A 230,686-nucleotide genomic window follows, 5' to 3' on the forward strand; every position below is an offset into this window, starting at 1 on the left:
AAGGGGATTAGCCAGGCTGATATTGCGGCACAGCTTTCATTGAGCCCGACTACAATTAATACTTATCGAACCCGCATACTTGATAAACTTAATCTTAAATCTAACGCCGAAATGATTCACTACGCGATCAGGAACAACCTCGTTCAATAATTCTTTTCACACTAATTCTATTTCATCAATGCTTCCGGCGATAAAGACAAGATCATTTTCGCTGTGCATACTCACCGGATGAAGATAATATTTTGATTTTAGTTCGCCGATTTCACAATAAAGATATGCGGGTATCTTCAGGTAATAATTCAAACAGTTCCCATCTGAAAAGCTTGATCTGAAGAGAGTCATCCCTTCAGGCTGGTTGATGCAATTGAAAGACTTCTCGAACGCTCTGTGCAGCATTGGATCCAGTGAATGATATTGGTTGTCATCAGGCAGTTTTATTTTGTACCAGGTTATAATTTTTTCAATTAACATAATCGTGTTTTTATTTTATTATCGAAAAATATTACCCGGTTTGAATAGAAGTCTTGATACAATTACTGTAGGATAAATCCTACTCATCACCTTCCACGTGAAGCAATTTCAAAACTGCAGGCGCAAAAGTTTTAGCAATTTTGTATTCAGCAAATAGATTTTGTGGATCAAAGGGGAAGTGAGGAGGAATTCTTAAATAGAAATAACTATATCGTTTGTCCAATGCCTTGTCTTTAAAAAGTGACATCCCTTGCGGTCTTGCTAGTTGCGTGAAGAACACACGGAAATCATTTAAAAATTTTTTTTCTTTTGAATTTGTACTGATGGAAAATTTAATACAATACCAGGTCATGTTACGCCAATTATTTTTCGGTATTATCGGAGAAATGCCGGGAAAGTTTAAACAAAAAAATGCCCGAAGTACCGGGCAGGAATACTTCGGGCTGGGGGTTATAATTCTGCTTTTTATTTTCTACTGCAGATAGAAAAACAGAATTACACTGCTAATATAAAAATTAAATCTCATTTATCAATATAGATTTTAGGTCAATAAAAATATTTTTTATCAATTGACCGGGGTCAATTTTTGATCCAGGTAATTATTAGAACTCTTCACCCGGAGAGAAACCTTCCTGCTCAATCTGGTCACGTTTTGGTTTATAATTATTAAAATTCCATCTTATACTTAGCATGACAAATGGCGATTCTCTTTCAAAATAGTTGTAGTTATAAAAGTCCGGACCCTGGGAAGTGAATTCGTGTTTTGCAGTACCAAATATGTCCCTGACCTGAAGAGTTAGTGACAATTTCCGGTTAAAAAGATCGTGCTTGACAGCTGCATCGGAAGAGAAAAATCCTTCACTTCTACCCTGAGATGAAACAGTGGGGCTGTTGTAGTTTACATTAAACTGCATACTTGTCGCCGTACCTAACCTGAAAACATTATTGATTCGTCCGTTCCAGTTGTTGCTGTTTCTTGAAAATGCTTGTGAGTTAAGGACACCCTCTACTTTATAGTTATAAACATTCGCCATTATATTCAGATTCCAGAAGTCGAAGGGATCGGCAATGATCATGAATTCGCTGCCTATTGCATAATCTGATCCAATGTTCTGTACTGAGTTTAATGTTACATTCTGCTGATAGACAGATCTTACGTTCTCTACTTTATTATTAGTCTTTCTGTAATAAACTTCCGCTGAAACAGAAACCTTACCAATAAAGGATTGTATTCCTGTTTCATACGAATCGATGAATTCCGGTTGAAGTGCCGGATTACCAATCCTTACGTTATTTGCATCCATCCAAGTAAGAAACGGTTCAAGCTGCCAACCTCTTGCTCTTTCAATCCGTCGTGTATAGCTTGCCATCAATTGTGTTCCTTCACTGAACTTATATGAGGCATGTAAAGTCGGGAAAAAATCCCACCTGTCGATTTTAAATTCCTGACTCTGTTTTAACAGTTCTATAGTCCGGTATGTATATTCTCCTCTGACTCCTGCCTGAATGCCTAACGGGGAAAATTCATCTGAGTAAATTGAATAAATAGAATGTCCGCTTTCATTGTAGCGTGTCCTGTTTGAGAACTGATCTAACAATTCAAAAATACCAGTCTGAGGATTAAACTCGGAAAGATCATTTCCTTCATCAGAGATTTCAATTTCACCGTCGTAGCCTGCTTCAAATTTATTTTTTTCTGAAAAGGGAAGTGTGTAATCAATCTTGCCTTCGAATTCTTTTGAAGGACCAAACTCCCTTGTTCTCCTTCCCCCAGTTTGAATATTATTTTCAATCTCACGGGTCAAAGTAAATTCATCTGATTCATCGTAACCAAAATTAAATTCAGTTTTCAATTCATGTCCTTTTACACCGAGGTTTTTTATATAACTGAAGTTCGCTGAATAAAAATCTCCGTTTCTTTCCCTCTCACTGTTACTGGTAAAGTATGAATGCTGCGGGTTAGCCAGCGACCACTCCTGGAAGTTAAGGTTTGAATTTCTCTTACCATCCCTAGAACCATATCTTATTCCCAATCCGACAAAATCATTTTCACTGAATTTTAATTCAAGACCTCCGCGCAGTCCATAAGCTATTCTTCCCCATTCAGCTGAACCGCTGGAGTTAAGGAATGATGTTGAACTACTTGTTATAAAGCGGTTTTCTTCACGGCTGCTTCCGGGAAAAATCCTCTTGTTAAAGTCCACGCCGAAAGTTGTTGTAATTGTTTCGGAGCGGTTTTCAAATAGGAAATCACCGCCATACTTATCGTTTAACCCGACATTGGTATTTAATATTCCGCTCATTCCAACATTTTGATTTTTCTTTAACAGAATATTAATTATTCCCGCTGTGCCGTCAGGATCATATTTAGCTGAAGGATTGGTAATGATCTCAATTTTTTCAATTGAACTTGCAGGTATTTGCTGAAGTACATCCTGTCCATTCATTACTGAAGGTCTTCCATCGATAAGGACAGTAAAGTTTGAACTGCCCCTAAGACTTACGTTGCCTTCAATATCAACTGTAACTGATGGAACATTCTCAAGCACATCCGCAGCATTGCCAGAAATAACCGTTTGCATTTTAGAAACATCAACAACTTTTTTATCGATGTGATATGTTACGGGAGAACGGTCACCCTCAACAACTACATTTTCAAGATTAATTGCTGTGGGCGAAATTTTAATGTTATTAAGATTAACTTCGTTTGCTGATGATGTTATTTCAAATTCGAATCTTTCATCTTCATAACCAATAAACCTTACATCAAGGTAATACGAACCCGTTCTAATTCCAGTCAATGAAAACCTACCGGTTTTATCCGTAATGGTTCCGCCTCTCATCAGGGAGTCGTTAGTTGAAAACAAAACGATGTTGGCATATTCTATCGGCTCCCCGGAAAGCGCATCAAATACAAATCCGGAAACAGTTCCGGTTGAAAGATTGCCTGTTGGTTGGGAAAAAGAAGTAATTGTGAGAAAGAAAAATATTATTATCAATTTAGATCTAATCATCGCGCATATCCTGGTTTTATATTCGGTTGTATGACAGTCCGGCGGGTAAATTAGTTTAAAGAGCCGGTAGAAAAATTTTAATCGCTATAAATGAAAAATTTCTTTCCAAAGATAAGATTTCTTTAGAACAAAAATAGTGCTATCCGTGGTACTCCACACGGTGTTCAGATTCGTTCAATGATATTCTAAGTTATATTACTTTGAAAAGCGAATAGTATTTGGAAAGTAAATTGCCCGGAAGCACTGTTACATTCTTTCTGTGATAAATCAGACTATCCTCTTCGAATAATGCAGGTGTGAGAATGAAAATTTTTCCTTTAGGATTTTTTTCCTCTTCATCCCTTAAATAACTGTTTATTGATGCAGCATCTGCATTTTCTGTTGTAAGACATTTAGCTGACAGTTTAACTTCCTGACCGAATTTTACGGCACTGCCCGATATATTTATATCATTTGGAATAGGAGTGGGTTCTGATTTCAGATTTTTATATCCAAGTTTAGTAAAGAACTGAATTGATTTTTCAATGAACTCAGCGTTTGAAAATTTTTGAATCTTCGTTAATGTACTGATAATTTTTGCTTCTTCGCGGCTCTTATCATAATCACTTGCTACATCAAGTATCTTTAACCATTCATCATTCGTTATCAGATCATTTATCATTTCCGGGGTAAGGAACTCTATAATGTTTTCCTCGCCGAGTCCCTTGTCAAACAACATCTCTTTTATTTTTTCTTCAATAGTTCCCTTAACAAAATAATTAATCGAGTTCAACATCTCGAATTGTGCCGGATTATTTTTGTCCGGGTTGTTTACGTTTTCTTCCGTCTTTATTGTAGATACGGGGTTCCACCATTGATCAAAATTTATTAGATAAGATGCCTGACCAAGATTTACTTTCACTCTGTCGGTTTTTACTCCGGCAATAAATGCTGTAACACTTTTATCTGTTGAGAATGATTTTATTGCCGATTCCATTTCTTTCATCGACATACCCGATTGATAACTTACAAAGTTGATTCCTAATTTTTTAAATAGACTTTCTATCCTTTTTACTCCAAGCTTATCATACTGTGAAAAGATAACGACCTTTTTATTATTCTTTACAATGATATCCATGTGTTTTTGGAGCAACTCTGATTTGCCGCTCGATTCAGCGTTAGCGCCAAAATTGCAGACTTGCTTTAACTGGTGCAGAAGTGTAAATACATTCGACTGAATCAGGAATGGGTTTCCGGCATCAACTAATTTTATTATTCTTTCTCTTCCGAGTTCAAGTGTATTATCGTATTCAATTTTCTGAACATCATCTAACGGAACCCAATAGTCCTGCCGCATAACAGGAGGTGTATACTGAGCCAGATCCGTTTTTATTTTTCTTGAAGCAACCAGGTAAGATTTTGCAGCGCTGATCACCGGTTTAAGTATTCCTTCAATTTCATCCTGAATTTTATCAAGAGGCATGTTGGATAAACACCAGATATATTTTGTTTTTATACTTCCGAACAGTTTGCCCAGTTTGTGTTTTGCCTGCGCAAGATTTTGAACGTCATCAAATATCAGGCAGTCAATCTTCTTGAACTTTTCTGAATCAAGAATTTTTGCGTCAAGTCCGCCATAAAATGTTTCGTACGTTGTGAAGTAAACCTGCGATGATTTTTTTAATCCTTTGAGTATTTCGTCCTCAGTTCCGCTTAAATCGGAGATAGAAAGCTCGGGTGCCCACATATTTAAATGCCCGCTCCAGCCAATCGGCATTCCGGTACGTTCGGTCAGGTCATTATCACCGGCAAAATATGACGGAGAAACTATGAGAACATTTTTTATTCTTCCTTTTTTTAGCAGGAGTTTAATTGCAGCAATTGTCGAAACCGTTTTTCCTGTTCCGTATTCATCTGCAAAGAGCACATAATTATTTTCTATTAAAGTCTGAACATCATCTCTCTGGTAATTATAAAGCCTGATAAGCATATCATCCGCAGAATGCATGTCCGCCATCATACTTGGATTTAATACTGACTGCAGTATATGCTCAAGAGATTTTTTATCTGACTTTTTTTCTTTTGCTTTTTCAGGATCTACAATTAAATTTTTCCAGGATTTGCTGCGAACAGCATGCGGAACTTTAAATTTATTGTCCGAGATGACTGATTTATTAAACTGTATGAAAGAATTCTTTTTTACCTTGGCTGTAATTGGCTGAATATTTTTAGCGACGAACATTGAGATTTTTATCTTGTCAATTCCGGTCAGCTTAATTTTGCTGATCTTAGGCAGCTCTTTAATCATATCAAATGGAACCGATACAATCTTTTTGTAAGTGGCATTTTTACTTAATGATTCCACAAGCCTGTCAACATTCAACACATCAATTTGTTTTATCTCAGGGATCGAAGTTAGATTTGGCGGAACTTTTATGTTCCTGAGTTTGATTTTAAATCCTTTAAACGGGTTTACAAACTTATCGTGACTTTTAACTGATACTTTTTTATCGCCGAATCCAAAAGCGTATGAATTTATTTTTGCATTATAGGATTCCGCTGTCAGTTCTTTTGCGTTTAAAAGTTGAATGGTTATTACTTCAGACTGAAGATTGGACAGACAGTCTCTTGTATCAGGGACTTTTAAATCAAGGGATAATTTTTTAATAGCTGCAGAGGGGACAGCAGCCTGAAGGGGTCGGGATTTAATTTCAGGGAATCTTAAGTCAACAGTTCTAAATGCCGGTGTTAAGCAAAACGAAGTTTCGGATTTTTCTTTTTTTTTTCCTTGTAGAACAATTTCAGTTTATCGAATACAAAGGAAGAAGAAAAAAGCATGCTGAATTTAAAATCAGCGTTGAACTTAATTTCTCTTGGAAATGGTTTCCCGAATCCGAAAAATATAGCATTGGTTTTTGACTTAGTCAGGTAAAACTTCTTCGCGTATTTAAGGAGTTTTACTTTAGCAAACTTAATATCTCTTGTTTCGTTTGCCGGTATTTCAATTTCTTTTTTAAGATTATCAAACTGCAAAACACGGCTGGACATCGAACCCGGGTTCATCTCCTCGATTACGGGTCTGCGCAGCCATTTGTGCCAGACAAACTGCTCGGTAGTTTCAACTTCACTTACCGATTGAGCAAGTTTTTTTCTAATCTTTTCGTACATAAGATTATTATTCACCAGTCTTTTCTAAATGAACCTGTTCGCAAGCTATTTTTAAGCGCTCGAAAGGTTCAATTAAATTTCTGTTTTCTGCGATTGCATTTAATCTGTCACGAATTGCAGGTAACTCGGATTCAAACTTCTTTGATGTTTCAATAAATATTTTACCTGAATCGCTGCTCATTGATTTTATTTCTTCTTTAGCCTTGCCGGATCTTCCTTTGTCTTCGTCATCCTTGAAAATTCTTACAACTCTTACTCCCTGTTTATTATTTGCACCAAGGAATAAAGGATCACGTACAAGTATCAGATCAAGTTGTTCATTTATTGCGCCGATAAGAGGTACGGAAATAAGCTCCACAAGTATATGTTCGAGAAGAACATCTCCGTATAATGTTTTCTGGAAGTTAGTAGTTTTGATAGGCGCTGTAACACGGAATTCAAGCGGTTTTGTATCTGCATCGCTGACTAATATGGCACCCATTACTCCGGCATTATTTTCAACGGAGTAAGTTTCAAGAAACGCAATTTTGGCTAATTCCATTTTATCCTCTATTACTTAATTTAATTATTAGTTAATCTAATAATTTTTTCACTATTTTCAATTATGAGCTGTATGCAGGTCAAACTGAATAGCAACATGCCCAATACCATTTTTACAAGTTTTTCATAAAATTTATTAAGAGATAGCATATACAATGCCACAATGTGTTAGAGTTGGATATGAATTGTGATTCTACTCAATGATGATGAAGTTTACATGCATCGCTCGCCAGAGCTTTACTAAAATAATATCGCTGAAAAGATTTGTGTTGCCGGTTGTTCAGTTCACAAAAATTATTTTTGTAAGCCACTTAATAGCCTTTATTTTATTGATAATTATCGATGACAGAAATTTAATTTGAATGTTAACCGGTCAGTTTTAACAAATTATATTTGACCTGAACTTAAATATTTAGAATAAAACTAAAGTGGAAACGATTCTTAAGTTTTGATTCCAGTTATTGTCCAAAAGGTACTTAAAGAATTGTTTTGTATTTGTTTGTTATAGCTTGTGAATTCCATGATTTACCTTTGGAATGTAATTTTTACCACAGTGTAAAATGTTTTTAAGCAATGAAATATCTGTATGCATAGATGAAATTATATCATATATTTATCCATAAAATTTCTATAACTAATTTTAACCTATGCAATGTCCGGCTTGTAAAGATGAACTAATTATTCTCGAACTTAATAAAGTCGAGATAGATTATTGTACTAATTGTTCAGGAATCTGGCTTGATGCCGGTGAACTTGAATTACTATCCGGAAATCAAATAAACGATGAACTTGAGCAGCATTTCAGGGCTGCCGGCGGACTTAAAGAATCAGCCCGGCACTGTCCGATCTGTAATAAACATATGAAAAAATATTTTTTCGGTAAATCAGATGATCTTGTACTTGATGTTTGTGAATACAAACATGGTATCTGGTTTGACAATGACGAACTGAAGCGCGCAGTAAATCTGATTAACTCGGATTCGGGAAACGAGATCTCTGAATTTTTAAACGAAATTTTTAATTATTCAAAAAAATAGCGGAGTAAACAATGATATTTGCTATTGTTCTTATCGTACTTATTGTGATAGTGATATTCTATCTCATTTCTATTTACAATTCACTTGTTGCATTAAGGAACCAGGTGAAAAATGCTTGGTCACAAATTGATGTTCAATTGAAAAGACGTCACGACCTTATACCAAATCTCATTGAGACGGTTAAAGGTTATGTAAAACACGAGAAAGAAACATTAGAGAACATCACACGTTACCGCAGTCAGGCAATGGGTGCAGGAACAATTAGTGAAAAATCAAAAGCCGAAGGATTGCTCAGCGGGGCATTGGGTCAACTGAATGTTGTAGTTGAAAATTATCCTGATCTTAAGGCAAACCAGAACTTTTTAGCATTGCAGGAAGAGTTAACATCAACAGAAAATAAGATTTCATTTTCGCGGCAGAGTTATAATGACCAGGTACTTTTTTATAACAATAAAATTGAAATGTTCCCATCGAACATAATCGCGGGAATGTTCAAGTTTGTTAAAGAAGTATTCTTTGAACTGGAAGACCAAAAAGAAAAAGAAGTTCCGAAAGTGAGTTTCTGATCCGGGTTAAGTAAATATGTGGGAACTGATAAAAAGTAACAGGCGTAAATCGATCATCATTTTTATCGGGATGGGTTTACTGCTTATCCTTTTAGGCTTTCTAATCGGGACTGCCTATATAGGAGATGAAGGTGGTTTTGTTGGAATATTCTTCGCTATAATTCTATGGACCATACTTTCTTCAATAAGTTATTTTGCGGGAAGTTCAATTCTTTTAAGTGTCAGCAAAGCAAAAGAAGTCACCCAATCTGTACATCCGCAATTATTTAACGTTGTTGAAGAAATGAAAATCGCCTCAGCGTTGCCTTACATGCCAAAGATCTACATCATAAATGAAGAAGCCCCAAACGCATTTGCCACAGGTATAAAACCAGAAAAGAGTGCAATCGCAGTAACATCCGGATTATTGTCAAGGTTAAACCGTGATGAACTGCAGGGTGTGATAGCCCATGAAATGGCGCATATCGTTAATCGGGATGTCTTGTTAATGACTTTTGCCGGAGTAATGCTCGGCAGTATTGTAATAATTTCAGAAGTGTTTTTAAGAAGTTTATGGTTAGGCGGAGGCAAACGTTACAGTTCTAAATCCAAAAGCAGTGGTCAGGCTCAGTTGATAATTATGATTGTCGCTTTGGTCTTTGCAATACTCGCACCTATTATAGCAAGGCTACTTTATTTTGCCATCAGCAGGAAGAGAGAATATCTTGCTGATGCCTCAGCCGTCAGGTTCACAAGGTATCCGGAAGGTCTAGCATCAGCTTTAGAAAAAATTTCATCAAGTAATATTGAACTTCCTTCTGCGAACAAAGTCACTGCCCCAATGTATATCATTAATCCTCTTAAGAAAAAGGGGATGAAACTTTCAGATCTTACCAGCACTCATCCTCCCATTTCTGAACGCATTAGAATTTTGAGAAACCTTGGCGGCAATATTGATTATAGATCTTATCAAAATGCTTTTAATAAAGTGCATGGTGGTACATCGAAGATTATTCCCGATTCAGCTATCACAGGTGATACGATGCCATTGATGGCAATTGCACCTGTGGCTTCGGAACAGAAATTTGACTACAAAGAAAATAAGAGGACTGTTGGTGACGCTGTTATGAAGTTGAATGGCTATTCAATTATTAATTGTTCGTGCGGAATGAAATTAAAACTTCCACCAGGTTTTGGTAGTAACAAACCTCAGATAATTTGTCCAAGATGTAAAACTGTACATAAAATTTCTCAGGCAGTTTAAGTAATCTCATTTTGTAATTCTTCTGTATTGAAATAATTTCTGCTCGTAAAAAAAATCCTTCCCTGAAATTATTACAAGTAAAATATTCAGCGATAAATTTTTGCCCTCTTTTTATTGCGGATTACCAACAATTTGTCTCTGGCATATTATTTACTTAAATGCCACAAGCTACCATAGTAATATCCAACTCAAAACTAAATAAAGGCACTCAAGTGAAAAGTGGAAACAACTTTAATAAAATAACCGCGTGGGATGAAACAGCGGCGCGGCACATATTATCAAGAACACTTTTTGGTTATAACCTGCAGGATATTGAGTTCGCCCTCTCAATGACACTTGATGAATTTGTTGATAACCACCTTCTTGCTGATAAGCCCGAACCCGCAAGCCCGGGATTTTGGGTTAATGATACTTCTTCGGATAACCGAACGGAAAGAACAAGAGAATTAATCAACTGGTGGTATTATGTAATGATGAACCAGGGATACTCCCTTCGTGAAAGAATGGTGTTGTTCTGGCATAATCATTTTGTCAGTGATGTTACAAAAGTTGTTCTGCCGCAGAGAATGTACTGGCAAAATAAACTGTTCCGTGATCATGCTATGGGAAATCTTATCGAGTTTACAAAAGCAGTAACATTAGATGCAGCAATGCTTATTTATCTTGATGGAATAAGCAACCGTAAAGGCGCACCCAATGAAAATTATGCACGTGAACTAATGGAACTATTCACGTTAGGAATAGGAAACTATACGGAGACTGATATTCAGGAAGCAGCAAGAGCATTAACAGGCTGGCGGGTTGAAGGATTAACACCTTACTTTACACAATCGCGATTTGATGACGGTGATAAAACTTTTATGAATCAAACCGGAAATTTTACTCATACTGAAATTGTCGATATTATTTTCTCTCAGCCGGCTGCAGCTATGTATTTCTGCAGGGAACTATATTCAGAATTTGTTCACGTTGTTCCCGATGAAACCAATGTTGAAATAATGGCGGAGATTCTCAGATCAAATAATTATGAACTGAAACCGGTTCTGTCAACACTCTTTAAGTCTGTTCTATTTCATTCCGATGAAATCCGGGCTGCAAAAATAAAAAACCCGGTTGAGTTTATACTTGCAACAATGAAACAGTTTAATATAAGCACACCGGACTACAGCTATATGCGTTCAGTTGCGAGCCAGTTAAGACAGGAATTATTCTCACCGCCGAACGTAAGCGGTTGGGATGGTGATAAGACATGGATAAATACAACAACACTTCCGGCAAGAAATATTTATACTGACGCGATAGTAACAGGAAACAAACCCGGCGGCGGTAATTTCACATTTGAAATTGATCTTGTTGAGTATGCAAGAACATTTCCTGAACCGGAAAATGCAGTTCAATTGATAGATGATATAGCAAGAATTTTTATTCAGTTCCCGTTAAGTGAAAACAGGAAAGCATACCTTTTAAATACTTTGCTTGATGGTGCTGAAGTATATGATTGGTCTACCAGCGATCCCAAAGCTGAAGACAGGCTTAAACTTTTCTTTAAAGCGTTAATGAGATTGTCAGAATATCAACTTACATAATTGGAAAGACTTTTATGGATAGAAGATCATTTTTAAGAAACCTTGGAGTAATAACCGGAGCCGGAACTGTCTCAATGGCTCTCGGCAACATTCCCGTTAAAGCATTTGCAAAATCTTTCCTGAATATTCAGGCTGTGAATGGAAAAGTTATTGTACTGCTTCAGATGAGCGGTGGTAATGACGGGTTAAATACAGTAATACCAATTGAAGATAGTATGTACTACAACGCACGACCGAACATCAGGATACTAAAAAATGACGCACTAAGGTTGAATAACCTTACAGGTTTACATCCTTCAATGCAGCCCATCAAATCATTGTATGATGAAGGTAAAGTTGCAGTTGTGCAGAATGTCGGTTATGCAAATCCCGACAGATCGCACTTCCGATCTACTGATATCTGGTTAAGTGCATCAGATTCCAATGTTGTAATTGATGATGGCTGGGTGGGAAGATTTCTTGCAAGAGTATTTCCGGAGTACACCGAATTCAATTTAGATCACCCGATGGCTATACAGATTGGTTCAACACAATCTGCGTTGCTTGAATGTACCTGCCAGGGAACAATGGGAATTTCGTTTGAGAATCCAAATCAATTTTATCAGCTAATAAATGGAAGCACAGCCGATAACGATCCGCCGCCAAACACAATAGCGGGGAATCAGTTAAGATACATCAAAGAAATTGCAGCACGCTCAATACGTTATGCACAAATAATTAAGGAGAAAGCAGACACAGTACAAAACCTGGCTACATATCCAAACTCTCAGTTAGGAAGACAGCTTGCAATCGTTGCTGAACTAATTGCAGGCGGACTTGAGACACCCGTATACTTAACTTCAATCGGTGGATTTGATACACATTCGGGTCAGTCCGGAAGTCATGCAAATCTGTTAGGCGGTATGTCAGAAGCAATAGCAGCCTTCCAGCAGGATCTTGAATTGCTCGGTGTTGCAGACAGAGTTGTACTGATGACTTTCTCTGAATTCGGAAGAAGAGTTGAACAGAACGGCAGCGGCGGTACCGATCACGGAACTGCTGCACCATTATTTGTAATTGGAAAAAATGTTAAAGGCGGAGTGGTTGGAAATAATCCTGACTTAGCTGATCTTGATAATAACGGTGATATAAAATATGAGTATGACTTCAGACAGATTTATGCAACTTTATTAAGAGATCAATTAGGTATGCCTGCCGACAGAATGCCTGAAGTACTGACAAGAAGTTTTGAAACACTGCCATTGATATCTGTTAAGAATATTGCATCTGGCGGACCGAGTGCTTTCCAGATAAGACAGAACTATCCGAATCCGTTTAATCCATACACAACGATAAACTATTCTCTCAGGGTTCCGCAGTCAATAAAATTAAAAGTATTTTCACCTGTCGGTGATGAAGTTGTCACACTAGCAAGTGGTTACCAGGAAGCAGGCAACTACACTGTTCGCTTTGGCGGCGGTGATTATCCAAGCGGTGTTTATTATTGCAGGCTTGAATCAGGTTCTTATCGACAAACAATTAAAATGGTGTTATTAAAATAATTTTTTACTAAATATTTTATTAATGAAAATGCTGAATGACCTTCAGCATTTTTTTTGAATAACATTGATAGAAATGAAAAGCCGGTCAATTAAAACAGAATAAGAATCGTTCATTTGCCGAATAAAAAAAATTAGCACTTGTCAAATATTCACTTCTGCTTTACGATTCAAAATTATTAATACTCAGTTAACAGTTTTAATATTGAAATACTTTGCATGGATTATTACTTTTTGCCCAGCAGATTTTTGATTGATTTATTCAAATCAACTAACAAAAAATTCAGTTTCATTATAAAAAAGTATTGGAGGGTGTATGAACTCCTCAATTGTTGATCACACAAAACTGTACCGCTTACCTTGGACTTTACCAGATAACGCAATCTCCTGGCTCGAACCGACATCAGCCTGTAACTTAGCCTGTGACGGTTGTTACAGGGAGAATGTTAACGACTCGCATAAAACTTTAGATGAAGTAAAACACGAACTTGATGTCTTCCAGAAAATGCGTACATCGGACTGCATATCTATCGCAGGCGGTGATCCACTATTACATCCGCAGATAATTGATATTGTTAGCGATATAAAATCGAGAGGAATAAAACCAGTCTTGAACACAAACGGCAAAGCATTAACTAAAGAACTTCTTACTGAACTTAAAAAAGCCGGAGTGTTTGGATTCACATTTCACGTTGACAGTAAGCAGGGAAGACCCGGCGAATGGAAAGGTAAGAATGAACTTGAACTGAATGAACTCCGTTATCATTATGCAAGAATGCTCGCTGACGCAAAAGGTATTTCATGTTCATTCAACTCGACAGTGTATGAAGATACACTTCAGTTTGTTCCTGATATGATTGAATGGGCTCAGAAGAATATTGATATAGTGCAGACTATGGTATTCATCGCATACAGGTATGTGATTCCTGATATGCCTCTTGACTGGTATGCCGGAGGACAGAAAGTTGACTGGGATAAAATAATGTATCACACAGACAGAGTCAGAAAAGTGGATATTAAATCAACTGATGTTCTTGCAAAGGTAAGAGAAAAATTTCCGGAGTTTACTCCGGCGGCGTATCTTAACGGCACCGAAGCTGCTGATTCATTCAAGTGGATGCTGACTGAAAGGGTTGGAGTGAAAGGCAGAATATTCGGTTATATGGGTCCTAAGTTTATGGAATTTGTGATGAGCAGTTACCACTTCAGAACTGGAAAATATTTGTCGTATGCTTCACCAAAAGAAACAGGATTGGGTAAATCAATTCTTTTGCTGGCTATATTAGATAAAGGTGCTGGAAAGTCTGCAAAGAAATATCTTGGTTATCTTATCGCAAATCCATTCAGGATTTTCAAGAAGCTTCACTTCCAATCAATTATGTTTATACAGCCGGTTGACTTTATGCAGGATGGTGGACAGAATATGTGCGATGGCTGTCCGGACATTACTGTTTGGAACGATAAACTTGTTTACTCGTGCAGACTTGAAGAACCGAAAAAGTTCGGAACGTTTTTACGAAGTGTTCGCAAGGATGTGAATTAGTACAAACTGAATTGATTTAGATTATAATTATCTGAGAACCAATTTATTTTTTCGAAACTGTCGCAGACATGACTGCGACAGTATTATTAAAATTGTACTTTCATTTATTCATTCAATAGCTGCCAGAATCTCACCTAACTTTAGATAGTCTCTTGCTCCTGTTCACTCTATAATTACGAGCTCATAAGTTCTGCTTCCGATACCAAGCATTTCACCATGTTCAAGTGTATGTATTGCATTTTTTTCTTCCATTCTTTTAATCAGATCATGTCCGTCGTGTGCTTTATAAACGAGATCAACACAAGCCTGATCAAGTGCAACAGGATCGTCGGATGATAATATACCGATATCATTCATAGTTGGTTTTGTCGGGTTGTTATTACAATCACAATCAATCGATAAATTGTTCATAACACTTATATAAAGAATCTTGTTACCAAGACTTTCTATAATCGCACCGGCAGCTTCTGCCATTGATTCAAGAAATTTATCCTGTGGTATTGTAAATGCTTTCATAAATTCTGTGGTCTTATCAGTTAAACCAGCAGTGTGTATCCACACTTTACCGCCTGCAGAGGCAATTCCGATAGACATATTTTTTATCGCTCCTCCGAATCCACCCATCTGATGACCTTTGAAGTGAGATAAAATGATAAACGAATCATAGTTCCTGAAATGTGAGCCGACGAAGTCTTCCTTTATATTAACACCTTTATCAAAAGGCAAAGAAATTGAGCTGTCTTCATCAAGGATATCCACATTAGCAATCGCGGTAAAACCATGATCTTCAGCTACCTTTTTATGTGACTCAGTTGTTGACCTTGGACCACCATATGCCGTGTTACATTCAACGATTGTTCCGTTTACTTCGTGGACTAATTCTTTAATCAAATCCGGTGAAAGAAAATTTTTCCCACCCGGTTCGCCTGTACTGATTTTAACTGCGACCTTTCCAGGTAATTTATGATTCAGCGCGTTGTATACAGCCATCAACCCATCGGGAGTAATATTTTTAGTCATATACACAATTGGTTGATTGCCTGTATTTGTTGCGGCAGATTTTTCTGTGTCCAATCCCTGCGGCGCTGCAAGAATATTAACGTTTGAAATGATTAAACCGATAAGAAGAAGAGATTTGATATACTTTAACATTTTTATTCTCCCTTTGTACTTATATAAAAATTTTCTAAGGGAAAACTTACGTCAGTAAAAATGCTGTATCAAGAGCTATTTGTAATTTCTAAAATATTTTTGGTTGGTTTGATTTTAAACAGATACCCGTTTGTAAAAAAGTTATAAAGATGACATCTTCAGGAAAAGATGTCATCTTTAAAAATTAACATACTACACTTCACCCCTTTTTTTTCTCTGCAGTCCGTACTTACTGATCTTGTTGTAGAGAGTTACTCTGTCAATGTTAAGCATCTCCGCGCTGCGCGAGATGTTCCATTTATTCTCGTGGAGTATAATGGTGATATGCTTCTTCTCCATTGCGGAAAGACTCTTATCGTGACCATCATAATAATAATTCTGTGAGCTTATCCTGAATGGGAGATCATCAACTTCAATCGTTTCTTTCTTACTGACAACAACAGCTCTTTCAATTGCGTTCTCAAGTTCGCGTACATTGCCGGGCCATTCGTAATTCATCAGGAAATCCATAGCCTCACGTGAAAAACTTTTTTCACATTTATTCATTGACGCAGTAAATTTTTTGAGGAAGTGATCTGTCAGTATTGGTATGTCTTCAATCCTTTCACGTAGTGTAGGCAATGCAATTGAAACAACATTCATTTTGTAATACAGATCTTCACGGAAGGTACCTTCCTTAACCATTTCATCGAGCGGTGCATTGGTCGCTGCAATAAGACGGAAGTCCGTTGCAATAGCATCAGTACTTCCTATACGCTGGAACTGTTTTGATTCAATTATTTTGAGAAGAGCGAATTGCATACTTGGTGAAAGTGATGCGACTTCATCAAGAAATAAAGTTCCTCCCGCGACAGTTTCCAGCTTACCTCTGCGTTTAAAATGTAAACCTGAAAGTGCATCCTTCTCATGTCCGAACAAGTCGCATTCAATTAGCTGATCAGATAACACACTGCAATTAACCGATACAAACGGTTTATACTTGCGTTGACTGTTTGTATGGATTGCTTTTGCCAGCAGTTCTTTACCCGTACCGTTTTCACCTCTTATGATGATATTTGTGTCGGTAGGCGCAACAGTTGTTACCTGCGCCAGGATCTTTTTCATTTCTTTGCTTTCACCGATAAGCGCATCGGGTGTTACCATCTGATCGATACTGCTTTTTAGTGCGATGTTTTCAAGTTTCAGTTCACGCTGCTTTACAGCGTTCGCGGCAAGATGAGAAAGTTCATCAGGATCAATTGGTTTTGTGATATAGTCGAACGCGCCGTTCTTCAAAGCTTTTATTGCTGATGGGACTGAAGCAAATGCAGTGATCAGAATTACTACCACATCAGGGTCAACCGCTTTAACTTTGATGAGAAGATCAAGTCCGCTCATTCCGGGCATTTTCATATCAACGAACAGCAGATCAAATTTTCCGCGTTCAAATTTTTCAAATGCGGATTCACCGTCTGATGCGGTCTCAACCAGGTAACCATCTTCTTCAAACCAGTGTTTAAGTGATTGCCTGACAATTTGTTCGTCATCGACTATCATTAGTTTTGCTTTTTTGTTCATATCGCTTCATTAAAATTTGTTAGTGGTAGTTGAATTAACATTGTTGTGCCCCTTGCCGATGTCTGCTCAACACGCATTTTGCCTTTATGCTGATTAACAATTCCGTATGCAACAGGAAGTCCTAATCCTGTTCCGCTTGTTTTTCCTTTTGTTGAAAAGAATGGTTCAAAGATGTATGGCTGATCTTCTTCAGCAATTCCTTTGCCTGTATCTGTAATTCTTATGTTTGCAAATTCTTCATCAGTTGTTAAATGTATGTCTATTGTTCCCTCTGTCCCAATTGCCTCGATTGAATTGACAATTACAGCGACAAGCGCCTGAACAATTTTCTGACTGTCGCAGTATACTTCGGGATTCTCACTGCAGTATCTGTGTATCACTTTTATTTTATTCATTTCAAAGTGATGGCGGAGAAGCATTAAACTTTTATCAATGATGTCGGATAAATAATTATTGGAATAATCGGTCGTACCTTTACGCGCAAACAACAGAAGATCTTTAACAATTTTTCCGCATCGTGTTGATTCGTCCGAGATGAGTTTAAGGTAGCTTATCATTTCAGTGAAATCATTATTCTCATTTAGCTTTGCTAATTTTTTTGAAATAAGTTTTGAATAAGTGAGAATACCCTCCAGAGGATTATTCAATTCGTGTGCAACAGTTGCAGAAAGTTTGCCCAGTGAGGCAAGTTTTTCAGTCTGTGATATTTGTTCGTAAATGTTTTTTAGTTCCTCGTTCTTCTCATTCACCCGCTGATTAAGTGTTTCAGACCAGTCCTTAATTTCTTCGTATGCAGTTTTAAGTTTGTTGGACATTAAATTAAACTGAAGCGCCATCTGACCAAGTTCATCCTTTGAATTTATATCAATCTGGTAATCAAGTATACCGTTTGAAATTTCTTCAATACCCCTGGATATCTTACTAAGTGGTTTTGTTATCACAATGGCAATCAGAAGGATTGAAAAAACTGAGATGAGTGCAGTTATTATTAAACCATTCGAGAAGAGATCGCTAATGTTAGCTTTTACAAGTTCATCATTTTTTTCTGTTGAGAGAATTACATCAAGTACACCAAGTATTTTTGTATCGGATGAATGTGCATGACAGGCATCGTTATAACAGTCCTCATCATTTTTTATCGGATTGATTAATCCAATTACTTTACGACCATCAGTCCTTGTAAACTCTCTTATCATTTTTTCTTTTGGAAGAATGTGAGGAAGTTCTTTCTGTGAATGACAAACAACACAGGCTTCATTATACTTATCTACAAATTGTCCTATCTCACTTGCATCGGTAGAAAAACTTATATGCCCGGATTTGTTGTATATTCTTATCCTCTCAACACCTGATTCAGTTCCGACTGTATTGATTATCTGGTAAACATCTTCGCGCCTGTTTAACAGCATACTATAGCGTGTGGATTTTTTTATAAGGTCGCTTGTATTAAAAGCACTTTCAGAACGTGCTTCAAGCAGATTAGCTTTTAAATGTTTGTGGGTTATGTAAGTGTAAATTGCAAGGTTGATCAGCAGGATGGTGGAGATGCCAAGTATAAGCTTTATACTAAGCCTGCTGAAGAGTCGTTTTATAATTTTTAGCTTGTCCCACATTTTATTTTATGAGAGTTCATACTCCCTACATGAATGGATCACAAAACCTGACGTAGATATACAATAATTAGTCCACTTTGCTGAATTTTACAACGTGAAATCGGGCTTCAATACAAAGCAAAAAAAGGGGAATTAATTGCAGTGTTGAATAATTTCTCATTAACGGCAAAAAGAAAAATCCCTGCTTGTCAACAATGAGAAAAAAAATAATTGCTGAATATCAACCGTTAAAAATGTTGTTGTTAAATCATTCAATTTTTCTCTTTATTGAAACTCAATTGTTAATATCTACAACAGTTGTTCTGGCATAATTTTCTATTACTTGCACCAGCGTGATGAATAATTTTTCATCAATGATTTTTCAGTAGAAATACCGGGGACAAAATGGCTAAACAAAACCGAAGAGACTTCTTCAAAACCACTGCACTGCTCGGCGCCGGAATAACCGGGTTATCTTCCAAACCTGCCAAAGCTGCACCTGAAAATATTTTATCCGAAGACCGTATGGGAGTACTGGTCGATACTACCGTCTGCGTTGGCTGCAGGAATTGTGAATGGGCATGTAAAAATGCTCACGATCTTCCCGCAGGAAACATTGAGGATTACGCAGACAGATCAGTTTATGAGAAGATGAGAAGACCAAATGATAAAGCATTAACAGTGGTGAACGAATATAAAAATCCCACGAATGTTTCACTTCCGTACGATGTTAAAGTTCAATGTATGCATTGCGATCATCCGGCGTGTGTTTCGGCCTGCATAGTTGGAGCGTTTTCAAAGCAGGAGAACGGCACTGTTCTATGGGATACGGATATGTGCATAGGCTGCCGCTATTGTATGGTTGCTTGTCCTTTCCAGATTCCGGCTTTTGAATATGAAGAAGCATTATCACCTGATATAAAAAAATGTGATTTTTGTTTTGACAGAACAAAGGAAGGAAAACTTCCTGCCTGTATTGAGATTTGTCCGGTGGAAGCACTTACATACGGACCACGTACTGAACTGATTAAAATTGCCCGCGAAAGAATTAAACGAAATCCTGAAAGATACGTTGATCACATTTACGGCGAATATGAAGTTGGCGGCACAGCCTGGATGTATCTGTCAGGTGTTGAGTTTGAAAAATTAGATTTCCCGAAACTCCCCCAAAATCCCGCGCCCGGTGTTTCTGAATCAATCCAGCATGGAATATTCGCTTACTTCGTTCCACCTGTTTCACTTTACGCTTTGTTAGGCGGACTTATGTGGATAACAAAAAAGCGTGACGAGAAGGAGAAGGTGTAACAATGGAACATGTAAATGCTGAACCGGTATTAACAAAAAAATTCTGGACACCAGGAGTAATGATTCTTGCTGTGATTGCAGTGAACGGAATTGTTTTTCTTCTCGGTCGATTCTTATTCGGGATGGGTGCAGTAACAAATTTAGATAATCAATTCCCCTGGGGTTTGTGGATTGGAGTTGATGTTGCAGCCGGTGTTGCGCTTGCGGCTGGCGGTTTTACTACAGCAGCATTGGGTCACGTTATGCACAGGGAAAGATATCATGCTGTTGTTCGTCCTGCATTACTTACTGCAATGCTTGGTTATACATTCGTTGCGTTCGGAGTGTTTGTAGATATCGGACGTTATTATTTTATCTGGCATCCTCTCGTTATGTGGAACGGTAATTCCGCGTTGTTTGAAGTTGGTATTTGTGTGATGATATATCTTACTGTTCTGTATATCGAATTTCTGCCGGTTGTAACAGAAAGGTTCATCGGCAAGGTTAAACTTCCCGGATTCATTTCAAAATTTAACAAGCCGGTGGATTCGCTGCTAAGAGTACTTGACAGGGGATTATCAAAAACAATGTTCATTTTTATTATCGCGGGAGTTGTTCTTTCATCATTGCATCAGTCTTCATTGGGAACATTGATGGTGATAGCCGGTTCAAAAATGCATCCTCTGTGGCAGACACCAGTTCTTCCTTTGTTGTTCTTGCTATCCGCTATTGCAGTCGGATTCCCAATGGTAATATTTGAATCGCTTATTGCATCAAGATCATTCGGATTAAAACCTGAAATGGATGTACTATCCAGGCTTGGAAACATGGTTGCCCCGATCCTCGGAATTTACCTCGCTGCAAAAATAGGTGATATGTTCATCAGGGAAACATTTGTTTATCTCGGTGAAGTAACAACTGAAAGCGTAATGTTCACAATTGAAGTTGTTGTAGGAGTAATTATCCCGTTAAGGATGTTCCTTTCTCGTACAGTATTAAAATCACCGACGCTGATATTTATTGCAGCAGCACTTGTTGTCTTCGGCGTTTTCATAAACAGGGTTAATAATTTTATTGTTGCTTATACACCACCTTATGCTTCGCATTCATACTTCCCGTCATTTGGAGAAATATCTGTAACAGCAGGTTGTGTTGCTTTACTTGTTCTTGCGTACAGGTTTATTGTAATGAACTTTCCTGTAGTAAGTGGTCACGATAAAAAGCACACACCAAAAACAAAGTATGCTATCAGGGGGACAGGAAAATGAAAAAAGTTTTATTTCTTATTTTGATTTTATCAGCAGTACTTGCTGCCCAAAACAAAATTAATTCAAACCATTCACGGCAGCTTATTGATTGTAAATCATGCCACGCATGTGATCTTCCAACAAAACAGAACCCCTGTCTTCTTGATTGTCCAAGAATGGAATTGATAACCGTACATCAGAAAGCTTCTGATAGTCCGGAAGCAATCGTTATCAGTAAACTTGAATCACAATATAATTCAGTTGTGTTTTCGCACAGGATACATGCTGAGATGTCTGATATGTCGGGAGGTTGTGCCGGCTGTCATCACTTTAATACTTCAGGACCAATACAAAAATGTGAGAACTGTCATGAAGCTAACCGTAAAAGAGAAGACATAAGCAAACCAGACCTCAAAGGTGCGTATCACAGGCAGTGTATGGATTGTCACCGTGAATGGAGCGGTTCAACTGATTGTGTTTATTGTCATAGTCTGAAGTCTGATAATAAATCAGGCGACCCGATGCAGAAGGTAAAACAGATTTCGGAAAAGAAACATCCTGAAGTAAAGGAGCCGGAAAAACTTGTTTACAAAACCAATTCTGATAGAGGTTCGGTTGTAACTTTCTTCCATAACGAGCATACAAAACTATTTAGTCTTGATTGTAAAAGTTGTCATAAGAATGACAACTGTGTCAGCTGCCATAAGCTTGATAAGAAAATCTCGACTGTAAAAACAACCAGCAGTGAGTCGCTGAAAAAATCATTTGAAGAACAGCATAAACGATGTATATCATGTCATGAAAAAGATGATTGCAATTCATGTCACTCAGATAAAGAAAAACTGCCATTCAATCATGGTGTAAGTACAGGCTGGGAGTTGAGCAAATATCACAAACAGTTGAGCTGTCAGAAATGTCATGGTTCGGGAAATAAATTCAAAAAACTGGATCGTAAGTGCGAATCATGCCATAAGAATTTTGTTTCCGGTTCATTCGATCATAGAGTAACCGGATTAGTTCTCGATGAGACCCACAGCAGCTTTGATTGTGGTGATTGTCATTCAGAAAATAATTTCAGCAAAAAGCCTGATTGTTCTAATTGTCATGAATCAGACTTTTCTTTCCCAAATAAAAAACCGGGAAAGATAATTTCACTTAAAAAGTAATTGAGCGATACGTTAAGATATGTTCAGAAATATTTTTCATAAGATAGGCTACAAACTGATATTCGCCGTCGGCATTACGACGCTTCTTATTATCAGCGTGTTTGCTTATTTCAATATAAGGACAAACAGCAGCGCCCTTCTTGAAGAAGTTGAAAATCATGCTAACCAATTAAGTGAAACGGTAAAATACAGCGTTCATTATGATATGATGTTGAATCAGCGTGAACGCATACATAAAATTATTAATACCATTGGCGAACAGGAAAGTATCAGGGAAGTTCGTATTCTGAATAAAGTCGGTGAGATTATTTATTCTTCACACGAGAATGATATTGGCAGGATGGTTGATAAAAAAGCTGAAAGCTGCTATGCATGCCATGCCGCAGATCAGCCGCTGGAAAAACTATCAATCACACAGAGGACGAGAATATTCCGGCTGCATCCTGATTCATCACGTGTACTTGGTATAATCAATCCCATTTACAATGAAGAATCGTGCTGGGCTGCAGATTGTCATGCTCACTCAAAAGATCAGACAGTGCTTGGTGTACTTGATGTTACTATGAGTCTTGATGATGTTGATAAAAGCATTCAGACAATTGAAATTGAAATTGCAATCTTCGCACTCATAGCTATTGCGGCAATCAGTTTTATTATCGGAATGTTAGTAAGAAAAATGATAGACACTCCCGTTCGTGAACTTGTTGATGCAACCAAGCAGGTGGCAAGCGGAGATCTGAATTATTCAATTAAAGATAAGGGCAATGATGAATTAGGCTTACTTGCCAGGTCATTCAACAATATGACTAAAAAACTTTCCGAAGCCAGAATGCAGTTATTTCAATCGGATAAACTTGCATCACTCGGAAGATTAGCAGCGGGTGTCGCGCACGAAATTAATAATCCGCTTACTGGTGTGCTTACTTACAGCAGTTTCCTGCTTAAGCGTACACAGGATAATCCTGAAATACAGGAAGACCTGAAAGTGATTGTCAGAGAAACAAAAAGAAGCAGGGAAATTGTTAAAAGTTTACTTGACTTTGCCCGACAATCCGTACCAAAGAAAAATGCCGCCGATCTTAATGAGATAATAAATCAATCAATAACTGTAGTTGAAAGCCAGCTTACTTTAAACAATGTAAAGATAGAGAAGCATCTGGATGCTGAGCTTCCCCGCATAACTGTTGATTCAAACCAGATGCAGCAGGTATTTATCAATCTTGTTGTTAATGCTTCCGATGCCATCGGAAAAAATGGAGGCACTGTTACAATCTCAACTACGTTGCTAAAACGTTCACCGGTTGGTATTACACAGATAAAGAAAGCTTCATGTCCCAAACGTCATGATCTGACTGATAATGAAATAAAAATTGACGGACTTCCATCGATTAAAATAAAAGCAAAATCAAATAACAGTGAAGGGTTTATTTACCTTGATCCTGTTTACGGAAAAAACCGGCATCAGTATGATGTTTCTCTCGAACTTAAAAAAGAAATTCAAATGATGTGTCCGCAGTGTAATACATCACTCACAGACGAGACTAAGAAATGTCCTGATTGTGGTGCGCCAGTTTTTTACCTGGAAGTCCCTCAGCACGGCAGATACGAAGGATGCAGCAGAAGAGGCTGCAATTGGCAGCGCTGGGAGGCAGTGGACCAGTCGGGACAAAAGGAATATGCTGAAATTAAAATAAAGGATACAGGCTGCGGAATACCCAAGGATGAACTGCCGAGAATTTTTGAACCATTCTTTAGTACGAAAGGACAGAAGGGAACAGGACTTGGACTCGCTGTTATATGGGGTATCATCGATAATCATGATGGTTCAATTAGTGTTGAAAGTGAGCAAGGCAAAGGAACAGTGTTTACAGTAATACTTCCGGTGAGTAAATAAAAGTATGAGCAGGAACGCAGATATATTAATTGTCGATGATGAACAGGTTGTGATTGACGCTGTAAAAAAAATCTGTTCGCTTGAAAAAATAAATGTCGACACCTCTCTTGATGTAAGTGATGCTGTAAAAAAAATATCTGGGACTAAATACAATTTAATTGTCTGTGATATTATGATGCCTGAAGTTGATGGATTTCAGTTCCTGGATCTGCTTGTTCAAAAAAAAATAGATACTCCTGTAGTAATGACAACAGGCTACTCAACTGTTGAAAATGCAGTAAAGTCACTCTACAAAGGTGCAATTGATTTTATTCCAAAGCCGTTCACTGCGGATGAAATGCTGAATGCAATATTGAGAGGTCTTCGTTATGCAGAAATACAAAAAATGATTTCTGCTAACCGGACCAATCAGGATGATACGATAATTTATGTGCCTTGCCCGGCGAAGTATTCAAGACTCGGATATTCAAGCTGGGTCTCGGTTGAAAGAGATGGAACAGCATTAATCGGATTGACAGATCTGTATACAAAGATCATAAGTTCTTTAAAGGAAATTGAACTCTTCAGAATCGAAGAGGAAATAGTACAGGGAAACACTTGCGCTATTATCACAGATATTAATGAATTGAATCATCCCGTTCTTTCACCTATAACGGGAAGAATAATTGAAAGAAATGAAGAAGTAACAAAAGAAGCATCTGTAATTGAAAAGGATCCATACTTCAAAGGCTGGTTGTACCGCATTATTCCTTCAGATGTTGAATATGAATTGAAAAACCTTGTCCCATGCAGCTCAGACAGATTATGAGGATGAAAAAAAATAAAAGTATAGTTGAACAGTTTACGCCAAACGAAATTTATTTCAAGGAGAATTAATAATGGCACTCTTTATACTCGCAATAGTAATATTCGTCATTGCTGATATTCTTATTAGAATGGTCGGCAGAAAAATGCAGGAGAAAAAAGTAAAACTTGAAAGGGAGAACGTTCTCCAGGAAAGTCTTAAACTTGACTTCAGCAAGGAAGCTAAAACATTAAAACGTGCAGAAGTTGAAAATCCAAAAGCGCGGATACTCTGCGTTGATGATGAAGAAGTTATTCTCGGCAGTTTCAGAAAAATTCTTGTACTGGACGGCTACTCTGTTGATACTGTTGAAACAGGTCAGGAAGCACTTGGGCTTATTCAAAAACATCATTATGATTTTGTGTTCACAGACCTGAAGATGCCTGAGATGAGCGGTGTTGATGTTACGAAGTCGGTAAAGCATATGAGACCTGATATTGATGTTATAATTATTACAGGTTATGCTTCAGTTGAAACAGCAGTTGAATGTATGAAGTACGGTGCAATGGATTATGTTCAAAAACCATTTACTGAAGATGAATTGCTTGAGTTCGTAAAAAAGACTTTAATTAAACGTCAGGATAGGATTGAAAAATTACTTAAACCAAAAGTTCATATATCACATCTTCCTGAAGCAGAATATTTTCACAAAGCGGAATTTGCTATACCAGGCGGAGTGTTCATATCAAAAAATCACTGCTGGGTTAGTATGGATCAGGATGGTTCCGCTAAAATCGGTATAGACGACTTTGCTAAAAAGCTTGTTGGTAAAATTGATGACATTGAACTTCCGAATCTTGGTATGAATGTAAAAACAGGTCAGCCTTTGTTTACAGTCAGGCAGAATAATAAAAGCATAACATTCAGTTCACCTGTAAGCGGTCAGGTTTCAAGTGTAAATCTTCTGTTGAAAGAAGATCTGGAATCACTTGATACAACACCGTATGAAAGGAACTGGTTCTGTGTAATTGACGCTGAAAACATGGACTCTGAAATTTCTAGTCTTAAAATTGGCAAAGCGGCAGTTTCATTTTTCCAGGAAGATATAGAATCATTCCGCTCACAGGTATCTAAAATATTAAAACAAAAAAATCAGGACTATCCGGATAAACCAACAGATGATTTATATGTAGGTGTTCTTGAAAATTTTGATGATGGGGACTGGGATAAAGTTACAGAACAATTTTTCAAAAGATAAATACTAGATAGCCCGAAAAAAAAGCCCTCGTAATGAGGGCTTTTTAATTTCAGTATTTATAATTCTCGCGCCAGAACTTTGCAATATCTTTTGGCAGAACATGCCAGTACTGACCTTCATATTTACTTTTAATGTATTCTAAAAATCCTGAATATAAACTGACAGGAAATTCTTCCGGACCATTTTTTTGTCCGTCAAAATTTACATAATCAGGATGTACATCAACAAGCACCATTCCGCCTTTTGATGCTATCCAATCAACTTTGTTTTTCCAGATGCTGTTGTCTTTTTCTTTCATGATAATGTACAGAGCAAAATCCTGCGGTAGTGTGTATGGAAGTTCGACGTAACCTTTGAAGTTTCCGTTTCCTTCAACCCAGAATGGGAAAATTGTTTCGGCACCATCGGGCTGAGGTTCAAACGGATCGGTATCAAATGTTGATGCATCGTGTTCAATGTTCAGATTGTGAATCCACTCCAGGTTATGGTGCATTGCCGGCGATCTGAAACCGACTGAATTCCAGTCTTTTATATATTCATTTATTTTTTTTGCGCGGTAAAGAAAAGTTTCTTTCGATTCGTAAAGTCTGCCGTCATGATTTAAACCATGCAGTCCAACTTCAAAACCATTTCTTACCATTTCATCGCGCAGGTTAGGATCTACTTTATATCTTTCAGGTACAATATAAAAGCATGACCGAAAGCCCAACTCCATTTCGAGTTTCATTAATTTTTTGCATTTATCATGACCACCTTGCAGTTCAACGTCGTGTGTAAGTACGAGAGCAAACTTTTTATTTTCAGGCCAGCCCTTCCAGTTTTTAGGTGGTTGTGCTGCCTTTTCCAAAACTGGCCAAACATTTGCAAACTTTTTTCTCTGTGAGCGAACAAGAATTCTTCTCATCATAAGCTGAAGAGAGCGGGGAATTAACGGACGCGTGAGGTAATAAGCTTTTTTTAAACCGGAATTTGCCATTGTGGTTTACTTAATCCTGCTGTAAAAATTAATTGATAAATAACATATGAAATGGTTGAGAAGGCTGAAAATCTTCCACCCATTAAAGTGACTCCGCAACTTTGCAATCCTGATACTGACTTGATCAAATCAGAGAAACAAAGAGTATTCCCCGTTTTGTATTTCAATATAAACAAAAAGTTTAATCTCTGAAAAGAACTTTATTTTTTAACTAGAAAATTTCCGATCGCAAGATATTTTAATCCTGACTGATTAAAAACATTCAGCGCATCTTCCGGTGAACAGACAATGGGATAACCATGAAGATTGAATGAAGTATTCAACACTGCGCCTATGCCGGTTAACTTTTCAAAATGCTTAATAAGCTTATAGTAATCAGGATTCCAGCTTTCATAAACAACCTGCGGTCTTACAGTTTTATCGTACGGATGACTTGCCGCATAAATTTTATCATGATCTATTTTTGAATCAAAACTCATAATCATATATGGATAGTCCATTTTCTTGGGGTTTACCACATAGTCATCCATTTTATCAGATAGTATTGAAGGCGCAAAGGGCATCCAGAAATCACGGTTCTTTATCATTTCATTAATTGTTTTTATCACATCTATCGATGCCGGGTGAGCCAGTATTGAACGGTTGCCAAGTGCTCTTGCACCAAACTCCATTCTGTTTTTGAATCTTGCAACAACTTCGTGATTTGATAAAAGTAAGGCTGCTTCGTTTTCTATATCAGTTGAACGGTGAAAATTATATTTACCTTCTTTTAATATCTTCTCAATGTATGCGTCCTTGTATTCCGGACCGAAGTATAAATTTGAAAGTACTTCAAGTTTTTGCGGGTTACCTTTTAATTCACTCTGGTTGAAGTAAGTATAATAGCAAGCACCCATTGCATTTGTAGGATCGCCGCAGGATGGATAGACAAAAAGTTCACTTACTTCCGGAAGTTCAAGAATTTTTTTGTTCGCTTTAACATTTAGAAAAATTCCTCCGCTCAAGGCTACCTTGTTAATACCTGTTACTTTTATGCAATTTTTTACCCACTCAGAAAGAAACTCTTCAAGAAATTCCTGTGCTGCACCGGCGATGTGATCGAACCTTGCCTGTTCGATCGATTTTTTAAAAAACGAATAGCTATACTGAGTATGCGGACATCCGTTTGTCCGTTGCCAGGTTATTCCTTTATCCACATCATTGAAACGGAAATATGAACGGAACTTTTCTAAAAGATGTTTATGCTTTGATGAATGTGAATAAGGCGCTAATCCCATTACTTTATATTCATGTTCTTCAGGAACCATTCCCAGAAGGAATGTTATCATTGAGTAAAAGTATCCTAATGATTCACTTACATTCACACTTGCAAGTCGTGTCATCATTCCGTTTTCACCAACTGAAACTGTTGCACAGAGACCATCACCTCCTCCGTCATTTGTAAGAACAAGTACTTTTTCATTTCGCCACCAGGGTGAAGCAAAATAAGCAGCGGAAGCGTGTGAAAGGTGATGGGCGACAAAAGAAATCTGCTCAATCCTGAAGCCGCAATTCAAAGCCATATTGATTCGTTCTTTTGTCCGGCGTTTAACAACATAATTGTAAATGAATTTTCTTTTTGCCGCACGTTTTAACAAGGTACAAAATGATGAAGACTCAAGGTATTCATTCATTAATTCTTCCCGGTTTTTGTAAGCCGGCATATGTTTACTGCTGAAAACAAATTTATCGATGTCAGACGGTTTTAAATTGCATTGATCCAGAATGAACTTTAAAGAATTGGTAGGGAATGATGATTGATTTTTTATGTGAGTTAATCGCTCCTCTTCAATTGCGAATTCTATTTTACCATTATTCAGCAGGCATGCGGAAGCATTATGTCCGTCATGAATACTAATGATTTTCATGATTTCTCCGAATGTAGTATACCCGTCTTCATAGAAGTGTTAGTCCCCGGCAGATATTTCCGATATTAATAATGAGTTTACTTTGTAAATGCTGTTTATATCCGTATACCAATTTAATGAATTATTGAATATGTATAAATCGTATACCAGACAAATCTATTATTTTTGATGAATGGTCATTTATTATTATCCCATATGCTTGTAAAAAATATCACCGATTTTTTTGAGCAGTGTTACCGGCAAATGTTTAAAGATGGATTCTATTCCGTAAGCCGGGTGAATAATTTTTTTTATGAATACTTTTCTCCGGACGTCATACTTGAAATATGGGATTAAACGTTCTTCACAACCCCAGCCTAATTTGTAGTGTCGCAGTCCTGCCGCTGTCAAATCAGTTCTGCCAAAATCTAAATTTAAATGACCTGCTGCTTTGTAATATGTTATTGCCTCCCACATAATCAAATTGTTAGCGCGCAAATGTTTATACTCCATATCCGATGCTCCAAATTTAAACAACGCCTTATTACCTATATGGAAGAACATCGCCCCAGCTATGTATTTCCCGTTGTGAGATGCAAGCATTAATATCCCGGAATTTTTCTTTATGATACTCTCGTGAATCTGTCTGTAAAAGTTCAACGGTTGTGTAGGAAGTCCATGTCGTTTCCGGGTGATAGACATAAGCTCATAAAATATTTTAATTGAGTTGAAATCATCAGTAATATCAACCCTGACATTTTCCCTTATAGCTTTTTTGATATTTCTTTTTGTGTTCAGTGTCAGGGAATTAAAAATATCTTCAACAGATTTTCCAAGAGACAGGGAATGACCCAGTACATAATTGTAAATGTTTTTTTCCGGAAAGAAATTCTCACCTCCGCGAAATTCAATCGTCCTCCATTCATTCAAAATTCCTATCTCATAAATTTTACTCAGGAACGATTCTGCGTCGAGTCCGATCTCATTTATTGGTTCACAGTGGTCACTAAAAGGCAGTGATATTGCGCGTCTGTGAGTAAATGAACTGTTTATCTCCATCAGTGGAAGAAGGAATTTTACTGTATTATCACTTTGTGATAAAATATAGAATGGCTTATATCGATAAGAATTGACAAGAACTTCAGCCCACATTGAAGTGTGGAAAAAAGAAAAATTATCCTTTGTTGTAAGTGATTCATTCCACGAAAAATCGTGTAATAGATTTACAATTGTTAGCTCTGACTCCAAATCATTTCCTGAAACGAACCGTGAACTGACTTATTTATTTTGTGCAGCTTTATCCATATCGGCTTTTAATTGTGCTGCAAGCAGCTGTACATAGGGTTCTACCAGCATACCTCTTGGATAAATAGGGAGAGTAGTAATATCAACTCCCTCTGCTGCCAGATTTCCCCAACCGAATTTTTCATCTGTATAACCGGTAAAATCTTTTTTGGGTTTGTACAATTTAATTTTACCCGGATAAAGCCTGGGCTCATAATCAGCCTGTGCTTTATCATTAATCTTATCTATCTGTAGGTGATGATATTTTAAAACTTCATCCGGTCGGAATTTACCCGCGATTTTATTTTTAAAAAGTCCCCACTTCATCTTTATACGGTTTAGTTCGATTGTGAACTTTTCAAATAGAAACTTTTTCCTTTCGCCGGACCTGATCGAATAAGCATTCTGAAAATGAAATACTACATTCTCAATAGTGCTGTAGTATTTCTGAAAGGGCGGTAACTGGTTACAGTTAGATTTGATGTTATATGTTTCAAGCATTCCCAGGAAGGCAATTTCGTCACCATTAGATTTCAATTGCTGAGCCATCTCAAAAGCTATGGCACCGCCAAGACAATAACCGGCGAGGTAATATGGTCCATCAGGCTGAAGTGATTTTATCTCATTGATATAGTCGGCAGCCATCTCTTCAAATTTTGTATGCATATCATATTGACCATCGAGTCCTCTCGATTGCAAGCCATAGACCGGCTGATCCTTGCCCAACTGATTTGCGAGTTCCCGGTATAACAATACATTGCCTTCAGCACCGTGCACTAAATACAGCGGCGGTTTTGTTCCGTTAGGTTGAATAGGAACTAAGGATGACCACAATTTTTTATGGTCTTTTTCTTTTATGATGTTTGCTAACAGTTCAATTGTAGGAGCCTGGAATAGTATCGCAAGCGGTATGTTAACTCCGAATATCTTTTCTATATTCGCGAACAGTTGTGCGGCTAACAGAGAATGTCCGCCAAGTTCAAAAAAATTATCCTTAATCCCGATCGGTTTTACCTTAAGCATCTTTTCCCAAAGTGCAGTTAGCTGAATTTCAATTTCATCTCTCGGTCCGTTGAATTCACCTGTCGATTCAGTCTTAGAGGCGGAAGGTTCAGGTAAAGCCTTTCGGTCAATCTTTCCGTTTGGAGTTAAAGGAAATTCTGATAAAAATTCATAGTGCGCCGGAATCATATATTCAGGAAGACTGATGCGGAGAAAATCCCTTAAATCATTTGTTACGGGGTTCCTACCGTTTGTTGGAATTAAATATGCAACTATCCGTGTATCACCTGAAACCGGTTGAAAAACTGTCACAACCGCTTGTTTTATTTCCGGGTGATTTCCCAAAGCAGATTCAATTTCACCAAGTTCTATTCTGAATCCTCTTACTTTCACCTGGTGGTCAAGTCTTCCAAGAAATTCTATAAACCCGTCACTTCTCCATCTGACCAGATCACCAGTTTTATATATTCTGGACTCACCATTGGTGAAGGGATTTTTAATAAATTTTTCATTCGTTAGTTCAGGACGATTTAAATATCCGCGGGCAAGTCCATCTCCTCCAATATGTAACTCACCGGCAACACCTATTGGAACGGGTTGATTGTTTTTATCCAGAATATAAAACTGCGTATTGGCAATTGGTTTACCAATTAATACAGGTCCGTTTTCATTATCAATCTTTTTTACTGCTGACCAGATTGTGGTTTCAGTCGGACCATACATATTCCAGAGTAGCTTTTCTCTTTTTATTAAGTCACTCGCGAGTTCTGCCGGCAACGCCTCGCCGCCGCAAAGAATTTTTATGCCCAACTGTTTATCCCAGTTTGCTGCGAGCATCAATCGCCATGTAGATGGAGTAGCCTGCATTACTGTAACAGATTTTGTTTTGATCAAATTAATTAATGCTTTACCATCAAGAGATGTTTCTTTCGGCACCAACAAAACTTTTGCGCCTGCAATGAGTGGTAAATAAATTTCCAGACCAGCGATATCGAATGAAAGAGTTGTTACCGACAAGAGCACATCAGTGTTTGTCAATCCCGGTTCTTTTAGCATTGAAACCAAAAAATTAACAACAGCTCTTTGTTCTATTTGAACTCCTTTGGGCTTTCCTGTTGAGCCTGATGTATAGATGACATACGCCAGGTTTGATGAATTACTCTTAACTGATGGATTCGTTTTTTCTTTTTCCTGGATTTTCCGTTTCTCAGTATCAATTAAAATTTCTTTACCCTTAAATCCGGCAAAGCTGCCTGATAAACTATTCTGTGTTACAAGTGTTTGAATACCCGCATCCTCTAACATATAAGCCAGTCTGTCCTGCGGAAATAATGGATCCATTGGTACATAAGCGCCGCCGGCTTTCATGATACCCAGAAGAGCAACAACCATTTCAATTGAACGTTCGAGATAAATTCCAACCAATGATTCCTGTTTAACGCCGTGTTCAGCCAGATAAAATGCCAGTTGATTAGCTCTTTCATTTAGCTCTTTATAGCTTATCGTTTCTTCTCTGAACTCAACAGCAGTTTTATCCGGATATTGTTCAGCAATATTTTCAAAAAGCTGATGAATGGTTTTGTCGGAAGGATATTCAAAAGAAGTTTCGTTCCAGCTTTTCAATGTCAATTCTTTTTCATCCGCAGAAAGTACTGTCAGTTTTGCAACGCTTGTTTCAGGATTGTTAACTATACCCCGCAGAAGCGTACTGAAATTACTGAACATTCTGTCGATCGTAGATTCTTCAAACAAATCAGTATTGTATTCAAACAGACCGGAAATACCTTCTTCATCATCCCACATCCAAAGTGTGCAATCAAATTTTGATGTTCCGCTGTGAACTTCGAAGGACTCACATTCTAATCCCTCAAGGTATAATTTCATTGGAGGATCCTGGAACATAAAACTTACCTGGAATAGCGGATTGAAACTCCCATCTCGCATCGGGTGAAGTTGTTCAACTATTTGTTCGAATGATACTTCCTGGTTAGAATGAGCTCCGAGAGTAACATCCCGAACTTTATCCAGCACCTGTTTGAATGAATCAGTTTCAGAAAAAGAAGTCCTTAATGGAAGTGTATTCATACAGCATCCCATCACTTCTTCAAGTCCGGGTTGATTCCGGTTGGCAAACGGGCATCCAACCGTAATATCGGTTTTATTTGTATACCTGTGAAAAAGAATTTTAAAAGTTGTAAGCAGAACTACAAAAAGAGATTTTTTCTCGCGCCGGCTGAACTCACGGATTTGTTCACTCAGTTCTTTACTGAATTTTACTTTTCTTTCCGCACCAACAAATGTTTGTCTTGAAGGACGTTGCCTGTCAGTAGGTAAATCCAAAAACTGAAGCTGACCTTCAAGCTGCGACTTCCAGTACGCAAGTTTTTCATTCACAGCAGCAATTTGTGCTTCTTCTCTCTGCCAGATGACCATATCTGCATATTGAATTGACGGCTCAGGAAGTGAGTGGTTACGGTTATTGATTTTAGCTTTATAGATTTCCGTTAATTCATTTGTGAAAGCCAGAACCGAGGTGTGATCAAGAATGATATGATGAAAATTAAAAAGCAGGATTGATTCATCATCTTCAGTCAAAATTATTCCTGATTTGATCAGCGGACCTGTAAATAAATTGAAAGGAGCTATTGTATGATTTTTTATTATTTGATCAGCGAGTAATTTCTTGTCAGTTTTTTCTCTTAGATCATGAACTTTTAATGGTAAAAATAATTCAGATGCGATGTACTGCTGAAGTGCTCCTTCAGCAAGCGCAAAAGTTGTGCGGAATGTTTCATGGCGATGTATTATCTCGTTAATGCTTTGCTCAAGTGCACTAATGTTTACTTTACCTTTCAGTTTAAAAGCAAACGGAATATTATACACAGCGCTATCCGGATCCACCATATGCAGAAACCACAACTGCTGCTGTGCATATGATGCCGGGAATGCATAAACTTCATTTGTCGGAGTAACTTGATTATGATCGGTCAAAATATCCTCAGTTCGATTCACAAGTTATTATAATTTGAAAGATTAATATTTTCACACAGTTAAAATATAATGAACTTATTTAACCCGATACGCCTGTCTGGAGACAGAAGAAATTACCGTAACAGGTTTATCAGATTTTGATTCACTTGCTTTGTTAACTTCCCGGGCGAATGCTGCTATAGTCGGTACTTCAAACAGGTTACCCAGTGAAAGATCTATTGAAAACTTTTTTCTTACTTTCATTACTATTCTTGTAAGTAATAACGAATGTCCACCAAGTTCAAGAAAATCATCGTTAATTCCTATCATATCAACGCCTAATACTTCCTGCCATACCTCTGCAATTGTCTTTTCAACGTCCGTTGATGGCGGAATATATTCAGTAGAAAGATTTGGTCTGGAAGATTCACCTGTAGTTGCAGAATCAGCAGTTGTTGTCTTATTTCTATCCGATCGGATCATGTTGTCGAACAGTGCATGAAGATTTTGTGATACAACAATATACTGTGGCAATGAGGGATTATCCGCGATCATGGAGAAGACCTCTGCACCTTCACCCGGAAGTATACCTTCACGCTGTCCAAGCTGCAAAATGTTATTACTCATTGCTTTTGGATTTACAGGATTATGTACACCTTCAATACGTTCAGTGTGACCGGATTTTTGTTTTGATTCTGATAATTTATCATCTCGGTTAATTTTTTTCATCACAAAGTCTTTAACTTCAATCAAAACGCTTCCTGATTCGTCAGCGATAGTGATATCAAACACCAGAGAATTTAGATTATTGTTTTCCGAAGGTAGATATTTTATATGACTATAAAACGATTGAGGCAGATCATTGTAAACAACAACCTTTGAGTATGAAAAGGGGAGATAAAAATCTTTATCCGGATCAAAGCCCGCTAGTGATTGAGCACAGCCTGTTGCCGTGTCCATCAATGCAGGATGCATTCTGAAATCGGATATTTCGGATTTAAACTCCGTTGGGATCTGAATTTTAGCAATTGCCTCGTTAGTACCATATCTTAATTCAACAAGATTTTTCCAGCGGGCACCAAAATTCATGTGCGGATGATTAATTTTTTTATCTTGTATCGGGATTACTTTACCGCAGTTCGAAATTATTTTCTCTAACTTAATTTTTTCACTGTTTGCACGCTTAACAGTGCTTATGAATCCACGTACATTTTCCTCCCAGCCTGATCCGGCTGAAACAGGTTTTGACAGAACTGTAAATTCATATTCGTCATCAACTTTGTTGAGTTTTATTTTTAACTCCTTCGTTTCATCCTGCTTTAAAAGTACTGGTGAAAGAAAGAATGTATCTTTAATTTGATCAACCGAATCTGCTTTACCGTTTTTAACGGAAGCCAACGCTAACTCCAGGTAACCTGTTCCGGGAATTATATAATCGCCTTGTTTGGTCTGATGTTCATTAAGTATCCAGAAATTTTCGGGCTGCAGCAGGTTTGTAAATTCCAATTCATCGGGATTATTTATTGAATTAATACCAAGCAAAGGATGCTCTGATTTTTTTCCGCTGACAGGCTCTTCGATTATTCCAAGACTTTGGGCAATTCTTGCGGCCATACCGACTTCCTGCCACTGTCCCCAATTAATTGAAATAAATCTTGTCCCTTCTGAATCCTTTTTTGCCTGCGCAAGAGCGTCAAGAAAACAATTGGCTGAGGTATAATCAACCTGACCAGTCGGTCCCAGAATTGCACTTGCTGATGAGAACATAATTATAAATTCAGGGTTGTATTTTTCAGCTAATTCTGCTAACAATAAAGTTCCGTGTACTTTTGGTGCTAAAACTTTATGCGCATCTTCCTTTTTCTTGAACAGGATAACACCGTCATCAATTGTACCGGCGGAATGAATAACACCATTAATTTTTCCAAAATTATTTTTAACTGATTCGAATAATTTTTCCAATTGAACCGTATCAGTAATATCAGCTGAAACATATTGTATCTCAGCTCCAAAATTCTGGATCTCAATCAGTTTATGAATAGTATCTCTAAGTCTTAGATTCTGTTTTTCCGATACAATTATTTTTCCCCATTCCTCCGAAGGCGGAAGCTGCTGCCTTGAGACAAGCACTAAACGCGCATGATATTTTTTTGCAATATCCTTTGCCAGGGTAAGGGATATGCCTCCAAGTCCGCCTGTTAAAATATAAACCCCGCCATCTTTAAATAGCGGTTTTTGCTTTTCAATACTATTTATGTTCAGTTTCTCAAAGGTCTGCACGAGTCGGTTACCATCTCTGTAAGCAATGGTGCTATCCTTAAACTCTCTGTTGAACTCAGATAAAATTCTTTCAATTGTTGTTTCAACCGGTGTATTATTCTCAATATCAATTGCTGAACATTCGATGTCAGGAAATTCTTTTGGAATAACTTTTACGGGACCAAGATTAACTGACCGAATATATGAGTTTATCTTTTCTGTTCCTGTTTTATGAACAGAATCAGTTACTGAAATGATTTTAATCTTCTTTTGCAAATCCTCATTGCCAAGTGCTTGGGCAAGAAATAACAGGCTGTAAAAATTGAAATCAATTTCATGATTTATTTGTTTGGTAATTTTATCATTGCTTTCCGTAGTACCCCATGCGTGTAATACAAAATCAGGAAGCATATTAGTTTTGGACAGATTCTCTATCAACAAAATAAAATCATCGTGACTTCCCGCATTTAGTGAGTAAGATACTTCGTTGTGTTTAATGAAACTTTCACCGTGTTTTACAGTAATCACATGTTGATTGAGTTCAGAAAGCCTGCTATTCAGTTTTACCGATAAATCATTTTCAGAGATTAATAACAACCATGATTTTTTTGTATTCTTAAATTCAGATTCGTTAAAAGCAGCGAATTCCGATTTCTTCCAGACGGGTTTTGAAAACCAGTCAGACAGGTTTGTGATTTTTTTCAATGGATCAGAGTCTTCTATCATTCTGCCTGAACTCTTACCTGGCTCAATCCAGTATGGCTGGTGATCGAATGCATAGGTAGGGAGGTTGATTCTTTTTCTTTTTTCGTTCCCGCGCACCAAGGACCACTGAATATTTAAACCTGCCAGCCACAATCTTCCCACTGATCTCAGGATATATTCGTAGTCTGAAACTATTTCCTGAGGATGCCGCAGGGACGCAATTACGGAGTGTGAATTTGTTTTTGAAGGGTGGCTTCTGACTAATGAACTTAATGTATTGCCGGGACCAACTTCTAAAAATACACTGTTTGATTCCTTTAGAATCTCAGATAAGCCGTCGGCAAAACGGACAGTTTTTCTTAGGTGGTTAACCCAGTAATCAGGTGATGTAGCTTCTGATTTTTTAATCCATGTTCCGCTAAGGTTTGATACAAAAGGAATTTTTGGTTCACTTAGTTTTACTTTAGCCCAACCTGCTCTGAATTCTTCTAAATATGGGTCAAGCATTTTTGAATGAGCCGCAACAGAAATTTTTATTCTGTTTGCATCTACACCGTCCGCTTTTAATTTTATTTCTGCTTCACTAATTGAATCTACGGTACCTGAAAGTACAGTAGTACTTTCACCGTTAACAACAGCGACGGATAAATTTTCATTCGTGTACGTCAGTACTTCAGCTTCCGGCAATGGCACACTGAGCATTCCGCCTTCCGGCATCTTTTCAAAGATTCTTCCGCGTAATTCAACCAGTGCCAATGCATCTTCAAGTGACATTACATCTGATATACATGCGGCTGCATATTCGCCCATACTATGCCCGGTCATTGATGATGGTTTTATTCCCCACGATATCCACATCTTTGCCAGGGCGAATTCAGTTATAAATATTGACAGAATTGAATTTAAAGGTTTCTGTAATTGCGCGGCAGCTTCTTCAACTTTATCTGCTTCGGGAAAGAAGAGCGGCTGTAAATCAAGGTTGAACTTTGATTTCAGTATTGAAAGACATTTGTCGAGCTCCTCGCGGTAGACATTTTGATGAATGTATAACTCTAATCCCATATTCGGATATTGTGCGCCGCCTCCGGGAAACATAAATACAACAGATGGTTCCTGCCCCTCATGGATATTTCTAAATAATCTTTTGGGATCTTTCTGTATTAAAATCTCACGCGCTTCTGAAGTATTTTTTGCGACAAGAATTTGTCTGGCGCTGAATTCCTTTCTTCCCGTCTGAAGTGTAAAAGAAGTATCTGCAAGGTTCACTTCTTTTTCTTCTTCAAAAAAGTCGATGAATTTTTTTGTAACGCCATCAATCGAGGCCTGGTTCCTTGCAGACCAAACTAATAATTGATATGGTTTCGAAGTACCTGAACTCTGAAGTGCAGGCGCTTCCTCGACTATTACGTGCGCATTTGTACCACCGACTCCGAGTGAACTAACCCCTGCGCGCCTTGGGATATTTGAAATTGTCCAATCGGATAATTTATCATTAACGTAAAAAGGACTGTTTTCAAAATTTATTTGGGGGTTGGGTTTTTCAAAATTTAAACTTGCAGGTATTTGTTTGTGTTTAAGTGCCAGAATAGTTTTAATAAAACCGGCAACACCGGCGGCAGTATCAAGGTGACCTATGTTTGTTTTTAGTGAGCCTATCCTGCAGTACTTATTTTTCTTAGTGAATTTTTTAAATGCTTCAGTCAATGCTGTTATTTCAATCGGATCACCTATTGCCGTGCCTGTTCCGTGAGTTTCAATATATGTGATTGTTTCCGGATTGATATCAGCGATTGTCAACGCCTCAACTATTGCTTGTGATTGACCATCAACACTCGGCGCCAAATAACCTACCTTCATAGAACCATCGTTATTTATTGCCGTTGCCTTAATTACACCATGAATTATATCACCATCATTAATCGCATCCTGTATGCGGCGAAGTACAACCACTCCGGTACCGCTGCCGAATATTGTTCCGGAAGACTGATGATCAAACGCACGGCAATGCCCGTCAATTGAGAGTATTTCACCTTCTTCATAAGTGTATCCGCGCTTTTGCGGCAGTTCAATTGTAACACCTCCGGCAAGTGCCATATCGCATTCACCATTCAGCAGACTTTGAACCGCAAAATGTATTGCGACAAGTGAGGTTGAACAAGCTGTTTGAACATTCACACTTGGTCCGGTAAGATTAAAATTATATGATACTCTTGTAGTTAAAAAATCTTTGTCATTGCCTGTATGTCTTAATAAAAATAATCCCGTCGACTTTATAAGTTTAGGATTGGTAAGAATATTGAACATGAAGTATGAATTCATTCCACAGCCGCCGAAGACTCCTATTGGTCCGTTAAGTCCCTCAGGGGTATATCCCGCATCTTCAAGCGCTTCCCAGGAACATTCCAAAAAATGCCTGTGCTGCGGATCCATTATTGCCGCTTCTTTAGGACTTAATCCGAAAAACCCTGCATCGAACATTTCGACTTCATCAAATACAACTCCGGCTTTTACGTAATTCGGGTTGTTCAGATGTTCTTCGTCTACTCCGGATTTTCTCAGATCCTCGTCGCTAAAAAAAGTAATTGATTCCTTTGCTGATACAAGATTTTTCCAGAACTCGTTGTAATTCTTTGCATCCGGCAGGCGGCATGCCATACCTACTACTGCAATGTCGGAGTCATTATAATTCAATTGTTTCTCCATTGTTATTCAGCCTCCTGAACATCTACATCATTCCCGCTATCGTTATCTCTTGACCTTGCTCTTGCAAATCTTTGTTTTGACATTTTTGCTCTCTTTGATTCACTCTTAACAGTTGTAGTTTCAGTTGTTTTGGTTTTCTTTTCGATGTATTCAACAATTGTACTGATAGTCGGAAATCTGAATATATCAATTAGTGTCAGTTCATCATCAACAGATTCTTTTAATCTTGCGTGAAGTTGAACCGCTAAAAGTGAATGTCCGCCGATATCAAAGAAATTATCTTTCAATCCTACTTTTGGAAGTTTCAGGAGATCTTTCCATATCTCAGAAATCTTCAGCTCAAATTCATTATTTGAATGAACTGCTTCATCTTCATCAGATCTTGTCACTGATGAAGACGGGGCGGGGAATGATTTCCTGTCAATTTTTCCATTAGGTGTTAAAGGGAATTTTTCCATCACAACAAAATTTGATGGAACCATAAACTCCGGTAATTTTTCTCTCATCATTTCTCTGATGGAGTTTATATCAATCTTATTATTTTCTTGTGGTACAATGTATGCAACCAATCTCTGGTCACCTGGAATATCTTCCCTTGCCATCACCACTCCTTCCCGGACACTATCATTTTTACAGAGAAGAGTTTCAATTTCACCAAGTTCAATTCTGTACCCTCTCATTTTAACCTGATGATCCAGTCTGCCAAGGAATTGAATTGTACCGTCGTCACTATAATAAGCCAGGTCTCCCGTTCTATAAAATTTTCGCTTTTCTTTTCCAACAAATTTATCGTCGACAAATTTTTCAGATGTCAGCTCAGGTCTGTTAAAGTATCCATTGCTTACTCCCTCACCGCCGATACATAATTCGCCTGGTACACCAATAGGATTTAATTGCAGACTTTCATTTAAAATATAGATGTCGGTATTAGCAATTGGTTGTCCAATCGGAATCATATCCGGTAATGTTGAATCAAGTTTATATACAGTTGACCAGATTGTTGTCTCGGTAGGTCCGTACATGTTCAGGATGTCACCTTTTACTATTTTTTGAAGTGATTGCGCAAGATGTAGCGGGAAGGCTTCACCGCCTACCAGCATAACTTTCAGAGATGATAACGCTTCTGCCGAATCTTTATCCATTGTGAGCATTTTTGCCATTGAAGGTGTGCACTGCATATGTGTAACGGAATGTTTTTTTATTAACGAGGGGATAGAATATTCACTTTGATTCTCAGCAGCATGTAATTGAGTGTTTGATTCTCTGCGCAACTGGTTCAGGTAATATAAATGAGCAAGAACAAGATCAGAATCAACTCCAAAATCTATTAAACATGCGATCTCATCGACGTCAATTTCTTTAAGCTTACTAATTATTAGTTTGCATGATTCAGGTGTACCAAATAAACCGCTTGTTGAATAATATCTTTCAAATGAATAATCAAGAATGGCATCAAGATCTTCAGGTGTCAGATTATCCATATTAAAGTTACCGTCTTTACCGGTGGTAGCATTTTTAAATACCGGAAATGACCAGGCTGCTTCTTTAACAAGATTTACTGCACTTTTGAGATAATGTTTCATTGGTCCGCGTACCGTTTCTTTTACCATCTTTTCATCTGTGCCGATAAAAGTATGAAGCATTAGTGTAAGTACTCCCTTGCCTTTATGTCCTGCTTCTTTCCATGCCTTTCGGTAGATACTTATCTTTTCTGAAAGTTCAGAAATACTTTGTCCAAGCAAATGCGTTAAAAGATTATGACCAAGCATACCAGCCATCTCAAAAGTTTCAGGATTTCCGGCTGCAGTCACCCAAACTGGCAGTCTCTCCTGCACAGGTCGGGGTAGAATTCCTATTTGTATTTCCTTTCCGTTTGGATTGTTGAAAGGAACTTTATCTCCTTTCCATAATTTTTGTACTTCATCAATTTGCCGGAACATGAGATCTTTCCGGTCTTTAAAATTTTCCGGCATAATCACAAAATCATTTGGCTGCCATCCTGCAGCGAATGAAATTCCAACACGACCCAATGAAATGTTATCAACTACTGACCATTCTTCTGCAATTCTTATTGTGTTATGAAGAGGTGATACAACACTTCCCGCACGGATATTGACCTTCTTAGTTATTGCAGCAATCGCAGCGCTTGTAACCGATGGATTAGGGTACAACCCTCCGAAATCATAGAAATGTCTTTCTGGAGTCCAGACAGAATTAAAGCTATTTTGATCCGCAAATTTAGAACCCTCGAGAAGTAATTTGTATTTGTTTGTGTTCTTTTCTCCCTCATAGCTTGAGAAATAGAATAGACTAAATTCTATTGAAGTGAACTGGTTAGAACCTTCCTGCAGTTTAAAATCATCACCGGTATATAAAACAACTTTCAGTCCGCGAGTTAATGTCCATAATAGTTCAAGAACAGAAATATCAAATGATAAACTTGTAACGGCAAGCCATGATGAATTTTCATCGAATGGGATATGATGATCCATCCCTTTGAAAAAATTAATAACATTTCTATGTGTTACCATTACACCTTTTGGTTTGCCTGTTGAGCCGGAAGTGTAAATCAGGTATGCTAGAGATTCTGAATCTGCTGCCGAAGATAAATTATTTTCAGGCAGGTTTTTAACTTCTGAAAATTCAGAGTCGAGTATTAATTTTACCGCCTTCGACTCAGGCAATTTATTTAAAAGTTCACTCTGGGTAATCAGAACATTGACTTCGGAATCCTCAACCATAAATTGTATACGGTCTTTCGGGTATTCAGGATCAAGAGGAAGGTAAGCTCCGCCAGCTTTATGTATTCCGATTATTGAGGCAATCATTTCAATTGATCTTGAAGTGTAAATCGCAACTTTATCTCCGGGTTTTACTCCCAAAGATTTAAGCTTTTGAGCGACCTGGTTTGCCCGTTTATTAAGTTCAGAATATGTAATCGTTTTATTCTTTACTGCCAGCGCAGTTTTTTCAGGATATTTTACTGCAGTCTTTTCAAATAATTGATGAAGGCATACAGTTGAGTCAAACTCTGCTTCGGTATTGTTCCATTCATTTAGGAGAATTTCCTTTTCATCCTTTGTAACAAAAGATAGTTCTGCAACCTTCCTATTTTCAGCTTGAATCAGCTCACCAATTATGTGTTCAAGGTGCTGATTGATCCAAACGGCTGATTTATTTGAGAACCTGCTTTTATCATATTCAAGTTTGAAAAATAATTCTTTATCAAGATATCCGAATAATGTAAGCGGGTAATTAGTTTGTTCAAGTACTTTAAAATTTCTGTTCAGCCAGTCTCCGCCCTGTTCACGCAGATGTGAATCAAGAAGATAATTCTCAAATACAAGTATACTTTCGAATAAGTGTTTCTCACCGTGGAGTTCACTTACATTTTGAATTTTCATCAGGTTGGTATGTTCATGACCTCTTATACTCAACTGTTCTTCACGAATTTTTTTAATCCATTGTAATACACCGGATTCATAATCAATTTTTATCCTGACTGGTAATGTGTTAATAAATAATCCGGCTATATCGTCAACACCATCAACCGTATTTTTTCTGCAGGATCTTGTTGCGCCTAAAACCACATCATTTTCAGATGAGTACCTGGAAAGAAGCAGTGACCATGCTGCAAGTACAATTGTATATACAGTGAGATTCTTTTCTTCTGCAAATGCGATTATAGCTTTTGTTAGTTCTTCAGACAGGTAATGATAGTGAACATCATAACCTGTTTTCGATTCTTCGTTTTCATATTTGAATTTATTAAATCCAAGTGGAGTAGCAGATTTGAAGCCTGCAAGATATTCTTTCCAGAATTTTATTGAATCCGATTCATCACGATTAGTCAGCCAGTCAATATATTCTCTAAACGGTTTGGAAACCGGTAAAGAGTCTCCGGAATCTTTCTGATTATAAAAGTGGAATAAATCTTTAAGTACGATAGGGAATGATCTTCCATCAAGAAGTATGTGGTGGAATGTCCATACACACACAAATTTCTGTTCAGTTAGTTTGAATAAAGCCACACGCATTAACGGCGCGGAATTTAAAGAAAATCCTCTTTTACGATCTGAGGAGTAATAGTTTTCGAGATGGTCTTTCTGATGCAATTCATTTTTTTGTGTCAGGTCCTCAAATACAAAATCTAATTCAACATTGTCATTAACATGCTGAATCGGATTTTCAAGACGTTCCCACTCAAAAGAAGTGCGAAGTATCGAATGTCTCTGCAGGATGTTAAACCAGGAATTCCTGAACTTATTCACATCTATTTTTTCATTCAGTTCGGCAACAATTTGTTCAATATCCACACCTGAACCCGGTGAAAGCTGTGAATGAAAGAACATTCCCTGCTGCATTGGAGATAGATTATAAGATTCCTGATTTTTCAGATCGCTCATATAGATTTTTCTTAGTAAAAAGGTGTAAAAGGATAGAATTTCAAAAGCGTAATGCCAATATACAATCTTTACAAAAACAGTAAAATATATCAGTATTAATTCTATGAAAACTTTTTGTTGACTGTCGTAATTATTGAGTTTAGGAAATACTATCCAATCTTAGTCATTCAATCATTTTAAACGTTTTAACCTTTGTTTTGATAATTCAGCTCGTTTTGAAGTGACGGGTTGTTTAACCACTTCTTCATCATTCTTTTTCTTTTTGATGTAGTCAACTAAAGAAATTATTGTGGGGTAACGGAAAATATCGATGAGGGTTAATTCTTCGTTTACTGATTTCTTAATTTCCGAATGCATTTGAACAGCGAGTAAAGAGTGCCCACCAATGTCAAAAAAATTATCTTTTACTCCGACTTTGTTAGTATTTAGCAGTCGTTTCCATATATCGGCAATCGCAATCTCTAACTCACCATTTGGCAGTACAACATCAACGGTTAACTCGTTTGTAGCTTCATTCAAAGGCGGAGGAAATACTTTTCTATCAATCTTTCCATTCGGTGTTAAGGGGAATGACTGCATATTTACAAAATGTGCAGGAACCATGTACTCAGGTAATTTATCTTTCAGGAATTGTTTTAGAGCATCCGACTCAACCAGGCCATTCTTTGAAATAATATATGCAACTAATCTTTGATCGCCGGGAATATCTTCACGGGCAAATACAACTGATTCACGCACATCAGGGTGTGAAGTAATTTGTGATTCAATATCACCAAGCTCAATTCTGTAACCGCGGATCTTAACCTGGTTGTCCGATCTTCCTAAAAATTCAATTGTTCCGTCGGGTGAATAACGGGCGAGGTCTCCAGTCCGATATATTTTATTTTTCGTGTCTTGTGAAAAAGGATTTTGTATAAATCTTTCATCAGTAAGCTGCTGCCTGTTGAAGTAACCGTTTGTAACGCCATCGCCGCCAATACATAATTCTCCTGCAACACCAATTGACGAAGGATTGTTTTGTGAATCCAAAATATAAATTTGTGTGTTGGCAATAGGTTTGCCAATGGAAATCGAATCCTGAATTGGTTCCGAAAGTTTATATAGCGTTGACCAGATTGTGGTTTCTGTTGGTCCGTACATATTCAACACACTACCGCTAACAGTGTTAAATAATTTTTTTGCAAGATTAACAGGGAAAGCTTCACCACCAATCAGCATTGTTTTTAATCCCTTTAACACTTCTGATGATTCGTCACTTACAGTTAACATCTTTGCCATTGAAGGTGTGCATTGCATATGTGATATATTATGCTTCCGTATCAGCCATTCAATTGAAAAACTTTCTTCATTTAAATCGTTTACATTTTGATTGGAAAGAACTCTCAACTGATTAAGATATTGCAAATGAGATAGAACAACTTCTGAATCGATACCAAAATCTATAAGGCATGCAATCTCATCAACTCCAATTGATTTTAATTCATCAACTATTTTTTGACACGATTCAGGAGTCCCGAATAAACCGCTGGATTGATAGTATCGCTCAAACGAATAGTCAAGTATTGCGTTAAGATCATCTGAAGAAAGATTATCTAAACTGAAATTTCCATCTGAATTGGTTGTAACTTTTTTAAACGTCGGGAAAGACCATGCAGCTTCTTTAACAAGATTAACAGCACTCTGCAGATAATTCTTCATCGGCTCTCTAACAATTTCTTTAACTGATTTTTCATCAGTACCGACAAATGTGTGAAGCATCAATGTCAGAATGCCTTCACCGGGATGTCCGGCTTCTTTCCAGGCTTTACGATAGATTTTTATTTTATCTCCGACTTCAGAAACAGATTGACCAAGTAAATGAGTAAGAAGATTGTATCCTGCTCTGCCAGCCATTTCAAATGTTTCGGGATTTGAAGCAGCTGTAATCCAAACAGGCAAACTTTTTTGCACCGGCTTAGGCAGGATATTTATGTCAATCATTTTTCCAATAGGATTCATAAAACTTACTGATTCACCGCGCCATAGTTTTTTTATCTCATCAATTTGACGGAACATTAAATTTTTTCTGTCTTCAAAATTCTGCGGCATAATAACAAAATCATTTGGCTGCCATCCTGATGCAAATGCAATTCCAACTCTTCCCATTGATAAGTTATCAACCATTGACCACTCTTCTGCAATACGTATCGTATTATGAAGAGGTGAAACAACGCTTCCGGCACGTAGTTTTATTTTTTCTGTTACAGTTGAAATAGCAGCACTTGTTATTGAAGGGTTAGAGTACAAACCTCCAAAATCATAAAAGTGTCGTTCAGGTGTCCAAACAGCAGCGAAATCATTTTTATCACCAAACTTTGCACCTTCAATTAGTAGTTTATATTTGTTCTGATCTTTTTCTCCTTCATAACTTGAAAAATAAAACAGACTGAAATCAATTGGCTGTGATGGTTTTGAATTCTGTGCATAGTTAGTCTGAACTTTAATGTCTTCACCAGTATAGATGACTACTTTTATCCCACGGGTTAAAGTCCATAATAATTCAAGAACTGAAATGTCGAAAGAAAGAGATGTTACTGCTAACCAGGATGAATCATCGTCATACTCAATATGATCGTCCATTCCGGAAAAAAAGTTGATAACATTTCTGTGCGTTACCATCACACCTTTTGGTTTACCGGTTGATCCTGATGTATAAATTAAGTACGCAAGATTTGTCGAATCGTTATTATCAGGGGCTGTGCCATTGAAACTATTAATCTTTACATCATCTGTGTCCAACAATACAAGTTCAGCAGATTCTTCCCCGAAATTATTTTTTAATATTGATTCAGTAATGATGACTTTGCAATCTGAGTCTTCACTCATCATACTTGTTCGTTCTTTGGGGAATTTCGGATCAAGCGGTACATAAGCAGCACCTGATTTAAACACTGCAAAAATTGCAACCATCATATTGATAGAACGGTTTAACGAGATTCCAACAAAACTATTTATCCCGACACCCTTTGATATAAGGTATGCTGCGAGTTTGTCTGACTTTGAATTTAATTCTCTGAAAGTTATTTGTTCATTCTTACAGATTACTGCGATATCATCTGGTTTTTGTTTAGCCTGTTCTTCAAAAAGTTTGTGGATAGTTATGTTTTTATAGTAGGTTTTATTTGTGTTGTTCCATTCAACTAATAATTTATTTTTTTCATTTGAAGTAAGAACAGATAATCCCGATAGCAGTCCCTCAGGCTTAGTAAAAATATTTTTGATGAATTCAGTGAACTGATTTATGATATTCTGGCATTGTTCGGCGCTAATCTGACTGTTGTTGTAAAAGAAGTAAAATTCCTTTTCGGGTATTGAATAAAAAAGAACCAAAGATGAATGTTCATTAATTGTACTTTTACCAAACTGACCATCCTGAATTGTAACAGGGAAATGATTAAAATCTATACCGGTATTACGTAATTCAGGTGTACGCGCTATAAGATCATAAATGTATGTCCCTGATTTATTAATCTTTTTATACACGTCTGAAGTTTTTAATATTGCTTCATCAACTCTTAAGTTGGAATCCAATTCAATATTAAAAGGAACAACATTTGTGAAAAGTGTATCGAACGAACTTGTTCCTGAAATAACGGGGTCCGGCATATAACCAATATCAAATCTTGCTTTGTCGAGAAGTTTGCCGAGGTAAAGTGCAAAAGCTGATTTAATTAAAGTTTCTGAATCCATCTGTGAGGGAATGTGGCTGCCGGATAGTACTTCATTATCTAAAACAATTTTTATTGAATGAAATTTTGATTCAGATAATTTATTGCTACTCTTGAATGGCAATTGTATAGGCTCAAGATTCTGAAGTGTCTTAATCCAGTAGGGTTCACTTTTACAAATGCGTGAATAAAAATCCGTCAGGTTTTTTTTCCATGATTCACTTAATTCACTAAATGAACATCCGACAGAAAGATTATAGTTGTTAAGTATTTCCTTAACTGAGAGACTTTTACCTGTTAATGATTCAAACGAACTTAATTTTACCAACCCTTCCTTTGCGGCAATAGTTATCGAGTTATCATCTGTTTCTGTGATTACACCGGGTTCAATTTGATGTTTGCCATCGATTTCTACCGCATCCTTTACAATAATATGGTCACCGTTAATTCTGATTTTTGCCGAAGCAAGAGGATTAAAATAATTACCAAAGTTCAGGGAGCGAATTAAAGAAGAAATTTGATTTGCAGTTTTTTTCCATGAAATTACACCGGCAGAATCCGGCTTTTGAAATTTAGAAAAGTACGATTTCTCATTTTCATTTTGCTTTACCTTTTGAACAGTACCAAGACTGATCTCATCAACTAAAGTTTCAAATGATTCGGACGCAGCAAGAAAACATTTTGTGTTAAGTGAAACTGCAGTTTCATCCGGCAGAATATCAATCGATACCTGCTTTAGAATATCACCTTCATCCACCCCTGCCGTCATAAGATGCCAGGTTATTCCATGAGTTCTTTCATTATTTAACAGAGCCCATGATGTTGCATTTAATCCTGCATATTTCGGTAAAGGACCATCATGAAAATTGATCGCACCTTTTTTTGCGACCGACAGTATTTTTTCAGGAATGACTCTGAGATTTGTGATACTGAAAAGGTAATCACAGCTAAGATTACGAATGTAGTCTTCAGTAAATGATGAATAGTTAATACAATTAATATTATTTGAAGCGGACCAGTTCTTTATTCTTTTACTATCTGACACAACAAGCTGAATCTTCTGCTCTTTGTTTAGAAGAGTCTCACAGCACTGGAAAAGCAGGCTATCTTCACCCACAACAATGCATGAAAAGTGTGGAACCGAATTATTGTAGTCCATACAATCCTTTTTTTAAGAAATAAAATTTTAATGAAGGCTAAACTGTAAAGTAACTGACTTCTTTTATTTTGCCGCACAATGCAACAGCGGCAGAGTAACCTGAGGGAGGTGTTAAATCTTTAATCCGGCAATTGATAAATTCTTCTGATTCATACTCATAGGATTTATCAACACTGATATCACCATCTCCTGAAACATCGATCATTTTTAATGGCGCAGAAAGTCCGTGACCAACTGCTTTGATTACTGCTTCTTTACGTGTCCAGATTTTAAAAAAAGATTCAGCGGCTTGCTGGTCAGATTCCAGCAATAGTTTATTTTCTTTGGACGTATAAAGTTCTTTTGCTATATCCATCATATCAGGAATCTCTTTAATTAACTCGATGTCAACTCCTATTTCATCATTAAGGGTGACAGCAATCATTGCATGACCTTTTGAATGAGACAAATTAAATTTGATTTTATCGATTCCGTTATTGTTTGCGATTTCGGGTTTGCCGTGTTTACCGTAATCAAATAATATTTCTTCCGGTTCAAGTGAAAGATAACCACTCAGCGTTTCCCTCAAAAATCCACGGCAGCATACGTACTCATTTCTATCTTTTTGAAAATGAAATCTTTCCGATCTCGCTATCTCATCATAGCTCAACAAATTAAGATAGTAGTTGTATCTCTCTTCACTATCAGGAATTTCCAATTTCCAGATATGTATAATATTTTTTTCGATTGACGTCTCTTTTAAAAGCACCGTTGTATCCTAAAATAAAAATTTGTGATGACTGATTAAGTTGGATTAACAGTTCAATACCGGAAAAATATGGTCTGACCTGGAAATCTGCTCTCAAAATGACAATATTCATACCAAGCAAGATGCTGGATTAATTCAATTATCAGACATATCACACAAAAAAAGAAACGAAATTGAGAAAAATTATTTTGTTTTGATTCAAAACATTACAGATGTAATAGTCCCTGTATTTTTAGAATCAGTTTAAATTTTAAAACAGAGTGAAGTAAGAATAATCTACAAATAATTTCATAAAATCACTAAGGGGCTGTTTATCTATTCACCATCAATACTTACCATCCAGCCTTCCACCATACCTTCTTTTACGTCAGAAATAAATCTTGATGGAAGTGACAACGTCATTCTGGTCTCACGGTCATATAAGTTCATAGGGTAAGTGATGTATAAATTTTGCTTAGCCCTTGTGGCAGCAACGTACATCAGCCTTCGTTCTTCCTCAAGTGATTCCACACTTTCAACTGCTCTTGATGAAGGGAAAAATCCGTCAACTGCATGTATAATAAATACGGTATGCCATTCAAGTCCTTTAGCTGAATGGATGGTAGAAAGAGTCAGAAATTCATCTTCCTTTGTCGGCACATCAATATCAATTACACTGTCGATAATTGGTTCAATAGCCATATCGGCTAACAGTGTATCAAGCGACTTGTAATTTTCAGTGATATTTAAAAAGATGTCTATATCTTTTTTGCGCTTATTAAAATCATCATACTTATCACGAAACAGGGGATAATAATATTCACAAACCTGCTGTGCTTTTTCTGATGGAAGTGATTTTGAAGTAGTAATGTTATACAGAAGAATGAAAAGGTCATACAGTTTTTCATACCTGAATTTCGATGATGATTCAGGGTTTTCCTTTACAGAAATTTTTCCTGTACTCAATTCATCCAAAATTTTTTGAGCCGTCTTTGGTCCAACACCTTCGTGCAATAATAAAACCCTGTACCAGCTTACAACATCTTTTGGGTTTGCGGCGATTCTAAGGAATGCAAGAATATCTTTAATGTGAGCTGTTTCAATAAATTTCATCCCGCCGAATTTTACAAAAGGAATTCCTGCTTTGTTTAATTCAATTTCCAGGTCGAAAGAAAAAAAAGATGAACGAAACAAAACTGCAATATTGTTAAGAGAAACTCCTTCTTCCCTTAATTCTAAAATCCTTTGGACTATAAATTTTGACTGATGATTTTCAGTAGCAGCAGAAATAATTGTCGGAAGTTCACCTCTGCTTTTTCTCGTATAAAGCACCTTTGTGTACTTTTCAATTGCTGTTTCGTTAATGTGATTTGCAAGGTTTAATATCGGTTGTGTGCTTCTGTAATTTTCTTCAAGTTTTATTACCTGCACATTGTTAAACAGTGACGGGAATTCAATAATATTTTTAAAGCTTGCGCCGCGGAATGAATAAATTGCCTGCGAATCATCACCGACAACCATTATATTATTGTTAAGCTGAGTTAAGCCTTTTATAATGTCTGCCTGTAATAAATTTGTGTCCTGATATTCATCAACCATCACAAATTTGATTGAAGATAGTAGAGATCTTACTGAAGGACTTTGACTTTTAAGGAACTCATTCAGGTAAACAAGAAGATCATCATAGTCCAGCAGGTTGTTGCGGTGTTTATAGTTTATATAAATTTTTTGAATGTCAAGAATTTGTTGAGTCAGTTCTATAAAGTGCGGGTAATTCTCCTCAATAATATTTTCAACAGATCTACCTGTATTAACATTTAAACTGTAAACTTTATTCAACGTCTGTTTATTTGGAAATCTTTTTTCCTTTGGAATGAATCCCGCCTGTGATCGGATAAGATTTATAACATCCTCACTATCCGATTGATCTAAAATCGTGAATGAAGAATCAAGATTCATCGCCTTTGCGTATTTCCGCAAAGTAAGATTTGCAAAAGAATGAAAAGTACCGCCGAGAATTTTTGAGCACCTGTTATCAAGAAGGATTGATGCCCTGTTAAGCATTTCATTTGCGGCTTTTCGTGTGAATGTTAAAAGTAAAATTGATTGAGGATCATAACCGAGTTCGACTAAACGGGCGACCCTGTAAACAAGTGTCCTTGTTTTGCCAGTGCCGGCACCTGCAATTATAAGGTATGCGCCTTCAACCGCGGATGCGGCTTCGAATTGAGCGGGATTTAATTCATGCTGATAATTAATAACGAAACGGGCTTCATCTATTATTTTTGCAACGAAGCCCGCTGTGTCAATTTTTTTTAAAGTATATTTTTTTTGATTCATCTTCTCAGGGCTTTGGGCTTTCCTAAAATTTCTGAGATGATGACAAAATCCCTTAGAGATGAAGGATCACGCAGTTTTCTTCTAAGGTCTGTTAATACTTTTTTATTTTCTTTTTTTGTCGGAAAATATTTTTCCGTTTGTTGAGCAGACTTAGGTTTAAGCTTTGACCTGTAGTTAGCATCATCATACGAAATCGACTTTGAAAAAACATGTTCAGACAAAGTTGCAGAATGTTCAGAAGCGACTTTTTTAGTATCTGTTTTCAGTACGGACTGTGGTGCCTGTTTAATTGGCTCAACTCTTTGAGGAACCCGTTCAGGACTTTCAGCCGTTTCCGTTTTGAACATTTTTTCGATCTCACGCAGAATATCATAATCATCGACTTCTTTTTTTTCTGCTTTAACCGGAGTTCCTTTATACGTTGTAACGGACACAGATTCTTCGTTATCGAATGTTCCGGTAGTTTTTGGTTGTTCCTTTGTTTTTTTCTTAAAGAACGAACTCAGAAAACTGATTATTATGAAAGCATAGATAAGTATTTCAAATACATTATCCATTGTTATCCTTGTCCTTCTTTTCTTCAGGCTTTGCTATAGCGCCGCGCATTTCCGTGTCGGCCTGAATGTTCTTAAGGTTATAATAATCCATCACACCTAAATTTCCTGTCCTGAATGCTTCCGCAATTGCCTTTGGTACTTCTGCTTCTGCTTCAACAACTTTTGCTCTCTGCTTGGATACTTCAGCAATCATTTCCTGTTCAAGCGCAACTGCAGCAGCTCTTCTCTCTTCGGCTTTTGCTCTTGCAATTTTAAGATCAGCCTCTGCCTGATCTGTCTGAAGTTTAGCTCCAATATTTTCACCAACATCAACATCAGCGATATCAATTGATAAAATTTCAAATGCTGTTCCTGAATCAAGTCCTTTTGCTAAAACACTTTTTGATATTCGATCAGGATTTTCCAGTACCTGTTTATGGTTGTCACTCGAACCGATTGTTGAAACTATACCTTCGCCAACTCTTGCAAGTATGGTCGCTTCACCTGCACCACCAACTAATCTGTCAATGTTGGCTCGCACGGTAATTCTTGCGATTGCTTTTAGCTGAATACCATCTTTTGCAACTGCTGCTACAACCGGAGTTTCAATTACTTTAGGAAGTACAGACATTTTAACAGCTTCAAGTACATCTCGGCCTGCAAGGTCTATCGCAGTTGCTCTTTCAAAAGTTAATCCAAGGTTAGCTTTATCTGCTGATACCAACGCATTTATTACTTTGATTACATTTCCACCGGCAAGATAGTGAGCTTCGAGTTTACTCATTTCTACTGTGATACCAGCTTTTGTAGCAGTAATCATACTTCTCACAATTACTACAGGTGGAACTTTTCTCAATCTCATACCAACAAGGTCTTTAAATATTTTGAGCTTAACTCCGGAAAAGTAAGCTGTTATAAATAATCCAATTGGTATGAAGTAGAGGAAAACTGATAGAAAAACAATAACCGCTATTATTATCACAATTGATAATCCAGCAACAGCATCCATAACACTCTCCTGATTAAGTTGGAATAAATTCAATACGAATATATGTTATTTTGGAAAAAGATTAAATGAGATGGGAATTATAATATCATTACTTCTTACTCTACAATAATTGTCTGATAGTTTGACATTTATGGAATAATAGTATGCAGAGTTATGACAAACATACAGGTTAGCAAAGGTTTTTGCTCCATTTTGTAAATAAGTTGGTGGTATAATATTTGTCCTTTCAGTTCTTAGTACAAATTTTAATTTGTTATAACATATAATAGTTTAGTTATTTGGAATTTTAGCAAAATAGACTAAATTCCAACAGTCTGATTAACTGTTTAGGTGAAAATATTGCATAATGAAACCAAACAGTAAGATTTAGTGTTTAATAATTTGTCATCATCTAGAACAAGGATTAAAAAATGGATGGAAATTTTTCAGATAGACTCCAGGATGTAATCAGATTAAGCCGTGAAGAAGCATTACGATTGGGGCATGATTATATAGGTACTGAACATTTACTTCTCGGTATCATACGGGAAGGTCAAGGCGTTGCCATCAGGATTCTAAGAAATCTTGATTGTGACCTGATGAAACTAAAAAAAGCAATTGAAGATACAGTAAGAACTTCGGGTGGTACTTTAACTATCGGTAATATTCCTCTTACAAAACAAGCTGAAAAAGTTTTAAAGATTACTCAAATTGAATCAAAGATTTATAAAGCTGATGTAATTGGAACTGAACATCTGCTTCTTTCACTCTTAAGGGATGAAGATAATATAGCTACCCAAATACTTCACCAGTTTAATGTTTCTTATGATTCTGCCCGTTCAGAACTGAATGCTATGCTAAGCAGTTCAAACCCGAAAGATGTTTCAGGAGGTCAGGTTCCACCCGCTGATAAAAAAAGTGAAAGAACAAAAACTCCTGTACTCGATAACTTTGGAAGGGATCTTACAAAACTTGCAATTGAGGACAAACTTGATCCTGTAGTTGGCAGAGAAAAAGAAATTGAAAGAGTTGCACAGATACTCAGCAGAAGAAAAAAGAATAATCCAGTACTGATTGGAGAACCGGGTGTAGGCAAAACCGCTATAGCTGAAGGCTTGGCTTTAAGAATCGTTCAGAAAAAAGTTCCAAGAACTTTGCAGGATAAACGAGTTGTTACGCTCGATCTGGCAGGCTTGGTTGCCGGTACTAAATACCGCGGTCAGTTTGAAGAGAGAATGAAAGCTTTGATGAACGAACTTGAAAAAGCAAAAGATGTAATTCTTTTCATTGATGAACTTCACACAATCGTTGGTGCAGGCGGTGCCTCAGGTTCGCTGGATGCTTCAAATATGTTCAAGCCGGCACTGGCTCGGGGTGACATTCAATGCATTGGCGCAACAACCCTCGATGAATACCGAAAGCATATTGAAACCGACGGTGCATTGGATAGAAGATTCCAAAAGGTAATGGTTGAACCGCCAAGTTACGATGAAACTATCCAGATACTAAATAACATTAAATTTAAGTATGAAGAACATCATCACGTTAAATATACAAAGGATGCAATCGACTCTGCAGTTAAATTAAGTAACAGATATATTACTGACCGACATCTTCCTGACAAAGCAATTGACGTTCTTGATGAAGCAGGTTCAAGGGTTCATATGGGAAATTTTGAAGTCCCTAAAGAAGTGCTTGATCTTGAAGGTGATATCGACAAAGTCCGTCAGGAAAAAGCTGCTGTTGTAAAGCGACAGGATTATGAAGAAGCGGCAAGGTTGAGAGACAGAGAACGCACACTTCAATCCGAACTTGAAACTGCAAAGAGGGATTGGGAAATAAGGACACGTGATATAGTTCACGATGTTGTTGAAGAAGATATCGCTACGGTTGTAGCAATGATGACCGGGATTCCTGTAAATCGTGTTGCGCAAACTGAATCAGAAAAACTTCTTCATATGGAAGATTCTCTTAAAGGTTTTATTGTTGGTCAGGATGAAGCAGTTTCCAAACTTACTAAAGCTATCAGAAGAACCCGAGCCGGTTTAAAAAATCCTAACAGACCAATCGGAAGTTTTATTTTCCTAGGTCCAACAGGAGTTGGAAAAACCGAACTTTGTAAAGTTCTTGCTCAATATCTTTTCGATTCTGAAAATGCGCTCATAAGAATTGATATGAGCGAGTATATGGAAAAGTTTTCACTTTCCAGGTTAGTTGGAGCGCCTCCGGGATATGTTGGATATGAAGAAGGCGGACAGCTCACCGAAAAAGTACGTCGTAAACCTTATTCAGTCGTTCTGTTTGACGAAATTGAAAAAGCGCACCCGGACATTTTCAGCATACTTTTGCAGGTGCTGGATGATGGTGTACTTACTGATAGTCTTGGAAGAAAAGTTGATTTCAAGAATACGATTATCATAATGACATCAAACATTGGTGCAAGGGATATAAAAAATATCGGGTCATTCGGATTTGGCGGTGAAAAAGCAGAGGATAGATATTCAAGTCTTAAAAACACCGTAGAAGACGCAATGAGAAAACTTTTCAATCCTGAATTCCTTAACAGGATTGATGAGGCAATCGTATTCAGAAATCTTGAAAAAGAAGATATTCTTAAGATCATTGACATAGAGTTACAGGACCTGTTCAAAAATATGAAAGAAAATAAACTTGAGTTAACGCTTGATGTTTCAGCAAAGAATTTCCTTGTTGACAAAGGCTTTGATCAGAAATATGGTGCAAGACCTTTAAGGCGTGCAATTCAAAAATTTGTTGAAGATCCTCTCGCTGAAGAAATACTTCGTGGTTCATTTAAAGATGGTTCAACAATAGTTGCAAAACACTTTGAAAACACAGAGGAACTTGTTTTTATTGACAGCGAAGATAACTCAGATATTTCAAGTGAGGAAAAAGAAAGAACAGATTCTAATTAATTCTTACTCACAAGTTCATTTTACAAAAGCGTATTATTTCTAATACGCTTTTTTTTGTCTAAATTTGCGCAGAACACAATATGATGGAGGCGTGATGAGTTTATTTTCAGTAGAGGAAATTCAATCTAAACTAAAGTCATTGGACGGCTGGGTATTTGAAAAAAATCAAATCGAAAAAACATACCAGCATAAGGATTTTGCTAATGCTCTTAAATTCGTTAATGCACTAGGTGAAGAGGCTGAAAAAATGGATCACCACCCTGATATTTTTATTCATTCTTGGAATAAAGTGAAGATCACAATTTCAACACATAGTGAAGGTGGTGTTACTCAAAAAGATTTTTTATTGGCCGGAAAAATCGATGCTCTGTATTGATGGAAGAAAATAACCATTCAAATTTTTAATCAAACTATAAAAGAGGGAAATCAGTCATAGGTTTCTTAATCAGAGGGAATACAGAATGAACTCAAGTGAAAATTATGTGTTAAATATATTCAGACAGACAGGTGCCTTACTCGAAGGGCATTTTCTTTTAACATCCGGCAGACACAGCAATATTTATTTTCAATGTGCAAAAGTATTGCAACATCCAGAGTACACTGAATTATTATGCTCCAAGATTGCGGAAAATTTTAAACACCAGGTGATTGATACAGTTATTGCACCTGCAATCGGCGGTATTGTAGTTGGTCAGGAAGTAGCAAGAATATTAAAGAAGCGAAGCATCTTCGCTGAAAGGGAAGATAAAACCCTGACACTTCGTCGTGGATTTTCTCTTGCAGAGGGAGAAAAAGTACTAGTCTGTGAAGATGTGGTAACAACAGGCGGATCAGTATTTGAGGTTATTGATATCGTAAAGTCATACGGCGCCGAAGTTGTAGGTGTTGGATTTATTGTTGATCGCAGTAATGGTAAAGTAAATTTTGGATTCCCACAGTTCAGCACAATGCAGATAGAGGCTGTTTCATTTTCACCAGATGAATGCGAGTTATGCAAGAAGGGACTTGAACTTGTAAAACCGGGCTCCAGGAAAATTCTTAAATGATAAAACTTCTAACATATCTGCGTGAATTTCTTGGCAGCGATCTTCTTTACCAGATAATAATATCAGCAGTAATGATCCTTGTCGGGATCCTTCTTTCAAAACTGGTCAGTTTCATTACAAAAAAAATAATTCAGCCTTTTGTAAATAAAACAGATACTGATCTTGATGATAAACTTCTTGCTTTGTTTGAATCTATAATTTACCGCGTACTTATTGTTGGGAGTATCTATCTCAGTTTCAGAAATCTTGGAAGCGAATATTTATTTGTCATAGGGAAACAAAAACTTAATATCGAAACAAACTATCCCTATCTGAATGAAATAGTGAATTTTGCCGGTTATGCGCTGTTTGTTGTTTTGATAGTCGTTATACTCATCGCAGGATTCCGGATAATCAACATCGGGTTTGACTGGTATCTTAACAAATTAAAATCAGAAGACAACCGCAATCTCAGCGGAAGTCTATTCCCGCTGCTTAAAAAAATTGTACGGATAGTTTTTGCTGCTGTCTGCATCGTGATTGTTCTTTCAAAATTTAATGTAGATATCAGCGGATTACTTGTATCACTTGGTGTTGGGTCACTTGCAATTGCACTTGCAGCTCAGGATACACTTTCAAACATGATTTCCGGTTTCATTATAATGCTGGACAGACCATTCAGGATAGGGGACAGGATAAGGTTTGGTGCGAACCAGGTCGGGGAAGTGGTTGAGATTGGAGTGCGAAGTACAAAGATACTGGACTTCGATAATAACATATTAATTATTCCCAACAATGATATTGTTAAATCACAAATTGTAAATATCACTTACCCCAATATTGATACAAGAGTACTGGTGGAAGTTGGTGTTGCTTACGGTTCCGATATTAAAAAAGTAAGAAGAGTGATACTTGATTCAGCAAACAAACACCCTCTTGTACTGCAGGAGATACCGCCTGAGGTAGTTGTATTGTCGTTAGGTGATTCTTCTGTTAACCTGAGGCTTGCGGTAAGGACAGCAAATTATTTAAATGCTTTTACTCTTCAATGCGAATTAAGAGAGATTATTTATGAAGAGTTTATTCGCGAGAATATTGAAATTCCATTCCCTCAAAGGGTTGTTCACGTCATTGATAAAAACAAAAAAAGTTAAGTAAAAAATTTCAAAAAAAAATCCCGGGTTATTTATGAAAACATTAGTTCTGTTCCTTGGTCTTTCAACCATTTTGTTCGCTCAGATTAATTTTAATGAATACTTTGAAAACAAAACACTGCGGTTGGATTATTTTCATAGTGGAGATAAAAACAGTGATAGTTACACATTTGATGAGTTAATTGAAGAACCTTACTGGGGCGGGTCTCAGAAGAACCTGCTTGATATTTTTAATTATGGAAGCTATAAATTTGTTTTACGTGATGATGCAACACAGAACGAAATTTATTCGCGAACATATTCAACTCTGTTCTACGAATGGCAAACAACAGATGAAGCAGCTAAAACTTCAAAATCTTTTAGTGAAACCGTGACCATGCCTTTCCCTAAGAAAAAATGTACAGCAGAGTTTTATGGCAGGGACAAAAAAAATAATCTCATAAAAAAGTTTGAATATAAAATTGATCCCGCAAACTACTTCATAAAAAAAGAACGAAATAAACAATTTGAATCTTTTGAAGTTCTTGCGTCAGGTGATCCATCACAAAAAGTTGACATTGTAATTCTGCCAGATGGTTATACAGCGGGGGAGATGGAACAATTCAAAAAGGATTGTGAAAAATTCTCCGGGTTCCTTTTTAAAGCAACTCCTTTTAAAGAAAATAAAAACAATTTCAACATCCGTGGAATTTATGCGCCATCAAAGGAATCAGGCACAGACATTCCTGCTGATAATACCTGGAAAAATACTCTGCTCAACTCTACATTTTACACATTCGATCTTGAGCGATACCTTATGACATCTGACAATAAATCACTGCGTGATGTCGCATCCAACGCTCCCTATGATCAGATATATATTCTTGTCAACACAGATAAATACGGCGGCGGAGCTATCTACAATCATTACTCAGTTTGTGTGAGTAAGAATAAATATGAAGAATATGTATTTGCTCATGAGTTCGGTCACGGTTTCGCATTTCTTGCTGATGAGTACTACACATCCGATGTCGCATATAATGATTTTTATCCTCTTGATGTTGAACCGCTGGAACCGAACATTACTACTTTAGTTGATTTTGATTCTAAATGGAAAAGTCTGTTGGAGAAAGATACACCGGTACCAACGCCATCAACAAAAGAATATGAAAATAGTGTTGGTGCTTTTGAAGGGGGCGGATACGTGGCGAAAGGCGTATACCGCCCGAAACAGGATTGCTCAATGAAATCTATTTCGGTTGATAACTTTTGTCCGGTATGTAAAGATGCGATCGAACTGATGATAAGATTTTATTCAGAATAAATTTATAAGAAAGAAATCCGGATTATGGATCAGCGCAAACTTTATAAGATGATCGATTCAATAGCTTCACAAAAATACGGCACTGAGGATGAGATGCTTATTGCCGTACTTAATGAAATAGTTGAGCATCAGAATATTAATGTAAGCGGCGGAAGGATTTGGGCGCTTGTAAAAGATGATTCGGCTTACAAACTGCTTTACCAGACGGGAAGTGTTGAGAAGATTAATACGGATTTTGAATTGAAGATCGATGAGTACCCGATCTTTGAGTACGTTGCTAAAGAACGGACTATACTTGCAAGTGAGACGAACACAGTTCTTCGCAGTAAAGGTATATTCAAGTATTCAGCATCAGGAGTAGGGGATAAGATCAAAATAAACGGTAAATCTTTTTTTGAATTCCTGCTAGCACTTAACATTGCTGAAGTTGATGAAGAGCAGTATTTCACTTTGAATATAATTGCCACGGCACTCACATCGCAAATTAAGCAGAGGCGATACTCAGCGAGTGCTTACCATCTTAAAGCTGATATAGATAAAGCACGCGAATTACAGAAAAGTATTTTACCTGAACACGAATTCCGGTTTTCAAATTTTGAATTGTTCGGAATAACAAATCCTGCCGAAATAGTTGGCGGTGATTTTTTCGATTATATGGAGATTGGAGATGACTCAGACAGGATTGCGGTTATTGTCGGTGATGCTGCCAGTAAAGGAGTAAGTGCTGCTGCTGAAGCAATGTATATTTCCGGCGCCATGAGAATGGCATGTAATTTTGAAATCAAAATTTCGCCGCTGATGAAAAGAATGAACCAGCTTGTTAACAAGATTTTTGCCGACGATAAATTTGCATCTCTTTTTTATGGAGAACTTTCAACTGATAAAGGGGGTTTATTTCTTTATGCCAACGCCGGACATAATCCTCCCATTTTTGTGAAGGCGAACAGCGGGGAAGTAACTCTGCTTAACCCTACAGGACCCGTATTGGGACCAGCCCCGGGTGCAACTTACAATGTTGATAACATTAATTTCAGTCTTGGTGATGTGCTTCTGATTTATTCAGATGGCCTTGCTGAGGCTACCAATAATGATTACGATGAGTTCGGTGAACAGAGACTCATTACCACATTGACAAAATCAAAACATCTTTCATCGAGGGATATTGCTTACACCATTCTCGACGAGGTAATTAAGTACTCAAAGAACGGACTCTATAACGATGATAAAACTTTAGTTGTCATTAAAAGAATTAAATAAGACTTGAGAAATGTTAAGATCAATAAATCCATTTGATAATGCTCTTGTTCGGGAATATCCCGAGTTGTCTCCGACAGAAATTTTGGAGATAACAAAACTCTCTTACGAGGCATTTAACGAATGGTCACAAACTTCATTTGCATACCGTGCGGAAAAAATGAAACACGCTGCGGAAGTTCTTAGAAAACAGAAAGAAGAGTTATCAAGATTGATGACGATTGAAATGGGAAAACCTATAGTTCAATCAAGATCAGAAATCGAAAAATGTGCCTGGGTTTGTGAGTACTATGCAGATAATGCAGAAACTTTTTTATCTGATGAAATTGTGAAAACAGATGCGGCAAAAAGTTTTATTGCATATCGACCATTAGGTCCTGTACTTGCTGTGATGCCCTGGAATTTTCCTTTCTGGCAGGTATTTCGTTTTGCAGCACCCGGTCTGATGGCTGGTAATACAGGTATCCTTAAGCATGCATCAAATGTGACTGGTTGTGCATTGGCTATTGAAAAGATATTTAACCACGCTGGTTTCCCCTCAAATGTTTTCAGAACTATAACTGCATCATCAAAATATATTGCGCCGGTAATAGCAGATCAGAATGTAAAAGCAGTTACTTTGACAGGAAGTGTTCCTGCCGGGAAAGCAGTTTCATCTGCCGCGGGGGCTTCACTCAAAAAAACTGTTCTGGAACTCGGAGGAAGTGATGCCTATCTTATTCTTGAAGACGCAGACCTGAAAACTGCCGCGGATATTTGTGTCATATCACGTTTAATAAACGGAGGTCAAAGTTGTATCGCGGCAAAACGATTTATTATTGTTGAATCAGTTTATAATAAATTTGAAGAGTTATTTGTTGATGTGATGCAGTCAAAAAAAATGGGAGATCCTTTTGACGAACAAAATCATTTAGGTCCACAGGCGAGTATCCCTTTACGAAATGAACTTCATCAGCAGGTGCTGCAGAGTGTTGAAAAGGGTGCATCAATATTAACCGGAGGTTTTGTGCCTGACAGCAAGGGCGCTTTTTATCCACCAACAGTTTTATCGAATGTTAAAAAAAATATGCCGGCTTATGATGATGAATTATTCGGTCCGGTTGCATCATTAATAAAAGTAAAAGATGAGAGTGAAGGAATTATGGTTGCAAACGATACTTCATTCGGGCTTGGTGCCGCAGTGTTTACTGCTGATACCGAAAGAGGTGAAAAAATTGCTCGTGATAAACTTCACGCAGGCTGTTGTTTCGTTAATGACTTTGTTAAATCTGATCCAAGACTGCCATTCGGCGGTATAAAAGAATCGGGTTACGGAAGAGAGCTATCGGTTTTTGGAATAAGGGAGTTTGTAAATATTAAATCTGTTTATGTAAAATAGCGGGATGAAAATATCATCCCGCTGATGTTTAATTCTCTGATGTAAGTTTTGTGAGGAGTTCAATAATAGTTTTTTTATCGAATGGCTTTGAAAGATAATGTGTACAACCTCCTTCAAGAAATTCTTCCTTATCGCCTTCCATTGCGAAAGCCGTTAATGCGATAATCGGTTTATCTGAGTATCCCGGCAGAGCTTTAATTTCACTTGTTGCTTCCAGCCCGCTCATACCGCTGCCCAGATTAATATCCATCAGTATTGCGTCGTACACTTTTTGCTTTGCCATTTGCACAGCCTCTATTCCATTTTGGGCAATATCCACATCAAAATAGTTTTTCAGAAAAAATTTTGTTACATCAATACTTGCCGGATCATTTTCTACAAGCATTACTGATGGCTTCTCGCCGTTACGCTCAAACATTTCTGCGGAACGGGAATTGGCTGGTCGTTGCTCAGATGAGTACTTGCTGTCTACAACCTGACCGTTCTGTGTAGGGATTTTAACTGTAAAAGTTGAACCCTTGCCTACTTCACTTTCCAATGATATTTCTCCGTGCATTAGTTCAAGTAATTTTTTTGTTATTGTAAGTCCAAGACCTGTGCCTTCAAACTGTCGGCTCAATCCTTCGCTTGCCTGCCTGAATTCTTCAAAAATATATTTCTGGCTTTCTTCCGGTATTCCAATTCCGGTATCGATTATTTTTATTTCAACCCAATGTTTATGCTGTTTGTATATTTCATTTAATTCAACATTCACACGACCCTGCTTTGTATACTTAAGGGCATTCCCAACAAGATTATTAAGAATTCTTGTATAGATCTGCTTATCAATCAATACTTCTGCTTTGCTGATAAGCGGATGGAATTCAAGAGTTAATTTTTTATCCTCTGCTATTGACTGGAGTGATGAAACAATTTTTTGTGTTTCATCAACAAGATTGAGTTTCGAAACTTTCATTTCAATTTTATTTGCTTCGATACGGGAAAGGTCAAGAATAAGATTGATCGTATCCATCAATCTTTTCCCTGAGTTCAGGATAGTCTCACACATTTCCTTAAGTTGTGGTTTCTTAACTTCATCGAGTAATATTGAAGTGAATCCAAGTATGCCAACCATAGGAGTCCGGATTTCATGACTCATATTGTTGAGAAAACTTGTCTTCAAACGGTTCATTTCTTCAGCGTGATTTTTTGCCTGAACCAGGTCTTCCTGTGCCTGCATTTTTTCAGTTATATCGCTTGCCATAACAAGCCGTGAATTTTTCTGCTTCAGTAAAGGAAGATCATGGGTGACTATCTCAACATTAATTACCGAACCATCTTTTTTCCTGTGACGGACTATGTTGTCACCTGGAACAATACCGCTTTTATCATTGCGTTCGCTTAGCTGAAGTACATCTTCAATCGGACGCAGTTCATCGATACGCATCGAAAGAAATTCTTCTTTGGAATAACCGTAATGCACCACCGCTTTATTATTGACATCAAGCAGCTTCAGGGATTTTACATCATACACCCACATTGGGTGAGGATTATTTTCAAATAACGTTCTGTACTTTTGTTCATTCTCTTTCAGTGCTGATTCTGCGGCACGGAGAGCAGTTATATCGCGGGCAATAACATGAAATCCGACATACTCACCGTTATCATATTTTAAGGTAGCGTTTTGACCAAACCATTTGATACCCCGATTCTTCGTCTGGAAAGGAAATTCAATATAAGTGGTCTGCTTTACTTCAAGCACCTGGCGCATATAATGGAGTACAAGTTTATTCTTGTATTCAGGCAATACAAGTTCCCTGAAGTTGTGAGTCAGAACTTCATCAAGTGTAACACCGAGATTGTTTAACAGTGTTGCATTTGCGTAAGTAAAATTTCCCTGCTTATCAGTTGTGTAGATAAGGTCTGAAGCATTTTCAATCACCTGCCTGTATCTTTTTTCAGATTCTTTTAATGCCGCTTCTGAAAATTTCTTTTCTGTAATATCTCTGTAAATTCCCTGGTAGGCTTTTTCACCTTTCCACAAGATTTCTGTAACAACTGCATCTATTAAAATTATCTTGCCTGTTTTGGTGATCCCTTTAAACTCATAAGTAGATGGAAAAGAGACTTTGCTTCCATTCCTGTTATCATATTTGCTCTGAATAAATCCAGCACTTTCAGGCGCTACAATCTTCATTACATCGAAACTTCCATTTACTGCTTCTTCAGATGTATAACCGAACATTTTTTCCCAGGCGGGATTCACCATCAGAAGGCTTCTATCTTTTAACACATAAATAGCATCAATTGATGAGTTAGTTAAAGTACGGTAACTTTCTTCCTGCTCAGCCAGTTTTTGCTGCGCAAGTCTCTCATTTGTAACATCAGTTAATATGCAGTGAGTTTGCCTGAACACACCATTAACATCACGGCTTACTTTTCCGTTTATCGATGTTATTATTCTTTCACCGTTCTTTTTGACAACAGTCAGTTCAGTGGAAACTTTTCCGTTAAGTTTAAATTCACCGAAATTTTTATTGAAATCATTTCTTTCTTCAGGTGATAAGAGTTGTGAAAACTCAATTCCGATAACTTCTTTTTTTTCATAACCGAATATTTCAGTGAAAGTATTATTTATCTCTAAAATTTTTCCTTCACCATCAAGTGATTGGTAACTAAGAGGCGCACCTTCATAAAGCTTACGGAAATTTTCTTCACTGAATTTCAAATCGTTTTCTGCCTGAATTCTTTTTTCCTCTCTGATGTAGGATTCAACTGCGAATGAAATATCCATTGATATTTCTTCGAATAGTTTTATCTCATCGCTGTTGAATGCATCCACTTCATCGGAATAAAGAGCAAAAACACCATGTACTTTTTCAAAAATCTTTATAGGGAATACTCCGACAGACGCAAACCCGTGTTCGATGGCAGCCTGTTTATGAACTGCTGATGGTCCTGCATTTTTTATATCATTCAATACTACCGGCTGACCTGTCACTACTGATTCACCAAGTACTGATGTTCCCTTCTTATTAAAAAAAACAGGGAAGGTGACCTTCTCAAGGTAATCGATTTTTTCACCTGCTGAATTAACCGGAATAACGAATGTGCGCTCTTCATTCAATTCACCTATCCAGCATAATTTAAATTTGCCGTATTCAACAAGCAGTCGTGTTATCAGATCGTAAAGGTTGTTCTTTTCTTTCGTTCTGACAATTGCCTGGTTTACCTGGGATAGGATTGAGTAAAGCCTGTTAAGGTTTGTAGACTTCTCCTGCGCCTTTTTTAATTGAGTGACATCGGAGATGAACCCATCTAAATACAACAGCTTTCCGGATGAATTGTATAATCCCCGACCTTTCTCCCATACCCATTTTAATTCACCGGATTTGGTTTTGATCTGGTAGGTGATTTCAAAAAAGGTTCTTGATTCAATGGCTTCAAGTATTTTTTCTTTTACGTGAGTTTTGAATTCGGGGAGAATTATATCGCCGTAAGAAATTTTATTGTTATTATAAAGTTCGGCAGGGCGGTAACCCGTTAAATGATAACATCCTTTACTTACAAAAAGCATTGTCCATTTTTCATCGGTAGTACATTTGTATGCCATACCCTGAAGGTTGCTTAAAAGCACTGATAATTTTTTTCTGCTTTCGCGAACCCTTCGCTCATTCTTTTTCCGGTCGGTTATATCCCTGACAATACTCTGGTAATAGATCTGACCATTAATTACAAAAGGACGCGAACTGATCTCAACAGGAAATTCACTTCCGCTTTTTCGTTTATGCGCCGCCTCGAAAACAATACCTTCCGATGCAGCCATTTGTTTGAAGCGTTCTTCTGCCGCGGCACTTTTACCATCCTTGCGAAGAATATATATTTCCTGTCCAAGTAGTTCTTCCCGCTGGTATCCGTAAACTTCAACAGCCTTCTGATTGAGATCTACAATCAGTCCTGAGCTGTTAAGAGTGAGTACTATATCATTAGCCTGATCAAAAATAAATTTAAAATTCTTTTCAAGAATTTCTTTTTCGGTTTGTGCGGTCAGCAGCCGTTTTAGCGTATCAACCTGGTAATTTCTGAACAGATAGAATGCAATAACCACAATCGCTGTTAAAAATACTACTGCAAAAAATCCAATCAGTAGAATTCTCTCCGCAACCATTTCATAGAGTTCATCAGTCCTCAGCCTTGTAACAAGCTGCCAGTCAGTACCCGGGACATCAGCAAGCAGAGCAATAACTTCATTCGATTGATTGTCAGAAGCTATTATGTATTTCATATTAGAAGATACATTCTCAAGAATTGTTTGGTTATTTAGAGATGCGGCTGGATGAGTTTCAATATAACCTGTTGCTCTTATGATTTTGTTGACTTCTTTAGATTTCTGAAAAAGAAATACTTCAACATTTTTTAAAGGTGACGGCCATTTATGAAGCAGCGCAGTTATTACATCGGTCACTCTCAGATTACAGAAGACAAACCCGGTTACATCATTGTTGGAGGAAATAACCGGAATTCCCAACACCAAAAATATTCTCTGTTCCGATGGGATAATTAATTCTTTAATCAGGGTCTCATTCCGGTTCGTGGAAAAATCTGAAATGAAATTTTGCAAGTGAGTATTGAAAGACTTGTTTGTTGTGTTTGTATAAAGGATCCCGAGATTTGAATCAGTAATGGTTATCTCATCCCCAAATTCGTTTTTTAGTTCCTCAAGCTGGGGAGCGACGTATGTTCCTGAAATATATTTTGGAGAACTACTTATTATCTGACCAAGTTTCTTCCCAAGCAATTGATTTTGCTGAAAGGAATAAGCATCCTCTTTAACTTCCTTAATCCACTGATTGAACTCGTTAATTTTAAATTCACTGACAGCAGTAAATTCATGTTTGCGGAATAACAGCTTTTCATTTGTGGCTTTACTGTAGTATGAATAACCCCATAACAGGAGAAACAGTATTATAAATCCTGTTACGGAAAAAGCTATCAGTTTTGCTCGTTTGGGAAAATTATTTGAAGCCATAGTTATCAGTATCTACCACATATAAAATTAAGATTTTGGCAGCCAGAATTTAAACGTACTTCCCTCATTGATCTTGCTTTCAACCCAAATCTTACCGCCGTGTCTTGCGATAAAATCCCGGCATAGTAACAATCCTAAACCTGTTCCTTTTTCATTTGCAGTTCCGGTAGTTACAATATTTGATTCAAGGTGAAAAAGTTTTGATAAATTTTCCTGGGAGATTCCCACACCTGAATCTGTTACCTGGACCTCAATAAAACTGTGAATGCTTAATGAACTTAACTTGACCTGTCCTCCCGGTTTGCTGAATTTAATTGCGTTTGAAACAAGATTATTAAAAATACAACTAAGCATATACGAGTCTGCGAATGCTTCTACTTTGTCATTAATATCATTTACCAGGACAATCTTTTTTTCCTCTGCTACAAGTGCATGTGAATTGATAGATTCTTCCGCGAATTTTTTTAAATTCGTTATCACTGGTGAATACTCAATTCTTCCTGTTTGAAGCCGTGACCAGTCAAGCAGTTTTTCTACCAGGTCATATTGCTGCTGCAGTGATTTGTGGAGTCCCATGGTAAGAGTTGATACTTCATCAGCCGAAAGATTCTGAAGTTCATTAGCTAATATTCCGGATACACCAAGCAGTCCGTGAAAAGGACTTTTCAGATCGTGAGCTATTATTGAGAACAGTTTATTCTTGTTACTGTTCATTGTATTCAATTCTTCAGCATACTTCAGTAACTGCCGTTCGGCTTTTTTTCTTTGAGTAATGTCGCGGGCAATTCCCTGAATGGCAAACGGTTTTCCGCTCTGATAAATTATTGTCGCGATTTGTTCTATCTCAATTATCTGACCATTTTTATGTCTAAGTTGAAACTCTACTCTTTCTTTTTGTCGCCCTAATAGTCTGATTTCTTCAATAATGCCCCGAGCAGCAGGTATTTGTTCAGGAGAAAGTATTGATGCAAAATTTAATCCGCGCATTTCTGATTTACTGTATCCTAAAAGATTAAGTGCAGCATCGTTCGCGTCAAGAAAATTTCCCTGGAAATCATGCAGATATACACAGTCCATCGAACGCTGAAATAGTGATGCGTACCGTTCCTCACTTTCCTGTAATGATTCTAATGCTTTTTGTTTCTCTGTGATATCTCTTGAGATTCCAAGTATGCCTATGATCTTTTTGTCAATATCATATAAAGGAGTTTTTGTTGATGATACCCATCTGAATTCGCCATCAGCTCTTCTTATCTTTTCTGATTTATCTATGAGCGGGATACCGGTTCTGATAATTTTTTGTTCATCGTCAAATGCATCGGCGGCATGATCGGGTGTAAAGTAATCAAAGTCTGTTTTACCAACCGCGTCTTCTGAAGTTTTTACGCCGAGATTGTAAATCTGTGCCCTGTTTATCAGTATAAAACGGCTGTCTTTATCTTTGAAGTAAATTGTATCAGGAACATTGTCAAGAAGGTTTTGTAGGAGATTTTTATAAAAGGCAGCTTCTTTATCTTTTTTTTCCAGTTCTTCTACACGGGCTTTAAGCAGCTCAATATCAGGCTGCACATGATTGTGTGGTTGTGCATGCAACGGATATTCGTCTGAATTTCTATTTGAAGCAGAATCCTGAAATAATTTATTAAGCATAACCAATCACTTTCTCAAAACTCCCGGTTTTAATAGCTCTTTTATTTTTAAATCAGCTAAACCGGTTTTTGGCACAATCACCCACTATTATTATCGAACAAATTCAAAATAAAGTTTAGGGGATAAGTGGATTTTATTCAGTTTTTCCACTTAAAATCTGAGACAGCAAGTCTAAAATGGATGTTTTGCTAAATGGTTTGGAGAGATAATGAGAACACCCTGAAGCAATAAACTCGTTTTTATCTCCTTCCATTGCAAATGCGGTAAGCGCAACTATCGGTGTGGATTTATATGCCGGCAGGTTTCGGATCATCTGAACAGTTTCAATGCCGCTTAAGTCTTTTCCCAGGTTAATGTCCATTAGTATAACGTCATACAAATATTTATTTGTAAGCTGTATGGCTGTTACTCCATCCTCGCAGGAATGAATTTCATACCTGTTCCTTAAAAAATATTTTGTTACTTCAGCACTGACGATATCATTTTCAACGAGCAGAATTTTCGCTCCCGGAGTATTTTTTACCTCAGTTACTTTTTTCTCCGGGAATCTTTCAATTACTTCACCTGATTGCTGATGTACTGATTCTTTGCAAGGGAAGATGACGGTGAATGTCGATCCCACATTCACTCTGCTTTCAAGATAAATTTTACCATTCATCATCTGAACAAATTTTTTCGTTAGCGTTAGTCCAAGCCCGGTTCCTTCAAACTGGCGGTTGAATCCCTCGCTTGCCTGTCTGAATTCTTCAAATATCATTTCTTTACTTTTATCTTCAATGCCGATTCCAGTATCAATCACTTTAATTCTGCAGTGACGGATTTCATTTTCAGTAAATATATCCGATTCAACCTTAACACCGCCTTTAAGTGTGTACTTTAGAGCGTTGTTGACAAGGTTATTAATCACCTGAACTAGTATGTTTTCATCAAGGTAAACTTCGAGTGCTGATGTATTAAGAGATGTTTCAAGGGAAAGATTTTTTGTATAGGCAAATCCGTCAAAAGCTTTTACAGTGTTCTCAATTAATTCATCGAGAATAAATTTTTTATAATTAAGCTCAATTTTATTTGCCTCAATCCGGGCAAGATCCAGAAGTGAATTAAGTGTATCGAGTAATCGTCTGCCGCTGTTCAGTATCATCTCGGTCATTAATTTTTTTTCACCGGTGTTATCTTCATCAAGAATCATTTCCGCAAAACCGAGAATACCAACCAGCGGTGTGCGGAGTTCATGACTCATATTAGCAAGGAATGATGATTTCAGTTTGTTCATTTCCTCTGCTCTTTGTTTAGCCGCTACCAGTTCTTCCTGAGCCTTTTTTCTTTCTGTTACATCGGATGAAACACCGATTAAAGCAATTTCTTTTCCGTTGTCATCTCTTATAACCGAAGTTGAAAGATAAACATAAAATTCTGTGCCGTCTTTTTTAACATTAAGTAATTCTCCCTGCCAGCCTCCCCTTAGTGTATCATTAAGAATGTCTGCTGTTTTTTCCGGAGGATTATTAAATGACCTGACGCGTGTAATAGGCTTTCCGATAAGTTCCTCTTCCGTATAACCGTAAGTGGAAACAAACGCGTCGTTAAGAAAGATGATGTTGTCAGACATGTCTGTGATGCTTACGCATTCACTTATACTCTTAAGAGCATGAGCAAGAAGAGTGATTTTACTCTCGGCGCCTTTCCGGTCAGTAACATCTCTGACAATTGCCTGCAAATAAATTTCATTACCGAATTCTACCTTATTCAAACTTACTTCGGCATCAAATAATTCACCATCAAGCCGGGAATGTTTCCATTCAAAAAATTGCGGTAATCCATTAAGTGCTTTATGGATTAATGTCATCCCTTTGGCGTCAGAGAATTTACCATCGGGTTGAAAAATTGGTGAAAACTTAAATGGGTTTTGTCCAAGTATTTCTGAACGATTGCATTTAAATATCTCGAGTGTGCGTGTATTGCAATCAACAAAAATGTCATCCTTCATAATGAAGATTGCATCGTTAGCGTGGTCAAATAAGGCTTTATATTTTATTTCGTTTTCAACAAGAATTTGCTCAGCTTTTTTTCTTTCTGTGATATCCCTTGTTATAGATAAAATGCAGATTTCATTTTCAACTTTAATCAGACGGGCAGACATTAATCCAATTCTGACTTTTCCGTCCTTTAAACGAAAAGCCGCTTCAAAGTCAGTTACCTCACCGGATTTACTCAGAAATGCGACAAGCTTTTGCCGTTCGTTTATGTCATCCCAGATATTAATTTCTCTTGATGTTCTGCCAATTACTTCATCTTTGCTGTAACCTGTTAAACTCTCAAATCCCTGGTTAACGTCAAGGTACTTTCCTTCACTCACTGTATTTATGTTTATAGAATCCGGGGAAATATGGAAAGCCTTGAAAAATTTTTCTTCTGAAAGCCGTAGTTCATCTTCCTTTTTTTTCTTGATTGTTATATCGTCGCACACAATCAATATTTCATTTTTGCCTTCCAGATCCTTAAACGCGCATGAATGTTCACCAGCCCAGATTGATGTTCCGTCTCTCCTTAACATCTTTATTTCACGCGTAAACATTTTGTTCATTCGTCGAAGGCATTTATCAAGATGCTGTGAAAATTTTTTGTGTTCATCAGATTCCAGTAATTCAGAAAAGTTTTTCCCCTGAAGCTTTTTATTTTCAAATCCGAGATATTCTTTAACCTTCGAATTTGTTGTCAGGATATTTCCGTCAGTATCAAGAGCAAAGATCATCAACGGATTATTTTCAAATAAAATATGGAACCGTTCAGCAGGGTGAATGGCTTTACGAACTGACTGATCTGCTTTTGCAGATTTTGGATTCCTATCGCTTATGGAATTTATAACAAGCTGATGTGTTTTACCCTTAACCGATATACCGACCTGGACAGGGATTTTTGTTTTTCGTTCGGCAATTAATTTGGTGTTAACAACCTGTGCTTTTTTCTTCCCGGTTTGTTCATAAAATTTATCAAGACTCTTTATAAATGATCCGGAAAACAAATCCGATACAAAAAGATCTTTATTTGATTCTATGGCAGGTAAAATAGAAGAAAGCAGCTTAACCGAGTCCTTTGAAATTCGTCCGCTTGCTTTACTAAAGGTAAGCTTTAAATTCAGAAAATTATATTTTATCGTTGTTCCGATATTCTCAGGCATTATGTGACCCCTGTTGAGAAGCGTTCACTAAAAATCACTACGCATTTTAATTATAAATTCATCAGTAAATTATCATAAATACGGATGCCAAATTACTAAAATATTTTTAATTCATTGCACACATGGTTTGTAAAATAAACCTAATTCAATAAGTTAGACAACAGGATTCGTTGAAGATGATTCATTTTTGCAAAGAAAGTATTTTTTATTGAATAAGGAAAATGATTGAACAATTATAAACTGATAATTCAGTATGACGGAACGAATTACTGCGGCTGGCAGATACAGGAGAACGCAGTAACTGTTCAGCAAAAGATTTCAGAATCGATCGAATTACTATTATCAGAAAAAATAAATCTTATAGGATCCGGAAGAACAGATTCCGGAGTACATGCTATTGGTCAATGCGCAAATTTCAGATGCAGCCGGGAGATCGATATTTACAGGTTCAGACATTCTCTCAATTCAATTCTGCCGTTTGATATTTCAATTGTCGGAATGGAAAAAGTCCACGAAGATTTTCATGCGAGATTTGATGCAGTCAGGCGAAGTTATTTGTATATCATAACAAAGTATAAGTCCCCGTTTTATCTGAATTATTCTTACTTCTATCATGACAGGATAGATGTAAACAAACTCAATGCACTCAGCAAATCATTTTTAGGTGAGTTCGATTTCACCTCTTTCTCCAGAAAAGTGACTGATACTGAAAATAAAGTCTGTACTGTGTATAATGCATCTTGGCGGGAATCAAAAGGATTATTTTTCTTTTACATCGAAGCTGACAGGTTTTTACATGGAATGGTAAGAACTATTACCGGCACATTACTAAAAACGTTGAAGCTTGATTTAACTGACAACTATATAATTGAAATCATAAATCAAAAGAATCGTGAAGCAGCCGGTGAAGCCGTTCCGGCAAAGGGATTATTTTTATACAAAGTGAAATACAAATGATTAACATTAATTTGACAGGGAAAAAAGTTTTGGTTACGGGGGGTTCAAGAGGAATAGGAAGAGCCTGTGTAAAATTATTGTGTGATGCCGGTTCGGAGGTTATTTACACATACAACAATGATATTAAAGCATCAGACAGGTTAGTGACAGAATTAAAAAATAAAAATGTTCAGGCTTTTAAAATTTCATTTAACAAAGCAGACAAACTCCAGAAAGAATTAGCCGTTTTGACAAAACAGGCAGGCGGCTTTGATATTATAATTAATAACGCTGGGATCTGGGAACGCGGTGCATCAGATGAAATGGATGTTAAAGATTGGGAGAAAACAATTGAAATAAATTTAACATCAACATTCGTGGTCTGTAAGGTATGTATTCCATACATGAAGAAAAGGAAATGGGGAAGAATAATAAATATTTCCTCGACAGCAGGTCAAAGGGGAGAAGCATTTTATTCACATTATGCAGCCTCAAAAGGCGGAATCATTTCATTCACAAAATCACTTGCTGATGAACTTGGCAAACATAACATCAATGTAAATTGTGTAGCCCCCGGCTGGGTTTTAACTGATATGACCCGATCTGTACTCAGCGATAAAAAGACAATCAAAAACATTCGCAATAATATCCCGCTTGGACGTATAGCATCACCGGAGGATATTGCGGGAAGCGTGCTATTTCTCGCTTCAAACTTTGCAAATCATATTACGGGTGAGGTAATTAATGTTAACGGAGGTTCAGTGCTTTGCGGATAAGAATTATTCAATGAGTAAGAGTGCTGTCACTAAGCCAAAAAAAATATCACTAAATCATAGAAGGGGTCATAATCAAATTAATCGTGATAAAATTTTAATAATGAAAGGTTGAGCAAATGGAATTTTTAGCAGAGTTTCATCCGAAAGTAATTCATTTCCCGATAGCGTTTTTTCTGCTTTATATCCTCCTCGAAACCATCGGAACTGTTTTCAAAAAGGAATTCTTTTCCAAAGCGGCGCACCTTTTACTTTTCTTCGGTGTACTTGGTGCATTGGCAGCGGTGTTAACAGGTGAACAGGCGTACGAAGCTTTTGAATACTGGAACAAAGCAAGCGAGGAACTTGTTGAAGCTCACGAAAATTTTGCTACAATTACTTTGTGGTACTTTACCGGTTTACTTGTACTGCGTACATTTGTAACCATAAAGAAAAAGTTTTCCGGAAGTTTAAAATATGTGTTTGTGCTGCTTGCTGCTGTCGGCGGATATTTTGTGTTTAAGACAGGTGACCTTGGAGGACAAATGGTTTACAAACACGGTGCCGGAACAGAATATAAAATAAAAATAATGGAAGCTGAAGAATAACTTTGAAAGACCGTTTAAATTACCTGCCGTTTATCCTCTCAATATTCATAGTAAACACGGCAGGTTTTTTATTACATTATTTTGAACTGCAGGCTTACATAATCATTCTTGGTTTCAGATTTCATCCAGGTTTATTTCTTCCTTTCCTTTTTTGTTTCTATTCAGAATTTCAATCAGGCTTAAAGAAATATTTTATCCCAGCAAAAGAAAAAAATTTAGCAGGTGTTTTAGTAATAGTTTTAATTCCTTTCATTGCAGTTATCGCTGTCTCATACCTTTTTTTAAAACTTAAGATAGATGATCCTGAATATTTTTATGAGTTTGGATTATCGTCTATAGCGGACTTTCCTGTTTACTGGTTTTGGAATTTACCGCAGCTTGCCGCTTTTTATATCGTTATAAATCACTATGCAGGAAACAAGAAGGTATTTTTAAAAGCATTCTTATTTATCGTAAGTCTGTTTTTGTTTGAATTGATTCCGATCAAACTGACCGGGTTCAGCTATATGAAAATTGGTTCGTTACTAATTTATATGATATTGGTTTCGCTGGTTATAACAAGAATCAGAAATATGTATTGGGCTGCGTTAATAATTTTTGCAATACCGTGGATTAACTTCCTGGCATTTGGAAGTCAATCTGAAACCATTATCAATATACTGTTTGCACGTCAGTATGAAAACTGGGAAGGATTTTTTTCGTTGCAAAAACAGTATAAAGATTATTTATTCCCGGCACATGTACTGTTAACAATCATTGTGTTATTGATACACACCGGATTTAAATCAGCTAAACATCTTAAAGCAGTTTCGGAAGATTAGTCATTTTTTGTATTTTAGATGAGCAAATGAAATCAAGAATGAAAAATTTTTTTTTGTTTCTCACTCTCATAAACCTGATTTTTATTTCTAACACAGTCGCTGCTGACAGAGCCCGTGGTGTATTTGTAGCATTCGGTGTTGGTCCGCGTCTTCCTGTTTTTGATTTGGCGGGTTCAACTGATCTCGGATATGGATTCAATTTAGAATTTTCATATACCGACAGTGAATTTCTTCCAATATTTCTTTTTGCAAAAGTTGGTTATGAGCAGTATCCCGGTTCACAAAGTTTTTACCAGGAAACTGAATACGCGAATCTTTCAACAAACGTTTTACCCGTGAATATAGGTGCAAGGTATTATTTCAAACCATTACTTGAAAATGTTGTATTGTTGATGCCGATAGTTGAGGTTTCAGCCGCGTATTCATTTTATAATAAACTACATCAATTCAAACCTTCATCGAACAGGAATAATTATACGGAAGAGTCATCTAAATTCGGAGCCAGCGCAGGCATTGGTTTTTCAATGTTCCTTATGGAAATGATGGCAACTTATAACTACCTGCCTTCAAACCAGTTTATTGCGTTTGATTTACGTGTAAGGATCCCTTTGTTTATTAATTATTGAGGTGTTAAATGCAGTACGAAAATCTTTTGATTGAAATTAAAAATAAAGTTGCAATAGTGTCTGTCAACCGACCTGATAAACTTAATGCTTTGAACATTGAGACAATAAATGAATTAAAAGAAGCATTCACACACATCAATGGTGATAAAAATATATTTGTTGTTATTCTAACTGGTTCAGGTGAAAAAGCTTTTGTTGCAGGAGCGGATATCTCTGAACTAAATAAACTTGATGTTGAATCAGCAAAAAAATTCTCAGAGAATGGTCAGACGGTTTTTAATCTTATCGAAGACCTTGACAAACCAGTAATAGCAGCGGTGAATGGTTTTGCCTTGGGTGGTGGTTGTGAACTTGCTCTTGCGTGTCATATACGAATTGCCTCGGAGAATGCGCGGTTTGGTCAGCCTGAAGTTAACCTGGGAATAATTCCTGGTTATGGCGGGACTCAAAGACTCACAAGATTAATTAATTCCGGACGTGCGATGGAATATATTTTAACAGGTGATATGATAGATGCTAATGAAGCACTTCGTATCGGGCTTGTGAACAAAATCTATCCTCAACCGGAGCTGTTCAATAAAGCAGTTGAGATGGCTGAAAAGATCGCTTCAAAAGGTCAGTTTGCAATCAGGCAATCTTTGAAGTGTGTAAATATTGTTGATGAAGTCACCGGAAAACAAGGTCTGGATTTTGAAGCGGCGGCATTTGCGCTGTGCTGCGGAACAAAAGATTTTCAAGAAGGCACTACGACTTTTCTTGAAAAGCGTAAACCATCATTCACAAACGAATAATGGTAATGAGGGAAAACATTTCTTTTAATGGATAATCATTTCAATAAGAAAAAAGTAATTCGGATACTTTTAATCAGCTCAATCTCTTTATTACTCATTAATATTGTTGCAGGAAAATATTTCACCAGCAAAACAAAAAATGAGTTGAATAAAGTCTCCCTTGAAACTGCAGATAAAGTATTTCTCCAATCATTGTTCGCTCTTGGCATAAGCCAAGAACAAATCAAAACCAGAAAATTATTAAAGAAGACTGAGGTTAAGAGTTATGTTCTAAAAGTCCCCGGTGATCTCCCGATTCCTAATATACTTGTTGAACTAAAAAATAATTTTGATTCATTAAATGTGAAGATAGCTATAAAAGAAAAAAATATTGGCGGTAAAACATTAATAAATATTTTTTCCGGTGAAGATGAACTCATAAGTGCGGAACTGAATTACGATTCAGAGATAATTCGTAAAGGAGGTCACGTTGCTTTTGTACTGCAGGGTGTTTCCAATCTTGATAATGATAAACTTAGCGAACTTCTATCAGCGCCAGAGCTATTTGGTGTATTGATAGTTCCTTCAAAAAGTAATTTTGCTTTTAAAGATTCGCTGTTAAAATACCGTAAAGAATCACTCATCCTTCTGAACGATGAGAATAACGAACTTAAATACAAACTTGATGCGGGATATTCTAAACTAAGATTGCGTGCTTCACTCAAATCAATTGTTGATGATTTTCAAAAATCTGTATGTGTGGTTATTGATGAAAATTCTGATATGAGTGAACCTGAATTATATAATCTTCTTTTTGAGGTATTTAAAGTGAGGAGTATTCGTCAGTTGAAGTATGGAGATTTTTTTATCCCGTCTGGAACAAGTATAGAAGAGAAATTAAATTCTTTTAATGCTGCAATGGAGAAGATAAGAAACAACGGTAAGGTTTTAATTCTTCTGGATGCAATGGAGTATTCCGCATTTCTTCCGGAAATTGTTCGCTATAGAAAAATCGGGTATAAGTTTATCAATCCATCTGAAATTATAAGAAGCTTAGATAAATAAATTATTGTCAGAAGGATTCAGAGTAACAATATCATTTTCATTAATAAAGTCTAATTGTTTTTTTATCTCAGATTCATCTCCCGCAAGTACGAATAAGGCTTCGTCAGGGTTTACAATTGATGTTGCTTTATTTATTTCATCCACACCTGTGGCTTCGATTTTACTTGCGTACTCCTTAAAATAGGAATCAGGAAGATCATACTTGAACAAGACTCCTGAATTTCCATTCAACTGGTTATAAGTTTCAAAAAAGAGCGGGAACTTTTTAATAAGCATTGAGCACGCAAATTCAGCTTCGGAATCTGTGACACCTTTTTTTATTTCACTTAGTTCAAATAAAATTTCTTTTACTGCAGCCCCTGTATTTGCTGTGTTGACAGAGGTGGTTACGCAAAAGAATGCATCATATTTCCAATAGTTAATAATTGAAGAAGCTCCATAAGTGAACCCATTACGTTCCCTGAGATTCTGATTTATTCTGCTGGAATATTGACCGCCAAGAATGGTATTCATTAATACTCTGCTGTAAAAACCGGGTTCATTTCTGCCAGGTGATTTATTTCCGATCCGTATTTCGCTCTGAGCTGCCCCGGGATAATTTACTATAATAACTTTTTGTGTGCTGAGCTTGTTTGTAAAATTAAACGGACTGACTTTATCCCCGCTTTTTAATTCCGTAAAAAAGGAGTTCAACTTTGAGATCACAACGGATTCGGAAATGTCACTTGTAATTGCAACTGAAAGTGTTGAACATTGAATATTTTTTCTATAAAAATTTTTAATGTCGTCAGGGGAGATATTATTAATTGAATCCGCTAATCCAATTACGGGATACGCGTATGCTGATCCGGCCCCGGTTAATTTATGAGTAAAAATTAAATCAGCCATTTCATCGGGGTAATCAATTTGCTGATTGATCCTTGTTATAATCCTGCTTCTCTCCCTGGAAAAAGCCTCATCAGTAAAATGCGGAGATAAAATAACTGAAGCAAAAAGTTCGAGTGCCTCATCAAAATATTCAGTCATACATTGTAGTGAAAAATAGATATAGTCCTCATCACAACTTATACTGAAGTTAGCACCAATAAAATCAAATTTATCATGCAGCTCAAACTCTGAGTACTTGCCGGCACCTTCATCGATTAATGCGCTGAATAAGTAAGCCAATCCTTTTTTATCTCCTGGATCAAGTCTGCTTCCACATTCAAACATAAAAGTTAAATTGATGATCGGGAGACTGTGCTTTTCAACAAACAATACCGGGACATCTTTTGAAATCTTCAGACGTTTTATTTCAGGCAGATGAAAATGATTCTGGATTTTGGGCTGCGGTATAGTAGCTCTGTCGACTATCATTGGGTTGCTTTCTTATTGCGGACAATTTGTAATTCAACAAACGGATTGAAAAAATATTTATCAACCGCTGATTTTATTTCATCAGGCTGAATTGATTCGATCTCATTGAGTTCATATTCAAAATTATTCGGGCTGCCTAAATAAAAATTATATGAATTGAACTGGGCAGCGAGACTATCAATATTCTGAATTGAATAGATAAAACCAGATCGTGTTACATTCTTACACTTTTGCAACTCAGTTTCTGTTATTCCGTTTTTACTTATACTATTCAATTCGGATATGACAATTTCTTTCACACGCTCCGCATCAATTCCGGGTTTTAAAGTCGCAATTATATAAAAGTAACCATCGTACTTACCGGAGAACTGGTTAGCCGTGATATCCTGTACCAGTTCGTTTTCATAGATAAGTTTTTTTTGAAGTCTTGAACTTTTTGAACCTGTAAGTATTTCTCCGAGTATATCCAAACGTGCATCAAATTTTGAAAATATCTTATCTGTTTTCCAGGCAAGATAAATCCGGTTTAACTGAACATCCTCATATCGTGTGATCTTATTTCCTGTCACTTTCCAGTCAGCAATAAATTTAGGAAGTGAGTTTTTACCATTTGAATTAATCTCACCAAAGTATTTTTCAACAAGCTCAACAATATTTTCGGGATAATCACCCGCAACAACTAATGAAGCATTTGAAGGACAGTAATACTGTTGTGCAAACTGCAGTATATCAGTCAGTGTTGAGTTTGATATATCGTTTAGAGAACCGATAACTACAGAGTGATATGGGTGATCTTCCGGAAACAAATTGGAATGAATTATTTCCCATGCCAAACCGTAAGGCTGATTATCGTATCGTTCAAGTCTTTCATTACTAACAACGTCAATCTGATTTTTTAATTTTGCTTCATCCAGTGTAGGAAGGAGAAATCCCATTCTGTCAGATTCCATCCACAAAGCAAGTTCAATCTGGTTTGAAGGAAGCTTGTAATAATACACTGTTCGGTCAAAGCTTGTTGCGCCGTTCATTATTCCGCCGGCTTCCTGAACAAGTTTAAATTGCATTCCCTTCGGAATATTCTGTGAACCCTGGAACATCATATGTTCAAATAGATGTGCCAGTCCGGATTTTCCGTTTACTTCATTTGCTGAACCTACTTTGTATAAAAGATGTAACGCAACAAGGGGCATTGTGGAATCTTTATAAAGGATAAGTTCCAAACCGTTGTTCAGTTTAACTGAATTACTTTTAAGATTTTTTATATCCATACCACTTTTATGAAAATTGAGTTTGTAACTTAATATTTCTGAAACAAAAAATGATGATTGCGCCGGATAAATTGTTGCAGGCAGAAAACAAAATATTTTTGGAATCGCGCTTATTAACTGAATGTTAATTTTTAAAAATGATGCAACTTTGCTTGACATAGATAGTCTTTAAAATGATATTTGGCTGTCATTTTTAAATAAACTTCTGCAATAATGTTCGAAAAATTTCATCAAATAAATCTTATCACTAATCAACCAATTCTATTAATTAACCAGGAGAAAAAATGAAATTATTTTCTACCAGATTTCATCTTCTGTTCATTGCACTTTTTACAATGTTGTTTACTACAGGGCTTTTTGCTCAGGGATTAACAACGGCGGCAATAAGTGGAACTGTTACAGATAAAAACGGTGATCCTCTTCCGGCAGCGTCAATAATTATTGAGCACATGCCGTCCGGAACACAGTACGGAACTACCTCACGAAATGACGGTAAGTTTAATCTGCTAGGTTTAAGGACAGGCGGACCTTATACCATTACTGTTTCGTACGTTGGATATACAACTCAAAAGTTGGAACAACAATTTCTTGAGTTAGGTCAGACTCTCAGAGTTGATTTTATTCTGCCGGAAACTGCAGTTGAACTAAAAGATGTTACAATCATTGCTGAAAAGAACCCAATACTCAGCGAAGGAAGAACAGGCGCTTCAACTAACGTTTCAAGAGACCAGATAGATAAACTTCCAACCATTTCAAGAAGTTTTGAAGACTATTATAAATTGTCCCCATTATTTTCCGGCTCAAATGCAGCAGGAAGAAACAGCAAATACAACAACATACAGATCGACGGATCAAATTATAATGACCTGTTCGGGCTTGGCGGAACAACACCAGGCAGCCAATCGCGGGTTACTCCAATAAGCCTTGATGCTATTGAAGAATTCCAGATTGCTGTTTCTCCATATGATATCAGACAAGGTGGATTTACTGGTGCAGGTATTAATGCTATTACAAGAAGTGGTACCAACTTCTATCATGGTTCAGGTTTTTATTTCGGAAGAAACCAGGATTTTGTTGGTAAAAGTCCTGACACAAATAAAACAAAACTTGCTGAGTTCACTGACTACCAGGCTGGTTTCAGAGTCGGCGGACCGATTATAGAAAACAAATTATTCTTCTTTGCGAATGGGGAAATAACACGCTACAAACAACCATTAACAAGAACATTCGGTAATCAAAGATTCAGTACTAATGCTTTTACAGTTTCACAGGATTCATTAAATCTTTTGACAAGTCATTTAAAGAATACATATGGTTATGACCCGGGTGCATGGGATCAGATGAATTTTGAAAGACAAAGCGATAAAATATTTATGCGTTTTGATTACAACCTCGGTCAGGATCACAAACTCACCGCTCGCTGGAATTATCTCAATGCTACTGATGATAACACACCATCAAGAGGAAGAGGATTAACAGATCTTTATTCTGACTATGGCAGATATTTTATTGATAACACAACAAACTCAATAGCTTTACAGTTATCGAGTGTGTTCAGTAACAGATTTTCCAATGAAGTTATAATCGGTTATGTAAGACAGGTTGATGAACCGACTTATAAAGGAAGTCCTTTCCCGACATTGTATATCAGAACCGCAGATCCATCCAAACTCGATCCGGGTAACCAGACACTGGTTCTTGGTTCAGAACAATTCCGTCATCAGAATGTTCTTGAACAGGATGTAGTAGAATTAACGGATAACTTTTCATACTTCACTGGTGAACACACATTCACTGCCGGATTAAAAATTGAATTCTTCAAGTTCAGAAACCTGTTCATTCCCGGAAACTTTGGTGTGTATACATATAACTCAATTGCTGATTTCATAAATAATGTTAGACCTGCAGCATATGAATACCGCTATTCGGCTACATCCAATCCAACACAGGATGCTAACTGGGGCGCAAATCAGTTAGGATTTTATTTGCAAGATGAATGGGCTGTTTCACCACAGTTCAGACTTACTGCCGGTATCAGGTTCGATGTCCCCATTTATCCGGATGAACCAAACTTCAATGCAAGGATTGATACCTTCTTCGTACAGCAGAGAGGAATGGATATCGGTACTGACAAACCACCTAAAACTACAGTTAATGTTTCACCAAGAGTTGGTTTTAACTGGGCGCTTGATGATGAAAGAAATACTCAGTTGCGCGGTGGTGTTGGTGTTTTCTCCGGTCGTTTCCCAGCAGTATGGGTTTCTAATCAATACAGCAATACCGGTGTTGATTTCTATACTAATACAACAGCACCAACAGGTTTCATATCAGATGTAAATAATCAGTTTACAGGTGGAGTTACTACTTTACCCACAGCTGAGGTTAATCTAACGGATCGTAATTTTAAAGCTCCTTCAATTGTAAGATCTAATCTTGCAATAGATCATACATTACCTTACAACCTTGTACTTTCTCTTGAAGGTGTTTATTCAATTACACAGAATGATGTATTCTTCAAAAACCTTAATTTAGCCGGGCAACAGTCAAACAGCGGATTAACACCAAATGGTATGATCGTAGGTGAAGACCGCGAGGTTTGGGGAACTTATAATGCCGGAACAAGAAGATTCTCCGTTAATCGTGTGAGCAGTGCTTTTACCGGCGTCTACTTGCTTACGAATACGAGCCAGGGTGAGAATGCTAATATTACAGTTCAGCTTCAAAGATTAGCTACTACCGATGGTTTTTATGGTAACTTAGCTTACACCTGGGGACTATCTAAAGATGTTAACTCCGGTGTAAGTGCACAGGCTCGTTCATCCTGGAGATTTAATCCGAATCAGGGTGATCCTAATTTACCGGTGCTTACATTCTCGGTAAATGACAGACGTCATAGAATTCTTGCAGCCATTTCATACACATTGGACTGGGGTGTGCAGGGTTTAAAGACGAACTTTGGTATTTTCTATAATGGTTACAGTGGTCGTCCTTTCTCATACTTTGTTAACGGCGATGTTAACGGTGATGGTGAAACAGATAACGATCTCATCTATATTCCCCGTGACGAGAATGACATTATCCTTGTTAACTCACAAGGAGTTGAATTGCCCAAAACCGATGGAGCTTATGCAACTCTTTTCAACTACATCAACAATGATGATTACCTGAAAGATAATAAAGGAAAGATGTCAGAGAGAAACGGCGCACGTGAACCCTGGACTCATCAGATTGATTTGAGAATCAGCCAGCAGGTTGGAACATTCAGCGGACATAATATCGAATTCACATTTGATGTACTGAATGTACTTAATCTTATCAACGATGAATGGGGATGGCAGAAGCAAGTTGCGAATCAAAATATTGCACCATTGTCATTCCACAGCCTTGAAACAACCCAGGGACCAAATTATGGCAAAGCAAGATATACTTTGAATAATACAAGTGATCCTGCTGCACCGCTTAATCTTGAATCAAGATGGCAGGCTCAGTTTGGTATCAGGTACACTTTCTAAAATTCAGTTCTTAAACAAAAAAGCCCCCGGATATCGGGGGCTTTTTTATTAGCTAAACTCATTGGTCAGTGCAATAGTTTTAAAACTCTGTCAAGTCTTATTGATCCCAAAAGCTTAAACAATTCCGAGAACGGAATTTCTCTGTCCCACGAAAACAATGTTATAAATGCTTCTCCAACAACCATATCTCTTGGTACAAAACCCCAGAAGCGGCTGTCGAGACTATCATCCCTGTTGTCGCCCATCATGAAGTAATAGTCTTTTTTGATAGTGTAGGAATCAACCTGTTTGCCTTCTATATAAACAATCCCCTGTCTTACATCAACTACACGTTTACCAAATTCTCTGTCGATAATTGTGCGCCATTCTTCGATGTTTGCCGCATTTAGTTTGATTACATCACCTGCTTTTGGTACAACAAGGGGACCGTAATTATCTTCATTCCAGGGTTTACCTTTTGGAAATATTCTTGGTTCAACATAGCCTTTGGGACGAACATTCGGTGAAAGATATTTTATGTGAGGCGGAATCCAGAATTCCTGTCCGTTTACAAATACAACCTTGTTTACTATTGCAATTGTATCACCCGGTTCACCAATACATCTTTTCACATAGTTAACACCAAGTTCATTTGCCTGAAGCTGATCCCTGTCCCCGGGATATTCAAACACAACTATGTCTTTCTTTTTTGGTTCCTTAAGTGATGGCAATGTGAAGTAGGGGAGCTGCACTTCCGTAAACGGAATATATTTTGGCGATGAAGCACCGAATATAAATTTGTTTACAAGAACAAAGTCACCGACAAGTATCGTGTCTTCCATTGAGCCTGTTGGTATTCTTGTATTCTGAATTACAAAAGTAATAATGAAGAATGCCGCAATTGCCGCAAACAAGAGTGATTCGAAAAACTCTTTAATTTTTTCTTTTGGTGATTTTACTTTATTCACTTCTTCTTCGGTTTTAATTCCAAAGAATCTTTTCATTCCGCTTTTAAATGACAATTTAATCTCCCGTTTATGTAACAGTTATTTTATTTTTTATTATGCTCTGCTTTGAGTGCTTCAAGCTGCTGCCTGAGAATTTCGTTAACCATTTTTGGATTTGCTTTACCGGATGTTTCTTTCATAATCTTTCCGATAAAAAAAGAAAAAATCTTCTCTGTTCCGTTTATATATTCGTTAGTTTCAGTCGCATTTTTTTCAAGAGTGGATTGAACGATCCGGCTAATAACATTTATGTCTGATATTTGTCCAAGATTCTTTTCCTTAATTATCACATCGGGTTCTTTACCTGATTTTATCAGCTCAGGAAAAAGTTCACGCGCAATTTTATTACTGATCGTTCCGTCATTAATAAGATTTATCAGTTTACCCAAACGTTCCGGATGAAGATTAAAGTCGGTGATATTAATTTTTTCTTCATTTAAGATTTTCATCACATCAACCATTACCCAGTTGCTGGCACTTTTGTAGTCGTTTGTTTCCCGTATAACCGATTCGTAGTAATCAGCCAGCGGTTTGGATAAAGTTAATATTTCAGAATCATATTCAGGCAGATTAAAGTCTTTCACAAATCTTTTTTTTCTTTTATCAGGGAGTTCAGGCAGATCTCTGTAAATTTCATTTTTCCATATTTCATTTACGATGATGGTGAAGAGATCTGGTTCGGGAAAATATCTGTAGTCGTGAGCGTCTTCTTTACTTCTCATTGGATGAGCTTCATTTAAATCGGCATCCCACAAAAGAGTCTGCTGAATAACTTGCTCACCATTCTCAACCATATCGATCTGACGTTCAATTTCAAAATTAATTGCCCGTTCAACATTCCTGAATGAATTCATGTTTTTTATTTCGGTTTTTGTCCCGAATGTTTGTGAACCTTTTTCCCTAACAGAAATATTTGCATCGCATCTAAGCGAACCCTCTTCCATATTTCCGTCGCATATATCAAGGTACTGTACTATCTGCCGAAGTTTCATAAGGTAGTTTGCGGCTTCTTCGGCTGTTCTAATATCAGGCTCACTTACTATTTCAAGTAAAGGAACACCACATCGGTTAACGTCGACTAATGTACTGTCTGCATCATGAATTGATTTGCCGGCATCTTCTTCAATGTGTATTCTCGTTATACCAATTTTTCGTAGACCGTTCGCAGTGGAAATTTCCAGATGACCATTAAGACAAATCGGTTCTTCATATTGAGATATCTGGTATCCCTTTGGAAGATCAGGATAGAAATAATTTTTCCTTGCTATAACTGACTTTCCGGAAATATCGCAGTTGCATGCTAATCCTAAAAGTACGGCAGATACAACTACCTGTTTATTCAGAACCGGTAATACTCCCGGATGTCCGAGACAAACCGGGCAGACATTTTTATTCGGCTCATTTCCAAACTGAGTTGAGCATGAACAAAATATTTTAGATTTGGTGTTTAGCTGAGCATGTACTTCCAGCCCGATCACCGCTTCATATTTAGAATTAAAATCCATATAGTCTATTTTGAAAGTCAAATATATGAAAGATTGATTATATGAGGAAAAGATAATTATAGTAAGTAATCTTTGATGATAAAAAGATTTAATAACTGACGATTTATAGTCACTTAATTTTGACCAGAAATTATTCAGGTGATTTACATCGATTCAGTCAACGATTTTTTCTTACACCCGAAATAACTAATTTCAAATAGAAAACATTATTGCAAATCAACTTTATGAGCACATCTCAAAAGACCGGACTATGGATCGGAATACTTGCTGCTGTATTTATTCTGGTTTTTGTTGAGCTGGACTATCGAAATCCGGCTTTAACAAAAATGGCGGCTATCGCGCTCCTGATGGCAATATGGTGGATGACAGAAGCTATTCCGCTTGCCGCGACATCACTTGTTCCGTTGATTCTTTTCCCTCTGACTGGTTTGATGAAAGGAGAGGAAATTGCATCAGCTTATATAAACTCTGTGATCTTTCTTTTTCTCGGCGGATTTATGCTTGCTATTGCAATGGAAAACAGCGGACTTCATAAAAGAATTGCACTAAAAATTATCACAATGTTCGGAGCGAGTATTAACTCCATAATACTTGGATTTATGTTTTCCACTGCTTTTTTATCAATGTGGATATCAAATACAGCAACAGCTGTTATGATGCTGCCAATCGCAATGTCAATCATTGCAAAAATTGAAGCTGCATTCGGGACAGAACGTACAAGAAATTTTTCAAAATCACTCATGCTATCAATCGCATATGCATGCAGTATTGGCGGCATAGCTACATTAATCGGAACTCCGCCGAATCTGGCGTTTGTGAAAATCCTTAGCATACTCTTTCCACAAGCCCCGGAGATTTCATTCGGAACCTGGATGCTGCTGTGCCTGCCTGTAACAATAATACTTTTATTCTTTACTTATTTCCTTTTGACCAGAGTTCAGTTTGTATCCGATAAAAATTTATCCATATCAAAAAATCTGATCAATGATGAATACCAGAAACTCGGTAAAATAAGTTTTGATGAAAAGAGTGTCGGGATGGTTTTTCTAACTACTGCGTTGCTGTGGATATTCAGAACAGAATTGAATCTTGGATTTGCAAAAATTCCCGGCTGGTCATTGATTCTACCCAATCCCGATTTCATTGATGACGGAATAATTGCTGTGATGATGGCGTCCAGCCTGTTCTTTATTCCTTCGAAGAGTAACGAAGCAGGAAAGAGCGGAATCCTCGATTCGACAGTTTTCAGTAAAGTTCCATGGAGTATTATTTTGTTGTTCGGAGGAGGGTTTGCTCTGGCAAAAGGATTTACAAGCACTGGGTTATCAGAATTCATCGGTGCTCAATTTAATGGTATGCAAAATTTATCGCCTGTCTTGATTGTACTTACTACAGCAATAGTCATAAACTTTTTGACTGAACTTACTTCCAACACAGCAACCGCTCAGATGATACTTCCTGTTGTAGCATCTGTTTCGGTAGCCATAGGATTAAATCCTTTAATGCTTATGATAACCGCGGCATTGTCGGCGTCAATGGCATTCATGCTTCCTGTTGCAACTCCGCCAAATACTGTTGTTTTTGCGAGCGGAAAACTGAAGATCATCGATATGGTTAAAGCCGGAGTTATTCTTAATATTACTTCGGTAATAATAATCAGTTTACTTGTATATTTACTTGGCTCAATTTTATTTTCACTGCATGACTTTCCTGATTGGGCCATTATCAAATAATTTTCAGGCGGATGAAATGATACTTTACAGCGTTACTATCAGTGTAAAAAAGGATGTAGAATCTGAGTGGAAAAAATGGATGAACGAAATACACCTTTCCGACGTGATGGCAACGGGATATTTTTATGAATACAAATTTTATAAAGTATCAATTCCCGCGGGCTTGCCCGATGAATCAACCTACATCGTTCATTATAAGTGTAAAACAATTGATGATTACGTGGCATATGCTCAGAAAGAAGCCAACAGGCTAAGAGAAGAGCATTCATTAAAGTTTCCCGGAAAGTTTACGGCGGCAAGAGCAATAATGGAAGAGATCAAAGAAGAATAAATGATACTCAAGACAGAATATTTTTTAAACCGTTCAAACTTTTTCCCTTTACAAAACATCTAAGTTTTAACATCTTGTAACCAAAGTTCGCTATCCTACAAAAAAAATAAATCGGAAATAAAAAAAGGAGTCTTTGTGATGAAAAAAACTGTTATGCTTGTCGTATTCGCTGCGTTTGTTGCTTTAGGATTTGTTTACATGCCTGAAAATTCCGTCATCTTAAATAAAAACTTTGCAGGTGATATTAGCTCAGTCGAAAACTTTACTTTAAAAGATGTTGAAGGAAAATCTCATTCCCTTAATGATTACAAAAAATCAAAAGCGATCGTGATAATATTTGTTTCCACTCAATGCCCGGTTTCAAATGCTTATAATTCCCGTATGGCTGAATTGTACATGGACTATAAAGATAAGGATATAACCATACTTGGTATTAACTCGAATAAAGCTGAGGGTGTCGGCGAAATAAAATCCCACGCAGAAAAAAATAAATTCGGTTTCCCGGTTCTTAAAGATGAAAATAATGTTATTGCTGATAAGTTCTCAGCAAGTTTTACTCCTGAGGTATATGTACTTGATCCTTCCTTTAATGTTGTTTATCACGGAAGAATTGATGACAGCCGTGATGCATCATCAGTTTCTGCTAAGGATCTGGAAAATGCTTTGAATGAAATCCTTCAAGGGAAAAAAGTGAGTGTAAATAAAACAAAAGCTTTCGGCTGTACAATTAAGCGGGTATAACCTTGAGATTAATTCTGCTGATATTGTGCGCAGCAGGTTTTCTTTTTATTTCATCCGGCTGTGAATCAAACAATGGGAAAAACTCAACCGATGTTGATAAAAATAATTTATCAGTCGGAGTAATGGGACTTGACGATCTTAAGCGAAAAATTAATAATCGTGAAGGCAAAATTCTTTTTATTAATTTTTGGGCTACATGGTGCAAACCTTGTGTCGATGAATTTCCTGCCCTGGTTAAACTCGCTGAAAACAATAAAAACAATGATGTTGAATTTTTGAGTTTAAGTGTCGATCTTATAAAAGAAATTAATTCAAACGTTATTCCGTTTATTGAAAAACAAAAAGTAAACTTTCCTGTATTTGTTATTCCGGAAAAGGAGAGTGATGAAGTTATCGGATTCATCAGTGAAGAATGGAACGGAGCAATTCCGGCGACTGCCATCTATGACACGCAAGGGAAACTTGTTGAGTTTATAACAGGTGCTGAAACGTATGAATCATTTCAGCAGAAGATTGAAAAAATTCTTAATCAATGATATGATTATCTGTAAAAAAATAATTTTACTTGTCCTGATCTGTACGGCGTTTATATTAAATTCCTGCCGGGAGGAGATAGTACCTCCCGGTAATCCTGCCGGCAATATAAACGAACCCGTGCAGGAAAGTTATATCGACTACTACACCTTCAAGATCAATGCTTCAAATATCACTTTTTCAAAAATCGATTACACATACTTTAACGCAACAACTAACTACCTTTCATTTTCACTTCTGGATCATAAAAGCGGACACGTTGACCTTGAAATCTGGAGCCGGAATAATGTAATAATTTACAGCACGCGCTTCACCAAAGATTTCAGCAGGACGATAATTACAATTGACGGAAATGTGCCCGAACTGATCAGAATAAAATTGAATGACTTTACAGGCAAAGTCAGTATAGAGTTAAGCAGGTATTAACACCTCAGAATTTTCCAAGATAGATATTAAAAATAAATCCGCCCGATGGATATTTATCATGCAGATTAATAAATAAACCGCTTCCTAATCCTAAAAAATCAGTTATATCCTGGCGAAATTCTATTTCCAGAGGAATACTAACAAATGTATTGCGCTCAGATTTATTTGAGTTGATTAAATGCCCTTCAATTTCAGCATCAGGAATTTTTTGATATAAATTGTACGCAATTCCCGCACGCCATAAAATTTTATAATTAAAATCCTTTTTAATTAACAGCATAAAAGGAAACGGAAGCAATAAACCCCTCATCTTAAATTCTTTCGCTCTACCGTATTTTAATTGAAAGGATTGAATGGTTTCTGAATGATAACTAAATAAGGCAAGTTCATAAAGTTTCTGATAACTGAACGAGAACAAGTTCCTGTCTTTTTCAAATGTTAAGGTACCGTTGAATCCCAAACCGAAATCAGTATCTGAGAAGTTTGTAAATCCTAAACTGTAGCCGCCGTTCGCCCATAAGGAAAAATTTTCTGCTGATCCCTGATTGCCGGAATTGTTGTCTCCGGTTTCATAATTTAAATTCTGTCCCTGCACTTTACCGGCAGTCACCAAAATAAAAACAATAAAACACTTTGTTAAAGTCTTCAATTGAATTAACCCCTCTAAATATTAAAATCACGATCCAACTTAAATTTATTTACAACTCAATTTCAAGTGCGAATATTTATCACCTGACTTGCTGAAATATGCCTGAACATTTTATTATTTTGCATCACACAAAATGAAGAAATAAATGCGGACAAAATTAGATATTGCCAAAAACTGGCTTCCACGCTATACCGGCACTTCTCTTGACGAATTCGGCGACTACCTGCTGTTGACAAATTTCCATAACTATGTAACAAAATTTGCAGACCAGTTTAAATGTGATGTTAAAGGCATTGGTAAACCAATGCAGACTGCTACCAATTCACATGGGCTTTCAATAATTAATTTTGGAATTGGTTCAGCAAACGCAGCAACTATTATGGATTTGCTGGTCGCAAAAAAACCGAAAGGTGTGCTCTTTCTTGGTAAGTGCGGCGGACTGAAACGTTCAACTGAGTTAGGACACTTCATTCTTCCGATTGCGGCGATAAGGGGAGAAGGTACGAGTGATGACTATCTGCCCAAAGAAGTTCCTGCGATGCCTTCATTCAAATTACATAAGTTCGTATCGGATAAAATTGCCTCACGCGGACTTGAGTACCGCACAGGAGTAATCTACACAACCAACAGGCGTGTATGGGAATGGGATAGTAGTTTCAAAAAATATCTAAAAGGATTATACACGATAGGTATTGATATGGAAACCGCTACACTTTTTATAGTGGGACTTGTCAATGAAATACCAAGGGGCGCTCTGCTTCTTGTTTCCGATATGCCGATGGTGCCCGAAGGTGTAAAGACTGAAGAATCAGATAAACTTGTTACCGAAAAATATTCTGACCTTCATTTACAGATAGGAATTGAGGCGATGACTGATATTGAAGAAAAAGGTGAGTTCATTAAACATTTTAAGTATTAAGTCAGTCTAAATGAATAATAATATTTAAACAAACCGGTAAATTTTTAAAAACAAAATTCCAGAGGGAAAGATGAAACTTTTTAAATCCTTAATTATTCTAATTGCTGCAATAACTTTTTTTTCCTGCAGTGAAGAATTAAAATTCAACGGAAAATTTTCATATTCACCGGCTTCACCACAGTCTTCTGATAATATCAACGTAATGTATTTACCCGATAGCACAATGTTTAAAGACGTTCCCGGAATAAGAATGTTCGCTTACATGTACGGTAAAGAACTTATTAACACTATCGAAGTTCCAATGAACAGGAAAGAAAAAGGGTGGACAGCTAATTTCAAACCTGATGAATCGGCACTCGGAATTGTTATTAAATTCCGGCATGATCAGGAATCTGATAACAATAACAAAAAGGGATTCGTAATAAATCTGCATGATGGTTCAGGAAAAATTTTGAAAGGCAGCCGCATTGCATTAGCCGGCGGTGCCTATTCCTGGGGTTACTATGCTGATATTGAGCCGGATAATGATATGGTCAAACAACTCATTGATGATGAGTTAAAAGCATATCCGGATGCTAAGCATGAATACATCGATGATTACCTTAAATTTCTTTCAAGAACTGAAAAGGAAAAAGGCGACAGCCTGATAAAAATTGAACTCACGGAATTTGAGAAAACAAATCCTGATGATGAGTATGGAACTGAAGCGCTTTATTCATGGTATTCCAGGATAAAAGAAACAGGAATTGCAGAAAAGTATCTTTCAATTCTTAAAGAAAAATATCCCCAATGTAAATCACTGCAGACTGACAGGTACAGAAAGTTCAGGGCTGAAATAGATGTTACAAAAAAATTAGAGTTAGCATCACAATTTGAAAAAGACTTTCCCAAAAGTGATTACATTGTCACCCTGTATGATCTTATAGCTAATGATTACCGTGATTCAAAAAAGTATAATGAGGCGTATGAATATCTCAAAGCTAATAAGAACAAACCTTCAGGTTACCGCTTCTATGCGGTTGTTAACAGAATGATCGATGAAAAAGCATCACCCGAAATAGCAATGGAAATTATTAAACTTGGAGTTGAACGAAACAGGGAAGATGTTAAGAACCCAAAAGGAGAGAAACCCGAATATTACAGTCACGATGAATGGAAAGAAGACCGTGAATACATACTTGGTCTAAATCTTCGTGCACTTGGTAAACTTCAATCTGATGGCGGCAATAATACTGAAGCTGAATCAAGTCTTAAAGAAGCGGTCGCTTTAACAAAAGGAAAGGAATCATCAATCAATGAACAATATGCAAAAGTATTAATTGATCTTGGAAAAAATAAAGAGGCGATTGATGAGATAAGCAGTCATATAAAAAAGGGTACAGGCACTGTTGAAATGAAAAATCTTTTGAAGACAGCTTATGTAAAAGACAGGGGCAGCGATGCCGGCTTTGATGAGTATCTTTCAAGCTTTGAAGTACTTGCAAAAGAATTGATGATCGATAAACTAAAAAAAGATATGGTGTCGACTCCCGCTCCGGATTTTAAACTTACCGATCTTGAAGGGAAACAGGTTTCATTAAAAGAATTAAAAGGTAAAGTTGTTATTATAGATTTTTGGGCAACGTGGTGCGGACCCTGCCTCCAGTCTTTCCCCGGAATGCAGAAGGCTGTCGAAAAATATTCAGACAATAACAACGTAAAGTTTTTGTTCATCAACTCATGGGAGAATGTTGTTGATAAAGAACAAAACGCTGTGGACTTTATCAGTAAAACAAAATATCCTTTCAGGGTTCTTCTTGATCTTGATAACAAAGTAATTGAATCATTCAAGGTTACTGGGATCCCAACTAAGTTCATTATCGATAAAGCAGGTAACACAAGGTTTGTAAGTGTTGGTTTCAACGGCAACCCGGATGTGATGGTCGATGAACTAAGCACAATGATCGGAATGCTCTTATAAGTTTTTAGAAATTATTTTGATAAATCCCGCCTTTGAGCGGGATTTTTTTTTGTGCATAGTTTGAGGTTGGAAAGTCCGGATTCTTTTATTTACATTTCCGGCGGAGATGTATTCAACGACATGTTTTTGAAAATAAAAAATATAATACCGGCTGCAGCAGTTCTTTTGATTTTGTTTGGTGATGTACGTCCGCTGTGTGCAAACCCGTTGTACGAAGATTCATCTTCGGCACAAAATCAATATTATCAGCTTGCGGTTGAGAATGTAAATAAAAACACACCGCAAAGCCGGACACTTGCCAGGGATTATCTTCGTAAAGCAATCAACTCAGAACCGGGTAATATTCAATACAGGCTGGAACTTGCATCATTGCTTGAAGATGCTTTCAGCACAACTGCGGAAGAAGAATATAACGGTGTACTTTCAATCGACAGCTCAAATACAAGCGCCTTACTTGGACTTGCTAAAATCCGTGAACGTGAATTTTATGAATGGCTGAACTCAGTAAAAGTATTCGATGATAATATAATTATTGAGTTCAATGATTATGCTATGGAAGACTTTGAACTTGCAGAATCAAATTATAAAAAAGTTATTTCAATCGATCCTGAAAATTATGACGCAAACATTAAACTGGCTGTGCTTTATGAATCTGTTGATAAGAATGATGACGCACTCAAGTCAATACAAAGCCTGGAATTAATTTATCCTGACTCATTCCAGGTTTTTCTTTATAAAGGATTGATCCTTTATAACCTTTCAAGAATAGAAGACGCCAATAAAGAATTTCTTCATGCATTCAGTCTGATGCCTTATGATCTGAAAACTGAGTACAGGATCAAAACTGTCTCTGAACTGCTTGACCCTGTTCTGAAAGATAAAATCAAAAATTATGATATATCGGAACAACAGGATTTGTTTGAATACTACTGGTCTATCAGTGATCCTCTTTACCTTACAGAATACAATGAACGGCTGACTGAACACTATGCGAGGATAATTACATCAAACCTTCGTTTCACTTTGAAAAATAATTCAAAACCGGGATGGCTGACTGACAGGGGTGAGATAATAATGAGATATGGTGAACCACAAAAAACCATGAGAATAAGACCCGGTGTTGATTGGGGTTCATTCAATGTTAAAACCGAAGTATGGTACTACAAAAATATGGTGCTTGGTTTTACCGATACATACTCTTCCGGTGATTATGTTTATAACATTCCATCGTCGCCAATTGATCGTGTACGTTCTCAATTCAGCGGGAACACATTTGAGTTTGTTAATGAACTTAAGCGGAAGTACTATGATTCGTACACTCCAAAATACGAAGGTCCGTCATTCCAGGTCGCGTTAAATACGGTTCAGTTCAGAAGTGAGCAGAACAAATCCATGACAGACATTTACATCAACTATGAATTTACTGATTCACTTTCTTTGTCGTCAGAAAATTATCTAAATCATGAAAGAGGAGTTTTCTTCTTCAACGATGCATTTGAAAAAGTTTATGAGAAAAGGAGTAGTGTTTCATCCGGAACTTACCGGCAGAATTCCGTAAACATTAATACCGCTGAACTTGTACTTAAGCCCGGTACGGGAAATCTTGCGTTTGAAATTCTTCGAACAGAGGATAAAGGTGTCTCCAGTAATCACGGCGGATATACTGTCAGGAATTTTTCCGGTAAAAAACTTTCAGCAAGTGATCTGCTCATTGCGGTATCAGTAAAGTTCGATGAAACTGACAAAACATTTATCAAACGGAAGAATATAAATTTACTGCCTTCGCCCACTTTATCATTTTCAAAGGATGATGGACTTTACATTTACTACGAAGTATACAATCTCACAAAAGGAAATAACGATTACAGTTTTGAACAGACTTTCACGCTAAAAAATTTATCCGATGAGGAATTTACTGTCGGAAAAATTTTCGGATCAATACTTAGCTTTACCGGGTTACAATCTGATGATGAAAGTGTTTCAATTTCCTCTGTCATTACTTCATCGGAAAGAGATACAGAAATACACCTGCAGTTAGATTTAAGGGATTATGAACCGGGAGAGTATGAACTCACAATAAATTTACGTGATATAAATTCGGATGATTCCGCAGAAACAAAATCCAGGCTGACTATAAAATGATTACATCTGCAGGTAAATATAATTACAATCGCAACCTGGCAATTTCATTTGTCATAAGTATCGTGATTGTTATAAGTATTTTTCTTTTTACGCCTGAACCTTCCGCAAAAAAAATAGTAGTTAAAACAACGACTGATAATTTCATACCGGTCGAATATATTCCGGTTACTCATCAATCATTATCAGGGGAGAAATTATCTTCGCAGGTATCAGAGAATAATCCTCCGGAGATCGCAGTAGAATCCATTGAACCTGAATTGGCTGATGAAACTGAAACCGCATTAACCGATATTGAAACTGCATCACTCATAGGCGACAATGGTAATGAGGAAAATGTTAATGAAGAAACTCAACCCGGTTATAATTTTTCAGCGAGACAGATACTTGAAGTAATTCCCGGTAAAAAAGAAAAAATTAATGGCAGCATCAAACTTTCCTTGCTGGTCAATAAAGACGGGCTGGTGAAAGAGCATAAAATAGTTTCAAGTTCACTTGATTGCGGTGACTGCCTGGAAAATATTCTTGATGCAGTCTATAAATCCAAATGGCAGCCGCTCGTTATTAAAGGAAAGAAAACAGAATTCTGGACAGACAAACAATACGTTTTCAACTGATCAGATCCTTCGCCTGAATCCCTGCCCATGCACTTCGTGCACATTATTAATAATCACGAACGCGTCCGGATCAACTTCCTTTATCAATTGCGTAAGCTGACTTAACTCCTTCATAGTAACAATTGTAAAAATAATTTCGCGTTCAACATTCCTGTAAAGTCCGCGTGCCTTTAATGCTGTAGCGCCGCGGCTAAGATCGTACATTATCTTTTCACCAATCTCTTTATGCTTGTCTGAAATTATATAAACGACACGTGCATAATCAAATCCATCCATAATCACATCAATCAGCCGGCTTGAAATTAACAGAAGAAAAACTGCGTACATTGTCAGCACCGCGGCGGGTCTGTCCGGAGAAAGATCTTTTATGTCGATAATAAATCCTGCAATGGCGATGACAAAAAGATCGGTTATCATAATTGCCTGCCCCGGTTTGATGCCGTAACGTTTTTGCATTATCGCTGCTACAATATCCGAACCTGCGGTGGTTCCTCTGAACTTAAACACAATTCCAAGTCCGACACCAAGCAGAGCGGCACCAATAACAATAAGAAAAAGAAAATCAGTCTGAAAAATATTTTTTATTGTCTCGGTTTCCTGCAGTTTTACAAAATCTATAACAGGTATATCACCCCTGAAGAAATCAATAAAGAAAGCGTTGAGAGTAAAAGCATAAAAAGTTCTTACGCCGAATTGTTTACCTAGTTCCTTTACTCCCCATAAGTACAGGGGAATATTTAAAACCCAAATCAGCACACCGACGGGAATTGTATTGTTGGAAAGATAATGTATCGCCATCGATAGACCGCTTACACCGCCGGGAACAACCCTTGCATCAACAAGGAATACGCCGATACCGATTCCCATTATTGCGGCACCGACTGTCAAAAAGAAATAATCAATTATCGCCTGCTTCTTTAACTTTGAACTACTCATCATTCTATCTTTCTATAAAAAAACGCAGCAAAATATTAATGCTGCGTCAGACTTTTACCTCTTAAAATATTACCGATCGAAAATACGTCCCGGCTGTTATCACAGCATTTATTAAAAACTCCCGTAAAATTATCCACATACATTCAATGAAGCAATCAGTATAAAAATAAAAGTAACCGGTCATTTCGAACGAACCCCTGTTTTCATCTGGTGAGAGAGAAATCTCATCGGAGAGAAAGATTAAGAAAAAGATAAAGATATATCCCATCCCTTGAACGAAATAGCAATAACGGGATTCGATATGACAGGTAAAAATAATTTGTCACTTCGAACGAGCCCTGGATTTCATCAGGCGAGAGAGAAATCTCACCGAAGAGAAAGATTAAGAAAAAGATAAAGAGATATCTCACCCCTTGAACGAAATAGGAATGACGGGATTCGATATGACAGGTAAAAGTAAATTGTCATTTCGAAAGCTCGCCCCAGCACGCTATTAAACGATTGTCATTTCGACCGTAGGGAGAAATCTCATACCCAAAATTGATGAACTATTAAAAACGGAATATGCTAAATGCCGAAACATTCCTTAACTTTGTACAGTATCAAAACACAAAATCATTTAACTAAGGAGTACACCAAAAATGAAACTCAAAAGTCTTGTAACATTAATTCTTGTTATATCCTTCATCGGAATAACATCAGCACAGGAACAGAAACTCGCGGTAACAGTTTATAACGCAAACCTCGGCGTGGTAAAAGACCAGAGAAAACTTGATCTCAAATCAGGCGTGTCAAACATATCCGTAACAGACGTCGCGCAGTACATCGATCCAACAAGCGTTCACATAAAACTTAACGGTGAAGTGATTGAACAGAACTACCAGTACGATCTCGTCAGCCTCGATAAAATTGTGCAGAAGTATATTGATAAAGATGTTCAGCTTATAAGCGAAACAAGTGAATTGATTGAAGGAAAACTTTTATCTGGTGGTGCGGGACAGGTTGTTCTTCAGAAAAAAGACGGCGGACTTGTAATGCTTCCAAATCTTACCAAGTACAGATTCTCGGTTGGTTCGCTTCCTGAAGGGTTGATAACCAAACCCACACTTGTATGGCTGGTTAATTCAAACTCATCAGGCAAACAGGATGTTGAAATCTCATACCAGACAGCAGGAATGAACTGGCATGCAGAATACGTCGCGGTGCTTAACAGCAATGATACAAAAATCGATCTCAATAGCTGGGTAAGTGTTGAAAATAATTCAGGTACAACTTATAAAGATGCAAAGTTAAAATTAGTTGCAGGCAATCTTAACCTTGTTCAGAACATTCAAACTCAAACCGGAAGAATGGACGGAATGTATATGGAAAAATCCGTAAGCCAGGATCAGTTTGGTGAAAAAGAATTTTTTGAATATCACATCTACGATCTTAAAAGACCAACAACACTTGCCAACAACGAAACAAAACAGATTTCATTATTTGAAGCAGGCAATGTTGGTGTAGTAAAAAAATATTTTTACAAAAGCGGTTCAAACTACTACTATAACCCGGGCTTAGCAGGCAAAGTAAATGTAATTGTTGAATTTGAAAACAAAGAAGGCAATAACCTTGGTGTGCCGATGCCTAAAGGAAAAGTAAGAGTATATAAATCGGATGGTGAATCAGTAGAGTTTATCGGTGAAGATATGATTGACCACACACCAAAGAACGAAAAACTAAAACTTAAAATCGGTGATGCGTTTGATATAGTCGCGGAAGAAATACAGACAGAAAACAAAAGAATAACCGACCGTGTAAGCGAACAGGCTTATGATTTGAAATTCAGGAACAGGAAAAAAGAAGATGTAGTGATAGAAGTCGAAAGGGGATTAGGACTTAACTGGGAAGTACTAAGCTCATCCATCAACTATGAAAAGAAAGACTCACAGAACATCACATTCAAAGTGCCTGTTAAAGCTGATGGTGAAACTGTGCTGAAGTTTAGAGTTAGGTATTCGTACTGACAATTTATTTTCTTTACACTTGGGCTGTCACGGTCCAAACCGTGACAGTTATTTCTGAAGGAGTATCATGAAAAAGAAAGGACTAAGAAAAAGTATAGCACTATCTCTTTTTGCTTTATTAATCATGATTTTCATTTTCATTGCTTGGCCCTTGAAATACCCTCCATCTATATCATTCTACTTTGATAGTGAATTGGTATATGTAATTAGCTTAATTCTATTAGTGGTTCTATTCATCCTTAAGCTGAATCTAAAAAATAAAACTGAACCCAGCTCAAACTCTACAAGTGGAACCGAAAAGAATATTTCTGAAAATAAAAAGGATTTGTTTCTGGCTAATCTATATGAACAATTATTTAACCTCATAGGAATTTTCATTAGTGTTTTACTAGCCATAAACTTAGCTAACGATCAAAGTAAGGAATCAGAAAAACAAAAGTATCGAGCTTTACTTTATACAAGCATAAAATTAGATGAATTTTATATTGATGAAACAGAAAGAATAATTAATTCAAGAACAGAATCAGACTATGTTGATTTAGCTAATATTTCAACGCTTGAAAAAGCAAAAGAACAGTTCATTTTGTATGAAGTAATAAAAAATGGTTACCTATACAGCTATGCTTCTGATTTTTTCAAAAACTGGATAACAACTCTTATAAATAATATTCAAAAAAATGATCTTACCAGCGTACAAGAAAATACTGCTATCATCGATTCATTGAGAAAATATTTAATCTTCAAAGAAGATATTGTAAAAATCGAAATTGCATTTATTGATAGTTCTTTGGATACATCCACGATTGCGGATAAGTATAATGATGCTATAGTGAAATTAAATGGTATGAATATTTTCATAAGAGTTGATACTTCAGAACATCAAATACCTAATTTGGGAGCGAACTCAGAATATTGGAGTAAATTTGATGAAATTAGACCGAGCGATTTAATTTTTGGAGATAGTATAATCTCAAATCATAAAATAGTGACTGGGGAATACAGGCCATTAAAGGAAATTCTAACTAGGCTGTTACGGTCCAAACCGTGACAGAAAGCTATGAGCCTAAGACACAGAAACAGCCTAACCGAATGTTCGATATTCTTTGTCACGACAACCGTGATAAACTTCCTCAATGTCTTCAAGAACCCTGCTGCCTGTGATATACTCATCCACAACATAAGACACTACCAGAAACGATATAACTTCAGAATACTTGCTTACGTTATAATGCCATCACACTTCCACTGGATAGTAGAAGTGGACAGAACAAAAGGAACCATCTCCGACCTAATGAGAGATATAAAAAAATACTCAGCCTGGGACATAATGGAACACCTGACAAAAACTAACTATGAATCTCTACATCAATTCAAAGAAGCGGCAAAAGAAATAATCGATCAGAAAAGAAAATTCTGGATGAAAAGATTTCACGACGAAGTGATACGAAATGAAAAAATGTTCTGGACAAAACTTCACTACATACACAACAATCCTGTTGAGGCAGGATTAAGTCAAAGAGCGACAGATTATAAATATTCCAGCGCACGAAATTATATTGGAGACCAATCAGTTATATTTGTCGATACGGAATATGCCGGTATTGAGATTAAATAATTCACTGTCACGGTTTGGACCGAGACAGCCCAGGAAGTATATGAAAAAGATACAATATTGTTTTTTTATAATTGCACTAATTATCGGATGCAGCGATAGTAATGAGAACGAACGGTTTTTTAATGAAACACTGGAGAGAAAAGTTCTTTATTCTAAAACTGATAGTGTCGCAATTAATATTAAAGAACTTGTTAGGTTTGACTGGGACTATTTTATAGTGATCCCACCATATACAACTATTGATCGGCTGGAGGATTCTATAGATGTAAAATTAGAAAAAGTCAAAGACACCAGAATTGAAACTAATGATTCTTTTGTCGTTCTTGCATTCATAAAGGAACACACGTTGATTGATTGTTTCACCACTAAATATCATCCAATTGACTTTTCAGTACTGAAACCATTTTTGCCATACAAAAAAGAAGAAGCGAATTTTATATTTGTAAAAAATGGGAATAAATATTTTCCCTATCACTTATATTCCAAACCATGACAGGCAAGGAAATCCCTCCCAAAATACTATTGCGCTCCGCACCCCGTAGGGGTGAAATATTTATAAAAAGAACCGCCCCCAAAAAACAAAGCCCCATCGGGGCGATATATGTTCGTAATTTATGAACGTAATTATATGCGGCTATGTCGTCCCTACGGGACTATAACATACAGATCGTTATTGGTTCTACCAACATTTAGTCCCTAACGGGACTTCATCTCCATTCCAAATCAAAACTCGTGTAACATCTGAACTCTACCCTGAGGCACAAATAATTTATAAGATATATCCTAAGTCCACACTAAAAATACCGTCGCACATTCCTCATCCCATAGGGATGAAACATTGTTAAAAAAAGAACTACCGTATACAGCATAAGTCCCGTAGGGACGATATACTCTGAATGAAAGGACGAAACGCAAAAACTGTTCAAAAACCCAATAATCATTCACGAATTATCAACTAACATTCACAAAGCATCAATTAACATTCACAAAGTACCAACTAATATTCACAAAGTATCAATCAACATTCACAAAGTGTTAACTGACATTCACAAAGCATCAACCAACATTCACAAAGTGTTAACTGACATTCACAAAGCATCAACAAACATTCACAAAGTACTAATCAAAATTCACAAAGTGCTAACTAACATTCACAAAGTGTTAACTAACATTCACAAAGTATCAACTGACATTCACAAAGTATCAACTGACATTCACAAAACTTCATTGAAACTTCACGAAGTATTTACTAATTTCATCCCAACATTTAGTCAACAATCCATAAACATTCGGCAGGAGATCAACATGCTTACATACAACCTTCAATTGCTTTTCAGGCAGCGTGCAATAAAGAACCCGGTTTCATTCTTAATGAAAGCAGGCTTCAACAGGCAAACAGCACTTCGCATAAAGAACAACAAATTCAAAGCACTCAAACTCTCGCAGGTAGAAAAACTCTGCATCGCGCTTTACTGTACTCCCAATGATTTAATCCAATACATCCCTAACCCCCAAAAACCGATTTCAAACCATCCGCTCACAAATCTCGTACACAAAGAACAATCAGAACACCTCGCAAACTTCCTCGACGATATTCCAATTGAAAAACTCAGCGGATTCACTCAGCAAATAAAACAACTAAAAACCCAACTCCTTAACACCTAATAAATTCTAAAATTAAATTCCCTCTCCTTTTTAAGGAGAGGGCAGGGTGAGGTTAATTTTATGTGAACAACCCCCAAACACAATCTCTCCCCCAAAAATAAAAAACCCGCACTCGGCGGGTTTCAAATAAAAATATTTTTATAAACTTACGAACGTGCTTTAACCAGCACCGGCAGTTTTGCTTGTGCAAGTTCAAATAACCCGAACATTACTCCCGCAAAGAAGAGATCGCCAATCACTGTGTAATGAAAGAAGGGAACAGCCGCAACAAAACAAGCTGCTAATCCTTCGGCAGTCTTGGGATATAATGTTCCAAGCGCCCACATTCCAAAATTTGTTATAACAAAAAATGAAACCGAAGCAGCGAGTGATGCAAGCACAACATTTTTTACTTTTACATTCTTAAGCATAACCTGTCCGATAAACACGATCAGTAAAAATCCTACATACACAGCAAGCATAGTATCGTGCAGACCGATTATAAGATCAGTTAAAAACATAGCGATAATTGGTAACGTGTAAGCGAGTCTTCTGTCATTAAAATAAGCGCCTCCGAACAAAGCAATAGAAGCTATCGGCGCAAAGTTAGGCGGATGAGGAATAAATCTTGCAAACGCTGCTAATAAAATCATTCCGGCTAAAATCCAGAATCTTGGTGTTATTAATTTTTTCTCCATCGTATTTCCTTTCATTGAATTTCTTTTAGAAAATTTATTCCAATAATTGTTTCAAAGATAAAGTTTATTAAGTACATATTCCAAACTAAGTTTTGAATGCCGGTTTAGTTACTAAGAATGTCACCATAATTTTTGACAGTCACATTGAAGTCATTTCGATGGCGCAGCCAGAGAAATCTCAAACCTCAAATTGAATGGGATTTCTCCTCGCCGAGGCGAGCCTTCGAAATGACACTATATCACAGCCAGCATCGGGATAACAAAACTCTTCAAAAAAATCTGTATACAAAGCAGAACTCTATTAAAGGGTAACTTTTATTCCTCCATAAAACGACTGACCCGGTGTAGCATAGCCGTAAACTTCTTCATACTCTTTATCCAGCAAGTTCTCAACACGTAAATGTATTCTCAGGAATTCAAACACATCATAGTGTGCGGCAAGGTTTACAAGGACAAAACCTTTTAACTCTGTCCTAAGGAAAGTTGAGAAGTTAATATCCTCCCTTGTTCCAACCCAGGTTATATCCGTACTTATATTCGCTTTATTCAAAAAGTTGTATGAAGCATAAAATCCTGTTTTGCTTTCGGGTCTTCTTACAAGCCTTGTATCAAAGTTTGAAGAGCCGTCACTTTTATCGCGTGCATCTGTAAAAGTGTAATTCAGTTTCAACTCAATGTCATCAATCATTTGTGATTGAGCAAAAAATTCAAATCCTTTTGTCTCTGCTTTATTTATGTTAATTGTTTTGAATGTAACCGCATCAAACCCGAACATATCTTTAAAATTATTATTGAAGTAAGTAACACCAAGAGAAATTTTTTCTCTAAAGAAGAACTGCTCAATGCCTGCGTCCCAGCCAAAACTTTTTTCGGGATTGAGTGATTCATTACCATAAGCCGGATCAAAAAGGTAATAGAGTGATGGTGCTTTAAATCCCGAACCGACGGTTGCTTTCAACTTCGTTCCTGTTTCCCAAATCATAATTGCGGGTGCAAATCTGTAAGTAAACTGTGAACCAAATTTACTGTGGCCATCTAATCTTCCGCCGATTGTTGCGTAAAGTCTGTCAAAAAGATTAACCTGATCCTGAATATATAGTCCCAATGTTCTTGTTTGCTGCATAGGTACAATACTTTCGAACGGGAAGGAGGGAGTTTGGTATGAGTTTGAATAGTACTCGCTGAATGCTTCATCGAATTCAAGTTCAGCACCGATTGTAAAAACGTTTGCATTAATAAAACTTAAATCATTCTGCCAGTCGAGTTTATATTTTTGTCCGTCATAAAAACTGTTTGAATAAAATATGCTCGCAGCGGAAGTATCGAATTCATATTTCCGGACATTCCTGATGAATGATGCTCCTATTTTTGAACTCAACTGATCATTAAAAAACTTAAACTTTCCTTCACCGCGAAAGAAAATTTCCTCCTGGTCAAAGATATATGATGGGTCATCACCAAGGATTCCGCCGAATTGGTCATAATCAGATTTTGATTTTGTATATCTTGCATAAAGATTCACATCAGTATTTTCATCAACTGAATATCCAATTACACCGGAAAGATTGTTGAAAGTATATCCATCTTTTTCAGTATTGCCGTATTTTTCAGAAGCCGCAGAAAACCCATCGCTTCCAGCACGGTTAAATGAAAGCGAATAGTTAAACCTTTCAGTTGATCCGTTCATACCAAGTTGAGCCTTATAAGTATTGTATGAACCGCCTTCGGTAAGTAAAGAAAATTTCGGTTTACCATTTCCTTTTTGAGTGATAATATTTATCAATCCAGCAAGTGCGTCAGAGCCGTATAATGTCGATTGCGGTCCTCGGACGATTTCAATTTTCTCAATGTTATCCAGAGGTAATGTTGAAAAATCATAAACACCGGATGGATCGCTTGTAAGATTCATTTCAACGCCGTCTATCAACACCAGAGTGTGTCCTGAGTTTGCGCCGCGTATGTAAAGGTTGGAAAGAGTACCAACTCCGCCCTGCCTGGTAAAACTAATTCCTGTTTCATTTTTTATTACATCGAAAACATTTGTCGAGCTGCTGTTGGCAATTTTTTGTGAATCAATAACCGTTACTGAATTTGCAAGTTCCAAAAGATTGGATTCAGTTTTTGTTGCCGAAATGACAACATCATTCAACCGGTAAAAGCCAATTGTGTCCGTCTTTTGTATAACTGAATTCTGAGAGAATGCCTGAAAGGAAATTACCAGGAATGAAAAACTCAGAACAAAAATTTTATTGAACATTGAAGTTACTCCTTAAGAAAAAATTAAAAGTAACTTCGCGGATTAAAAAGTTGAGATAAAACGAATGGAGAAATTGAGAGACCATCGTTAATCTTACCTTTTGCGCGAAGGTTGATTATAAGCTTTTACGGCAGGTCTCCTGGCTTGGTCAATGTACAATTTATAATTTACAATGTATAATGTTTTTGATTGTACATTATACATTTTGCATTGTACATTGCTTTACAGTTGCGCGACAGCGCCGGAATTGATGTTTGTTCGTCTGTCATCCTGAACTTGTTTCAGGATCTTAGGAAGATTCCGAAATAAATTCGGAATGACGAGATAGCACAAAACATCGCACCGGACTTCCCTATAGTTTTCCGTTATCCAAATATTTTATTGGGATCGGAACACCGTAAAAATTTCAAAAGAACTTGGAACAAAAATAGAGTTTAAATCAAAGATGTCAATGGTTTAAAAAGATTTTTTTATTTGTTGATAATGAGAACCGCATTCTGTTAATTACACATAGTATAAAAGAAAAATAGTTGGGTAAAATGGAAAGTATTTTTCTTACAGATTTAAATATATCGTGCGACAACATATTCAAAAGAATCACAATTATTTTGGGGGAAATGATGAAGTCAATCTATAGTATTTTCCTTTTCATTCTTATCTTTTCAGGATTCTCTTTAACCCAGGAACAAAACAAAACCAAATATGTGTCAGGTTATTCACCTCATTACCAAACAATTTCCATCAACCAGTTAAAAATGATTATCAGCAATGATGGAATGGGTTCATACAATCCTGAAACAGGAGGTGCTGGTTTGTTCTGGCCTGGTGGAAAGCTTGCAGATAAACCTCTAGCTACAAATGATGGTCTTTACTGGGTAGGTAAAATTGGTGACTCAGTTTTTGCCGGCGCATCGGCTTATAACACAAGTTACCAACCCGGAAAAATTCTTAGCACCGGTCTTGCAGATGATCCATCAACTCAGCATTACAGAGTTTATAAAATTAATAAACAATGGGAATCATATCCATATGGTTCTGAAAGAGAGAAATTAGAAAAAGACTTTATTGAGTGGCCGGTTGAGGATGGGGCGCCTTTTTATGATTCAAATAATGACGGGAGGTTTGAAAAGGGAATTGACGAACCACTTTTTTACGGTGATGAACAATTATGGTTTGTTGCTAATGACCTATTTGCGGCACAAACGATCTATTCAACCGGAACGTTTCCAGCGGGTGTCGAAATGCAGGTCCTTATTTACGCGTTTAAATATGCGGGACTATTTGAAAATACGCTCATAAAAGTTTACAGGCTGATTAATAAGGGCGGACGAACTTTGGACAGCCTCTATATAGGTTATTTCGCTGAAGCAGTTCTCGGTGACCCAAATGATAATTTTGCAGGGTGTGATACTATTCTTAACCTTGGATATTTTTATAATGCCAATCCGGTTGATACACTTTATAGTCAGCCGCCAGCAGTAGGGTACAAGTTACTTCAAGGACCGATGGTTGTTGGTTCCGACATTGACTCAGCAAAATTTAACGATTGGTGGATGAAAGGTTTTAAGAATTTGGATATAAATTCATTCATTGCCTCGTTTCCGGAATATTCATTTCACGGAAATGGTTGGCTTAATAATCCATTAAAAGGCAGAGTTGAAATAGGGGCTATGTTTGCTGGAGTCGAACTTTTCTTACAGTCAAAAGGTCACTTTTGGGATGGAAGCAAATTCAATGATCCTCTTACCGGAGAGCCGACGAATTTTATTTTGTGCGGTGACCCGGTCTTACAAACGGGATGGTATGAAGGCACTGGCTGGCCAAATGGACCGTTGCCAGGACGGCGAGCTTTATATATGAGTGCCGGACCAATTAATTTTGCACCAGGTGATACGCAGGAAGTAGCTTATGCGATTCACGTTGCACAAGGCAATGACAATATTGATGCTATAGACAGATTAAAAAGGAATGCAAAAAACATTCAGTATTTTTATGATCATTATTCGCCTCAAAAATCAAATACAAATTTTAAACCACCTTTACCGGAGTACTATCACCTTTCTCAAAATTACCCGAATCCATTTAATCCTGTTACTGTTATTGACTATTCACTACCTGTAAAGGGGCAGGTATCACTAAGAGTCTATGATATTCTCGGTAATGAAATAAAAGTTATTGTCAATGAATTACAGGAAGCAGGAGACTACAGAGTTCAGTTCAATTCCGATGGACTCAGTTCCGGTGTTTATTTTTATAGCATTAATTCAAATGAATTCCTGAGAACAAAAAAGATGATGGTCATAAAGTGAACTAGTGAATAGTATTTTTTGTTTACTTGTTTACACAATCAAGGTTGAAATGAAATACTTTATTTTACTACTCGTAATAAGCTGCAATCTTAATTCATTACCACAGGACAAAAAAACAGTTCAAACAGTAAAGTATGTTGACCTGAAAAAATACGTAGGGCTGTGGTATGAAATATCAAAAATCCCAAACAGGTTTCAGAAGCAATGTATAAGTAATGCAACCGCTAAATATATTCTTGACGAAGATGGTGATATAAAGGTAGTTAATAGCTGCGTTGATGATGAGAATGAAATGGATATTGCTGAAGGTGTTGCAAAAGTCGTCGATAAAAAATCAAATGCAAAACTTGAAGTTAGTTTTGTAAGTTTTCTTGGTATTCGTCCGTTCTGGGGTGACTACTGGATAATTGGTCTTGATGATAATTACAATTGGGCGGTTGTCGGAACACCAGATAGAAAATATGGCTGGGTATTAAGCCGAACTCCTGAATTAGCCGATGAAATTCTGCTTCATATAAATAATATCTTAAAAGAGAACGGCTACAAACCTGAAAGTTTTGTAAAATCACCTCACTAATTGTAGTTGCAGCTGACAATTCTTTTGTAATTCACTTTTGATTTTCAGTAACCCTTTTTCTAAGTTGCGGCAGATTTAATTGTTAATTATCAATGAATTCTTCCGATTGTTGACTCTTACTGATCACATACTTGTCTTAATAATTTCCCGTTCGTTTAACGATACGGAAATCCAATCAATTAAAATTTATAATTGCTGTCAAACGCTTACTAAAAGGAGATGTTAATGGGCTGGTTTCTAAAATTTATCAACTCATCTATCGGGAAAAAATTTGTTATGGCTGTAACAGGACTTTTCCTGGTAATCTTTCTTGTTGTTCACCTTATCGGAAACATTACACTGTTCTTCGGTGCTGAAACTTTTAACCAGTATGTTCTTGCTCTTGATGTCGTTAAACCGGCAATCAGGGTGATCGAACTTGTACTTCTTGCGACATTCATTCTGCATATCCTGAATGGCTTAAAACTATGGATGGAGAATAAAAAAGCAAGAGGGATAACTTATAAAGTTAATGGCTCCCCTGAGAACTCAACTTTATTCTCACGTTTTATGGTTGAGACAGGATCAATAGTTTTTATTTTTCTTGTTCTTCATCTCGCAACATTTTTTTGGCGGTTTAATTTTCATGATCCGGAAGGATTGGCAGATCATCACAGGTATTTTGATATCGTAGTAAGTTTCTTTCAGATACCGTGGTATGCAATCTTCTACATCATAGCAGTTGTGCTTTTAGGATTTCATCTTAATCATGGTTTTCAAAGCGCCTTTCAGACGTTCGGATGGAATCATAAAAAATATTTTCCGCTCATCAAAAAGATTGGGACGCTCTATGCAATTGTTATGGCAGTTGGTTTTGCATCTATGCCTGTTTATTTCTTTTTCTTTTACGGAGGTAACTAATGGCAAAGCTTGATTCAAAAATTCCAGCAGGAAATATTTCTGAAAAGTGGACTAACCATAAATTCAATATGAAGCTGGTTAACCCGGCAAATAAAAGAAAGTATGATATAATAGTTGTAGGAACCGGCCTGGCAGGTGCATCTGCAGCCGCGTCACTCGGTGAACTTGGTTACAACGTAAAAGCATTTACTTTTCATGACAGCGCAAGAAGAGCACATAGTATAGCAGCACAGGGCGGAATAAACGCGTCTAAAAATTATCAGAATGACGGTGATTCTGTTTTCAGATTATTTTATGATACAGTCAAAGGCGGCGACTTCCGCGCACGCGAAGCGAATGTTCATCGACTTGCTGAAGTCAGCGGAAACATAATTGATCAATGCGTTGCGCAAGGAGTTCCGTTCGCAAGAGAATACGGCGGCTTACTCGATAACAGATCATTTGGCGGAGCGCAGGTCTCAAGAACATTTTATGCGAGAGGTCAAACGGGACAGCAATTACTTCTTGGTGCTGTAAGCGCATTGAACAGACAGGTTGGAAAAGGTTCGGTTAAACTTTATACAAGACGCGAAATGCTTGATGTAGTTGTTGTTGATGGTGCGGCTAAAGGAATTGTTTGCAGAAATCTTTTAACAGGTGAGATAGAAAAATATTCTGCACATGCAGTTGTACTTGCAACAGGCGGCTACTCAAATGTTTTCTTCTTATCAACAAACGCGATGAATTGTAATGCGACTGCAATCTGGCGTGCCCATAAAAAGGGTGCCTTCTTTGCAAATCCCTGCTTTACGCAGATTCATCCAACATGTCTTCCACTTCACGGTGATTCACAATCAAAACTTACATTGATGAGCGAATCACTTCGTAATGACGGACGTGTTTGGGTATCAAAGAAAAAAGGAGATTTGAGAAACCCGGGTGATATTCCTGAAGATGAGAGAGATTATTATCTTGAAAGAAAATATCCTTCATTTGGAAATCTTTCACCGAGAGATATTTCATCAAGAGCCGCTAAAGAAGCTTGTGATGATGGTCGCGGTGTAAAAGGAGGGGAAGCTGTTTACTTAGATTTTAAAGATGCGATTAACAGACTGGGACAAAAAGTTATAGAAGAGCGTTATGGAAATCTTTTTGAAATATATGAAACGATAACCGGAGAAAATCCCTACAAAGTTCCGATGATGATTTATCCCGCACCGCATTACACAATGGGAGGACTCTGGGTTGATTACAACCTGATGAGTTCAATCCCGGGACTGTTTGTTCTTGGTGAAGCAAACTTCTCTGATCACGGCGCTAATCGTCTTGGCGCATCTGCTCTTATGCAAGGTCTGGCAGATGGTTATTTTGTTATTCCATACACAATGGGAAATTATCTTGCAGGCGATAAACCTTCAGCAGTCAAAACGGATCATCCGGAATTTGAAAAAGTTGCCGGTGAAGTTAAAGACATCACAAGTAAACTTCTTTCAATCAAAGGGAAAAGAACAGTTGATGATCTTCACAAAGAACTTGGACGCGTGATGTGGAACAAAGTAGGGATGGCAAGAAATGAAAAAGGATTAAAAGAAGCTGTCGGCGAAATAAGAACCATCAAAGAAGAATTCTGGAAAAATGTTACAATACCCGGAAGCGGAGATGATATCAATCAAACTCTTGAACGAGCAGGGAGGCTTGTTGACTATTTTGAACTTGGTGAATTGATGGCACTTGATGCATTAAACAGAAATGAATCATGCGGTGGACACTTCAGGGAAGAATTCCAGTTTGAAGATGGTGAAGCAAAGCGTGATGATGAAAATTATTCTCACGTTGCTGCATGGGAGTACAACGGACCTGAAAAATGGACGATGAATAAAGAACCGTTGAATTTTGAATATGTAAAACCTGCTATAAGGAGTTACAAATAATGGAAACCAAAAAACTAAATCTGAAACTCAAAATCTGGAGACAAAAAAATTCTAACTCCGTAGGCAGTTTTGTTGACTATGATGTATCCGTTTCACCTGATGCTTCCTTCCTTGAAATGCTTGATGAACTGAACAACACACTTGAAGCTAAAGGTGAAGAAGCGGCTCACTTTGAAAGTGATTGCCGCGAAGGTATATGCGGAACATGCGGATTGGTTATAAACGGACACCCGCACGGACCGTTACCGAAAATAGCAACCTGTCAACTTCACATGAGAAATTTCAAAGATGGTGAAACACTATGGATCGAACCATTCCGTGCCGCAGCATTTCCGGTTATAAAAGATCTTATTGTTGATCGTGCGGGATTTGATAAAATACTTCAGTCTGGTGGATATGTTTCCGTAAATACCGGCGGAGTTCCTGACGGAAACATGATACCGATTTCAAAAGAGGTAGCAAGTGACGCAATGGATGCAGCCGCCTGTATAGGATGCGGTGCGTGTGTTGCTGCCTGTAAAAATGCTTCGGCAATGTTGTTTGTATCAGCCAAAGTTTCACAATACGCTTTGCTGCCGCAGGGGCAGCCTGAAAGATATGAGCGTGTTGAAAAAATGATAAAGGTCATGGATGATCTTGGATTCGGAAGCTGCACAAATACTTATGCTTGTGAAGCTGAATGTCCAAAAGGAATTTCAGTCACGAACATTGCAAGAATGAATCGAGACTTTGTTGTTGCAAAGTTTAAGAATAAAGAAGTAAGTGTTTGATTCACTTTGCTTCATAAGTATTAACCAAATGAGGATGTTGGATAAATCATTTCTGTCAACCTGAACTAGATTCAGGTTCTTGTTATTTACGAGACACTTATTTCAAGATTCCGAAACAAGTTCGGAATGACAGTTGTACAACAACCTGCGAAAGCCGACAGGTATAGGAGAATTTTTATTGAAACAAATCCCGGTTAATAAAATCGGGATTTTTTATGAAGGAGAAATTATGAAGATAATAGCAATCGAAAAAGAAATAAAAGGTGTAAGTGATTCACAATTCACAAAATCAATACTGAAAGACGAAGCAGAACAAGCATGGCAATTTTATCAGCAAGGATTTTTCAGAGAAATGTATTTTACCAGAGGGACAAACCTTGCTGTAATAATTCTTGAATGTGATGGAATTCTTGAAGCAAGCCAGATTCTTAATCAGCTTCCACTAGTTAAACAAGGATTAATTGATTTTGAAATAAACGAACTTTTACCTTACAATGGTTTTGAGAGACTTTTCACCTGAATTAATTTGTCTCGTAGTGTTCTGAATTCACAATAAGTCATCCCGAATTTATTTCGTGATCGTTTAAGCTGAAGAAGATTCTGAATTAATCCGCCGCGGCGGACAGAATGACAATTTATTAACCGTTTTCTAACCGTGAACTTAAGTCACTACTCCCCGAATTCTATCCTGCTATTTAATCAGGAAATTTTATATTTTGCGCACAAAATTGGAGTTAAGAGGGTAATGTTCGAAAAAGAAATTAATTTCATTTCAGATTTTAGTTTAAACAAAGTAAAAAAATTCGGTTCATTCGTAACCTTTGAAAAAATACTTGCAACTGATATACATCCCGCTGTAAAGCAATATATCTCAGCCGAATTGGATTACCTGATTTTTAAAGACAGAAATAAACTACTTCAGGATTCTGCCTTTGATTATTCAGGACAGGAAATAACAAAGTATTTTAATCTCATTGCGCTGGAGATAAAAAAATCAAAACGTATATCTTTTGAAGATATGCGGACACTAATCACACAAGCTGTTTCATTCAATATTAATTTTCTCATAAGACCAAAATGGTCACTGGCAAATCTGATATTCGATAATTCCAAGGAGCATACTGTACAGGAAGTCGTGATGATGCTCAACTATATTTATTACTACGAATATCTCAAAGATATTTTGAATGAATATCTTGAAAAAAGAAAAGTGATCATCATTAATCTTACTGAGTTTGAACTGATCCTGAACAAGCTTGACAGGGAATTATTTACTTCGCGGGCGAACTCACTGCTTGAAAATGTTTTAGTATCTGTTGCTGAATTTTTTAATGAAGGCGGAGTTAATAAATCAAAAATTTCTCCTCTTTCTATTGAAACATTTTTGAAAGAGAAGAACCTGATGGATCACCTTGTCACGTTGCGAAAATCAGTTCCTGCGGAGGACAGGCAGAAATATGATATCTCAGACTTGCGCAAAATACTTTTTGTAGAACCTGTTGTAAAACAGGAATCAAAGCAATCTGTCAGCGATGAAGACGATCATACACTTGCCGAAATTGAGGATGGCGGTGACAATATTCTTGCTGAAATTGATGATGAAGAAAACTCAATTCAACCAGTACAGGAATATGAATCCGTTTCGGAAATTAATGATGTTAATGGTGCCGGAAATTCGGAAAAGCAAAATGATTTTGCCGATACCAGTGTTGAAGCCAAGAACGAACCTGAATCAGAAAATGAGGAGGATCTTTTATCATTCTATGAAGCTGAGATAAAAGCTCTCGATGATGATGGATTATTTAAAGGTATTGATGATGATTTCGACAAGGAATCCTCGAAAAATGAAATCATAGAAACAATGGATGAAGATGTTACCATTCAGAAAGAGAATTCCACAACTTCAGAGAATCAGTATGAACTTGAATCAAAGAATGATGAAGTGATAAAGGATAAATTACCTGAGTATGAAAAAATAGAATTTGAAGAAGAAATCTTTACGATTGATGCTGACGATAATGATGAAGATGAATCCCGGGAAAGTATTGAGAGCGCTAATCATACGGATAATGAAAATGGAAGCACTGTACAGGAAGTAAAAACCAAAACTGAAAAAGAGCTGTTCAGTTTTATGAGTGATAAAGAAATGGAAAAGATAGTAGGGACTGTTTTCAATGATGATCGTGAAGATTTTGTTACAACACTTGAACGGATATCAGAGTGCAATACTTATGAAGAGGCATCTGAAATTCTGAAAGGAGTTTACTTTTCGTACAAAGTCAGTCCTTATTCAAGGGAAGCACTGTCGTTAACCAATATTGTCTCCTCATATTTTCAACAAGGTTAGTAAATGTTCATTGATTACGCTGAAATAGAAATCACCTCCGGCGATGGTGGTAAAGGGGCTGTTACATTTAGAAGGGAAAAGTATGTCCCCAAAGGCGGTCCATCAGGAGGAAACGGTGGTAACGGCGGAAGTGTAATTTTTGAAACTGATATTAATTTATCCACGCTGCTTGATTTCAGATATAAAAAAAAGTACAGTGCATCCAGCGGTGCGATAGGCGGCAGTTCATTAAAGGATGGCAAGAGCGGGAGTGATATAATAATTAAAGTACCGGTTGGTACTATCATTAAAAATTCTGCCAATCAAAAAATCCTTTATGACCTAGATAAAGAGGGAATGAAAGTCACTGCTGCAAAAGGTGGCAAAGGCGGAAGAGGTAACAGCAACTTTGCAACCCCCACAAACCAGGCACCAAGATATGCGGAACCCGGTACACCCGGCGAATCAAAAAAAGTTATCCTCGAATTAAAATTAATTGCAGATGTCGGATTAATTGGTTTTCCAAATGCTGGTAAGTCAACATTGATTTCTACTATCTCCGCTGCGAAACCTAAAATTGCTGATTATCCATTTACCACGTTAGAACCTAATCTTGGAATAGTGAGGTACAAAGACTATAAAAGTTTTACAGTTGCGGATATTCCGGGTCTAATTGAAGGGGCGCATACAGGTAAAGGTCTTGGGCATAAATTTTTAAGACATATCGAACGCACCAGGATTTTATTGTTTTTAATCGAATCAACATCAGAAAATCCTCAGCAGGATTATAATGTTCTGTTGTCTGAATTAAAAAATTACAACCTTGACCTGGTGAACAAGAAAAGGTTAATTGCGTTTACTAAATGTGATCTGTTGACTGAAAGTGAGATTAAAAAACTTTCAAAGAAAAAGTTAAAAAATAATGAAGGTGAAATTTCAGTCATTTCATCTGCAACAAAAGAAGGAATAGAACCTTTATTAGATAAGCTTTGGAATATGCTTCATAAAAATTAAGATGAATCAAACAAACAGGTGAGTATATGAAAATGAAAAAACCAATTTTGTATTTACTTTTTATTTTCTCCATATCGTGTTTTAACTCTTGTGATTCCGGTATTAATGTTTTTTCAAAAGCGGATGATGTTCAACTTGGTTTAGATGTTAGTTCGGAGATAAAGGGCAATCCGCAGGAGTATCCAATCTACCAGGGTGACCCAGCACTCAAAGCTTATATTAATGAAAGATTATTCAATCACATTCTTGCATCGCCGCAGATTGAAAGCAAAACCATTTATCCATATCAACTTGAAATTATTGACAAGGATATTTTAAACGCTTTTGCATTACCCGGCGGTTATTTATATGTATATACAGGATTATTGAGTTACCTTGATACAGAGGCTGCACTTGCAGGAGTTCTTGGTCATGAAATAGCCCACGCAGAAAGACGTCACGCTACACAAAGAATGACTTCTTATTATGGTGTTTCATTCCTGCTTAGTCTTATTCTTGGAGAGAACCCTTCTCAAATTGCTGAAGTTGCAGCTAATCTGTTCGTAGGATTGGCATTTTTGGCAAACAGCAGATCAGATGAAAATGATGCCGACGAGTACTCCTTCAATTATTTAAAAGATACCCGATATTATCCCGGTGGTGTAAAATTCTTTTTTGAAAAAATGAGAGATGAAGGGTTAGTCAGTTCACAAAGTGATAAAATTGCAACGTTCCTGTCAACTCACCCGGATCCGGTAGACCGTATTGCTAATACCGATCAAAGATTATCTACGGGCGGTTATTCAATTAAAAATTATCAAAGTTCGGGTGAAGGAATATATCGGGAAGAGTATCAGGCTAATATTAAAAACCGGTTAGGGAAGAGATAATTTTTAAGTTATCCTGCTGACATGCGGGTATATTTATCTTTGAAATCATCGATTTTGTGGATATATTTGCAATCTAAATTTTGAAATGGCGGGGTAGCTCAGTAGGTTAGAGCAGTGGAATCATAATCCACGTGTCGGGGGTTCGAATCCCTCCCCCGCTACAAGAATTAAGGAGAATATCATGTATACTTTATTAGTAGCTTTATCAATAATAATTTCAATTTTGCTGATCATTATTGTACTTATGCAATCCAGCAAGGGCGGTGGATTAGCAGGTACATTTGGCGGGGCAGGCGGTATGGGCTCAATGTTTGGAACAAGAAGAACTGCGGATTTCCTGAGTAAAGCTACATGGTGGCTTGGTGGAACTCTTGCAGTTTTAGCAATTGTTATAAATTTGTTCTTCCTTCCGGGACAATCAAGTCAGGATCAGATTGAAAGTGTGATTCAAAAATCAGGAAGACAAAATGTACCAACAACCCCGACTTTACCTCAAAGTACTAACACAACCCCATAGTTTTGATAATAAAGCCTTAGGATTTATTTCCTAAGGCTTAAATCAGATTGCCAATCAGAAAGTAAGAGAAGAATTTCATCCTGAACTCGTTTATGTAAGGAAGCTCTTCCATGAGAAAATTCAAATATCATTGAGATAATCAAATCATTACCTTCGGATGTTGTCAGGTAACCGCTTAATGAACTAACGCCATTTAATGTTCCAGTTTTTCCACGAAAATTACCCTGAATTTTTGTGCCTATCATTCTCCCTTTAAGGGTTCCATCTACGCCCGCAATACTTAGCGAATTAAAAAAGTCATCAAAGTTTGCCAGGTCGAAATACATGTTTTCTAAAACACCAACTAATGCGGCAACTGTCACCTGGTCAAACCTTGAAATTCCTGAACCGTCTACAAGTGAAGTACCTTCAGAATAAATTCCATTGTCGCGAATGTAAGTCAACACAGCCTGTTGTGCATAGAATGAATTTCCTTGTAAACCGCTTGATTCGGCTCCTATAGTTTTGAATAAACATTCTGCAAAAAAATTATCACTGTTTTTATTGATGAATTTTATTAGTTCAATCAGAGGTACTTTCGACTCATAGAGTAAAGTAACATCATCGGGTGTTATTCCAGAATTTGAACTACCTTTTACATTAATTTCATGATTCAACAATCTATCCCGAAATACTTTTGAAATAAAAACCGGAGGATTGTCAATGTTCACAATATAATTCCAGGTTCTTCTTTTATATTTTCTTGCGACAACAGTTTTGTTATTCTCATAAACCAGAGCCGAGACAGGCGGTAATGTTACATTCGCAACCTCATCCGGTATCCAGTCGGTTCTGGAGTATATATCATCAAAATAGGAATCATCTCCAATAACATTTCCTGTTATTTCGGTTATACCTATTTCCTTCAGCCGTAAAATTGATTTTATAAGATCATCTTCTGAGAACAATGGATTGCCAAATCCTTTTAGATAGATATTTCCATTAATAACACCATCGTTCAGGTTATCATCATCTGTAAAAATTTTGGTTGAAAGGTTAAATTCTTTTCCCAGGTAATTAAGTGCGGCAGCAGTAGTAAAAAGTTTTGTATTTGATGCAGGAATCATTGACTCAAGACAATTTTTGCCGTATAGCGTGTCTCTAGTAATCGGATCATAAATCAGAATACCCGCGCGTGTAGTTGATGGAAGCTTCGATAGAATTTTTTCAATTTCAAATTTTAGCTGCTCATTTTGTGCGGAGATATTAAATACTGTAACAATGACAAACACAATTGATTTTATAAACGACATTAAACTTTTATTCCTGACAGGATTTTATTTAAAGATGACGTAAAAACTTTTCTTAAACTTATGAGAAATATATTATATTACAATCAAAATGAAATGATTTTAATAATCGATTTTTCAAAACGAATCATTACCCCACAACAATATGGCAAAAATAAAATCACCCCTGAAAGCTTATGAGAATCTTGAGTTTTTAAATTCTTCTGATGGCAGATCACTCAGAATGTTAGCTGAATTTCTTGAACCTCAAACAAAATTCCGTAAACATAAAATTGTCGATACAATCGTTTTCTTCGGTTCAGCACGACTCCGTTCAAAGAAAGAGACGCTTGCCGAGTACAACAAGTTTATAACAATGAATCCTAAAACTACTCCCAAGTTCGCTGAAAAATTAAGAGTAGCCCAGGAACAGGTTAAGATGTCAAAATACTATGAGGATGCTGTTGAACTTTCAAAAAAATTAACAGAATGGTCAATGAGTCTAAGTACGGAAGCAAACAGATTTATTATTTGTACCGGCGGAGGTCCTGGAATAATGGAAGCCGCGAATAAAGGTGCAAAGCAGGCGGGAGGTTATTCAATCGGTTTGAACATTAGTATTCCATTCGAACAATTCGTGAATAAATATGTAACTCCCGATTTAAGTTTTGAATTTCATTACTTTTTTATGAGAAAGTTCTGGTTTGCCTATCTTGCAAAAGCATTAATTGTTTTTCCGGGAGGCTTTGGAACGATGGATGAATTTTTTGAAATCCTGACACTCATTCAGACCGAAAAGATAAAAAAGAAAATGTTATTGATAGTGTATGATGAAAAATACTGGAAGAGTATAATTAATTTTAACGGACTAATTGAGCAGGGAGTAATCAGTAAAAGTGATATGAATTTGTTTTCATTTTGTAATTCTACTGCTGAGGCATTTCATCTTGTGAAGAATTATTTTGAAAAATATTATCTGTCAGGTAAAGGATTGAAAGAGGCAGAACCAAAGCTTCATTTAAAATAAAAAACCCCTCAAAGAGGGGTTATAGAATTATTGTTCCATAAAGTCTGTGCGGTGAGCACGCCTGGCAGCTTTCAATTTTTCCATTCGTTTTTTAATCGAAGGTTTTACAAAGAATGTTCTTTTCTTGAATTCTTTAAGAACTCCAGAACGTTCATATTTCTTTTTAAATCTGCGAAGAGCTTTATCAATGGACTCATTATCACCTAATGAAATACCAACCAAAATATTCACCTCACTTTATGGTCGTTTAATTATTATAAAAGTAACGATTCAACTAATTTTTTGTGTCCGGATTTTTGAAATTCGACTGAAATGGAACTTTGACCATTCGAGAGAACTTCTTTTGACACTACTTTTCCAAAGTCATTCCAGTTTTGATGATAAATTGCTTCACCAATATTAAAAGATTTTTTCGGTGAATAAACCGTGCAATCACCATTCTCAATACCATCTAAAGAAGGTTTTAATTCCTTAACGTCCGAAGCAAGATTTATAACCATAGTTTGCTTACACTTCTTACATTTTGCCCATCTTTTTGTTTCCTGTTCGTTACTTGAGTACTCACCCGCCAGTTCCATTTTCCTCATTGTATTACAAACAGTACAAAAAGCCTCTACATTTTTAACTCTTGCCATCAAAATACCTCATTATAGATTTCTCGAGCATCAAATTTATTAAAATTACTTTTGCTAAACAAGTTTGAAAATTGCCGAAACTACTTTTCCCTCTCAGTGGGTGTGGTCACTAAAACCGGTATTTTTGAGTACCTGATGACTTTTTCGGCTACACTGCCTAAAAGTGTATGCAGTATACCGGTTCGTCCATGTGTGGCTATGACTATTAGATCAATCTTATTCTTTTCCGAATATTTGATAATTTCTTCAAAATCAACTCCTTTTCGTATAACCGGGACTATTTGAAGCTGATTTTTCGTGCTGATCTTTTTTATTGCCCTTTCCATCGATTCATTTGCGTCATCTTCAATCGATTTTTTTATCTTTTCTTCAGAAAGGTCGAGTGATCTGATGGTGAGGATTGGCGGTGTTTTTTCTAAAACATGAAGCAGGTGAATCTTTGCGTCATTCTGAACACAGAGCCCTGCGGCAAATTCTGCTGCAGAGAGTGATAAATTGCTAAAGTCAGTCGGCAAAAGAATATTTTTAATCTTAAACATATTTCCTCAATTTAAATTGCAAAATGATTCGTTTAGTTCTCTGGCAGACAAATCTGATACAATAGCGCAAATATTTTTTTTTGATTTTACAAGTAAGGTTGAAGTCGTTTGAGATGAGAAAGAATAGCATCTACCTTCATCAAGAAAATTTAAGAGATCTGGTGTAAGCTTTAAACGTTCACCAGAAACCAGTTCCGTTTCATCAACCTGGTATAAGTAAACAATTTTGCCATCGGAATTAGTATAAACATGGTGTGCACATTTTTTACCTTGTTCATCGGACACCACCGCACCCAACAACGTAAGGTTTTCAAATACAGGAACAATTGTACTATACTTAACTCCGCTCTGCTTAAAGAATTCCTGAATAGTCTGAGCATTATCCGATAGAAGCTGTGGTTGAAGTCGACCTTGAATTATAGCAGAAAAATTATTTTGCGCCTGAACAAACATGTTATCTTTTCCTTGCTGTCCAGCTGCAAAGTTATAAGTATCAACTATAGGCGGACGATTGAACAAAATTAATATGATTGCTAACACGATAACTGCGGCGGTAGCATATGTCATAAATGACGGGGTGAATATAAGTGTTAAAGCCGGATCATTTGCAGGAGTGGTTTCTCTTAACAATCTACGATTTATTTTTTTGTGAAGACGTTCCGGAGCCTGCACAAAACCCATATTCATTTTTACAAGATTTTTGATAAGTAACTGAACTTTATAGTCATACGCTGCTGTGGAATCTGTTTCAATCAATGTCTTCAACTCGTTTTCCAACTGCTGATCAGAAATTTCTCCGTCAACGAGTGAAGTTAGTAATTCTATTTTATCTCTATGAGCCAACTGATTACCTGGTCAATCTTGTTTTGAAATATATCCGCGTTCTACAGCGTATTTATGAAGTTTTGTAAACATCATTTTACGGGCTCGATGAAGTCTGCTCCTTACAGTTCCAACAGGAACATCAACAAAATCCGCAATCTCTTCGTATGAAAATCCTTCAATATCACATAGAATGATTACCGTTCTGAAATCTTCGGGAAGTGATGCAATGGCGTTGGAAAGTTCATCGTCAAGTAATTTATCATAAATATCTTTTTCAAGATGAGAATCATTTGCGGTGGGAGTTTTAATGTTTTCATAAAAGTTTTCTATCTCATCATAGTCAACTTTATCAGGTTCATTTTTAGTTTTACGGTACTTATTTATATAAGTATTTCTTAATATCCTGAACAACCAGGCTTTGCAGTTAGTTCCTTTTTCAAATTTATCGTAAAACCTGAAAGCTTTTAAGTAGGTTTCCTGCACAAGGTCATCTGCATCATCGCTGTCTCCGGTCATTCGGAGTGCAAAATTGTACAGAGCATCCATATGAGGTATTGCTTCACGCTCAAAGTCAGCATATAACTCTCTGGATTGTTTGATGACCGCCAATATTATCGGAAACATAAAAATCAGTGTGGCTGGTAATTGTCTATGTTAAGTTTTTAACTGACCAAGTATACCAAATATTACTTTATTAAACAATCAGACGTGTTTGACGATTGAGTTTTGAATTACACCAGAGTTAGTTTCGATGTTGTAGATAAATCCATTTATAATAATGAACTTAACTTCATCGTTTTTAATGATAATTAAATCTGCGCCCTCTCCAACCTTGATGTGATTTGATAAATCATGATTTAAGTTTTTCATTCTTAAATTATAAGTGAAATCTGTAAACACTCTTTGTGTATTTAACTTTGAAATTCTGACATCTGTTATCCCTTGTCTCAGGAGATTATGTTTGTCTGTCTCACGTAAACTCTCTACCGATTCAAAAACCTTATCGGAGATTTTTCCGGGAAGTACTTCGTACCCGGTAAAATCATGATCTTCAATTCCACTGTACACCGAAAGGTCTCCAATCTCCTCAATTGTAGATTTGTAATATAGTTTCCCTTCTTCCCAAAGCTGTTCACGGTTGATTCCTATATCTATCTTCACCCTATGATTATTAATTTTTAACCAAAGATTACGAAGAACCACATTCATAAGGTACTTTGTGTTTTCAGGAATCTTCAGATAATCATCCGTTTCAAAATTCAAATAGCTGGATGAAGTTATGGAATCAAACGCAGTAAGCAGTAAAACAAAATTCAGCTTTCTGATAAATTGTTTCTGCTCATCATCTTTCCAACCGCCTGACTCAACAAGAACAGTAGACATCCCCCACTTCTGAAAATTATCACCAAATGCTCTTGGTTCAAATTCATCACTATAGCGGGCAATATGCCCTGGAATTATATCACTTAATGCTGCCGTTATACCAGCTATTAACTGCATTGCGCGTTCTCTGTTTGGGGATACGCTGTTTGAAAAATCCGCCGGAGGTGCCAGGAAAGAAATTGCTGCCTGCCTTTTAGTGTTTCCTACAGAATATTTTTCATCCTGATCATGTAGATTAAAACCAAAATCAGGTTTTATTTCATCAAATATAAACTTGAGCAGTTTTGATTCAGGAGATTGCAGAGATAAGGCATCACGATTTAAATCGATATCGAATGAATTTCTGCGATTAAAATATTCAGCCCCGTCCGGATTAAGTAATGGTAAAAAGTATAAGGTGTTTTTTTCGTAAAGAATATTTCTAAATGCATCTAACTCGTCGCTTGAAGACAGAAAATTAAAAATATCGAACAACGCTTTTGTCGCGGTGGATTCATCTCCATGCATTTGCGACCAAAGGAATATTTTGCGCGGACCTTTTCCCCAGCTCAGTAAACAAATATCTTTTTCAAGTACAGATTTTCCCGCGGCACTAATATCAAAATTTTCTCTTGGTAAATTTTGAATGAGAGGCTGAATATCGCTATGTCGTACCCATTTAGTTTTGAGTGAGGGTTCCATGTATCTATCATAATACTGATAGAAAATATTTGCTGCTTCTTTTAATGATATCATAATTTTTCCTTACTGTAATTTAGCGATTTCCATTATCTCATAATATTGTCTAATTTTATTTTTAGAACTTGATAGGAGTATGAATATGTTAAATCAAAACACCTTGCAGATCGGAAATGCGCTTCCATCGTTTGAACTGAAAGGTACAGACGGAAAGATACATTCAACTGAGGATGAAACTGAAAAAGAATTAATACTTGTGATTTTTAGCTGTAATCATTGCCCTTACGTACAGGCTTATGAAAACAGGATCATGAAAATTCAATCAGATTTTGAACAGAGGTTGAAACTTTTTGTAATTAACTCAAATGATGATACTCAGTACCCTGATGATTCATTCGATAATATGAAATTACGCGCCAAAGAAAAAAAAATTAACTTTCCATATTTGCGTGATGAAGATCAAACTACAGCAAAGTTATTCGGTGCGACGCATACACCTGAAATATTTTTATTTAATAACGAACGAAGACTTGTCTTTCACGGAAAGATCGACGACAACTGGCAGGATGAAACGAAAGTGAAGAACCAATACTTAAGGAACGCCATTTCTGAATTACTTAGCGGGAATGAGATTTCCGTCCCTGAAACTTTCACCATCGGATGCACAATAAAATGGAAGCCGAATGCTTAAGTAGCGATTCCAAGGTTCTCTTCAAATTCTTCTAATAGCCTCAAGGGGTCAGGGGTTATAGCGAAACAATAAAGCGGGTACAGTTTAGAAAATGCTTTTATCATTTCAGTAAGAAATGCAGGCTTAAAAAGAATTGCTTTTCCATCAGGAATAAATTTTTCGAGAAGTATAAACTTTGTTTTATTCAGTAAGTCAGAGTCGTGTTCATATTTAAAATTTTTCTTGAGGATGGTAGGCTCTTTTTCAAATGTCAAAAGATTGTACTTCCCATCTATTCCATATTTTGTAAAAACTAGTTTTAAATCGTTTTTGAACTTTGGAACATTTTTATCAAAGTAAAGATTTTCGTCCCTGCTGTTATTAAGGAAGAGACCATACGATAAACCGGTTTTATCGATATAAACATAAAACTCACTGTCCATCTTAAATCTGCCAAAGTGAATCAAAAAATAATTTTTATACGGTGCTCCTTTTGCAAATCGCATATCCTTATTTAAGCGCATTAAGGTTGCATTAAATTTTGGTTCAGTTCGTATTGCGGGATTCAATTGATTAAAGAAAGGTCCGATGGCTGTTACAAAAGCTTTTGCCGGCTGGACAATATTGTTTTGATAAAGTTCACGATTTTTATTGAACCATTCTAAGTTGTTATTTTTTTCTAATAGTCTGAAAAATCGAAAAGTCAGATTAGTAAAGCCGTTAAATCCCGGTTCAATCACACTCAATACATCATACCGATATTTATAGTAAGGTAAACACCACCAAGATTCTTTTTGAATTTTCCTTCAAGACTTTCGACACCTTCATCAAAGAAATGAACTATGTAGTACCTTAAATTGATTCCAACCAGACTTGATTTATCCAATCCGAAGTTGGCGCCAAATCCGAAATAACTGCCCATAGCATAACGGGCATGTGCTTTACCGAACGAATTAAAAAACTCAAGTTCATAAGGAGTAGTAACTACCAGGGTTGGTCCAACGCCAGCGTTTATATACGGGCGAAGATTATCGGCAATTACACTCTCAAATAATCGATACTGAATACCAAAGTTAAGTGGCAGTAAAAATATTCTGTTCTTTTTGCCTATTGAATAAGCGTTGCCGAAATAATCAATGTACTCAAATTCATTTTCATCTTTAGCTTCTGAGATCGAAAAGTCTGTAAACAGAGTAAACTTTTGTGAGAGTTGTCTTCTGTAGAAAGTACCAAATCCAAATCCGCCTTCACTGAACATTATATCCAGTCCGAACGCGTTATCAGGAAAAACTTCCGGCGCTTTTTCAGGTGCCAGTTCACCGATTCCCTGCGCATTTACATTTAAGCAGGTTATTAGTAATATTGAAATGAATATTAGTGTTTTCATAGTTGTTCTAATTTTTATGTAAAAAATAATCATCTTAATCTTAATATCAATAACATAATTTTTCAAATCTATAATGTCTGCCCTTGTTGACAAAGCCTCTTTCTGGAATTCAAAATATGTGAACAGTGAATCAAACTGGGATTTGAATTCTCCAAATCCAGTTTTCATTGAACTGCTTAAAGATTCATCAATTATTAAGCCGGGTAAAATTTTAATAGCCGGATGCGGAAAAGGTTATGACGCAATCGCTGTCGCCAAAGCTGGTTTTGATGTTACCGCCGTCGATTTTTCATCTTTTGCGATTGACTTTACAAGAGATTTAGCCGCAGCCAATGCTGTTAAAATTACACTTATTGAAAAAGATATTTTTGAACTTGATGAAACTGTTACCGGTCAATTTGATTATATATATGACTACGTAACTTACTGTGCGATCAATCCTGATAGAAGAAAAGAATATGCTATTAAAATCGCGTCTCTGATTAAACCAGGCGGAAAATTTATTGCGCTGTTTTTCCCTGTTGAAAAAAGGGATGGCGGTCCCCCTTTTGGAATTACACTTATTGATACGTATAAAATTTTTAATGAATATCTAAAACTTGAATATTCAGAAAAGCTGACCAATTCCATAAAGCCAAGAATGGGCAGGGAAGTGCTCCAGTTATACAAAAAATAATTCTTTAAAATAGTTTTCAATGCCGCTTAATCTTGAAGTTAAAATAAAAGTAGATTCATTTTCATCACTGCTCAGGAAATTGAAATTTATTAATGCTAAGTACACTTCTACTTTGAATCAACGGGATATTTATTATAAGAATGAAGATGCATTACTAAAACTTCGTATTGAGAACGGAAAGGAAAGTCTTATTCGTTACAACAGAAATGAAAAGGCAAAAAACAGGTTTTCGGATTATCAGGTTATTCATCTAATGTCAAAAGGAACAGAAAAATTTTTTGAAAAACTTTTTGATGTTGAAGTGATAGTTGATAAAAACCGGAAGCTTTATATGTTTGATAATACACGGATTCATCTTGATGATATAAAATTTCTCGGAAAGTTTATTGAACTTGAAACTCTGGTAATAAATGGAAAACGGGATGCAAGAAAGCGGTTTGATTTTCTTGTAAGCGCACTTGATCTCAATCTGAACAACCAGATACGGAAATCAAATTTTCACCTTATGAAATCATACCTGAAAAAATGATTTTAACCACCGAAAAAATCAGTGAGATAAATCTCGATGCTGAATTGGATTCAAGAATAAAGCATTCGGAATTCAATTCATTCATATTAATTGTACCGACTAATCGACGGGTTAGAAATCTCAAACGAAAATTTATTGATATGTCACCCGCGCAAGGAACCGGCAGGATCAATTTAGAAACGCTCTCAACATATTCTTCATCAATTTTATACCAAAATGCTGTAACCGGAAATAAAGTTTTAAGTGAAGCTGCTGCTGCTGTACTGCTCAGGAAAAGTTTTCAATCAGTTAGTCTGAAATATTTTTCAGAATACAAAGGAGAAATTCCATCCGGTACATTGGAGAGAGTGGGGAATGTAATTTCTGAATATAAACGACAGGCAATTACACCTTCGCTTTTAAAGCTTGAAGCGGAAAATTTATCCGGCTCAGAAAAACTTAAAGCTTATGATATAGCAGAAGTTTTTGGCGATTACAAAAAAAGATGCGAAGAACTCGGGGTAAAAGAAATTGGAGATATTTACGAATCAATTCTGCAAATGTCGCAAAGTGAATTTGAGACGGGCTTCAGAAATTTATATGCTTCAGCTAACCTGATAGTGATAAATGGCTTTGATGAATTCACAACTCCTGAAATTGAAATCCTGCACAGAACAGCACAGATAAGGGGGCTCCGGACTTTTGTCACTCTGGATTATTACCGGAACAATCATTCAATTTTTTCACACCTTGATAAATGTTTTAAAAAGTTCACTGAAAAAAAATTCAGAGTGGTTGAAGAAAAATTCACCGGAAGTTTTAGTGAGTTCACATTAAACATCCGGGAAAATCTTTTTAATAACTTAAACAAAACTCAGGTTGATAATTTTAAAGAGAATATCACACTGATAAAGTCCTCAACACGCGAAAAAGAAATTGAAAATATTGCAAAGGAAATAAAAAATATTCTCAGCCAAAAGGACATCAGACCTGCTGATGTGTGTGTTGTATTTAATCTGATCCAGCCTTATTCAGCGCTCATTCGTGATATATTCCCTCAGTACTCAATACCATTTAATCTTACTGACAGGTTCGCTCTCGATACTTCTTACCCGGTTATATCAATCATAAACTACCTGGAGATAATTGAAAACGATTTTTATTATAAAAATATCCTCCGTGCGCTAAGCAGCAGTATGATAGAGACATCGATAGATGTTTCAAACCTGCTTTATGTTTCGGTCAAGTATAAAATAATTTCGGGCTATGAAAACTGGAAGAGTGTTATTAGCGATGAATTGAAATCAGCGGGACTATACAGTGATGAATTTGAAAACGTATCCTCAGAAAAACAATCACTTAAAAAAGCGTATGATGATATTGAACAGATTTATGATTTGCTAAAACCATTCACTAAAAAATTATCACCTGAAGAATTTGAGGATAATATTCTTCAATTAGTTTATTCAACAGGAATGAATTTTTCACTTCTGTCAAAAGATTCAGACTCTGCCGAAAAAAATGTTAAAGCCATAACCACCTTTATAAATCTGGTTAACGAAGTGATGGACCTTTTGAAACTTGAATTCGGCAATGAGAAAAAATTCAATTTAAGATTTTATTTAAATCAGATGCGGACAGCGGTCACATCGTCACGGTATAATATAAAAGAGAAACCCGGTTATGGTGTGCAGATAACTACTCTTAATGAAATCCGCGGATTAAAGTTTAAGTACTTATTCATATCGGGATTAGTTGATGGCAGCCTTCCAACGAAATACAATCCGGAAATATTTTTTTCCGGATCATTTGTAAAAAGTGAACAGAACCACCAGACTGAACAGCGATATTTATTTTACCAGGCTTTGTGTACATGGGAGAAGCGTCTTTATCTTTCTTATCCTTCAGTTGAAGATAAAAAAGAACTCACTGTTTCTTCTTTTGTAAATGAATTTAATTCACTATTCAGTTCACAACAATTGTTACAGAATAATTTCAACAAACTAATTTATTCAAAGAAAGATCTGTTAGCCGTACTTAATGAAGAAACAATCGACAATAAAATTTATGCTGAGAATGCGGGTAAAGCAGGTATCGATCTAAATAAAATCAGGTTTGCTGTTGATATTCAGAACCAGCGGAAAGAATTAAATAGCACATCTGAATATGCGGGAATAATAGGAGAGAATATCAATCGTGAAGCAAAAGCAAAACTGAATGATTTTAAGGACAGGATTTACTCAATATCACAGCTTGAAACATACGCCGGTTGTCCATTTAAATATTTTGCTGAAAGACTTCTTGGAATAAAAAGTCTTGAGGAACCCGGTGAAGAAATCGAACCGCTGGAAATGGGAAGCCTCCTTCATTCAATATTGTATGAATTTTATTCAGCTTTAAAGAAAAAGAAAATAGTACTTCATAACTGTGACGATAAAACATTTAAACTTGCTGAAGAATTAATTTTTTCAATCGCAGCCGGACAGTTAAAGCAATTCTCTTTCAGTTCACCTGTAACATTTTATGAGCAGGAAAAAATTATGGGAATTAATGGGGACAGTAACAATTCAATTCTCCACAAGTTTATAGAATATGAACGGGCTAACGAAGATAATTTTCTGCCGAAATATTTTGAGTTTCAATTCGGAAAATTTGCTGCTGAGAAGAAAGATAAGACTTTACCTGATCTCACAATCAATGATGTAAAAGTACGTGGTAAGATAGACAGGATAGATATTGACAATCAAAACAGTACTTATAAAATCGTTGACTATAAATTGAGCGGCAAAAAACCTTCACGTGCAGATCTTGAAAACGGATTAAGTTTACAGCTTCCTGTTTATATGCTCGCTGCCAAAAAATTTTTAGAGAGTGAAGAACAGGATGTATTCGCTTTTGGCGCGGATATTTTTTCATTGAAATATAAAGATGATGAATTCGGTTTTAACCAGGTCTTGCCATCGGCTAAGGAGAAAAAATTAACCACTCAAGAGATTGATGAAGTGAATAGTGAACTTATTTCAAAAAGCTCCGGCTTCATCAGACTGTATGTAGATAATATTGCGAAAGGGATTTTTAATCTTTCTTCTTTACCCGACAGAGAAAATAAAATATGTGCCTATTGTACTTTCAACACTGTCTGCAGAGTTAAGGAACAAGATAATTATCAATGACTATTGAACCTTATAAATAAAAAAGATATTTTTTAACCACTTCAAATAACTTCCGTTTTATCATACCATTTAAGAAAGGTATTTATATGATCAAGAATCTACTTCTCCTGACCTTTTCTTTTATTCTACTGACCGGTTTGTTGATGGCTCAGCGTGATAAGGTAAGATGTGTCACGCATGAATATATGGAACAACTTCAGGCTGAAAATCCTCGTCTTGGTGATTTACTCACCACTAACGAAGATAGAATTCAGCAGTTCATTAGTCAAAATCCTGATATGTTATCTGCAGAGACTGTTGTTACGATTCCTGTAGTCGTACATGTAATTTGGAATACAGCTTCGCAAAATATTTCTGATGCAATGATACAATCACAGATAAGAGTGTTCAATGAAGATTTCAGACGTATACTTGGAACACCCGGCTGGAATAATAATCCCGTCGGTGCCGATACTAAAATTGAATTCCGTTTAGCTGACAGAGATCCAAACGGAAATCCTCATTCAGGAATTAACCGTGTTCAGACAGCAGTGACAAGCTGGAATTATCAAACCCAGAATGCACAGTTAAAAGCATTATCCTACTGGAACTCCGCAAACTTTTTGAATTTGTGGGTTGCGAATCTTAGCGGTGGTATTCTTGGTTACGCACAGTTCCCAGGCGGTGCACCAGCTACAGATGGAGTAGTAATTCTCTGGAGTGCATTTGGTTATAATTCACCTGCTGTCCCATATAATCTCGGAAGAACAGCAACACACGAAGTTGGTCATTGGCTGAATCTTTATCATACATGGGGTGATGTTACTAATTGTTCAGGCACTGATTTATGTAATGATACACCGCCGTGCAGCAATCAGTATTTTTCCAGCTACCCATCTTGCCCAAACCCGGTTCAATGTTCAGGTATGGAAAGAATGATTGAAAATTATATGGATTACTCTGATGATGGTTGTATGAATATTTATACTGTTGATCAAACTTCAAGAATGAAAGCTTCATATCAAACTTCAAGAACACAGCTTTGGGTATCACTGAAAGAAAAAATTGCTGTCAGTTCTACAGGAGTTGATTACAATTTTACAAATCTTCAGGGACAAACTTTTGCTACATTGAATTTTTCCAGTCTTGGCACCACAGATTCAGTCACTGTTGAAGTATTCCCTAATCTGCTTCCGCCTAATATGCCTGTAGGCAGTAAAGCAGTACGACGTTATTTTAATGTTACTCCTAACGGAACAGGTTACAATGCAACGTTGACTGTTAACTATAATGATCCTGAAGTAGTTGGTTTTGTAAATGGTGATGCTAATCTCAAACTATTCAAATATACCGGCGGTAATTGGGTTTATATGGGCGGGACGGGAAATCCCACCGCTAACACTGTTACATTAAGCGGAGTTACATCATTTAGTATGTGGGCGCTTAGTGATCCTACGGATAACCCGCTGCCTGTTGAGTTAAGTACCTTTACAGCAAATGTAAATGAATCAAACGTCACACTTAACTGGAGTACAGCTTCCGAGCAGAACAGTCATGGTTTTGAAATTGAAAGAGCTTTGATCACCCTTGATTTTTCAAATACGACCTGGGAAGAAATAGCATTCGTACCTTCACATGGTACAACCACTGAGACAAAATATTATTCGTACACTGATACTAAACTTAATCCCGGTAATTACAACTACAGGTTAAAGATGATTGACCAGGATGGAAGTTATGATTACAGCGCTGTGGTGAATGCTCAAATCGAAACTCCGGCTGAATACACATTGTACCAGAATTATCCTAATCCATTCAACCCTGCAACGGTTATTAGTTATCAATTACCGACTAAAGGTCATGTTTCATTAAAAGTTTATGACGCACTCGGTGTTGAAGTTGCAAGTTTGCTTGATGAAGTAAAAGATGCAGGTTCCTATGATGTTAACTTTGACGCATCTAATCTTACATCGGGAGTCTATTTCTACACTCTTATTTCAAATAACTTTATGCAGACAAATAAGATGATTCTTGTTAAGTAGTTTAGAATTAAAAATTATGAGTTAAGAATGAAGGCGGTTCAATTTGAATCGCCTTTTTTATTCTCCTCTCGCAAATCAATTTATAAAAGATTAAGTTACAACCAGTGGTTATAAACCGACGGGTAACTTTATGAAACCAAAAATATTTCTTCTTCTTTTCCTCTCACTGTACATTGTAAATTGTACATTATACATTACTCACGCTACTACACGCTATGTAAGCAAAACCGGCAGCAGCACACCGCCATATACAAGCTGGGAGACCGCGGCGGATAGCATACAGAAAGCAATTGATGTGAGTTGGATTGATGATACAATTATCGTCGCTAAGGGTGTATACTACGAATCTCTTTATATAAATAGAACAATACATCTTATTGGAAGTAGTATGGATAGCACTATTATTGACGCAACAAATAATACTGAACCAAATATCATTTACTTTTATAATAACAACTCTTCGATGAAATATTTTTATCTTTTAAATTCTCTGCCTGGTAGAATTGGGATTAATACAAGGAATTCAAATATTAAAGCGGAATTTTGTAGAACAAAAAATTTAACTGCTGCATTATCAATCAACTTTTCATCTGTTCATATTTCAAATTTTATTATTCGGGCCTATAACCGTGCAATTAGAGATGAATGCCCTGCAGATACTTGCCATTCGGTGTACATGAATAATATAATATATGGAGAAAATGTTTCTGAGACACCTGTTCTATTTGCATTCGGTGGAAAACCGACCTTTATAAATAACATTGTATTCGAATCAGGTTACTGCTTAAGAGGTGTTGATCTACAATACATCAGCGGGGGAGTAATTAAAAACAATCTTGTCTCTGGTTATGAAGGTGTAAACATAAGAGCAGGGCAAATAGTAGCCGATACAGTCTATTTTGAAAATAATATCTCACTCAATTCTGAGATAGGTTATTCAACCTCAACAGCACATAGAACGGTGATAAGAAATAACATCGCTAAGGATGTCTTGAAAGGAATACAGGCATCAAACGGTGCAGTAGCTCCTGACTATAATTTATTCTGGAATGTAGGTGAATTGACAGGAGGCACAGCAAGCCTTGGTAATAATAATATATTCACTGATCCAATGTTTGTTAAAGCACAATACCAAGAATTGGCGGAACATACGATTTACATTTGCAGAAGTATTCACCTGCAATAAACAAAGGCGACCCGAATATTTTAGATAAAGATGGAACACGAAGTGATATTGGTATGTATGGTGGTCCATTAGGTGAAACTTACAATTATCAGGATTTAGCTCCCAGACCACCGACAGGATTATCAGCACTAATTGATTCTTCGATTACAGTCAGATGGAAGAAAAATATCGAAGCAGATATTGGGAATTATAAATTATTCAGAGATACCGTAATTAATTTTACAGTAGATTCAACGAAGTTAATTACTACTCAGCTGGATACTTTTTACAAACATCAATCACCACCGGGTAACCATAAGTATTATTACAAACTGACAGCCGTTGATAACCAGGGCAATGAATCAGAATTGAGCCTTGAGTTATTTGTTAATATAACCTCTGTTGAATCGGAGTTAATAATCAGTGATTATAAACTATATCAGAATTATCCAAATCCATTTAATCCATCAACGCTAATCAGCTATGAGATAAAAGAGAGGACATATGTAAAGCTGATGGTATATGATATTAAAGGAGAGTTGGTTTCTGTGCTTGTTAACAAAGAACAAACTGCAGGATTTTATGAAGTTGAGTTTAATTCGCAGCGTCACTCTTCCGCCTCAGGCGGATTGTCCGGAATCAACGACCTGGCATCAGGAATTTATTTGTACAGGATAGAAGTAATTGGTGTGGGGCAAATTCCTGTTTATTCTGATATGAAGAAGATGATATTAATTAAGTAGCAAAAGTTAGGGCGATTTTTCTGAATCGCCTTTTTTATTTTTATTGATATTGACTTACTGGACAACATTTATAAAGTTCTAAGTGAAGATATTAAAACGAGGGTGAGATGAAGATATTAATTTCTTTTCTAACGGTTTTACTTCTATCGGCGATAACTTATTCACAACAGTTTGATGAATCAATAATCAAATCTGAAATGGAAAAGTATTCCGGTTCTTTTAAGGCTGGGAAAATTAATTATCCCGGCGATACAAATATTGATGTGACATTTTATAATCTTGATCTGAAATTAACTTATTCCCCGAACTATCTTATCGGCAAAGTAACGGTAAAAGCCAAAGCCCTGAATACTCTGACAGATTTTTTCCTTGATCTTAAAACAGCGCTTAATGTTGATTCTGTGAAATCATCGGGAGTGAATGTCTCGTTCACTCATAGCGATAATAAAATCAATATCACACTTGAAAGAAATTATTTATCCGGTGAAGAATTTGAAGTCGATGTTTTTTACCAGGGACTTCCGGTTGCAACAGGGTTCGGAAGTATAATCTATGAGATACATAATGGAACACCAGTTATGTATACACTCAGCGAGCCTTACGGAGCGAATGACTGGTGGCCCTGCAAAGATACTCCTGCTGACAAAGCTGACTCCTCCGAAGTTCTGATAACGTGTGATGAAAATTTATATGCTGTATCAAACGGAATTCTTGCTGTTATACAAACAAATCCAGATCAGACAAAAACATATCATTGGAAGAGCAGTTATCCTATCGCTCATTATTTAATTTCTTTTGCGGTGGCTGACTATCATATCTATTATAATTATTTCAATTACTCACCGACTGATTCCATGCCGGTAATTCATTACATCTTTCCCGATGCCTTTTCCGGTTTTCAATCTGAACTCGACAAGACCACACATATGCTTGAAGTATTTTCTGATCGTTTTGGATTGTACCCATTCATAAATGAAAAATACGGTCACGCTCAATTTTTAGGCGGCGGTGGAATGGAACACCAGACAGTATCTTCTATGGGTACTTTTAATGAAGGATTAGTCTCACACGAATTAGCGCACCAATGGTTCGGTGATCAGATCACCTGCAGGGACTGGCATCATATATGGCTTAACGAAGGTTTTGCTACTTACGCAACCGGGCTTTTTTATGAAGTGAAATATGGAAATCAATCATACCATGATTATATGAATGGAATTATTCCCGCTGCAAAATTTGCGCAAGGGTCGGTATATGTTCAGGATATTACAGATCCTTATTACATTTTTGATGGTTACCGGAGTTATTCGAAAGGCGCATATATTCTTCATATGCTAAGAGGTATTGTGGGTGATTCAATCTTCTTCAGCTTATTAAGAAGTTATACATCAAGCCCCAATTTAAATTATGGTACCGCAGTAACAGAAGATTTTCAGGCAGTTGCTGAGAGTGAATACGGATCATCACTTGAGTACTTTTTCCAGGAATGGATTTACGGAGAAAATTATCCAAAATATTTATTCAACTGGTATTCAGAACAAACAGGCAGCGGATATGAATTAAGATTGGCAGTCGAGCAGGAATTAAATACTTCTCCAATGTTTTTTACGATGCCCATCAAAATAAAAATTGAAAGAGCATCAGGAGATACTACAATTACAATTCTTAATGATCAGCAGTATCAGCAGTTTATTATCGGGTTAACAGAAGAACCAATTGCAGTTACTTTTGATCCGGATAACTGGATATTGAAAAATCTCACCATTACCACGAATGTTGAAGGTGAACCCGCGGACGTCAAATACCGTCTTGAACAGAATTATCCTAATCCTTTTAATCCAACGACAATAATTAACTATAGTATTGACAGAAAAAATTCAGGTGCATTTGTTACATTAAAAGTTTACGACCTGCTTGGGAACGAAATATCTGCATTAGTTGAAGAGACAAAACAATCTGGTGATTATACTGTTGAATTTATTGCATCGGATGAACTGGCTTCGGGAATTTATTTTTATAGGTTGACTACAGGTGAACATTCACACTCAAAAAAAATGTTACTGCTTAAATGATCAAAACAGCGTAACAATTAGTTTTGCTGGATCATAAAAGAAACCTGTTGGAATATTTGTCATCAAACTACGTGGATATCCCAATCCATTGTACCTTGCTTAACAAAAACCCGTTATTTAATTTTGTCCGAATTAAAAAAATCAGAGAGGAAAATGAACACGTTTAAAACAGTAATATTAATGACAGTAATGATGGGATTATTTCTCCTTGTTGGCTATCTGCTAGGAGGAAAAACCGGAATGACAATAGCATTTGTCTTTTCACTTATAATGAATTTTGGTTCGTACTGGTTCTCAGATAAAATTATTCTTAAAATGTACAGAGCTAAAGAAGTGACAAGAGAAACTTCACCAAAATTTTATGATATGGTTCAGCAGCTTGCAACAAGAGCTAATCTTCCAATGCCAAGAGTTTACATTATTGAAGATCCTACTCCGAACGCTTTTGCCACAGGAAGAAATCCGCAAAACGCCGCCGTTGCCGCGACAACAGGAATACTTAGAGGATTAAATAATGAAGAACTCGCGGGTGTTATGGCTCACGAACTGGCACACGTTAAACACCGTGATATACTATCGGTACCATTGCGGCTACAATTGTCGGTACTATTACATACGTAGCTCAAATGGCTGGCTGGGCAATGATGTTCGGCAGAAGCGATGATGACAGGGACGGTGGAGGAATATCTTCACTGCTGCTGCTGATAATTGCTCCAATCGCTGCAACATTATTACAGATGGGAATATCACGTTCACGTGAATTTCTTGCTGACAAAGGCGGAGCCGAAATAAGCGGAAATCCAAACGGACTTGCTTCGGCATTGATGAAGATATCACGCGGCAACGAAATGAAACCGCTTGAAAATGTTGGTCCGGCTTCAGCACATATGTTTATAATAAATCCGCTTACCGGCGGAGGAATTATGAAATTGTTTTCAACTCATCCGCCTGTTGAAGAAAGAATTCAGCGGCTTCAGCAGATGTCAATGGGAAGAGCATAAATAAATTATTTGGATGGTCCTGTCCAACACAGGATCATCCATTCTACATTAATAAAAACGAATGGTTAAAGAAAAATTTTGAATCATTTTCATACTCCTCTAAATAGAAAAATCATGATAACAGCAGGAGTATTATTTATCAGTTTTCTTTTATTTGCAGGAAATATTTCCGGGCAGACAAAAACCAATCTCGAGTCGCTTTACGTTTTACTGGATTCAGCATCTACTCATATTGCCGTAGAGTTGAAAGAGAATAAAGATTCCGTTTCAATATCTTTAACCTTCGGTTATGGATATGAGGTGCTAAAAAATTATTTCCGGTCATCACTTAATTCAAAGATTAATAAATTGAAATTTGTCTTGCAGGAAGAATCATCATTACTAAATGTGACTTTAGATGAAGCAAAAGTGGAATACACTGAAACATTTAAAGACGGTTTCTTCGGAAGTTTTTATACTGAGCGGGTTTTTACAATTAATGGAAGTTACTTCCTAAAATCAGATCAGAATCTTAGCGATAGATTTAATTTTACTGCCAGTGATACAATTCCAACTTCTGAATTACAAAGTGCTGAGAATTTTTCATATCCGTTTACAACTGCTGAAAGACCTTCGGAGCCTTTTTTCTCAAGTTTGTTTGAGCCTGTCGTTGCAGTCGGTGCCACTGCATTAGCCGTGATTCTTTTCTTCACTATAAGGAGTAAGTAGCAATAAATACCTTTGAACGCGGATGGAATTTCGTTATTATTGACTGTAAAATTTAAAACTATTAGTACTCAAATTATGAAGCACATTTTTTATCTGTTATTTATTCCACTCATTTTCTGGGGTTGTTCCGGTTCAATCGATACAACAAATCTGACACCTGAAGAAAAACTTAATTACGCAATAGAATTATATAACGATGAAGACTACGAAGAAGCGATCAACGAGTTTCAGGCAATAATTCTGCAATATCCCGGTAACGCTGTAGTGGATGATGCGCAGTATTATCTTGCTATGACGAGGTATCATCGCGGGGAATACATACTCGGCGGTTATGAGTTCAGTAAACTGATAAAAAATATGACAGCGAGTGAGCACATACCGATGTCGCAGTTTATGTTGTCAGAATGTTATTACCTTCTGTCTCCGAATTTTAACCTGGACCAGCGATATACAAAAAAAGCGATTGAAGAATACCAGGCATTTATAGATTTCTTTCCGACACATGAAAAAGTTGCTGAAGCCGAATCAAAAATTGCTGAGTTAAATGATAAACTTGCTCAGAAGGAATTCAGTGATGCATTGATTTATGAAAAACTTGAATACTATACAGCGTCACTTATGTATTATACAAATGTTATAGAAACTTATCACGACACACGTTATGCACCGATGGCAATGTATAATAAAATTGTTCTGCTGATTGACAGGGATAAAAATTCAGAAGCACTGACCGAAATCAATAAATTTCTTGCCCGGTTTTCAGATGATTCAAGAGCAGAAGACGTTCAAAAATTGAAAACTTCACTTGAGGGAAAGCTCTCCGCATCAAATTAATGACAAGCGTAAAAAAAGTAAGTGAATCAGTAATAACAATGACTGAGCTGGTTTTACCTCATCATACAAACCAGTTAGGCAATTTACTTGGCGGGCAGTTAATGCACTGGATTGATATTTGTGCAGCGCTCTCCGCTGCAAAGCATAACCAGAGAATTTGTGTTACAGCATCTGTTGACAGAATAGATTTTCATCACCCGATTAAACTTGGTGAAGCTGTAACATTAACGGCATCGGTGAACAGGGTATTTAATTCTTCTATGGAAATTGGTGTTAAGGTTTACGCTGAAGCATTCAAAGAGGGAAAACGTATACACACAAATACCGCTTACCTTACATTTGTTTCTGTTGATGCAGACGGCAAACCAGTAAAAGCCATAGAAGTAGTTCCGGAAACTGAAGATGAAAACAGAAGATATGATGAAGCCCTGCAGAGAAGAGAAAACAGGCTTAAAACAAGAATTAAACAAACTTAGTCTTTTACTTTTTACAATTCTACTTTCACAGGAATTAAACGCACAGATACCCATAAATGGATTCTGTAAATTGAATTCCTACCAGGTTAAATCCGGTTATACTGCTATCGCCTCACTTAATTTCAATAACGATTCTTATACTGATCTCATACTTTTTAATAAAGGGACAAAAAATCTTTCTTTGATAAGAGGCGATGCATCTGACAATAAAGTAAATGAACTTTCAGTTAATTCTCCCGTTGAACTGAATCAGTTCACCAGTTTTTTTGGCAAAGGTTGGCAGTCAGTTAAATACGGATTCACTTCACGCAAAAACCGTCAGGCGGGATTTATTAATATTTCACCATCGGGAAAAATGGTAACTAATAAGTTTATGAAATTTGATTCGTTCCCCGAAAATATTTCCGCTGCTGATATTAATAATGATGATTCACCTGAACTCCTGATTTCCGGCAATGGTTTTAACGGGCTTTCAATCTTATACGAGGAGAATGGGAAATTATCAGAGCAAAAACCTGATGCAAGAAAAATTTTTCCTGAAGCAATCTTCATAGACCTTAACAATGACGGTAACAAGGATATTGCCGCTTATGATCTTCTGAATAATTCAATTAATTTTTACTATAACCATGGTTCTTACAGGTTTAGTTTGACAAGAAGTTTTCACAGCGGAACTGAAGTTCATAATCTTAAATCGACCAATATTAATCTTGATCTTTATGAAGATCTTATTTATACAAATGGCAACAGCATTGTAATAATGCTTGGTGATGCCGTTTCATCTTATTCCGAAGTGATCACTGTAAAGACAAAATTCATTCCTGATAATTTTATTACCGGTGATTTTAACCATGACGGAAAAATTGATATCGCTTATATCAATAAAAGCAATTCGCTTTTATCGATAATATTTGAAAAAGGTGATTTGCAGTTTTACGATGAGATACCTTATCTGAAAAGAGAAGGCTTGCAGTCAATCATTCCTTACTACAGCAAGTTTATTGATGGAATAGCGGCAATTACTTCTGATGGGGAATTGATCACCGTTACTAATTTGCGCAGTCTCTCAGGTGACTTAAACATTATCCCCGGTATTGAACCTGTATCGCTAAACTACTTTGATTATGAAAACAATGGAATTATAGATGTTAGTTTTATTGACAGGTACGACAACAAACTGAAACTTATCACCAGGAATAATTATGGAATTCCTGACTTGTACACAGATGTTTCTATGAACGGATTTCATGAAGAGATAGCAGTATTTAATCATAACGCATTCCTTAAATCATTTTATTGTTTTTCATTCAACGCAAAGCTTATTGAAATAGTTAAAGTGGATTTCAAATCGTTGAAGAAAGAGAAAACATCTATCTATACTCCCGGGAATATTCTTGATTTGCGGATCAGCAGAAATGAGGAGAATGAACCAAGAATATATTTAGCTTATGAAAAACAAAACCAGGTTGCTGCAGGTTTTTATGATTTTAAAGAACCCCGTTACTCATTCACAATGTTTCCCGGAAGGTTTTCAGATGTTTATGATCTTTCCATTGGTGCAGGCAGTTCAGTACAGTTAAATTACTGGCAGTCTGATGAAGATGATATAGTTCTGAAATCAGTTGAACTTGGGCAGCCGTCGCAAAACATAACTCCAAAGATGCGGATACCTTTCGACTACCGTGTTAATATTAAAAGTATAACTGATGATATTCTGAATGATGATAAACAGTCTTTCTTCAGTTTTGTAGAAACAAGCAACTCCGTCTATACAGCATTAAAAACAGGTAACAATGTTTATTTAAAAGACTACAGAGAAATTCCTCAGAAGATGAGGATAAAAGACCGGAAGCAATTATATTTCGGTGAGATAAAATTTCAGGGATTAAAAAAAATTGTTGCATATTTCCCGTCAGAAAAGTCAATTAAAAAAATTGACTTTACAAGGGGAGGAAGAAGTTATATTGCAACAGAAATCATCGACGCGGAAAATATCAACAGGTACTTTATAAAAAATATGAATTCAAAAAATTATCATCTTGTTTACACCAACAGTTCTTTAGGGTGCATAACAGTCAAACAACTGCCATGAAAAAAATAGCAATAATTCTGTTTACAGTTTTTGGTTCATTTGTTTTTGCACAGGAGTATTCCAGGCTGCATCTGGATTCAATTTATGCTGAGTACCTTTCTATAAAAGCTCCTCATTTATTAACTGATAAGCAGTTAAAAATTATTGAAAATACTGGCACAATAAAATGTGCATTTGGTACCGTAAACTTTGTTCGGATGAATAAAAATCTGTTCGATGCAGAACAACAGAATCAGATTGAAAAGATAACTCAGCGTACTCCTAAACAAACAAGCATTGTTTCTCCGAACGGATTTTTTAGAATTCATTTTAACACTACGGGAAATGATATTCCGAGGTATAACATTGCACAGACTCCATTGCAAAATGCGCAGTTAGTCGCACAGGCGTTTGATTCATCATATACGTTTGAAGTTAATTACCTCGGCTATCCTCCGCCCCCGCTGGATGATACATCAGGCGGTGATAATCTTTACGATGTTTATATAAATGAACTTGGCTCGGGTCTGTATGGCTACACAGAATATGAAAGTGAAACTTCACCCGGATCAGGAAAATTAAGATCATTTATTGTAATAGATAACGACTACGTGGGATCGTTTGCGACGAACGGGATAGACGGTGCGAGAGTTACTGCAGCACACGAATTTCATCATGCCATCCAGGGTGGTAATTATATATTCAGGGATGCGGACAGATTCTTTTATGAAATAACTTCAACAGCAATGGAAGAATTTGTTTACGACTCCATAAATGATTACTACGCATACATGAATAGTTATTTTAATAATCCAGGAAATTCTTTTGCGAACAACAACGGGTATAATCTGGCTGTATGGAATATTTATCTTCGTGACAGTTATGGTTATGATGTACTGAAACGTCAATGGGAATTGATGCCCCAACTGAGAGCTTTAAATGCGATTTACAACAGCCTGTCTGAAATAGGTACATCACTCAGAACTGAGTTTAATAAATTCGGTATATGGACATTTTATACACGCAGCCGCCGAATCCCCGGAATGTATTTTGAAGAAGCTGCTGCATATCCATTAATCAGAACCGGAACACCACTTACTTTCACTCCGCCGGCAGATACCATCAATGGATCTTCATATGGAATGGCAAATAATTTTATCACACTTATAAATCCAAATGCTTCACCGCAGGACACGTTTGTGGTTTTAATTTCAAACTCAGATGCAGACAGAGGAATAAACGGTCCCAATCTGTCTGTACCATACAGTTATATATTAAGCGTTGATTCAATTGAAGGGAGTATAAAACTTTCGCCGGGTTATTATGCATTCTTTCAGCAGAACGATCCGCAAAACTGGGCTGTATCGGAATTCCTGAACCGTCAGCTTGTGCGTGAAGATTCATCAATAATACTTTTGCCAATAGAAGTAAATGAATTTGTTTTTCCAAATCCATTTGTTTATAACAAAGCAGGACACACGGAAATTAATCTTACTCTCTCAGGTAATATAAATGAAGAAGTTGATTTGAATGTATACTCTTCTGCGATGGAACTTGTTTATGAATCAACAAAACAGATAAGAAGTTTCGGTGAATACAGAGTTATCAACTGGAATGGATTAGATAACAGCGGTAAGAAACTCGCCAGCGGTGTTTACATTTATGCGATTAGAAAAGGTGATGATATTTATAAAGGCAAACTGGTAATTTTTCATGACTGATTAGAATATCTTAATTATGAATTTTCTTTATTGGAATATCCAAAACAAAGACTTAAGTAATTTAATTGCTGAACTTGTTTTGCAATTCGATATTGATATAATAATTTTATCTGAAGTAAAAAACATATCAAAAATAAAATTACTTAAGACTATTAACGCAGATCTTGAATTAAAATTCACATTTCAAAATAGCCCTGTCAATGATCCGATTATATTAACTAGATATAAAAGTGATTTTGAATGGATATATGATGATTTAGGTATATGTTGCCGGAAATTTAATCATCCCTTAGGATTAGATTTTAATCTGATTGTTCTCCATTTAGGGAGCAAATTATATCAGGACAAAGACGACCAGGTTCTTAATTCAACTCGAGTTCGTGAAGTCATTGACGTAGTTGAAAAAAAATCTGGGCATAATAGAACTATATTAGTAGGGGACTTGAATATGAATCCATATGAATCAGGTTTAGTTGGCGCGGATGGAATTCACGCAATTATTGATAAAAATATCGCATTGAAAGAAAAAAGAACTATTGGAGGAAAAGAGAGATATTTTTTTTATAATCCAATGTGGAGTCATTTTGGATATGGTAAATCAAAGCCCTTAGGGACTTACTACTACAACAACAGTAGACAAGTTAACCACTATTGGCATATATTTGATCAGGTGATAATTAGACCTCAACTAATCAAGTATTTTGATGAAGATAATCTTGAAGTTATAAGTGAGACAAAGAGTGGTAGTTTGTTAAACAATAATGGACAACCAAATCAAATAAAAGCTTCGGATCATTTACCAATAAGATTGTCTTTTAATTTAATAAGGAGTGAAAATGTCAAATGATGATTTGTGGGGTGATTTACCAGAAGTGGAGAAGATTCGAACTCCGCTAGATATTTTATATGACCAAGCGGATGTTATCAGCAAAAAAACGAATAATTTGATAGAAGGACGAGTAGCAGTAAGAGATGGTAAAAGTTATTTAGTCGATGCTTCGCTTGTTCTATTGTCCAACATTCTAGGATATTCAGCTACAATTGTGAGAATCACCCATAATGTTGAAATGTATCCAGTAACTGTTTTAGACAGGTTATCGAATGTAAATTATGCTGCTGAAAATGAAAATGACTTTAAAGAAATTCTAAAAGAGATATTTAATTCAGATTCTGTAAGGAAAATTTTAATAGCGTTGTTGACTCAAATTAAATCAAGAGAATAAAATTTTTCATGAATGATTATTTTCTCAAGGCTGAATCAATAAATAAAACTTTCGGCAGAAGGTTAATCTTTAAAGACCTATCATTTCATTTTAACAAGCCTGGTATATATGGAATATCAGGTGCGAATGGTTCAGGTAAATCAACACTTGTGAAGATCATTGCCGGTATTAATTCACCATCAAATGGTAAGATAATTCACTCAATAGGCGGAGCGGAAATTATTCCTGAAAAACTTCACAACTATATCGGATTTGTTTCACCATATCTTGTTCTTTATGATGAATTCTCCTCAATGGAAAATCTCAGTCATTTTGCTTCAATACGAAATATCAGTCTGAATACTGAGCGGATAAATTATCTGTTCAATGAATTTAAAATATTCGACAGGAGAAACGACCTTGTAAAAACATACAGTTCAGGGATGAAACAAAGATTAAAATTTATTTTTGCGTTGATGCATACTCCTGAGCTTATCATACTCGATGAACCGACTTCCAACCTTGATGAAGACGGGAAAAGTAAAGTATACAAGATCATTGTTGAAGAAGCTAAAAATCATATTGTACTTGTGGCTTCAAATGAGCGGACTGATCTTCAGTATTGCAGTGAGGAGATCATTCTTGAAAAATATAAGAACAATACTGAGTAAAACTGCCTGATGTCATTAAGATCAAAATCATACGCCCTGTTCAAAAAAGATTTCAGTTCGGAACTAAGAACGCGATATGCGGTCAATTCACTTGCAATGTTCATCATCGTTGCAATAAGTGTTATACTCTTTTCTGTTGGTAACGAAAAAATATCTGAAAGCCTTACTGGGGGATTGTTCTGGGTTGTGATTTTCTTTACGGCAATGTCCGGGTTGTCTCGCGCATTTGTTTCTGAAGAAGAGAGAGGAACTTCTCTTACTCTTCAGCTTATTGCTTCACCATCGACAGTGTTTACAGGTAAACTGTTGTTTAACCTCATTCTTGTTTTCTGTATGAATACTGTTATAGCGATACTTTACTCAGCATTGTTTGAAGCATTTGTTATGAAAAATTTTGTCCTGTTTCTTACCTCATTTATACTTGGGAATATAGGTCTTGCAGCAGCATCGACAACTATTGCCGCAATAATTTCTAAAGCCGGAGCGAAAGGAACATTATATCCCGTTCTTTCTTTCCCGATTTTATTGCCTTTAATTTTAACATCGGTTCAGCTTACATTATTTGCGATAGATGGCACATCCTTTGAAGAAAGTAAGTTTGAATTAGCAATAGTTGTTAGTTACGATGTTATAATGCTGACAGCTTCCTATATGCTGTTCGATTTTATCTGGAAAGATTAGTAAATTCACTCAAATTTTAATCAGGTTTTTATGGTTTGGAAAATATTTCTTTTTCTACTGTTGAGTTTTGTATCAGTCGCGGGAATAGGGTTTCCCATAGTCGAGAAACCATCTGCCTGGTATGAGTTTCCATTCATTCCCGGTTTGGAAGAAAACGCGAAAATAATTTTCTTCCATGTTCCCACAGCATGGCTGACATTGATCGCTTTTCTTATGTCAACGATTTACAGTTTCAAATACCTGCGTAAAAAAAATCTTGATGATGATGCAAAGTCTTACGCAGCGGCACAACTCGGAATTATTTTTTGTATCCTTGCAACAGTAACAGGCGCGGTCTGGGCTAAGTTTGCATGGGGTTCTTACTGGAGCTGGGATCCGCGGCAGACTAGTATATTTGCTTTGCTGCTTATTTATGGAGCCTGGTTTGCATTACGTTCATCTATTGAATCGGAAGAAAAACGGGCGACGCTTTCTTCTGTTTATTCAATGATTGCTTTTATTACGGTTCCGTTTTTTATTTTTATTATGCCCCGTATAATGAAAGGACTTCATCCCGGTTCAGCAGATGATACAAACGCAGGACCGGTTATCGATTTTAAAATGAACTCGAACATGCAATTAATATTTTTCCTTTCGATGATCGGATTTACAATTTTGTATTTCTGGATGTGGAAGGTTGGATATAAATCAATTATTCTAAGAGATAAAATTAATAAACAATTAATCAGAGGTTAAACTTGGAAGGTTTTCACCAGTTCCTTGAAAAGAATGCAATCTATATAGTGATGATAATCGTCCTTATTGTATGGACAGGAATCTTCCTGTACATGCTGAATCTTGATAAACGTATAAAAAATGTTGAAAAAGAAATAACGGAGAAGAAAAATGAAAAATAAATATATATTCGGCGGAGCGATAATTGTGTTATTCCTCAGCCTTATGGTTTATCTTTTTACCCAGAGTAATATTCAATATGAAGAAGACTTTGCAGTTGTAAAAGCAAATGGCAAAACAGTTAAAGCTACAGGTCAATGGGTTAAAGAAAAAAATTACGAAGTAAATAAAGAACAAAGGACATTCAGTTTTTATCTGGCTGACGCAAAAGGAGTTGAGATGAAAGTTCTTTATAACGGATCAATCCCTAACAATTTTGAATCAGCGGTTTCAGTTGTAGTTACAGGTAAGTATGAAAACGGACAATTCCACGCAAGGGATATACTTACAAAGTGTCCAAGCAAGTATGAAGAGCAATATGAGGAAGTGAAAACAACAACATCAGTGATGTAAAAAAATTAGAATGAGAAACTGACTTTCTGAACTCTCCGCTTTTATAACTATGTGAAATAAGGAATATGAATTATGATTGGTAGTATTATACTTACACTTGCGCTTGCAAGCAGCATAATAGCGATGATAATGTTCTACCTCAGTTACAGAGGATATAATAATACTTTGAACATTGGAAGGATCGCTTATCACTCAATGGCAATGCTGGTAATTGTTGCGTCTACTATACTATGGTATGCGCTGCTTAACCACCAGTATGAATACAAATATGTGTACAGCTACAGTGCCAATAGTTTGAGCACCGGGTTTCTGCTCGCTTCTTTCTGGGGCGGACAGGAAGGCAGTTTTATGCTCTGGTTACTGCTTACCTCAATTGTTGGAATAATACTTCAGTCATACTCTTCCAAAAGAGGCGACCTTGAACCAAGAGTAATGGCAGTGTTTACACTGGCGACAAGTTTTCTATTGGTGATGGTATCACCATTATTTAAAAATCCTTTTGCATCAATCTGGGCTGAACCTGTTTTCCTGAATGCAAAAAGTATTAACCCGGCATATTTCGGCATGCCGTTCCTGCAGAGTTTTATGTTCAGTGACGGATCATCCGGACAGAATTTTGTAAAGATGAGCGCTGAACTTGTCGCTGTACTTAAAGGTGCAGGAATTTCTCTCAATCAGTTTATTATTGACGGTAAAGGATTGAATCCCCAGCTTCTGAATTTCTGGATGCAGATACATCCGCCGATTTTATTTATAGGATTTTCAATGGCAACAGTTCCGTTTTCATTTGCCATTGCCGCTTTAATGAAGAATGATTACAAAGACTGGGTAAAGCAATCACTGCCATGGGTTCTTGCCGGTTCGGGAATATTGGGATTAGGTATTATGCTCGGAGGTTACTGGGCTTATGAAATGCTTGGTTGGGGCGGTTACTGGGCATGGGACCCAGTTGAAAATTCAAGTTTAATACCATGGCTGGTTGGTGTCGCATCAATACATACGATGCTCGTTCAAAAGAAAAGCCAGTCAAAAGGCGGTCCGGGTAAGTATATAAAAACGAACCTGATGCTGAGCATGATGACTTATATACTTGTACTATACAGTACTTTCTTAACAAGAAGCGGAGTGCTTGGCGATGCGTCAGTTCATTCTTTTGTTGATCCCGGTATGCTTGTTTACTTATTCCTTGTGATTTTTATTTCTTCATTCATACTTCTTGGAGTTGGAATGATTGTTTACCGGTGGAAAACTCTAAGCCAGGAACCGCCGGCTGATGAGAGCATTCTTTCAAGAGAACTGGCATTGTTTACTGCGGCTATCGTGCTTTGTGCATCTGCTGTAATTGTTCTTGTCGGAACTTCCGCTCCTATATTCGGACAAGCTGTTGATACATTCTTCTATAATGAAATGCATCTGCCTTTAGCTATCATCATAGGATTACTCAACGGTGTAAGTCTTTTGATAAAATGGAAACAATCGACTACACAGGAGTTGATTAAAAAATCGATAATATCTGTCGCCGCATCCATTCTTTTCACAGTAATATTGGTTATTGCAGGATTAACTGATCTTATGATGATCATCCTTGCGTTCGCTACATCGTTTTCACTTTTAGTTAATCTTGAAATTGCAGTAAAAATTATTCGCGGTAATTTAAAAATGCTTGGCGCGTATGTTTCTCATATAGGCATAGCACTGTTTATACTCGGCGTTATAGGTTCAGCATTCGGCAGTGATGAAGTGGATATTGATTTGATTAAAAATCAACCCAAAGAAGCATTCGGTTATGAAATGACTTTTACAGGAATTGAACCGATAGAGAATAACACCAAGTACGCATTCCACATTAATCTGAAAGAAGGCGATAAGAATCACACAATTTCCCCGGTTATGTATATAAGTGATTTTAACAATGGATTAATGCGTGAGCCTGCCATACTTTCGATGCTGACTCGTGATGTGTATTTGTCACCGTTAGGTTATGAAGAAGGCGGAGATGATGGTCATAATCACGGTGGTTCAACAGTTACTTTAGAAAAAGGCGGCACAACTGAATTTAATGACGTCAAAATAAACTTTAATGAATTCCTTATCTCCGGCGAAACTATGACAGCAATGCAGACCGGACAGGATTTTGAAATGGGCGCAGCTTTAACAGCGGAAAAAGACGGGAAGAAAAAAGAATTTAAACTTAAACTTATTTCTAAACAGGGAAACAGAGAACTTACATCTGAATCCTTCCCCGACTTGAACATGAAAATTGAATTGGTGAATCTTCAGGCAGGTAATATCCAGGTAGCATTATCTGCACTTGATAATTCACAGCCTGAAACAACTGCGCCGAAGCAGGAAGTTCTTTCAGTCACTGCTAGTATAAAACCATACATAGGACTTGTGTGGATAGGTGTTCTGGTTATGTTCCTCGGATTTTTAGTTTCGGTTGCTAGAAGATTGAAGGAATCATTGGTATAAAAAGCTTATCAAAGGGCGGTTCATCCGCCCTTTTTATTTTACTTCATAACGCACATCATTTTCATTCATAACATTTTTAAACCATCCCTTTACTGTTTTTATTATATTTGCCGCATAAGCAAGTAATAAAATTCCGGAGGTAAATAATGTTCACCAGCCATAGCAGATTTATCAAATACTTTTTCATTCTAGTTTTTCCATTCATTACTGCGATGATACCAACAGTTCCCGATGAAGGGATGTATCCGCTGAGTGAAATACGGAAACTCGATCTGAAATCAGCAGGCTTAAAAATCAGTATAGATGAACTTTATAATCCCGATGGTACAAGTCTTATCGACGCGCTTGTTAATATTTCCGGATGTACAGCATCGTTTGTTTCAGCGGATGGTTTGATGATCACAAATCATCATTGTTCGTTCGGGGCAGTACAAAGAGCAAGCACACTGGAAAATAATTATCTTGAAAACGGGTTCAGCGCGCCGACAAGAGACAAAGAAATTCCGGCTGAAGGTATTACAGCACGGATAACGGTTTCGTATGAGGATGTTTCAAAAATTATTCTTGAGGCTGCGAACAAAGCGGATGACATTACTAAAAGAACCGAAGCCATCTCGAAAAAAATCAGCGAACTAATAAAAGCTGAAGAAGAAAAAGATCCTTCTATTAAAGCATCTGTCTCTGAAATGTTTACCGGGCAGTCGTATGTATTGTTCAGATATAAAACTATAAATGATGTACGTCTTGTTTATGTCCCACCGAGATCAATCGGTGAATTTGGCGGTGAATCTGATAATTGGGTTTGGCCAAGACATACAGGTGATTTTGCGTTTTTGCGTGCTTATGTCGCACCGGATGGTTCACCTGCAAAATACTCTGAAGACAATGTGCCGTTCCAACCTAAAAAATATTTAAAGATAAATCCTAACGGTGTCGACGAAGAAGATTTTGTTTTTATACTTGGATACCCCGGAAGGACATACAAACATCAGCCGTCACAATTTCTACAGTACCAGGAAAATATTTTACTTCCTTACGTGTCTGAACTTTATGCATGGATGATGGATTTACATGAAGAAGTCGGAAAGAATGATCCTGAATACGCGCTTGAGATTTCTTCACTTGTAAAAAGTCTTGCAAACACTGAAAAGAATTATCGCGGTAAATTACAGGGTTTATCAAGGCTCGGTCTCGTACAAAGTAAAAAGGATGAAGAAATTGAATTGCAGAAGTACATTGAAAGTAAAACCGAATTAAAATCTAAATACGGAAATTTGCTGAACGATATTAATGATGTTTATAAAGATAGATTTGAGTCAGGAAAACTGCCGCTTGTAATTCAGATGCTATCGAGATTTACCACGATGTACAGGGTCGGAGATTTGTATGTGAACTATAAAAAAGAAATGCAATTACCCGATGCAGAGAGAAGATCTTCATTCCAGGAAAAGAACAGAAAAACACTACTCGACCAGATAACCGCCATATACCAGGATTTTCGACCGGAAGTAGATAAAGAAATAATGATGAAAATTCTTGTTGATGCACTTCGGTTTAAAGAAGTGACAGGTTCTAAACTATTTGATTTTGTTGATGGTTCTAAAACAACGAATGAATCGCTTTCAGCTTTCATTGATGAGTTATACTCCTCATCCGAATTTAATGATGCTGAAAATGTTTTAGCCCTCTTTGAATCTCCTGATCTTGAAGATGATCCGCTTCTTGATATGGCAGCTTGTATAGGTTCAGTTAAAGACGTAGAGGATGAAAAAAATAAAATACGTGAAAGTAAACTTAATCTTCTGCTTGCTGAATTTATGGATGTTAAAAAAATGTGGAAGGAAAAACTTTTTATTCCGGATGCTAACAGCACACTCAGACTTACATACGGATACATCCGCGGTTATGCACCTGCAGATGCTGTTTACTATTCACCTATAACCACTCTAAAAGGAGTTGTTGAAAAAGGGAAGGACTCAGGAGACTATCAGCTTCTGCCAAAAATAAAAGAGCTTTACAACAAAAAAGATTTTGGAATTTTTACGGATGAAAAGTTAAATGATGTTCCTGTCGCCATTTGTTATAATACAGATACGAGCGGCGGAAATTCAGGAAGCCCGATATTGAATGCTTATGGTGAACTTATCGGTGTTAACTTTGACAGGGCATTCGAAGCTACGATAAATGATTTTGCATGGAGTGAAGTTTACAGCCGTTCAATCGGAGTTGATATAAGGTATGTGTTATGGGTTACTCAAAAAGTCGGTGGTGCTGATTATATTCTTAATGAACTTGGAGTGGAAAGCAAATAATCTTTTTAATCCATTTAAATTCGGGGTTATTTTATGAAAAGCCCTAACCAAAAGTTATTTACAAGGTGGAACACCGCATCGTGGGTCGTGATTATTCTTGGATGCGGATATGTTTATGCTGGTTTCTTTTTTCCTGATCCGGTTTTATCAAAACTGCATTGGGGACCGCAGGCTGTTTTACTCGGGATAAAAATAATTATCCCGATCATTCTTCTTGGCGCAGTTTACTTTTTCTACGCAATAAGAGTAGGGAAGACAAAGCCCGGTGCTGTAGTACTTCTCTCAATTGCCCTGCTTGTTTTCGCTTCTATACTTTACCCGGTCGGAGATTACTTTTATCAGAAATCTCTTTCAAAAAAACTTGATGAATTCCATTCACTGCTTCAGATAATACCGCCCGGTGTTCCCATTGTGGAATATTCAAACTATAATATTTTTTGTCTTGGTGGTTCCACAACTGAGTTTAAAGATAAAGCGGGACGCGACTGGACCAAAATGGTTGAGGATAAATTAAGTGATGAGGTGAATTCAAAAAAAATAAAATTTTATAACCTGGGCAGGCAATGGTATACCTCACAGCATATCCTTACAAACTATATTCAGAATATAAGACAGCATAAACCTGATATGCTTATCGTTATGGTGAACATAAATGATCTTCTTCACAATGCAGATTTTTCAAGGTTCAGTAAAGGTGATTTCAGAGAAGACTACGGACATTTCCTCGGACCATTAACGAATGTTATAAACAGAACAAGCCTGCTTCAAATGATAATTCAAACTGTAAAACAAAACTGGTATTACACAGAACCCGAAGAAGTTAATTCAGTTTCATTTTCCGGGTTAAAATCATTTGAGAATAATATTAATACTCTTATTGACTTATGCAGTATGGATAGGATAAAAGTCCTTTTAATGACTGAGCCAAATATTTACAAAGAAGCTATGCCGAGTGTTGAAATGGAAGCTCTGCATATGCTTAATACAGAAGCTATAGGAAACGGGAAAAAATGGAGCCTGCAAACTGCAATGACAGGTCTTTCTGCTTATAACCAGGTAATAAAACAGACCGCATCAAAACGCGGGACGATGTTAATTGATCTTGACAAAGTTGTACCAAAATCACTTGAATATTTTTATGATGATGTTCATTATAAAGATCAGACGTATGATCTGATATCGGATTATATTTCCGGTGAGTTGAAAAAACTTAAACCCTGGAAAAAATAATAGGAAAGAGTAACTCAACTGTTTAAGGAATTCAGAAGTATTCTGAAATGGGCTAACCCATCTTCAATAAAAAAGGCGATTCAATGAATCGCCTTAATTGTAAATAGCAAATAAAAATCTACTTGAGAAGGATCATCTTATTTGTTCTTGTAAACTCGTTCTGGCTGCCTGAGCCGATTCTAAGAATGTAGTAATAAATTCCTGATGAAAGATCCTTTGCATCAAAATTAATATCATAAGTTCCGGCAGGTTTTACTTCATTAACAAGATTCGCCACCTCCTGACCAATCGCGTTGAAGATTTTCAGACTTACAAAATTATCTTTTGGCAACTGGAACTTGATCATTGTTGAAGGGTTGAAAGGATTCGGATAATTCTGGTATAAGGCGTACTCAGTTGGTTTAACTGTAAATTCAACCTCAACAATTTTTGAATACTCATACTGTCCGTCGTTATCGATCTGTTTCAGCCTGTATGAATATTTTGAAGAAGACTTAGGCGCATCGGTGAATGAGTAATTTTTTTCTGAGTTTGAATTTCCGTGTCCTTCAACAAAACCGATTTTGGAAAAATTGATTCCATCACCTGACCGTTCAATATCAAAACCAAAATTATTTACTTCGGTCTTTGTTGACCAGTTAAGTTGAATTTTGTCATTCAAAAGTTTTGATGTGAATGATGTTAGTTCAACAGGGAGAGTGACATTCGATGCTGTGCTTTGATAATACCAAAGAGCTGGATTTACATTAGCACGATCTGCTCCGCCAAGTTCAATGTACCATTGACCTGCATCGCTAGCAAAACCACCTGGACATAATTCAAAACTTCCGGTCCCAACACCACCTGAAACTGTAACTGTTAGAATGGTATATTCCACACCTCCAGTATAAGTAGTACTTGCAATTAAACTTCCGGAAGCATAGATAATGTAATCGTACGAACCACTAGTTGCCTTGGCTCCTTGATTAACGTATCCAAACGAACTTGATTCTCCCGACAAATTCACTCCAGCACCGAGTGATGAAAGCCAGCGAATTCCGAAATTTCCACCGGTAAAGCCACCAGTGATATCTGCACTTGGTCTGAATCTTACAGTTAGTGTTGTACCAGATCCAAAAATTCCTCCATCTGCAGTCTGAGCATAAACAGAAATCTGTAAAAGCATAACAGACAACAAAAACAATAATGGAAATTTAATCTTCATTTTTACCTCGTTAAACTTATTATTATAAAGTCATTTACTAATTTGGAACTTGAGTTGGTCTGGTTACGTTAAAACCTGCATTACCAATTACATTATATATCAATAACCTGTCATTATTACTCAAGTTAAATTTAACTACACCGTCTAAATTAAAATCTTCAGGATAGTAGCCTGACGCGGTTGCATTGAATCCACCATTACCTATGCGATTATAAATCAAAAGTCTATCATTATTAGCTAGATTAAATTTCACAACTCCATCACCATTTGCATCTCCTGTCCATAGACCAAATGCAGTACCGTTTCCTAACAAATCCAGCATCGGGTTTGTTCCAAATGCCTGGGTTTGTGCAGTGCTAAAATCATATTCGGAATTTCCTCCAATCAAGTAGGAACCGGAAAGGGAGCTGGTCAAAGATAAAGAATTTGCACTCATAACCGCAAGGTGGTTTCTATGTCTGATAACAACATAATAACTTGAGATGTCGCCCGCTTTATAAAAATTCACCGGGCTGCTGCCGTCAAGATCGACAATGGTTCCGTCATTCAAAATAAAGCATGCTCTCTTTTGCACGGTTGAAGAATCTGCGGTGTTACGTCTCAGTTCAACCAATACCCAATCAACAACACCTGTCGGGATTGAAGCTACAGTTTCGTCACCGGTATAATTCCAGGGTGCTGCACTATATGGCTGAGAAAGCGGAATAAAATTATTTGTGTTTAGTGTGGTTGTCATAGTTCCGCCGCTGTAAGGTCCTTGCAGAAAAGCTGAAAGTGTGACAGCAGTTGAAGTTCCTGAAATACCGCCTGAACCAATTCCGCCATTGTATTGTGCTGTTGTAACTGTGCTGAAAATAATAATAGCTGAAAAAATTATTTTTAATTTCATTTTTAATTCCATTTAAATTTTATTCCTCGGTTCTTACGCATCTGAACCCGTTACCCCCTGTACGTCCCGCACCGCTGCTTGCATAGGTACGTGCCGATACCTGAAGTGATTCAGTTGAATTGAAACCTCCGCCGCGACCTCCGGATCCATTTGCAAACTGAACGCTTGTAACAACAAAACCCGGCCAATCAGAGTTTGTAGCTGAGCCGCCTTCTGAAAGCACGCCATTACCGTTTGAGCCTTGAAAATTTCTTCCAAGACTATCCGCACTGATAACCGTTTCCCAGATATTGCCTGTCAATTCCATCACACCATAATATGAACCGCCTGAACCCTGTCTTGTATTTAAAGTAGCCGCAAAGATACCAGATCTTAAAGGTCCATAAGCACCATCGCCGTTACTGAAAACAGTAGCACCTGCGTTTGTGTTCATATCACCAATTACGGTTTCGGTACCGTCTTCAGTGCCGCTTACGTTACCGGTATAATCAAGAAATGTATTTCCCCATGCGTATTCACCTGCGACTGGTGTAACTGTTCCTCTGCATGCTTTTTCAAATTCGAATTCAGTCATCGGTCTTAGACCAGCCCATCCGGCATATGCGGCTCCATCCATATAGGAAAGGTAATTGCACGCTCTTGATGGTCTTCCAGCAACCACCCAGGGGTGAGCGCCGGTTATGGTATTCCTGTCGGCGATTGTTACATCAAACCGGTTATCAGACTGAAGTGATGTTACGGTATTTAAAAAGTCAGCGTATTGACCTTGCGTTAATTCATATTTCATAATATAAAATGCATCGAATCCTTTTGGATATGCTGCAGGTATGACCCCGGTATCGTACCTGAATTCTCCGGTTGCCCAGAGACTATTCGGGTTTGGATTAATGCTGATAGTATCATTCAGGGTGATAGCGTTCTCGGAACTTATCGTGAACGGTGTTGAAGGATCGCCGGCTATGTGAAATCGGTTAGTCGAATTGCCGTCTCCAACCTGGAAACTTCCCTGAGGTATATACACCATTTCAATTGCAAATACTTTTACTGTGACCTGAGCATCATCAGCAACTCCATCTGCTGCATAATTCCATCTTAACATTACATCATCAAAAATATTTTCACCTGTTCCATCGGCGCTCCGGTAAATGAAAATTCCTTTACCATCTGATACTGCTGATATTGTTGAACCGGTTGGAGCAGTGTGATTTAATGATGTGGAAGATAGAGATGCATGAAGCCAGTTACCGCTGCCGACTCTGTACTTGACAAAAATCCATGCAGCATCCCAGTTAGTAGAATTCCGCCAGCTATTTTGCCAGTTTAAATCAAAATTTACAAATGTATGTGAACCGTTCACTTGCCCGGTCAGCAAGACATTTGTGACTCTAATATCATTTGCCTTGACTGAAGAACAAAATGCGATAAAAAATATCAGCATCGCTTTCATTACAAATGATAAATTCCAGTTTAATTTAGTTTCCAAGAACCAACCTCTTTGAATCTTTAGATTTGAATTAATAAAATGTTGCAAGTTTGAAGCAACATTCAGACCATATTTTGAATGATATTCCGGTTTATAAAATTTATTTTCCCGCAAATAGTGCCCACATTAAAAAACATAAAATGGGATTGAGCCGGATTATTAATATTATTGAGACAAGATAAATCGTTTTGTACGATTATGAGAACCCGATTTTACTCCTACTCTTCTTCCCTGAAAATACTATCAGACTATTTTTTTGGGTGAATTAAAATACTCTTTCAATCAATAAATTACAATCATTTTTTTTGAACAGAGTATTTACCTTCATTACTATTCAATACCTTTTATTATTTTTGAAAAGTAAAACTGAACATCAAAAAATATTATAAACGGAGAATCTTCAATTTCTGAAATTCAAAAAAAATATTTAGTTAAGGAATTAGACGAGTCTTACTCAAGCGAGTGGATAAAAATACTTGAACAGGATAAAGATGCAGTTGTATACAATCATCCTTACTGGGTTGATGCACTCAGGAATGAATATGGTCAGAAAGCTATAGTACTTGGTGCCTTCAACGATAAAATGAATCTGACAGGTGTTTTACCATTTCTTCGATCAAAAGGATTTCCATTTGGAATTGGCGGTATAGTCGCTGGTAAAAGAATTTCTTCATTACCCAGAACTCCTGTTTGTGGACCTGTTATCGCAGACACTGATTGTATTCCCTCATTATTAAATGCCGCGGCAGAAATAAATAAGTCTGAGCCAGATTGCAGGATACAGATCAAATCAACCATTGCAACATTGAATTCAGAAGAAAGCAGAGTAGTTAAAATACCGTGGAGGGAAACATACACACTGTCATTACCGGATAGTCACGAAGAACTTCGATTTGGAAACAAGACAAGAAACCACAGAATTAAAAGTGCTGTCAGTAAAGCCGAAAAGTCAGGTATTAAAATCCGATTAGCTGAGAATGAAACTGACCTTAAAGCATGGTATCAATTGTATCTTGAGACGATGCGTTCAGTTGCGGTTCCGGCGCGTCCCTACAGGTTATTTAAATATATGTTTGAAAAATTAAAACCTGCCGGGATGATGAGATTATTGCTGGCTGAGTTGAATGATAATAAATCAAAACGATTGTTAACCGGGTCAATTTTTTTATCATACAACAAAACATTTTATTATGCGTTCAACGGAAGGAAACTGGATGAGCCGGCGTTACATCAAAATGATTATGTACTATACACTGCAATTAAAACAGCCCGTCAGGAAGGATTTAAATATTTTGATTTCGGTGAAGTGACTTCAGATAATGAGGGTCTGGCACGTTTTAAAAGCAAATGGGGATGCGACACAAAACAGCTTTATCATTATTATCATCCGTTACCGGAAGATTTTGATATTAAAACAGTTGATTCAGGTTCAAACGGAAGTTCGCTGAGAAAGTTAATCTGGAAGAAGCTTCCTTTAAATGTAACACAAATTCTTGGCGATAAGATTTATCAATATCTTTGACATAATCTTATCATAAAAGTTGATTGATCTTCATATTATCCCAATAAACATCCGTTCATATAAAATATTTACATTTTTGTACAATTAGCTTTATTTTTCACCGGAGTCTGAATAGTAATAGTTATTATAATTCAATTTTAACAGGAAGATGAAAGCGAATCTCCTTCATTTAAGGAAGAACTCACGGTTCCGTCTGTTTATCGGAATAGTCACTGCTTTGTTCTTTTATAAAATATTTCTAATCAAAAATGAATCTTTAGTCACGTCTTTCATTGGTGAATTATTAATTCTTTGTACAATTATAACCCTCACATTTTATCTTACTGAAATTATCCGGTCAAGAAAAATTAATCCTCTTTCTGTGGTATTGAATATCGGTATCCTTAATGCCGTTTTATTTTTTATCATAACATTCTCTGGAGATTTGTTATCCGGTCTATTTGGAAATATTGAAGCAAAATTAAATCGACCCGGGTTATTTTTCTCAATTATACTTTTTGCTTATGTGCTATTTGTAATAGTCTCTGTTAGCTACATTTTTCTTTCATTCAGAGAATTGTTTTACTTTAAGCAAAAGCGGAATGTAAGTGTGTATTTCAATACAATGGTTGTGTTCTTTGTATTAGCATCACTAACAACCATTCTTGATTCAAACGCGGACCTGTCATTTATCAGCAATACATTTTTGATAGTATCGATTATTCTTGTTTCAATTAATTCGATCAGGATTTCGTGGATTGCATTCATCATAAAAAAAGAAAAAATATCACTCCTGATTTTATCCGTAATTATCTCTGCGCTTTTCATAGTTAACCTTGTTAATTCTAATGATGCAAATTCACATACAAAATTATTATCGGCATATAGTCCCGCACTATCAAAATTTTTACAGATAATTTTGATTTACGGTGCCGTCTATTTCAGTGTTTTATTTTTTACGACTTTATTTCACATACCAACAGCTGAAGCTTTTGACAGGAAAGCACAGGAAGTATCATCGCTTCAGTTTTTCAGTAAACTTATAACAAGAGTACTGGATTTCAGTGAACTTGGAGAAACTGTTGCTGACCTTGCCATACGCATTTGCAACGCGCATTCTGCCTGGGTAATCTGGAATGACGGTGGTGAATTAAAAACTCTGTCGTATAAAAATATTGGTTATGTGGATGCGGAACTGATCACAAATTTTTTCCTTTCAACAAAAAGAAAAGGCGATATAAATTCTACTGTGACTTTGAACCTTGCAAAAATTGAAAACAGGGAATCACTGAATGAAAAGTATAATCAGGCATCTGTTTCACCTTTAAAAACCCATAACGAAATTAAAGGCTACCTTATCACATTAAAAAAAGATGACCAGATTTTTGATGAAGAAGACAAAAATGCACTTGATACATTTGCCGATTACGCGTCAGTAGCATTTGAAAATTCCAGGCTGCTGGAGGAATCAATCGAAAAAGAAAGAATGGAACGTGAACTTGATGTGGCAAGAGAGATCCAGAGAAAAATTCTTCCGTCGCAGAATCCATATTACAAAGGCATTCTTATCTCATCCGTATTTATTCCGGCATTTGAGGTGGGAGGGGATTATTATGACTTCTTCAATATCAGTCAAAATAAAATGGGATTTGTAATCGCTGATGTTTCTGGAAAAGGAATTTCAGCAGCTTTTATAATGGCTGAAATGAAAGGCGTGTTTGAATCGTTATCACACACAATCAGCAGTCCGAAAAATATTTTAGTTAAAGCCAATCATATACTGAAGAATTCACTCGATAAAAAAAGTTTTATCAGTGCAGCATACGGTGTTATCGATCTGGACGATGGAGTGCTGACCCTTGCACGTGCAGGACACTGTCCCGTATTATTAATACGCAACGGAAACGTTGAACGTCTAAGACCCTCAGGAATTGGGCTTGGACTTGACTTTACAGCCAACTTTGAAATGCAGCTTGATGAAATTAAAATTGAGCTGAATGAAAACGATCTGCTGATCCTTTACACTGACGGTATCACCGAGGCAAAAAATTCGGAGATGGAAGATTTTGGTGAAAATCATTTTGAAAAGATACTGATTGAAAATGCTGACCACGATCTTGATATAATCTCGAATAAAGTGATAAAAGAAATAACACTATTTTCAACAAATAATTCTCAGCACGATGACATATCTTTAGTTATTTTGAAATGGAAAAAACAATTTATTAAAAACGAATCGGGTAGCTTGCCCGGCTTAAATAAAATGGAGAAGAAGAATGTCGGAATTTAGCACAATGGTTTCGGATAAAGGTGATGTGAGTATAATTTACCTCAAGGGCTATCTTGATGCACACACAGCACCTGCTTTGGAAAATACCTTTGCATCTCTTATAGATAAGGGTCGATACTCTACAGTCGTAAACTTTAAGGACCTTGCATACATTAGCAGCGCCGGTCTTGGAGTATTTATGGCTTTTATCGAAAAAATGAGAGAGAATAAAGGTGACATAAAACTTACAAATATGACCGATAAGGTATATAATATTTTTGATCTGCTCGGTTTTCCTTTGTTGTATGAAATCTTTAAAACTGAAGATGAAGCACTCACTAAATTTAACGAGATAAAGAAAAGTGAAAAGTGATAAGAAAAAAGCTTTACGCAAAGAGCTTGTAGTTAAAAGTAAAACCGATAATCTTTCAAAGATCAGGGATTTTCTGTTTACCGCCGCAAAGGAAATCGGGTTTACTTCAGATGCTATAGATAATATGACACTTGCTGTTGATGAAGCCTGTACGAATATTATCAAGCATGCATATAAATCACATCCTGACGGAGAAATCATCATCCGGCTACTTTATGCTGAAGGCAAACTTACCATAACGATTATTGATTACGGTACTGCGTTTGAACCCGACACAATTCCTCCGCCTGATCTTAAAAAATATTATCAGCAGCACAGAGTCGGAGGACTCGGAATGTACCTGATGAAAACTCTGATGGACGAAGTGAAGTATGTTTCAATCCCCGGGAAATATAACCAGGTTCTTTTGTCTAAAAACTTAAATACTCCGGGTTAAAATGAGTGAAGTTGACGGACTAAGAGTAAAGAGAAATCTAACCGCCTTAATTGACTTTAGCCGGATCATTAACTCCAGCCTTGATCTAAATTTTATTACAAACAACGTTCTTCTTACATGTATGGGAAAATTCCTTGCTACAAAAGGAATGATTGCGCTTAGCCTTGACGGAAAAATCGTTCTGAAAAATTATAAAGGAATTTCGGAAGAAGTAAAAGATAACTTTCCAGACCTTGTTGCAACAGATGAATGTATCGACAGCAAGGGGTTCCGTGACTACCTGTTCGAGAATGGTTTTTTTGCTGTTGAAAAGATACACTCATCAAATGAATGTGTTGGACTGGTCTGCCTTGGAGAAAAACTTAATAAATCATCATATACAAAAGATGATCTTGAATTTTTACGGACAATCCTGAATATTTCAGCATCAGCAATACAAAATTCACTCGTCATTGACGAACTGAAAAAAGTAAACCGCGCACTTGATTCACGTATTCAAAGATTGAACGCTCTGTTTGAGCTTAGTAAAGAGTTCGGACTTTTTTCTGAAAGTACTAAAGTCGCCAAGCTATTAGTTTATTCGGTTATAGGACAATTCCTTATCTCGAAATTTGCAGTTGTTCTTTTTGATAATGAAGATATACAACTGCTCGAATCAAAATTTGATAATGATGCTTTGATAAACTCAATAAAAAAATATGGGTTTAATAAACTGAGCAATTCAATAACAAAAAAAGAAATTACCAGCACATATACAGAACTGGAAAAACAAAATATTGAGATCATCGTTCCGATGCAGCTGCAGGGGCAGACAAAGGGTTTGATCATTTTAGGAAACAGGATTCATAAACTTGAATACACTCCGTCAGATATTGAATTCATATATTCTGTCGGAAGCCTTGCAATAATTTCGTTAGAGAATAAAAGATTATTTGTTGAAGCACTTGATAAACAAAAACTTGAAGAAGAGCTTGAAATAGCCAGGGACATTCAGCGAAACTTACTGCCTCATTCAATACCTGATTTCAGAAGTTTTGATATTGCGGCAATGAATCTTTCCTCAAAACAGGTCGGTGGTGATTATTACGATATCATTCCGCTTGATGATAAAACTTTTTGCGTTGCAATTGCAGATGTATCCGGGAAAGGCGTTCCGGCTGCTTTACTTATGGCAAACATACAGGCATTCTTAAAAATAATCTGCCGGCATGGGATGAACCTTGATGAAGCAACTGCATTAATAAATGATCTTATTACAGAAAACACTTCCGACGGAAAATTTATAACATTCTGCTGGGGAATACTTGAAGAAGATAAAAAGACACTCAATTATGTTAACGCTGGTCACAACCCTCCGCTGCTGATACGAAATGGAAAAATTCAAAAACTTGAAAAGGGCGGATTAATTCTTGGAGTCATGAAAACGTTCAGACCTTATGAAACTGAACTTATTCAACTGCAGCCAGATGATGTGATTGTAATGTTCACGGATGGCATAACTGAAGCGATGAATAAAGTAGGTGATGAGTTTTCAGATGAAAGACTTGAAGCACTCGTGATTAAAAATACCGATAAAAACGCAGCGGAGATTCTGTACACAATCCAGCAGGAAGTTAAAAACTTCGCGACGGGAGCGCTGCAGTCCGATGATATAACATTGATTGTAATAAAAGTAAATGGTGAAACTGAAACCAAAGGAATATCGGCATGAATGATATAAAAAGTCTTCTGCTGAAATTCCGTAATCATCTGATAGTTGCTATATCTGCAATACTGGTAATCATATCTATTATTAATATTTATTATGTGCTTGAGATCAGGGTAACATCAAATGATGAATGCCTGTGGCTTTCGAAAAAAGACAGCACCGGTACTGCAAAACTTTTCTTCGATCTTGTAAAGGAAAATGGAGTAACGTGGAATGCTGGTATCAGGAATGGTGATCAACTGATTTCAATTAATAATGAAAAATTAAAAGACCAGTTTCATGCCCAATCAATACTAAATTTATTCAACAGCGGGGAATATGCCCCATACACATTTATACGTGACGGTAAAGAATATCACACTACCGTATATGTGAAAAAGTTAATCCAGTTTGGTTCCCTGGCTGCTTCAATACAGGGATTAATATTGATACTTATTGCATTTGTTGTTCTACTTGCCAAACCCGATGGAACTATACAGAAATTATTTTATGCAATTGGTGCCGCAACCGTATTTGCAGGGATGAATATCATAATTCAGGACGACATATTTTTCCAGACACAAAACAGCAATCCGTTTGGGATGGCATTTGTCGGGTACTTATGGTGCCTTGGCGCAAGTTTTATCCCGTTCCTTACGATATATTTTTTCTGGATGTTTCCGCTTCCATTTAAGTTCCTTGAACAAAGGTTCCTTAAAATATTTTTGTTCGCCGCACCCTCGGTGATCTTTCTGACAATTTTTGTATTGGGATTGTTAAGCTTTAGCGGAACAAGGGAAACACTCAACGCATTTTACCTTTCAATAAATATAATAGGCGGATTAGTTATAGTTGCAAATATTATCGGTTACGTTTCACTCATTATTAACTACAGGCGTTTGAAAACTTCTGCTGAGAAGAAACCTGTATTTATTATTATAGCTGCGCTGACACTTGGTTTATTTGCTTCCGCATATACAGCATGGATAGCGCCTGCAATAACTGATACGATTTTTAATTCGCCTGAATTTTACATGCCCGTTATTCTTGTCACAATTGTTCCCATCGCCTTTGGGTATTCTATTTTCAGATACCAGTTGATGGATGTAAGTGTTGTGATAAAAAATACCGTTGTATATGGCGCGGCTACTCTTACTGTTGCAGCTATATATTTCTTTGTGATTTATGTGATAGGGCAGAGTATTAGCAAGGTAATAGGCACAGACTACCAGGGACTTATCGCAGGAATAATCTTCATCATATTCGCGCTGGTGTTTCAGTCAACGAAAGACAGGTTCCAGGATTTTCTTACATCTAAATTTTATCCTGAACAATTCGCTTATCAAAAAGTATTGCTCAGATTCAGTAATGAAGTTTCAACAGTTGTCGGACTCGAAAATATTCTTGACGCAATGAAGGAAACTTTTGTTGAAGCATTAAAGATAAACCGGTTCGGCCTGCTACTTAAAGAACTTGGGACAGATACTTTCAGGCTTGCCAGGCATAAAGGATTAACGGTTGATGAATTCAAGATCAACAGTACTTTTCTTGAACACTATCTGAAGGAAAAAGAAAATACATCACAGCGGTTGGTTATTGAACAAAATGAATTTGATCTGTTCTTTCCTGAACAATCAAAAGTTTTAAAGGATCAGCAGATATTTACTGTCATTCCTATGATACTTAAATCACGTGTTGTGGGTTTATTGCTGTTCGGATTAAAACACTCCGGTTCACAGTTTGCCGGAAAAGATCTCGATCTGTTAAATGCAGCGGCTGCACAATCGGCAATTGCGCTTGAGAATGCCCGTCTGTATGAAAGTGAAGCTGAAAAAATAAAACTTGAACGCGACCTTGATCTTGCAAGAAAAATTCAACAGGGGTTGCTGCCACAATGTATACCATTTCTTAACGGACTTGATATCTGTGGTGAGATGATTCCTGCAATGCAGGTCGGTGGTGATTATTTTGATTTGATCCCACTCTCGGATAAAAAAGTATTTATTGTTGTGGGAGATGTTTCAGGCAAAGGATTATCTGCGTCATTATACATGACCAAACTTCAGACTATGATACAGTTGTCCTGCGTTGAAGGGAAATCACCAAAAGATATTCTTATCGAAGTGAACCAGAAAATTTATGCAACAATGGAAAGAAACTGGTTCGTTACAATGACACTTGCTTTGTTTGATGTTGAAAAAAGAACATTAAAATTCTGCCGTGCCGGACATGTTCCGTTGCTAAAGGCGATGAACGGAACAGTGAATTCATTCCGTACACAGGGTATTGGAGTTGGACTGGAAAAAGGTGAAGTCTTCAGCAAAACACTCACCGAGGAAAACGTAACCCTGCAGGAAGGTCAGATATACGCTTTCTTTTCAGATGGAATTGTAGAAGCGATGAATGAGAAGAATGATCTTTTCGGTGAAGATAAACTGACCGAACTGCTCAGGCACAAGACCGATAAGCGTTCATCTGAAATTATGAAAGATATCTGGAATTCACTCGGAGTCTTCCGCGGCAGCGCTGAACAGAACGACGATATGACAATGGTTATAGTGAAAATTCTGGAAACATCTGACAGTTCAGTACATCACATCTCTTGAATAATCCACTATCCTGATTTATTTTTGGGCAGATACTTTTAATTCAGGGGAAACTCATTTCAGGTAATCACCACGCCTTTCAGATCTTGGTTTCCCTATCACTCAAAATAAACAGGGAGAAAAAATGTCCACCCGCTTTAACGCACCAACCTTAAACAGGATAAAAAGCTTTTTCTATTTTTTAGTAATCGCGGTTTGCCTTCATCCGTTTAGTAGTATCAATGCTCAAAAAATTCCACCTCCAAGTCAGATCCAAAGTGTGGGTCTGTCGATTTCTATACCTTCAACCTTTAAACAGAATGAATTAATTCATTATACGACTGACGGAACAGTAGAGAACAAGGAAAATATAATAGAAGACAAAATTGATATTAATATGGGAACTACCGAGCTGTTCACATTCAATAAAAATAAACTGACGGCTCAGTGGATCAGCCCTGATTACAATGAATATTTTGATGAGCTTATTACACTTGAAGCTGAATATGCTTCGGATATGAAATCAGTTAAGAATATGCATGTACGACGGATCAGGATCGGGCACGAGCCGATGGACCCTAAAAAGAATCACTCAAGGCTCGAACAGGATTTAACGTTCTCCAACCTTGTTATGCTGGGTAATTTTTTTATTAATCTTACTGTCAGTCATGTTGATGGTAAATCAAAAACGGGGAACATCTATTCAAAGCATTATGAACATTCAACACGGTTTCATTCATACTCGGATATCAACACAGAATTTGCATCAGTGAACAGCAAACAACCGATGTACGTTTCACTCACGCTAAATTATAATAAGAACCTAAAGCCATCTGATTATAGTTCGATTTTAGTGACAGGAAACTGGACGGCAAATCCATTACTGATTGCGGAGCTTTCAGGTAAACCCGGGTTAAAGGTTTATGATCAATCAAAAAAAGTCAAAGAGGCAATTGATACAGAAAAGTTTCTCCAGGAAAACGGTCTGATAAGTGAAGGAACTTCAACAAACACTTCGGGTAAAACTCCTTCCAAATATGATGTTGAAATTGATCTGACTCGTACATCAGAGTTAAAATATGATTTATCAGTACTTGTAAAGATCAAAACAGGTGCAGGCAAACAGGCTGAATTTACATACCCGATTGATTTCACAAATCATCTCGAAACAAATGATGATTACAGAAGCAGTTTAATAGATGTGAAGTTTAAGCTGACAATTTTAAAAATATTGAATGAGATAGATAAACTTGTCAGGTGAAAATTAAATGGTTTAAAAAACGAAGAGGCTATCTGAACAGATAGCCTCTGTTATTTTAAACCTTCTGACTAATTAAAACTGAACCTTCTTTTTATACTTTTCTGCGTACTCAAGTACAAGTGCACTTGCTACGAAAATGGATGAATAAGTTCCGATTATAATTCCGAAGAATAAAGTAAATGCAAACGCTCTTAAAACCTCGCCGCCGAACAGAAGCAGAACAAAGATTGTTAAAAGAGTTGTACCACCGGTTAGAATTGTACGGCTCATTGTCCTGTTAATACTCTTATTCATAACTTCCTGTATCGGTTGTGTTTTATGAATTTTGAGATTTTCTCTTACTCTGTCGAACACGATTACAGTATCATTAATTGAGTAACCGACAAGCGTCAGAAATGCTGCTACAATAGTCAGATCGATCTCAAGGTTAAGTCCGGGAATGACATTGTAAAGCACCGAGTATAAACCAAGTGTGATTAAAACATCGTGGAACAGAGCAACAACAGCTCCAGCGGCAAAAATAAATTTAAACCTGAATCCAAGGTAAATCAGAATTGCAACCATTGATAGCAGCACTGCAATTATTGCATCCTGCTTTAGTTCAGCACCTATCTTTGGTCCGACTTTATCTTCTTTCAATACTGTGAATGAATTACCGGAAATCTTCTCACGAAGGTTTTCCTTAATCCAGTCAGCGATACCAATAGCCACGATCATTTCAGTGTTTGTTGGTTCTTCTGAAACTCTGCTGGCTTTAAATCCTGCATCCTTTAATTTATCTATAAGAATATTTGTAGTATCAGGATTCGGGAAGGAATAAGTTACTGATGTACTTGTAGAATCTATGATTCTTGTCGGAAGACCCGGTATAACAGATTCAATTTCTTTTTTAATGTTGTTTAAAACTACCGGGTAAACTGAAACCGGAAGCTCCTGCAATTCGGTTCTAACAAGAACGCCGGTTTGTCCGCCGAATGTTTTCAATTCAACATTTCCTATACCGATGTTAGCAACGGCATCCCTTACATTTGCAATCTCAACCGGCTTTTCAAATTGAAGAACTATTTCAGATCCTCCTTTGAAATCTATACCAAACTGAAGACCGCGGAATGCAATGTTAATGAACCCGATAAGGAATAATAGTCCTGAGACTACGTAAAAGATTTTTCTTTTTCCTAAAAAATCGTAGTTAAGATTTTCGAATAAACGCATTTATAAAATTGCTCCTTAAAGCTTTATTAATTAGCCAATACTTATTTTTGATCCTTTAGAGACCATATAATCAAATACAACTCTTGAAATTACCAGCGCACTGAATAAACTTGATGCGATACCAATCATAAGTGTTAAAGCGAAACCCTGGATTGGACCGGTACCAAACTGGTAAAGAATAATTCCTGTAAAGAATGTAGTTATGTTTGAATCCACTATAGCTGAATTTGCTTTAGAGAATCCGCTGTCGATAGAAGCCTTCAGAGTTTTACCTGTTGAAAGTTCTTCTCTTATTCTTTCAAATATCAGAACGTTTGCATCCACTGCCATACCGATTGTAAGAATAATACCTGCAATACCGGGCAGTGTAAGTGTAGCTTTGAATCCTGCCAGCACACCGAGTATAAACAAAACAGTAAATGTAAGTGCGGCTGCTGATATGGTTCCCGCTTTCCGGTAATAGAAAATCATAAAAATGCCGACAAGCAGATAACCAATTAAAGCGGAATTGAAACCGCTGTTAACAGAATCCTGACCAAGTGACGGACCAACTGTTCTTTCTTCAATCATATCAACAGGGGCAGGAAGCGCACCTGCTTTTAAAACTATTTCAAGAAGTTTTGCTTCTTCAAGATCGCCCATACCTTCTATTTGTGAACGACCGCCTGTAATTTTATTATTTACATTCGGTGCAGAGAACACAACTCCGTCAAGTATGATGGCAATTCTTTTATTAACATTTGCGCCTGTGATCCGTGCCCATTCTGTAGCACCTTCTGAGTTCATTGTCATATTAACTATAGGTGCTGAACTCATCGGGTCTATATTTGCCTGTGCATCTGTAATAACTCCGCCTGTTAGTTCAGGTTTTTTATTTACAAGGTATAACCTGTAAAATTTATCACCGGTTTCCTGACTGACAATCGGTTTAGCATCGAAGACAAATTCCACATTATCCGGAATAACTTTTTGAACTTCATCTCTTTTCAACATTGACTGGAGCAGAGATCGTTTATCTTCCTGTACAAATCCGTCTGCTGTTCCTGAATTTTGATTGAACCCATAGATTGTGAAAAACGGATGTTCAACCGCAAATTGTTCAGGAGTCATTTGCTGTGTAGTATCATTCACTAATGAAGTGTCGCTTTTTGTAGTATCATTAACGGCGACATCTTTATTATTGGTTGAGTCAGCGTTTGTTGAATCGGAAATATCTTTACCGGCGAGTAGATTATCTATTTTCTCAATTATACTTACAGTGAATTCAGGATCTTTCACTATTCTAAACTCTAACAGCGCAGTGCCTTGTAATAATTGTTTTGCTTCTTCTTCTCTTGCTATACCGGGTAATTCGACAATTATTCTTCTCGCGCCCTGTCTTTGAATAGAAGGTTCAGAAACACCGTACTGGTCAACTCTGTTCCTGATAATTTCCATCGCACGGCTAACAGCATCTTCGGCGTCATTTTTTAACTGATCTATAATATCAGAATCTTCATCTTTGATAGTTCCGAAATACCTGCTCAATCTTATTCCGCGTTCACTGAATTTTCTGCCGACTATATCAACTACTGATTCTTCCGATACTGTGGCTTCTTTTTCTGCTTCAGCAAGAACTTGTTTAAATGTGGCGTCAGGATTTTTAGCAATCTTTTCAATCAGTTTGCCTGTATTAACTTCAAGCACAACACGCATACCGCCCTGCAAATCGAGTCCTAGTTTAACTCTTTTCTGTCTGTTCTCTGATATAGATGGGTCAGCTTGTTTTATACTGTCAGAGATGTACTGCAAAGCATCATCAACCTGATCTTTTGTATAGTTCGGGTTCATGGTTTTGAGTTCTGTCTTTTTAGCATCAAGAACTTTATTTATTTCCTTTGTATTCTGATAATCAGAATAAGTAGGATACAGCAGGTAGATGCTTAATGCGGTGAAAGCTAGAATTAGAATGAGTCTGAATCTGAATTCTTTCATATTTAATTTTAATTTTCTTTTAAGGGTTTTATAAAAATTAACTGCCAAAATTACCTGTAAACACTTAGAAAGTCAATTAAAATTAGTGTTAATACCTCATGAGCATGAGTATAATTTTGACGGCAGATTTGAACAAACCGGAGTTAAATCAATTCGATTGTCTTTTTCAGCAATCGTTCAAATGTGGTTTTAACTTTATTTGCGGTTTCAGTTACTTCAGCATGTTCAAGCTTTGTAGGCGATATACCGGCAGCAAGATTAGTTATACAGGATATTGCCGAAGTCTCAATTCCCTTATAAGCTGAGTAAGTAGCTTCGAGAACTGTTGACATTCCAACGGCATCACCTCCAAGTTTTTTTATCATCCTTATTTCGGCGGGTGTTTCATAACTTGGACCTTTGGAGTACCAATAAGTTCCTTTCTTCAGATTTATTTTTTCCTCTAATGCCGCGGATTCAATAACATTGTTTAATCTGGCTGACGGGAAATCTGAAAAGTTAAGTTTACCTTTTTCACTGGCTAATCCGAAAAAACCTGAAAGTTCTTTTTTTATAGCAATGCTGTTGAATGAATTTATCAGCATAAGATCACCAGGAACAAAATCAGGATGAACACCTCCTGCGGCATTGGTAATCAATAAAGATTTGCAACCCATAATCTCAGAAATGAACGCCGGTAGTATGCTTTCTGAAATTGTATAGCCTTCATAAAAATGAATCCTACCCTGGAAGATCAATAATTTTTTACCAGCAAAAGTTGCGAAATGTATTTTACCGGCATGACCAACAATTGTAGAAGCAGGGTAGCCGGGTATTGAAGTTGTTGATATACTTTTTTCAGTATTAATATTATCAGCAAAGTCGCCAAGTCCGCTGCCGAGAATCAATCCGAACTCAGGAGAGAATGGGGATTCTTTTTCAAGGAAACTTATTAATTCTTTGTATTTAAATCTCAGGTCTATCATGTTCATTATGAAAAGAATATTCCTGCTAATGTAGCAGTCATTAATGTTGCCAGTGATCCTCCTATAACAGCTTTTATTCCAAGCGATGCAATATCAGATTTTCTTTCCGGGGCTAATGGTCCAAGTCCGCCAATCTGGATAGCAATAGAACTGAAATTAGCGAATCCGCACAATGCATATGTCGCCATAAAAATTGCTTTACCTGAAAGGAGAGTTTTTGCTTCTATCATTTTACCCATCTCAAGGTAAGCTACAAACTCGTTCAGGACTATTTTAGTTCCGAATAAACTTCCAAAGTTTAAAGCATCATTCCAGGGAACACCTATACCAACAGCAAGAAACTGAAGTACCAATCCGATTATCAATTGAAAATTTAGCGGCTGGCCATAGTGCGCAATTAATGTTGCGTTTAAACCTGTTATATCTCCAGCTTGCTGTAGTAAATAATTTATTAATGCCATAATTGCTATGAACGCAATTAACATTGCTGAAACATTAAGTGCCAATGACAAGCCATCACCAGCTCCATTAGCGGCTGCTTCAATCACATTTGAAGAGTTCTTTTCTATTTTAATTTTGACGGTTCCTTTCGTTTCCGGATCAGAAACCTCAGGGAAAATTATTTTGGAAATTACTAATGCGGCAGGTGCAGCCATAACACTTGCACCTAGTAACTGAGTAGCAAATAGCTGTTGAGCTTCCTTTATAGGAATTCCCATTGCTTGCGCATAAGCATTGCTGAGGAGAGCGATGTACGCAATCATTACACCTCCAGCAATAGTTGCCATTCCACCAACCATTATTGTAAGTATCTCGCTTTTTGTCATTCCTTTTATGAATGGTTTTATCATCAACGGTGCTTCCGTCTGCCCAACAAATATATTTGCTGTGCAGGATAACGATTCAGCTCCGCTTGTCCCCATAACTTTTGCCATTACCCAAGCCATAGCTTTGACTACTTTTTGCATAATACCTAAATAGTAGAGCATAGACATTAAACTTGCGAAAAATATTATTGTTGGTACTATATGGAAAGCAAAGATGACTCCGTAATTACCACCTTTTTCTGGTGTTATACCGAGCTCACCAAACACAAATTTTGTTCCTTCAAGTGTGAAATCAAGGATCACTAAAAAAAATCCGCTAACCCAGTTAAAAAAATCTTTCGGCCAGGCTAAAGGTGAAAAGAAAGAACGCATCTGTTCGCCTTTAAGAATCAGGATAGCGAATGCTGCCTGCAAACCGATTCCGCTTACAACCAATCTCCAGTTTATTTTCTTTTTATTGTTTGATAAGAGGAATGCAATTCCTAATAATAGTATGATTCCAAATAAACCATGTAGTAGTGACAGGATATCCATATTCAGCCTTTAAGATTCTGATGGAATATAATGACATTTTCTGCAGCGTGCTTCATATATATCAGCCGCGCCTACAACAACTCTTTCCGATGATGCGGTTTTTCGTTGCGTCCTGTCTGCCGGGTTGCCGCACTCAACACATATAGCAAGTGTTTTTGAAATATACTCGGCAATCGCCAGAAGCTGAGGCATCGGCTCAAACGGGATTCCGCGGTAATCCATATCCAGTCCCGCAATGATGACTCTTTTGCCTTTATCAGCCAGTTCATTACATACGTTGATTATATCTACAGAGAAAAATTGTGCTTCATCTATTCCTATAACCTGGGCGTCGTCTGAGTGATTCAAGATCTCTTTTATATCGCTGATAAGTATAGATGGAAGTGATTGTTCGTTATGGGATACAATTGCGCTTGATGAGTATCGTGTATCAATTAAAGGTTTAAATATTTTCACTTTCTGTTTTGCAATTTGTGCTCGTCTAAGGCGACGGATAAGTTCTTCTGTTTTCCCGCTGAACATACAGCCAGCTATTACCTCTATCCAGCCTGTTTCTTTCGGCATTGAGTGAGGAGTAAATTCAAGCATTAATTTTTTCCAAATTTATTTTAAATCTATTGTTTTTAACCGCAAAGACCGCAAAGAATTATAAGTTATTCACTATTCTTTTAATTCCATCTTTCAATTTCAGGACATTAAAATTAATTAGTAATCCAAGTTTTAGATCAGTTAATTTTAAATATGTCAATACTTGTGCAAGGTGAATTTCATTCAGTGATTCAACTGCTTTAATTTCAATGATTACTTTTGAATCAACAATTATATCCGCTCTGTAACCGCAATCAAGCTTTACTTCTTCATAGATAAGCGGTATCGGTTTTTGTTTTTCAATTCTTAAGCCTGATTTAACTAATTCATAAACAAAGCATTCTTCATAAGCAGATTCTAATAAACCCGGGCCCAAGGCAGAATGTACTTTTATTCCACAACCAATAATAATATTTGATAATTCGTTTTCCGTCATTACTATTTCTCAGCGTACCTTTGCGTCAATAAATGTTTTAGAGTCTACTTTGCGCTCTTTGCGGTTAAATTGTTCTTCAAACCAGAAATGTTCTATTTCAAATCTGAATCTCCGAATGCATAAGGCAGCAATCCGGATGTTTTTAAAATCTTTAATTCTTTCTTTGAGTTTATTAATACAATATCAATCTCACCGCAAAGATCACTGATAACCTGTCTGCACGCCCCGCAAGGTGATAAAAATTCTTCAGTATCACCGGCTATAGCAATAGCTTTAAACTTTCTTTCACCATCTGATATGGCTTTGAAAATCGCGGTTCTTTCAGCGCACATAGTAAGACTGTAGGAACTTGATTCAATATTACAACCGGTTATTACTTTATCATCCTCTGTTAACAGTGCGGCACCAACATGAAAGTTGGAGTAAGTGGGGAGTGCTTTAGATTTTGCTTCGACAGCTTTTAGCGCGAGTGTTTGATAATCCATTGTATAATTATTTTTGTTGCAAAAATATGTTATTTGAAAAGGAAAACAAAAGATGGGTGATGGTTGATGTAATATGGAAGATGTGAAATAAAAATGTAGCGAACAGTCACAGACAGTTCCGTTTAGCTTAATCCTACTTCCATTTATCCGGCAAAATTATTCCTGCAAAAAAGTTTATAACTAACATCACTTCATAAACCGGTTGAAGAAATATTATTTCAAAGAAATTAAATGAGTAACCGAATTTTTTCTGAAGAGATAAAACTACAATCACGTCAATCAATAGTTTTAGAATGAAGAAAGTTATATAAATAAGATTTAATGGAATCAGAAATAGTGACAGCATCAGTAAAAGATTTGCAATGTGCCACAACCCAAGTACTAACTGAGATTTGAATAAGTAATGCAATGACGTTTTTGTATGTCTTGATTTCTGAAATAAATATTCCCTGAATGTTTTTTTAGTTTCAGAATAAACAAAAGCATCAGGTTCAATTATACAATCAATTTTCATCTTAGCTTTTACTGCTTCCCTTAATAAAAGATCATCATCACCGCTAAGAGTTTCAGTGGTGTTTGCATAACCTTTAACTTTTTCAAATGAGGATTTTTTAAAGCCAAAGCTCCGCGCTGCTGCTGAATATGGCATTCCAAGTTTTGCTGCTGTAAAAGTAAGAATGCTGCTTCTTAAATTTTCAAAAGATGAAATCTTTGATATAAAGTTACCTTGCTTAGTGAGTTGTGAAGCATTCGATGATTTTGATTCTATAAAAGAGTGAGATTTCTCCCTTTGGTCGAAGTGACAATCATCCTGAATGTGAGATTTTAAACTGTCATTTCGAAGGAGTCCTCGACTGAGAAATCTCTGCCGGCTGTTATCATTCTTTTCCGAAAAATAATTTAGTTCGTCCAGGTTATTCGTTAAAGGTGCAGCACCAAAAACAAAATCAAATCCAGATAAAAATTTATTTGCAAAAGTTTCAATCCATTTTTCGGATACAACACAGTCAGCATCTGTAATTAGTATGAAATCGTATTTGGAGTATTGAATTCCCAGCGCGAGTGCCCCTTTTTTCCCCGGGTAGGGTTTATCTTTTGCAGTCACTACTTTAAGATTTGAATGATTGCCTTTGAGTGAATTGATAATTTCAGTTGTATCATCCTGTGATCTGTCATCGACAATAATTATTTCAAAGTTTTCATAGGGGTATTTGCAATTTTTTATTGATTCAAGAAGACGGGCGATGTTATCCTGTTCATTCTTTGCAGCGACAACTATTGATACACCGGGGATTTTATTTTCCGCTTGTGGAGAAGGAAGTTCATTTCTTCTTAGTCTTAAAAGAAAAAGAATATTCATGAGCACAAAAGAGAACGACACAAGAATAAAAAAGTATATCATCAAACAAATTTTATTAATGCTGAAATAATCCTCATACAAAGATAACCAATGATTTAAAATTGTTTTTGAGAATTTTTAGTTTTTTTATTCATGTAAATCACTATTTTGCAAAAGAAGCTCATCAGTTTTTTGAGAGTTGCGTTATCACCAGTTTATTTTTTATTCCTTATTAAAAAAAGAATATTGTCCGAGTTTAAAATAATTTCAGTGCTTACTTCAAAAGCTAATGAGTTTTGTCCGCGTATAGAGTCACAGGTATACAGAGTTTTATTTTTCAGCAAATCTTATTTGGAGTATTATAAGTCTCAGATATCTGTAAATAATTACTATAATGGGGAAAACGCCTTTGCTAAATCCTTCGGGCTGTTTTCAAAAGAAAAATCTGAATTAAAAACTTTAAATCTAAATCCACAATTAATTTCCAAAACAAAGGAGACAGGATGCTAAGAAAACAGACAACTTTCATACTTGCTTTGTTTGTAAGTATGATGACTGTATTATCGTACGCGCAGGATCAAAACACACTGCCGGAAGAGGTATGGTCAAAAATTAAGGTGAAGAATAATGACGTTATTCAACATCAAACCGATTTTGAATATATACCTGTTCCGCAGGTAACACGTTACTTTGATCTGAAAGAGGGAACAGACGCAACAGTATCACCTAACTTCAGACCCTGGCCTACAACAAATACAACACAATCTGAATTAAGTGTTGATGTTCATCCAACAAATTCCGATATAATTTTTGCAAGCGCCAACGCCACACCATGGCCTGTTTCAGGTATATATGGTACAGGCGTTTATTGGTCATTAAATGGAACAACAACCTGGACAGGATTTGATAATCCTCCGTTCGGTGGTAACTCAGGTGACCCGGTATCTGTGATCGGAACTAACGGATATTTTTATGAAGGGTATATAAACAATTCAAGTGGTCAGGGAATTTCAGTTTCATCAAACAACGGAACCTCCTGGTCATCATACACAGTAGCTCCAAATCCTGGAAGTCTTGCCGACAAAAATCACCTGATGGTTGACAGGCATCCTGGCAGTCCCTTTGAAAACAGAGTGTACGCAGCATGGACAGACTTCGGCGGTACAAATGATTATGATGTTGTTTTCAAGTGGTCTTCAAATAATGGACAGACCTGGAGTGCAGCCATAAATATTTCCAATTCACTTAACAGTTATCTAAATCAAGGTGTAAACATACAAACCGGACCTAACGGTGAAGTGTATGTAATATGGGCTGTGTACGCAACATCACCTGTTACTAATGGTGAAGACGGAATTGGTTTTGCTAAATCTACTGATGGCGGAGTTACATTCTCAGTACCATCATACATTTACCAGGCAACAAACTTTGGTATAAGAGGAACACTTTCAAGCAAAAGCGGTATCAGGGTTTCTTCATTCCCGTCAGCCGCAGTTGATCGTTCAGGCGGAATTAATCACGGTAATATATATGTTACCTGGCCGCAAAGGGGTGTAGCTCCGGCTGGAAGTGATCCGGATATTGTAAGCGTTAGATCAATAAATGGCGGAGACAACTGGAGCGCGCCTGTAAGAGTGAATAGCGATCCAATGAATAACGGCAAAGATCAGTATTATCCATGGATGACAGTTGATCAGGCTACCGGTCAGGTCAATTATGTATTCTATGACAGCCGTGATGTTAACAACGACAGTGCGCAGGTTTATATGGCTCGTTCTCTCGATGGTGCACAGACTTTTGAAAATATAAAAATCAGTGACGGCAAATTTAAACCGGCACCAATATCAGGATTAGCTGGCGGTTACCAGGGAGATTATATCGGAATTGCAGCATTAAATAATATAGCATATCCATACTGGGCTGAAAGCAGAACCGGAGTTTATCAGGGATGGATGGCTGTCGTTACTTTTGGTCCCGGAATTTCTCATACCCCGCTGACAAATACAGAAAATCTTGCAGGTCCATACGTAATTAATTGTACAATTGAATCAACCAATCCGCTTAACCCAAACAGGATCTATATGCACTGGGGAAGAGGCGCGTTAACTGATTCTGTACTTATGACAAACACAACCGGAAATAATTATACAGCAAGTATTCCGGGTAACGGATTACCTGCTGTTTACCGTTATTATATTTATGCAGAAGATAATACCGGCGCAACCGGTACATTACCGGGCGGCGCACCGGGAAACTATTTCTCATTTGAAGCTGCAACAGATATTGTTCCTCCTGTAATTTCTCACAATCCTCTCGGCAACCAGCCGGAAATCAGATGGCCTTCTGATGTTTCCGCAGATGTAACAGATAACATCGGTGTTGATACAGTAAGCTGTGAATACCGTGTAAACAACGGCGCACTTACCGGATCATTCCTTATGCCTCTCGTTTCAGGAAACACTTATGAAGGAATATTCCCTATTGATACTGCACTGATTGCAATCGGTGATTCCGTTGAATATCGCATCAGAGCAAGAGATAACTCAAACGGCGGCAACATAGGATTCAGTCCTGCATCAGGTTATTACAAGTTCTACATAATAGATGTTAAAGGTGTTGTTCTCGTTGTAGATGCAGACGTTACTCTTGAAGCAAGAATTTCTCCTGAAAAGGGAAGCGGCGGAGATCTTGTTACTCCTCTCGGTGCATCTTCCACATTATTTGCAAATACTTTGGTAGCTGATGGATATGCAGTTGATGAAGTTACTTTCTCTGCAATGAATCCGGCAACACTTGATGATTATGACATAGTGATTTTATCAGGCGGTGTTGCAACCACAAATATGTTCAATGACGCTACCAAGCGTACTGCTGTTATTAACTACACTCTCGCCGGTGGAAAAACAATAGTTGAAGGCGGTGAGGTTGGATATATTTACCGTCAGCAGACAACCGAAGTGGATGTTAATTTCAGAAGAACATTACTTTTAGACAGCAGCTGGATAAGTGACGTTTCAGGCGGCTCCCTCTTAGTCAGAGTGCCTGCTCACCCGATGTTCAATAATCCAAATACTATTCCCGGTACAGTAGCTGTTACTAACTCAAGTGGTTCAGGTTACGGTGCACGTGATGCTATGAGAATTTTACCTAATGTACCTGGCGTAAGAAAACTTGCTGGTTGGAGTACTTATCCTGATTCAGCAGGTATCTTTATTTATTATGTGAACAACGATACAACACAACCCAGAAATATTTTCTTCTCGTTTTCTGTTGGACAGATCACAGATCAGAATATTGCTGCAAACCTGATTGAAAATGCTGTATGGATATTAAGTCCTGCAAACTCTGTGGTTCCTGTTGAACTTGTTTCATTCAATGCAAACGCAAACGGGAATAATGTTAATCTAAACTGGACAACAGCTACAGAAGTTAACAACTCAGGTTTCGCGGTTGAAAGAAGAACTGCCGGAACAATGTTTGAGAGAATAGGATTTGTAAGAGGCAACGGTTCAACCACACAGGCTTCTGTATATTCATTCACAGATTCCAAACTGCCTGACGGAAATTATACTTACCGGTTAAAACAGATAGACTATGACGGAACAACAAGCTACTCAAATGAAGTTAATGTTGAAGTTGCTTCACCAAGAGTATTCGCACTTGATCAGAACTATCCTAACCCGTTCAACCCGTCAACAGTTATTAAGTATTCTATTCCTGCTGATGGATTTGTAACACTTGCTGTTTACAATCTTCTCGGCGAAAAAGTTGCGACACTTGTTAACGATAATCTTAAAGCAGGCGGACACGAAGTTAACTTCGACGCTTCAAACCTTTCAAGCGGTGTTTACTTCTACCGGCTTGAATCAGGCAGCTTTACAGCGGTTAAGAAGTTGATGCTTCTCAAGTAAGCTAAAGTGTCAACAGTCAAACGTCAGAAGTGAAACGAAAGACGTGAGACGAAAAATTAAAGCCAGTCCTTGTGACTGGCTTTTTTATTTTTAAAAGATCACTGGTAGCCGCAACCCCTGTCTGCAGCAGGCAGATTTAGGTTGCGCCGAAGCAGAAGGGATCAATTAAATTGTCACTTGAATGGTTTTGGCAGTCAGGAATTTGTGCAGCAAATCTCCGGAACAAAAATTCCGTGATTTTAATTTGCCATTTGGCAAATAAAAATAATTTGACAATGAGTTCAACAGTAGGCAAGTTAGAACAGGCAAAATAAATAAGGGAGATGAGCGGGTGAAAAAACTTCTGTCATATAATCACATAAACTTTAATTGTAAGCCAATCTTATTAATCATTCTGTGAAAAATTTTGAGTGCTTCTTAATGATTTTTAATTAAGGAGATAAAACATGAAAATCATCTATACACTTTTTTTACTGGCATTATTAAAGTGCATTGTTCAGGTCTACGCACAAAACGAAACCTTACATTTATTAGATGAATTAAATGACCCATCAATGAGGGTGAGACTATCTGCACTCGAAATTATTAATAAGGAAAACTTAACTGAATATATTCCTCACCTCGAAGAATTGTATTATGCCCAATCCGAACCGTTGATGAAATATAGTTTTTTATTCACACTAAAAATATTAGGCTCCGAAAATATTATAAGTTATTGTATCGACTTCATTAACGAAGCAGATGCATTTGATCAAATGTTTCCGCCAAAAGATCCATTAGAGATGAAAGTGGAAGCAACTTTACTATTATTACATTCGGGTTATTACGAAACCATTAATTATGTTTTTGAGTTAATAGAGCGCGATAGCACAAATATTACAGCTGTTTCATTACACTCTCTGGAGCTGATTGCAGACAATGTCCCCGAATCCAGAACTGAAGTAAAAGAATATCTGAATTTTTTTATCGCTAATAGCAATGATGATATTCTTCGGTCAATTGCACTAAATATTTTAGCCAATCAATTTGGTAATGAGAGCGAAGAAGTACTTATTATGCGATCCAGGTCTGATCCAGAATTAATGGTGCGTTTGCGTTGTCTAAAAAACTTAATTTCCATTAAGTACCCTGAAATAAAAAATCTTTTGTATGAAAGATTGCATGCAGAGCCTGAGCGTTCTGGTCGGTTATATATTGCCGATACACTTCTCACAGCCTTTGGTGAGCCCTTGGATTTGCAAACAGTTAAAACGTATTCTTCTATCGAACCAGATATTCAAATGAGACCACTGTTTGATTATTTAGTTAGTAGTTTTAAACCTCATAAGCCTTCAATCCCTACACATGAAATGATAGACAGTCTCAACTCATACACAGATCAGCTGTTTCAATTTAGCTGGATAAAAAACGAAGAGGATTACAAACACTATAAAGAAAAAACAAAAAACCTTCGGGAACTGTTTGAGCAAAATAAAACAGACGAATTATGTTCAAACCTGAATTGGATTATTTCTCAAGCAGAATCACATTACGGAAGGGATGTACTTACAAAAGAAGGTTATAAGTTTTTATTTTATTACACGGGTTACATAAAAGAAAAAATTGAAACTGAATTTGATTGTCACAACTAAAGGGTAATTAAAATGAAAAAATATTTATTACTGGTTTTAATATGCCTTGCATTTCAATACTCAACTGCACAGATAAATGAACTTCCATTAGAACAGTTTTTAGACGGGGGTGAATCTCAAAAGATTAAAACTTTAAAGGATATTACTGATAATAATTTAACAGAATATATTCCTGCTATAGAGGAAAGAGTATTCTCCCAGGAAACATTGTTTTTACAATGGTTATTTCTGGAAGCTCTTCAAATTCTTGATTCCCCAAATGCAAAGGAACTGATCAACCACTTCATTGATCAGGTTGACGGGTTTAAATCAACCCGTATTGAAGATCCGCTTGAGTATAAAGCATTTGCAGCGATACTTCTTCTTGAACCAAATATTCAGGATTACTCCCGGTCTGAACTTATAATCGAATATTTTGAGAATACTACTGCAAATTATAATGCGAGAATTTTCACAAAGCTTAATGATGTTTATCAGAATGTTCCGAATCTTGATCAGCGGATTATTACTATTCTATTGAATTCTTTCAACTCTGGTGGAGACCCATTAAGTCACTATTCATTAATTATGTTAAATGAATTCAACTATAGCGGGATCATTCAGATTTGTTTGAATAGTGGTATCAATTCTCAAGATGAATGGATAAGAAATTATTGCTATGCTATTCTCCAAGACAGGAATTACAGTGAATTAAAAGATTTGTTGAAGGACAATATGAGCACAGAATCTTCAGGAAGAATCAGATACCGTCACTTAGGTAACCTGGTAAAATCGTTTGGTCAGCCCTCAGATATCAAATTCTGTATAGAATATTTGCCTAATGAGCAAGACCTGGAAATAAAACAGATGATGGAGTTTTCTCTAAAAGATTTCATACCAACCAATCCAAATTTACCTATTCCCCAAATGATAGACAGCCTCAACTCATACACTGACCAGTTATATCAATATGGCTGGATAAAAAACGAAGATGATTACGAAAGCTATAAAGAAAAAACAAAAAACCTTCGCGAACTGTTTGAGCAAAAGAAAACAGACGAATTATGTTCAAACCTGAATTGGATTATTTCTCAGGCAGAATCACATCACGGAAGTGATTTATTAACTGAAGAAGGTTATAAGTTTTTGTTTTATTACACGGGTTACATAAAAGAAAAAATTGAAACTGAATTTGGCGTTTGCAAATAAACAGGATTAATTATGAAAACCATATTCATCTGTTTTCTGTTTTTCTATTCAGTAATGTTTAGCCAAGACTTACCTCTCAAAGGGAAGTTAGAGTCACGTAGTTGGGGTTTAAGATGGGCTGCATTAGAACAGATCTCAAGAGAAGGATTGACAGAATATATTCCACTCCTTGAAGAACAGGCGTTAGATCAACCGATCTATGATCTTCGATATTCTTTTCTAAAAACATTAGTTGATCTTCATTCTAAAAACGCACAGAAATTAATTGTTAGGTATATCTCAGAAATTGAAATTAAGATTCCTGAACCACCGTTTAATAATTTAGACATTAATGAAGCGAAAAATAAAGCTGCAATTCTTTTAATTGATCTTGGGGACTATTCGCAGGTCGATTTAATATTCAATTATTTATCTAATGAACCTGTTTCTACATCAACCTCAGGTTTCGTTTCGTTACTAATATGGATCTATAACAAAGTCCCCGAAAAGAGACCTCAGGTAATAAGTCATTTACTTAATCATTTTAACTCTGAAAAATGTTCGAGTTTGACAAGAACTACTATTCTGAGATTTTTTGATTCTATTAATTATGAAGATATAGTTGAACTCTCCCTTTCCGGTTTTGAAGATGAAAATGATGAGGAACTAAGAAATATTAGTGCCTGGATACTTTACGAGCGTAATATTCCTGAATTAAGAAAAATATTAATGGCACGGATTCCAATTGAACCAGCACCTTCCTCCAAAATCCATATGATTTCCCGGTTGATAACAATGGGAGAACCATCCGATATTAATTACGTAAAGAACTTTATACCAACAGAAAAAAGTGAAGATCATAAATTCATTCACGAGATAAATCTTTCGAAATTTATTCCTAAAAAACCAGAGTTCACTGTTGGAGAAATGATAGACAGTCTCAACTCATACACTGATCAGTTATATCAATTTGGCTGGATAAAAAACGAAGTCGATTACAAACTCTATAAAGAAAAAACAAAAAACCTTCGCGAACTGTTTGAGCAAAAGAAAACAGACGAATTATGTTCAAACCTGAATTGGATAATATCTCAGGCAGAATCACAGCACGGAAGTGATTTACTTACAGAAGAAGGTTATAAGTTTCTGTTTTATTACACCGGCTACATAAAAGAAAAAATTGAAACTGAATTTGGTACATGTAAATAGCACTATGTTTGAAACAAAAAAAATATTTCTATTTGTCTTCATTTTTTTTGAAATGATTTCAGCGCAATGCGATTTGAATGAACTAATTATTTTGGTTCAGGAAGGAACCTTATCGGAAAAGCTGGAAAGTTTACAAGCTATCCGAGAGTGTGGGTTAACAGAATCTTTTCAATTTCTGAATGAACGAATAGAAATTGAGGATGATTTGTTCGTGCAAACTATGATTTTAACAACTCTTTATTTTATGGAATGCCCCAACATTGAAGCTGTAGCAGTGAATTTTTTGGATGTTATTGATAATTCAAATTATTCAATACTTGAAGAAACGGATAGAGCGAAATTAATTGCATCGGCAATTCTGCTGGAAAGAAATAACTGTTCTTATACCCAAAACATTTTTGATTATTTGACTCAATATGATATTAGGAATGGATGGATTTTCTCTTCGCTGAAAGCAATGCTGGAAGTTTCACAATTCGAACAGGTCTCAAGAAATGAGCTTATAAGCATACTTCAATCATCACCATATTATCATTCACGGGTTAATGCACTAATGATTATGACAGAGAAATACGGTGATCAGCAAACGCTTAATGTGTACAAATCAAGTATGATTAATGACGATTCAATGGGGGTACGGTTGTATAGCCTCAAAGCGTTATGCAAATATGAGTATGGCACTTTAGATATAGAATTAAGATCACTAATAGAAACGGATCCATCCTGGTATTTACGCAGAGTTTTTGTTGATACATTACTAAGTAAATATGGACAACCAATAGACCTATACGCTGTTCAAAATCATATATTAGTGGAAGAAAATGAAACTGCCCTATGGTGGATGCAGAACTCCATTAATAATTTTATTCCTCATAATCCAAATTTAACTATTCCCCAAATGATGGACAGCCTCAACTCATACACTGACCAGTTATATCAATTTGGCTGGATAAAAAACGAAGTCGATTACAAACACTATAGAGAAAAAACAAAAAACCTTCGCGAACTGTTTGAGCAAAAGAAAACAGACGAATTATGTTCAAACCTGAATTGGATAATATCTCAGGCAGAATCACATCACAGAAGTGATGTACTTACAGAAGAAGGTTATAAGTTTCTGTTTTATTACACCGGCTACATAAAAGAAAAAATTGAAACTGAATTTGGTGATTGCAAATAAATGGTTCTAAAATATTATCCTTCTTTTAATGTAGGGATCGGTCACAGATCGCTCCCTACTTTCTAATTGCTTCCGATTTAATTATTTTTGCATCAACTCAAATGATATTAAAACAAGAAGGATTGGAGCTTGGATGGCTTTGTTACCTATAACCCTTTACGGTGATAAGATACTAAGAAAAAAAGGGCATCGTGTTAAGGAAATTGGTATCGATACGATAGCGTTAATTAAAAATATGTTTGATACTATGCGCAACGCTAACGGTATCGGGCTTGCTGCAAACCAGGTCGGTTCGGATAAATCAATTTTCGTTGTTGATGTTTCAGTCATTGAAGGTAATGAACATATCAAACCTATTGCACTTATCAATCCGGATATAAAATTCTATTCCGAAGAAAAAGTTTTTATTGAAGAAGGATGTTTAAGCATTCCCGAAGTCAGAGCGGATGTTGAACGACCAAGGATGATTAAGATAACTTACCAGGATACTGATCTTCAGACTCATACGGTTGAAGCAGATGGAATACTTGCAAGAGTTATGCAGCACGAGTATGATCACCTGCAGGGAATATTATTCACTGACAGAATTTCCGATGAAGTTAAAAAAGAACTAAAGAAAGAATTAACCCAGATTCGCAAACGGGAAATTGAAATAGATTATCCCGTAACTGAAGACCCCGAATATCAACTTAAATAAAGCAGCTCGCCGATGAATATTATTTTTATGGGCACTCCGGATTTTGCAATTCCTTCATTAAGTGCACTCGTTCAAAGTAAACATAAAGTTGTCGCTGTTGTAACAACGCCGGATAAGGAAAGAGGACGCGGACAGAAAGTATCTTTTACTCCAGTTAAAGAATTTGCAGTTAAAAACTCAATTCCAGTACTCCAGCCGGAAAAATTAAAAGATGAAAAGTTTATTTCTGATTTAAAATCTTTTAATGCTGACTTATTTGTTATAGTCGCGTTCAGAATATTACCAAGAGAAGTATTTACAATTCCTTCAAGAGGGAGTTTTAATCTGCACGGCTCTTTGCTTCCAAAATACAGGGGCGCAGCGCCGATACAATGGGCGCTTATAAAAGGTGAAAGTGAAACCGGACTAACAACGTTCATGCTCGCTGATAAAGTTGATACAGGAAATATTCTTCTCCAGGAAAAAATAGAAATACAATCTGAAGATAATTTCGAATCACTCCACGACAGGATGAGTCTTAAAGGCGCTGAATTAGTAATTAAAACTGTTGATAAAATTGATTCCGGAAATTTTGAATTAATAAAACAGGATGATTCACTCGCTACTCCTGCACCGAAGATCACGAAAGAAATTTGTTTGATTGACTGGAATAAGTCTGCGCAGGAAATTCATAATCTCATAAGAGGATTATCACCGCATCCTGCAGCTTTCTTCCATTCCAATAACAAAGTGATTAAGGTTTACAAAACAGAAATAGTCAGTGACAAAAATTTAAAACCTAACGAAATCTATCAATCAAAAACTGAACTGATTATCGGCTGCGGAAAAGATGCTTTACAAATCCTTGAAATACAGCAGGAAGGGAAGAAGCGAATGAGTGTTGAGGAATTTTTGAGAGGGTTTAGTTTTTTGAAATTATGAAATTCATTCCAAAGTTTCGATTATATCTTCTATTTGCGTCTTATTTGTTGGTAAATGATTAACAGCAATATCCCATATCATTTCGTAATCTATCCCAAAATATTCATGTGATATTTTATTTCTCATATAATACATTTCTTTCCATGGTACTTCTGGGTACATCGCGACTAAATTTTCGGGTAAATTTTTTGCTGCTTCACCAATTATTTCAAAGTTTCTGACAACTGCATCAATGGTTTTTTGATCATTCATAAAAGAGTTAAAATCCATCCCAGCGATATATTCCGAGATTCTTCTCATTGACTGCAGCATATCATCCAAATACATTTTATATATGCGATCGTCTTTCTTCAATGTCAGATATACTGGACTTGATTCAGAATAAATTTATTTAACGGGGCTTTTAACGCATTCTTAGTAACCAGGTCAATCTTTCTGCTAAAAACTTTTTCAAGAAATATTTCTAAAGTAAGTAACTTCCAGCCGATTGGTCTTTCCAATTCAACCAATAAGTCAATGTCACTCTCTGCATTAAAAGTTTCATCTGCAAAAGATCCGAACAACCCAATGTTTTTAACAGAATATTCTCTCTGCAATATTGGTTTAATTTCATTTAATTTTTTTAGAATCTCTGATTTCGTATTCATATTAGTCCATCGCAATATATTCCTGATTGAAATATAATACTTAATATGGTAGAATATATAACAAGTTTTTTTTTCTGAAAGAATCCAACTATCTATTCACCACAACAAACACTGGCGCCTGTTGGTATTTATAAGTTGTATCAGTCAATTGTTTTATTTCTTTTGTCTTCCAGTTCATCAGCATTATGTGATACTGTGATTCATCATTAGTACTATGATCATAAGCAAGCCAGTTGCCATCAGAACTCCAGTCGTGCCAGCCTTCATTATCAGTACTGTTTGTTAATTTCCATTGTTTGCTTCCGTCAGGAGAAACTGCGAAAATATTGTTCCGTCCATCCTGTTTGGAAATGTAGGTGATAAAATTTTCTGTCGGGTGCCATTTGGGCGGACCCGCTTTATATCCAAAATCTTTAGCTGAAATATTATCCTCAGGATATGTTGTTAACTGTTTCATTCCTGAGCCATCAACATTCATTACATATAATTCTTCGTGTGTTGATCTGTCTCGTTTATCCTTCTGATACGCGAATACGATTTGTTTTCCGTCAGGTGAAAAGCAGGGGTCGCGGTACATTGCGGCAGTGTCGTTCGTTATCTGTTCATACTTCCCGGTTGAAGTATTTACTAAAAATAATTGATAACGGATTTCCTTTCCGATTCTCCCAGCAACTACCATTTCTTTGCAGTTATTCCTGCTGCTCATCCAGCTATCTTCCAGCCGAAGGTCAGTAACCTTCCTGATGTTCTTTCCATTCGCATCCATTTCATATAAAAAATAATTCCTGTAAGCTGTGTCACGGTCACTGATAAAGAAAAGTCTGTTCTTGTAAGAGTTATATGTCCATGCGACATCTTTATGTGCTGTCAGATTTTTTTTGTTGTTCCCATCAATGTCCATTATCATTACTTCGTAGTTGTCGGGCGCTGAACTGTCCGGGGCAAAAACATTGTAAGCAATTCCATATTCTGTCTTCTTCGGTTCATCTTTCTTTTCACAGCCTAAAAAAATTATTGAAGTTAAAAGCAGAGCTAATATTGGTTTCATAATTTCACTTTTACTTTATATGTGTGCGGTTATAAGATTGAATTAGATATTCAGAAACTTTTTTGTTAAAATGTTTTTCATCGGTAAGAACGATCATGTGAGAAATTCTCGGCATTGGTCCTGTAAGTTTTGATTTCTGAAGTGTGTCATTAAATGCGACATCACCAAGATCCATTCCCATTCTCAGTTCTTTTGGTTTAATGTTTATAGCAGCAAACTCCCTTGTTGCTGTAAACGAAACATAAGTTTTCTTGGCTATCATCTGAGTATCAGGAAAATCTTTCAGGATTTTTTTAGATACAAAATCAAACAATGGTTTCATCTGCTCTGATTTTACAAACTGGTTTTCCAGAAGATTATCTTCACTCTGATAAACAGGTTTTCCGTTATTCAGATAAATGCCTGCGACAAATGAAGCCTGCATATGATTCAGCTTATGTTCACTCTTCAGCCAGTTAAGAATTTCCATCTGTTTGGTAAAGCCTTTAGGTTTAACAACGGCTAACCATTGCTCAAGTGTTTTTCCGGTTTTTTCTTTTGCTGTTTGTATGAACTCTAATTCGAATTCGCCTGATGTTTTTGCCATATTACCTCCAGGCTCCGAGTATGAAGCCGATGATTGTGAAATAAACTACTATGTATCCGCCGTTGATAAAAATATATTTCCACGAACGTAATTCAAATAATGCAATAACTGCGAAGATTACTGCAGCCCAGCCAAAGCCGGTAAGGAAGCCTGCAGTCGCGCCCCATGCCGCATCTGTTTTTGCATCACCAAGAAAAAATGCCAGGTTATAACTCATTATCACTGAGAAAAGAATTGTCAAACCATACGTCTTAACAGGATTAACTTTCTTAAGAGCCTCCTCTGTTAAATTATTTTCTTTCTTCCATGCATTGTAAAACATTACGGGAGAATACCAGAGAGCACCAAGAACTAAATTGAAGATTGCGCAAACCGCAACAGCAAGATGATTTATATAAATGTCTTCCATCAAATAACTCCTGAATAATTTTCACGAAAAATATGAGGAAGGTCATTCGTTGTATTGTAAAAAATTTACCTAACCAACAGGAACATAATTCAACTGGTCATTTTTCATTTGAAGGTACTGTTCCGGTGAGAGCCCCGAAAAATTCCTGAAGTCGTGAATAAAGTGTGCCTGGTCGTAATAACCGCTTTCAATTGCTATTGCTGTCCAATCAATTTTATGTGAGATCTCAATCTCCTGTACAGCCTTTTGAAACCTGATGACTTTTAAAAAGGATTTCGGAGTAAGCCCGACATTTTCTTTAAATAATTTAATAAAATGTTTTTGTGAGTAACCGATCTTTTCAGAAATATTTTTGATCGATGATTGAGATGGCGAATGAACTATTTTATTCACCGCAAATTCAATAGCAGGGATTACACCCAGTTTCTTTGAATAATGTTTTAACAAATATTTTTCAGCGACGAAAAATTTATGATCAATGTTTTCAATAGAAAGAATCATTTCCCTCAGATTCATTATTTCATTGGTCAAAACAAGATCGCCGTCAACAACGCTGTCAGTAAGCTCGTGCAAAGGCATTTGCACAAACGGGTATGCTTTGCCTTTGTGGAAATTAATAATAAACATTTCGCTGTCACGCCCGGAAGGGATGGATATATAATTATTTCTTATTCCTGAAAACCAGACATTTCTGCATGCCTGTATTTCTTTAAGAGTATCATTGTCATAAATATATTTCGGGTAATCTGTAAGGTCGAAAACAACATTAATATTTCCATCCGGCAAAAATCTGTCGATAGAATGGACCGGATTAAAATCCCTGTAATAAATAAAACTCTCGATGAATAAATTTAACGGGTAGGACGGAATATGAAGTTTAAATACCATCAGGAAAAATAATTTAGTTTCTAAAATTTATTCGGATTTACGGGTGATGAATTCAAATGAGTATTTCATATTTCAATTGAATTACTGACTTATTATACAAAACCATAACCGTTAAATGCAACAAGTTGTTTTTAAATTCTTTGGTGCTAACCGCAAGTGTTGACAGAAAAAATGGTAAGGAAAAAAATGGTTCAACGGATTAACTCGCAGCAGATTTATTTTTTATAAGTGTAATGCCCGATGATCTTATAATCGAAGAGACAATCTTCCATCACCTGCCCGGCGCCGATATTGTGTACAATCATAAATCTTTTCCCATCTGAAGATTTTTTATTTACGAGAATACCGATATGAGTAACTGCGGGTCTGAGTTCCCAGCAAACAATATCACCGGGTAAATAATCCTTCGCATTACGGGTTATCGGTTTTACCATTCCGTGTCTCGTGAAGAATGTCATAAGATTCGGAACCCTGCGATGGTCTATGTTTTTATCAGGCTGTGTCAGTCCCCAGTGCTTAGGATATTTGCTGAAATTATTTTTCATATCCTCGTGGACTTCCTTCTGCAAATCAATTCCGAGTTTCCTGTAAGCGCGGATAATAACATCTGTGCATACACCTTTGTCTGCTGGTACATCTCCATTGGGATAAGTTATTGTAACGTAGTCGGGACTGTACGTAACTTTTTGCTTTGTTAAAGTGAGAGTGGAATCGGCGAGTTCAACAAAGAAATCACTTTGAGCTGAAGTGAGGGACGTGAAAATTATTAAAGTAAGAATAGAGAATGATCTTAGCATAAAAACCTGAATTGATTAAAAAGAAAATTTATTTTATACGGAGTTCTTCAAGCATTCGTTTTACTTGAAGATCTCCAAAACCATAAATACTTTCTCTTTTACAAAATTCTCTGAAAATTGTTCCGAAGTGTTTTGTATTTAATTCATTGGAAATATTCAGCAAGGTTTGTTTGGGTCTGCCTGGATTTCCTTCAGAAGGAATTAGTTCAATGTGTGCTTTGACAGCAGGGAGAAGAAAAGGATAATGTTTATTCAACTGTGTGGAAATTCTTAGAAGTTCGTTGACATTGTTATGCTGATAATTTTTCCAAAGGTGCTTTAACTGAGAAAAATCCGTTGGTGAAACAGGCTGTCTTCTACTGAAAGCTTGAATAAGTTCATCCTTGTTCATTCCGGCAAAACCATATTGAAGTCCTGCCGAAGGATGAACAAGGAAAAGAGAATTATCAATCCCATATTCATCAAGCAGATGGAAAACAAACCACATATTCACCTGGCAGAAAAGATCGTCCTCAAACCACAAGTTTATTTCTGAATCTTTTGGAATAGATCCTATTTTTTCAAACTCTGTGACCACATAAGAAAAATAATCGATATGTTTGGTTTCTTCATCAGCATTGTTGAGGAACTCTGCTCTTGCCGCAAACAACTTATCAAGAGTATCACCTTCAACACTTCCATCAACTAAACATTCACGGCAGATGATAATTTCTCCTGGTAAATCTTCCGGGAAAATGTCTTTCAGCGCATCGCCGTTAAGTATGTGAAAATTATTTCCCAACTATTAGCTCTTTCAAAACTTTTTATTCGTTGGACTTTTCGAAAGTTAATTCCATTACACCATGTTTCCAGATTGTTTCACCAAGTTCTTTCAGAAGTTGTATATCTTCATCAAAAACTTTTGCGAAGATGTTGCAGCAATCAAGACCTTTACCTTCGCCGTAATAAATGCCCATGCAGTTTGATGTTTTTGTACGCGCAGGTTTTAACGGACCATAAACAACTTCTCCCGGCATTGTAAATACTGATGCGTTTTCCTGGATGATGTCGAGAGGCGGTGCGTTGTCTATCCATATTTCCTGTCCTGAAACTCTTGCATGCATAAATGTACGGGTGAAGGGGAGAAGTGCGCTGAACGCTTTGCAGGTAACTGGTGCATCATCCGAATAATATTTGAAACGGATGATTTTGTTGTTCGGTGTTTTTAGGATGAAGGAGGGCATAAGATTTGTTCCTTACCAAAATTTCCAATTTTTTATTCTATTTAATATGGAATTGAAACTTAATATTTTCCTTGAATCTCGTTCGATGGATTCAGGGGAAAACGGAATATTTATTTCTACCACTTCATTTATTTTTGTCCACTCTTCGAAATTATCAAGGCGGAAGTTTTTATATAAATCTAAAATATCTGAAACCTCTTTTTCAATCTCGTCTATATCTCCATATTTATCATTGATTGCCAACTCATGATAATCATCCAAACCATACAAAAGATATTTTTCATTTTCGGATAAAACTGTGTTATAGGTTATCCAATTTAATATTTCTATAACTTTATCAATTGGTATCCTACCAATTTTCAATTCTAAGTAAAGTATTCCCATTATAACCCTTATTGGGAGAATAGAATTTACTTCACCGATGTAATTGTAAATCATAGCAACTATATCAGAAATTTTCTGATGACCGCTCAGGGAAATGTCTAAAATAATATTATCAGGCAGTTCATCGTGTTCGATAATTTTATCTGCCCATTTTATAATTTCATTTTTGTCGATTAATCCAAATGTCAATCCAAGACGATAGACTTCTAATAGTTCGATATAATTTTTAGGATTTGTAGTTTTCATTCTGAATATAACGCTTGCTATTATCTCTTCTTCCTAATCATCCCCAAAGAAAGCCAGCCAATGAGTATTATCATCACAAACATAATTACTCAGAGCCAGAATTTATTTTCAAAAAGAGATTTGATATCTGTCTTATCATCTTGTGTGAAAATTTCTTCAGCACCCAGTCTTAGATAAGTCAGTTTTATCAAAACTGCTTATGATTTAGTTGAATTGTCAATTTTTTTTATATAATTCAGGAACTGTTCTTTTATTATAGTGTCTATGTTACTTCTATTTGCATCATCCCAGTACCATTGATTTTCAGATTCATTCAAATCCTCTTTTGCAAAGTAAAGTAAATAAAAGTTCATGTACTCCTGATCATAATCTAAACCAAGACAAATATCTTTTAATTCTTTTAAAGTCGCGAGATAATTTTCAGGTTTAGCAACTGTATTGGAAATTATATAATAAGCATAGTTTCTAATTGTTAAATGCTTATCCTTGTATTCAAGATTTAGTTCAGATAAAACTTTGTGAGTCAATTCCTGAAGTTCGAATTGATTATATGGTTTAGAAATTCCAGCGAGTATATATAAACTATCAGATTCGTAACCTGCTAGCATCATTTCAACTGCCCAGTCAATCCAGCTTTCATCAATGTCTTCATTGAAAGCCTTTTTATATAATATTCGATATGTGGATAAAACTTTTGGCGTCATTTATTATTTCTCCTCAAAAATATATCTCTTAATTTCTTGCAATAAACTACTTAAAAATCTTACTCTGTTCAAACAGGGGAATACATCCTCAAATTTTCACTTCACTATTTCTCTTTCATCATTGCCAACTATTCATTAAAATTGGCGCATCCAAAATCAAAATTAGGACTCACCTTGGAATTCAAGAACAGTATTATCGATCAGATCGGCAACACCCCACTGATTAAATTGAATAAATTGAGTAAAGGATTAAAGCCACAGATATTTGCAAAGCTTGAATCTGCAAATCCCGGCGGAAGTGTCAAGGACAGGATCGGTCACGCAATGATAATTGATGCTGAACAAAAAGGTATTTTAAAACCCGGCGGAACTGTTATTGAAGCGACAAGTGGTAATACGGGAATCGGGCTTGCACTAACAGCTGCAGTTCGTGGTTATAAATGTATCTTTGTTGTTACTGATAAAGTCAGCGCAGAGAAAATTAATTACCTGCGCGCTCTTGGTTCTGAGGTGATTGTTGTTTCAAGAGCAGTTGATCCTGATGATCCTGAGTATTATGTGAATGTTGCAAAGCGTCTTCACAAAGAAATTCCTAATTCATTTTTTGCTTACCAGTATTCAAATCCATCCAATCCGGAAATTCACTATCGGACTACCGGACCTGAATTATGGCGGCAAACAGATGGAAAGATTACTCACTTCATTTCAAGTATAGGCACTGGCGGGACAATCAGCGGAACCGGAAGATATCTTAAAGAACAAAACCCGAACATAAAAGTAATAGCTGCTGATCCGCTCGGTTCAATATTCAAACATTTCAAAGAAACCGGTGAAATAATAAAAGGTACACCGTATCTTGTTGAAGGTATTGGACAGGATTGTCTTCCGGAAAATGTTCATTTCCAGTATATCGATAAAATTTATAACATAAGTGATAAGGAATCTTTTGCCGCCGCAAGAAGATTAACCAAAGAAGAAGGAATATTTGTTGGCGGAAGCACCGGAACAATTGTTCACGTTGCACTTGAGGTTTCAAAAAATTTAAGTGAAAATGATGTCGTCGTTTTTATTGTATGCGATACAGGCGAAAGATATTTGTCAAAGATGCACAACATTGAGTGGCTTAAACAAAACCGTATGCTTGAGCCTGAAGTACGGACACTACGCGATCTTTCAGATATCAAAAAGCAAAAAGGTTTTGAAGAAATAATTTCTGTAAAGGAAACAGATACAGTAAAAGATGTACTAAATCTTATCAGCAAAACAGGTTACTCACAAATTCCTGTTATGCATGGAAGGCAATCTATAGGCTGTATCAGAGAAAACAGACTGCTTACAAAAATGGTTGAGAATCCGTTGCTATATAATTCATCTATTAAAGAGGTGATGGAAGAATCGCTTCCAATTCTCGAAGCAAAAACCGAAATTGAGGAAGTGAAAAATTATCTTAAAACAAATTCAGCGATTCTGGTTAGTGATTTTGGTCTTGTTACTGATATAGTTACTCGTTACGATTTAATAAATTTGGACAGTATAAAATAAAAACTAAGTGAGCCTAAGTGTTCTTAGTGCCTTAGTGGTAAAGCCCTTTTCACCACCTAGACGCTTGGTTCACTAAGGAACACTAAGAAAAAAGGAAAAAGTTAATGGGATTTTCAACAGACGCTATTCATGCAGGACAAATTCCTGATCCAACCACTGGAGCAGTGATAACACCAATTTATCAAACCTCTACTTATGCCCAAGAAGAGCTTGGTAAGAATAAAGGATTTGAGTACGGACGCACACACAATCTGACACGTGCTGCTCTTGAAAAAAATATTGCCACACTCGAAAAAGGGAAACATGGGATCGCATTCAGTTCCGGTCTTGCTGCAACTCATTCATTGATGAGCCTGTTGAAAAAAGGCGATCACGTTATTATGTCCAACAATGTGTACGGCGGAACGTATCGCTTGTATGAATTGGTAATGAAGGATTTTGGAATTGAATTCTCCTGGGTCGATACAAGTGACCCGGCAAATATAATCTCTGTTCTTAAACAAAAAACGAAAATGGTTTTTGTTGAAACGCCGACAAACCCAATGCTTATACTTACTGACTTAAAAGCTGTCGCTGATATTTGTAAAGAGAACAATCTTATTTCTGTTTGCGATAATACTTTTATGAGTCCGTACTTTCAAAACCCGATTGACTATGGAATTGATATTGTACTTCACAGCACAACTAAGTATTTGAATGGTCACAGCGATATAATCGGCGGAATACTTGTAACAAATAATGATAAATATCACGAACGATTACGATATATTCAGAATGCTGCCGGCGGAGTGCCATCACCATTTGATTGCTGGCTTGTACTTCGTTCAACCAAAACACTTGCCGTTAGAATGAAACAGCATGAAGAAAACGCAAAAACTATTGCTGAATTTCTTTCTAAATCAGGAATTGCAAAAAAAGTAATTTATCCCGGACTTAAAGATCACCCGCAGCACGAACTTGCAAAAAAACAGATGCGTGGTTTTGGCGGAATGATTTCAGTCGATTTCGGAGATGAATACAAAGCAAAAAAACTGTTGAAGAATGTTAAAATATTTGCGCTTGCTGAAAGTCTGGGCGGAGTTGAAAGCCTGATAAGCCATCCATCAAGCATGACGCACGGTTCGGTTCCGAAAGAAGAGAAAGAAAAATTCGGGTTAACCGATTCACTCGTTCGTTTCTCTGTCGGGATTGAAGACGTAGAAGATCTAATTGACGATATTATAAACGCACTCAATTAAAAAGTATTTTCAATATGTATAGAATATTATTTGTACTTATTATTTTTTTATCATTGAACACCACAATGTTCAGTCAATCTGAGGAAACTCAAGCTGATTCAATTGAAATTTATATCGTGGATTCTTTTATTACTCCTGAAATTCCGAATACATTCAAACTGACTTTCTTTACTAGTGATGTTTGCAGGACAAAAGTTATTCTGGATAATAAGCATGAGTATACAGTCTCCGATGATTTGAGTGACAGTCACAGGCTTGAAGTTGTTCTTACTGATATGAAATTCGCGACGAAGAATATTCCGTTCAGAATAATCATAACGGACTCTCTCGGCAATACATTTCAGAGTGAGTTGAATGAAGTCAGTCTTCCTTATGAATTAAAAGTTGAAAGCGAGTCTAACTTCCTGATGCTGTGTTTGTTCGGGGGTACTGTTTTTCTTGTCCCCTCACCGGGAATTGTTATAACAGGTGACGAGTCATATTTCAGTCTTACAAAAGAAATTCCACTTGTGGCGTTTCGTTCAGGCAGTTTCACTTACCCGATGAGTTATTTTTCGGTTGAATACTCTCACATCTTTAATGCGCCTGTCAGAAATTATTTCAGAGTAGGCTACAAACACATATTTGAAGTTCCTTATATAGAATACGTCTCACCGGGCATTAATGGATTTACAAACTTCAAAGGATTCAACGGAATAAGTCCCGAAATTTCGTTAGGACTTTTCCGGCTATTCAACACTTTTACAGTTTACAGCCGTTACAGGTACAATGTAAAACCGAATGAGTCGGGCAGCGGATTTCATGAAGTTTCAATCGGATTGTACTCAAGTTTCTTTTCGATTTATTTCTGATAATTCTCCATCAATTTTGGAATGATTTTTTTAGAAAAATTGTTCTAACTTTGAAGTGAAAAAAACAGGAAATTAATTGAAGTACTTTCTTCTTGCAGCGCTTTGGATAATCCCTTCGATAATTTATTCACAAACAGGGAACATTAAAGGAAGAGTGAGTGATGAACTATCCCCCATTCCATCGGTGAATATCATACTACTAGATACCCAGATAGGTGCTGCCAGTGATGCTAAAGGATTTTATGAGATAAGAGAAATTCCCGTCGGTGAATATGAAATAAAATTTTCTGCGGTTGGATATGATTCAAAAACGATTGACATCGAAATAACCCAGAACAGAACGTTGGAATTGAATGTTATTCTTTCAGCAAAAATAATTGAAGTACAGGCTGTTGAAGTCACAGGCTTCAAACAGCAGGAACAATCAGATACAAGAACAAGTCTTATTGATCTTGATCCGCGTGATGCAAAAATTCTTCCCGGCGCTGTGGAAGATGTTATGCGTACACTTCAGTCGCTTCCGGGAGTTTTAGCGCCGAGTGATTTTTCATCCCAGTTAGTTATCAGGGGTAGTGGTCCTGATCAGAATTTAATTCTTATGGATGATGTTGAAATATTTAATCCATACCGGCTGTACGGTGTAATCAGTATGTTCAATCCTGATGCTGTCTCTAATATTGATTTGATAACCGGCGGCTTTCCCGCAAAGTACGGCGACAGACTTTCGGCAGTCCTCGATGTAACAAACCGTGAAGGTACTGATAAAAAATATTTTACCGGGCGAATCAACGCTTCAATAGTTGATGCGAATGTTGTACTTGAAGGAAAGAATCCGTTTAACCTTAGAGGTAGCTGGCTGGTCAACTCACGAAGAACATATTATGACCTGGTGATAGAACCGTTCGTTAAAAGCGCGGGACTTGTTGATGAGAATACAACCTTCCCGAATTTTTATGACTTCCAGGGTAAACTTGTTATCGGACCATACAGTGGACATAAGTTTTTAATCAACGGTATCTATTCACGTGACGGAGTGGATGTTGTAAGTGGTAGAGAACGAAATACTCCTGACAGCATTGGAATATATAATGTCACAAAGAATGATATTCTTAGTGCGGCTTGGCACTACGCACCATCAACTAAATATTTCAACAAACTTGTGGTTTCATGGTATAAGAACAGCGGTGTAACTGATTTTGACTCAGAAATTCTGGACCCGTCTCTTAACAGGAAAGATTTTGAAGAGACAATTCCCGATACACTTTCTCCTTATTTGTTAGGCTTTAAATTCAACGGAGATTTTTCTTACCGCAAATTTGCTTTGGATGACCGGTTTACTTTTTTATGGGGGGAAAATACTTTCGAAGCCGGTGCAGGCATGGATCTGATGCAGACAACATTAAACTTTAATTTTGAAATTGATCCTGAGCTTGAAGCATTCTTTGCATCCAATCCGCAATTCAGAGCCGTTCTTAGTGATCTAAGAGATGTGAAAAATTATAATCGTTACCGCGCGTATGTTCAGAATAATTTTGCTATCTCAGATAAATTTAACCTTCAGCCAAGTTTAAGATTTGATCATTACGACATTCTCAATAAATCATACTTAGCTCCAAGAGTTTCATTGGCGTATGCACTTGATGACTTAACCACACTCAGAGCAGTTTGGGGAGTATATTATCAATCTCCTGGCTACGAGCGGTTGCGTGACAGGAATGTACTTTATGATTTAAATGATGAGTACACTCATGCTCTTGACGCAGAAAGAGCGATGCATTACGTTCTTGGTGTAGAAAACTGGCTGACAAATGAATGGAGTCTTCGGCTTGAAGGATACTACAAAGATTTTACAAATATGATGGAACAAAAAATTGTTTCAGGTCATGTTTACTATACAGAACGTGTTCCCGGCTCAGATCCAAGATATGCATCCGGATGGACTCAACCTGTTTCATTCGTTGGTGATTCGCTGACACAAATACCGATTAATTATTCTGAGGGAGAGTCATACGGACTTGAAGTTCTTATCGCAAAAAAAAATGTAGCTAAAGGTTCAAGACTTACAGGATGGGTATCATACGCTTTGGCATTTGCGGATCATTTCGAACCCGGAGAAAAAAGACCTTTCCGTTTTGACCAAAGAAATACAATAAATGTTGTTTTGAATTACCAGGTTAATGACTGGTTTGATATAGGTGTAAGGTGGCAGTACGGATCGGGATTTCCATATTCGGAACCGCTTGGTGTGACTCCGAGAATTGTGCTTGCAGATTATGATTATGACGGCAAACCTGAAACACCAGTAATTGCAACGCGAAAAAATTCCGGAGGTGAGTCAGAAGTTATTTATGATGTCGACTATGGTCAGAATAAACTTAACGCAAGAAGACCCGCTTATCACAGGCTTGATGTAAGGTTGAGCGCACTTGCAGATTACTGGGATCTTGACTGGACGTTTTATCTTGATGTGATCAATGTTTATAACCGCGCTAATGTTATTGGTTATGATTATTATGTAAAAGAAGATCTGACACTTGGCAGGGAACCGACTAATATGTTCCCAATCGTTCCAACTTTAGGATTCAGTGTAAGGTTTTAAATGAGCAAAATAAATTCTGAAACAATATCTGTATCTGAGCTTACTAAACAGATCAAACTTGTTCTCGAAAATGAATTCGAACAGGTTAATGTTGTTGGGGAACTATCAAATTTTAAAGCTCACTACTCTGGACACTGGTATTTCAACCTCAAAGATTCCGATGCGGTTATTTCATGTACTATGTGGAAAGGAATGAATAACTATGTATTCTTCACTCCGCAGGATGGAATGAAGGTTATTGTAAAAGGCAGACTAACTTTATATCCGCCAAGAGGAAGTTATCAGATTGAAGTAAGGTCAATGAAACCTGCGGGGATTGGTGAGCTTCAGGCAGCGTTCGAAAAACTAAAAAAGAAATTATCTGAAGAAGGTCTTTTTGATGACGAACATAAAAGACCAATTCCTTTTATGCCTCAAAAAGTTGGAATAGTTACAGCGATTGATGGTGCCGCTTTAAAGGATATTGTTAGTGTTGCAAAAAGAAGATTTCCTTTGCTCGAATTAGTGATTGCCCCGGCAAAAGTTCAGGGTTCAGGTTCAGCGGACAGTATTGTTGATGCACTCGAAATTCTTAACCAGAAAAAAGATATTGATGTTATTATAGTTGCAAGGGGTGGAGGTTCAATAGAAGACCTTTGGTCATTCAACGAAGAAAAAGTGGCACGCGCTATCTTTAATTCAAAAATACCGGTTGTTACAGGTGTAGGTCACGAAGTTGATTTTACAATAGCTGATTTTGTTTCTGATCTGCGTGCCCCGACGCCATCAGCCGCGATTGAGATCATTACACCGGACAGAGCAGATGTGCTATCCGTAATTAATGACAATGCCGGCTTAATGAATAAAACTATTTTATCAAGAATCAGGGATTACAAGGAGCGTATTAGTTACAGTCTTGGTTCATATGGTTTTCGTCTTCCTATTGACCTGATTAAAACCCGGTTTCAAACCCTGGATAATATCATTTATAAAATAATTCAGGGGATGGACGTTAAAATTTTAATCACAAAAAACAGACTTAACCTGAGTACGAATAATGTGAGATTATTCGATATACAAAAAACTTTAAAGAAGGGTTTTGTTTTAGTGAAGCAACATGATAAATTTATAACCAGAGCTAAGGAGTTTGTTGAAGAAAATCCTGCTCAACTAAGGTTTTATGATGGTGATATTACCATCACAAAAAAATAATACCGGTCTTATCAATGACAAAAAAAACAACTAAAGATTCATTTGAAAAAAAATTAAAAAGACTCGAGGAAATCTCATCTCTGCTGGAAAGCGATTCTGTCGGACTTGAAGAATCAATAGAATTATTTGAAGAAGGTATGAATCTCTCCAGAGTCTGTATGAAAACTTTAAAAGAAGCTGAACTAAAAATAACCACTTTAAAAAACAATTTGACTGAACTAAACTTTGCTGAAGAATCAGAAGAATAATTAATGGAGTAATGAAGGATGTTAGACCCTAAGAAGTATGAAATACTTTCCAAAGTAAATGTACCTGCCGATATTAGAAACCTTGATGTACCGCAGTTAAAAATATTGTGTTCTGATATACGCAATTTTATGGTTGATACAATTTCCGAAGTTGGCGGACATTTTGGTGGAGGGCTTGGTACAGTTGAACTAACCGTCGCACTGCACAAAGTATTTAACACTCCCGAAGACCTCATTGTATGGGACACAGGTCACCAGGCATATCCTCATAAAATTCTTACCGGCAGAAAAGACTTACTAAAAACTATAAGACAGTTGAATGGTATAAGCGGATTCCTGAAAAGAAGTGAAAGTGAGTATGACACATTTGGTGCTGGTCACGCTTCCACATCTATTTCTGCTGCTTTGGGAATGGCAGTTGCACGCGACATTCATAAAGAGAATAAAAAAGTTGTTGCCATAATAGGTGACGGTGCTATGACCGGTGGAATGGCTTACGAAGCCATGAACAATTCAGGTATAATTAAGTCTGACATTATTGTTGTACTAAATGATAACAATATGTCGATAGCACCAAATGTTTGGCAGATATCAAACTACTTTACGGAGATGATTGCACATCCGGACTATAACAAGTTCAAAGGTCAGATATGGGATCTTACCGGAAAACTTGATCAGTTTGGAGACAGGTTAAGAAAAATAGCAGTGAGACTTGAGAATGGGATAAAAGCAGTTATCACTCCGGGTATGCTTTTCGAGGCGCTCGGTTTCAGATACTTTGGTCCGTTGAATGGACATAATATTCACCAGCTTGTAAAGATATTTGAGCAAGTCAAAGATCTGAAAGGTCCTATACTTGTTCACGCACTGACACAAAAGGGAAAAGGATACAAACCGGCAGAAGGCCACGTTCAGCGGCTTCATGCTTCAACACCATTTGATAAACTTACGGGTAAGGCTCATAAAAAAGGTGGAGGAGCTCCATCTTATACTTCTATTTTTGGAAATGCTCTTGCAGAGATAGTTAAGGATAATCCAAATGTTGTTGGTATTACCGGTGCTATGCCCGACGGTACAGGATTGGATATTCTTCAAAATAAATTCCCTCAAAATTATATTGATGTCGGAATTGCAGAGGAACATGCAGTTACATTCGCAGCTGGACTTGCAACACAGAATGTAATCCCGGTTGTTGCTATTTACTCAACGTTCCTACAAAGGGCGTTTGATCAGATTGTACATGATGTAAGCCTTCAAAAACTTCATGTAGTTTTTATTCTTGATAGAGCCGGTTTGGTTGGAGCTGATGGTCCCACTCATCACGGCGCTTTTGATATTACATACTTAAGAATGATACCAGGTATGGTAATTATGGCTCCGAAAGACGAAGCTGAATTACGTGATATGGTGTTTACTGCAGTTAAATATGAGAAAGGTCCAATTGCTCTTAGATACCCAAGAGGCTCAGCGATCGGAGTAGAAATAAAACCGGTCTTCACTCAGCTCGAAATAGGCAAGGGTGAAATAATCAGGAAAGGTGCTGATGTTGCATTAGTAGCAATTGGTTCAATGGTTCAATATGCCTCTGTAGCCGCGGAGAAACTTGAGAGCGAAGGCGTTCATTGTGAAGTGGTTAATATGAGGTTTGCAAAGCCTCTGGATACTCAACTACTTGATGATATAGCAAAGCGTTTTAATAAGATCATTACTTTAGAAGAAAATTCACTTACAGGAGGATTTGGGTCTGGAGTAATTGAATACTTCAACGAATTAAATTATAAAAATGATATTCTGAGAGTAGGTCTTCCTGATTCATTTGTTGATCATGGAACACAGGAGGAACTGCATAAACTTCTTGGAATTGATCCGGATGGGATTGTGACAAAAGTTAAAAGTCACTGTCAAAAGAAAAATGTAAAACACGGAATGGCAGTATAATGGATAAAACTAAAGTGGGCATAATAGGACTTGGGGGAATCGCGCAGCTTGTTCATCTCCCCAACCTGAACAAAATGAATAATGTGGCTGTGTCATCTGTTGCTGAAGTTAAAAGAAGCAGACTTGATACAATTGCTGATAAGTTTAATATCAGTGCGCGATATACTGATTATAAAGATCTTCTTGAAAAATCTGAATGCGATGCAGTTATTATTGCCACTCCTACTCATACACATAAAGATATTGCACTGGATTGCTTAAAAGCAAAAAAAGATATTCTGGTTGAAAAACCATTAGCCAGATCTTTTGATGATGCCAAACCGATAATCGAAGCCGCAAAAAAAAATAAACGAAAAATTATGGTGGGAATGAATTTAAGATTCAGACCCGACGCTATGATTTTAAGAAGCTTAATAAATTCAGGTGAAATAGGAGAACCGTTTTATATTAAATGCGGATGGATAAGGCGGCAAAGCAGCAGTGAAAAATGGTTTACCAAAAGAGAAGAGTCCGGAGGCGGAGTTATCATCGATTTATCAATACTATTGCTTGATCTTTCACTCTGGCTTCTTGATTACCCTCCGGTTGAAACTGTATCTACACAAAGTTTCTACCAGAACACAAAAAATGTCGAAGACACATCAGTCAGTTTGTTAAGATGTAAAAACAACGCGCTTATAAACCTGGAAACAAGCTGGTCACTGCCGCTTGAAAAGGATGTTTTTTATCTGACAGTTTTTGGAACAAAAGGAAATGCATCGCTTAATCCGTTCAGGGTCTGTAAAAAAATTGACGAAAATTTTGTTGATCTTACTCCATCACAAGTGGAAAACAGTATGACGCTATTCAAAAAATCCTACCAGAATGAACTCAAAAGTTTTATCGGTGCAGTGAGAGGTTTAAATCCCGTTTTTTCTTCCGGTGATGAAGCGTTATCAAGAATGAAAGTTATTGATGCTATGTACGGATCCTCTGCTCAAAAAATGGAAATCAAATTATGAAAAAAATTTTACTGGTCGACGACGAAAAAGATATTGTCGAATTCTTGCAATATAATTTGAAGCAGGAGGGTTTTGATGTAGTTGTTGGCTATAACGGTGAAGAAGCATTGTTAAAAGTAAATGAAAATCCTGATCTTATAATTCTTGACATTATGATGCCCAAGCTAAATGGTTATGAAGTTTGTAAAAAAATCAGAGGTCTGAAAGGGTTTGAACATACTCCAATAATATTTCTTACTGCAAAATCAGGAGAGATGGATGAAATTCTTGGACTTGAATTAGGAGCTAACGATTACATACAAAAACCAATTTCTCCCAAAAAATTAGTAGCCAGAGTAAAATCAAATCTGAGAAATACAGAACATCCTGTCGAAGAAAAAAATGAACCTGTACGGATAAAAATTGGTCCGTTGGATATTAACAGGGAAAAATATTCAATCCACATAGATGGCAAAGAAAAAATATTTCCCCGCAAAGAATTTGAAGTGCTGTATTATCTTGCCAATAATCCTGGGCGTGTATTCAGCCGGGAAGCAATGCTTAAAGATGTTTGGGGAGCTGATGTATACGTTGTTGATCGTACAGTTGATGTTCATATCCGTAAGATCAGGGAAAAGCTTGAAAAATATGCCGATCTTATTGAGACGATAAAGGGAGTGGGGTACCGGTTTAAAAGTGTGGAGTGAATTCAAATTAAATTTGCGTTCTGCATCGGTTTTTTATAAAGAGTTTTTTCTTTTCACAATCATCTTCTCTGTCGTAATAATTTTTACCATTCAGGAACTCTCAAATATTATTCTACTAATTTCACTTCAGTGCTTCATCACATTGATTCTTTTAAATGGCATTGGAAAACGTCACCGTACTGAAATAGATGAAATTAAGTCTACGATTTCAAACATTCGGAAAAATCATTTTACTTCGCCTGAACAAATAACCCTCAGTGAAAATCTTTCGGGTTTACAGGACGAGATAAGGCAGATGTTTGAAAAAGCAAAGAGCGACATTGAGTACTTACAAAAACTTGAAAGGATGCGGACTGAATTTTTGGCTAATGTATCTCACGAATTGCGCACACCTATATTTGCGATTCAGGGCTACATTGAAACGCTAATTAACGGCGCGATAGATGATAAAAATGTTAACCGGTATTTTCTTGATAAAGCGAATCATCATACTTTGAACCTGAGTAACTTATTAAATGATCTTATAGACATTTCAATGATTGAATCCGGTGAAATGAGAATGAGCTACAGGTATTTTACTTTTAATGATTATATGATACCGTTAATTCAGGAACTTGAGTCGATGGCTAACGAAAAAAATATTAAACTTCTTTATAGTCCTGTGAAGGAAAATCTTCAATTATTTGGTGATAAAAACAGACTAAGACAAGTTTTCATCAACCTTATACAGAACGCAATAAAATATACAGAGCAGGGGCAGGTCGAAGTATTAGTTGAAGAAGAAAATAAATTTGCGAAGATTATCGTCCGTGATACAGGAATTGGAATTCCCGTAGAAGATGTGGCAAGAATTTTTGAAAGATTCTACCGGGTGGATAAAGCAAGATCCAAAGCTGCGGGGGGTACTGGATTGGGATTAGCCATTGTAAAACACATCCTCGATGCCCATGGTGCTAAAATCGAAGTAAAAAGCGAAGTTGGTAAAGGGTCAGAATTCTCATTTCGCCTAAAAAAGTAGATTTATACCATTTCCCGCCTAGAAATATTTGTCATTAAACCAGTAAATTTTTTCCCCGGGAATTTGACATATATATAGTTCATATTTAAATTAACAGTTCACTTTTTAGAAATTTTGAGGTAGAGATGTTTGCTGTCGTTGATATAAAAGGACAACAGTTTAAGGTTACAGAAAATACAACTTACTATGTTCCAAGATTACAGGAATCTCCTGAATCTGAGGTTTCATTTCAGAGCGTTATAATGCTTGATGACGAAAAAGGAACCAAGATGGGTTCGCCATTTGTTAATGGTGCTAAAGTCATAGCAAAAGTTCTTGAACATGTTAAAGATGATAAAGTAATTGTGTTTAAAAAAAAAGAAGAATCAGTTACAAAAAGAAAAACGGTCATAGACAGCAGCTTACAAAAATTGAAGTTACTAAGATCGGTTAAAACAGGAGAAAATTATGGCACATAAAAAAGGTCAGGGATCATCTAGAAACGGAAGAGATAGTAACGCACAAAGACTTGGTGTTAAGAGATTTGGTGGAGAGAAAGTTGCTGCAGGTAATATACTTGTAAGACAGCGCGGCACCAAATTCCATCCGGGTGTTAATGTCGGTATTGGTGGAGACGACACCTTGTTTGCGCTAAAAGATGGAGTTGTAAAATTCGAAATTCGTCGTGGTAACAGACAGTTTGTGCACATTTCTGCTGTTGAATAGAACTGAGAATATTGAATAAAAAAACCCTCGTAAGGAGGGTTTTTTTATTTTAAAAATGAATGTGATCAGAATCCAAGTCGTTCCATATCCGCTACAAGAGATTTGACCGCGGACACTGAGTTATTCATCAAACTCTGTTCTTCTTCATTAAGTGATAGTTCAATAATTTTTTCAACACCATCGGAACCCAGAACTGCTGGAACTCCTACATAATATCCTTTCACTCCGAATTCACCGTCCAGCAATGCACAAACCGGCAGGACTCGCTTCTCATCATAAACTATTGATTCAGCCATAGCAATTGCAGAAGATGCCGGTGAATAAAACGCTGAACCGGTTTTTAATAATTTTACAACCTCGCCGCCCGCCATCTTAGTTCGTTCGACCATTGCAGTCATTACTTCTTTAGCTTTTGCTTTGTCCTTATATTTTCTTTCAAGTAATTCCATAACCGGGATACCATTTACATTTGCATACCTTGTTAACGGTACCATTGTATCGCCGTGCCCGCCAAGTACCATTGCATTAACATCCTTAACAGAAACGCCAAGTTCCCATGCAATAAATGTCGCAAACCGTGAAGAATCTAAAACTCCTGCCTGACCAATAACTTTATTTGCTTTGAAGCCGCTAACTTTTCTGAAAAGAGTAACCATTGCATCAAGCGGGTTTGAAATTATTATAACAATAGAATTAGGCGCGTTATCTCTTACACCCTCAGCGACTGATTTCATTATTTTTGCATTTGTCACGAGCAGATCATCTCTGCTCATACCGGGTTTTCTCGGCAATCCGGCAGTAATAATTACGATGTCTGAATCTTTTATATCTTTGTAAGAATTTGTGCCTGTTACATTAACGTCAAAACCATCAACTCGCGCCGCTTCAGCAATATCTAAAGTTTTTCCTTGCGGCATGTCTTCTACAATATCAAATAGCACAACATCACCTAATTGTCTCAATGCAATTAATTGAGTGAGTACTCCGCCGATTTGCCCTCCCCCGATCAGTGATATTTTTTTTCTTGCCATAACCATCCTCCTGTATTCTTAATATAATTTCTTGAATTTATTTTAAAATAAGCTAAGGCGATTCAAGAAACAATATGTCTCTAAATCGTAATTTGAATTTGAAGTTTTTAAGTGAATAATTTTCAGAAGCCCGAGTTTAATTTTAGTGTTAAAATTGTTTCGGTGCCGTCTGGAGTGACATTATATTTAAGGTCATCCATATAAACTCTCATGAGATATAGCCCGCGACCAGAGTCTTTCAATAAATTTTCAGGTTTGGTTGGATCGGGTACTTTACCAGGATCGAAACCATGACCTTCATCTTTAATGCTTATTAATAGATCTTTATTCTCAACCCTTGCAGATATTTTTACACTTTTACTGGCATCACATTTATTGCCATGAATAATTGCATTTGTAGTCGCTTCCGTTACAGCCAATAATATTCCCGGAATCTTCTCCTCATCAACTTTCAGATCCAGGCAGAAATAGTTAACAAACTCTTCTACGGTTATAAGATTATTAGGGTTGCTTTCGATGTCAAGTGTATAAAGGTTTTCAGCCAAAAGTATCTCTGAATTTTGATTGTCAAATTAATAAAAATAAAATGTTTTCCAATTTCAAAAATTCCAATACAAAGTCATACTCATGTTTACCTGTTCCTTTTTAATCTGGTTGGTTTGAGTAATGAATTCATACCAGCCATATAACCGCAGGTCAAGATCCTTTACGAATAAAACTGATATTTCACCGACAGGACCTAAACTTGAATAGCGGCTGTCAATAATCTTTTCTTTTAACTTGTAAGAATAAGTATTCAAACCAAAATATCTTGCACCGATAGAAAATTTTAATTTGAAGTAGATCATTGAAATCTTTGGCTCTGTAAATAATTCCTGAATAAATCTTGTAGGAGTTGCGGAAAAGGAATTCCATTTAAAGTCACCCTGCTCTGAAAGTTTCAGGTATCCGTAAAATGAAAAACCAAATCCATTACCAAGATTTATCTGTGTGGAGTCAACTGCACTGAATTGTCTGAATGAAAAACTCTTGTAGTTTGGATTCAAATCTTCAAAATCATAAACGGTATAATTAGCAGAAACATCAAATGTATTTGACGATGAGACATTCTTACCAATGTAATTTCCCCCGGATGACAGCCTGATAACTCTGTTTACATTATTGTTTGAACTCTTGCTTGCAAAAAGGTAAACGGTATTACTGATTGTGCCTTCTGTGCTTGCGAACAATTCAAAGAACGATGTAAGTTGTTTTGAATATCTAAGCCTTACTATGCTTAAGAGTTCATCCCTGTCATCAAAATTAATTTCACTGGGAGTATCGTAAACAAGTTTATTCTGGAACAGGCTAATTGATAATCTATCAGTAGATGAAAACCTTAAATTACCGGCAAAGGAGAGTGAAGTACGTGAAGAAGTATTGTTCTTACTCGCTTCAGAGCGGGAACTGTTTTCAAAAAATGTTGGATTGCTTCCCGGATAATTTTTTGTCCTGTGTTTTTCATCTCGTTCATTATAAACAAACCTTAAAAGCCCATCAAAACTCTCCCAGAAAAAATATGAGACTGCTTCAAATTCAGCTTTGAATTCAGTTATCTCGGTATCGAATTGTGTCGGGGTTTCAGTATTGCTGCTTCTGTATCTTGTATCACGGTCAATAGTTCTCCAGCCAATTTTCCCAAGCAGATCAACCGTAAAAGTGTTGAGCACATTTTTAAGATTTAAAGCATTCTGGACAAGATAATTTGTTTCATCCCTTGTTTGAATGTTATTTGTAACATTGAATTGCTGCGATGTAAGTGAATCAGCTTCGTAATAAAAATCTTTCCTGTTCTGTGCGTATCTGAATGAAAGGTTATTGCTCACATCATCATTAAAAATATTGAAGACCCCAGCATTCAAATAACTGAACAGATTCTTTCTCGGTAATATATCTTCATTCCGCAGCTTCAGGTCTGAATAAACTATAAAATCCCCGGTGTTGTAATTATCCAGGAAAGCCTCTGTGCCATATATAATTCCATTATCAATTTCGCCGATCTGTCGATTGCTAGTATAACCTGCAAATGGGGCAATCGTGATTTTTTCAAGAGGCTGATATTGTGAGTACAACATTAATATTGATGATGAAGCCTGGTTAATTTCAATTCTCCTGCTGTCTGAATGGATCCTGTTTTCAGCAAGAATCCCAAGTTTGAATTGATTTGAAAAATTATAGCCGCTGCTTAACTGCAGGAATTGCTCATCCCTTATATTTTTTTCTGCGGTTTCAATAAAGGTTGATTGAAAATTTTCGTGAACAAAAAAATCGAAATGCCCAAATGATTCATTTACTTTTAACCATGTTTTTAATGAGTAAATGTTTAATTGTTTTTCGAAGAAGGTTTCCGTTCTGTTTTTCTGGTTCTCTATTGAAATAAGACTTAGACTATCCTCATTTGTCTGAGCGATTGAAACTGATGCAAAGATCAGCGGCAGTATGTAAAATAATTTTTTCAGATGCAGATAAAGTATCTTTTATTGTATTATTGCAAAATTCATTAATTGTGAAATACTGTTAGGCTCATTTGAGCTATATGTAATTATCCGCCAGTAATATCTTAAATCAGTTCTGGGATAAGGGAAATCAAATTCAATATTTATTGTATCATCAACAGTCTGGGAAGTAAATTGTTTACTCCAAACTTCTCCGAAGAACTGATTTTCCTGCAATATTATTTTATACGTAGCAGGATGTGAGAGTGACAGAATCTTAAATTGCTCAAAATAATTTACTGACGAACCATCCGGTGGGTATAATAAAACCGGAAAATCATAAATCTCATCGGAGACTAAATCGCTTGATTCACTCAGCAGCCCGCCTTTATCGACAGTTTTAATTCTGTAATAGTAGCGTTTGTTCAACTGCAGATCTGAACTTGTATCATTAAAACTTGTAACAGGGGAGAAGTTCACGAAAGTGGTTGAATCAGGAGTGAATGCGGGATCTTCACTTCTGTAGATGTAATAACCGGAAATATCTGTATCAAACCATTTCTCCCACCTGGTAAAAATGGATTTTTTCCCTTCCCAGTTTCTTGCATTAATTTCCGGGTATCTTGGTCTGGTAGGATTATACCGGTTTATCGGTGTTGCATTGACTTCATAAGTTGTTTCACTTTCTTTTCCTGAAAAATCGACAGCACTTATTTTATAGTGATAAGTTGTATCGTAGTATAAAGAATCATCTTCCAAAAAGTCTGATGCAGTAAATCTTATTAGTTGAAAAGATGTTGAATCGGTTCTTCTGAAAACATTATAACCTCTCATATCGGGTTCAGAATTGTGCAGCCATTCAATTCCGATTTCGCCATCACTGGCATAATAAACACGAAGTCCGGAAGGAACAGCAGGAGGAATTCCATCATCATTGTTGCTTAGGTCTGTTGGTCTTTCACAACTGAGACTGAACATCAGTAATGTCATTAGAAATAATTTGAGAATGAGAATCCGCATTTTTCTTATGATAGAATTATTAATAACCTTGAATTAAAATATTGAGAAACATCTTTATATAAAAGACTGTAATTATCCTCAAATGATTGAGGAATATGAATAAGTTGCTTGTTCTTTAAATTGACAATATCTCATTTTTTGGATAACTTGGGCATCAAAATTTCAAAGAAATCCTTAATGATTGAACAATATTTACCCATTTTAATAGTGATTGGTGTTGCCGCAGTTTTTGCAATAGCAACTGTTGGCGCTTCAAAATTATTTGGACCACAACGACCTACCAGTGAAAAATTTTCGACCTATGAAAGCGGTATGCAGCCGGTTGGAACTACACACGAACGGGTTTCAATAAAATATTATCTCGTAGGTATGTTCTTTATAATTTTTGATCTTGAAGTTATCTTTGTTTATCCGTGGGCAATCCAGTTTAAAAAATTGTTCGGTCAAATAGGAACTCCGGTCTTCTTCTCGATGTTAATATTTTTGATTGTGTTGGAATTAGGTTATTTGTATGTGTATAAGAAAGGCGGCTTTAAATGGGATTAGAAGCTAAGTTAAATCAGGATGGATTTATCACAACTACTGTAGACGCTATTGTTGCATGGTCAATGAAAAATTCCGTGTGGCCAATGCCGATGGGAATTTCATGCTGCGCAATTGAAATGATGGCTTCGGGCGACCCTAAATATGATATTGCAAGATTCGGTTCTGAAGTAATGAGATTCACTCCCCGTCAATGTGATCTTATGATTGTTGCCGGAACAGTAACTTATAAAATGTCGCACGTCGTTAGGAAAATCTATGACCAGATGCCCGATCCTAAGTGGGTGATTGCGATGGGTGCCTGCACTTCGTCAGGCGGAATGTACAGATCATATAATGTTGTGCAGGGGATAGACCAGTTTTTACCTGTTGATATTTATCTTGCAGGATGTCCACCTCGCCCGGATAATCTTCTTAATGCATTGATTCAGATTCAGGAAAAGGTTGGAAGAACAAAAGTCCGAGAGTTTACTAATAAACCAATGCCTGAATTAACCGTACTTCAGAATAACTAATCATGACAATAAACGAATTAATTGAATCTAAGCTGAAGGAAAACTTTAAAGATGTTGGGTTTACCTTCACAACTTATCTTGATGAATTAACTGTAAGCTTCAATAAAAAAAATATTGTTGAAGTTTGCAGTTTCCTTAAAACAAATCCTGAACTTGAATTTCTTTTAAGTGAAGATATAACCGCGATAGACAATGCGACCCGCAAAAACAGGTTCACAGTTGTTTATCATATCTTTTCTTTAAAGAATAAATTCAGACTAAGATTAAAATGTGATGTTGATGAATCCGATTGTAATATAGATACTGTCTCATCTGTCTGGAAAACTGCGGATTGGCAGGAACGCGAAGCCTACGATATGTACGGAATAAAATTCAACAATCATAGTGACCTGAGAAGAATGTATATGCCGGAAGATTTTGAGTATCACCCGTTAAGAAAAGATTTTCCGTTGCTGGGAATTCCCGGTTCACTTTCATTACCTAAGAAATAAGAGATTATGGATAAATTTTTAAAAGACGATGTTCATCCGAAAATAATTGAAGCGCTGTTAAAGATTGACACAGGCGTTAAACTTGATGATGCATTAGATAATGAAATGATCCTGAATATGGGTCCGCAGCATCCAGCCACCCACGGAGTTTTGAGATTGGTTCTGCGTCTTGATGGTGAAACAGTTATGGCTTGCGTCCCTGAACTCGGTTATCTTCACCGCGGTTACGAAAAGATGGCTGAGAACATGAGTTATTATGAATTCATTCCTCACACTGATCGGCTTGATTATCTCGCACCTTTATCAAACAATGTTGCATGGGTTTTAGCAGTTGAAAAACTTGCAGGCATTGAAGCTCCTCCGCGTGCACAGTATATCAGGATGATGGTTTGTGAGATGTCAAGGATCGCTTCTCATCTTGTTGCAATCGGAGCTTTGGCACTTGATGTCGGAGCACTTACAGTTTTCCTCTGGACATTACGCGAACGTGAAAAAATTCTTGATATATGGGATATTCTTTGCGGTGCAAGATTCACGAACAGTTATACGCGTATTGGCGGTGTTGCTAATGATGCTCAGCCGGAAGTTCTTCAAAAAGTAAAAGTTTTTATTGAAGAGTATGAAGAGAATCTGCGCGAGTGTGAAAAACTTCTTAACACAAACAGAATTTTTATCGAACGTCTTGAAGGCGTAGGAATTATTTCTGCTGCTGACGCAATTGATGTTGGTCTTACAGGTCCAAGTTTAAGAGGCAGCGGAGTTGATTTTGATTTGCGCAGAACAAAACCATATATGTTTTACAATGATATGGATTTTAATATTGTAACATTTTCTGATGGTGATTCGCTTGCAAGATATTTTGTTCGTGCTGATGAAACCCGTGAAAGTGTTAAGATTGTAAGACAGATTCTTGACAAGATGCCCAAAGGCGAAACCATGCTTAACCAGCCTAAAAAAGTTTTACCGAAGAAAACAGAAATCTATTCAAGGATGGAAGAACTGATTCATGATTTTATGATCGTTAACTTCGGAATAAATCCACCGGTTGGAGAAGTTTATCACGCAATTGAAAATCCAAAAGGCGAACTGGGATTTTATCTTGTAAGCAAAGGTGAAGGTCATCCGTGGAAATGTAAAATCCGTTCACCTTCGATGATAAATCTACAGTCTTTACCTCAATTGGTTAAAGGTCACATGGTTTCGGATGTTGTTGCAATAATCGGAAGTATTGATCCTGTAATGGGAGAAGCCGATAAATAAAGGTTGAAAATGGAATTCAAATTCACAGAAGAAAATATTCAGAAAATAAATTCAGTACTTGTAAAGTATCCGACAAAAAAAGCTGCTGTTATGCCTGTGTTATACATTGCGCAGGAACAAAACGGATGGATATCACTTGAAGTGATGAAAGAAGTAGCTTCGATTCTTGAGATCACTGAAGAAGAAGTACTTGGTGTAGTAACATTTTATACAATGTATCACCAAAAGCCGATGGGCAAATATCATATACAGGTTTGTACAAATGTATCGTGTATGCTTAGAGGCGCTTATCCTATTTATGATAAAGTCCGCGAAAAATTTGGAATCAATAATGGTGATGTTACTGCGGATCAGAAATTTTCTTTGGAAGAAGTTGAATGTATGGGTTCCTGCGGCACCGCACCGATGATCGCAGTCAATGAAGATTTTTATGAAAATCTTACTTTAGAAAAAGCAGAAGAAATTTTAGAATCTTTTAAGAATAGAAATTAATGGAAAGAATAGTTCTACCCGAAATAGAAAATCTTCATCAGCTTGATGTATATATTCAGAACCAGGGATATGAGGCTGCAAAAAAAGCATTCTCACAAACCCCTGATGAAATAATTGACCAGGTAAAAAAATCAGGTTTACGCGGAAGAGGTGGAGCTGCTTTCTCTGCGGGACTTAAATGGTCGTTCATGCCTAAGACTACAAACAAACCGAAATATCTTTGCATCAATGGTGATGAAAGTGAACCCGGTTCTTTTAAAGACAGACAAATTTTTGAATTCAATCCTCATCAATTAATTGAAGGCATACTTATCACCTGTTATGCAATCGGTGCAAAAGTTGCGTACATCTACATTCGTGGTGAATATCACAAATGGATAAAGCTTATGCAAAAAGCAGTGGATGATGCATATGCTGCCGGTTATATTGGTGAAAAGATGAAAGAAAAATTCAGCAACGAATTTGCCTGTGATATATATATTCACAAAGGTGCCGGTGCATACATCTGCGGAGAAGAATCTTCATTGATGAATTCAATTGAAGGACAAAGAGGGTACCCGAGAATCAAACCACCATTTCCTGCACAGAACGGATTGTGGGGTTGCCCAACAACAATTAATAATGTTGAAACAATCACAAATGTTCCTGCTATAATAAATAAAGGCTGGGAATGGTTTTCTAAAATCGGTGAACCTAAACATCCCGGAACAATTCTTTACGGAATAAGCGGACACGTAAACAAACCCGGTGTTTATGAATTGCCAAGCGGAACTTTGTTAACAGATTTGATTTACAAATATGCAGGCGGTGTTCCGGGAAACAAAAAAGTTTTATGTGTTATACCCGGCGGCTCATCAATGCCTCCAATCAGAGGAGATCAGATTGAAGGTGTTAAGATGGATGCTGAATCTCTTAAAGCAGTGGGTTCCGCAATTGGTACTGCAGGCGTTATGGTAATGGATGAAGATACTGATCTTGTAAAAGTTTTAGCGCGGATATCAAAATTTTATCATCACGAAAGCTGCGGGCAATGTACACCTTGCAGAGAGGGAACAGGCTGGTTAGAAAAAATTCTTAACAGACTGGTTCGTGGAGAAGGCTCATCAAGTGATCTTGATCTGCTTATCTCAGTCGCAAACAATATTGAAGGAAATACAATCTGTGCATTAGGTGAAGCTGCAGCATGGCCTGTTAAATTTATGGTAACAAGATTCAGAGATTATTTTGAAGCGAGAGTGAAGAAGCAGGTAACACTATCTGTTTCAAATAAAGTTCATTCGATGAGGCAGACTGCAATTCCTTTAGCAGATGTGAGTAAATAAGATTTTTTCTTATAAAAAAATCCCGCACTTGCGGGATTTTTATTTTAAAATATTTATATCTATTAAGAAGTACTTGCTCTCATTCCCATTTCGCGGTCAAGTAAATAAATACCATTCTTAGTATCGCCAAGAAGTTTCATCCTTTCAATTATACGAAGCGCAGTTGATTCTTCCTCAACCTGTTCACTAACAAACCATTGTAAAAAGTTTGTTACTGCGTGATCTTTCTCCGCCATCGCAAGATCTACAATTCCATAAATTGATGCTGTTACTTTTTTCTCGCTGTCATAAACATCCTGAAATACTTCGAGGAATGATTTCCATTTTGCTTTAGGAGTATTGATCTGTTTCAATTCTACATTTGCACCAGCCTGGTGAAGAAAATCATATATCTTCATTGCATGTCCGTACTCTTCCTGTGATTGAAGTCTAAGCCATTTGGAAAATCCTTCGAGACTCTGCGCTTCAAAATGTGAAGACATAGATAAATATAAATATGATGCCTGAAGTTCATCATTTAACTGTTTGTTCAAAGCTTTTTGAACTTTGTCTTTGATCATGACATACCTTTAAAATGATTGGAGATTTGTGGTTTGTTTTCTTTCTGAACCCAATTTAGTAAAAATGAAACAAAGAAAAACAATGACGAAAGATATTTAAATATTAATTCCCTTTATATTTAACAAGTCCTCCACCATATGTCGCAATCCATTTATGATCATTTGCATCAATAGCTATTGAAAAAACTCTGTCGTTGCCAATGCCTGAATTGGATGTGTTATAATGTATCCATGAACCGTCGGTTGGTGTCAAACCAGGTCCAGTGTACTTTGATATTCCACCGATGGAATTTGCAAACCATTTATTATTTCCCGGATCAATAACTATTGTATTTACTGAACTACTTGGAAGCAACGCAAAGATAGTCCAATCTCCAAATCCTTTATATGTTGCGCTTCCACCGGGGACATCGCCCTCTTCGCCAACAGCCACCCATGTAATACCCGAAACATCTAAAGCAACACATTCAATATTATTATTTGGTATTCCGGGTTTTGGAGGCGCCGGCGGTGGCTCCTGAATTGGTTTTGTGTTGTCTTTGTTGAATGTCTTCCATACACTATTATCAAATTTTGAAACGCCTGCATTGGAAGTCCCGATCCACTTAACACCGGTTGGATCGATAGTTATGGATCTAATCCCATTTGAAGCTAAACCTGAATTCGATGTATTGTATAAAGTCCAACTGGTACCTTCAAGTTTTGCAACACCTGCATTTGCAGTTCCTATCCAGGCTGCACCGTCAACATCAAATGCCACACATTCAACCAGGTTTGATGGAAGCTGAGAATTACTTGAAGTGAATATAGTCCAATTTTGACCATCCAATACTGCTAACCCTGATGAGGTGCAAATCCACTTTTTACCTGATGCATCAATACCAATCATGTTCACGTTATTTCCGGGTAAAGGTGAATTTGTCTCATTGTAATTAATAACAGTCTTATCATCAAACCGTATCACTCCTTCAGAAAGAGTGGAAATCCACTTTATCCAGCCTGACTCAATTGTAACGTGTGTAAGATAATCTGTTGGCAAATTTATCCTTTGACTCGTAAAGTTAACCCAGACCAAAGAGTCTTTTAAACTTAATGTTGCATATCTGGTTTTAGCGCTTTCAACGTAGCTGGTTGTACTGTCTATCCAATAACCTTCCTTCTTAAATTTTATTGTATATAACCCTGGAAACAAGTTATGAATAGCCACGGGAGTAAATTTACCTGTGCTTGAATCACCTATAAACACTTCAGCGTCGCGAGGGTTTGAGTCACAATACAGGCTGCCTCTCATATTCGGGTTTCTTGTGTAATCCAATCTGACTTTTGTTACTTCCGATTGATTAACAGTTACCACTACATTAGTATCTTTAAAGTGATCAAGCTTAAGCGTTAGTTTATAATTTCGTGAGTCCAGCCACTCTATCGTATCCGGAGTTAATTGACCTGTGTTTTTATTATCAAGATAAATCTTTGCACCTTCTGGTTCAGATTCAATAAATAACTTCAAATTTGGTTTCTGAACATCATCGGGACTTGTTGAAAGTGATTTTTCGCATGAAATATTTAAGAACGCCAGGACAAATAGTTGAATGATAATAAATTTTTTCATTTTAGAGTTATTCGTGAATCTGTTATTAATTCTTTTAATTACCTTTATATTTGACTAATCCGCCACCATATGTTGCCATCCATTTTGCCCCCTGTGCATCAATAGCTATCGATAGTACCCTGTCATTTCCAATTCCTGTGTTGAGTGTTGTATAGTGAGTCCAGGTACCATCGTGATTGTTTAATCCTAATCCGTTATACTTTGAAATTCCTCCGTATGTATTTCCGAACCATTTGTTGTTCTCATCATCCACGGTTATATAATGCACTGAATAACTTGGGTTTACATTAAAATCTATAAAATAACCAAATCCTCTATAGCTGGCTGTTCCGCCGAGTTGATCTCCTTCTTCACCCATCCCAACCCATAATATCCCGGATAAATCGAATGTTATCGTTTCAACATTATTATTTTGCATACCTCCAAGCGGCGGATCGCCTGGTAAAGCAGTATTAGATTTATTGAAAACCCGCCAATAAACATTATCAAATCGGAATAATCCGGCATCACCTGTTCCAATCCACTTGACGCCAGCGGGATCCACAGCAACAGTTTTTATGTTTACGGATGTCAACCCTGAATTGGAAGGATTAAACACAGTCCAGCTAACATCATCAAATTTTGCAATGCCTTTGCTTGCTGTACCGATCCACTTGGAGCCATCCGTGTCAAACGATATGCTGATAACATGATCACCCGGAATACCTGAGTTTGATGTATTATATACTGTCCAATTTGAATTATCAAACTTAATCAAACCAGCATCTGTGCACATCCATTTATTATGCTGATCATCCACACCAATAAAATAAACGGTGTTGGTTGGTAAAGATGAGTTTGAGTTGTTGTAAACGGTATATTCTCTGTCATCAAACCTTATCACACCGTGTGAAGGTGTTGAAACCCATTTTATATATCCTGATTCAATTGCTACGTGATTGAGATAGTTAGTTGGAAAGTTATGTGATTCTTCGGTAATATTTATCCAGACCAGGGTATCCTTTAGTTTTGCATTCGCATACCTGATTTTGTTGCTCTCAACATTAACGCTGACCTTTCCATCCAGATATCCTTCTTTCTTAAAGATAACATTATAATTTCCGGGGTATAAATTCTGTATAGAAATTGGAGTAAATTTTCCTGTACTTGAATCACCAAAAAATATCTCAGCCCTTCGTGGATCTGTATCGCAGTACAAAGTTCCTCTCATATTTGGGTTACGTGTATAATCAAGAAACACTTGTGTTAATTGTCCCTTGTTAACAGAAATAACAACATTGGTATCCTTAAAAAGAGGGAGTTTTAGAGTGAGTTTATAATTCCTTGCTTCAAGCCATTCAACAGTATCGGGTGTAATGTGACCTGTGTTTTTTCCATCCAGGTAAATCTTCGCTCCGGCAGGGAGTGAGTTAACTAATAATTTATAGTTTTTCGGCAGTACTTCCTCCGGAGAAGTTGTGAGCGTTCTATCGCAGGACGTAAAAAATATTTCTGACATCATAATTAACATAATAACGATTTTATCTTTCATGTGACCACCCTCACATTCTGATTTTATCTTAAATTAAACTTAAGGATTAGCTGGTACGTACCCAAAAGATTCAATATACTCAGTCGTTATCCTTGCACCTCTTTGTTGTTTAATGTATGAACCAAAAATTCCAAATCCACCTGTTATATTTGTATAATCTGATTCGTCAACACGAATAGTAAATTCATCAAGGAATCCATTTATACTTGAATAATATTTAGAGAGATTATCATCAAATATCAACACCTCCAAAACGCCGCCAGTAATTGTATAATTACTTTTGTTTGGATCGCCCTGTGAAATCCATGTAAACACAGAGTCTAACGAAGAAATAGGAAATCCGACTCTTGTTGAACGGCTTGGGGATGGATATTTTGCAATCATTCTTCCGTTTTCCTCAATAAAGCCTGCAGGTACTTCCTTTCTGTAAAATACATCAGTCCCGTTCTCATTTTTTTTATAATAAACTGAAAATCGTGTAAGATACCAACCGGTATTATTTCTTCCAGCCCAGGTAAATTCAAAATTATCTTTGTCAAGCGGAGGTATAATAGCATCACTTTCGGAGGTGAAGGTAACCGATTGTGGAAGTTTCGTAAAACCAACCAGAGTTTTTCCGGTTGGCAACACTGCACGGATTTCCATTTCCTCATTACTTCCCGGAAGGAAATCTTTGATGTAATAACATTTAATTGGTTCTGAATATCGAGATGTATCACTTCTAACGAGCAATGTATCTTTCATAAAATACACATTGTCATCGTGCCAGATTCTAATATCTGCACCGCCAATAAATGGATCAATCTGATTTTCATAAGGATCAAATCCGGAGACACTATAACTGTGAGAGAGTGTTGCCATTTGTAGGGAAGTATCCCCTCTAACAATACAACTTAAAATAAATTTTTCTTTGTAAGCAGTTTTAGGGCTAAAATCTTCTTCACATGACACCATTAGAAAACCAGATGTCATTAGTAAAAAGTACAAAATCAATTTTTTCATAATTCCACCTTTATGGAAGCAGTTGGAAGTATAGGAAGCATATTAACTCTTTTACCAGTATCACGTTCAAAATAGAAAATATTTTTTCTGTCATAAACGTTCATCACATCAAAGCTTAGTAATATATCCGCAAAGTAGACTTTTAGTTTTTTGCTTAAACTCAGGTCCAACCGATGATATGTTGGCAATCTGCCAAGGTTAGGATCAGATAAAACGGTAAATGGGTTATAAACACCGTACAATCCACTTGAGAAAAATAAGTTTTCAAAATAAAGTTTGTCGTAGTATCCAAGTATCTGTGTGAATGGTAATCCCGAATTGAAAAACCAGCTTGCACTCGCAATCCAGCCATCACCAAAATCATAGTTTATATTTGTGGTTACTGAGTGTCGAACATCATATTTGGGATTAGATACCCAGCCAAATAGCTCTTTGTAAGTCCAGCTAAGTGAATAAGAGGCACTGCCGTTTAAGCTGCCCGCTGAGTACTGAACAAGCAATTCTCCACCATAGGATTGACCAGAACCTGTAACAAAATCGGGTTCCTGGTCTGAAGCTTTTAAATGATTAATTTCAGCAGTTCTTCTTAATAGTTTGTAATAAAATTCTGATTTGATCGACAGTCTTTCAATACGACTCAACTCAAGTCCTGCGACATAATGAATTGCTTCAGGTACTTGAAGATAATCCGGCACAATCAACCATGGTTCGAAGATTGAAATGATTTCATTTTCATCGCTAAGTGTTATCAATTGCTGGGTATAAATTCCCCAGGCTCCTTTAAGAATAAAACCGGGTAACAACTGATAAGAAAAATTTATTCTTGGTTCTACTATAGACAATTTTTGATTACTAAGCGTCAGCCCATTAATCCTTGATCCTATATCGACACCAAAATCCTCGTATCTTAAAAATTTATATTTGCCATATAGTGTGAATCCCAGTCCATTATCGTTTATTGTTGATTTAGTTCCTTGCTGATTTTCAAAGTTCAAATCTGTTTTGATTGATTTTAGTTCATAACCAATGTGCAATTCATCTCTGCTGTCATAGATGTATGCAAAATCGGTTTTAAGAGTCACATCATTAACAGAGTTGATCCTTGTTTTTGCATTACTAAGTTTTGGTAAAATCTCTCCTGAAAATTTACTAAGCGAAATGCTTGCTTCAGAATAAATGGGAACATTTTCCCATGCCTGAAACCAGTTCCCTCCAAGAATACTATTTGTCCATTTATAGTCAGCTTTCTCCGAGTCTTCATTCAATAGTTGATCTCGACTGTTAAATCCGTGCAGGGATATTTTGGTTAAACTTGCAGCATCTGAACTAAAATAATTTGCTTTACCGGAAAAATCATAAAACTCAAAAGGTGCATCCTTAAAATTTATAAATTTTTTAAGAACGTCATTGAATAGGCTTTTTCGAAATGTAACCATAAACGAGCCTCCGGGAATTGGACCTTCCACTAAACCCTTGGCTGTAAGAAAGCTGAGACTTGCACTACCTGAATACCTGTTTTTATTTCCGTCTTTAGTGATAAGATTTAAAACCGAAGAGAGGCGTCCGCCATAATCAGCAGAAAACCCGCCTTTATAAAACTCAATGGCATTGATCATTTCCGGGTCAATTATACTAAATAGTCCAAGTGCATGAAATGGATTGTATACCGATACCCCATTCAGTAAAACTAAATTTTGATTGCTGCCACCTCCTCGAACGTAGTATCTTGCAGATACATCTCCAGTCGATTGAACGCCGGGAAGAAACTGCAGTGAACGGAAAATATCTGTCTCCACACCTTTGGGAAGCAACTCAATATCCCTAATATCAACTTTTTGAAGTCCAAGATTTGTCTCATTTGGCTGGCTGACTTTCTCTCCGATAAATTCTATAGCTTGAAGCTGTACATTGCTGGATGAAAGTTCGATTTTTAATTGAATTATTTCATTAGGTTTTACTGTAACATCCAGGAATTTTGTATTATAACCAACAAAAGAGATTCTTAATTTATATTTTTTTGCAGGTATTCCTGGAATTGTAAAATTCCCATTCAGATCGGCAGAAGCGCCAAGTGTTGTACCTTCAAGTAATACATTTGAATAAGGTAGTGCTTCACCTGATAGTGAGTCAGATATATTTCCTCGTAAAGTTCCGTAGTTTTGAGCTAACAGAGAAATTGAATATAAAAAAATAACGAGCAACAGGTATATAAACTTTTGCATACTATATCATTTAATTGAGATAATAAATTTTGAATTATTATTTAATTTTTTAAAGCTAGTTTCAGTGAGATGTGATAAAAACCGGTTTGAGTTACTACTATCTGTAAGAACCAAAATCATATTGATAGATTTAATATACCCAGCATAAAATTCTTTCCTTGCGGCACGAACATAAATCAAATTCGCTTAATTTACAAGAGATGAGTTAATCACACTTTCGATATAGATAAGTATGTAAACAAAACACGCTGTTTTTAATTTCTCTTTAACTCATCACTCACTACCATAACAATTTTTCCACCTTTTAATTCGATTTGCATTTCCATATATTTGCAATCAAAATTTTTAAACATTTGAAAGTCTATGATCAGTTTAAAATCCCTTAACCCCGAACAGAAAAAAGCAGTTGAATATGATGAAGGTCCGTTAATGATTGTTGCCGGCGCCGGCTCCGGTAAAACAAGGGTGCTTACGTATAAAGTTGCTTACTTAATAGATAAAGGTTATGAAGCTGAAAACATACTCGCGCTCACATTCACGAATAAAGCAGCCAATGAAATGAAATCCAGAATTCGCGAGCTTGTTGGCGCAAAAGCGGATAAAATATGGATGGGAACATTTCATTCAATCTTCGCAAAAATATTACGAATTGAAGCACGTAACCTGGATTTCAAAAGTAATTTTTCAATTTATGATGTTGAAGACTCTCTTTCACTTGTACAGAATATTATGAGTAATCTCAATATTGAAATTGAAAGTTTAACGGCAAACTCTGTCCGGCACAGAATCAGCTATTTGAAAAACCATATGACTATGCCTAAACAGTACAGGCAGAAACATAAAGGTTCAACGATTGAGGAAAAGATTGCTGATATTTTTGATGAATACCAGGTAAGACTTGTCGAAAATAATTCAATGGATTTTGATGATCTTCTGTTAAAGCCTATCGAGTTATTTGACAGGCATCCAAAGATTCTTCAAAAGTATAAGAAGATGTTTCAATACATTCTTGTTGATGAATTCCAGGATACAAATAAAGCACAGTATGAGCTTCTGAAAATGCTTACTTCACGCGACGGAAAAATTTGTGTTGTTGGCGACGATGCACAAAGTATATATAGCTGGCGCGGAGCGAATGTAGGAAATATGCTGGATTTCGAAAAAGATTTTCCGAAACACAAAATCATAAAACTCGAGCAGAATTATCGTTCAACAAAAACAATATTATTAGCCGCTGATTCTGTTATAAAGAAAAATAAAGAACAACTTATTAAAACTTTGTGGACAGAGAACAATGATGGGGAAAGTCTTACGCTTGTCAGATGTTCGGATGAAAAAGATGAAGCTTACCAGATTGCTAAGTCCATTAAACAGGAAATATCAAAGAAGAAACTGGCGCTGAAAGACTTTGCAATACTATACAGGACAAACGCACAGTCGCGTGCTCTTGAGGATGTTTTCAGAAGAGAAAAAATTCCATACAGAATAATCGGCGGAATTGAATTTTATAAGCGAAAAGAAGTTAAAGATGTAATTGCTTATCTAAGAATCCTTTCAAATCAGAATGACGAAGAAAGTTTATTAAGAATAATGAACTTCCCTCAGAGAGGAATCGGAAGCACTACAATAAAAAGAATGATAGCATTTGCCCGCAAACATAATATTACTTTGTTTGATACAATGTCCCGCGTGTTTGAAGTTATCGATATCAAAGAACGTATACAAAAAAATGTAAAATCGTTCAGAGTACTTCTTGAAAAATATATCGGACTGAAAGATAAATTATCCGTTGGCGAACTTTCCCGCGCATTACTCGATGAACTTGGCATACTCAGAATGTTTAAAGAAGAAAATACACCCGAATCAATGGGCAGATGGGAAAACATAAATGAGTTACTTTCTGCATTGAGTGAATTTTCAACCGCAAATAAAGGGGCTAAACTTGAGCAATATCTTGAAGAAGTTTCTCTGGTAGCCGATATAGATCTATACGAAGATGAACAAAACATTGTGACTTTACTCACTGTTCACAGTGCAAAAGGACTCGAGTTTCCAATCGTTTTTATTTCAGGATGTGAGGAAGATATATTCCCGCTCTCAAACAGGTTCAGTACAGATGCAACTGTTGAAGAAGAAAGACGATTATTTTATGTTGCTTTAACAAGGGCGCAGCAAAAAATATATATCTCGCATGCAAGATCAAGATATCGTTTCGGCGAAGTTGCATATCAGAGCCGTTCAAGATTTATTGATGAGCTGGATCCGGCAACCTATTCCGAAATCCAGGGAGGTTTCGGCAGAAAGAACGCACTCCGTAAATCCAAAAAAGAAATTTATTACGAATACTTTGAGAATGTTGACTACGAAGATTTTAACCAGGACAACAAATCACTAAAACCCGGCAGCAGGGTTATGCATGATAAATTCGGTCTTGGAAAAGTTACGCAGGTTACAGGTGCCGGGGATATGCTGAAAGCAACCGTGGCATTTGAAGGTAACAATGTAAAACAACTGATGTTGAAATTTGCGAAGCTGAAAGTTCTCTAATTAATAAAAGTGAAAGAAAAAATATTTAAGAAGGAGTTGAGACGATGTCTATAGCACCTAAAAAATTGGCAATCCTGGTTGGCGGTGGCCCCGCTCCTGGAATTAATAGTGTTATTGGTGCTGCAACTATCAGGGCCGCTGTTGAAGGTGTTGAAGTTATTGGTATTAAGGATGGATTTAAATGGATTATGGATGGGGATATTTCGCACGTAAAAGATCTTACAATTCATAATGTAAGCAGGATACATTTCAGAGGAGGTTCATACATCGGTATTGCAAGGGCAAATCCTACTAAGGATAAAAAGCATCTTGAAAATACAGTCACGTCATTACTACGGTTGAATGTTGATAAGCTCATTACAATTGGCGGTGATGATACGGCTTTCAGCGCTTTAAAAGTTGATGAAATGGCTGCCGGACGAATTAAAGTTGTTCATGTACCAAAGACTATTGATAATGACCTTGACCTGCCGCATGGTATTCCGACATTCGGATTTCAAACTGCACGACACATCGGTGTTGAAGTTGTAAAAAATCTTATGGTTGATGCACAAACAACTTCGCGCTGGTATTTTGTAGTTTCAATGGGAAGAAAAGCAGGACATCTTGCACTTGGTATTGGTAAAGCAACCGGTGCAACACTCACGTTAATTCCGGAAGAATTTCCAAATCAGAAAATCAGACTTCCGCATGTTGTTGATGTGCTGGTTGGAGCAATAATAAAGCGATTGAGTTATGGCAGAAAAGATGGCGTCGCAATACTTGCCGAAGGATTGGTTGAACATCTAGATGAAAAAGATCTTGAATCATTAGTTGATATTGAGAGAGATGCTCATGACAATATTAGAATAGCTGAAGTTAATTTTGGTGAAATACTAAAGTATAAAGTCCAGGAAAGATTGAAACAGTTTGGAATCAAAGCCACCATCGTAGCTAAGAATATCGGTTATGAATTACGATGCGCTGATCCGATCCCTTATGATATGGAATACACAAGAGATCTTGGATTTTCGGCAGCACAATTTATCCTTAATGGAGGAACGGGTGCAATGGTTTCTATTCAGAATGGTCACTTTGTTCCATTGTATTTCCATGACATTCTGGATCCCGTAACAAATCGTGCAAGAGTAAGGATGGTAGACCCTAGTTCTGAAACATTTTATATTGCACGAAGATATATGCTGCGTTTAAACCAGGCAGATTTTGAGGATCCACACGAACTTGCCAAGTATGCAGCCACTTGTGGAATATCACTCGAAGAATTCAGAGATAAGTTTTTCTATCTGATGGAAAATGATATGCTTTATAAAAATCTGAAAGACGGTAAAATTAAACTTGCAGCATCAGAGAATAATACAGCACATAAACCATTTTCAGATTATCCTGTGGATGAACAGAATAAAGAAAATGGTGAAGCGATTACGAATTAAGTAAGTTTAAATAAGAGATGAGAAGTACTCATCTCTTATTTCTTTCTTTCAGATTTGAATACTCTGTAGAAACAATAAATAGTAAGTGTAATTATACAAGTCCAGGCTACTGCAAGAAAAATAGTTCCTTCTGTTGTCAATCCCATTTAAACTTCCTCCGTTCTGTGATTTGCCCATGCTTTCTTAACAAGATAAACTAAGCCGGCGAAAAGAAGTACCATTAAACCCCGTGACGCCCATATATACGGGACATTTTCAGGGGGGGCATTTGTGAGTAACAAAGTGGGTATTGCATCATTTACAAACCACCATATCATAACAATTAACAGTACCAGTGGTGTTACAAATTTCATTATGTAATAAAAAATCCTTGGTATCTGAAAATCTCCGCCGGCATTCATTTCTCTCCATGCATTCTCGGAGCCAAATACCCACATAAACAACACAGTTTCAATTAATGCAAAAACTACCAAGCCGAAAGTTCCTGCCCAATAGTCCATCTCATCAAGGAATCCATATTTAAGGAAGAAGACTACAAACTGAACAGCGATCAGAACCACAAGTGCTAAAAGTCCCACAGCTTTTTTTCTATCCATTCCAAACTCATCTTCAAGGAACGCTACAACAGGTTGACCCATTGCGACAGAAGATGTTATCCCAGCAAAAAAAAGTAATAAGAACCATAGGAACCCAAAGACAGCACCAAGTGGAAAAGCTTTGCTTCCGAAAATTAATGGCATTGATACAAATCCCAGATCGAATGCACCGCCTTTTGCAAATGCTTGTGTTGTATCAAGACCAAAGAATGCAACTGCAACAGGTATAGCAATACTTGCACCTAAAACAACTTCAACAAATTCATTTGTTGATGCGGTTGTTAATCCCGAAAGCGCAATGTCATCACTTGGTTTTAGATAACTGGCATAGGCATGTATTGTTCCCATTCCAACTGATAGCGTAAAGAAAATTTGCCCTGCGGCTGCCAGCCATATTTTCGGATCACCGAGTAAACTAAAATCAGGATTCCAGATGAAACCAAATCCATTTAATACTGAGTTTTCGGGTATTGATGGATCGGGAGTTCCAAGCGTAAAAATTCTTATTGCAAGAATGATAGCAAAGATGAGTAGTAAAGGCATTGCAATCTTTGCTAACTTTTCTATTCCTTTTGATATTCCTTTATACAGCACCCAGAAATTCAGGAAGAAAGTTACAATCATAATTCCATATGCTGGCAGTATACTTGTGAAATGATGTCCGGTTTCTCTTCCCTGATAACTGTATAGAAAATTTTTCATTGTGTCAGCAGTTGTTTCGTCGAAGTATAATCCGGTGATTGAAAACAAACTGAAGCCAAGCGTCCATGATTCTATATAAGTATAATAGATAAGGATTGTCATCGAGATGAATAATCCAAGTGCCCCGAAATATTTGGATAATTTATTTTTCCAGATAACATCAAACATTCCAGGTGCACTGCCGTGTTTGTAACGACCTCCGTTTCTGCCGATTCCCCATTCAATCCACATTAATGGAATACCGAGTATGAGAAAGAAAATGAAGTAAGGAATCATAAATGCACCGCCGCCATTTTGCGCTGCCTGAACAGGAAATCTTAAAAAGTTACCAAGCCCGACTGCGTTACCCGCAACAGCAAGTATTAATCCGATCTTTGTTCCCCATTGTTCGCGTTCACCATTTTGTGGCATTAATCCTCCGTTAAAGTACCGGAAATAAATCAGTTAGGAAAAACTAAAATGTTCACTCGAATATGAAAACTTTAATTAAGAATTTCAAATAAAAACAAGATTGATTCTACATAAAAGGAAGCTAACTGAATATGTGGTTATCTTGTTAATGAACAATATTTACTTTAATTCAATACTTAACATTTGTTTATTATTGAAAATAAAATTATTAAATTTGACGCGAGCTAAAAAAGATGGATAATGTTTATGCCTAAAAATTTTGTGTCTAATAAAGATGAAACTGTACGGATGTTTGAGAGTGATTTCCTTGAATCCTTTTCGAGGGTACATCCTTCAGTCCCGGTAATTGTATATTTACCTGTGATTGCATACTTCCTGTTCATATCAATTGTTAAATACGAATTAACATTTATTACCATTATTTCATTATTTGCGCTGGGAGTTGCCGTCTGGACTTTAACCGAATACACTTTACACAGGTTCATTTTCCATTATCGTCCGAAATCCAAAGTCGGTGAAAGACTGCATTTTATTTTTCATGGAGTACACCACGATTATCCTAATGATTCAAGAAGACTTGTTATGCCGCCATCTGTTAGTGTTCCGCTTGCAATGATGTTTTATTTTTTATTTGAATTGATTCTGGGTACTGTACTTGTTGCACCGTTTTTCGTAGGGTTCATATTGGGGTATCTTGTTTACGATATGACGCATTATGCTGTTCATCATTTTAATATGCATAACAAATTCTGGCTTGCGATAAAAAACCATCATATGCGGCACCATTATATGGATTCCGAAAAAGGATTTGGAGTAAGTTCTCCAACATGGGATATTATTGTCGGAACAGATTTCGAAAAAAATAAAAAATAATTTTTTACGGCAGGATTTTTAATTTCATCCTGCCAGGCTTTTAGTCACTTCTTTGATTTTTTCATAGCCGGGGAATTCTAACTTTCATTTTCAATTCATTATTTATGCCTATAAAGTATTACATACCTCTGCTGATTCTGCTTTTTAATTCTTCGAGTCACAGTACTTCTGACAGCATTAATATTTTTATTAGGATAAATCAGGTTGGTTATCTAACTGATGGTATAAAGTCAGGTATAATTTTTTCAGAAGACAGACTTGATTTTGATAGCTGTTATATTCACTCGGTTATAAATGATCAGGCGGTGTATGCTGCTGAAATAAATTTCCTGCCCAATGATTCGCTAAAATACGGTTTCAGGAGTTTTGGATATTTTGATTTTTCCGCAATCAAAAGTGAAGGTGAGTTCTATATTAAATACAAAAATACATGCTCTTATACTTTTAAAATTGGTAATCACATTTATAATGATGTCACAGATTCTCTTCTTAAATTTTTTGAAGTACAGCGTTGTGGTCCCACAAATCCATATCTTCACGGTGTCTGTCATCTTTCAGATGTTACGTCTATCAACAACATTCCGGTAGCTGGTATTAAAGATTTAACAGGCGGATGGCATGACGCCGGTGATTATGTTAAATTTTTATCAACGACTGCATATACAACTTATCTTCTGATGTTCTGCTATGAATTTGATCCTGTTAAATTCGGGTTTGATCATAATGGGAATGGAGTACCTGACGTCCTTGATGAAGCGAGAATCGGCATCGACTGGTTATTAAGATGTAATTTCGTAGATGATAGTCTGATTGTGCAGGTACAGGATTCCTCCGAACATTTAGTAACTTGGCGAATGCCTGAAGATGATCCACTGGAATTTAAAAGAACCGGATTCACCGGAATAGGAAAAAATATTATCGGGATTTACTCTGCTGCTTTAGCGCTTGCATCAAAAATCTGGATGAATGTTGTTAAGATTGATTCATTGTCACAAATTTGTTTTAACGTTTCTAAAAAATTTTATGATCTTAGAAACCTTGTGGATGATATAGATACTCTTCATTCAACACACTACATTGATAAAGAATTTGAGGGGAAATTAGGACTTGCAGCCGTTGAACTTTATGAAGTTACAGGCGAAGAACATTATTTATCTGATGCTGTTGAATATTGTATTGCCGCTGGCGCTGATTACTGGTGGAGTTGGGGAAATATAAATTCACTGGCTCATTATAAAGTAGCCAGGCATGATGTTACCACTTTAAGATTTATCCGGGAAAGTTTGGATTATTATAAAAAGAACATGAAACAAAATTTATTCGGTGAACCATTAAGCTACTCGTGGGGCAGTACAAATTCTTTTCTCGGTACAGCTTTGACGGAAATACTTTACAGATCGATATCAGGAGATGATTCTTTTCAAATGATTTCAGTTGCTCAACGTGATTTCATTCTTGGTAAAAATCTTTGGGGAAAAAGTTTTATAACTGGTAGCGGCGATAATTTCCCCATGAATATTCATTCACAAATTGCATACATTAATTTCTGCAGCATTCCCGGCGCAGTAGTAGGCGGTCCCGCACCTCTGGAACTGATGAATAAATTAGAAATATCAAACAGTAAAAATTTGTTACCGCAGTTTGATTATCATTCAATAGTTTATTCTGATGATCACTTAAATTATATTACAAATGAAGCAACCATAACAGGTAACGCAACTGCTTTGTTCGTTTTTGGTTACTTCTCAGGAAGATAAAATATTGAATATCAGTTTCATTATTCTTGTTGCATTATAGTACAATAAAAAAATCTTGTCTCTGATTAGGTCATCACAAATTATCCTTTGTTGAATATTTAATAAATAAATAACATTTAACTGATAATTCTGCGGCATAATAATTGGAAAATTAACGGAAATTCCGAGGGGCTATGAGGAAAAAAATTCAACTTATACCGTCTGGTATTGCACTGGTAGATAATGCCTGGAGTGGGTTCTACCGGGGCGGTACTTATCTTTTAATCGGACCTCGAAAATCCGGAAGGACACTAATCGGTCTTCAATATGCGATGGAGTGCGCACGTCAGAAAGAGGTTTGTCTCTACTTCACAAGTATGAGACCGAAGGATCTTCTTATCCACGCTGCATCTATAGA

Annotated in this window: 184 protein-coding genes, 1 tRNA gene, 2 pseudogenes and 1 riboswitch (2 of these 188 only partly in view); of the genes and pseudogenes, 115 read left to right on the top strand and 72 right to left on the bottom strand. The window is 36.7% G+C overall.

Features of this window, described 5'->3' with window-relative positions; all coding sequences use genetic code 11:
- A protein-coding gene (locus IPM56_04555) for a hypothetical protein (protein ID QQS37230.1) crosses the window boundary here: on the top strand, nucleotides 1–150 show its 3' portion. It extends 189 nt beyond the left edge of the window; only the last 150 of its 339 coding nucleotides appear in the window; the start codon falls outside the window, past its left edge; it ends in the stop codon at nucleotides 148–150.
- A gap of 6 nt (nucleotides 151–156) precedes the next feature.
- Here the strand turns inward: IPM56_04555 and IPM56_04560 are convergent, their stop codons facing one another.
- The 6 genes from IPM56_04560 to IPM56_04585 all read right to left on the bottom strand — a co-directional run bounded on the left by IPM56_04560 (nucleotide 157) and on the right by IPM56_04585 (nucleotide 7,173).
- Nucleotides 157–471, bottom strand: a complete 315-nt coding sequence (locus IPM56_04560) for a hypothetical protein (GenBank protein ID QQS37231.1) — start codon at nucleotides 469–471, stop codon at nucleotides 157–159.
- Nucleotides 472–550: 79 nt separating this feature from the next.
- Nucleotides 551–718, bottom strand: a complete 168-nt coding sequence (locus tag IPM56_04565; GenBank protein QQS37232.1) for a hypothetical protein — start codon at nucleotides 716–718, stop codon at nucleotides 551–553.
- A gap of 355 nt (nucleotides 719–1,073) precedes the next feature.
- Complete coding sequence (locus tag IPM56_04570) at nucleotides 1,074–3,485, bottom strand: TonB-dependent receptor (GenBank protein ID QQS37233.1); 2,412 nt, start codon at nucleotides 3,483–3,485, stop codon at nucleotides 1,074–1,076.
- Between the two features lie 190 nt (nucleotides 3,486–3,675).
- Entirely contained in the window at nucleotides 3,676–5,850 is a 2,175-nt protein-coding gene (locus IPM56_04575; protein QQS37234.1) for a DEAD/DEAH box helicase, read from the bottom strand.
- Nucleotides 5,851–6,212: 362 nt separating this feature from the next.
- Entirely contained in the window at nucleotides 6,213–6,647 is a 435-nt protein-coding gene (locus IPM56_04580; GenBank protein QQS37235.1) for a hypothetical protein, read from the bottom strand.
- Entirely contained in the window at nucleotides 6,640–7,173 is a 534-nt protein-coding gene (locus tag IPM56_04585; protein ID QQS37236.1) for a hypothetical protein, read from the bottom strand. Before IPM56_04585 ends, IPM56_04580 begins: the two co-directional genes overlap by 8 nt.
- Nucleotides 7,174–7,819: 646 nt before the next feature.
- On the opposite strand from IPM56_04585, the gene IPM56_04590 reads away from it, so the two are divergent.
- From IPM56_04590 to IPM56_04615, 6 genes are all read left to right on the top strand, one after another.
- Nucleotides 7,820–8,209, top strand: coding sequence for a zf-TFIIB domain-containing protein (locus IPM56_04590; GenBank protein ID QQS37237.1), 390 nt, complete (start codon nucleotides 7,820–7,822; stop codon nucleotides 8,207–8,209).
- Nucleotides 8,210–8,220: 11 nt separating this feature from the next.
- Nucleotides 8,221–8,775 (top strand): LemA family protein, encoded by a 555-nt coding sequence (locus IPM56_04595; GenBank protein QQS37238.1) that lies wholly within the window; start codon nucleotides 8,221–8,223, stop codon nucleotides 8,773–8,775.
- Between the two features lie 16 nt (nucleotides 8,776–8,791).
- Nucleotides 8,792–10,018 (top strand): M48 family metallopeptidase, encoded by a 1,227-nt coding sequence (locus IPM56_04600; GenBank protein ID QQS37239.1) that lies wholly within the window; start codon nucleotides 8,792–8,794, stop codon nucleotides 10,016–10,018.
- 239 nt (nucleotides 10,019–10,257) lie between these two features.
- Nucleotides 10,258–11,604 (top strand): DUF1800 domain-containing protein, encoded by a 1,347-nt coding sequence (locus IPM56_04605; GenBank protein ID QQS38225.1) that lies wholly within the window; start codon nucleotides 10,258–10,260, stop codon nucleotides 11,602–11,604.
- Between the two features lie 14 nt (nucleotides 11,605–11,618).
- Nucleotides 11,619–13,145 (top strand): DUF1501 domain-containing protein, encoded by a 1,527-nt coding sequence (locus IPM56_04610; GenBank protein ID QQS37240.1) that lies wholly within the window; start codon nucleotides 11,619–11,621, stop codon nucleotides 13,143–13,145.
- Between the two features lie 313 nt (nucleotides 13,146–13,458).
- Nucleotides 13,459–14,685, top strand: coding sequence for a radical SAM protein (locus tag IPM56_04615; protein QQS37241.1), 1,227 nt, complete (start codon nucleotides 13,459–13,461; stop codon nucleotides 14,683–14,685).
- Between the two features lie 162 nt (nucleotides 14,686–14,847).
- Here IPM56_04615 and IPM56_04620 read toward each other — a convergent pair whose 3' ends face one another.
- The 3 genes from IPM56_04620 to IPM56_04630 all read right to left on the bottom strand — a co-directional run bounded on the left by IPM56_04620 (nucleotide 14,848) and on the right by IPM56_04630 (nucleotide 19,007).
- Nucleotides 14,848–15,837, bottom strand: a complete 990-nt coding sequence (locus IPM56_04620) for a DUF362 domain-containing protein (protein QQS37242.1) — start codon at nucleotides 15,835–15,837, stop codon at nucleotides 14,848–14,850.
- 192 nt (nucleotides 15,838–16,029) lie between these two features.
- A complete protein-coding gene (locus IPM56_04625; protein ID QQS37243.1) occupies nucleotides 16,030–17,394 on the bottom strand; it encodes a sigma-54-dependent Fis family transcriptional regulator in 1,365 nt (454 codons plus the stop codon).
- Nucleotides 17,391–19,007 (bottom strand): HAMP domain-containing protein, encoded by a 1,617-nt coding sequence (locus IPM56_04630; protein QQS37244.1) that lies wholly within the window; start codon nucleotides 19,005–19,007, stop codon nucleotides 17,391–17,393. Before IPM56_04630 ends, IPM56_04625 begins: the two co-directional genes overlap by 4 nt.
- 384 nt (nucleotides 19,008–19,391) lie before the next feature.
- Here IPM56_04630 and IPM56_04635 point away from each other — a divergent pair, with 384 nt between their 5' ends.
- The 6 genes from IPM56_04635 (at nucleotide 19,392) to IPM56_04660 (ending at nucleotide 26,619) form a co-directional block, all read left to right on the top strand.
- Nucleotides 19,392–20,291: a 4Fe-4S dicluster domain-containing protein gene (locus tag IPM56_04635; protein ID QQS37245.1), complete on the top strand. Its 900-nt coding sequence runs from the start codon at nucleotides 19,392–19,394 to the stop codon at nucleotides 20,289–20,291.
- Nucleotides 20,292–20,293: 2 nt separating this feature from the next.
- Nucleotides 20,294–21,538 (top strand): Ni/Fe-hydrogenase cytochrome b subunit, encoded by a 1,245-nt coding sequence (hybB, locus tag IPM56_04640; protein QQS37246.1) that lies wholly within the window; start codon nucleotides 20,294–20,296, stop codon nucleotides 21,536–21,538.
- Nucleotides 21,535–22,683, top strand: a complete 1,149-nt coding sequence (locus tag IPM56_04645) for a hypothetical protein (protein ID QQS37247.1) — start codon at nucleotides 21,535–21,537, stop codon at nucleotides 22,681–22,683. The genes hybB and IPM56_04645 overlap by 4 nt, the downstream gene beginning before the upstream one ends.
- A 19-nt stretch (nucleotides 22,684–22,702) precedes the next feature.
- Complete coding sequence (locus IPM56_04650) at nucleotides 22,703–24,577, top strand: HAMP domain-containing protein (GenBank protein ID QQS37248.1); 1,875 nt, start codon at nucleotides 22,703–22,705, stop codon at nucleotides 24,575–24,577.
- 4 nt (nucleotides 24,578–24,581) lie between these two features.
- On the top strand, nucleotides 24,582–25,385 hold the full coding sequence (locus tag IPM56_04655; GenBank protein QQS37249.1) for a response regulator: 804 nt from the start codon (nucleotides 24,582–24,584) through the stop codon (nucleotides 25,383–25,385).
- Between the two features lie 70 nt (nucleotides 25,386–25,455).
- The gene (locus tag IPM56_04660; GenBank protein QQS37250.1) at nucleotides 25,456–26,619 is read left to right on the top strand and encodes a response regulator; all 1,164 of its coding nucleotides are present in this window, start codon (nucleotides 25,456–25,458) and stop codon (nucleotides 26,617–26,619) included.
- Nucleotides 26,620–26,668: 49 nt separating this feature from the next.
- Here the strand turns inward: IPM56_04660 and IPM56_04665 are convergent, their stop codons facing one another.
- The 11 genes from IPM56_04665 to floA form a co-directional block, all read right to left on the bottom strand.
- The gene (locus IPM56_04665; protein QQS37251.1) at nucleotides 26,669–27,595 is read right to left on the bottom strand and encodes a polysaccharide deacetylase family protein; all 927 of its coding nucleotides are present in this window, start codon (nucleotides 27,593–27,595) and stop codon (nucleotides 26,669–26,671) included.
- A gap of 200 nt (nucleotides 27,596–27,795) precedes the next feature.
- A complete protein-coding gene (locus IPM56_04670) occupies nucleotides 27,796–29,502 on the bottom strand; it encodes a hypothetical protein (GenBank protein QQS37252.1) in 1,707 nt (568 codons plus the stop codon).
- A 186-nt stretch (nucleotides 29,503–29,688) separates the two neighbouring features.
- The gene (locus tag IPM56_04675; protein ID QQS37253.1) at nucleotides 29,689–30,729 is read right to left on the bottom strand and encodes a GNAT family N-acetyltransferase; all 1,041 of its coding nucleotides are present in this window, start codon (nucleotides 30,727–30,729) and stop codon (nucleotides 29,689–29,691) included.
- A gap of 30 nt (nucleotides 30,730–30,759) precedes the next feature.
- The gene (locus tag IPM56_04680; protein QQS37254.1) at nucleotides 30,760–34,758 is read right to left on the bottom strand and encodes an amino acid adenylation domain-containing protein; all 3,999 of its coding nucleotides are present in this window, start codon (nucleotides 34,756–34,758) and stop codon (nucleotides 30,760–30,762) included.
- Nucleotides 34,759–34,833: 75 nt separating this feature from the next.
- The gene (locus IPM56_04685; GenBank protein ID QQS37255.1) at nucleotides 34,834–40,404 is read right to left on the bottom strand and encodes an SDR family oxidoreductase; all 5,571 of its coding nucleotides are present in this window, start codon (nucleotides 40,402–40,404) and stop codon (nucleotides 34,834–34,836) included.
- A gap of 2 nt (nucleotides 40,405–40,406) precedes the next feature.
- Nucleotides 40,407–44,810 (bottom strand): LLM class flavin-dependent oxidoreductase, encoded by a 4,404-nt coding sequence (locus IPM56_04690; GenBank protein QQS37256.1) that lies wholly within the window; start codon nucleotides 44,808–44,810, stop codon nucleotides 40,407–40,409.
- A 171-nt stretch (nucleotides 44,811–44,981) separates the two neighbouring features.
- Nucleotides 44,982–49,676 carry an LLM class flavin-dependent oxidoreductase gene (locus tag IPM56_04695; protein ID QQS37257.1) on the bottom strand — a complete coding sequence of 1,565 codons (4,695 nt, stop codon included), beginning with the start codon at nucleotides 49,674–49,676 and terminating at the stop codon, nucleotides 44,982–44,984.
- A gap of 37 nt (nucleotides 49,677–49,713) precedes the next feature.
- Complete coding sequence (locus IPM56_04700; GenBank protein ID QQS37258.1) at nucleotides 49,714–50,424, bottom strand: 4'-phosphopantetheinyl transferase superfamily protein; 711 nt, start codon at nucleotides 50,422–50,424, stop codon at nucleotides 49,714–49,716.
- Nucleotides 50,425–50,739: 315 nt separating this feature from the next.
- Nucleotides 50,740–52,743, bottom strand: coding sequence for an ATP-dependent helicase (locus IPM56_04705; GenBank protein QQS37259.1), 2,004 nt, complete (start codon nucleotides 52,741–52,743; stop codon nucleotides 50,740–50,742).
- Complete coding sequence (locus tag IPM56_04710; protein QQS37260.1) at nucleotides 52,740–53,300, bottom strand: hypothetical protein; 561 nt, start codon at nucleotides 53,298–53,300, stop codon at nucleotides 52,740–52,742. The genes IPM56_04705 and IPM56_04710 overlap by 4 nt, the downstream gene beginning before the upstream one ends.
- On the bottom strand, nucleotides 53,293–54,288 hold the full coding sequence (gene floA / locus IPM56_04715) for a flotillin-like protein FloA (GenBank protein ID QQS37261.1): 996 nt from the start codon (nucleotides 54,286–54,288) through the stop codon (nucleotides 53,293–53,295). Before floA ends, IPM56_04710 begins: the two co-directional genes overlap by 8 nt.
- A 410-nt stretch (nucleotides 54,289–54,698) precedes the next feature.
- On the opposite strand from floA, the gene IPM56_04720 reads away from it, so the two are divergent.
- The 7 genes from IPM56_04720 (at nucleotide 54,699) to IPM56_04750 (ending at nucleotide 63,314) form a co-directional block, all read left to right on the top strand.
- Complete coding sequence (locus IPM56_04720; protein ID QQS37262.1) at nucleotides 54,699–57,200, top strand: ATP-dependent Clp protease ATP-binding subunit; 2,502 nt, start codon at nucleotides 54,699–54,701, stop codon at nucleotides 57,198–57,200.
- A gap of 94 nt (nucleotides 57,201–57,294) precedes the next feature.
- Nucleotides 57,295–57,576, top strand: a complete 282-nt coding sequence (locus tag IPM56_04725) for a 4a-hydroxytetrahydrobiopterin dehydratase (GenBank protein ID QQS37263.1) — start codon at nucleotides 57,295–57,297, stop codon at nucleotides 57,574–57,576.
- A gap of 85 nt (nucleotides 57,577–57,661) precedes the next feature.
- Nucleotides 57,662–58,246: an orotate phosphoribosyltransferase gene (locus IPM56_04730; protein ID QQS37264.1), complete on the top strand. Its 585-nt coding sequence runs from the start codon at nucleotides 57,662–57,664 to the stop codon at nucleotides 58,244–58,246.
- On the top strand, nucleotides 58,243–59,379 hold the full coding sequence (locus IPM56_04735; GenBank protein QQS37265.1) for a mechanosensitive ion channel: 1,137 nt from the start codon (nucleotides 58,243–58,245) through the stop codon (nucleotides 59,377–59,379). Before IPM56_04730 ends, IPM56_04735 begins: the two co-directional genes overlap by 4 nt.
- Nucleotides 59,380–59,413: 34 nt before the next feature.
- The gene (locus IPM56_04740) at nucleotides 59,414–60,682 is read left to right on the top strand and encodes a peptidase M64 (protein ID QQS37266.1); all 1,269 of its coding nucleotides are present in this window, start codon (nucleotides 59,414–59,416) and stop codon (nucleotides 60,680–60,682) included.
- A gap of 24 nt (nucleotides 60,683–60,706) precedes the next feature.
- Complete coding sequence (locus IPM56_04745; protein ID QQS37267.1) at nucleotides 60,707–61,939, top strand: serine/threonine-protein phosphatase; 1,233 nt, start codon at nucleotides 60,707–60,709, stop codon at nucleotides 61,937–61,939.
- A gap of 10 nt (nucleotides 61,940–61,949) precedes the next feature.
- Nucleotides 61,950–63,314, top strand: coding sequence for an NAD-dependent succinate-semialdehyde dehydrogenase (locus IPM56_04750; protein ID QQS37268.1), 1,365 nt, complete (start codon nucleotides 61,950–61,952; stop codon nucleotides 63,312–63,314).
- Nucleotides 63,315–63,342: 28 nt separating this feature from the next.
- Here IPM56_04750 and IPM56_04755 read toward each other — a convergent pair whose 3' ends face one another.
- From IPM56_04755 to IPM56_04765, 3 genes are all read right to left on the bottom strand, one after another.
- On the bottom strand, nucleotides 63,343–68,322 hold the full coding sequence (locus IPM56_04755; GenBank protein ID QQS37269.1) for a PAS domain S-box protein: 4,980 nt from the start codon (nucleotides 68,320–68,322) through the stop codon (nucleotides 63,343–63,345).
- Nucleotides 68,323–68,349: 27 nt separating this feature from the next.
- Nucleotides 68,350–69,972 carry a PAS domain-containing sensor histidine kinase gene (locus IPM56_04760; GenBank protein ID QQS37270.1) on the bottom strand — a complete coding sequence of 541 codons (1,623 nt, stop codon included), beginning with the start codon at nucleotides 69,970–69,972 and terminating at the stop codon, nucleotides 68,350–68,352.
- A 133-nt stretch (nucleotides 69,973–70,105) separates the two neighbouring features.
- Nucleotides 70,106–73,150 (bottom strand): PAS domain S-box protein, encoded by a 3,045-nt coding sequence (locus tag IPM56_04765; GenBank protein QQS37271.1) that lies wholly within the window; start codon nucleotides 73,148–73,150, stop codon nucleotides 70,106–70,108.
- A 225-nt stretch (nucleotides 73,151–73,375) separates the two neighbouring features.
- On the opposite strand from IPM56_04765, the gene truA reads away from it, so the two are divergent.
- The 7 genes from truA (at nucleotide 73,376) to IPM56_04800 (ending at nucleotide 78,728) form a co-directional block, all read left to right on the top strand.
- Complete coding sequence (gene truA / locus IPM56_04770; protein ID QQS37272.1) at nucleotides 73,376–74,107, top strand: tRNA pseudouridine(38-40) synthase TruA; 732 nt, start codon at nucleotides 73,376–73,378, stop codon at nucleotides 74,105–74,107.
- A complete protein-coding gene (locus tag IPM56_04775; GenBank protein ID QQS37273.1) occupies nucleotides 74,104–74,862 on the top strand; it encodes an SDR family oxidoreductase in 759 nt (252 codons plus the stop codon). The genes truA and IPM56_04775 overlap by 4 nt, the downstream gene beginning before the upstream one ends.
- Nucleotides 74,863–74,978: 116 nt before the next feature.
- Complete coding sequence (locus IPM56_04780) at nucleotides 74,979–75,446, top strand: DUF2231 domain-containing protein (protein ID QQS37274.1); 468 nt, start codon at nucleotides 74,979–74,981, stop codon at nucleotides 75,444–75,446.
- 2 nt (nucleotides 75,447–75,448) lie between these two features.
- Nucleotides 75,449–76,267 carry a hypothetical protein gene (locus IPM56_04785; protein QQS37275.1) on the top strand — a complete coding sequence of 273 codons (819 nt, stop codon included), beginning with the start codon at nucleotides 75,449–75,451 and terminating at the stop codon, nucleotides 76,265–76,267.
- Nucleotides 76,268–76,305: 38 nt separating this feature from the next.
- Complete coding sequence (locus IPM56_04790) at nucleotides 76,306–76,893, top strand: hypothetical protein (protein QQS37276.1); 588 nt, start codon at nucleotides 76,306–76,308, stop codon at nucleotides 76,891–76,893.
- Between the two features lie 8 nt (nucleotides 76,894–76,901).
- Nucleotides 76,902–77,684: an enoyl-CoA hydratase/isomerase family protein gene (locus IPM56_04795; GenBank protein ID QQS37277.1), complete on the top strand. Its 783-nt coding sequence runs from the start codon at nucleotides 76,902–76,904 to the stop codon at nucleotides 77,682–77,684.
- 27 nt (nucleotides 77,685–77,711) lie between these two features.
- Entirely contained in the window at nucleotides 77,712–78,728 is a 1,017-nt protein-coding gene (locus tag IPM56_04800) for a hypothetical protein (protein ID QQS37278.1), read from the top strand.
- Here the strand turns inward: IPM56_04800 and IPM56_04805 are convergent.
- Nucleotides 78,717–80,084 carry an insulinase family protein gene (locus IPM56_04805; GenBank protein QQS37279.1) on the bottom strand — a complete coding sequence of 456 codons (1,368 nt, stop codon included), beginning with the start codon at nucleotides 80,082–80,084 and terminating at the stop codon, nucleotides 78,717–78,719. The two genes, IPM56_04800 and IPM56_04805, sit on opposite strands and share 12 nt — an antisense overlap.
- Complete coding sequence (locus IPM56_04810; protein QQS37280.1) at nucleotides 80,081–81,511, bottom strand: insulinase family protein; 1,431 nt, start codon at nucleotides 81,509–81,511, stop codon at nucleotides 80,081–80,083. The genes IPM56_04805 and IPM56_04810 overlap by 4 nt, the downstream gene beginning before the upstream one ends.
- 125 nt (nucleotides 81,512–81,636) lie before the next feature.
- Between IPM56_04810 and IPM56_04815 the strand changes: the two genes are divergently transcribed.
- The gene (locus IPM56_04815; GenBank protein QQS37281.1) at nucleotides 81,637–84,864 is read left to right on the top strand and encodes a TonB-dependent receptor; all 3,228 of its coding nucleotides are present in this window, start codon (nucleotides 81,637–81,639) and stop codon (nucleotides 84,862–84,864) included.
- 65 nt (nucleotides 84,865–84,929) lie between these two features.
- On the opposite strand, the gene lepB is transcribed toward IPM56_04815, so the two are convergent.
- Both lepB and gatB read right to left on the bottom strand, forming a co-directional pair.
- Nucleotides 84,930–85,865 (bottom strand): signal peptidase I, encoded by a 936-nt coding sequence (gene lepB, locus IPM56_04820; GenBank protein ID QQS37282.1) that lies wholly within the window; start codon nucleotides 85,863–85,865, stop codon nucleotides 84,930–84,932.
- Nucleotides 85,866–85,894: 29 nt separating this feature from the next.
- Nucleotides 85,895–87,355 (bottom strand): Asp-tRNA(Asn)/Glu-tRNA(Gln) amidotransferase subunit GatB, encoded by a 1,461-nt coding sequence (gene gatB / locus IPM56_04825; GenBank protein ID QQS37283.1) that lies wholly within the window; start codon nucleotides 87,353–87,355, stop codon nucleotides 85,895–85,897.
- 224 nt (nucleotides 87,356–87,579) lie between these two features.
- Here gatB and IPM56_04830 point away from each other — a divergent pair, with 224 nt between their 5' ends.
- The 5 genes from IPM56_04830 to IPM56_04850 all read left to right on the top strand — a co-directional run bounded on the left by IPM56_04830 (nucleotide 87,580) and on the right by IPM56_04850 (nucleotide 91,120).
- Entirely contained in the window at nucleotides 87,580–89,088 is a 1,509-nt protein-coding gene (locus IPM56_04830) for an SLC13/DASS family transporter (GenBank protein ID QQS37284.1), read from the top strand.
- Nucleotides 89,089–89,104: 16 nt separating this feature from the next.
- Complete coding sequence (locus IPM56_04835; protein QQS37285.1) at nucleotides 89,105–89,419, top strand: DUF4286 family protein; 315 nt, start codon at nucleotides 89,105–89,107, stop codon at nucleotides 89,417–89,419.
- A 138-nt stretch (nucleotides 89,420–89,557) separates the two neighbouring features.
- The gene (locus tag IPM56_04840) at nucleotides 89,558–90,160 is read left to right on the top strand and encodes a thioredoxin family protein (protein QQS37286.1); all 603 of its coding nucleotides are present in this window, start codon (nucleotides 89,558–89,560) and stop codon (nucleotides 90,158–90,160) included.
- Between the two features lie 2 nt (nucleotides 90,161–90,162).
- Nucleotides 90,163–90,696 (top strand): TlpA family protein disulfide reductase, encoded by a 534-nt coding sequence (locus tag IPM56_04845; GenBank protein QQS37287.1) that lies wholly within the window; start codon nucleotides 90,163–90,165, stop codon nucleotides 90,694–90,696.
- Nucleotides 90,674–91,120, top strand: a complete 447-nt coding sequence (locus IPM56_04850; GenBank protein ID QQS37288.1) for a hypothetical protein — start codon at nucleotides 90,674–90,676, stop codon at nucleotides 91,118–91,120. Before IPM56_04845 ends, IPM56_04850 begins: the two co-directional genes overlap by 23 nt.
- A 4-nt stretch (nucleotides 91,121–91,124) precedes the next feature.
- Here IPM56_04850 and IPM56_04855 read toward each other — a convergent pair whose 3' ends face one another.
- Nucleotides 91,125–91,769, bottom strand: a complete 645-nt coding sequence (locus IPM56_04855) for a hypothetical protein (protein ID QQS37289.1) — start codon at nucleotides 91,767–91,769, stop codon at nucleotides 91,125–91,127.
- Between the two features lie 145 nt (nucleotides 91,770–91,914).
- Between IPM56_04855 and IPM56_04860 the strand changes: the two genes are divergently transcribed.
- The 4 genes from IPM56_04860 (at nucleotide 91,915) to IPM56_04875 (ending at nucleotide 97,404) form a co-directional block, all read left to right on the top strand.
- Nucleotides 91,915–92,688, top strand: coding sequence for an AMP nucleosidase (locus tag IPM56_04860; protein ID QQS37290.1), 774 nt, complete (start codon nucleotides 91,915–91,917; stop codon nucleotides 92,686–92,688).
- A gap of 70 nt (nucleotides 92,689–92,758) precedes the next feature.
- On the top strand, nucleotides 92,759–94,648 hold the full coding sequence (locus tag IPM56_04865) for a TlpA family protein disulfide reductase (protein ID QQS37291.1): 1,890 nt from the start codon (nucleotides 92,759–92,761) through the stop codon (nucleotides 94,646–94,648).
- A 120-nt stretch (nucleotides 94,649–94,768) separates the two neighbouring features.
- Nucleotides 94,769–96,790 (top strand): GWxTD domain-containing protein, encoded by a 2,022-nt coding sequence (locus IPM56_04870; protein ID QQS37292.1) that lies wholly within the window; start codon nucleotides 94,769–94,771, stop codon nucleotides 96,788–96,790.
- Nucleotides 96,787–97,404 (top strand): energy transducer TonB, encoded by a 618-nt coding sequence (locus IPM56_04875; GenBank protein QQS37293.1) that lies wholly within the window; start codon nucleotides 96,787–96,789, stop codon nucleotides 97,402–97,404. The genes IPM56_04870 and IPM56_04875 overlap by 4 nt, the downstream gene beginning before the upstream one ends.
- Here IPM56_04875 and IPM56_04880 read toward each other — a convergent pair whose 3' ends face one another.
- Complete coding sequence (locus IPM56_04880) at nucleotides 97,405–98,340, bottom strand: YitT family protein (protein ID QQS38226.1); 936 nt, start codon at nucleotides 98,338–98,340, stop codon at nucleotides 97,405–97,407.
- 641 nt (nucleotides 98,341–98,981) lie between these two features.
- On the opposite strand from IPM56_04880, the gene IPM56_04885 reads away from it, so the two are divergent.
- From IPM56_04885 to IPM56_04905, 5 genes are all read left to right on the top strand, one after another.
- Nucleotides 98,982–100,346, top strand: coding sequence for a DUF4139 domain-containing protein (locus IPM56_04885; GenBank protein ID QQS37294.1), 1,365 nt, complete (start codon nucleotides 98,982–98,984; stop codon nucleotides 100,344–100,346).
- 67 nt (nucleotides 100,347–100,413) lie between these two features.
- The gene (locus tag IPM56_04890; GenBank protein ID QQS37295.1) at nucleotides 100,414–101,394 is read left to right on the top strand and encodes a hypothetical protein; all 981 of its coding nucleotides are present in this window, start codon (nucleotides 100,414–100,416) and stop codon (nucleotides 101,392–101,394) included.
- A 9-nt stretch (nucleotides 101,395–101,403) separates the two neighbouring features.
- A complete protein-coding gene (locus tag IPM56_04895) occupies nucleotides 101,404–101,961 on the top strand; it encodes a transposase (protein QQS37296.1) in 558 nt (185 codons plus the stop codon).
- A 40-nt stretch (nucleotides 101,962–102,001) separates the two neighbouring features.
- Nucleotides 102,002–102,454, top strand: a complete 453-nt coding sequence (locus IPM56_04900) for a hypothetical protein (protein ID QQS37297.1) — start codon at nucleotides 102,002–102,004, stop codon at nucleotides 102,452–102,454.
- 539 nt (nucleotides 102,455–102,993) lie between these two features.
- Nucleotides 102,994–103,626 (top strand): helix-turn-helix domain-containing protein, encoded by a 633-nt coding sequence (locus tag IPM56_04905; protein ID QQS37298.1) that lies wholly within the window; start codon nucleotides 102,994–102,996, stop codon nucleotides 103,624–103,626.
- A 146-nt stretch (nucleotides 103,627–103,772) separates the two neighbouring features.
- Here the strand turns inward: IPM56_04905 and IPM56_04910 are convergent, their stop codons facing one another.
- Both IPM56_04910 and IPM56_04915 read right to left on the bottom strand, forming a co-directional pair.
- Nucleotides 103,773–104,303: a hypothetical protein gene (locus IPM56_04910; protein QQS37299.1), complete on the bottom strand. Its 531-nt coding sequence runs from the start codon at nucleotides 104,301–104,303 to the stop codon at nucleotides 103,773–103,775.
- A 301-nt stretch (nucleotides 104,304–104,604) separates the two neighbouring features.
- Entirely contained in the window at nucleotides 104,605–106,560 is a 1,956-nt protein-coding gene (locus IPM56_04915) for a TonB-dependent receptor (GenBank protein QQS37300.1), read from the bottom strand.
- 111 nt (nucleotides 106,561–106,671) lie between these two features.
- Nucleotides 106,672–106,975, bottom strand: a riboswitch (cobalamin riboswitch).
- 205 nt (nucleotides 106,976–107,180) lie between these two features.
- Here IPM56_04915 and IPM56_04920 point away from each other — a divergent pair.
- From IPM56_04920 to secG, 11 genes are all read left to right on the top strand, one after another.
- Complete coding sequence (locus tag IPM56_04920; GenBank protein QQS37301.1) at nucleotides 107,181–108,869, top strand: T9SS type A sorting domain-containing protein; 1,689 nt, start codon at nucleotides 107,181–107,183, stop codon at nucleotides 108,867–108,869.
- A gap of 49 nt (nucleotides 108,870–108,918) precedes the next feature.
- A complete protein-coding gene (locus IPM56_04925) occupies nucleotides 108,919–109,446 on the top strand; it encodes a lipocalin family protein (GenBank protein ID QQS37302.1) in 528 nt (175 codons plus the stop codon).
- A gap of 225 nt (nucleotides 109,447–109,671) precedes the next feature.
- Nucleotides 109,672–110,346 (top strand): succinate dehydrogenase cytochrome b subunit, encoded by a 675-nt coding sequence (locus tag IPM56_04930; protein ID QQS37303.1) that lies wholly within the window; start codon nucleotides 109,672–109,674, stop codon nucleotides 110,344–110,346.
- Nucleotides 110,346–112,256 (top strand): fumarate reductase/succinate dehydrogenase flavoprotein subunit, encoded by a 1,911-nt coding sequence (locus tag IPM56_04935; GenBank protein ID QQS37304.1) that lies wholly within the window; start codon nucleotides 110,346–110,348, stop codon nucleotides 112,254–112,256. Before IPM56_04930 ends, IPM56_04935 begins: the two co-directional genes overlap by 1 nt.
- A complete protein-coding gene (locus tag IPM56_04940) occupies nucleotides 112,256–113,026 on the top strand; it encodes a succinate dehydrogenase/fumarate reductase iron-sulfur subunit (GenBank protein ID QQS37305.1) in 771 nt (256 codons plus the stop codon). The genes IPM56_04935 and IPM56_04940 overlap by 1 nt, the downstream gene beginning before the upstream one ends.
- 229 nt (nucleotides 113,027–113,255) lie before the next feature.
- Complete coding sequence (locus IPM56_04945) at nucleotides 113,256–113,546, top strand: superoxide dismutase (GenBank protein QQS37306.1); 291 nt, start codon at nucleotides 113,256–113,258, stop codon at nucleotides 113,544–113,546.
- Between the two features lie 225 nt (nucleotides 113,547–113,771).
- Nucleotides 113,772–115,373 carry a hypothetical protein gene (locus tag IPM56_04950; protein QQS37307.1) on the top strand — a complete coding sequence of 534 codons (1,602 nt, stop codon included), beginning with the start codon at nucleotides 113,772–113,774 and terminating at the stop codon, nucleotides 115,371–115,373.
- Nucleotides 115,374–115,376: 3 nt separating this feature from the next.
- The gene (obgE, locus tag IPM56_04955) at nucleotides 115,377–116,366 is read left to right on the top strand and encodes a GTPase ObgE (GenBank protein ID QQS37308.1); all 990 of its coding nucleotides are present in this window, start codon (nucleotides 115,377–115,379) and stop codon (nucleotides 116,364–116,366) included.
- 32 nt (nucleotides 116,367–116,398) lie between these two features.
- The gene (locus tag IPM56_04960) at nucleotides 116,399–117,235 is read left to right on the top strand and encodes a M48 family metalloprotease (protein ID QQS37309.1); all 837 of its coding nucleotides are present in this window, start codon (nucleotides 116,399–116,401) and stop codon (nucleotides 117,233–117,235) included.
- An 87-nt stretch (nucleotides 117,236–117,322) separates the two neighbouring features.
- Nucleotides 117,323–117,396 (top strand) — tRNA-Met (locus IPM56_04965).
- Between the two features lie 20 nt (nucleotides 117,397–117,416).
- Nucleotides 117,417–117,752: a preprotein translocase subunit SecG gene (gene secG / locus IPM56_04970; protein QQS37310.1), complete on the top strand. Its 336-nt coding sequence runs from the start codon at nucleotides 117,417–117,419 to the stop codon at nucleotides 117,750–117,752.
- Between the two features lie 23 nt (nucleotides 117,753–117,775).
- Here secG and dacB read toward each other — a convergent pair whose 3' ends face one another.
- Complete coding sequence (gene dacB / locus IPM56_04975; protein ID QQS37311.1) at nucleotides 117,776–119,044, bottom strand: D-alanyl-D-alanine carboxypeptidase/D-alanyl-D-alanine-endopeptidase; 1,269 nt, start codon at nucleotides 119,042–119,044, stop codon at nucleotides 117,776–117,778.
- Between the two features lie 142 nt (nucleotides 119,045–119,186).
- Here dacB and IPM56_04980 point away from each other — a divergent pair, with 142 nt between their 5' ends.
- Nucleotides 119,187–120,047: a TIGR00730 family Rossman fold protein gene (locus tag IPM56_04980; protein ID QQS37312.1), complete on the top strand. Its 861-nt coding sequence runs from the start codon at nucleotides 119,187–119,189 to the stop codon at nucleotides 120,045–120,047.
- A gap of 27 nt (nucleotides 120,048–120,074) precedes the next feature.
- Here the strand turns inward: IPM56_04980 and rpsU are convergent, their stop codons facing one another.
- The 6 genes from rpsU to IPM56_05010 form a co-directional block, all read right to left on the bottom strand.
- Complete coding sequence (gene rpsU / locus IPM56_04985) at nucleotides 120,075–120,269, bottom strand: 30S ribosomal protein S21 (GenBank protein ID QQS37313.1); 195 nt, start codon at nucleotides 120,267–120,269, stop codon at nucleotides 120,075–120,077.
- Nucleotides 120,270–120,301: 32 nt separating this feature from the next.
- Nucleotides 120,302–120,682 carry a hypothetical protein gene (locus tag IPM56_04990; protein QQS37314.1) on the bottom strand — a complete coding sequence of 127 codons (381 nt, stop codon included), beginning with the start codon at nucleotides 120,680–120,682 and terminating at the stop codon, nucleotides 120,302–120,304.
- Between the two features lie 80 nt (nucleotides 120,683–120,762).
- Nucleotides 120,763–121,221, bottom strand: coding sequence for a universal stress protein (locus IPM56_04995; GenBank protein QQS37315.1), 459 nt, complete (start codon nucleotides 121,219–121,221; stop codon nucleotides 120,763–120,765).
- A gap of 6 nt (nucleotides 121,222–121,227) precedes the next feature.
- Nucleotides 121,228–122,064, bottom strand: a complete 837-nt coding sequence (locus IPM56_05000) for a hypothetical protein (GenBank protein QQS37316.1) — start codon at nucleotides 122,062–122,064, stop codon at nucleotides 121,228–121,230.
- Between the two features lie 12 nt (nucleotides 122,065–122,076).
- On the bottom strand, nucleotides 122,077–122,670 hold the full coding sequence (locus IPM56_05005) for a sigma-70 family RNA polymerase sigma factor (protein QQS37317.1): 594 nt from the start codon (nucleotides 122,668–122,670) through the stop codon (nucleotides 122,077–122,079).
- Between the two features lie 78 nt (nucleotides 122,671–122,748).
- Complete coding sequence (locus IPM56_05010; GenBank protein QQS37318.1) at nucleotides 122,749–124,164, bottom strand: peptidase M14; 1,416 nt, start codon at nucleotides 124,162–124,164, stop codon at nucleotides 122,749–122,751.
- A gap of 85 nt (nucleotides 124,165–124,249) precedes the next feature.
- On the opposite strand from IPM56_05010, the gene IPM56_05015 reads away from it, so the two are divergent.
- The gene (locus IPM56_05015) at nucleotides 124,250–124,798 is read left to right on the top strand and encodes a thioredoxin family protein (protein ID QQS37319.1); all 549 of its coding nucleotides are present in this window, start codon (nucleotides 124,250–124,252) and stop codon (nucleotides 124,796–124,798) included.
- Here the strand turns inward: IPM56_05015 and IPM56_05020 are convergent.
- Nucleotides 124,795–125,523, bottom strand: a complete 729-nt coding sequence (locus IPM56_05020; protein ID QQS37320.1) for a DUF2461 family protein — start codon at nucleotides 125,521–125,523, stop codon at nucleotides 124,795–124,797. The genes IPM56_05015 and IPM56_05020 overlap by 4 nt on opposite strands.
- Nucleotides 125,520–126,164 carry a hypothetical protein gene (locus tag IPM56_05025; protein QQS37321.1) on the bottom strand — a complete coding sequence of 215 codons (645 nt, stop codon included), beginning with the start codon at nucleotides 126,162–126,164 and terminating at the stop codon, nucleotides 125,520–125,522. The genes IPM56_05020 and IPM56_05025 overlap by 4 nt, the downstream gene beginning before the upstream one ends.
- 73 nt (nucleotides 126,165–126,237) lie before the next feature.
- Between IPM56_05025 and IPM56_05030 the strand changes: the two genes are divergently transcribed.
- The 23 genes and pseudogenes from IPM56_05030 to IPM56_05140 all read left to right on the top strand — a co-directional run bounded on the left by IPM56_05030 (nucleotide 126,238) and on the right by IPM56_05140 (nucleotide 153,188).
- The gene (locus IPM56_05030; protein QQS37322.1) at nucleotides 126,238–126,840 is read left to right on the top strand and encodes a methyltransferase domain-containing protein; all 603 of its coding nucleotides are present in this window, start codon (nucleotides 126,238–126,240) and stop codon (nucleotides 126,838–126,840) included.
- A gap of 19 nt (nucleotides 126,841–126,859) precedes the next feature.
- Nucleotides 126,860–127,369, top strand: a complete 510-nt coding sequence (locus IPM56_05035) for a class IV adenylate cyclase (GenBank protein QQS37323.1) — start codon at nucleotides 126,860–126,862, stop codon at nucleotides 127,367–127,369.
- Nucleotides 127,366–130,521, top strand: a complete 3,156-nt coding sequence (locus IPM56_05040) for an exodeoxyribonuclease V subunit gamma (protein ID QQS37324.1) — start codon at nucleotides 127,366–127,368, stop codon at nucleotides 130,519–130,521. Before IPM56_05035 ends, IPM56_05040 begins: the two co-directional genes overlap by 4 nt.
- Before the next feature lie 86 nt (nucleotides 130,522–130,607).
- The gene (locus IPM56_05045; protein ID QQS37325.1) at nucleotides 130,608–132,542 is read left to right on the top strand and encodes a T9SS type A sorting domain-containing protein; all 1,935 of its coding nucleotides are present in this window, start codon (nucleotides 130,608–130,610) and stop codon (nucleotides 132,540–132,542) included.
- 130 nt (nucleotides 132,543–132,672) lie between these two features.
- The gene (locus tag IPM56_05050; protein ID QQS37326.1) at nucleotides 132,673–133,728 is read left to right on the top strand and encodes a hypothetical protein; all 1,056 of its coding nucleotides are present in this window, start codon (nucleotides 132,673–132,675) and stop codon (nucleotides 133,726–133,728) included.
- Nucleotides 133,704–134,450: a hypothetical protein gene (locus tag IPM56_05055; GenBank protein ID QQS37327.1), complete on the top strand. Its 747-nt coding sequence runs from the start codon at nucleotides 133,704–133,706 to the stop codon at nucleotides 134,448–134,450. Before IPM56_05050 ends, IPM56_05055 begins: the two co-directional genes overlap by 25 nt.
- A 107-nt stretch (nucleotides 134,451–134,557) precedes the next feature.
- Nucleotides 134,558–136,522, top strand: a complete 1,965-nt coding sequence (locus IPM56_05060) for a T9SS type A sorting domain-containing protein (protein ID QQS37328.1) — start codon at nucleotides 134,558–134,560, stop codon at nucleotides 136,520–136,522.
- Between the two features lie 153 nt (nucleotides 136,523–136,675).
- Nucleotides 136,676–137,523: pseudogene (htpX, locus tag IPM56_05065) on the top strand (zinc metalloprotease HtpX).
- A 114-nt stretch (nucleotides 137,524–137,637) separates the two neighbouring features.
- Nucleotides 137,638–138,231, top strand: a complete 594-nt coding sequence (locus IPM56_05070) for a hypothetical protein (protein ID QQS37329.1) — start codon at nucleotides 137,638–137,640, stop codon at nucleotides 138,229–138,231.
- A gap of 75 nt (nucleotides 138,232–138,306) precedes the next feature.
- Nucleotides 138,307–139,065: an outer membrane protein assembly factor BamD gene (gene bamD, locus IPM56_05075; GenBank protein QQS37330.1), complete on the top strand. Its 759-nt coding sequence runs from the start codon at nucleotides 138,307–138,309 to the stop codon at nucleotides 139,063–139,065.
- On the top strand, nucleotides 139,065–139,541 hold the full coding sequence (locus IPM56_05080) for an acyl-CoA thioesterase (protein ID QQS37331.1): 477 nt from the start codon (nucleotides 139,065–139,067) through the stop codon (nucleotides 139,539–139,541). The genes bamD and IPM56_05080 overlap by 1 nt, the downstream gene beginning before the upstream one ends.
- A complete protein-coding gene (locus IPM56_05085; protein ID QQS37332.1) occupies nucleotides 139,468–141,633 on the top strand; it encodes a VCBS repeat-containing protein in 2,166 nt (721 codons plus the stop codon). Before IPM56_05080 ends, IPM56_05085 begins: the two co-directional genes overlap by 74 nt.
- The gene (locus IPM56_05090; GenBank protein QQS37333.1) at nucleotides 141,630–143,333 is read left to right on the top strand and encodes a hypothetical protein; all 1,704 of its coding nucleotides are present in this window, start codon (nucleotides 141,630–141,632) and stop codon (nucleotides 143,331–143,333) included. Before IPM56_05085 ends, IPM56_05090 begins: the two co-directional genes overlap by 4 nt.
- A gap of 16 nt (nucleotides 143,334–143,349) precedes the next feature.
- Nucleotides 143,350–144,180, top strand: a complete 831-nt coding sequence (locus tag IPM56_05095; protein QQS37334.1) for an endonuclease/exonuclease/phosphatase family protein — start codon at nucleotides 143,350–143,352, stop codon at nucleotides 144,178–144,180.
- A complete protein-coding gene (locus IPM56_05100) occupies nucleotides 144,170–144,556 on the top strand; it encodes a hypothetical protein (GenBank protein QQS37335.1) in 387 nt (128 codons plus the stop codon). The genes IPM56_05095 and IPM56_05100 overlap by 11 nt, the downstream gene beginning before the upstream one ends.
- 8 nt (nucleotides 144,557–144,564) lie before the next feature.
- A complete protein-coding gene (locus IPM56_05105) occupies nucleotides 144,565–145,206 on the top strand; it encodes an ABC transporter ATP-binding protein (GenBank protein QQS37336.1) in 642 nt (213 codons plus the stop codon).
- A gap of 9 nt (nucleotides 145,207–145,215) precedes the next feature.
- Entirely contained in the window at nucleotides 145,216–145,887 is a 672-nt protein-coding gene (locus IPM56_05110; protein QQS37337.1) for a heme exporter protein CcmB, read from the top strand.
- A gap of 30 nt (nucleotides 145,888–145,917) precedes the next feature.
- Nucleotides 145,918–146,622: a cytochrome c biogenesis protein CcsA gene (gene ccsA, locus IPM56_05115; protein QQS37338.1), complete on the top strand. Its 705-nt coding sequence runs from the start codon at nucleotides 145,918–145,920 to the stop codon at nucleotides 146,620–146,622.
- Nucleotides 146,623–146,672: 50 nt separating this feature from the next.
- On the top strand, nucleotides 146,673–146,783 hold the full coding sequence (locus IPM56_05120) for a CcmD family protein (protein ID QQS38227.1): 111 nt from the start codon (nucleotides 146,673–146,675) through the stop codon (nucleotides 146,781–146,783).
- Nucleotides 146,773–147,174: a cytochrome c maturation protein CcmE gene (locus IPM56_05125; protein ID QQS37339.1), complete on the top strand. Its 402-nt coding sequence runs from the start codon at nucleotides 146,773–146,775 to the stop codon at nucleotides 147,172–147,174. The genes IPM56_05120 and IPM56_05125 overlap by 11 nt, the downstream gene beginning before the upstream one ends.
- 72 nt (nucleotides 147,175–147,246) lie before the next feature.
- A complete protein-coding gene (ccsA, locus tag IPM56_05130; GenBank protein QQS37340.1) occupies nucleotides 147,247–149,646 on the top strand; it encodes a cytochrome c biogenesis protein CcsA in 2,400 nt (799 codons plus the stop codon).
- 146 nt (nucleotides 149,647–149,792) lie between these two features.
- Nucleotides 149,793–151,958 (top strand): S46 family peptidase, encoded by a 2,166-nt coding sequence (locus IPM56_05135; protein QQS37341.1) that lies wholly within the window; start codon nucleotides 149,793–149,795, stop codon nucleotides 151,956–151,958.
- Between the two features lie 33 nt (nucleotides 151,959–151,991).
- Nucleotides 151,992–153,188: an SGNH/GDSL hydrolase family protein gene (locus IPM56_05140; GenBank protein QQS37342.1), complete on the top strand. Its 1,197-nt coding sequence runs from the start codon at nucleotides 151,992–151,994 to the stop codon at nucleotides 153,186–153,188.
- 118 nt (nucleotides 153,189–153,306) lie between these two features.
- Here IPM56_05140 and IPM56_05145 read toward each other — a convergent pair whose 3' ends face one another.
- From IPM56_05145 to IPM56_05155, 3 genes are read right to left on the bottom strand one after another with little or no spacing between them, the layout of a single operon-like run.
- Nucleotides 153,307–154,392: a T9SS type A sorting domain-containing protein gene (locus IPM56_05145; protein ID QQS37343.1), complete on the bottom strand. Its 1,086-nt coding sequence runs from the start codon at nucleotides 154,390–154,392 to the stop codon at nucleotides 153,307–153,309.
- Between the two features lie 37 nt (nucleotides 154,393–154,429).
- Complete coding sequence (locus IPM56_05150) at nucleotides 154,430–155,281, bottom strand: hypothetical protein (GenBank protein ID QQS37344.1); 852 nt, start codon at nucleotides 155,279–155,281, stop codon at nucleotides 154,430–154,432.
- A 19-nt stretch (nucleotides 155,282–155,300) separates the two neighbouring features.
- Nucleotides 155,301–156,764 carry an SUMF1/EgtB/PvdO family nonheme iron enzyme gene (locus tag IPM56_05155; protein ID QQS37345.1) on the bottom strand — a complete coding sequence of 488 codons (1,464 nt, stop codon included), beginning with the start codon at nucleotides 156,762–156,764 and terminating at the stop codon, nucleotides 155,301–155,303.
- Between the two features lie 583 nt (nucleotides 156,765–157,347).
- Here IPM56_05155 and IPM56_05160 point away from each other — a divergent pair.
- The 7 genes from IPM56_05160 (at nucleotide 157,348) to IPM56_05190 (ending at nucleotide 166,876) form a co-directional block, all read left to right on the top strand.
- Nucleotides 157,348–158,286: a GNAT family N-acetyltransferase gene (locus IPM56_05160; protein QQS37346.1), complete on the top strand. Its 939-nt coding sequence runs from the start codon at nucleotides 157,348–157,350 to the stop codon at nucleotides 158,284–158,286.
- A 148-nt stretch (nucleotides 158,287–158,434) separates the two neighbouring features.
- Nucleotides 158,435–160,555, top strand: coding sequence for a SpoIIE family protein phosphatase (locus tag IPM56_05165; GenBank protein QQS37347.1), 2,121 nt, complete (start codon nucleotides 158,435–158,437; stop codon nucleotides 160,553–160,555).
- Nucleotides 160,542–160,907, top strand: coding sequence for an STAS domain-containing protein (locus IPM56_05170; GenBank protein QQS37348.1), 366 nt, complete (start codon nucleotides 160,542–160,544; stop codon nucleotides 160,905–160,907). Before IPM56_05165 ends, IPM56_05170 begins: the two co-directional genes overlap by 14 nt.
- Nucleotides 160,897–161,343: an ATP-binding protein gene (locus tag IPM56_05175; protein ID QQS37349.1), complete on the top strand. Its 447-nt coding sequence runs from the start codon at nucleotides 160,897–160,899 to the stop codon at nucleotides 161,341–161,343. The genes IPM56_05170 and IPM56_05175 overlap by 11 nt, the downstream gene beginning before the upstream one ends.
- A 1-nt stretch (nucleotide 161,344) precedes the next feature.
- Nucleotides 161,345–163,054 (top strand): SpoIIE family protein phosphatase, encoded by a 1,710-nt coding sequence (locus tag IPM56_05180; protein ID QQS37350.1) that lies wholly within the window; start codon nucleotides 161,345–161,347, stop codon nucleotides 163,052–163,054.
- Nucleotides 163,051–165,636, top strand: a complete 2,586-nt coding sequence (locus IPM56_05185) for a SpoIIE family protein phosphatase (protein ID QQS37351.1) — start codon at nucleotides 163,051–163,053, stop codon at nucleotides 165,634–165,636. Before IPM56_05180 ends, IPM56_05185 begins: the two co-directional genes overlap by 4 nt.
- 124 nt (nucleotides 165,637–165,760) lie before the next feature.
- Nucleotides 165,761–166,876, top strand: a complete 1,116-nt coding sequence (locus tag IPM56_05190) for a hypothetical protein (protein ID QQS37352.1) — start codon at nucleotides 165,761–165,763, stop codon at nucleotides 166,874–166,876.
- A 72-nt stretch (nucleotides 166,877–166,948) separates the two neighbouring features.
- Here IPM56_05190 and secF read toward each other — a convergent pair whose 3' ends face one another.
- The 8 genes from secF to IPM56_05230 all read right to left on the bottom strand — a co-directional run bounded on the left by secF (nucleotide 166,949) and on the right by IPM56_05230 (nucleotide 175,299).
- Nucleotides 166,949–168,088: a protein translocase subunit SecF gene (secF, locus tag IPM56_05195; GenBank protein QQS37353.1), complete on the bottom strand. Its 1,140-nt coding sequence runs from the start codon at nucleotides 168,086–168,088 to the stop codon at nucleotides 166,949–166,951.
- Nucleotides 168,089–168,118: 30 nt separating this feature from the next.
- A complete protein-coding gene (secD, locus tag IPM56_05200; protein QQS37354.1) occupies nucleotides 168,119–170,062 on the bottom strand; it encodes a protein translocase subunit SecD in 1,944 nt (647 codons plus the stop codon).
- Nucleotides 170,063–170,205: 143 nt separating this feature from the next.
- Entirely contained in the window at nucleotides 170,206–171,027 is an 822-nt protein-coding gene (locus IPM56_05205; GenBank protein ID QQS38228.1) for a purine-nucleoside phosphorylase, read from the bottom strand.
- 5 nt (nucleotides 171,028–171,032) lie between these two features.
- Entirely contained in the window at nucleotides 171,033–172,388 is a 1,356-nt protein-coding gene (locus tag IPM56_05210; protein QQS37355.1) for a NupC/NupG family nucleoside CNT transporter, read from the bottom strand.
- Nucleotides 172,389–172,397: 9 nt separating this feature from the next.
- Nucleotides 172,398–172,976, bottom strand: a complete 579-nt coding sequence (locus IPM56_05215; protein ID QQS37356.1) for a thymidine kinase — start codon at nucleotides 172,974–172,976, stop codon at nucleotides 172,398–172,400.
- Between the two features lie 58 nt (nucleotides 172,977–173,034).
- Nucleotides 173,035–173,412 carry a GxxExxY protein gene (locus IPM56_05220; GenBank protein QQS37357.1) on the bottom strand — a complete coding sequence of 126 codons (378 nt, stop codon included), beginning with the start codon at nucleotides 173,410–173,412 and terminating at the stop codon, nucleotides 173,035–173,037.
- A gap of 92 nt (nucleotides 173,413–173,504) precedes the next feature.
- Nucleotides 173,505–173,897 carry a cytidine deaminase gene (locus tag IPM56_05225; protein ID QQS37358.1) on the bottom strand — a complete coding sequence of 131 codons (393 nt, stop codon included), beginning with the start codon at nucleotides 173,895–173,897 and terminating at the stop codon, nucleotides 173,505–173,507.
- 133 nt (nucleotides 173,898–174,030) lie between these two features.
- The gene (locus tag IPM56_05230; GenBank protein ID QQS37359.1) at nucleotides 174,031–175,299 is read right to left on the bottom strand and encodes a glycosyltransferase; all 1,269 of its coding nucleotides are present in this window, start codon (nucleotides 175,297–175,299) and stop codon (nucleotides 174,031–174,033) included.
- A gap of 440 nt (nucleotides 175,300–175,739) precedes the next feature.
- On the opposite strand from IPM56_05230, the gene IPM56_05235 reads away from it, so the two are divergent.
- The 7 genes from IPM56_05235 (at nucleotide 175,740) to IPM56_05265 (ending at nucleotide 185,952) form a co-directional block, all read left to right on the top strand.
- Nucleotides 175,740–179,147, top strand: coding sequence for a T9SS type A sorting domain-containing protein (locus IPM56_05235; GenBank protein QQS37360.1), 3,408 nt, complete (start codon nucleotides 175,740–175,742; stop codon nucleotides 179,145–179,147).
- Nucleotides 179,148–179,593: 446 nt separating this feature from the next.
- The gene (locus IPM56_05240) at nucleotides 179,594–180,778 is read left to right on the top strand and encodes a hypothetical protein (protein ID QQS37361.1); all 1,185 of its coding nucleotides are present in this window, start codon (nucleotides 179,594–179,596) and stop codon (nucleotides 180,776–180,778) included.
- Nucleotides 180,779–180,790: 12 nt separating this feature from the next.
- The gene (locus tag IPM56_05245) at nucleotides 180,791–181,966 is read left to right on the top strand and encodes a hypothetical protein (protein QQS37362.1); all 1,176 of its coding nucleotides are present in this window, start codon (nucleotides 180,791–180,793) and stop codon (nucleotides 181,964–181,966) included.
- Nucleotides 181,967–181,978: 12 nt separating this feature from the next.
- Entirely contained in the window at nucleotides 181,979–183,154 is a 1,176-nt protein-coding gene (locus IPM56_05250) for a hypothetical protein (GenBank protein QQS37363.1), read from the top strand.
- 73 nt (nucleotides 183,155–183,227) lie between these two features.
- The gene (locus tag IPM56_05255; GenBank protein ID QQS37364.1) at nucleotides 183,228–184,334 is read left to right on the top strand and encodes a hypothetical protein; all 1,107 of its coding nucleotides are present in this window, start codon (nucleotides 183,228–183,230) and stop codon (nucleotides 184,332–184,334) included.
- Between the two features lie 133 nt (nucleotides 184,335–184,467).
- Nucleotides 184,468–185,031, top strand: a complete 564-nt coding sequence (def, locus tag IPM56_05260; GenBank protein ID QQS37365.1) for a peptide deformylase — start codon at nucleotides 184,468–184,470, stop codon at nucleotides 185,029–185,031.
- Nucleotides 185,032–185,043: 12 nt separating this feature from the next.
- Complete coding sequence (locus tag IPM56_05265; protein QQS37366.1) at nucleotides 185,044–185,952, top strand: methionyl-tRNA formyltransferase; 909 nt, start codon at nucleotides 185,044–185,046, stop codon at nucleotides 185,950–185,952.
- Between the two features lie 3 nt (nucleotides 185,953–185,955).
- On the opposite strand, the gene IPM56_05270 is transcribed toward IPM56_05265, so the two are convergent.
- The 11 genes from IPM56_05270 to IPM56_05320 form a co-directional block, all read right to left on the bottom strand.
- Nucleotides 185,956–186,279, bottom strand: coding sequence for a DUF86 domain-containing protein (locus IPM56_05270; protein ID QQS37367.1), 324 nt, complete (start codon nucleotides 186,277–186,279; stop codon nucleotides 185,956–185,958).
- Between the two features lie 29 nt (nucleotides 186,280–186,308).
- Nucleotides 186,309–186,599 carry a nucleotidyltransferase family protein gene (locus IPM56_05275; protein ID QQS37368.1) on the bottom strand — a complete coding sequence of 97 codons (291 nt, stop codon included), beginning with the start codon at nucleotides 186,597–186,599 and terminating at the stop codon, nucleotides 186,309–186,311.
- Between the two features lie 88 nt (nucleotides 186,600–186,687).
- Nucleotides 186,688–187,647: a PD40 domain-containing protein gene (locus IPM56_05280; protein QQS37369.1), complete on the bottom strand. Its 960-nt coding sequence runs from the start codon at nucleotides 187,645–187,647 to the stop codon at nucleotides 186,688–186,690.
- A 10-nt stretch (nucleotides 187,648–187,657) separates the two neighbouring features.
- The gene (locus IPM56_05285) at nucleotides 187,658–188,233 is read right to left on the bottom strand and encodes a DUF4287 domain-containing protein (protein ID QQS37370.1); all 576 of its coding nucleotides are present in this window, start codon (nucleotides 188,231–188,233) and stop codon (nucleotides 187,658–187,660) included.
- A gap of 1 nt (nucleotide 188,234) precedes the next feature.
- Nucleotides 188,235–188,642, bottom strand: a complete 408-nt coding sequence (locus tag IPM56_05290; GenBank protein ID QQS37371.1) for a DUF1761 domain-containing protein — start codon at nucleotides 188,640–188,642, stop codon at nucleotides 188,235–188,237.
- 69 nt (nucleotides 188,643–188,711) lie between these two features.
- Complete coding sequence (locus IPM56_05295; GenBank protein ID QQS37372.1) at nucleotides 188,712–189,530, bottom strand: AraC family transcriptional regulator; 819 nt, start codon at nucleotides 189,528–189,530, stop codon at nucleotides 188,712–188,714.
- 215 nt (nucleotides 189,531–189,745) lie between these two features.
- On the bottom strand, nucleotides 189,746–190,327 hold the full coding sequence (locus tag IPM56_05300) for a DUF1287 domain-containing protein (protein ID QQS37373.1): 582 nt from the start codon (nucleotides 190,325–190,327) through the stop codon (nucleotides 189,746–189,748).
- Between the two features lie 28 nt (nucleotides 190,328–190,355).
- The gene (locus tag IPM56_05305; GenBank protein QQS37374.1) at nucleotides 190,356–191,108 is read right to left on the bottom strand and encodes a DUF1835 domain-containing protein; all 753 of its coding nucleotides are present in this window, start codon (nucleotides 191,106–191,108) and stop codon (nucleotides 190,356–190,358) included.
- A 22-nt stretch (nucleotides 191,109–191,130) separates the two neighbouring features.
- Nucleotides 191,131–191,550 carry a DUF3830 family protein gene (locus IPM56_05310; protein ID QQS37375.1) on the bottom strand — a complete coding sequence of 140 codons (420 nt, stop codon included), beginning with the start codon at nucleotides 191,548–191,550 and terminating at the stop codon, nucleotides 191,131–191,133.
- A gap of 12 nt (nucleotides 191,551–191,562) precedes the next feature.
- A complete protein-coding gene (locus IPM56_05315; GenBank protein ID QQS37376.1) occupies nucleotides 191,563–192,180 on the bottom strand; it encodes a hypothetical protein in 618 nt (205 codons plus the stop codon).
- 197 nt (nucleotides 192,181–192,377) lie between these two features.
- A complete protein-coding gene (locus tag IPM56_05320) occupies nucleotides 192,378–192,884 on the bottom strand; it encodes a hypothetical protein (GenBank protein ID QQS37377.1) in 507 nt (168 codons plus the stop codon).
- A 174-nt stretch (nucleotides 192,885–193,058) separates the two neighbouring features.
- Here IPM56_05320 and IPM56_05325 point away from each other — a divergent pair, with 174 nt between their 5' ends.
- From IPM56_05325 to rpmA, 12 genes and pseudogenes are all read left to right on the top strand, one after another.
- Nucleotides 193,059–194,426 (top strand): pyridoxal-phosphate dependent enzyme, encoded by a 1,368-nt coding sequence (locus IPM56_05325; GenBank protein ID QQS37378.1) that lies wholly within the window; start codon nucleotides 193,059–193,061, stop codon nucleotides 194,424–194,426.
- Nucleotides 194,427–194,530: 104 nt separating this feature from the next.
- Nucleotides 194,531–195,664 (top strand): PLP-dependent transferase, encoded by a 1,134-nt coding sequence (locus IPM56_05330; protein ID QQS37379.1) that lies wholly within the window; start codon nucleotides 194,531–194,533, stop codon nucleotides 195,662–195,664.
- Between the two features lie 14 nt (nucleotides 195,665–195,678).
- Entirely contained in the window at nucleotides 195,679–196,515 is an 837-nt protein-coding gene (locus tag IPM56_05335) for a hypothetical protein (GenBank protein ID QQS37380.1), read from the top strand.
- 76 nt (nucleotides 196,516–196,591) lie between these two features.
- A complete protein-coding gene (locus IPM56_05340) occupies nucleotides 196,592–199,114 on the top strand; it encodes a TonB-dependent receptor (GenBank protein ID QQS37381.1) in 2,523 nt (840 codons plus the stop codon).
- Complete coding sequence (locus IPM56_05345; protein ID QQS37382.1) at nucleotides 199,115–200,305, top strand: exodeoxyribonuclease VII large subunit; 1,191 nt, start codon at nucleotides 199,115–199,117, stop codon at nucleotides 200,303–200,305.
- 14 nt (nucleotides 200,306–200,319) lie between these two features.
- On the top strand, nucleotides 200,320–200,553 hold the full coding sequence (gene xseB, locus IPM56_05350; GenBank protein QQS37383.1) for an exodeoxyribonuclease VII small subunit: 234 nt from the start codon (nucleotides 200,320–200,322) through the stop codon (nucleotides 200,551–200,553).
- An 18-nt stretch (nucleotides 200,554–200,571) separates the two neighbouring features.
- Nucleotides 200,572–202,491: a 1-deoxy-D-xylulose-5-phosphate synthase gene (locus IPM56_05355; GenBank protein ID QQS37384.1), complete on the top strand. Its 1,920-nt coding sequence runs from the start codon at nucleotides 200,572–200,574 to the stop codon at nucleotides 202,489–202,491.
- Entirely contained in the window at nucleotides 202,491–203,492 is a 1,002-nt protein-coding gene (locus IPM56_05360) for a Gfo/Idh/MocA family oxidoreductase (GenBank protein ID QQS37385.1), read from the top strand. The genes IPM56_05355 and IPM56_05360 overlap by 1 nt, the downstream gene beginning before the upstream one ends.
- Nucleotides 203,489–204,178 carry a response regulator transcription factor gene (locus tag IPM56_05365; protein QQS37386.1) on the top strand — a complete coding sequence of 230 codons (690 nt, stop codon included), beginning with the start codon at nucleotides 203,489–203,491 and terminating at the stop codon, nucleotides 204,176–204,178. Before IPM56_05360 ends, IPM56_05365 begins: the two co-directional genes overlap by 4 nt.
- Nucleotides 204,168–205,196: a two-component sensor histidine kinase gene (locus tag IPM56_05370; GenBank protein ID QQS37387.1), complete on the top strand. Its 1,029-nt coding sequence runs from the start codon at nucleotides 204,168–204,170 to the stop codon at nucleotides 205,194–205,196. Before IPM56_05365 ends, IPM56_05370 begins: the two co-directional genes overlap by 11 nt.
- 125 nt (nucleotides 205,197–205,321) lie before the next feature.
- Nucleotides 205,322–205,629, top strand: a pseudogene (gene rplU, locus IPM56_05375) (50S ribosomal protein L21).
- Between the two features lie 14 nt (nucleotides 205,630–205,643).
- A complete protein-coding gene (gene rpmA / locus IPM56_05380; protein QQS37388.1) occupies nucleotides 205,644–205,901 on the top strand; it encodes a 50S ribosomal protein L27 in 258 nt (85 codons plus the stop codon).
- Nucleotides 205,902–205,966: 65 nt separating this feature from the next.
- Here the strand turns inward: rpmA and mdh are convergent, their stop codons facing one another.
- From mdh to IPM56_05400, 4 genes are all read right to left on the bottom strand, one after another.
- Nucleotides 205,967–206,932, bottom strand: coding sequence for a malate dehydrogenase (gene mdh / locus IPM56_05385; protein ID QQS37389.1), 966 nt, complete (start codon nucleotides 206,930–206,932; stop codon nucleotides 205,967–205,969).
- 122 nt (nucleotides 206,933–207,054) lie between these two features.
- Complete coding sequence (locus IPM56_05390; GenBank protein QQS37390.1) at nucleotides 207,055–207,477, bottom strand: ATP-binding protein; 423 nt, start codon at nucleotides 207,475–207,477, stop codon at nucleotides 207,055–207,057.
- Between the two features lie 54 nt (nucleotides 207,478–207,531).
- Nucleotides 207,532–209,046, bottom strand: coding sequence for a hypothetical protein (locus tag IPM56_05395; protein ID QQS37391.1), 1,515 nt, complete (start codon nucleotides 209,044–209,046; stop codon nucleotides 207,532–207,534).
- 402 nt (nucleotides 209,047–209,448) lie between these two features.
- A complete protein-coding gene (locus IPM56_05400; protein ID QQS37392.1) occupies nucleotides 209,449–210,384 on the bottom strand; it encodes a hypothetical protein in 936 nt (311 codons plus the stop codon).
- Nucleotides 210,385–210,603: 219 nt separating this feature from the next.
- Here IPM56_05400 and ndhC point away from each other — a divergent pair, with 219 nt between their 5' ends.
- The 6 genes from ndhC to nuoF are packed head-to-tail and all read left to right on the top strand — an operon-like array spanning nucleotide 210,604 to nucleotide 215,049.
- Nucleotides 210,604–210,972, top strand: coding sequence for an NADH-quinone oxidoreductase subunit A (ndhC, locus tag IPM56_05405; protein QQS37393.1), 369 nt, complete (start codon nucleotides 210,604–210,606; stop codon nucleotides 210,970–210,972).
- Entirely contained in the window at nucleotides 210,963–211,484 is a 522-nt protein-coding gene (nuoB, locus tag IPM56_05410) for an NADH-quinone oxidoreductase subunit NuoB (GenBank protein QQS37394.1), read from the top strand. Before ndhC ends, nuoB begins: the two co-directional genes overlap by 10 nt.
- Nucleotides 211,485–211,486: 2 nt before the next feature.
- Nucleotides 211,487–211,975 (top strand): NADH-quinone oxidoreductase subunit C, encoded by a 489-nt coding sequence (locus IPM56_05415; protein QQS37395.1) that lies wholly within the window; start codon nucleotides 211,487–211,489, stop codon nucleotides 211,973–211,975.
- 6 nt (nucleotides 211,976–211,981) lie between these two features.
- On the top strand, nucleotides 211,982–213,235 hold the full coding sequence (gene nuoD / locus IPM56_05420) for an NADH dehydrogenase (quinone) subunit D (GenBank protein QQS37396.1): 1,254 nt from the start codon (nucleotides 211,982–211,984) through the stop codon (nucleotides 213,233–213,235).
- A 9-nt stretch (nucleotides 213,236–213,244) separates the two neighbouring features.
- Nucleotides 213,245–213,727, top strand: a complete 483-nt coding sequence (gene nuoE / locus IPM56_05425; GenBank protein ID QQS37397.1) for an NADH-quinone oxidoreductase subunit NuoE — start codon at nucleotides 213,245–213,247, stop codon at nucleotides 213,725–213,727.
- Nucleotides 213,727–215,049 carry an NADH-quinone oxidoreductase subunit NuoF gene (nuoF, locus tag IPM56_05430; GenBank protein ID QQS37398.1) on the top strand — a complete coding sequence of 441 codons (1,323 nt, stop codon included), beginning with the start codon at nucleotides 213,727–213,729 and terminating at the stop codon, nucleotides 215,047–215,049. Before nuoE ends, nuoF begins: the two co-directional genes overlap by 1 nt.
- Before the next feature lie 62 nt (nucleotides 215,050–215,111).
- Here nuoF and IPM56_05435 read toward each other — a convergent pair whose 3' ends face one another.
- The 5 genes from IPM56_05435 to IPM56_05455 all read right to left on the bottom strand — a co-directional run bounded on the left by IPM56_05435 (nucleotide 215,112) and on the right by IPM56_05455 (nucleotide 221,973).
- The gene (locus IPM56_05435) at nucleotides 215,112–215,609 is read right to left on the bottom strand and encodes a ferritin (protein QQS37399.1); all 498 of its coding nucleotides are present in this window, start codon (nucleotides 215,607–215,609) and stop codon (nucleotides 215,112–215,114) included.
- 103 nt (nucleotides 215,610–215,712) lie between these two features.
- Complete coding sequence (locus IPM56_05440) at nucleotides 215,713–217,218, bottom strand: PEGA domain-containing protein (protein QQS37400.1); 1,506 nt, start codon at nucleotides 217,216–217,218, stop codon at nucleotides 215,713–215,715.
- Between the two features lie 34 nt (nucleotides 217,219–217,252).
- Nucleotides 217,253–218,749 carry a PEGA domain-containing protein gene (locus IPM56_05445; protein QQS37401.1) on the bottom strand — a complete coding sequence of 499 codons (1,497 nt, stop codon included), beginning with the start codon at nucleotides 218,747–218,749 and terminating at the stop codon, nucleotides 217,253–217,255.
- A gap of 39 nt (nucleotides 218,750–218,788) precedes the next feature.
- Nucleotides 218,789–219,751, bottom strand: coding sequence for a DUF4249 family protein (locus IPM56_05450; GenBank protein QQS37402.1), 963 nt, complete (start codon nucleotides 219,749–219,751; stop codon nucleotides 218,789–218,791).
- The gene (locus tag IPM56_05455; protein QQS37403.1) at nucleotides 219,748–221,973 is read right to left on the bottom strand and encodes a TonB-dependent receptor; all 2,226 of its coding nucleotides are present in this window, start codon (nucleotides 221,971–221,973) and stop codon (nucleotides 219,748–219,750) included. The genes IPM56_05450 and IPM56_05455 overlap by 4 nt, the downstream gene beginning before the upstream one ends.
- Before the next feature lie 363 nt (nucleotides 221,974–222,336).
- Between IPM56_05455 and IPM56_05460 the strand changes: the two genes are divergently transcribed.
- Both IPM56_05460 and IPM56_05465 read left to right on the top strand, forming a co-directional pair.
- Nucleotides 222,337–224,520 (top strand): UvrD-helicase domain-containing protein, encoded by a 2,184-nt coding sequence (locus tag IPM56_05460; GenBank protein QQS37404.1) that lies wholly within the window; start codon nucleotides 222,337–222,339, stop codon nucleotides 224,518–224,520.
- A gap of 44 nt (nucleotides 224,521–224,564) precedes the next feature.
- Nucleotides 224,565–225,950, top strand: a complete 1,386-nt coding sequence (locus IPM56_05465; GenBank protein ID QQS37405.1) for a 6-phosphofructokinase — start codon at nucleotides 224,565–224,567, stop codon at nucleotides 225,948–225,950.
- 146 nt (nucleotides 225,951–226,096) lie between these two features.
- Here IPM56_05465 and IPM56_05470 read toward each other — a convergent pair whose 3' ends face one another.
- On the bottom strand, nucleotides 226,097–227,659 hold the full coding sequence (locus IPM56_05470; protein ID QQS37406.1) for a sodium-dependent transporter: 1,563 nt from the start codon (nucleotides 227,657–227,659) through the stop codon (nucleotides 226,097–226,099).
- 246 nt (nucleotides 227,660–227,905) lie between these two features.
- On the opposite strand from IPM56_05470, the gene IPM56_05475 reads away from it, so the two are divergent.
- The 3 genes from IPM56_05475 to IPM56_05485 form a co-directional block, all read left to right on the top strand.
- Entirely contained in the window at nucleotides 227,906–228,532 is a 627-nt protein-coding gene (locus IPM56_05475; protein QQS37407.1) for a sterol desaturase family protein, read from the top strand.
- 104 nt (nucleotides 228,533–228,636) lie between these two features.
- A complete protein-coding gene (locus IPM56_05480; protein ID QQS37408.1) occupies nucleotides 228,637–230,289 on the top strand; it encodes a glycoside hydrolase family 9 protein in 1,653 nt (550 codons plus the stop codon).
- Nucleotides 230,290–230,462: 173 nt separating this feature from the next.
- Nucleotides 230,463–230,686, top strand: partial view of a hypothetical protein gene (locus IPM56_05485; GenBank protein QQS37409.1) — the start only. Its footprint extends 1,021 nt past the window's final position; 224 of the gene's 1,245 nt are visible here — the first part of the coding sequence; it begins with the start codon at nucleotides 230,463–230,465; its stop codon lies off the right edge, out of view.

Source organism: Ignavibacteriales bacterium (assembly GCA_016700155.1).
GTDB lineage: Bacteria > Bacteroidota > Ignavibacteria > Ignavibacteriales > Ignavibacteriaceae.

Excerpts from the sequence above, each read along its gene's own strand:
- IPM56_05240 (QQS37361.1), top strand. The coding sequence starts at position 179,594 with ATGAAAATCATCTATACACTTTTTTTACTGGCATTATTAAAGTGCATT.
- IPM56_04590 (QQS37237.1), top strand. The coding sequence starts at position 7,820 with ATGCAATGTCCGGCTTGTAAAGATGAACTAATTATTCTCGAACTTAAT.
- IPM56_05250 (QQS37363.1), top strand. The coding sequence starts at position 181,979 with ATGAAAACCATATTCATCTGTTTTCTGTTTTTCTATTCAGTAATGTTT.
- IPM56_04735 (QQS37265.1), top strand. The coding sequence starts at position 58,243 with ATGATAAAACTTCTAACATATCTGCGTGAATTTCTTGGCAGCGATCTT.
- IPM56_04755 (QQS37269.1), bottom strand. The coding sequence starts at position 68,322 with ATGGCTTCAAATAATTTTCCCAAACGAGCAAAACTGATAGCTTTTTCC.
- IPM56_04745 (QQS37267.1), top strand. The coding sequence starts at position 60,707 with ATGGATCAGCGCAAACTTTATAAGATGATCGATTCAATAGCTTCACAA.
- IPM56_04570 (QQS37233.1), bottom strand. The coding sequence starts at position 3,485 with ATGATTAGATCTAAATTGATAATAATATTTTTCTTTCTCACAATTACT.
- IPM56_05180 (QQS37350.1), top strand. The coding sequence starts at position 161,345 with ATGAGTGAAGTTGACGGACTAAGAGTAAAGAGAAATCTAACCGCCTTA.
- secG (QQS37310.1), top strand. The coding sequence starts at position 117,417 with ATGTATACTTTATTAGTAGCTTTATCAATAATAATTTCAATTTTGCTG.
- IPM56_04995 (QQS37315.1), bottom strand. The coding sequence starts at position 121,221 with ATGTTTAAGATTAAAAATATTCTTTTGCCGACTGACTTTAGCAATTTA.
- IPM56_05475 (QQS37407.1), top strand. The coding sequence starts at position 227,906 with ATGCCTAAAAATTTTGTGTCTAATAAAGATGAAACTGTACGGATGTTT.
- IPM56_04670 (QQS37252.1), bottom strand. The coding sequence starts at position 29,502 with ATGAAAATCATTAGTATTCATGACGGACATAATGCTTCCGCATGCCTG.
- rpmA (QQS37388.1), top strand. The coding sequence starts at position 205,644 with ATGGCACATAAAAAAGGTCAGGGATCATCTAGAAACGGAAGAGATAGT.
- IPM56_05470 (QQS37406.1), bottom strand. The coding sequence starts at position 227,659 with ATGCCACAAAATGGTGAACGCGAACAATGGGGAACAAAGATCGGATTA.
- IPM56_04900 (QQS37297.1), top strand. The coding sequence starts at position 102,002 with ATGAAAAAGATACAATATTGTTTTTTTATAATTGCACTAATTATCGGA.
- IPM56_04710 (QQS37260.1), bottom strand. The coding sequence starts at position 53,300 with ATGGATAATGTATTTGAAATACTTATCTATGCTTTCATAATAATCAGT.
- IPM56_05445 (QQS37401.1), bottom strand. The coding sequence starts at position 218,749 with ATGAAAGATAAAATCGTTATTATGTTAATTATGATGTCAGAAATATTT.
- IPM56_05005 (QQS37317.1), bottom strand. The coding sequence starts at position 122,670 with ATGTTTCCGATAATATTGGCGGTCATCAAACAATCCAGAGAGTTATAT.
- nuoE (QQS37397.1), top strand. The coding sequence starts at position 213,245 with ATGGAATTCAAATTCACAGAAGAAAATATTCAGAAAATAAATTCAGTA.
- IPM56_05415 (QQS37395.1), top strand. The coding sequence starts at position 211,487 with ATGACAATAAACGAATTAATTGAATCTAAGCTGAAGGAAAACTTTAAA.
- dacB (QQS37311.1), bottom strand. The coding sequence starts at position 119,044 with ATGTCGTTTATAAAATCAATTGTGTTTGTCATTGTTACAGTATTTAAT.
- IPM56_04935 (QQS37304.1), top strand. The coding sequence starts at position 110,346 with ATGGCAAAGCTTGATTCAAAAATTCCAGCAGGAAATATTTCTGAAAAG.
- IPM56_04990 (QQS37314.1), bottom strand. The coding sequence starts at position 120,682 with ATGGCAAGAGTTAAAAATGTAGAGGCTTTTTGTACTGTTTGTAATACA.
- IPM56_05030 (QQS37322.1), top strand. The coding sequence starts at position 126,238 with ATGTCTGCCCTTGTTGACAAAGCCTCTTTCTGGAATTCAAAATATGTG.
- nuoF (QQS37398.1), top strand. The coding sequence starts at position 213,727 with ATGGAAAGAATAGTTCTACCCGAAATAGAAAATCTTCATCAGCTTGAT.
- IPM56_05015 (QQS37319.1), top strand. The coding sequence starts at position 124,250 with ATGTTAAATCAAAACACCTTGCAGATCGGAAATGCGCTTCCATCGTTT.
- IPM56_05300 (QQS37373.1), bottom strand. The coding sequence starts at position 190,327 with ATGCTAAGATCATTCTCTATTCTTACTTTAATAATTTTCACGTCCCTC.
- IPM56_04925 (QQS37302.1), top strand. The coding sequence starts at position 108,919 with ATGAAATACTTTATTTTACTACTCGTAATAAGCTGCAATCTTAATTCA.
- IPM56_04780 (QQS37274.1), top strand. The coding sequence starts at position 74,979 with ATGGAATTTTTAGCAGAGTTTCATCCGAAAGTAATTCATTTCCCGATA.
- IPM56_05435 (QQS37399.1), bottom strand. The coding sequence starts at position 215,609 with ATGATCAAAGACAAAGTTCAAAAAGCTTTGAACAAACAGTTAAATGAT.
- IPM56_05060 (QQS37328.1), top strand. The coding sequence starts at position 134,558 with ATGAAGATATTAATTTCTTTTCTAACGGTTTTACTTCTATCGGCGATA.
- IPM56_04960 (QQS37309.1), top strand. The coding sequence starts at position 116,399 with ATGAAAAAACCAATTTTGTATTTACTTTTTATTTTCTCCATATCGTGT.
- IPM56_04595 (QQS37238.1), top strand. The coding sequence starts at position 8,221 with ATGATATTTGCTATTGTTCTTATCGTACTTATTGTGATAGTGATATTC.
- ccsA (QQS37340.1), top strand. The coding sequence starts at position 147,247 with ATGATTGGTAGTATTATACTTACACTTGCGCTTGCAAGCAGCATAATA.
- IPM56_05355 (QQS37384.1), top strand. The coding sequence starts at position 200,572 with ATGTTAGACCCTAAGAAGTATGAAATACTTTCCAAAGTAAATGTACCT.
- IPM56_05140 (QQS37342.1), top strand. The coding sequence starts at position 151,992 with ATGAAAAGCCCTAACCAAAAGTTATTTACAAGGTGGAACACCGCATCG.
- IPM56_05295 (QQS37372.1), bottom strand. The coding sequence starts at position 189,530 with ATGGTATTTAAACTTCATATTCCGTCCTACCCGTTAAATTTATTCATC.
- IPM56_05070 (QQS37329.1), top strand. The coding sequence starts at position 137,638 with ATGATAACAGCAGGAGTATTATTTATCAGTTTTCTTTTATTTGCAGGA.
- IPM56_04865 (QQS37291.1), top strand. The coding sequence starts at position 92,759 with ATGAAACTTTTTAAATCCTTAATTATTCTAATTGCTGCAATAACTTTT.
- IPM56_05235 (QQS37360.1), top strand. The coding sequence starts at position 175,740 with ATGCTAAGAAAACAGACAACTTTCATACTTGCTTTGTTTGTAAGTATG.
- ndhC (QQS37393.1), top strand. The coding sequence starts at position 210,604 with ATGATTGAACAATATTTACCCATTTTAATAGTGATTGGTGTTGCCGCA.
- IPM56_05320 (QQS37377.1), bottom strand. The coding sequence starts at position 192,884 with ATGACGCCAAAAGTTTTATCCACATATCGAATATTATATAAAAAGGCT.
- IPM56_04810 (QQS37280.1), bottom strand. The coding sequence starts at position 81,511 with ATGTCAAGCAAAGTTGCATCATTTTTAAAAATTAACATTCAGTTAATA.
- def (QQS37365.1), top strand. The coding sequence starts at position 184,468 with ATGGCTTTGTTACCTATAACCCTTTACGGTGATAAGATACTAAGAAAA.
- IPM56_05150 (QQS37344.1), bottom strand. The coding sequence starts at position 155,281 with ATGAAATTAAAAATAATTTTTTCAGCTATTATTATTTTCAGCACAGTT.
- IPM56_05085 (QQS37332.1), top strand. The coding sequence starts at position 139,468 with ATGAAAACAGAAGATATGATGAAGCCCTGCAGAGAAGAGAAAACAGGC.
- IPM56_04625 (QQS37243.1), bottom strand. The coding sequence starts at position 17,394 with ATGAACAAAAAAGCAAAACTAATGATAGTCGATGACGAACAAATTGTC.
- IPM56_05170 (QQS37348.1), top strand. The coding sequence starts at position 160,542 with ATGTCGGAATTTAGCACAATGGTTTCGGATAAAGGTGATGTGAGTATA.
- IPM56_05345 (QQS37382.1), top strand. The coding sequence starts at position 199,115 with ATGAGCAAAATAAATTCTGAAACAATATCTGTATCTGAGCTTACTAAA.
- IPM56_04870 (QQS37292.1), top strand. The coding sequence starts at position 94,769 with ATGTTTTTGAAAATAAAAAATATAATACCGGCTGCAGCAGTTCTTTTG.
- IPM56_05220 (QQS37357.1), bottom strand. The coding sequence starts at position 173,412 with ATGACGGAAAACGAATTATCAAATATTATTATTGGTTGTGGAATAAAA.
- IPM56_05145 (QQS37343.1), bottom strand. The coding sequence starts at position 154,392 with ATGAAGATTAAATTTCCATTATTGTTTTTGTTGTCTGTTATGCTTTTA.
- IPM56_05455 (QQS37403.1), bottom strand. The coding sequence starts at position 221,973 with ATGCAAAAGTTTATATACCTGTTGCTCGTTATTTTTTTATATTCAATT.
- IPM56_05275 (QQS37368.1), bottom strand. The coding sequence starts at position 186,599 with ATGAATACGAAATCAGAGATTCTAAAAAAATTAAATGAAATTAAACCA.
- IPM56_04805 (QQS37279.1), bottom strand. The coding sequence starts at position 80,084 with ATGATAGTCGACAGAGCTACTATACCGCAGCCCAAAATCCAGAATCAT.
- IPM56_05440 (QQS37400.1), bottom strand. The coding sequence starts at position 217,218 with ATGAAAAAATTTATTATCATTCAACTATTTGTCCTGGCGTTCTTAAAT.
- IPM56_05280 (QQS37369.1), bottom strand. The coding sequence starts at position 187,647 with ATGAAACCAATATTAGCTCTGCTTTTAACTTCAATAATTTTTTTAGGC.
- IPM56_05110 (QQS37337.1), top strand. The coding sequence starts at position 145,216 with ATGTCATTAAGATCAAAATCATACGCCCTGTTCAAAAAAGATTTCAGT.
- IPM56_05045 (QQS37325.1), top strand. The coding sequence starts at position 130,608 with ATGATCAAGAATCTACTTCTCCTGACCTTTTCTTTTATTCTACTGACC.
- IPM56_05120 (QQS38227.1), top strand. The coding sequence starts at position 146,673 with ATGATAATCGTCCTTATTGTATGGACAGGAATCTTCCTGTACATGCTG.
- IPM56_04860 (QQS37290.1), top strand. The coding sequence starts at position 91,915 with ATGCGGACAAAATTAGATATTGCCAAAAACTGGCTTCCACGCTATACC.
- IPM56_05125 (QQS37339.1), top strand. The coding sequence starts at position 146,773 with ATGAAAAATAAATATATATTCGGCGGAGCGATAATTGTGTTATTCCTC.
- IPM56_04650 (QQS37248.1), top strand. The coding sequence starts at position 22,703 with ATGTTCAGAAATATTTTTCATAAGATAGGCTACAAACTGATATTCGCC.
- IPM56_04620 (QQS37242.1), bottom strand. The coding sequence starts at position 15,837 with ATGTTAAAGTATATCAAATCTCTTCTTCTTATCGGTTTAATCATTTCA.
- IPM56_04635 (QQS37245.1), top strand. The coding sequence starts at position 19,392 with ATGGCTAAACAAAACCGAAGAGACTTCTTCAAAACCACTGCACTGCTC.
- IPM56_05190 (QQS37352.1), top strand. The coding sequence starts at position 165,761 with ATGTCCACCCGCTTTAACGCACCAACCTTAAACAGGATAAAAAGCTTT.
- IPM56_04740 (QQS37266.1), top strand. The coding sequence starts at position 59,414 with ATGAAAACATTAGTTCTGTTCCTTGGTCTTTCAACCATTTTGTTCGCT.
- nuoB (QQS37394.1), top strand. The coding sequence starts at position 210,963 with ATGGGATTAGAAGCTAAGTTAAATCAGGATGGATTTATCACAACTACT.
- IPM56_04600 (QQS37239.1), top strand. The coding sequence starts at position 8,792 with ATGTGGGAACTGATAAAAAGTAACAGGCGTAAATCGATCATCATTTTT.
- IPM56_04830 (QQS37284.1), top strand. The coding sequence starts at position 87,580 with ATGAGCACATCTCAAAAGACCGGACTATGGATCGGAATACTTGCTGCT.
- IPM56_04800 (QQS37278.1), top strand. The coding sequence starts at position 77,712 with ATGGATAATCATTTCAATAAGAAAAAAGTAATTCGGATACTTTTAATC.
- IPM56_04815 (QQS37281.1), top strand. The coding sequence starts at position 81,637 with ATGAAATTATTTTCTACCAGATTTCATCTTCTGTTCATTGCACTTTTT.
- bamD (QQS37330.1), top strand. The coding sequence starts at position 138,307 with ATGAAGCACATTTTTTATCTGTTATTTATTCCACTCATTTTCTGGGGT.
- IPM56_04660 (QQS37250.1), top strand. The coding sequence starts at position 25,456 with ATGGCACTCTTTATACTCGCAATAGTAATATTCGTCATTGCTGATATT.
- IPM56_04885 (QQS37294.1), top strand. The coding sequence starts at position 98,982 with ATGAAACTCAAAAGTCTTGTAACATTAATTCTTGTTATATCCTTCATC.
- IPM56_05315 (QQS37376.1), bottom strand. The coding sequence starts at position 192,180 with ATGAAAACTACAAATCCTAAAAATTATATCGAACTATTAGAAGTCTAT.
- xseB (QQS37383.1), top strand. The coding sequence starts at position 200,320 with ATGACAAAAAAAACAACTAAAGATTCATTTGAAAAAAAATTAAAAAGA.
- IPM56_05185 (QQS37351.1), top strand. The coding sequence starts at position 163,051 with ATGAATGATATAAAAAGTCTTCTGCTGAAATTCCGTAATCATCTGATA.
- IPM56_04560 (QQS37231.1), bottom strand. The coding sequence starts at position 471 with ATGTTAATTGAAAAAATTATAACCTGGTACAAAATAAAACTGCCTGAT.
- IPM56_04790 (QQS37276.1), top strand. The coding sequence starts at position 76,306 with ATGAAAAATTTTTTTTTGTTTCTCACTCTCATAAACCTGATTTTTATT.
- IPM56_05480 (QQS37408.1), top strand. The coding sequence starts at position 228,637 with ATGCCTATAAAGTATTACATACCTCTGCTGATTCTGCTTTTTAATTCT.
- IPM56_05270 (QQS37367.1), bottom strand. The coding sequence starts at position 186,279 with ATGTATTTGGATGATATGCTGCAGTCAATGAGAAGAATCTCGGAATAT.
- ccsA (QQS37338.1), top strand. The coding sequence starts at position 145,918 with ATGGTTTGGAAAATATTTCTTTTTCTACTGTTGAGTTTTGTATCAGTC.
- IPM56_04920 (QQS37301.1), top strand. The coding sequence starts at position 107,181 with ATGAAGTCAATCTATAGTATTTTCCTTTTCATTCTTATCTTTTCAGGA.
- IPM56_04775 (QQS37273.1), top strand. The coding sequence starts at position 74,104 with ATGATTAACATTAATTTGACAGGGAAAAAAGTTTTGGTTACGGGGGGT.
- obgE (QQS37308.1), top strand. The coding sequence starts at position 115,377 with ATGTTCATTGATTACGCTGAAATAGAAATCACCTCCGGCGATGGTGGT.
- IPM56_05025 (QQS37321.1), bottom strand. The coding sequence starts at position 126,164 with ATGAAAACACTAATATTCATTTCAATATTACTAATAACCTGCTTAAAT.
- IPM56_05360 (QQS37385.1), top strand. The coding sequence starts at position 202,491 with ATGGATAAAACTAAAGTGGGCATAATAGGACTTGGGGGAATCGCGCAG.
- secD (QQS37354.1), bottom strand. The coding sequence starts at position 170,062 with ATGAAAGAATTCAGATTCAGACTCATTCTAATTCTAGCTTTCACCGCA.
- IPM56_04585 (QQS37236.1), bottom strand. The coding sequence starts at position 7,173 with ATGGAATTAGCCAAAATTGCGTTTCTTGAAACTTACTCCGTTGAAAAT.
- IPM56_05230 (QQS37359.1), bottom strand. The coding sequence starts at position 175,299 with ATGATATACTTTTTTATTCTTGTGTCGTTCTCTTTTGTGCTCATGAAT.
- IPM56_05100 (QQS37335.1), top strand. The coding sequence starts at position 144,170 with ATGTCAAATGATGATTTGTGGGGTGATTTACCAGAAGTGGAGAAGATT.
- IPM56_04880 (QQS38226.1), bottom strand. The coding sequence starts at position 98,340 with ATGAGTAGTTCAAAGTTAAAGAAGCAGGCGATAATTGATTATTTCTTT.
- IPM56_04760 (QQS37270.1), bottom strand. The coding sequence starts at position 69,972 with ATGCTTAATAAATTATTTCAGGATTCTGCTTCAAATAGAAATTCAGAC.
- IPM56_04615 (QQS37241.1), top strand. The coding sequence starts at position 13,459 with ATGAACTCCTCAATTGTTGATCACACAAAACTGTACCGCTTACCTTGG.
- IPM56_05095 (QQS37334.1), top strand. The coding sequence starts at position 143,350 with ATGAATTTTCTTTATTGGAATATCCAAAACAAAGACTTAAGTAATTTA.
- mdh (QQS37389.1), bottom strand. The coding sequence starts at position 206,932 with ATGGCAAGAAAAAAAATATCACTGATCGGGGGAGGGCAAATCGGCGGA.
- secF (QQS37353.1), bottom strand. The coding sequence starts at position 168,088 with ATGCGTTTATTCGAAAATCTTAACTACGATTTTTTAGGAAAAAGAAAA.
- IPM56_04655 (QQS37249.1), top strand. The coding sequence starts at position 24,582 with ATGAGCAGGAACGCAGATATATTAATTGTCGATGATGAACAGGTTGTG.
- IPM56_04980 (QQS37312.1), top strand. The coding sequence starts at position 119,187 with ATGGCAAAAATAAAATCACCCCTGAAAGCTTATGAGAATCTTGAGTTT.
- hybB (QQS37246.1), top strand. The coding sequence starts at position 20,294 with ATGGAACATGTAAATGCTGAACCGGTATTAACAAAAAAATTCTGGACA.
- IPM56_05460 (QQS37404.1), top strand. The coding sequence starts at position 222,337 with ATGATCAGTTTAAAATCCCTTAACCCCGAACAGAAAAAAGCAGTTGAA.
- IPM56_05245 (QQS37362.1), top strand. The coding sequence starts at position 180,791 with ATGAAAAAATATTTATTACTGGTTTTAATATGCCTTGCATTTCAATAC.
- IPM56_04950 (QQS37307.1), top strand. The coding sequence starts at position 113,772 with ATGTTCGAAAAAGAAATTAATTTCATTTCAGATTTTAGTTTAAACAAA.
- IPM56_05040 (QQS37324.1), top strand. The coding sequence starts at position 127,366 with ATGATTTTAACCACCGAAAAAATCAGTGAGATAAATCTCGATGCTGAA.
- IPM56_05330 (QQS37379.1), top strand. The coding sequence starts at position 194,531 with ATGGGATTTTCAACAGACGCTATTCATGCAGGACAAATTCCTGATCCA.
- IPM56_05290 (QQS37371.1), bottom strand. The coding sequence starts at position 188,642 with ATGGAAGACATTTATATAAATCATCTTGCTGTTGCGGTTTGCGCAATC.
- IPM56_04690 (QQS37256.1), bottom strand. The coding sequence starts at position 44,810 with ATGAGCGATCTGAAAAATCAGGAATCTTATAATCTATCTCCAATGCAG.
- IPM56_05135 (QQS37341.1), top strand. The coding sequence starts at position 149,793 with ATGTTCACCAGCCATAGCAGATTTATCAAATACTTTTTCATTCTAGTT.
- IPM56_04750 (QQS37268.1), top strand. The coding sequence starts at position 61,950 with ATGTTAAGATCAATAAATCCATTTGATAATGCTCTTGTTCGGGAATAT.
- IPM56_04910 (QQS37299.1), bottom strand. The coding sequence starts at position 104,303 with ATGGAGAAAAAATTAATAACACCAAGATTCTGGATTTTAGCCGGAATG.
- IPM56_05225 (QQS37358.1), bottom strand. The coding sequence starts at position 173,897 with ATGGATTATCAAACACTCGCGCTAAAAGCTGTCGAAGCAAAATCTAAA.
- IPM56_05160 (QQS37346.1), top strand. The coding sequence starts at position 157,348 with ATGAATCTGACAGGTGTTTTACCATTTCTTCGATCAAAAGGATTTCCA.
- IPM56_05310 (QQS37375.1), bottom strand. The coding sequence starts at position 191,550 with ATGCCCTCCTTCATCCTAAAAACACCGAACAACAAAATCATCCGTTTC.
- IPM56_04630 (QQS37244.1), bottom strand. The coding sequence starts at position 19,007 with ATGTGGGACAAGCTAAAAATTATAAAACGACTCTTCAGCAGGCTTAGT.
- IPM56_05205 (QQS38228.1), bottom strand. The coding sequence starts at position 171,027 with ATGATAGACCTGAGATTTAAATACAAAGAATTAATAAGTTTCCTTGAA.
- nuoD (QQS37396.1), top strand. The coding sequence starts at position 211,982 with ATGGATAAATTTTTAAAAGACGATGTTCATCCGAAAATAATTGAAGCG.
- IPM56_05210 (QQS37355.1), bottom strand. The coding sequence starts at position 172,388 with ATGGATATCCTGTCACTACTACATGGTTTATTTGGAATCATACTATTA.
- IPM56_04730 (QQS37264.1), top strand. The coding sequence starts at position 57,662 with ATGAACTCAAGTGAAAATTATGTGTTAAATATATTCAGACAGACAGGT.
- IPM56_05010 (QQS37318.1), bottom strand. The coding sequence starts at position 124,164 with ATGATATCATTAAAAGAAGCAGCAAATATTTTCTATCAGTATTATGAT.
- IPM56_05395 (QQS37391.1), bottom strand. The coding sequence starts at position 209,046 with ATGTTGTACTCACAATATCAGCCTCTTGAAAAAATCACGATTGCCCCA.
- IPM56_04840 (QQS37286.1), top strand. The coding sequence starts at position 89,558 with ATGAAAAAAACTGTTATGCTTGTCGTATTCGCTGCGTTTGTTGCTTTA.
- IPM56_04915 (QQS37300.1), bottom strand. The coding sequence starts at position 106,560 with ATGTTCAATAAAATTTTTGTTCTGAGTTTTTCATTCCTGGTAATTTCC.
- IPM56_04795 (QQS37277.1), top strand. The coding sequence starts at position 76,902 with ATGCAGTACGAAAATCTTTTGATTGAAATTAAAAATAAAGTTGCAATA.
- IPM56_04945 (QQS37306.1), top strand. The coding sequence starts at position 113,256 with ATGAAGATAATAGCAATCGAAAAAGAAATAAAAGGTGTAAGTGATTCA.
- IPM56_05265 (QQS37366.1), top strand. The coding sequence starts at position 185,044 with ATGAATATTATTTTTATGGGCACTCCGGATTTTGCAATTCCTTCATTA.
- IPM56_04875 (QQS37293.1), top strand. The coding sequence starts at position 96,787 with ATGATTACATCTGCAGGTAAATATAATTACAATCGCAACCTGGCAATT.
- IPM56_05090 (QQS37333.1), top strand. The coding sequence starts at position 141,630 with ATGAAAAAAATAGCAATAATTCTGTTTACAGTTTTTGGTTCATTTGTT.
- IPM56_04890 (QQS37295.1), top strand. The coding sequence starts at position 100,414 with ATGAAAAAGAAAGGACTAAGAAAAAGTATAGCACTATCTCTTTTTGCT.
- IPM56_04665 (QQS37251.1), bottom strand. The coding sequence starts at position 27,595 with ATGGCAAATTCCGGTTTAAAAAAAGCTTATTACCTCACGCGTCCGTTA.
- IPM56_05035 (QQS37323.1), top strand. The coding sequence starts at position 126,860 with ATGCCGCTTAATCTTGAAGTTAAAATAAAAGTAGATTCATTTTCATCA.
- gatB (QQS37283.1), bottom strand. The coding sequence starts at position 87,355 with ATGGATTTTAATTCTAAATATGAAGCGGTGATCGGGCTGGAAGTACAT.
- IPM56_05105 (QQS37336.1), top strand. The coding sequence starts at position 144,565 with ATGAATGATTATTTTCTCAAGGCTGAATCAATAAATAAAACTTTCGGC.
- IPM56_04930 (QQS37303.1), top strand. The coding sequence starts at position 109,672 with ATGGGCTGGTTTCTAAAATTTATCAACTCATCTATCGGGAAAAAATTT.
- IPM56_05215 (QQS37356.1), bottom strand. The coding sequence starts at position 172,976 with ATGCTTGAATTTACTCCTCACTCAATGCCGAAAGAAACAGGCTGGATA.
- IPM56_04565 (QQS37232.1), bottom strand. The coding sequence starts at position 718 with ATGTCACTTTTTAAAGACAAGGCATTGGACAAACGATATAGTTATTTC.
- IPM56_05400 (QQS37392.1), bottom strand. The coding sequence starts at position 210,384 with ATGTTCAGTCTCAGTTGTGAAAGACCAACAGACCTAAGCAACAATGAT.
- IPM56_05335 (QQS37380.1), top strand. The coding sequence starts at position 195,679 with ATGTATAGAATATTATTTGTACTTATTATTTTTTTATCATTGAACACC.
- IPM56_05080 (QQS37331.1), top strand. The coding sequence starts at position 139,065 with ATGACAAGCGTAAAAAAAGTAAGTGAATCAGTAATAACAATGACTGAG.
- IPM56_04835 (QQS37285.1), top strand. The coding sequence starts at position 89,105 with ATGATACTTTACAGCGTTACTATCAGTGTAAAAAAGGATGTAGAATCT.
- IPM56_04695 (QQS37257.1), bottom strand. The coding sequence starts at position 49,676 with ATGGACTACAATAATTCGGTTCCACACTTTTCATGCATTGTTGTGGGT.
- IPM56_04610 (QQS37240.1), top strand. The coding sequence starts at position 11,619 with ATGGATAGAAGATCATTTTTAAGAAACCTTGGAGTAATAACCGGAGCC.
- IPM56_05165 (QQS37347.1), top strand. The coding sequence starts at position 158,435 with ATGAAAGCGAATCTCCTTCATTTAAGGAAGAACTCACGGTTCCGTCTG.
- IPM56_04720 (QQS37262.1), top strand. The coding sequence starts at position 54,699 with ATGGATGGAAATTTTTCAGATAGACTCCAGGATGTAATCAGATTAAGC.
- IPM56_04685 (QQS37255.1), bottom strand. The coding sequence starts at position 40,404 with ATGGAGAAACAATTGAATTATAATGACTCCGACATTGCAGTAGTAGGT.
- floA (QQS37261.1), bottom strand. The coding sequence starts at position 54,288 with ATGGATGCTGTTGCTGGATTATCAATTGTGATAATAATAGCGGTTATT.
- IPM56_04765 (QQS37271.1), bottom strand. The coding sequence starts at position 73,150 with ATGCCTGAGAATATCGGAACAACGATAAAATATAATTTTCTGAATTTA.
- IPM56_04705 (QQS37259.1), bottom strand. The coding sequence starts at position 52,743 with ATGAATCAAAAAAAATATACTTTAAAAAAAATTGACACAGCGGGCTTC.
- IPM56_05365 (QQS37386.1), top strand. The coding sequence starts at position 203,489 with ATGAAAAAAATTTTACTGGTCGACGACGAAAAAGATATTGTCGAATTC.
- IPM56_05285 (QQS37370.1), bottom strand. The coding sequence starts at position 188,233 with ATGGCAAAAACATCAGGCGAATTCGAATTAGAGTTCATACAAACAGCA.
- IPM56_05050 (QQS37326.1), top strand. The coding sequence starts at position 132,673 with ATGAAACCAAAAATATTTCTTCTTCTTTTCCTCTCACTGTACATTGTA.
- IPM56_05465 (QQS37405.1), top strand. The coding sequence starts at position 224,565 with ATGTCTATAGCACCTAAAAAATTGGCAATCCTGGTTGGCGGTGGCCCC.
- IPM56_04725 (QQS37263.1), top strand. The coding sequence starts at position 57,295 with ATGAGTTTATTTTCAGTAGAGGAAATTCAATCTAAACTAAAGTCATTG.
- IPM56_04645 (QQS37247.1), top strand. The coding sequence starts at position 21,535 with ATGAAAAAAGTTTTATTTCTTATTTTGATTTTATCAGCAGTACTTGCT.
- IPM56_04895 (QQS37296.1), top strand. The coding sequence starts at position 101,404 with ATGAGCCTAAGACACAGAAACAGCCTAACCGAATGTTCGATATTCTTT.
- IPM56_05450 (QQS37402.1), bottom strand. The coding sequence starts at position 219,751 with ATGAAAAAATTGATTTTGTACTTTTTACTAATGACATCTGGTTTTCTA.
- IPM56_04940 (QQS37305.1), top strand. The coding sequence starts at position 112,256 with ATGGAAACCAAAAAACTAAATCTGAAACTCAAAATCTGGAGACAAAAA.